Here is a 230,686-nt window from a genome sequence, read left to right as displayed (position 1 = left end):
GCTTGTCTGTACGAGTTTGATGCTAAGGAGGGACCCAGAAGTGAACCATCCGCGCACGATTGGATGTGCGTTGAAGGGCGTAGGCGTTGAGAGGCGTAGGCAAATCCGCGCTTTGAGCTGAAACCTGACAGTACGGGGAGATTCGTCGAACCGAGTGGTGGCTAATCAGGCTGGCGAGAAAATCTTCGTAGCTATTGTACAGGCAATCCGTACCGCAAACCGACACAGGTAGATGGGTAGAAGATACTAAGGTGCGCGAGTGAGCCATGGTTAAGGAACTCGGCAAATTGACCCTGTAACTTCGGGATAAAGGGTGCCCCGCGAGGGGCCGCAGTGAAATGGGCCAACCGACTGTTTAACAAAAACACATCTCTCTGCTAACCCAATTGAGGGGACGTATAGGGAGTGACACCTGCCCGGTGCTGGAAGGTTAAGGAAGGGGGTCAGGCGCAAGCCGAAGCTCTCGACCGAAGCCCCAGTAAACGGCGGCCGTAACTATAACGGTCCTAAGGTAGCGAAATTCCTTGTCGGGTAAGTTCCGACCTGCACGAATGGTGTAACGAGTTGGCCACTGTCTCAACCATGGGCTCGGTGAATTTGTGGTACCGGTGAAGACGCCGGTTTCCCGCATATGGACGGAAAGACCCTATGCACCTTTACTGCACCCTGGCATTGACTTCGGTTAATGCATGCGTAGCATAGGTGGGAGTCGGAGAAGCCGGGGCTTTGGTCTCGGTGGAGACAATAGTGAAATACCACCCTTGCTTTAATTGAATTCTAACCAGATCCCGTGAAGCCGGGAGTGGAACAGTGTCAGGCGGGTAGTTTGACTGGGGCGGTCGCCTCCTAAAATGTAACGGAGGCTCGCAATGGTACTCTCAGCATGGTCGGTAATCATGCGTTGAGCGTAATCGTAAAAGAGTGCCTAACTGTGAGACAAACACGTCGAGCAGATGCGAAAGCAGGCGATAGTGATCCGGTGGTGCCGAGTGGAAGGGCCATCGCTCAAAGGATAAAAGGTACGCTAGGGATAACAGGCTGATCTTGCCCAAGAGTCCACATCGACGGCAAGGTTTGGCACCTCGATGTCGGTTCATCGCATCCTGGGGCTGAAGAAGGTCCCAAGGGTTCGGCTGTTCGCCGATTAAAGCGGTACGTGAACTGGGTTCAGAACGTCGTGAGACAGTTCGGTCCCTATCCTATGCGGGCGCAGGAAATTTAAGGAGCCTCGACTTTAGTACGAGAGGACCGAGTTGACCGGACCGACGGTGTGCCTGTTGTTACGCCAGTAGCATCGCAGGGTAGCCGTGTCCGGAAAGGATAAATGCTGAAAGCATCTAAGCATGAAACCTACTCCAAGATGAGATTTCCCTGAAGGATCGTAGGAGATGACTACGTTGATAGGACCAAGGTGTACGCACAGTAATGTGTTTAGCCAACGGTTACTAATAATCCGTTCGACTTCATTATATTTTTTTCTTCGGAAGAAAATAAACACTTGTAAACGTACATAGTATAGATGTCAGCGCAACGACCTTGCGTAGAACACCTCACTACTGCATTACTATAGTGTTTGGTATTGTACCACTTGCATTCGTGTTCGATATTTGCATCTCATTCGCCACCGCTCGCGTGTCATTGTTTTTCGATCTTTTACAATACAACCCGCCAAGAGTTTTCTGAACTTAGCACTCAGCACTTGAGCACTAAGCACTCAGTTCACAGTTTCCTTTTGGCGACTATATCCGAGGGGATACACCTCTTCCCATTCCGAACAGAGCAGTTAAGCCCTCGTGAGCCGATGATACTTAGCCAGTCAGGCTTGGGAAAGTAGGTCGTCGCCAGGGGTTGTATGATGCCCGCTATCGCTCTTGCGTTAGCGGGCTTTTTGTTTGTGGTTCGCTCGTTATCCTTCCTCAACACTCCATACATCCATGAAGCCAAAAGTATCGCTCATTACCCTCGGCGTTCGTGACTTCGAACGCTCGCTCCGATTCTACCGCGACGGCCTCGGACTGCCGTGTCCTGACTTCAAGGAAGGCGAAGACATCGTCTTCTTCGCACTCGAGGGGACTTGGCTGGCACTCTATCCGTTCGATAAGCTTGCGGAGGATGCGACCGTTGGTCCTGAGGGAAACGGCTTTCGCGGAATCACGCTGGCTCATAACGAGCCGTCGATCGAGGGAGTCGACCGTGTGTTCGCCGAGGCACTTGCTGCAGGCGCGACCGCTGTGAAGCAGCCACAGAAGGTATTCTGGGGTGGGTACTCAGGCTATTTCGCCGATCCGGACGGTCATCTCTGGGAAGTGGCGTACAACCCATTCACGGACCTAACCTGACAAGCAGAACCCCGCTTCACTTCGTCGTCTTGGCGCCCATCTGAACGCCGAGCTGTTCGTACGCAACATCATTCGGCTCCCAGAGTTCGATCTTATTGCCTTCGAGATCGAGAATATGGACGAACTTGCCATAGTCGTACCGTTCGATGGTATCAACGACTGTGACACCTTCGTCCTTCAGCTCCTTCACTACGCCATCAAGATGTTCGACTCGGTAGTTGACCATGAAGTCCGCTGTTGACGGCTCGAAGTATTTGGTCGCTTGCGGAAACGGACTCCATTGCGTGAAGCCTTTGCGTGTGCTGTCGCTGCCCTGATGCCACTCGAAGACGGCCCCGTAGGCATTGGTATTCAGCCCGAGATGCAATCGGTACCATTCGCGCACCGCTTTGGGATTCTTGCACTTGAAAAAGATACCACCGATGCCGGTGACTCGTCGGTTGGCAGCCTCCTCGTCCGTCGATCGCAGTACGACCGTGCTAAATGCTGCGCCACAGCAGAATGAAAGGACGAGGGCGAGTATGATGATCGTCTTTTTTTGCATTGGATAGGCTCCGAGGTTGTGAAGGGATGATGAGTACGGCCAACGCATCACGTTTCACAGCGGTTTCCATGAGGAGTGCAACGGCGAACTCCGTCTAATCGCCGGAGCCGATCGGCAACATTCTTGGCACTCCCTTGTTATCAACGATCATCCCATTCATCACTATGAAGAGCATTGTCCTGATCCTTCTGCTGGCCTGTTCGTTCGCTAATCGCGAGGCCAACGCCCAATGGAGTAGCGATGTCCTGATCTCTACCGATACGTCCGCCGGCTTGAACGAGAACATGGGGCGCTGTCTTGCCGTCAGCGGCGATTCGGTGCACGTCGTCTGGATGGACCGGAAGACCGACAGCACGGTTATCTATTATAAACATTCGTATGATGGCGGACATACCTGGAGTGCTCAAGTTGCACTGACGCCATTTTTAAAATCGGTGGACATGCCGTCGATCGCTGCAAGCGGGCCGATCTTGCATGTAGTCTATCGCGATAATAGTGGAGCACAGCCCCAGTCGATGTATCTTCGGTCGATGGATGCGGGTACTTCGTGGATCACAGGTGGTTCGCAAGGGTCGTATTACTTTTGGCCGAATGTCGTCAGTCGCGGGTCCGATGTCTATGTTGGGTATAACGACAACAAACCGGGGAATTCGGAAGTGTATCTGAGCCATTCGTCCGATGCTGGGGTGACGTGGACAAATGCGTATGAACTATCGAATGCGAGCGGTCGCTCCGAGGATCAAACAATCGCTGCGGCGGACGGGAATGTGTACGTCGCATGGAATGACAATCGCACCGGTACGATGCAATCGTGGTATCGCTACTCGAACGATAACGGGATAAGTTGGAGCCCGGAAACACAACTCACGTCAAGTACTGCAGGGACATATTTCCCGTATCTCGAAGCCCAGGATTCGAACGTCGAATATGTCGGGGGTGACAAAACACCGGGAGTGTTCGAAGTTTTCTACAAACATTCGAGCGATCACGGCGCGAGCTGGACTTCAGCCAAACAACTTACGTTCTCCGGCGGCAAACTCGCAGGATACCCGGTCATATCCCGCGATAGGAAGGATCTGAGCCTTGTGTATTTTGTCTTTGGCGGGCCGTTGATGTACTTGCACTCTCGTGATAATTTTACCACATGGGACTCTACAGTACTCGCGAGTGCGGATAAAGACCCTGGACAAGGATTCGTTGCGGCCGCCGCCGATGCGATCCATGTGATCTGGATTGACAAACGAAGCGGCCATCCGCAGATCTATTACAAGCAACTACCGATTGCTGCCGTTGCTTCCGGCTTCATTGCACCGAAGTCCGTGAATATGGGAAATCTCCGGCTGGGTGAAACGAGAGACACGACCATTTGGATTAAAAATAGCGGTACGGAAGACATCAATATATTGCAGTATGTTCTGAGCGATCCAGCCCACGTCTTCACGGTGATCGACTCTTCGAAGCACCGCATTGCACCCAATGACAGTATGACGGTCACAATCGGAGTACATGCATATAACCTACAACAGTACGGAGCACAATTGGAGATTCTGACGGACGAACGGACGACTGAGAATCCGCACTACATCAGCGTTACGGCGAACGTCGTCAGCGGCCGACTTGTCACACCGACCTCGGTCGCATTTGGTGTTGTGCCGCTCGGCAATCGTCGAGATACCACGATCGTGCTACGAAACAACGGCACGGTGAGCTCACATATTACTCAGTACTCATTGTCCGATCTGAGCGGGGGGGTTACACTCATCGATACGAGTGTCCATGATGTCGCAGCAAAGGATAGCGCAACCATTGCGGTGCGGTTTGCACCGCTCACTCCGTCGCAGTTCGTCGGTGTCTTGACGATCCACACCGATGAAGCCGGCGTCGGGACGCATGCAATCTCGTTCACCGGCACCGGCGATACGACCGCCAGCGCGGTCGAAGGGATTGCACCGAGCGGAAAATCGCTTCGTATCGAAGTTGTGCCACAACCTGCATCGACGAATTCCTCCCTTCGCTTGCACGGTGACGCAAATCACACCGATGTTACGATAACATATTATGATGTTCGAGGCGCGAGCGTCGCGGTACAGGTTCTCGGCCTGCTCTCGGAGGGGGAACGCTACGTGCAGATTCCGCTCATGGGCGCGGATGGGACCTACATCCTTGTAGTCAGGTCAGGTGCGAATGTGATCGCAACAGGTCGGATACTCTTCAAACGATAACGGAGCTACCCGAGTAGATACGCGATACCACGCAAACGGTCATCTGCCGGAGGCACAAATTGGCGATCCGTCGATAAACGTGCCGATATCCCCCGATTCTGCCTTATATTTGTTGTCAGTACTTTAAGACAGATAGTAAAACAACAGTAAATAATAGGATATGGTATTGCCAACGTACAAGATAGTGCCGATGGCCCAAGGCGGCCCCATTCAGATCACCATCTCCTTACTGACACCGCAGATCGGCTCATGTAAGGTCTATCTGTGGAATGCGGCGCAGCAAGTGTCGGAGGTCGTCAATCCGAACGGAGGATCGCTCGAGTGGAGGTTTAGTCTGCCCGATGATCCCGGAGTCTATGCCGGAGGAATGATCGATAGTTTTCTCGAGATCGTCGAACCGGCGCCAAAACCGGGCGAGACATACTCAGTTCAACTGATCGTCAGTCAGAACGGCACGCAGGCGATGGTGCCGTATACAGGCACGATCGGCTCAGATCCGGTAATGCCTCGGCTTTCGATCGCTCTCGTCTGAGAGTAGGTTCGTCCGGGTTGCATCGCTCATGCCTTTTTCACACTGAATGTGCTCACTATGAAACGTATCATCGTATTCCTCGCGCTTGCCGTACTAACGCTACGTGCCGGGGCACAAAACACCCGCGTTGGCAATGGCACACTGAACTTCTCTGTCCCGGATGCGCCGGCCTTTGCAATCCTCGGTGCTTCGCCGCCGAGCATTATCCGTCCGACGGCGACTCGTGAAGTGACGGCAGGTATTGCCGATCTCTTTCGTGGTGGCGGCGTTCTGCCGCAGAATCTGTTCGTGGAGTTTAGCCCGTGGTCGGTCATCGGCGCGAAGCTGACGTTCGACGAGTATCGCGAAAGTTCATTCGAACGGTTTTTGTACCGACTTCGGCTCTCGCTTGCGAGCCGGTCCACCGATCAGCAAACCGGTGCGTCGTACTCGAGCTGGGGGCTGCGTATGACCTTCGAAGATGAATCCGACCCACGGCTCGACGACACATTCGTAGCGACGATCCGCGGACTGATCGAACGCGACCTCTCGACGATCGACCCGACGAAACTGCGACCGCCGACATCCGGTACCGACTCCAATTGGTCCACGTCGCTGAGCGCCGACCAGCGGGCGTCGCTTGCATCGTCGGCAGTACTACTTTCGAAGGCACGGATTGCCCAGGCCGAGAAATCCTGGAATGCATCGATCTTCGAAGGCGGCATTGCATGTAGTTATCGCAATCCCGATTCGCTTGTCAAGCACGTGGTGATCGACCGTGCCGCACTCTGGCTGACAAAAACTTTTGCGCTCTCGAATTGGGGACAGGTGCTGCTCGGGACTGCACCGTGCATGATGCGCAGCAGCATGACCGGTGCGATGGACTCGGTGAATGCAACACTGTCGTCGCGATTTTACGGTGGTACGAATTCGGGCAAACTCTTTATCGAAGCACAGTGCGGCGTAACCGGACGGACAGGCGATAAACCTTCGGATTCGTTCGATCTTACAGGCGGAATTCGCATCGGCGGAGAGTATAATGTCACAGGCCCCCTCTGGCTGGAATTCGACCTCAGTGGCACCCGCGATTTTAAGACGGCAACCAATACGTATGTTGCACCGTCGATCAAAGTAAAATGGGGCAGTCTGCCTGGGTAAGAAGATCGGCAGAGATAATCGTCTAATCGACGTTCGTTTGGCACCGTAATTCCATATATTTGTAGCGTATTCACCATCATCAATCGAACTATGACGAAGCGAAGCCCGATCGCAGTTTTCTTTCTGAGTTATCTCACACTCGGTATATACATCATTGTATGGCGTGTCAAAACGAAGGGCGAGATGTGCCGCTTCGGCGCGGACATCCCGACATCGTGGTGCATGATCATTCCGATCGTCAATATCTGGTGGCTCTGGAAGTATGCCGGAGGGGTACAACAGATCACGAAGAATTCGCTTTCGCAAGCGGTGTCATTCATTTTGTTGTTCCTGCTCGGTGGTATAGGCGATGCGATCGTTCAGGATAGCTTCAACAAGGTCGATATTCAATCGGTCGTTCATCAGTAGTGCAGCGCTTGCCCCGAACGCCCAGCACAACCGCCTGTTCGGGAGTATGCGTTTGAGTCTTGCTGTTTGGAATTCTCCACCCCGATTCTTCATTTATAGCATCGGGAATGCGGTAAGCTATTGAGTCATTCGCCGACCGGCATCGCCCGGTAGGGAGGTTGTATTCGAGGTGGTGGGTCGCATGCTCTCGGGGGCTGCCGGCGTCATACCCTGAGCCTATCCCCTCGATTTGGTCAGTCATTGGAACAATGTATCCATGTTCAACTTGCGCTCGCACAGAGGTTGGTCTCCTTGGCTCGGTGCGGTAGCACTGTACTTCTTGTTGTTCGTATTGGCAGTGCTGGTCAATCTGCACGGACTCTCCGGGTCGTATTACTATGATGATTATTTGCGTGTGTTCAGCGACCCAAACTCAGCGCTTTGGCAAGGTTTCCTGCACGCGAACTACTTCGACAAGTTCTACCGTCCGCTCGAATCGATGGTGCTCGCCTTCGTTCAGATGCACTTTGGTTGGAATACCCTTCCGTTGCACCTGCTGAGCCTCTCGCTTCATACCTATCTTGCATGTTTGGTGAGCCATGTGCTTCGTCGCTGGAAGGTCCGTCCTGAGGTAGCGATCGGTGTAGCGGCGTACGTGATTGTCTCCCAGATGAGCACAGCCGCCGTCCTCGGCAACGATACACAATCGCAGATCACGGCGTCACTGTGTTCTGCCGGCGCGCTGTGGTTGTTGTATCGCCGGATGACCGAAGCCAGTGACACAGGTTGGCGATACGCCGGCAGCGTCGCGTGCTTCTTCCTTGCGCTGATTTCAAAAGAGACTTCGATCGGGCTCACGCTCAGCGTTGCATTTCTATCGTTCGTTCTGATGCGTGCAGACACAACAGTTCGACGGGTGCAGCGGACGATCGTGACGCTCGTTCCGTACGGTATCGCGACGCTCGTGTACCTCGGACTGCGAGTGCATGCCGGAGCGGCTCTGCCGCAATATGGTACCCAGGACTACGCGTTCCGCTTCGGCGCGAACATTGTCGAGAACATCGGTGAGCTCGGCATCCAGAGTCTGTTGCCGATCTCGAGTATCGAGTTCGTACGCGCATTGCGATCGCATGCGTTCGACTATCTTGCGGTGTTCGCATTGTTCACGCTCGGTGCCTTCGCGATACTCGCCAGAGGTTTGGCCTACGATCAGCGCCGGGGCCGAACCCTTGTACTCGTTGGGATCCTGATTTGTAGTTGGTGTCCTGTGCTATTTCTGACACATCTCAACGAACCATATTCCTATAATGGCTTGCCGGTGATCGCCGTCTTGTGGGGGCTGTCATTCGAACAGCTACTGCGCCGGGGCTCGCGTATGTGGCGGGTGCTGGCGCTCGGAGCCATCCTTCCGCTGTTCGTGGGAAACGCTCTCGGCGTCGATCAGAAAGCGCGTGCGATGACAGCGCAGGGAAAGCGTGCCGACGTATTGCTAAAACAGGTCGTGCACGCCACGACGTCACTGCCACGAGGAGCCAATCTCGTCCTTGTCGATCCGTCGGAGAAGACATTCAAATACACCACCTTCCTTTTGCAGGGCTTTCGGGTGTTGGTTTGTGCAGATAGCATCATCCACTTTCTCTCCGGACGTCCGGACGTCTCGATCATCCACGTGCAAGATAGCACCGTCGCACGACTCCGAACATCTCCAACAACAATTTTCCTGACGTATGAACCTCGATCATTGACGCTCGTGCCCTACCCAATTCCGATCCGCCGGGAATTGACGGGCGAGTGAAAATACGTGCTTATATTAAATAGCTGCTCGATGAGCACCTACTGTGTCACGTCCAATAACTATTCTACTATATGCCTACAATGACCTCATACGCTCCCGGCAGTTTCTGCTGGTTCGAGCTTGCCACGAACGATGCCGCTGCCGCTAAATCATTTTATTCAAATATTTTCGGCTGGCAGTCGCACGACTCCCCGATGGGCGACGGCTCCGTCTATACCATGCTAATGAAAGACGGTGCGGACGTCGGCGCGCTCTACGGCCTTGACAAGACCCAACTCGAGCGCGGTGTTCCGCCGCATTGGAATCTCTACGTCTCGGTCGAGAATGTCGACGAGTCAACGGCGAAGGCGAAGTCGCTCGGTGGCAAAGCGATCATGGAGCCGTTCGATGTGATGGAGCATGGCCGGATGTCCGTCATTCAGGATCCCACCGGGGCAATGCTCTGTCTGTGGCAGCCGCGCGCCCACAAAGGCGCCGGCGTTATCGGCGAGAACAACGCCTTCTGTTGGTACGAGCTCTACACGAACGACCCGGAAGCCGCCAAAACATTCTACACGCAGCTCTTCGGTTGGGGGATCGGCGGCGATGCCAACTACACCGAATGGAAGAACGGCGACGTCGCGATGGGCGGAATGATGAAGATCATGCCGGAGTGGGGTAATGTTCCTCCGCATTGGATCGGGTATGTGATGGTCGATGATTGCGATGCGACCGTCGCGAAGATCAAAGCAAACGGCGGTAAGCTCTTCGTCGAACCGATGGACATCCCCAACATGGGCCGCTTCGCCGTCGGCGACGATCCGCAGGGAGCAGGGTTCGCAATATTTGCGCTTGCAAAACAATAACCAATGATTCAAAGCCCGTGGCACCGCGACGTGGTGTCACGGGCCTTTCTATAAGCGAGAATGACAACACCATACGAGATCAAAGACCTGGCTCCGCAACTGACGTTCGGCGTGACGCTGCATTCCGACAAAGCGAAATTCATGACGCTCTTCGACGTCTGGTTTCCGAAACTCTGGCAAGCCCTGACCGAAGCTGGGGGACAACCGCTCGGCGGCCCGTTCGCACGCTATCACAAGTGGACGGACGAAGAGGTCGTCATCGAACTTGCCGCACCTGTCGCCGCAGCGATTGCCGAGAGTGCCGACTTCAAAATGGGCAGTACGCCCGGCGGGAAGACGATCGTCTTCCAACACATCGGTCACTACAGCGGCTTGATGCAGACGTGGGCGGACATGATGGAGTGGGTCGCAAAGAACGGTTACGAGCTCGCATCCGGCGGCTGGGAGACCTACGTCACCGACCCACGCACCGAACCCGATAGCACGAAGTGGGTGACCGAGATTTATCAGCCGATCAAGTAGCATGGCGGATATTCTGCTGCGTCCGGTCGAAGAACACGAGGTCGATCACTTCTGGGATCTCCTGCAGGAGTATCTCGGCGAGGACAACGGACGCGTCTTCTCCGTACCGAAGAACGAAGACGGAAGTTACGAATATCCATACTTCGATCTGTACTTCCAGCAGCCGACACGATTTCCGTTCTATGTGCTCCAAGCGGAGGATATCATCGGGTTTGTGATGGTTCGCGAGCTTGCGGATGATTTCTATTACGTCGCGGAGTTCTATGTCAGGCCAGAGGCTCGTCGCGCAGGCGTTGGACGTGAGGCCATGGAGTGTGTCTTCTCAACATTCCCCGAGAAGCGGTGGCTCATCAGCGTGATCAGACAGAACGAACCCGCGCTCGCATTCTGGCTCGAGATCGCACGCGGAAGCGGAGTCCCCATCGAACTCGAGATCATCGATAAGTAGCGATTCAATTGGCCGACGGAATAATTTTCTGATCTAATCTCCTCTCATAAATCCCGTTTCTGGTTGGGGTAATTGGAATTATTCGTTCAATCGAAGCGTAACCAATCTATGAAGGAACTAATGAATGCGTGCCTCCTATCCCTCCTGTTTGTGTGTTGCTATAGCTCGGCATCGCGAGCTCAGGGAATTGCGCATCTACCGGATAATAGTTCTGTGGACACTATGTATGATATTCCCTATGCGCAACCTATAAGGATCAGGTACTATTTTCCAATTCACGCTCATTCCTATTTTAAAGTGTATCCAAACAATGGGGACCCATGGATAAATGAGGCGGGGATCACCGTATTCGGCATGAGTGCAGATCTACAGTTGCCGCAAGTTGATACACGTGTCGAGGGATATCAAGTGGATAGTGTCGTTACGTTCATCAATTACACTAAAAACCAAGCTGGTTCCCCGACAAGAATGCTTCGATTTGTACTCGACACTGTTACCCACCAACTGCGGCATGTGTTCGTGTTCTATACGTGGGGGGTGGACGGTGACTGGATGTCAGTATTTTTTGAGGAGGATTCTTTCCATGTTGACTCGATCCATTATTCAGAAATATGGAATCATCACCTTCTTGCCGAGGCGCAAGGTGCGGGGCTCCTTAGTACCTTGTCTGGGTTGGACTATGTGAGCAAGCTGCCCCATCTGGAGGGTGGAAATACATTCTACACATCCTACATGATCTTTATTTCGCCTCCAACCGACACTTCCGCTTGTTGGGTTTCAATTGATTTGGCAACCACCGATCTACGGTTTGGAGTACGACCGCTTGGGGAGAATGAGGAACAGTTCACGGTATACTATGACCCCCTTTCTGAGAGTATCCATGCCATCTTTCCAAGCGAAACGACGCAACGTGAGTTGGTCTTCTTCGACGCTCTTGGACGGAAAGTATCTTCGACAGAGATCGCTCCGTCGATGACCTCGTTAACACTGGGAAGAGGCTTCTTGCCTCGAGGTGTGTTTATATGTATGTTTGGACGTCAACGAGCCAAGTTTGTGGTGGAATAGGTTATTCCGTCCTCATGCGATGACAAATGTGCAGGTCCGTTTCAAGTTCAGTGGGGAGTCTATAGTCTATCTCTTAGCCATCATCCGCTCGGCGATTTGTTTGCCGAGTGCACGTGCATCCTGTGCAGGATCGAGCGCATACTGCTCGCGTTTCGGGCGCATCTTGTTCGGCGACGGAGCCGAGACGGTGGTGAGAAATCTGGTCCGTTCTTTCGGATCGACATAGGCAGGCGAATCGGTCGATAAATGTTCTTGCTTCGACCGCCATGCATGTTCGATGCCTTCTGCCGCAAGCATGACCAGATGATTTTCGCGATACTTGGAGTTGAGTTTGTCGAGTGTTCCCATCAACGCCTCGTGTTTTTTCAGCGAGCCTTCGTCGAACGAGAACGTTAGCTGCATTTTTTCGGCAGGGAACAGGTCTGTGAGGATAACACCAAGTTTTCGATACCGGTAGCCCGGCCGGTAGATCGATTCGAGCAGACGGTGCATGTGCGCGATCAGGTCCGGCGTATAGGCGGTAGGTTCGACGAGCGCATCGTTCACGCTGTTCGAATATTTTTCATCGTCGTTAAAGAGATTTGTATGTAGGAAGACACCGCCGACCCCGGCGATGAGTTTGTGTGCGCGCAAGGATTCGGCGGCCATGCTGGTAAAGAGTGCGGCCGCTTCCTTGAGTTCGTCGATCGAGGTCACATAATTGCCGAACGAGCGCGAACGCATGATCTGCTTTGGCGGCGTCAGGTTTGCTTCGACGCCGAAGCATGGAATGCCACGTAATTCCCACACCATCTTTAGCCCGCCGATGTGCAAGTGTTTCAGAACCCAGGCGTCCGGCTGGTTCATCAGTTCGAGTGCAGTACGAATGCCTTGGTCTGCAAGAAATGCGCCGAAGCGTCGGCCGACGCCCCACAGATCGCCCACGGGTAGTGTCTGCAAATATCCGGTGCGATGCTCTTCGCCGCAGATATTAAGTACTCCCTCGGGGAGCTGTCGTTTCTTGACGATTTCGGAAGCGACTTTCGTCAAGGTTTTGGTCTCGGCGATGCCGATCGAGACCGGAATGCCGACTTCATCGAGAATGCGTTTGCGCAAGGATGCGAGATATTGTTCGGGCTGTTTCCATTCGAGGCCGGTCATGTCGATAAACGCTTCGTCAACGGAGTAGACCTCCACTTCGGGCGAATAATCGTTCACGATCGCCATCACGCGCTCCGAAAGCTGCATATACAAATTGAAATTCGCACTGAAGCTGACGACCCGATGCTTCGCGATAATTTCTTTGTATTGATAGACCGGAGCTGCCATCGGAATACCGAGCGCTTTGGCCTCGTTCGAACGCGAGATCACCACGCCGTCATTATTCGACAGCACGATCACCGGACGCCCGTTCAGGCTCGGGTCCAGCGTTCGTTCGCAAGAGACATAGAAGTTATTACAATCGACGAGTGCAATCATCTCTGAACATGTAACCATTGGGCACCTACCGATGGGTTCCTCAGAGGAAGGCGCTAGAGAGTCGGCCTCGTCCGGAATGGCTTCGCCAACCGTGCTATAGTGGGCATAGGGGCAGTACAACTTCGGTCCGGCGGGTGTGTTATTGACTTAACGGCGGCTTTGCCCGGTCTGACTCAGACTCCAGGTATGCCACCAGATAACCATCTGAAAAATCAGTATGAAATTCTTTCCCCTTATCCTTTGTGCGGCGATAGCGAGTGTTTTCGGCATTACCCCGTCGGTTGCACAAACGACGTTCGTTCCCTTCGGTCTCGAAGGCCGGAATGTACGAGATGTGGTCATCATGCGCTCAGGCACCGTTCTCGCACTCGCTGACACCGGCTTTTACCGGCTTGAGGCGGATGCGCATTCCATCTGGGTGCGTACGAGGAAGTACGCCGATCCATACGGCGGTACCCCTGAAAATATTATCCCTATTTCCGACTCGGATGTGCGGACGTTTGCATATGACTTCATGGAGGTCTCGTCGGATACGGGTTCGACATGGGTACATCGCTCCTTAGGCGGGAAGTCGCTGAGGACGGTGGTCGTTGTCGGGGATTCCGTTCTGATCGCTGGCGACGGCAACGGGCTCTTGCGATCGACCGATCTCGGAACAACGTGGAAATCACTTGGCACTTCCAATGGCCTTTCGTCGGACTTCTTCGATATTGGTACGATCGGTCTTGGTTCAAAAGGTCGGGCGATCGCCGCTAACCAAGGGATCACCGGGGGATTGGCGTACACGACTGCGGATACAGGAAAGCACTGGAATCGGGTTCTCTCTGCCGGCACCGATATTGGCGCAGTGTGCATGATCAACCCGATCACATTCCTTGCCGCTGTCGGTACGAGCGTGAAACGAACGACGAATGGCGGAGGAAGCTGGAGTGCGGTGGGAAACCTGGATGGATTGCGATGCTCTGCCTTCTTGGTAATGGGTGATACGGTCTATGCCGGAACTGTGGGAAACGGTCTATGGGCTTCGTTCGACCGGGGTATAAGCTGGATCGCGTGGGGTGGACCGTCCCTCTCGAAGCGTACGATCACGCGGATCATATCGACGGCGGATGCACATGTGATCGTTGGGACTGACAGCGGTCTCTTTATGACTGCGCCCGAGGATGCAATAGTATCGTCGACTTCGAATAGCCGCGCGTTCTCGTGTTCAGTATACCCGAATCCGGCTCACTCGCAGGTTCGGATTGTTGTGCATTCACCAACGCCGGGTCCGGCGCAAGTGAAGATCGTCGATACGCGCGGAGTTGTTGTGACGATTCTGCCTGATATACGATCGGTTAGCGATGACCACATCTATGAATGGAATGCCGAGAAAATTGCGGCAGGGACATATTACTGCGTCGTCACCTGCAACGGGCAGATGACGACGAGTACAATACTACTTCAATAACTACTACCGGCGTATCTCGACACGACGAGATACGGAACGGGTCCCGTCAGATATTCGGAGAATATACGTGCCTGCGGCAAGGCCGGTGGCATTGAAACTCACCCGGTGCGAGGCCCCGTCTTCGACCTTGTCGACGATCGTTGCAACCCGCACACCAAGCAGATCGAAAAGCTCAAGCTGGATATGCGACGCGCGTGGCACCGAATACTCGATCGTTACGGCGTCGGAGAATGGGTTGGGCCGAACCGCATCCAGTGTCAGTTCTTGTGGGGCACTGGCTCCTGTCACTGCAAGGCTCGGCGCCGGGAATACGATCGTATCGAATGCGCGATTGCCTGCACAGTCGGTATACATAAAGTACACCGTCTCGCCGACAACCGGGATCTTCTGGTGCGCGGTGACGATGTGCTGTTGGATGTCTCCGTCACAGGGTTGAATGCCGGGTGCAATACTGACAGTAATATTCTGAGGATTGGTTTGCGGCGAGAATAACCACGCGATGGTGTCCATCCCCCGGTTGACAGAGCCCGCATCCTGGACAATCGTGTTCACCGTCATCGAGTCGCTCGACCATGCATGCGAGAATCTGGGCGCGATCGTGTCGGGTGCGACGTACGCATGACGCGTAAAGCAGAGCGTCGTATCGCTCGTGTGGCCGATGCAGTCGGTGAATGTAAATGTGACGCAGGCGCCGTAGGTCGAGTCGATCTGGCGGAAGAGGATGCGATGTGTGGCCAGATCGCCAACGCAGGCGGCGACGGGATCCAATGTGTCGACCTCGAAATGGGTCAGCGGTCCGCCGCTCTTGAGCACATATGAGATGGACTTCAGCCCTTTATCGCCCGGCCGGTCATCGTGAACGAGGATCGTATCGCTGCCAAGCGCGATGTCATGTGAGTGTACTTCGAAGCGCGGCGGCAGGGAATCGCTCGAAACGCATTCAAGCGTAATATTCTGGATGCATGTATCTCCGATGAAGCTGGAGAAGAGCGGCGGCCCGAGCGAGCTGGTGCCGCTGAATTTCAAACACGTTTGAATATCGCCGTTGCAATCTCCCATCGAGTCGGCTTTCACATAAAAGTCTTCGACCAAGACTTCATGCGGATTCAGGGTCGCCCCCGGAGTGGGTGGCTTTTGTTGCGATTTGCCGATCTTAATCAAGCCGGTGGAATCCCAAATGGACAACCGGTCGCATACGGTGAGGGTGAGATAGATACCGGTCGCAATGGCGGCATCGCTCGGGTTCAGGGTATAGAGTTCGACGTTGAAGGGAGAAGGGGTATACGAATGCTGCTTGCTGTCCCAGGCGATCCGGTGCGGGTAGAACATGAGTCCGAACATGTTTCCCACGCATTCTTCATACTCCGATGTGCCGTACGATGTCACTCCGCCGACCACTGTTTGTGTACCGTTGACAACGATCGGATTGAACTCGATGAGAAGCGCAGCATCAGTTCCGGGCCGCTTGCCGAGCAACGAATTGATATTTGCGGGCGGACCCATGATGTTCTGCGCGAGCGTGTACCAATCTCCGTTCGTGATACGCATCGGTATCGTGGTGCCGATCGTCCGGTTATCGAGATATCCCTGGCAGGCCAACCCCGGCTTATTCTGAGGCCCGGGTAGTGTATGCAGAAATCCGACATAGAACGGAGGCACCGCATTGCCGTACGTTCCTGGATATTGCTGCCATTGGTCGTAGTATCCGTAGCGATGCAATAGTACCGGCGCGTCGTTCGCGCTGGGCTGGTTCTTTTCGTTCGGGTCCGAAATGTCGAGATCGAGGAGCCATTGGCACTTGATAGTAGCGGTCTTGCCCTGCGCGAGCCCTTTGAAACTCCAGCGCATTGCGACCTGTCCGCTTTTGGTAAATGCTACGGGCCAGCAGTCCTGAATGATATCGACGCTATCTCGATTACGCCACACACAGCGAACGGTATCGCCTACTTTGATGAGCTGATTGGGCATCCCGAGTTGCTTCGTGTTCGCCGGGATCGGAGAAAGTACATTGTTATTGGTGTAGTAGTTACCGTTAATCTGTACCGTCAGAAAACTCTTGTCGTAAAAATTGAGGGATGCATCGAGTCCCACACGTCCGGGCGGGAGCATAACAAAGATCGAACCATCATTGCCCAAGATACGGCCGACGATGAAGTCGTTTGACGTCGTTACATCTTGTGCGTGTGCACCTTGGCCGGCGAACGACAGGACGAAAATAATCGCGGCGCAGAATGATATCGGATGCGCCGAATCGGGAATACGGAAGTGAGTAGAGGGCCGCAACATTGGAGTAGATGAAGTGTTGTATAATGAGCAGTAAATATACGCCTATTATTGCCGTTTCGTGCTCGAACCGCTGGAATCAAACCCTACTCGGTTCGTTTCCCTATGGAGCCCACACACAATGAATACACACATTCGCAACGGGGTTCTCTGTCTCGTGTTCGTTGCTTCGGTCTCGGTCGGTTCCTGTAGCAACGAGCAGCCGACGAATGCGGAGCCACGTATCGACTTCCAGCACCCGCTCGCACCGCCGGGACTTTCCAATATATATGTCGATGGTCAACCGGCAGCGTTCGCCGATAATTTTGATTATGCGGAATATTACGCCGGCGAGCCCATGACCGACGAGTTTAGTTATTATGTCGATCGGGGATTTCATTCAGTGTTCAACCTCGATCTGAATGCGGATACCGAATACCTGTCGTTGATGATTCTCAATGCCGAACCACGAGTCGGGTTCTACACCGTGCAGGATAGTGCCGTTGCCGAGGTCGCATCGATAAGTTACCGCCTGAGCGACACGATGACGAATATTCAAAAACAGGTCGTCGAATCGGGTTCATTGCAGATCACCAAGTTCGATACGGTCGCCGCCAGAGTGTCCGGTGTATTTCGTGTACGGGTGCGAACCAAGAACGGGAGCACGGTGCACACGATCGAAGGATCGTTCACCGATGTCTATCTGAAGTATGGTGAAGATGGCGGAGAAGTAATGTCGGCGGATATTTCTGGTACCGCCTGGCATTCGGCGTTCGACTCAGGTGAGTTCTATCACGCATTCGGTAATTCGCATTCACAGGGAGTGGACGAGCGGTATTTCTCGATCCAGATGTCGACACCCGAGGATACGACAACGGGGTACGAATCGTTCTCGATGCTCATACCCAAGCCGGTGACCGCAGGCAATTACGATCTTGAACCGGGCCGCGTTGTGTATCGAAAGTTCATGTATGATCGGAACATGGCGCGCTACGCGCTTGCGTTCTCGGACACCAACGATGCGGTGCTTCCGCACGCACTCTCCGTGAGCGATATGGATACGGTGCGCCGCAGGCTCAGCGGGAGTTTTGCATTCAGTATGCACGATGGCTCCGGCCGCTCTCCGATCTCGGTTCGTGCAGGCACATTCCGGCATTTATATTGGTGGTAGGGCTTCGAAGGGTATATGACATAAAAAACCCCTTGCCGGCAGCACAGTGGCAAGGGGTTTCCCTTTTTACCCAGTGAGAATATTGCTATTCTCATGTCTCCTCTTTCAGAGAGGACCAAACTTTTCGTACATTGATTACTTGGTGCTCGTCATAATGCTCGGTAAGTCGTCGCTTGTGGGCGGCAAGCAGGTCGCTCCGCGTGATGATCCCCAATAGAATGCTGGGATCTTTTCTGGAGACAACCGGGAGTCTTCCGACATCATGGGCAACCATGTGATCCGCTGCTTCACGCAGCGAACAATCTTCATATATACACACTGGGGGGCGTCGAATCAGCGACTCAACCACGCTGTCTTCCGGTATGCTGCTAGCGAAAAGATCGCGACGGGTAATGACACCCCGAAGTTTCCCATCATCGAGCACAGGAAATCCCTGATGCTCGGAGCCGGGCGTTCCGGCATTCATCCAAGCACGCACTTCACTAAGACTTTGCTTGGCTTCCAATATAACGGGATACCGAAGATTGAGTTCCCGTACCGAAATGCGGTCCAGGAAGTCCGCCTGGTAGTCGCTCGGAACCCGAACGCCGCGACGTTCGATCTTCTCGGTCATCAGTGTGCTCTTCATCATCGAGCTCGACACGACATACGCGGCGGAGCAGCCGCCGATCAGCGGGAGTAATCCGTGGGGTTGCTGTGTGGTCTCGAAGGCCATGACCACACTTGTCAGCAGTGCACGAGTCGCTCCGGCGAACAGCGCCGCCATCCCGACAAGGGCAGCCATCCGCAGATCGATCCCGCAATTCGGCAACAGCCACAGGGCGACGGCGCCACAGACCGTCCCGACACCGCTGCCGATCGTAAAGAGCGGCGCCATCGTGCCACCTGATGTACCGCTGCCAAGCGAGATAGCCCACGAGACGAACTTCATCGAGCACAAGAACAGCACCGCTTGTGTCGGGATCGAGTTCGCGAGTATATCGGTGATATTGTTGTAGCCGACGCCCAGCGTTCGCGGAGCAATGTACCCGCAAATGCCGACCGCAACAGCGCCGAGCGCCGGCCACCACATCCAATGGATCGGAAGTCGTTCGAACTGATCCTCGATCCAATACACGGCTTTCGTGACGAAGACGGAACAAACGCCGCAGACTAACCCGATAACGGCGTAGAGTGCAAGCGCTGTCACGGTCGGCTCGGCAACGGCCGGCATCGGGAATGCAGCCTCCGTTCCGACGAGTGCGACACGGCCAGCCGCGGCTGTGACGGCCGCTAAGGCGACGGGAATGATCGAAGTCGCTTTGTATTCGAAGAGCAGGAGTTCGACCGCCAATAGAACGGCTGCGATCGGTGTGCCGAAGATGGCAGTCATGCCGGCGGCGGCTCCGGCTGTAAGCAGAATTTTTCGTTCGTTTGCTGTCGACGGGAAGAGTTGCCCGAAGAATGACCCCAGTGCTCCGCCAGTGGCGATGATGGGGCCTTCGGCACCAAACGGGCCGCCGGTGCCGATCGCAACGGCACTCGAAACCGGCTTCAGAAACATCATCCACGGGTGAATGCGGCTTTGGTTCGAGAGGACTTGTTCCATCGCCTCGGGAATGCCGTGTCCGCGGATCGCACTCGATCCGTAGCGAGCCATCACGCCAACCACCAAACCGCCAAGTACGGGGACGAGCAGAACCCACCACCCTAAGGTATTACCGGCAGGGGATGTCGGGGTGAGCGAGAAACGCCCGAAGAAGGAAATGTTCGTAAAACAGGCGATGAGCGCTTGCAGACCCTGTGCTACAAGCACTGCGACGACTGCCAAAGCGACGCAGGCAAGCGTCAGGAAGAGGGATCGTTTATCAAACACCGACCGATCGCGGGGAAGGTCGATCGATTCCGGCGTTATCCCTGTGTCAGGGGGTACCGGGAGTGCACTGTTCGTGGGTGGTCGAAATATGTCTCCAGGGTCCATTCGTTCTATTTTTTAGGCGATCGTCGCTTCTTTTCCGGAGCAAAGACACCCTTGTCTGCAAAGAGCATTGGTGCTGGTTTGTCCGAATCAAGATGCAAAATCTGCAAGAATTCCTTAAACGTTGCGTCGAATTGCTTTCGGGAGCGTGGGTTCATTGCCTCCAGCGCATCGATCATCCATTCCTGCCGCGCGTGCGGAGCCTTCGCGACGATCTTACGACCTTTGTCGGTCAGGTTCAAGACAAGCTGACGAGCATCCTCTTTCGATCGATCTCGCTTGATCAATTTCTTTTCCACCAGCCGCTGCACGACCACGGAAACCGAGCTCTGATGCGTCAGGGTACGGTCCGCCAGATCGTTGAGTGACAAGTCTTCTTCCTCTTTGAGCTTTTGCAAGACAAAGAGTTGTGCTGCCGAAAGTCCAAGTTTTTTCTCCGAATCGCGCGATGCAACACGAAGCGCCTGCACAATGCGGCGGATCGAATTGACGAGATCGCGAGTCTCCTTGGTGACAGTGTGAGTCGTTTTTGCCATAGGGTTATATATGGTTACCCATATATTAGTGAATATAATACACCAAATGAGGGTGGTGTGTTCCGAAAGAACGTGATAATTCCGTGGCTAGGTGTCTAGTCGGGGGCCTAGGAGCACACAGACGCTCAAATATACGAAAAAATGGGAATGCTCACTTATGCCGTCCGCAGGCGGGAAATTAGCACGTCGCCGGCTTCCGTACGCTCGAAGCGGATTCTCCATGCCTTGTATGCCAGCGTGTATGAACCGTCGGATTCCAGAGCGATGCGTTTGTAGGGGTGGGGGCGTATATCGAAGCGAAGCATGCGGCGGACGTGACCGAGAATTGCTGTGCGTTCGGCTTCGGGTAGTTCATTCACTGCCGTGACGAACTCCGGATCGAATACGATCTCACGGACAGTGTCGTTTTGCGGCTCGGAATCGGCGACCCAGCCGGTTCGGGCGCCCGGAAATGCTTCAATTGTTGGAAGATAGGGCTTTATATCGAGAACAGGTGTGTGGTCGAGCATATCGACACCCTCGACAATGAGCGTGCGTCCGCGAATCTCGAGCAGCGTTACCAGCGACAACCCGATCGGGTTCGGCCGGTGGGGCGATCGAGTCGCAAATACACCACGCTTGACACTGGAGCGTGGAGGCAGGACTTTCGGTTTCCAGTTCGTATTCCGATCGAACAGATACACGAGCCAGATTTTTTCGAAGCCGCTGAGGTCAGCGAGCGCCTGTTCGAAATTATGTCCTTTGTCGAGCACCACTCGGCCGAGTGCGAACTCGCCATCTGCACCGGGTTGCCGCGGTGCGGTGTACTTCTCGTGAAATGGCGTGCGAATAACGCCGATCGGAGTAACGGAGTGTGGGGTCGACATTTAGTATTTCACCGAACAACCGTATGAGGTGGTCGTCGTTGTTGTGACCGGTTTGCCGGCAAGCAATGCATTCAGCGCTTCGCGGACATAATTTACATGGGCTGTCTGGCCGCCGTCGGTGGCACGATGATCGTCGATCGCACCCGAGTACCGAAGCACGCCCTGGTTGTCGATCACGAACATGTGCGGGGTGGTCTTGGCGCCATAGAGATGACCGACGGTGCCGGCGGTGTCGATCAGATTCCTAGTAGCATGCGTACCCCACTGCGCCAGCTGTTTCTTCGCGGCCGACGGAGCGAAATACTCGGGGTGATCGGTTCGCGTCGAGTTGATCGTCAGCCAGACCACTCCTTTGCCGGTGTATTCTTGTTGCAGAGCCTGCATATTCCCGCTGAGGTAGTGTCCTTTCGAGAATGGGCATCCTTCGTTGATCCATTCAAGCACGACGATCTTCCCTGTGAAGTCAGAGAGGTGCACCACGTTCCCGTCGAGGTCCGTAGCCGTGAATGCCGGTGCGGGGCTGCCAACCTCGACAACAGATGCGATCGCCGAAGAGGCGGCAATGAGGATCATGAATGCAGCAATGAATGCGCGCATAAAAATTCGATTATATGATACTCAAGAATACGGGGAAGAAGAACCTACTGTTTCGATACGGGAATCGAGACGTCGTACCCAGTCGTGCCGATCAGGGCAACGCCCGTAAGTTTCTCGAGCGGCGCACCCACTGTGCTTGGTTCGATGGTCATGACAACACCGTCGCTTGTTGCGTGGATGGAGTTATACTCGATCACCATATTCTCCTGGTCGTCGGGAAAGAAATCGGTGATCGTATCCGGCGCGGTCTGGAAAAACTTGATGAACACCTGGTATTTGTTATCCTTCGTGACGGAATACGTCGCGGCGCATTTATCGAGGTTGAACCCTGCGCCGGGCTGCGGCAGGCGGGCCGTCCATTTGTCCAGGAGTTTCTGGTCTTCTTTCGCCTGGATCGGGCTCAGAGAATCGAGGTCGAACGTAATCGTTGCTTCCGCGGGCAGACAGACGGATAGACACGCAAGCCAGTTGATCTTGAACGTCAGGCGGTGCGATGCCGCAGGCGATGTCGGCTTGACGCGCACGAGGAAGACCACGTCGTCTTCATATCCGTACGTGATGAGATCCTCCGAGACCATTTTATGCGGTGTCGGGAATTGCAGGGGGCCGATGGAATACTCGGGCGTATTCACCAGCGAAACGATCATTGCGGTACCGGCGTCGCCCGGAGTGCTCCAGTATGTATGCCAGCCGGGTTCGAGTTGGAGCCGGATGCCGAGTGTGAACGGTTTGCCGGGTGTAACGGCGCCGCTTACCAAAGAGAGATGCGACACCTGTTTCCCCTGGAAGACCTGCGCCTTCAGAGAAACGGTCACACAAAGTAGAAGTAGGACGAGAGCTGCCGATCGCATGCGTGTAAAGCGTTCAGAGGTATCTATACACACAGAAGCCCCATGATAATTCCGTATCAAGGGGCTTCTTCGTGTTTCTGTGTTCAAGAAATTCGTCAGTGTGCAATAAAGAGTCGTTTGGTAACGATCTGTCCGGCTGCGCCAATGCGGACGAGATACATCCCGTTCGCAAGCGAATTCGCGTCGATCATGACCGGATGTTCGCCTGCGTCAGCAGTCATTGAAACGATGGTTCGAACTGTGCGACCGAGCATATCGGTCAGGACAACGGAGAACGGCGAACGCTCTGTCGTTGTCACGACGAACGAACTTGCGGCAGATGCAGGATTGGCACTCAGCTCGGAGATCGTGAATGTCGTCCCAACGGTCGCCGGCACATCGGCGTGTGGAGTGACATATGCGCCTGGCGCATTCGACGAACCAGTGCGTGCGCTCCCTTCGAGATCAATCGAAATGCTATTCGAGAGCTCGCCCTGCGGTTCGACCGGCTTGCCGGGTAGGTCGTTCCAGGTGAAATCCGGTGCGGGGTACACGGTGGCACCGAGCAGGAAGCTACCCGTCGAAGGATGCAGATCGCCGAACATGGCGGAAGCGAGATCGGGCTCTTTGAGATTGAGCGTGTTCTCGGTCGTGATCGTCGTCTTGTTGCAGGTAGTGTTCGTATCCTGACATCCCGACGTATCGCTGAGGCCAAGCGGTTTATCGAGCGCACCATTGAAGATGACGTTGCCTTTGATCTGGATATCGTCGTCGGCAAGCGCCGGTTTCGGACAGGTTGCATGGGCCAACGCTTTGCGCGGACCCCACACGCCGAGCTCGGCATACTGTGTTTGCATCCCGGCAGGATTATAGAAGAGATTGTTATAGATGAAGAGATGCTTGTTCGGGATCCAGGCAGCATCGTCATCGGTGGAGTATGAGTGCAGCGTCCCCCATGCTCCGGCAGCGATCAGGTCACTGCAGGTGGACTTATCGCTCGCGCAGGTGCGTCGGCCCAGTCCGGCGACAAAGAGGTTGTCGGCCGATGCGCCACAATCGAAGAACGTATTAAATGCAACGAGCACATCGTAGCAACCCGATGCGATGAACGCTTCCTTCTTGCAATGCTCGAAGGTGTTGTTGTCCACGCGGATGTCATAGACATCGTAATGCAGCCACGGCGTCGTGAAGTCGTAGTCGAGGTACGTCACTCCACCAAGCAGCAGTCCGTTCTGCCCAGCATGCCGTATCTGGTTGCGCTCAAGATAGAGATATGCCGATCCGCTCGAAATGTTGAGCGCCGTCCCCGTAGTCGAATCGAGCGAAGAGCGAAGCATATGGCCATACTGCGATGCGCTCATATAGAGCAGAGCACCGCTGGAATGCTTCAGTGAACAATCTTCGATATAGCAATACTTCGAACCGGTAAAGGCGGCGGTATTCTGCGAGATCAGCGAATCGCTGGTGTTGAAGCCGTCGATCGAACAGTTCTTCAGATACACATGGTCGCAACGCGACGCACTGAACGCGTCCGCACCGCTTGCCGTGACGATGTTGACGCCGACCAAATAAAAGTATTGGCAGTCGCTGACCGACATGAACGGGAGAACGACCGTCCCGGGCCCACCCGATGCCATGAGGATGAGCGGGAATTTCGCCGTCCCTTGGTAACTCATGTACGACGTCGGCGAGACATCGCTCAAGTATGTCCCGGGCATGAGCATGATGCGGTAGCCGGTCGTCGTGAAGGTCGTGGTCGAGGGGACGTATGCCATCGCGACGTTCAGGGTCTTCAGAGCCTTCGTGCTGCTGGAACCGTCGTTGACGTCATTGCCGGCAACCGGATCGACCCAGATCTCTTTTACCGTGGGTGTTCCGATATTGTAATCGGTGTCTGCGTGGAGCGTTCGTGTGGTGAACAGTGTGGTGATCGCCAGCACCGTGCAGAGGGAAGTAATAATTCTGCGCATGGTGTATCCTTTAGCTATGATAGTATGAAGTAGTCCGTAACACAACTCTGTGGCCGAGTCGGGTGAGTGAATTCGACAGAACGAAAATACGTAGGGGGAACACATTGTCCTCAAATTATCTCCCCCCAATCGGCAGGATTTGATCATTCGATCGAGTGAGTAGTGGCTCCGTTTGAACGGTTACGCAGCGGTCATTCTTCGCTTCGCTCAGAATGACCATGCAATACTAACTACAGTCAAACGGAACCATTACCGTCGAGTAAAGGGGAAAATCAATTCGGCGGAAGCAATGTTGCCATCACACATTACTTTTAATAGGAGGCTCGTATGAGAAGGACCACGCTGATCGTATTATGCGCCATTCTATTCCCCCTTGTGCTTCGTGCCCAATCCACCTGTTGTAGCGCCCCGTCTTCGGCAACCGACCGTTTCGCTGCGTTTGCCGCAGATGCCGCGTTCGTTTCCGCCCATGCCGCGCCGTTGCCATACCGTGCGAACCCGACCGGGTGGATGGTCAATTTCGGTTGTTCCGATGGCCGCTCCGGTACCGGTTATTTCGTTCGCTCGGAAAGCCACCCGGAAGATGTGGTGATCGTTGTGCACGAGTGGTGGGGGCTCAACGATTATATCAAATCCGAAGCAGACCGTATCAATAATGAGCTCGGGGTGAGCGTTCTGGCCGTCGATCTCTATGACGGGAAGGTCGCAACGACGCCGGAAGATGCGGGGAAATATGTTCAGGCGATGAAGCCGGAACGTGCAGTCGCTATTCTTGGCGGTGCGATCAAATATCTCGGGACCGATTCGCGCATCGCGACTCTTGGCTGGTGTTTCGGCGGCGGGTGGTCGCATCAGGCTGCGCTGCTTGCAGGCAAACAGGCCGTTGGGTGCGTCATGTACTACGGTATGCCGGAGATGGATCAGGCGAAGCTCAAGGGGCTGAACTGTTCGGTGCTCGGTATCTTCGGAAAGAAAGATAAGTGGATCAATGCAAAGGTGATCGCCGATTTTCAGGCAGCGATGAAGAAAGCAGGCAAGAAGCTGACCGTGTTTAGCTACGATGCCGATCATGCATTTGCAAATCCGAGCAACCCTAACCACGACGAAAAGGCGACCGCCGATGCCTGGAAGCATACCGCAGCATATCTACGGTCGTCGTTTGGCTTGAAGTAATGACAATCGACGAACTCGCACACATCACCGCCGCAAACGGACTCGAACTCAGCGACAACCAGCGCGCCAAGCTTGAACGCTATGGCGCGCTGCTGCGTGAAGCCAATGCCGTGGTGAATCTGATCTCCCGCAAAGACGAGGAGAATATCCTTTCCAAGCATATCCTGCATTCGCTGACTCTCGCAATGCCGTCAGTAATCGGTTTCGCGATCCCGCCGAATGCAACCGTGTTCGACATCGGTACTGGCGGCGGTCTGCCAGGAATACCGCTCAAGATCGTCCGTGACGATCTGCGGATGGTGCTCTGCGATTCGATCGGCAAGAAGATCGCAGCGGTCGAGAAGATCGTGAACCAGCTCGCCCTTGCCGATGTCAACGCGATTGCACAGCGCTCCGAAGTTTTGGCTCAGAACGAGCAACACCGGCGTGCATACGATGTGGTCGTCTCTCGAGCGGTTGCACCGCTCGACGAGCTAATGAAATGGACTGCCGACCTTTTGAAGCCGGGCGGGACACTCCTTTCGCTCAAAGGTGGCGACCTCACGGAAGAAATCACGCGCACGAAGCGCCTGAAGGGTGTGGCCTCGATCGCAGAACGTGCGCTTGCACTTGTCGGATATGAGGATTTCGTGACGGAGGAAAAGAAAGTCGTCATCGTTAGAACCGTTGGCTAACGAGCCCAAGGAGTTACTATGAAGACTGTCTCATTCTGTTTCGCAACGCACAATCACCAGCCGATCGGCAATTTCGAGACCGTCTTCGAAGAGGCGTATGAACGCGCATACCGACCGTTCGTCGAGTTAGCCGCGAAGTTCAACATTCGGTTCTCTACACATTTCTCCGGGATACTGCTCGAATGGCTTGCGACCGCGCATCCCGAGCATATCGCACGGATGCGAGCGATGCATGCGGCCGGAACGCTCGAGTTGATCGGCGGCGGGTTCTACGAACCGATTCTCTCCGTCATTAGCGACCGGGATAAACACGCACAGCTGACGAAGCTTACCGAATATATTCGTTCGGAGATTGGAGCGAACGTCGATGGTCTGTGGTTGGCAGAGCGGGTCTGGGAGCAGCAGCTCTGTGGTCCGATCAAGCGTGCTGGGATGAACTATGTCATTCTCGATGACAGCCATTTCCGTGCTGCCGGACTTCCTGATGACGAACTCAACGGGTATTATCTCACCGAGGATCAAGGATACATGATCGCGGCATTCCCGATCTCGAAGGCACTTCGCTATACGATCCCGTTTCGACCCGTCGATGAAACCATCGCCGTACTTCGCGAACAGGCGAGCGAAACCGGTGGCACCATCGTCACCTTCGCCGACGACGGAGAGAAGTTCGGAGTGTGGCCCAAGACGTACGACCATGTGTACACCGACGGCTGGCTCGAGGAGTTTTTCGCGAAGCTTCACGAGAATCGTTCGTGGATCGTCATGCAACATTTCAGCGAGGCGCTGAAGCATCACCGGCCGAAGGGACGAATATATCTGCCGAATGTCAGTTATGCGGAGATGATGCAATGGGCTCTGCCGAGCGCCGAGGCAAACCGAGACTATGAGTCGTTTGTCCACGACCTCGAACAAGATCCCGACGAGTGGAAGCGGTATGGGCATTTTGTGCGCGGCGGTTTCTGGAGAAACTTCTTTGTAAAGTACCCGGAGTCGAATCATCTTCATAAACGTGCGGCGTTGCTCAGTGAGCGATTCGCCGTGCTTGACCTGTCGCGCTCGGATGTTCGGGCGGCATACTCCGACTTGCTTGCCGCGCAGTGTAACGATCCGTATTGGCACGGTGTCTTTGGCGGCATCTATCTGCCCAACCTTCGTCATGAAGTATACCGCCACTTGCTGGCTGCGGAGCGATATCTCGATGCACGCGAGGCATCGAAGATTCGTGCCACAGTCGTCGATCTCGATCGTGACGGCGTTGAGGATGTTGTATTGTCGAACACCGTATTTACGGTCGTGGTCGATCCTTCGCGAGGAGGATGCATCGGCGAACTTGCATTCAAACCCCGGGCATTCGAGCTTTCGAACTTCATTAACCGCAGACCCGAAGCGTATCATGACAAGCTCAAGCATGCGATCACCGCCGAGCAAGCCAAGGCGACGGCGTCGATTCACGACATCGTGCTTACCAAAGAGGAAGGGTTGCACGAACGGCTTGTCTACGACTGGTACCGTCACGGTTCGATGATCGAGCATTTTCTCTCGGACGATGCGACGGTAGGAGATTTGGTTACGCAGCAGTTTCTCGAGTACGGCGACTTTTTCCGTGCGCAGATGGCACCGCAAGTCACACACGACGGAAAGCGCGCATCGGTCACGTTCGACCACATGGGGAGCGTGCATGCACACGGAGAACCGCATTCCGTTCGGTTGCGCAAATCACTCGAGTTGGTGCATGACTCCAGCGAAATCGTCGTAGAGTATCTGCTTGAAAATCACAGTGGGTCGCAGCTCGATCTGCGGTTCGCAAGCGAATGGACGTTCGGCCTGCTTGCCGGCGATGCGCACGACCGCTATTTCGTGTTCCCGGATCGAATACTCGCGGAAGGGGAGAGAAAACTCTCGTCAGTCGGCGAAGTCGCGGACGTATCGGCAGTATCGCTTGTCGATGAGTGGGGCGGCTATCGAATCGACCTCGCAAGTGCAACGCCGGTAACCGTTTGGCGTGCCCCGATCGAGACGATTGCTTCGAGCGAGGCGGGCTTCGAACGTGTGTATCAGGGCTCGATTGTGTTTTTGGTGCAGAGAATTGCCCTTTCTCCCGGGGATTCGCGGAGCCTACAGCTGCGCATCCGTGTTAGCGAATTATAGGCTAACTTCATGCGCAGCACGCTTCTGATCGCATTCCTGCTCCTTTCTTCCGTGTCCGTCCGGGCGCAGGAACGGCTCGCACTTGCCACCGATTCACTTCCGCATGCGATTACGAGCGCCCCTGCCCCACAGCCCGATCTGAACTCGATGCAGCCCGGAGTACGGTTCGTGCCCGGCGAGATCAACTGGCCGCGCTTCGGAATCGCAAGCGGTATTCTGGCAACGTCGATCGTCGGACTTCACATTTTACAAAGCAATTCGTGGTGGGCGAACGACCGCCGTTCGTTTCATATCTACGACGACCCGGTCTATAAAGCAAACTTCGATAAGTTCGGTCACGTCTTCGGTGCGTATTACACTGCCCACTTCTTCGACGAAGCATTTTCCTGGAGCGGCATGGATAGCGCACAGGCAAATCTCGTCGGTGCGCTCTGCGGCGCGATGTACGAGTTTTATGTCGAGATCGAAGACGGCTATGCGCGCGATTGGGGCTTCTCGCCCGGCGATGCAACCGGCGACCTCGTCGGCGCGACGTTCTATCTGCTGCGCAACCGCATCGACTTTCTTCGCAATTTTCAGTATAAGTGGTTCTATTTCCCGAGTTATCAGGCGCTGCACGGAAGCGGCGACATTAGCGGGCAATCGGTCAACCCGATCGACGACTATGGCGGACAGTCGTATTGGATTACCGCCGACATCCACCGAATGTTGCCGGAAGGTGCAAAAGCATATTGGCCGAAGTGGTTGAACCTTGCGGTTGGATTCGGTGGGTATAATATCGGTAACGAAGCAACGAGTATTTCGGACCCGACCATTAAGCCGCAGGTAGCAACGTATATCGGTCTCGATTTCGACATGGAGAAGATGATCCCGGAATCCGACATCGGCTTCCTGAATTTCATCCGTCGCGGTCTCTCGTACTGGCATTTACCGGCGCCCGCATTTCGGTTGCATCCCGATCCGAAGTTCTATGTGCTCTTCCCGCTGCAAATGACGATCAAGTAAGGCTGAATCAATGAGTGTTCGCAGACCATCTCCGTCGCGCCGACGTACCGAACGAACGAGTAACTCGGCACGTAAGCCGATCTCCGTGATCGTGCCGACGCTTAACGAGGAGAAATTGCTTGCCGGATGTCTGGACCAGTTTACGAGCGAGCTTCGAGAACGCTTCGGCCTTGAACTTGTCGTGAGCGACGGCGGATCGACCGACAACACCGTCGGTATTGCGATGGCCTACGCAGACACGCTCGTCGTGCATGATGCACACTATCGTCAGACGATCTCCGAAGGCCGCAACCGTGGCGCGGCCGCAGCAAGCGGCTCCATCCTCGTCTTTCTCAATGCCGATACCCGGCTTGCAGACCCCAAGATATTCTTCGAGCGGATCGCGATCCGTTTCTCGCTCGATCCGTCGCTTGCGGCGCTTGCAACCCGCGTAGAGGTGTTCCCCGAAGAACGCCGCATTGTCGACAAGCTCTTTCATCGGTTCTTCAATGCATACGTTCATTTCCTGAATATGCTTGGTATCGGTGCCGGACGAGGGGAGTGTCAGATCGTTCGTCGCGCGGTCTTCAACGGCGTCGGCGGATACGATGTCAACTTCCCCGCGGGGGAGGATTTCGATCTGTACAATCGCATCTCCCGATTCGGGAATGTGGTCTTCGATTCGAGGTTGCTCGTGTACGAATCACCTCGTCGTTACCGCAAGTATGGGTACGCTCGTGTATATCGCGATTGGGTCAGAAACGGTCTTCGAACGTTCTTCTCGCGCAAAGCGGCGAGCGAGGTGTGGGAAGAAGTCAGGTAACGCGAGTTCGTCGGTCAGAACTTCGCGAAGACACGGAATTGCAATTCGAACTGCGTCGATTGTGAGAGGCCAAGGCCGAATGCCGGGCCGGCCGTCAGGTCAAGACCGAAGTCGGTGTTCGGTCCGCCCGGGGTACTCGTGATGCCGATCATCGGTGCCAGAATGCTCGCCGAATGAATACCGGTCGAGGCGGTTGCTGTGGTGGCCGAGTAAATACCGTAAAATCCGAGCTTCACGACCGGTGACACAACACCGTCGAAGAGTTTGACCGGCGAATAGCCAAGCTGCAAGCCGAGCGACTTCGGCGATTTGAAGATCTGCGAGAAGTTTGTCGGCGCGTCGTAGGTCAGGTACGGCACGCTCGTCGAGTACATCACGCCATACGATACATCAAGGCTCAGGGCTGGGAAGGCCGATTCGACGCCGGCGAACAGATTCATCCCGCTGATCGCGCCGAAGCCCAGACCGCCACGGATACGAAGACCGGAGATGTTATCTTTATTCGCATCGACGATCTTCTTGAGCGCTTCTTTTTCTCCGCGCTCCTTCTTGAGTGTTTCGTTGAGCAGTTCGGTCCGCACTTGCGCGGCTTCGACGGCATGGTTCAGATCGGCAAGTAATTGCTGCGTATTTACTTTCTTGCCGCCGACTTCGAGCGTATCGGCATCGACCATTGCAACGCCGTGACCGACGATCACCGGCTCGCTCTTGTCAAAGCTCTTGGTCTCGGTGAAGAGGACGGCGTTCGTTGCCGGATCGGTGGCCGTCAGGCGGTAGCGGTAGGTGCCGTTCGGAAATTGTTTGACGTCATGTTCCGCGAGGTAATCGGCTGGCGGTACGACGGAGTCGATTACGTGAAGCGGATGGTTCGGATCGACGACCGAAAGAAGATCGAGTTGTACATGAGCCTGTTCGGCGATCGTGTAGGGGATCGATACGGTCGACGAGATCGACGAGACATTTGCCTTGCCGAGCGAGAAGTTCAGGCGTTCGCCGTTGAGCAGAATGTCCTCTTTGAAATGCTGTGCGAAATCTTCGTAGAAGTTGAGCGTCGAACCGTCGTCGAGGCGGACGATGAAGTGCTTGTTATCGTTGCCGGAGGTTTCGAGGCGCAGGCGGACGGGCTCACCGAGTTTCAGGGTGAACTCCTTGGCGTACCGCTCGAACGGCACTTTGTTGTCGGTTCGGTTCGATTCGATCGCGCGCTGCAATACGCAATAGAACGAGATCGAATCGGTGCGGCCGACATTCATCGGTTTCGGAAGCGGCAGAAGACCGATATAGACGGTATAGGATGCTTCGTCACCCGTGAGTACTTTCGTAAGGTTGCTGACGATCGGCAGTGAAAGCGGCGTGCGGGCGGAGCCGACGAAATACATGACCGAACGCGATGCGCTGGGCATCACCGTATCGCTCAGGCGTCGGCCTTCCGGCGAATAGGTCATGTACCGCGGCAACAGATTGAAGCTCGATTCGTGCAGTACGACCTCGCCGGTCGGCGCATCGGTACGAACGTAGTTGGCTTCGACTCTCAGATGCTCGGGCATCAGCGCCGGGCCGTACTGCTGACGCAGCCGATCGAGGCGGTCGTGCATGAGGTCGTCGATCGAGCGCAGAAACTCGGTCGGGTCGGCTTTGCCGCGGGTCGGTTGGTCGGGGGCGTCGCGATGGGTGGGTTGTGAACGAACCGTCTGCCCAAAAAGCATGACAATAGCCACAAGTACCGAAGTACCTGCGGCTATTGTCATACGGCTTCGTGAGATCAATTCATTCACCATAACAAACTTCTACACTGCCATCCGTTGCTCGCCACCACGGACATTCCGAGCGGACAAGCGACGCGAGGGACTGCGTAACGATCAGAGTTGATCCTGCGACGTGATCACGACGGCCTGCGTCGCCTTGATCAGCTTCGCATAGCGGTGCGAGGCCATCGCTGCAGCCGGATCCTTCTCTTCGGCCGGGGCCGGAGTCGTCTGCGTTGCAACGGTGGTTGCAGGCGGGGTCTGTGCGTTCGTGTTCACCTGATTGTTCTGCATTGCCGCGATCTGCGCCGTTTGTGTGTGGCTCGGAGCATGTTCGCGTTTCATGACGGCCGGGGCCGTCTGGGTCGATGCAGTCGGTTCGGCGACCGAGGAGGCATTCGGTGCCGGCGTCGTTACGATCTGAGCAGAAGAAGCAGGTGCGCTTGGCGCATTCGCAGCGACTTCGACAACTTGCTGGCCTTGATGGCCGATGACCCAGCCGAAGATCGCGAACACGACGAGCGCGAGCGCATACGCCGAGCGGCGGGCCCAGAGCGACTTCGTGCGAACGACGGTCGTCGAACCCGGAATCGGCGAAGCCATCGGGGCGCGTTCCGGCATACGAACGGTCTTGCGGCTGCGCGAGATCTCGCCTGCGAGCGTTGCGCGCACACGCGAATCGACTGCCTTCGGCAGTGCGAATCGGCGGTCGCCGCGGCTGCGCGAAAATGCGGCGTCGAGCGCCGTAAATTCTGCAGCGGCAGTTGCCAGCTCGGGCGATGCCTTCATCGAGGCTTCCACCTCGGCAGCAGGCGTGAGCGTCAGCTCGCCGTCAAGCCAGGCGACGATGTGTTCGTCCGTGATGTTGGGAGTCGGTTTATTCATTGTCGTCATCCTCTTCCTTTGCCGTAGGAGCAGAGCTCCCGGCAGCATATTCTGCACCCAGAATTGGGTACAACACTTTACGTAATCGCTTCTTTGCCCTGAAGACTCGTATACGAATCGTCGAGAGCGATGTTCCTGTCAGCTTCCCGATCTCTTCGTAGGTCAGCCCTTCGTACTCCGAGAGCATGAGCGCTTCGCGGTAGGTCTCGGGCAGTTCGGCGATGGCTTTCAGCAGCAGATCGGTCTGTTCCTTTGCCGAAAGCTGTTCGAGCGGATCGTCGCCGCGGCTGAAGTGTGCGCCGCGTTCGAGTGCTTCGTCTTCGCTGACGAGATCCGGGTCGATCGAGCCGTTGGTCGAGTGCAAATTCCGCAGGCCGCGTTTCTTCGAGCTGAGGCAGGTATTACGGGTAACCGTAAAGATCCATGCCCTGAATTCGCCGTGACGGAAGCTGTTGCGATATTGCGAGACCCTCAGGAATATCTCCTGAAACGTATCCTCGACAAGCTCTTCGGTCAGTCCGGCCGAAAGCAGTACCCGGGCACAGTAGGAGTAGACACTGGCGCGGTAACGCTCGTAGAGGATAAAGAAGGCTTTGTCGTCGCCGTCTTGATACTTGCGGAAATATTCCTCGTCGTTGATCGGGTCCCGGCTGTCAATGAACGAATCGGTGAAACTCTTGGCGACATGGGGTTTCTTCTTGAGTTGCCCATTCGCAAAGAAGCGCGACGCTTCGGGTGGCTCGGCAGAGAAGTCCTCGGCCAGCGCGCCAGACGTCGTGCCCGGTTCGGGTTCACCACCCTCCAGGCTCAACTCGTCGTCTAAACCACGTATGGGATACTCCTCAGCAGGCACTGACACATCCTCCGGTTCGTCCTCATCAATCACGCCGGACAACTCCGGACTGCGACCGATGCTCCCTCTGCGTGGTGTAGTTTCAGACGCTTTGCTATAAGAACTTTGCGTCCGCTAATTAATTACACCCGAGAGGCGTGGAAACCCTATTTTACCGCAATTTTTGGATAACAACGCATTCATGAACGCGCAATCCCTAAGAATGTTTACAAGTGGGTAAACGGGGGGTGAGATTTTGCGTCCAAGCATTCTCAAAATGCTCGTTTCTATTTGAACGTTCCGAAGCCGATGGGTCGTGACAATCGCTCTCGGTGTCGGATGGTTCGGTTCGGACCGTAACGATCTGGAGGCAGTAGGTGCCCGTAATATTATCTTCTCGAGGAGCCGCAGTATCTTCAATCCAGTAGGACGGACTCTTAGTCCGTCCCGTTTCGGTCTGTACGAACTATTGAGGTAACCCCGAAGGGATTCTTCGCTTCGCTCAGAATGACAGGTGGGGTAAGGGGAGACTGCGGCTTTGCCGCATTGAGTCCGGCAGGACGGCCACAGGCGTAGCCCACGAATTCATTCGTGGGCGGGGGGTGGGGGCAGGACCGAATATTCGTGGTTGCCGAAAGGGGACGGACTAAGAGTCCGTCCTACTTGCTTGGGCAAGGTTGAGACACAACCACCGTACCGACTGTTACGAAACTGATCGCATTAATAGAGCACATGGCGACGCGTAACGCATCTACATCAACGGAACGGTTGGAGAACGACCTCGAGTCGTCGCTTCGGCCGAAGCAATTCGACGAATTCGTCGGGCAGCCGGGTATTGTCGAAAATCTTCGGATCTTCATCCAAGCGGCGAAGCAACGTGGCGAAGCGCTCGATCATGCGCTCTTTACCGGTCCGCCGGGACTTGGCAAGACGACGCTTGCGAATATCATCGCCAGCGAAATGGGTTCGTCGATCAAGACGACGTCCGGCCCCGTGCTCGAACGCCCGGGCGATCTGGCCGGCCTGCTGACAAATCTCGAAGAAGGCGATGTGCTCTTCATCGACGAGATTCACCGGCTCTCTGCAGCAGTTGAAGAGTACTTGTACTCGGCGATGGAGGATTACACGCTCGATATCATGATCGACTCCGGTCCGGCGGCACGCTCGGTCCAGATCGAGCTAAAGCCGTTCACGCTGGTCGGCGCGACGACCCGTGCGGGTCTTCTCTCGGCGCCGCTTCGCTCTCGTTTCGGCATTACGAACCGGTTGGATTATTACGACGCGAAAACACTCCAGCAGATCATCGAGCGCAGCGCCCGTATCATCGGCGTCGAGATCGAGCACGAGGGATCGCTCGAGTTGGCGCGCCGATCACGAGGCACGCCGCGTATTGCGAACAGATTGTTACATCGCACTCGCGACTTTGCACAGGTCAAAGGAAGTGGCAAGATCACCCGAGAGATCGCACTTGTCGCGCTGACGGCATTGGAAGTGGATGAACACGGTCTCGACGAAATGGACAAGCGCATCCTGCTTGCGATCATCGAGAAGTTCGGCGGCGGACCCGTCGGCGTCGGGACGATCGCTGTCAGTGTCGGCGAAGAGCCTGGGACCATCGAAGAAGTCTACGAGCCGTTCTTGATACAGGAAGGCTTCATCAAGCGCACGCCGCGCGGCCGCGAAGTGACCGAGCTCGCCTACCGCCACTTCGGCATCGACCCGAAACGCAATGCAGACCTCTTCGGAACACTGTGATGGGGCTACTTCGGGTTGTAGAACACAACCCTGCATTGCGGAGTGGTTTGAATACCGAGCGTATCGAACTGCAATAGGGTGACATTTTTCGAATATGACCCGTCCCAACGTTCACTATCGCTATAGCTCAGTCCGACAGAGCGCCACAGGTTAGGATCATTCATGACGAACGATACAGAGTCGTCGTGAATGGCTTCGAGTGAAAGCTTCGGTACTCTGATACTCAGATACGACATTCGGTAATTATCGGGATCCGGCGACTGCGATGATGACGAACCAGCCAAGACCGATACAAAGCACGTCAGATCGGACACGCCACCGGATGCACTACCGCAGGTGCCGCGGATCAACGATCGATCGGAACAGTAAGTGTCTTCCGAACCGCCGCCCGTCGTGAGGTTCAGGATTCGATAGCAGGATTTCATGGAAAACTCGGAGTCCTGCCAATCGATCGAATACGACGTATCGTAGTTCTCAAATCGGTATAGCCGTTCTGACCAGATATCGTTCGAGGCGCCAGGATCGAAACTGCTTTGTATTACACCGTACCGAACAAGCGTACTTGCAGTCATATAGACGCGAACCTTCGTCATCGGACGCAAATAGGAAACGAGATCGGCACCGACCGGCCCCGAGCTGCCAACGATCGTATTGTCGCATCCGGCTGCGAGCAGCGATATGGCTGCAATCATTGCCCACCGATATTGAGGTCTCATGGATATGCAACACGGTTGTATGTGAAAAGTAGCGGACTGCAGGGACGAAGCGAAGCGGCTTCGTGTTTTAAAGATTACATTAAGCCCCGTATTCCAATGAAAGGCACTCCGTTAACCGAGAAAACCTATTCGTATATCGTCGATCTCTTTGCGCGAGAAGAGGTGATGCTGCTCGAATTAATGCAGCATCGCGCGACCGAACGCGGCGTCCCGCCGATCATGATCTCCGAAGAGCAGGCGAAGTTCATCGGATTCTTTCTCAAAGCGATGAATGCAACACGTGTACTTGACGTCGGGACGCTCTTCGGCTACAGCGCCGCGATCATGGCGCGTGCGATCGGTGCAGGCGGCGAAGTCGTCACGCTGGAGTTCGAATCGCTGCATGCCGCCGTTGCTCGCGATAATTTTAAGCATTTGAATCTTACCAATATTCAACTGCTGCACGGGCCGGCACTCGACCACATGAAGACCATGCCCGACAATTACTTCGATTTTATTCTCATCGATGCGGACAAACCGAATTACGTCAACTACCTCAAGGAAGCGCTCCGCCTGGTTCGCAACGGTGGTGTGATTGCGGGCGACAATGCGCTTGCCTGGGGCAAGATCGCGGATAAGGATTTGCCGACGACGGACCCCGACTTCGTCAGCGCCACAGCGATGCAACAGTTCAACGCCGAGTTCGCAGCGCTGAAGAACGTCTTCGGATGCATCGTTCCGGTCGGCGACGGGATGGCGATGGGGATCGTCACGAAGTAACCTTGAGTATCACACTCTGAGAGAGAGTATAGATCGAACGAAAGAAGTTGTTGAATTACGTACATAGTGACACGATCACAACCTGTATTGATCGTAACATCGGATCACAATGGAATTTGGGAAAGTAGAAACATCGCTTCTTGAGAGTGTGAATTTCCGGCTTCCGCCGGATCCTCAGTCGTCTCGAAGCGTACTTGCGGCAGCGAAGAAGAAACGGCCGAAGAAGCCGATCGTGAAAGTTGGCGGTGCGAAATGGGGTCGCAAGGATTGGATCAATAAGATCTATCCGAAGGGGACGAAAGAAGCGAATTTCCTCGAGGTGTATGCGAGCATGTTCGAGACGATCGAAATGAACTCGCTATTTTATCGGATACAACCTTCCTCGGTTGTCGAAAAATGGACCACGAAAGTCGGACCGAATTTCACCTTCTGCCCGAAGTTCTACCAGGGTATTACCCATATCAAACGACTCAAGGATGCCGAAGAGTGGACGAATGCATTTCTGAATTCAATTTCCGGATTCGGAAAACATATCGGACCGTCATTCATTCAATTGTCGGATAATTTCGGTCCGAAAAATTTCGATATTCTTTCGGCCTATCTCTCGTCGTTGCCAACGGACCTCGATGTGTTTCTGGAGGTTCGTCATAAGGATTGGTTTCTTCCCGAACACACCGAGCGGTTATTTGCTTTGTTGCGGGAGCGGAACCAGGGGTGGGTAATCACCGACACCTCCGGCCGCCGAGATTGCTTGCACATGCAACTGCCGGTGCCGAGGGCGTTCATTCGGTATGTGGGGAATAATTTACATCCGACGGACTTTACCCGAATCGACGAATGGGCCGAACGCACACGCGAATGGCTCGATCAGGGCATGCATTCGGTATATTTTTTTGTTCATCAGCACGACGAGTTATATGCTCCGGAATTGCTGCACTATAGTACGAAGCGGTTCAATGAAGTATGCGGGGCCACCATGCCCGTCCCGAAGCTTCTGACCGAATCCATGTCACTGTTTTAGAAATGACTGACCAAGCCAACCCCACGAATACACGCATTGCTCTCATCTTCACCGGCGGTACGATCTCGGTAACGACCGACAAGAACGCCGGCCCTGTGCCAAATCTCAAAGGCAGCGAGATACTCGACCGTATCCCCGAGATCGGGAAATACTTGCCGCATGTGGAGATCAGTGTGTTCGATTTTGCAATCTTGCCCGGACCGCACATGTCGCCGGCAATGATGACAACGCTGGCCGATTTCACCAGCGCGGTGCTCGAAAGTTGCGACGGCGTGGTGATCACACACGGCACCGATTCGCTTGAAGAAAGCGCGTACTTCCTCGACCTGGCGCTCGACACACCGAAGCCTGTGGTCTTCACCGGTGCGATGCATCACTCGATGGATGCCGGGTGGGACGGCGCTCGGAATTTGATCGATGCGATCGGCGTGGCCTCGAGCGAGAAGTATCGCGGCGAAGGAGTACTGGTCGTGATGAACGGCGAGATCGACGCCGCACAGTCGGTAACGAAATCACATACGACACGAACGGATACGTTCAAGTCGCTCGACTTCGGTCCGCTCGGCACGGTGAACATCCTCGGCTCTGCACCGCCGGAGAAACGTCGAGTAGCTCACAAGCGGGTCCACATCCCACTGACGGAAGACGGTGAACTTCCGCGGGTCGAACTCTTCAAGACCTATGCCGGCATGGACGACCAACTCTTCGCCTACGCATTGGAGAAAGGTGTCAACGGTATCGTCGTCGAAGCAATGGGGCAGGGCAACGTCCCGCCGGGTGCACTCAACGGTATCGCCCGGGCCTGTGAACGGAAGATCCCGGTCGTCATCGTCTCCCGCTGCCCGAGCGGAGCGGTACGACCGTACTATGCATACGAAGGTGCGGGCAGAGAGCTTGAACGATTGGGCTGCCTGTTCGCACCGTACCTCAACGGACAGAAAGCCCGGCTAAAGCTTATGCTGGCGCTTGCTGCGAACTACAATGCCGAGGCGCTGTCGCAGCTCTTCATGCTTGATTAGTCCGTAAACAACACAGGCGGCCATCGGCCGCCTGTAGAACAACGTGTTTATTGTCAGATAGACGCTGCTACTTCTTTGCAGTGGATTTTCCTCCGGCGGCTGTGTTCGACGCTTGATTGCCAAGCTGACGAACGTACTGCGCCAGCGGCGCGAATTCATCTTCTTTGATGGTGCCTTCCCATGTCGGCATCTTCGTACCGGGGTTGAGCTTCGACGGGTTCTTGATCCAGGCGATGAGCTCTTCATCGGAGTGATACTTCCTGCACGCCTTGGTCAGGTCGCACATCCCGATGCCGTTCTGGCCGTGACAGGCGTAGCATGCATACTTATAGTACACCTTCGCACCTTCCGACGGATCGGCATTGACATACTTCAACTCCGTATTGCGGTTGACGACGTTCTGCTGCACCGGCACGGTCTTGAGATACTCGAAGATGCAGACGATCTCGGAATCGGTCAGCTCCGGGAAGCGGGCCATCGGGTAACGCAGCGCCCGGTTGTCGGGGCGAATGCCGTCGCGCAATGCCCGAAGGAATGTCTCCTTCGACCACTTGCCGATCCCATGTTCCGGGCTCATGGTGATGTTCGCCGTGTAGATCGGCTTGCCCATCGCGTCGTTCATCTCGTTGCCACCGCCGAAATAGCCGACCGACTTCTCCGGTACCATTTCGTCGTTGGTCTTGAAGTCGGCGCTGTGGCACTGATAACAACCGATCACACCTGTCGCCCAGTATTTGCCGACCGCCACCGCATTGTTCGCCGGCGGATTCGGGATCTCGGTCGTGGGGTATGGCAACGGCTTGAAGACGAAATTGCCGAGGAACAGCGCAAGCATCGATGGCTCTTCGGCCGTATCCATCGCCGGATGCGGAGCGACGAGCGAATCGTCCGAACGCAGGTAGGCGATCACCGACTGCAGATCTTCTTCCGAGACGTTCGGGAATTTCGGCATATACGGCGGCACATACTCATTATTCTTATGAATGCCGGTGCGCAAGAAATAGAGGATTTCGCCATCGCTCCACGAGCCGATGCCATTCGTCTTGTCGTTGGTAATATTATGTGAATAGATCTTGCCGAAGACGGCAGGCATCTCCGGCAGATAATGCCCGGTGAGCCGATTGGTTGACGGATTGTAATGGCAATCGTAGCAGAGTAGATGCACGATCTTCGCGCCGCGTGCTATGCGATCCGGGCTGGATTGCACATGGATGTTCGGACGATGGAGATCGGCCTCGCTGAACTTCGGGAAGCCGTGCATCTTCAGATACCCGAGAAAGCCGAGTATCAGAATAACCACGCAACCCAGGACGATCCCCAGGATCTTGAAGAATTTTTTCATCGGTTGTGGGTGAATGATGTGAATGACATCTCGAATACACGTAATGCAATGCCTCGGATGTCAGTGATTGCAATTCCTTGTTCGGAATTACGGTTGTTGTGAGCGATTCAGAATGTTGCTAATATACGGATGTGGGTATATGGAATACAAACCGATGAGTTACAGGAAGGTCAAATTTTTTGTAAGTCGTTGTTAAACAAACGAATATTGCTGACCAAAAGCGACGGTCAGATCTTTGCGTGCGGTTCCGTTTGCCCCCATCAGGGCTATTCGATGGAGAACGGGCTCGTCTTCGACAAGGAGATCACGTGTACCGAACACAGCTGGACCTTCTCGCTCGAGAACGGTCAACTCACCTTCCCGGGAAGCGGACCGCGTATTCCGGTCTATCCCATTCGAGTAGTAGAGGGGCGTGTCGAAGTGGACGTTTCGGAATAAGAGTCGGGTGCGTTCGCAAACGATTGCTCCCATACATTGTTTAAAGACCCGCCCTCGACCGTTGTGGTCGGGCAAGAAGGAAACCACTTAATGATCTCACTTGACCGAGTTCGCGGCCTCTACGATATGCCGCTGTTGCAACTCATCTCTGAAGCGAACCGCATCCACTCGGAGCATCATGGCTTTGAAGATATCCAACTCTGCACGCTGCTGTCGGTGAAGACCGGCGGATGTCCGGAGGATTGCGCCTACTGCCCGCAATCGGCCCGCTACGATACCGACGTCGATGCCCAGAAGATGCTTGATCATGCAACCGTAATGGACGCAGCGACCCGGGCAAAAGAAGCCGGCTCTACTCGCTTCTGTATGGGGGCTGCATGGCGCGAAGTGCGCGACGGTAAGGACTTCGATGCCGTGCTCGAGATGGTCCGCGACGTGAAGAATCTCGGCATGGAAGTGTGTACCACGCTCGGCATGGTCAACGCCGATCAGGCACGCAGACTAAAAGAAGCAGGACTCACGGCGTACAATCACAACCTCGATACATCGGAAGGCTTCTACGGTTCGATCATCCATACCCGGACGTATGACGATCGCTTGGATACGCTACGCAACGTTCAGTCGAACGGCATCTCGGTCTGCTGTGGCGGTATCATCGGCATGGGAGAGAGTGCCGACGACCGCGTCGGTTTCTTGCACACGCTCGCCAATCTCGATCCGCAACCCGAGAGCGTGCCGATCAACGCACTCGTTCCGGTCGAAGGCACGCCGCTTGCCGACATGCCGCCGCTCGATCCGCTGGAGTTTGTCAGAGTTATCGCCTGCGCACGCATCCTCATGCCGCGCGCACGAGTGCGGCTGAGCGCCGGCCGGCTCTCGCTCACGCGCGAGGCGCAGACGCTTGCATTCCTTGCCGGCGCGAACTCGATCTTCACGGGCGAGAAGCTACTCACCACTCCGAACCCCGGCACGAACGAGGATGCCGATCTGCTTGCGACACTCGGCGTGAAGCCGACCGTCCCGTATTCGACCGAGTTCTCGCTCACTGCGTAACTCTGCGATGCCGTCATCGCAGGATGTAATCCGGCGCCTGGACTCCGAACTTCGCTCGCTCGAAGCGAAGGAGCGCAAGCGCACGCTACGTCCGGCAGAAGGCATCGACTTTACTTCCAACGATTATCTCGCGCTCACCCATAGCGGCGAGCTTCGCACCCGCGTGATCGCGGAGCTTTCGAAGGGCAAGATCCCGCTCGGCTCCGGCGGTTCGCGTTTGCTTCGCGGCAATCACGAGTGGCACGAAGAGGCCGAGGTGTACTTTGCGGCGTGGCAAGGCACAGAGGCTTCGCTGTTCTTCACATCGGGATACGCAGCGAACATGGCCGTGCTCACGGCGATACCGACGCGCCGCGACGTGATCATCTACGATACGTTCGTTCATGCGAGTATTAAGGAAGGGATACACGCAAGCTTTGCGACAAAGCGGACCTTCGAGCATAACTCCATTGAGTCGCTCATCTCGGCGCTCGACGCTTCCGCCGGTGCGGATGCAGTGTTCGTCGTCGTCGAGAGTCTATACTCGATGGACGGCGACGAGGCACCGCTTGACGAACTCGCACGGCTCTCACGCGAACGCGGCTTCGCGCTTATCGTGGATGAAGCCCATGCGACCGGTCTCTTCGGCGGCGAGGGCAGAGGATTAATCGACGAGCGCGGCGTTCGTTCGGATGTCTTTGCAAGCGTGCACCCCTGCGGCAAAGCGCTTGCCGGTGCCGGTGCGTTCGTCTGCGGGAGCGATACGGTCAAGAGCTACCTGCTCAATCGCGCACGCACGATGATCTTCACGACGGCGCTTCCTCCGATCGTCGCGTACACGCTGACGCAGGCGATCGAAATTCTTCGGCACGATCCTGTGCGCCTTTGTCGAGTCTTTGAACATGCAGCCTACGTACGTGAGCGACTAACGCCTGCACTCAAGCGATGGACCGTGTATCCCGGTCGCTCGCCGATCATTCCGCTCGTCGTTGGGATGGATGCAGAGTCGGTTGCAGTGGCGGAAGAACTGCATGCGCGAGGCATGGATGTGCGGCCCATTCGCCCGCCGACCGTTGCCGAAGGAAGCGCTCGCTTTCGGTTGACCGTGAATTCCGAGCATACGAAGGCAGAGCTCGATCTGCTCTGCGATTCGCTCATTCAACTTGAACAACAGTTTTCAGAGTGAAGAAGCAATTTGTCATCGCCGGTACCGACACGAACATTGGCAAGACGATTCTGTCGTCATTGCTGATGTGCGGGTTCGACGATCTCTCGTACTGGAAGCCCGTTCAGTCGGGGCTGGAGGATGAAACAGATACTGACGTTGTGCGTGAATTGTCAGGTTGTGCCGACGATCGCATCATCGGCGAAGCGTATCGATTGAACCAGCCGCTTTCACCGCATCTCTCGGCGCGACTCGATGGAGTAACGATCGATACGAGCAGGTTAGTGGTACCGGAGCGTTCGCCGCTTGTCATCGAGCTTGCAGGAGGATTGCTCGTGCCGATCACCGACGATGTGTTGCAGATCGATATCGTCAAGCGATGGAACCTGCCCGTGATCCTCGCAACGCGCTCATCGCTCGGGACGATCAATCACTCGCTGCTTTCGATCGAAGCGATGCGAAGCCGAGGCATCGAGATCGCGGGCTTCGTGCCGATCGGGGAGCACAACCCGGAGAACGAGCGGGCGGTGGAGAGAATGGGACGAATAAAACTGATAGGGCGGATAGGTCGTATCGGTCAGATCGACCGCGCCAGCCTGGAGCATGAATTTCAGACACACTTCACACCGCTTCGCACACTCCTGCAATGAACGCACCACTCTGGCAATCGTGGGACTCCGAGTTCGTCTGGCACCCGTACACCCAGATGCAGCTTGTGCCGGATGCCGTGCCCGTCGAGCGTGCTGAAGGCTCATACCTGTATCTATCGGATGGCCGAAAGATCTTCGATGGCATCTCATCTTGGTGGGTGACGCTCCATGGCCATGCACAACCGAGGATCGCTGCAGCCATCGGCGCGCAAGCGGCAAAGATGGAACAGGTGATCTTTGCCGGTTTCACGCATGAACCCGCTGCCACGCTTGCAAAGCGACTCGTCGAGCGCATGCCGCGCGGACTCGCGAAGCTGTTTCTCAGCGACAATGGCTCGACAGCCGTGGAAGTCGCGCTGAAGATGTCGCTGCAATACTGGCAACTTCGCGGCGAAACACGGACGACATTTCTCGCACTCGAGGACGCATACCACGGGGATACGTTTGGTGCAATGGCAGCAAGCGCACGCAGTGCGTTCACGGCGGCGTTCGATCCGCTGCTCTTCGATGTTGTTCGCTTGCCGTTTCCAGCACCACCGTTTGCAGGCAATGACTACTCGGACGCCGAGCATCGCTTCCTCAACGATCTGGGCCGACACTGCAAACTCTCGAAGCCGGCCGCGTTCATCTTCGAACCGCTCTTACTCGGTGCGGGCGGGATGCGTATGTGGCGGGCCGAAGTACTGCGCGAGGCGGTGACGATCGCGCGCGAGGCCGGTGTGCTAACAATTGCAGATGAAGTGCTCACAGGCTTCGGTCGAACCGGTACGTTTGTGGCGTGCGAACAGGCCGGTGTCTCGCCCGATATGATGACGCTTTCAAAAGGCATCACGGGCGGCTTCCTTCCGCTCGGCGCAACGCTCTGCACCCGCGAGATCTTCGATGCATTCTTAAGCGACGACCGCAAAAAGACATTCTTTCACGGCCACAGCTACACCGGTAACCCGATCAGTTGTGCTGCTGCCGTTGCATCGCTCGACGTCTTCGATAGCGAGCCGGTGTTCGATCGCATCGCCGCCATCGGCGCTGTCCACTCCGAGCGTATGAGACCGCTCGCTGCGAAGCTTGGCTATGCAAGCCGCATGTTGGGGACGGTGGCCGTCATGGAGCCGAACAATGCCGAAGGATATCTGAGCATGAACTCGCTTGATCTCTCGAAGCGCGCACTCGCCGAAGGCCTGCTCATTCGTCCGCTCGGCGATACGATCTACTTCTTGCCGCCATACTCCACACGTGCGGAAGATATGCACATGGCCTATGACGTGCTTGAACGCCTCCTGACAACAACGTCATTCTGAGCAAAGCGAAGAATCTCTTCGGACATGGCTCAAACGTTCGTTCTTGCCTTAAGGGATTCTTCGCTTCTGCTCCTATGGTCGCAGAAGAATGCTCAGAATGACATAGTTATTCTGCTCGGAACCCTCCCGCCTCAATATCGTTAACTTCGGCGCGTGAAGAACCCAGTACTCGATATCACCGAACCATTGCTCTTTGCTGTCGGCCAGATCGCAGATCAGGCCGGTGTCGAGGCATATGTCGTCGGCGGATTCGTCCGCGACGTGCTGCTCTGTCGCGGCAACGACCGCGACATCGACATTACTGTCGTCGGCGATGGTGTTGCATTCGCCAAGCGGGTCGCTGCCGAGTTCGAAGGGGCACATGTCGTCGTGTACGAGAAATTCCGGACGGCGATGGTCGAGGTCGGCGAAGTGAAGCTTGAGTTCGTCGGTGCGCGAAAGGAATCGTATCGTTCGGCTTCGCGAAATCCGGTGACCGAAGCAGGCACGCTCGACGACGATCTCGCCAGGCGCGATTTCACCGTCAATGCTCTCGCCGCTTCGCTCAATACCGGTCACTTCGGTGAGATCGTAGATCTCTTCGGCGGACTTGACGATCTGAAGATGCGCATCCTCCGCACACCGCTCGATCCTGCAGTGACCTTCGAGGACGATCCGCTTCGCATGATGCGTGCCGCCCGTTTTGCCGCGCAGCTTGAGTTTATGGTCGTACCCGAAGCGCTCGATGCGATGCACCACATGCGCGAGCGCATCAAAATCGTCTCGCAGGAACGCACGAGCGACGAGTTCGTGAAGATCATGGCTTCGGCACGGCCGAGCCTCGGTATCAATATCCTCTATGAAACGGGACTGCTCGACTTCGTCTTCCCGGAGATCGCCCGCCTCGCCGGTGTTGATCTGATGATGGTCGGCGTGCAGGAGTTCGCGCATAAAGATGTGTTCAAGCACACGATGCGCGTTGTCGACAACGCAGCCGAGATGACGAACAATGTCTGGCTCCGCTTCGCCGCGCTCTTGCACGATGTCGCCAAGCCGAAGACGAAGTCGTTCAAAGATGGCTACGGTTGGACGTTCTATGCGCACGATGTGATCGGCGCGCGGTGGGTCGAGAAGATCTTCCGCCGGATGAAGCTTCCGCTCGATGCCGCGAAGTACGTCGAGAAACTGGTTCGCCTGCACATGCGGCCGATGGCGCTGGTGGACGAAGGCGTGACCGATAGCGCGGTGCGGCGTGTACTCTTCGAAGCAGGCGACGACATCGAGGATCTGATGACGCTCTGTCGGGCGGATATCACGTCAAAGAACCCGCGCCTGATCAGCAAGTATCAGCGCAACTACGATCTTGTCTGGGAGAAGATGCAGGAGGTCGAGGCCAAAGACCAGATGCGTGCATTCCAGTCGCCGGTGCGCGGCGAGGAGATCATGAAGATCACCGGCCTGCCACCGTCGAAAACCATCGGTGTACTGAAGGATGAGATCGAGAACGCCATCCTCGACGGCATCATCGCGAATGATTACGAGGCCGCGAAAGCATACCTGATGCAGATCAAGGATGAGATCGTTGCAGCAAATCCGTTGACGCCGCGCGAAGCAGCGCGACGACAGAGCCTTGAGACCTCCGATCCTTCGTAACCCAACGGAACCCGAGCACCTATCGCCAGATGTTCACTCATTGGAGGATCTGATGTATGTTGACGAAAGCTGAACTCGATCGCATGAGCGTGGACGAGCGGATCGAACTCGCTTGGGCGCTCTGGGATAGCATTGAGACAGACCCACAATTTGCTAAACTCACAAACGCTCAACAGCAAGAGCTTGCACGTAGGTTGGAGGCGTCGATGAACACCGACAAGCCTCGTCGACCGTGGCGGGAAGTGATCGACGAGATAGAGGCGCGGCTCGGGAATGTTCCTGTTACACATTGAGGAATTTGCCGAACGTGAGATCCTTCATGCCGCCGAATGGTATGAAGATCGTTCACATGGACTAGGTCTACGCTTCACAGCCGAGGTTCGCGTGCTTCTTGGGTTGATCGAACAGAGTCCGTTGCGATTCCCAAAGGTTGAGGGTTCTGTGCGTCGGGCCCATCTGCGTCGTTTCCCGTATTCTCTGTTGTATTATGTTCTTGCCGACCGAATTGTCGTGATCGCGTGTTATCACGATGCTCGGGATCCCGAGCCATTTATCGAAACCCGCACATGATCCAACGCTACACCCGCCCGGAAATGGGCGCTATCTGGACCGACGAGAACCGTTTCAAGATCTGGCTCGAGATCGAGCTCCTGGCCTGCGAAAAACAGGAAGAACTCGGCATCATCCCGAACGGGACGACCGCCGGCATTCGCACGAAGGCCAAGTTCGATACTGCGCGCGTCCTTGAGATCGAGGAGCAGACGAAGCATGACGTCATCGCGTTTCTGACGAACGTCGCCGAATATGTCGGTCCCGACTCCCGATTCATCCATCTTGGGATGACGTCGAGCGACGTCGTGGACACAGCGTTCTCCGTCCAGTGTAAACAAGCGGGCGAGCGTATCCTCACGGGGATCGACGCGCTCATCACCGCGCTTGGCAAACGCGCACTCGAGCATAAGCTAACGCCGTGCATCGGCCGCACACACGGCATCCACGCCGAGCCGACCACATTCGGACTGAAGCTCGCCGTGTTCTACGCCGAGATGAAACGCTGCCGCGAGCGTATGGCTCATGCCGTTGCGACGATTTCGGCAGGCAAGATATCCGGCGCTGTCGGCACGTTCGAGCATCTCGATCCGTCTGTCGAAGAGTACGTCTGTAGCAAGCTCGGCCTGACGCCCGCACCGATCTCGACGCAGATCATCCAACGCGACCGCCATGCGGAGTACTTCACCACTCTCGCTCTCGTTGGTGCCAGCCTCGAAAAGCTTGCGATCGAATTGCGCCACTTGCAGCGCACGGAGGTTCGCGAAGCGGAGGAGTTCTTCTCGAAAGGGCAGAAGGGTTCGTCGGCCATGCCGCATAAGCGCAATCCGATCACGATGGAGCGTGTCACGGGTCTTGCCCGATTGCTGCGTGGGTATGCTGCGACGGCAATGGAGAATGTTGCCCTGTGGCACGAGCGCGATATCAGCCACAGCTCGACCGAGCGCGTGATGGGACCCGACGCGACGATCACGCTCGATTACATGCTGCATCTGATGACGAAGACCGTCGAGACGATGTACATCTACCCCGAAGCAATGAAGCGCAATCTCGACCTCACCCGAGGCCTCGTCTTTTCTCAGCCCGTGTTGCTGCTTCTGGCCAAGAGTGGCCTCACGCGGGAGGAAAGCTACTCCATCGTTCAGCGTAATGCAATGAAAGTATGGGAGTTGGCGGCGGAAGGGAAGGACCCGCACATCACGTTCCGCTCGCTGCTCGAGGCCGATCCGGACATCTCCGGCCGCATTTCGAAGGAGCTGCTCGACAAGGCGTTCGACCCGATGGCCGCGCTTCGCCACGTCGATACGATCTTCAAGCGGGTAGGGCTGAATTAGACGTGGGAGTCTCGGGCGAAGGCTGAGCGAAACGAATAACAAATTCACTCTTCATCAGTCATTCTTCGCTCGTGCAAGGTCGGAACTACCACTTACAGCGAACGGGTTACATCGCTACGAACTCGGACTTCCCCAGAGTCCGGTACAGTTACAGAGGATACTGAGTTTCTCCCCACGAGAGGGACATCGCGATTTTCACCATATAGTTCACAAACGGATATGAAACTACGAAATCAGATCTTGATGCTTGCTTCGACGGCTCTGCTCGGCAGTGCGTTCCTGTCAAGCTGCACCACCGAAAACACGGTGACCCCGTCGACCGACTCTCGTACTCGTGTCGCCAGTGCGTCCGGTACGGATACAAAGATGACCATTACGGGGCTGCAGAAGAACCAGTTATATGTGTTTAGTGTCAACGGCGTCGGTGTGACAAAAATCCTCGCCGTCAATGCGGCCGACGAAAGCTCGATCACAGTGCTTTGGACCCGCGATCCCCTCGATCATACGCCGGACACTGTGAATTATAAGACTGTCGAGCAGGTCACAAACACTGATCCCGTTAGCGGCGCAACTGCGATCACCTGGGCAACGGCGACGAAGGCAAGTAATCTGACGATCTATGAAACGGCCGATAACACCTCGGGCCACGGAAGCGGCTTGATCCTTGGTGACGGCACCACTCGCGTCGGATCCGTTCTGGGTGCCGATGCAACGAAGCTCGATCTCGTCCTTGCGTCGAATAGCGGTATTACGTTGCCGTTCCTTTCGTTGGTAGCTCCTTCGGTTTCGTCTCTTACAGGAATCACGGGTGGCCGTCAGACGGTATTCGATACGAATATCTACCAGATCACGGGCGATGCGTCGGACCAACATTTCAGTTCGACGATTGCCGGGACCTTCCCGACATCGGGTTCACTGATCGCAAACCAGTTCGATATTCCGGATGGTGACTTCAAGGGTACGTCGATCGTTCTCTTGGTGTACACAGCCGATGGTCATTATTCACGTGTCGAGATCATCCCGCAAACCAATCCGTCCGACCCGTCGAAGTCATTGCTGTGGAAGGATGTTGCAATCGCGACCGCTCCGTATTCCGTTCGCGCGATCGTCGTGAATGCGTGGTACCAGCCGACAGTCGGTTGGGGTTATGTCGGTCGTCCGACGGAGATCCGTCGCGGTACGAACGATGCGCCGGTTCACGCGCACATCGTCCGCCAATAACGAATCGACGCTCCATCGTTTCGAACGGGTATGCCACGTACATGTGGCATACCCGTTTCTTTTTGCCCAGAATGAAAGAAACTGTGAGGGTATCTTTTGCATTGTACAGAAGAATGAGATCGCTTATTGCATTGGTGCTCGTCATCTCGGGCCTGTCGTTCGTGGGTTGCCTCAGTGAGGGCGATGTGCCGCCCGTGGTCGTACCCCGAAATACGTATCAGCCGTCGACCGTCTATTATCGCTCGATCGATCAGAGTACACTCCAAGTACGATGGACACGATCGGTTAGCGATACGCAGTTGAATTTCAAGGGCTATTATGTTCTGCTGTATGCATCCGTCGCCGATACGTCCGGCAAAGCGAATGATGTCGGCAGTTTTGACAGCACCTATGGTACTCCCGATACGGCGACAGTGTATAAAGATCCGGTTTCGGGGTATCTCGACACGAGTTGCGTCTTCACGACCGCAACGGCGAAGAATGCTTTCAAAGGACCCGGCCGTTATACGGCGGAAGTATGGGGTGTGCGATACCCACCGCAGTCCAAACCCGATTCTCTCGTACGGTCGCTTGTATTCACGGCCCTGAGTTTTTATAATGATCCCGAACCTGTTGCCGCTCCTGCCGCTGCGTATGCATCGAGTGGGTTTGGGGCTACTTCGGTGAATCTCTTTTGGCCGCGAAGTGCCTCGGAGAAGAACCCGGGTTTTGCCGGGTATATTATTCGCTATATCGATACGATCAAGCAGAGCGGTGCGAAGCTTGTGTACTTGCAGCGGGTAGAGAAATCCAGCGATTCATTGAAGTCTGTCCCTCGAGCGATTGTTTCCGTGCCGGTGAATCCGCAAACGCTGACATTCCGAGAATATCCGTATCGGTTCTGGATCAAAGCGATCCGCAAGGATTCTGTCGAGAGCGACGACTCCATCTCGATCACCTGGAGCGGCGCCGAACGAATTGCTCAGACGACCGTTCGGCTCGATACCGGTGTGTTTGTCGGACAAGTGAATACTTCGTTCGCGGTCGCACAAGGACCGCTGACGAATCCGAGCATCGAGTTCAGCTTCCATTACGACGGTACTAATCTTTCGGTCACCGGGCTAAACGGTACGAAGTTTGCGACGCAGACAGATACCGTCGCGCTTGATCTGGCATATTTCGCCGCACCGTTCACGGATGCCGACTTCAGCGAGACATCACTAACACTGCCCAAACCGATATTGACCGGACCGACGTTCTACGCGCTGCTGCCCGGCGGAAACCGGGTGCGGGTTCAACTCGTCAGCAATAGCAATGGCGTTGTGGTCGATCCCGTGGCAGGTACCGTATCGTTCTTTGCAAGCTTTCAGCCGGGATTCACAGGCTGGCCGTTCTTCTAACGAGTGTCTACTCCGAGTATTACCATGCAGCCGCAACATCAACAACCAACCAGCAACGAACAAGGTCACCTCGGGGAGGAGGAGGCGTGCAAATATCTCAGCGACCAAGGGTATCGCATCATTAAGCGTAACTTCCATTACGGTAAAATAGGGGAAATCGATATCGTCGCCATGGATGGTGATCAACTCGTATTCGTCGAAGTCAAAGCGCGAAGCAGGCAGACGTACGGGAAGCCGGAGGATTTTGTCGATGTCCGTAAACAGCGTCAGCTGAAGCGCGTTGCCGAAGGCTACTATCACATCAACAAGCTTGTCGATCAGGCCTGTCGATTTGATGTGGTGGCCGTCGATCTGATCGGTGCAGCGCCGGAGATTCGTCATATTAAGACGGCATTTTATTGAACGCAAGGTTGCGGGCCGACGATTGCCGGCGATGACACTAATTCTCACCGATCTGCATTCTCAATTCACGATTCACCGTTCGTACTTCATACATTCGCAGTGATCCGCTTCGAAGACGTCAGTATTCAATATCCGGGTAACGAGCATTTCTCGTTGCACGGCTTGTCGTTCTCGGTCGAGAAAGGCGAACTGGTCGTGCTTTCCGCACCGACCGGGGCGGGGAAGTCTTCAATCCTGAAATTGCTCACTGCCCAACTGAAACCCGCTTCTGGAAGGATCTTCGTCGGCGAGACGGAGGTAAGTTCGCTTCGCGGAGCGAAGATCGCTGCGTATCGTCGCCGGATCGGTTGCGTCTTTCAGGATTTGAGCCTGCTCGAGGAAAAGACCATCTACGAAAATGTTGCGTTCGCGCTTGAGGTTCAGGGCATTACCAAGCGCGCAAAGATCGATCCGCTCGTGATGAACGTGCTCGATCGCGTGGGGCTTACATCGCTCGCAGGTCAATTCCCGTATGCGCTTTCGCTCGGCGAACGCCAGCGAGCGGCCATCGCACGGGCAATCGTCACCGAACCGCTCGTATTGCTTGCCGATAACCCAACGTCGCAGCTCGACGCCGAAACAGCCGTTGGGATCTTTCGCATTCTTGCAAACGAACACCTTCGGGGAATGACGATCTTTCTGGCAACAACGAGAACGGTCCCGCTGCCGGCATTACCTTCGCAGACACGATATCTCGGATTGCGCGGCAGTGGCAGTGGGCTGAAGGTGATCGACCCCGCTCGTTCTGCGGTTGCCGTTGCCAACGAGTAGGGCACTCGTTTCGCCCGAATCTTTTAGGGACACCCGCCCGTATTCGGGTGTTACAAATCGGTATATGAGTAGCACACGCCTTCACGGATCGCTCAATGCCGCTGGCAAACGCTTTGCGCTCGTCGTCAGCCGGTTCAACTCGGAAGTAACCGAAGGGTTGCTCGCTGGGGCGTTCACGACGCTCGTCGGCGCCGGAGCGTCGGAATCGGACATTACGATCATCGAAACCCCGGGCGCATTCGAGATCCCGATCGCGCTCGAATGGCTGGCGCTCGGCGGTTCGTACGATGCACTTGTCGCGCTCGGTGCGGTGATTCAAGGCGAAACATCGCATTACGATCATATTTCGGAAGCGGCAATGCGAGGAATCCAGTCCGTCTCGCTCAAGTATGGCATCCCCATCGCGTGCGGAGTGCTCACGACATTTACCGACGAACAAGCTGTTGCCCGCAGCTCCGATACCGACGCCAACAAAGGCCGCGAAGCGGCACTTGCCGCGATCGAGATGGTAAACTTAAAACCGCTTTTGTGAACGTGAGGTCCATGTCCCAACGCTCGATCATTCTACTCATTCTGGCCGTCTTGTGCAGTACTGCCTCTCTCTCGCAGCCGCTGAAGCCGGGCGAGTGGCGTACCTATACCTCGATGACGAATGTCGCCGACATCCTCGTGAACCAGGATTCCTCGGAACTATGGGTTGCGACATCCGGAGGGCTGTACCGCGTCCCGCTTGCATCGGTTGACAACGCACATGTGACGGGCCTGCGAAATTCCGACGGGCTGCGCGATAACAGTTGCTCGGCGCTCGCACGTGGGCCGTCGGGAGATATCTTTGTCGGTGATAGCAGCGGCGGGATTAGTATCTTCCATCCATCGAGTGGGACGTTCGATATCGTGACTGACATCGCCTCAAGCTCACAATTCCCGCATCGTCAGATCAGCAAATTGCTCGTCGATGATAGCATATTGTATGTCTGCACCGGCTTCGGACTGAGCCTCTACGATCTCAAGAGCGGTGTGTTCACACAGACCGTTACTCGCTTCGGCAACTGGACGCTGCAGGATACTGTCTTCGACGTCACGATCGCAAACGATACGATCTATACAATCGTCAACGGTGCTGTCGCATATGCCCCAAGACATTCGTCGCAACTGAGCGCACCGTTCGCCTGGACGCTCGTCGATGCGCCTCAGGGAGTGAGCCTGCGTTCGATCACCTATTTCCACGGCAAGATCGTCGTTGGCTCGATGCAAGGGCTGTGGACGCTCAACGGTGACACACTCGCCTTTATCCCCGTGAAAGACTCCGTCTCGATCGCGCGGTTTGCACAAGATAAGCTTGGAAACGTACTCTATGCCGCCGACGCACGAGGAAATACATTGCTCTCGACAACCGATCTTGCTCAATTCACTGTCATCGCATTTCCCCGCAACTCGCTGCAAAAAACCGTCACCGCGCTTGCGGTCACCGCAAGCGGGGTTCGGATCAGCGGCTTTAATGGCGGTGGCATTACAATCGACGATGGTACGACGCCGATGATTGGTTTTTCGCCCGACGGTCCGTTGACTAACGATGTAACCGATTTGCAGTTCGCACAGGGTGGTCGTACGCTATACTCACTGTATGGGACGAACGGCCTTACACTCTTTCGTCCTGACGATGGTTCGTGGCAGCTTTTCCCGGCAAACAATGCGCCGCTGCCTCATGTTGGGTACACCCGGATCTTCTATGATTCCGTTCGTTCGACATTATGGGCTGGCGCATTCGGAGAAGGTCTATTTGCGTTCAAATTTTCTCCGTCCTTCAGTGTAACGCGATTTACCGATACAAATGGTTTTCCAATATTGTACCCGAGCACCGTCATCTCTCAACGTGCGAATCTTGACAATCAGGGAAACCTGCTCGTGCCGTTGTGGGCTGCGGATGGTCGGAGTTTGCTCATCAGTAAGGACGCGATCACATTCAATCCGGTCCAGCTTAATCCGCCCGGCGGTTGGCGGCCATACGGATCTGCCATTCAGGATCTTGATGGGTACTATTATGTCGCCACGCAGTCTTGGAATCAGCCGGAGGGCTTTGGGATCAGCGTTGTGATTCCGAGCGGGGGCGATACGAGTGTGACCTTAATTTATGGCGGGTCGGGTGGTCAACTTGCAAGCGGCAGCATCGATGCGATGGTGGTCGATCAGGATAACGGCCTATGGTGCGGGATGAACGTCGGTGTGCAGGTCGTGAGTCACTCGCGTGACTTCCAGACCGGCGCTCTCCAATTCCGCGCACGCACGCTGCGCTTCCTCGACCAGCAGATCGTCAGTTCGATTGCAGTCGATGGCGTCGGCAATAAATGGGTCGGTACACAGGATGGTGTCTTTGTCGTCTCGCCCGACGGCACCGATTCTCTGGCACACTTCACGACTGCGAATTCGCCACTGATCGACAACACCATCACGGCCATTGCGCTGGACGTGGCGACGGGCGAGGCGTATTTCTCGACACCGAAAGGAATTTCGCGGACCAGCTCCGTCTTCAAAGCAGGTGAACCCGATTATAAAACGATCCGGATCTACCCGAATCCGCTTGTGCAGGACGGCGATGATCCGGTATCGCTGACTGTGACCGGGATGAAGCAGGGTTCGTCGCTGCTTGTCCTCACACCTTCCGGAAGGCGTGTGGCGACGATCGATGCAACCCAACTCGGTTCAACCGTACGATGGAACTGTCGTGATGAGAATAATAAATTGCTGCCGAGCGGAGTGTATTTGGTCGGCGCAGTTTCGTCCGAGACCGATGTGACGGAATTCGGAATGACGAAATTTGTGTTGGTGCGAAAATAAGAGAGACAGGAAGAAGCAGATGCCAACGTATGATTATCGTTGCTCGGAGTGTTCGTTCGAACAAGAGATCTTCCAATCGATGAGCGAAGCTCCGTTGCATACATGCCCTAACTGCGGGAAGGAATCGTTCGCGCGCGTCATCTCGGGCGGCGCGGGAGTATTGTATAAAGGCGAAGGCTGGTACGTCACCGACTACAGCAAAAAATCGAGCGGCGGGAAAGAGAAGCCCGCAGCTTCCCCAGCACCTGCAACGACGCCGAAGTCCGGCGACTAACGTTTGCGCAGCAGATAGCCGTCCTGTTGTAAGTGGGGCGTCGACTCTCCCGGGAAATACGCTACTACCTCAAACCCTGTGCTCAGCCGCTCACGAACGTAACGCTCGCTTTCAAAGCTCGAGCAGACATTATGGCCCTCTTCGTTCACGTCGTACACCACCACCTCGCCAGCATCGTAGCGTTTGCGATCTTCCGGCAGCATCCGGTGCAAGAACTGCACGCCGTGCGTCGTGAAGTAGAGATACCCACCCGGTTGCAGCACCCTGCGCAGCTCATCAAGCCAGCGGTGTTGTAACGCCTCGGAGAGGTGCGTGAAGACCGAACGGGCGTAGATCAAGTCGAACGACTCGCTCTCGTAGGGCAGCGGCGGTTCGAGCGAGTTCTGTTTGAACTCGGCGAAACGGAGGTGCTCTTGGTCCCACTTGATCAGCTCGCCGTTATAGTCACAGCCATAGAGCCGGGCGCCCGTTCGTTCGCTCAAGTGCCGGATGAGGCGCCCACAGCCGCAGCCGAAATCGAGAATCGCCGTGCGCTCCGAAAGTTTGCAGCCATTCGCTTCGAGTTGGCGTGCGACGTGACCGACGATCAGCGCACCCGAATCGAGGAACACCTTCGCCCAACGATACCCGATCACGAAGAAGATGAGCCTGCCGGGAGGAACAGGCACGCCGGAGCTCGTTAGCCGCACACGAAGTTCGGTGGCGACCACCACTGGCGATAGACCGTTGACGAAGCTATAAACCACGCGGCCCGCTTTGAGCAGACCGAGGGCGCGCAAGAGGCGCTTGATGAGCGATCGCATGGGCTGAAAACGCAAACGCTGCCCGACACAGTTCGTGCCGCGGGCAGCGTTTGTTCGTAGATCTCGTGGGTGCCTCGGGCTTATGCCGCGGCGACGAGGGGTTTGCCGGACGGGTATTCCAGTCCGAGCTCGTTGTAGAGCTCCGCAAGATTGCGCGAGTTATAGTCCTTGCGGGTGATGGTTTTTCCCGTGCGCGAGAGGCGATTGAGCTCTTCGATCTTCTCTTCCTGAGCACGCTCGAAGCTCTCGGAGAGGGCTGATTGCAGCTTATCCTTCAGTGATTCTTTCATACGTATCCTTCTCCTCTATATTGAATGAACTCTGTAGAAAGTATATGAACAATCAACGAGCGCACGTGGTTTCTCAGAACCGATATTTCGGCACCAAACAGACTCTAACTTCAATCAAATGGACGCAACCGAGCGCAGCGAACGACTTCCGAAACCGACCAGAGGCGATATCCTCGAGCTTGAAACGGCCTCCGTTGCATTCGAAGGAAAAGCCGTCGCGCGACGCGAAGACGGCTATGTCGTCTTCGTCGAAGGTGCGCTCGCAAGCGAGCATGTGAAAGCCGAAGTCTTCAAAGCAAAAGGCCAGTTCGCTGAGGCGCGGTTGAAGGAGATATTGCGTCCGTCGCCCGATCGCCGCGAGGCCATCTGCAAACATTTCGGTACCTGCGGCGGCTGCGCGATCCTGCACATGAACTACAGCGCGCAGCTTGCGACGAAGACAGCGCAGGTGAAGGATGTGTTCGAGCGCATCGGCAAGATCGAGAGCCCTCCGGTGCTTGCTGCCATCGGCGCGAGTGAGCACGAGTATCATTATCGCAACAAGATGGAGTTCTCGTTCAGCGAGTCGCGCTGGCTCACGGACGAGGAGATCGCCGAAGGCGACGTGCAGGACCGCTTCGCGCTCGGCCTGCATATTCGCGGCCGCTACGACCGCGTGCTCGATAACGAAGTCTGCCACATCGCACATCCGATCATCCCGAAGCTGCTTGAACTCACGCGCGAGTTCTCCCGCGCGAACGACCTTCGCGTCTACGACCCCGACAACGTCCCCGACGGACTCCTACGCTTCCTCGTCGTTCGCAACAGCTTCCATACGTCGGAGATGATGGTAAACTTCGTCACCTCGCGCTACGACGAAGCAGTGATGGCGAAGTATGCCGAGCTCTTGAAGAAGGAGTTGCCCGAGGTCACGACGCTCGTCAACAACATCAACGGTCGCCGCGCACAAGTGGCGGCAGGGGATAGCGAGCATGTCATCTTCGGTCCGGGATTCATCACCGATCACATCGGCGCGCCGAAGTATCAGATCTCCGCGAACAGCTTCTTCCAGACGAACACCGAACAGGCCGAGACGCTCTACCGCATCGGCGAGGAATTCGCTGACCTCAAGGCCGACGATATCGTCTGGGACCTCTACTGCGGCGCCGGGACGATCTCGCTCTTCGTCGCACCGAAGGTGAAGCATGTGCTGGGCGTGGAGGTCGTCGAAGCGGCGATCGCCGATGCACATGCGAATGCCGAGCGAAACGGCATCTCGAACGTTGATTTCATCGCGGGCGATCTTCGCAAGGTTTTGCTCGACCCCGATATCCTTTCATCGTATCACAAACCGACCGCGATCATCATCGACCCGCCGCGCAGCGGCATGCATCCCGATGTGGTTCAGGAAGTGCTCGAGCTCGCACCCGAGCGCATCAGCTATATCAGTTGCAACCCCGCCACCCAAGCCCGCGACATCGCACTGATGCTCGAGAAATACGAACTCATCTCGCTGCAACCAGTCGACATGTTCCCACAGACGTGGCATATCGAGTGTGTGGCCCGGCTGCGGAGGAGGAATTGAGAATGTCGAATTGAGAATTGAGAAGGATAGAATGTCATTGCGAGGAAGTCGCGAAGCGACGACGAAGCAATCTAAGAGCTATCGTTTGACGAAGAGCTGAAGAATAGAACTCGCCTTCCCGTCGAATACACGAGCGAAGTACAAACCCTCGGCCAGCGTACTCACATCAAGTGTCTGACGGAGTTCACCATTCGCATCGCTCTTTGCAACCGCACGTCCAAGCAGATCAAACAGGATGCATTCTGATGAGACGGTCGGAAATTGAATCGCAACCGTCGATGTGCATGGATTGGGAGAAAGCATCGCCGTTGACATGGACTGCGTCGATCGTACTGAATTCACTCCAAGATATTTGACCCGAGCAATATTTGACCATGGCCCGTGCGCGACCGAATCCTTTACGCGAACACGCCAGTATCCCGTGGCAAGCATATCCGTGGTGAATGACGTCATACTCAGAATCGTATCATCGGATGTGACCGTGAAAGCGGAATCCAAGCCATACTGCAGTTCGAAGCTGACCGGTGTAGTCGGGGCATTCCATGACAGATACATGACGTCGCCATCGAAGTACGAGCTGTCTGAGGGTGACAAGATCGGTTGGAATGCGAGGACTCTGTATTCGGGGCGAGGTGGGAAGGAGAAGTCGTCATCGCCCCATTCAATGCAATCACCCTGATCTCTTGCTCCGCAAGGCGAATTACCCGAGGCACTGATAGGCCTGTACTGTGCGTCAAGATCATATCCTTCTGGGCGGCCACCGTATCCGAAGATCAATTTACGTTGCATGATACCCAGGGTCGCGCCGTGCATAAATTTCACCGTATAGGTCGTTTCACTCTGCGCAAAATTCCGTACCTCGATATCATTGACAGTGCCGTAAGCATCTGCAGCCATCATCAGTGTGGCAGTAGGCACTCCAGATTTTAGTCGTGATTCAATATCTGCTCTGTAGTGGTAGTAGTAGTAATAGTGCTTGTCGAAACCATGTCCTTGATAGTACGCCGAGTTCTGGTATATATACTCCCGATACCAGGGCCTATATGAGGTCAGCATTCTTCCGTCGCTCCTATACCCCCGTGCCCCAATCTCGACCAACCCCGCCGATCCTTTTCCACTCACCGGAATCGTAGCCCGACAGACCGAATCCGTCCACGACACGACAGGCATAGAAACGCTATCCACGAACACGAATCCTTGCGTTGCGCCAAGATCCCCAAATACGACCAACTCGCCCTTCGTTTCATCAACGAACGTGCTGTCGATGCGTGCGGGTTGGGCATGACACAACGATGTCAAGAGCCCGAGGCAGAGGACAGCGAAGATGCGACGAAGCGTCAGTTGCATGGCACAAAGTTACGGACACGGAGCCGGATTCGTAGATGCAGTTCAAGGGCAGAAAGCAATCCCCAGACTCGCCACAATTCACTTACAACGGCACCGCCCCCAGCTCCTTCATCAGCGCCATTTCGAGTTCGGTGCGTTCGACGGATTCGTCGAGGGTGACGGCGGGGGCTTCGACGCCGTTGATCGTCGGTTTCGGCGCGGGAGGCATGGCGGACTTCGCCGCCGAGATGCGCTTTTCGACTTTGCTGACGTCGATCGTCAGTCCCGGCTCGCCGAAGTACTGACGGAGATGTTCGATGAACGCGTCGCGATTGCGCGCGAAGGCATCGTCGGTAAACTTCTTCGAGATCGTGATCTTCACCGATGAACCGCTGAGCCCGGCGAACTCGATATCGTCGGATACCATCCGGAACGGGATGCTCTTCGCACCCATCGACTCCAGAAACTCCGACCACTTGATCTCCATCATCCCGACATCCGCACTTGGCCCGACCGGTGCAGCAGCCGGAGCTGGTGCCGGCGGAGCTTCCGCACGGACACGTGAGGCAGCGGGCTTCGCCGCGGGCGCAGCACTCGGCGCGGCAGCGGGTGTGGGCGTTGGCGTGCTTCGCGGGAGTGTATTGGCCGCGCCTTTGAGTGCGCGGATCTCTTCGATGAGCGACTTGACATCGATCGCGCGTTCGAGCAGCGTCATCTCGACGAGCATCAACTCGAGCGTGATACGCGGCGACGGCGATGACTTCAACCGTTCGAGCGCACGAAAACCGATCGCCGTCAGGCGCAGGATGTCACCTTCGCTGAAATTCTTCGCGTCCTTGCTGTAACGCTCCTGATGATGCTTGACAACTTCCAGTAACTGCGGCTTGCCTGTGACGATCACCGTCAGGATGTTGCGCATGTGATCGAGCAGCCCGCCGATGAACTCTTCAACATCATACCCGCGCGTGACAACATCCGAAGCTAATGCGAATGCTGTTGCGGTGGCTTGCTCGTGGATGGCGTCGGTGACGTCGAAGAAGAAATCGGCGTCGATGAGATTGAGCGCATCGCGAAGCGTACTGGCTTCGAGCTTACCACCGCTAAAGGCGACCGCCTGATCGAAGATGCTCTGGCCATCGCGCATCGAACCGTCGGCTTTCTTCGCGATTAGTAGGAGCGAATCGTCGTCGGCTTTGATGCCGTCGGTATCGGCGATCAGTCTCAAATGTTTGACGATCTCGTCGATCTGCATGCGCCGGAAATCATAGCGCTGCGTGCGCGAGAGGATCGTCGGCAGTACTTTCTGAACTTCGGTCGTTGCGAAGATAAAGACCAAGTGCGCGGGCGGTTCTTCGAGCGTCTTGAGCAACGCATTGAACGCGTTCGACGTCAGCATATGCACTTCGTCGATGATCACGACGCGGTACTTGCCCTGCAGCGGCGGGTACTTGACGTTCTCGCGCATCTCGCGGACGTCATCGACGCCGTTATTCGATGCGCCGTCGATCTCCATGACGTCCATCGAGGCGCCGGACGTGATCGAGGTGCAGATCTCGCACTTGTTGCACGGCTCGTAGCCGTTCTGGGCGGCGTTCGGGCAGTTGATGGCCTTGGCAAGCAAGCGGGCAACCGTCGTTTTGCCGCAACCGCGCTGACCGGTGAAGAGGTAGCCATGCGCCAGCCGCCCCTCGCGAATGGCGTTCTTGAGGGTGCGCGTGATGTGGTCCTGTCCGACCACTTCATCGAATCGCTGCGGGCGCCACTTTCGGGCGGTGACTTGGTATTGCTTTTCTGCCATACTTTGCTGTACAAAGATATGTTGCGGCGCATGGGTGTGGTTCCAACTGTACCTTGGCTCAGACCCCGAGAGCGTAGGAGGACCATGCACCGTAAGGTAGTGTCACAGTTTGAAATTGTCTAAATACCAGTCATTCTGAGCGAAGCGAAGAATCTCTATGGCGGAGCCTCACTGCGTTTCATCAAGGGATTCTTCGCTTCGCTCAGAATGACAGTTGGAATACAGTCGAAACTGAGCCACTACTGACTGGCACACAATTGAATTCTACCTCTCGCTTCACGGTTTACACTGCATTGAAATTCAACCGAATAGCCCATAATATGAAGCGATCGGCGATATTCCTGCTGTTGGTGTGCGTGGTATTCTCATCGATGTCCGCGAAGGCCCAGACCGGCATCCCCCGCGACACGACGCACTGGAACGATGAGGATATTTATAATCCGAATGCGACGGCTTCGGCTCCGCCGTATGCGTGGCTCGGTGCGGGATTCGTCTCTGGGGCGCTCATGACGAACCTCGATGACTTCAACAAGAACGTCTCGCAGCCGTTTCTCAAACAGGATCTTTCTGCGACGATCCCGCTCTTCGGTGCGCATCTGTTCTTTCCGTTTCCGTGGGTGAAGAATCTGCGCGTGGGCGGGGTGTTCGCAATGGGCCGCTCGCAGGTCTGCTGTGTGCCCGATACTGCTTCGAGTGGCCAGCCGCTGATGCGCACGCTGCGTGTCTCGACGGGGTACGGCGGGATCACGCTCGATTATAATCTTCCGGTCCGCATCAGTCGGTGCCATGTGCTTGCCGGGATCGAACTCGGCGTCGGAAGCTTGAACGTATGGGCCAAACAGGCAGCCAACCGGACGTCGTTCGATATCAACAACGAATTTGACAATGCGTCGAGCGTCATCACGCACACGTACTCTGCAAGCATGATCGTCTTTAAGCCGCAGGTGACATTCGAGTGGGCGCCACTGAATTTCCTGATGCTTCGCGCATCGCTCGGCTATCAGGGTACGTCGATCGGGACGTGGTATGCTGACGAAGACGTTTCGCTCGGCAACACCGACAAACTCTCGACGACCAAGGGCGGCGGTCTCGTCGCGAACGCAGGTATCTATTTAGGGATCTTTCAGTAATGCTGAGTTCTTAGCACTCAGCACTTAGCACTCAGCACTCAGCACCTAACACTGCCATGTGGACAAAGAAGCAGCAGCTCTACGAAGGAAAAGCGAAGAAGATTTGGTCGGTCAATGAATCCGACGATCTTGTGATTCAAGAATTTAAGAATGATGCCACGGCTTTCAACGGCGAGAAGCGAGGCTCGTGGTCGAACAAAGGAATCGTGAACAATACGGTCGCTTCGACGCTCTTCAAATATCTCGAATCGCACGGCATCAAGACGCATTTCGTCGAACAGCTTTCGCCGAACGAGATGCTCATCAAAAAACTTACGATTGTACCGCTCGAGGTGATCGTGCGCAACCGTTCTGCCGGAAGTTTCTGCAAACGCTACGGCGCGAAAGAGGGCATTATCTTCGAGAAGCCGACCTTCGAGTTCTCGTACAAGAAAGACGAGCTCGGCGATCCGCTCATCAATGACAGCCACGCCATCGCCCTCGGCCTTGCTACAGAAGCCGATATCGCACAGATCCGCGAACAGGCGTTGCTCGTGAACGACCTGCTACAGACCTTCTTCCTCGATCGCGGGGTCATCCTCGTGGACTTCAAACTGGAGTTCGGCAAACATCACGGAGAGATACTCCTCGGCGACGAGATCTCACCGGACACCTGCCGTTTCTGGGATGCCGCTACCGGCGCGAAGATGGATAAAGACCTCTTCCGCTTCGATCTCGGCGACGTCTCGAGCGCCTATGCGACCATGCTCGAGAAAGTGACGCATTAAGTCTGCTTTACTTCGCAACGACGATCTGCTTCGTGCAGGTCGTCGTCTGCGATCGCACCAGCACGGTGTATGTCCCGTTTGCAAGTAATGACGAATTCGCCACGTCGATCACGCCGTTTCCTCCTGTTGCCTGCACACTGCCCGAACAAATCACTCTGCCGAGACCGTCGACCAATTGCCACTGCAGCGATCCTTGCGTAGTGCATGTGTAACGCACGCAAATCGTGCGATCCGCTCCGCCCGAGGGGTTCGGCACCGGATCCTGGAGTATTAGATCTTCGCTGCTGATAGTGTGTTCTTCCGGGACCGATTCCTCGAGTGTATGATATGCCTGTAATGCATATCCGTAGCTATCGATCGGACCGAAGCCGTAGACGCGTGCGCTGTATTTGACGGCGTCGCTTCCAATCAGATGGTCGCCCTGCGTGACGGGGATGTCCGCAACCGTATAGCCACTGCCTTCGACCGACCGTTCATCCGTTGCAGGGATGGGGTGTCCGTCGAATGTCAGCTTGCTGATGTCTGTGTCCGACGCAACGATACTGACAAATTGCGATGTGTATGCCGTGTTTGATTCCGCGATGAGGTGTTGTTCATGGAAGAAGTAGCCCAGTGGCGGACAGACGATCATCGAGGGATCGCCGTACGGTGTCCCATTATTGTTGTTTCCATCAAGGCTCGAATGCATGAACTGCACCGCAAGCAGTGGACCGCTTCCCTTGATGACTGCGTAACTATCGAGCTTGGGGATCTCGTAGAATTGTCCTGCATTGAATATGCCGACTGTTATTCCATCTACTTTGATCGTGTTCCCATCCACACCACTGATGATGCGAACAAGATCGGGCAGCGTGGACGAGGATGTTCTCGTCGCGATTGCAGTCGGCTGCCAGTAGCTCACCGGCAGCATCTGCTCGCAGAGAAAGTCTCGTGAACCAGTTTGACTTCCGAAATTCTTGGCGTAGGATGGAATCGCAGTCCGCACGTGTCCTGCGAGAACTGCAACCGGACGATCCGACGAAATTTTGCTGCCGGTCAAATCGCTCGTTGAATCATCGACCTTCGATTGGACAATCAGGACGTCGCCCGCATTGATCGGTAGGGTTGTCGAGCCCTTCGGTAGCGCCTTGCTATCGGTCGGCAGCGTTACCGTAATGTGCGAGCTATCTGCCAGACCGATCACCGCGAATTCGCCCGGGGTGCTATTGCCTCCAGGGTAGATGCTCGGTTTGTAAGACATCACATAGTAGTTCGTCCCAAGCACCTCGCGTGGCAGGACTTCCCATGAGTCGGTCGACCACAGTTTGTGCTCATAGGCAATTACTTCGGCGCGTTGGTCGGTCGTGATCTCGACAGCCATCCCGGACTGCGGGGCTGGGATATCGCTACACTCAACGCTTGGCTGTCCCATTGACAGATCGCCTGAGACGAGCCGCAGACTCAGCAGCCCCTCTGCAGGCACGGTCGTATCGAATGTGATCGATAGTGCACGCTGGCTCAGGCGTACCGTAGTGCCCGCCGGAGCGGCAATGCGAAGCTCGAAATCATTTTCATGTTCCGACCCGCCCTGATTTTGCATGAACGCAGTGACATACTCGTATTGAGACAACTGTGCACGTGCCGTATCAACCAAGGCAATGTAGACAAGCATGAGCGTTGGCACTATCACTGCGATTGGGATCGATCGTTTCATAGAGTGGGGGTGTCGGTTGTGTATAGATAACCACTACCTCTGATAATGTCGCACGCAGAGGATGAAGCTCAGCGACAGCATGAGCAGCACCGAGGTAACTCTCCGAACGCTTGCTCGGTGCGCACGCTACCGTGCGAGTATAATCTTCTCTGCTGACGAATGCAGTACGGCACCGGACGAACCGAACGCATTCACTCGGAGCAGATAAATTCCGTTTTGTAGTTGTGCATCCAAGACGACACTCAGTACGCCATCACCGTGGGTGACGGTTGAGCCACCGGATACATTCCTGCCTGCCGCGTCGTAGAGTGCCCATTGTAATTGGGTTCCGGCCGGGGACTGAACATGCGCCTGAATCGAGTTGCCGCTATTGACGGGGTTCGGCGCAATGCGGTCGATACGGAAGCGATCGATTACAGCAGATTCGGTCGGTACGCTGAGCTTCGGATCCGCAAAGAGCGATGTTGGGAATGTGTATGCATAGCTGCTGACCTGACCGAAACCGCAGATGCTCACTGTGTAGGGGGCGGTGGCGCTCACGATATGATCGCCGGCGCTGAGCGAAAACCGAACGAACGAATAGCCGGTCGCACCGATGGGGTTTGCGGCCGCCGGATTGATCGGAGCGCCGTCGATCATGATGGAGCCGACATCCGATTGCTTCGCGATGATCGTGCTAAAGATAAACGTAAAGCCCGTCGGGTTCGTGATCGCAGTGAGATGATGTATCCCGCCGACGACCGGCGGACGGTCGGCGATCGAGAGCGAGGGATCGGCCTGCGCATTCACCCCGCTCGCTGTGTGCAGATATTCACCGACAAGGATCGGCCCCGTACCCTCGATCAGAGAGCGGCCGATACTATCGATCTGCACGAACTGGCCTGCCTGGATCACACCAATGTTCACTCCGTCAACAGAAATGACATTGCTGTCGGAAGCACTGAGCACTCTCACAAGCGTTTGCGGTTCATTTGCCGTCAGCGGAATCACGAGCGCCTGTTTTGCCCATGCCGTAATCGGTGGCATTTGCTCGCACAGAAAATCGCGGCTGGTACGAAGGGCACCGGAATTATCGGTGAACGTATAGTAGCTCGGGCATTCGGTGCGGCGGTGTCCGCTTAAGACGGCGATCGGTTTATCCGAGCTGATGAGCGATCCGGTCAGGTCCATCGACGAATCGGCCGTCGAACCCCAAATCTGTACGACATCACCTGCATTGAGCGTATATGTCAGCGGTCCCACGGTTCCCGCCATCGTCATCGTGCGAGGTGTGATCGTTACTTGGGTGTTATTCTCGGTTGCGGTCACGGTAAACTCACTCGGATGGTCCAGACCAGTACCAAACATCATAGGATTGACCGACGCATTAAAACACAGTGGTCGGTATGATGTCCCGAGGATATTCGTCGGGTACACGACCCAAGCATCGCTCGTCATCGGCTTACTACTGATCGCCACCACCTGAACGGCCGCATCGGTAGTGATATGTATCGCTTTGTTCGATTCCACTACCTCCGTCGACTGGCACTCGACGCCCGACGGAAGTAGAACGCGGGCCGTGGTGTTTGCGGCAATGATCGTATCGAGCGCAAACTTCGTCTGTCCCTGTGTGATCGACACATGGGTTTGGATCGATGCGCTGATAAGTAACTCGAAGGTCAATGAAGCACTCGTTTCATAGTCCGCTAGCTCGTTTGCGGGAAACGTCGTGTAGAAATCGCGGCCCCACATCGCCTGGTCCTGCGAATGCGCGGAGGTGGCACACAATGAAAGGAGTGCTGCGACGACGCAGATCGAAGCATGTCGGAATGTGTTCATAGTGCTCTGTCCTGGACAAATGTAGCTGCACGGCGGACCCCCGGACGCGCAGATGTGATTGTTGGCAAACGGAAGACCCAAAGAAATCGTTACCCACCGCAACGGAGGTTTTTCTTTTTTTATCCGTAACCGTCTGATTTGTTTACCCGCTACGGTACTGATGTGATTATCGGCGTCCTGGTGACGGTCGCCATTATTGTCGCGCTGGCACTCTGGAGCGACGAGCGCTGGGTGCGCATCGTCTGCTTCGCGGTGGCGGCGTTCCTCGTTCTCTTCACCGCGAACTTCTTTCGCGATCCCGACCGCACCGCCAACACCGGCGGCAAGCCCGTCGACGATTTCGTCATTTCGCCTGCCGACGGTAAGGTCGTGCTCATCAAGGAAGTGGACGAACCAGATTACATCGGCGGCCGCGCGACGATGGTCTCGATCTTCATGTCGCCACTCGACGTTCATGTCAACCGCATGCCCGCAAGCGGGACGGTGGAATATCTCAAGTACATCCCCGGCAAATTCCTTGTCGCGAGCGAACCTGAGGCCGTCAGCCAGAACGAGCGGCAGTGCATCGGCATGAATGCCGGCGGCCGCAAGATCCTCTTCAATCAGGTGACGGGGTATGTCGCGCGTCGCATCGTGTGTACGCTCAAGCAAGGACAGACTGTAACAAGCGGCGAACGCTTCGGTATGATCAAGTTCGGGTCGCGCGTCGACGTCTATCTGCCGGCAGGCACACCGCTCTTGGTGAAAGAAGGCGACGTGACGCGTTCCGGAGAAACCCCAATCGCACGGTGGCAGGCCGCCCATTAATACAGCGCACGCGTTCGGTTATTCCGTCGCTCTTTACGTCGATGAACCTCTTCAGCGGGTTCATCGCGATCAAGTGTGCGATGATGGATGGCAACTACGAAAAAGCCGCGTGGTTCATCGTCCTCGGCGCGATCTTCGATACGCTCGACGGCCTCATGGCGCGCCTAACGCACTCGGCATCGGAGTTCGGCGTCGAGCTCGATTCGCTTGCCGACGTCGTCACGTTCGGCGTCGCACCGAGCGCCATCATCTACAAGCTCTTCTTCTATCAATACGCCGGCGTCGGGATGCTCGTCGCCGCACTACCTGCGATCTGCGGTGCGCTTCGGCTTGCGCGCTTCAACGTGCAACTTGTCGGCTTCGATAAGGATTACTTCCGTGGCCTGCCGATTCCGTCAGCCGCGCTCTTTATTGTTTCGTTCGTCGTCTTCCACTTCAATCGCCACTCGCCTGAGTTCATCGCACCCCAAACGTTCGACGCATTGATGTTCTTCGTGACAATTGGCGCCTCGGCGTTGATGGTGAGCACCGTGAAGTACGAGACGATGCCGAAATTCTCCGGCGCGGCGATCAAGAAGGAGCCGTGGAAATTTATCGTCGTGCTCGTCGCCATCGTCGCGGCGATCGTCACAAAAGGCTCGGCGATCTTCCCATTCTTTTTCGCATTCGCGATCTTCGGCGCTGTGCGCTCGATGATCGTCCGTGTACGCCGCTACCTCAAAGAACGCAACGCCACCGCCCTCTTCGACGAAGACGAACTCGAGGAAGAAGACCGCTCGATGCTTGGGATGTGACCCGTGTTGCTGGAGCACTGCGATCGGACCGAGCTATTTCTTCTTCGCTTGCTTCGGCGCTTCGTAGGCCCCGTAGCGGATTGCTGCGACGAGAACGTCTGAGTCAATATCCTTCAGCGCTTTGAACTTGATGCAGTATCCCGTGACGCTCGCTTTGCCGAGCTTCTTTCCGAACGTCTTTGCCAAATACGTTTTGTCGGCGATGCCGAGGATATAGACGGAGATGCCGGTCTTGTTTGCACTGAGTCCGATCTGGAAGAAGTCTTTGGTCTTCCCGTTGGCATACGTGATCGTCTGCAAGCCATAGCCGATCGTCGGGTTGCTGACGGTCTTTCCCGTCTCGTCGGTTCCGTCGGAGAACCAGAGCTTGCACTTCGGCATCGCCGCGAGTGTCAGCGTATGCAGTGCTTGAATGTCGCTTCGTTTCCCTTCCGGTTGGCTTGTAATGAATGCGTTGATCTGTGCCTGGACGGTCATATGGGTGGTGTGATGATTGTAGCTGAATCTGTCCACGCCAACTGACTGGTCGAACCGGAGGTTCCGGTGTGACTTCAGAAGGTACACAGTGGAGTTATCCGGCGCCATGTAACCACGCCCGCACACATGCATTGATACAAAGTGCGGCGTGCAGGAATATCGTCACCCATATGTCACAAATGATCGCCCGATCGTGTCATTCGTGTACTTCACATCTTACAGGCAATGAAAATTACTCCTATCGTCCTCTGTGCCATATGCGCACTCTGTATAGCGTTCGGTGTCGGACGGGCACAAATCACCTCAGAGCACAAATATCATGCCGATTCGCTGAACATTGGAAAATTGTGGCTGCTCGAGGTGGACTCGGCCGATTGGCGCTATGTGTATCTGACCGGCACGTCGAATGCCGACACCATCTCTGTGTACACCCTTGCGCACCAACTCGAAAAGGTTATCCCAATTCCTCTGACTCCGCCGAAGTTCGCCGGTCCCGGCTATCCGGGATTGCGGCTCGAGTACTTCGCTCGTCGACTCTTCGATCTCGACGATCAGTACGAGTATCTGGTCTATACGGGTTCTGAGCTGTCGCCATCGACATACATCTTCAACGAATCGGGCAAAACCGTTTTTTCATGCGATTCCTGTCAGCCGAGCTACAGTGAATGGACCTCTGGTCCGCGGAATCACGACGCCATCGTATCCACGACTTCCGGTTCCAAGATGTTGATGACGTTCGTCACAAAACCCGTCGGCTACCAAGAGGTGTATTCGTTGCCCGGCAACTTGCCGGGTGCGATGCAGGCGTTCCGGGCACAGAGCGGTGTTACATCCACGGCTGAGAATGGTAGTGGCTCGGCCGCAGCCTTTCCAAATCCCGCAAGCAAAGAAGTCCGCATCGTGTACACGCTTCCTGCTGGAGCAACGACCGCTGACCTCGTCATCTCCGACGTCTTGGGAAAAGAGTGTAAGCGCTACCGCGTCGGCAGCGCATTCAACGACATCCTTATCAGCCCTGGCGAACTCTCCTCGGGTACGTATTTCTATTCGCTCGTGAGCGAGAAGGGACGCAGCGAGGTACGGAAGTTGGTGGTCGGGAAATAAGATATCTCCGAACGGATAGGAGGTGCTGCTCGTGGACTGTTTTCGAGTTCGATCTCGTTCTGTTCAGTTGATATGAGTCAGCGAGTCGATGTTAATCCCGAACTGCTTAGCTGGGCCGTAACCCGGGCTGGATTCACGCTGCCGGAGTTCGCGGCCGACTTCCCGATGATCCTCGACTGGATGAGTGGCAAGAAGCCTACGCTCATCCAATTGGAAAAATTCTCCAAGAAGGTGCATGTCCCCTTCGGTTACTTGATGCTCCCGGCCCCTCCCGAGGAACAATTGCCAATTCCGTTCTTTCGTACTGGGAAAGGCACTACTGAGAAGGTAAGTGTGAACGTTTATGACACAATCTTGCAGCTACAGCAGCGGCAGGATTGGCTCCGAGACTACTTCAAAGACAACGAGTTCGAACCTGTTGGCTTTGTCGGGAAATTCCGGAGCAGTCGCAATTATGCGGAGATAGCCCAGGATATTCGGACGACGCTTGGTTTGCCCGAGGAATGGGCAAGTGGTTTTCGAACATGGGAAGAGGCCTTGACTCGGCTGACAGAGAAGATTGAAGACCAACGGATTGTTGTAGTATTCAATGGTGTAGTTGGGAATAATACCACGCGTCCAATCAGCGTCGAAGAGTGCCGCGGTTTTGTCTTGGTAGACGATCTCGCGCCCTTCATGTTCATCAATAACTCGGATAGCAAGTCTGCCCAATTGTTTACGTTGGTGCATGAACTAGCACACATCTGGGTCGGTCAAAGTGCAGGTTTCGATTTTCGGCGGCTGCAACCAGCTGATAATGCTACGGAAATTCTGTGTGATAAGGTTGCGGCTGAATTTCTAGTCCCGGCTGCTCATTTTTTGAAGATATGGTCCCCGGAGGGTGGTCTTCGCGCAGCCGCAAGACATTTCAAAGTCAGTGAGATCGTAGTTGCCCGAAGAGCGCTTGATTTGGGCGTGTTCACAAAAAAGCAGTTCTTCGATTTCTACGAGGAGTATATCGGTCGTGAGTTCAAGAAGCGAGAGAGCGGTGGTGGGGACTTCTTTCGGACAACTAAAGTCCGATTGAGCCTATCCTTCGCGGCTCATGTAAATCGTGCCGTGCGTTCCGGTCAACTTCTGTATCGAGATGCTTACAAGCTGACTAACCTGACGGGAGCCACTTATCAAACATTTGTCTCGAAGTATTTTTGATCCGCATGAGTGTATATGTGGTCGACAGCAATTTCTTCATTGAGGCCCATCGAAGGAGTTATCCTTTAGATGTTGCGACGGGCTTCTGGGCAAAGGTGAAGCAACTGGCCGATCAAGGGACAATTCTCTCCATCGATAAGGTTAAGCATGAGATTTTCAAGAAAGAGGATGCACTGAAGGACTGGTGCGAGCAGAACCTTGACCCAGGTTTCTTTCGCGACAGCGGTGACTCCCTAGCCAAATATGCGGAGGTGATTCGGTGGGCTAGTTCAATGGCTACCCATTACAAACCAAGCGCTCTATTAGAGTTCCTTGACGCTGACGAGGCTGATGCATGGCTCGTTGCGTTTTCTCTTGTCGAGCCCAACGAACGGATCATTGTGACCTACGAGGTGAGCGACCCAAACAATCGAAAGAAGATCAAGATATCGGAAGCATGCGTGTCCTGCGGCGCACAATACATCAATCCGATTGAGATGTTCCGGAGGTTAGGAGAGCGGTTCTAATTTCCTTTTTCCGATGCCAAACCTATTCTGGGCTCATGCAAGCCTGCCGATCAACTCTGAGTGCTTCTTCGTCGCATGCTCCACGATCTTCTCGTATTGGTCCGATTATTTGGCAATGGAGTTGTGCAGCTACAGGCTCGAGTATTCCTCAACACTCAGATGTGAGGCCTGTGCTTTGAGTAATTGAAAGTCACCCTCGCTCAGCGGGATCCGTATTTCGATCATTTGCCACGTTCACTGTTTCTGAACTTCTAAGTTCACTTTCGTTTGGCGGATTCATCCTTGGGCACTATGCTACCATCGGCGCCGCACATCGTTTCCGGGTTGTGTTCTCGATGAGTGACAGAGAATCGGTCGAATAATTTTGGTGATATTATTGTTCTTTTTAGTGCTATTAAACATACTTTTTATCGCTATGAATACACAAAAAGAACATAAGTCCTTAAATTTCAACCCGAACGACTTGGTGCTCATAGTCGGGGAATGTATCGGTGAAAACTGTGTCGAGAGCGTCAAGTTGGCGCTCGAACTCGGGCGCAGCGGTCTGCACGGAGGTATTCTGACAATCAACACAGTGCAGCGACGCAAGAAATATGCGAAGACGGTGCATGCTGCGCTGCCCGAAGGATACGATATCGAAGCCGGGCCCGACGGGCTCTTTTTCCGATCGCTTGCGATGGGCAATCTCGTCGATAGCGACGACATCGTTCGCGAATACTTCGAGCACCGTCAGGTTCGGACCGTGATTATCAACTGCTGGGAGCTTGCGGCGCGCGATTACCGAACCCGCGAGAAGCTCCAATTTATGATTATGCGCTGGCTCGAGGAGTTCGGCGTATCGGTGCTGATCTACGCACAGAGATCGACAGCGATGCCGAAGCCCGGGTACGGACAGCGCGGCGGGTTCGGCCGCTTGGCAGGTGTTGCCGATGTGATCCATAAAGCGTACACCGACGAGGAGCCTGATCTCATTGTGACGCCGAAGAGTGCAGCAAGCTCGGACACTGAAATCATCACCCCCGCCGAAATGGCTGCGTGGTCGGAAGACGCCGATGTCAGCGACATGAATCTCAACGGTCCGGCAAAGACCGTGATCAATACCCACGGTCACAAAGAGATCTATCTCGATGCGGTCTTTGACCTCGAAGAGAACGACGAAGTAGTACAGCGATGGGATCGCATCGGAATACCGCGCGGCGCACGAAAGATTTATTTCAGTAATCCGCCGGGAAATACGAAGACCACCACGATCATCGAAGAGCGGATCATCGACAAGGACGTCTTCCACCGAACGGCGATTGTCTATGTCAGCGACTACGACTTCCCAAGCCCGGTACCCTACGAAACCGCACCGCTCGTGCGGGTCAAGCTCGAGAATTACCTCGACCAACACCGTAAGCCGGCAGGCGTGGTTGTGCAAAATGAAGTTGTTGAAAATACACAGGTTGCAGAGGTAATTGCCGAAGCGGCGTAAGCGAAGCCTCCTTCCAGGTGTGTGCCCGAGTGGTGAGACTTCTGAACGATAGAGTCGGACGGCGCAGCGGCGCATTTTGACTCTAGAATAGCACGTCATTCTGAGCAACGTGAAGAATCCCTGTGGCGGAGCCATGCAGGGTTTCAGCAAGGGATTCTTCGCGTTGCTCAGAATGACGGAGCTTTACACCGTTTCAAACTGAGCCACTACCTCACAGAGGGGATTCGCACTAAGCCGACGCGAGGTTTGTTATCTATGCCTATGCACTACCAAGTCTATGTAGCAACGGAGCGGAAAGAGGCGATTCTCGATCCGCAGGGGAAGGCGACGCATCATGCGCTCGAATCGCTTGGCATGAAAGAGGTTGGTGACGTCCGGATCGGAAAGTTCATCCGCCTCGATGTGAATGCAGCATCGAAACAGGAGGCGATCAAGGTCGCCGAGAAGTCGAGCCACGAACTGCTTGCCAATCCGATCATGGAGACATTCCGCATCGTCGAGGTGCGGGAGGTGGCGGGCGCATGAGGACACGCATCGTCCAATTCCCGGGCTCGAACTGCGACCACGACGCGATCTACGCCGTCAAGAATATTCTCGGCGAACCGGATACCGAGTTCGTTTGGCATAAAGACGACTCGATCGGCAAGAACGTCGATCTCGTGATCCTTCCCGGCGGCTTCTCGTTCGGCGACTATCTCCGAACCGGGGCTATCGCACGGTTCTCGCCGGTGATGAAGGATGTCATCCGTTTCGCAAACGACGGCGGTACGGTCATTGGTATCTGCAACGGGTTTCAGGTGCTCTGCGAAAGCGGTCTGTTGCCCGGAGTACTCGTGCGAAACAACCAACTCAAGTTTCGCTGCAAGTTTCTCACGCTGCGCACCGAGAATACCTCGACGCGCTTCACGAGCGAGTACGGCAACGGACAAGTGATCAAGGTCCCGATCGCGCACGGCGAAGGTAATTACCTTGCCGACCCTGAAGTGATCGCAGAGCTCGAAGCGAACAATCAGGTTGTGTTCCGGTATTCGGATGAGCCGGGCAACATCACCGACCAAGCGAATCCGAACGGCTCGATCAACAACATCGCGGGTATCGTCAACAAGACGGGTAATGTGCTCGGGATGATGCCGCATCCGGAGCGGGCCTGCGACGTGGCGCTTGGCAGTGCCGACGGGCTTGGGGTATTCCGCTCGCTGAAGAAGCACTTCGATACGGTCGTGTCGAACGTTCGTTCCGGCGGGGTACTGGTATCGGAGCGTAGTTAATCCATACGAAGTTTTCGGACTCTCACAATGACAGCAGGCAGCATACTCGAACTGGTTGTGTTTGCGATCGGGGGCCTCGCACTCGTGGTGACGATCCTCGGTTTTTTGAAGAACGTTCGCGGCGGCCGCAAAGGGAAATACCAGACGTCGTGGTTCGAGCAGCATTGAGCGTTGTCGTCATTCCGAATGCAGCCGTTGCTGCAATGAGGAATCTGGGGAGGCAGCGCTCTGAAGGATTGCCAGCAAACGCCTGGCCGTCAGCAGGCCCGGATTTCCCCTTCGGTCGCAAAGACGGCGGTTACATTCCATCCGGCGAACCTATCCCCCGAAGGCGGAGTTTGGCATTTGGGCGGAATTCGTACCCACCCATCACAATACTAAAAAGAGGAAGATAGCTAATGTTTAAGAATCTGGGAGCATTCGAGCTTCTCGTCATCGTGGCGATCATCATGCTGTTTTTCGGCGGCAAGAAGATCCCGGAATTGATGCGCGGGCTTGGCAAGGGAATGCACGAGTTTAAGAAGGCTTCGGCAGGCGAAAGCCATGACGACGAAGCTGAAAAGAAGGCTCAGTAAGTCCACCGCATAGAAGGAGAACATCGTATGTTCGAAAATCTTGGCGGGGGCGAATTGCTCCTGATATTCCTCGTGGTGCTGATCTTCTTCGGGCCGAAGAAGATCCCCGAACTGGCTTCAAGCCTGGGTAAAGGCCTCAGAAAATTCCGCGAGGCGAAGGATGGGTTGGAAGAGCAGGTCAAGACGGCGATCAAAGAGCCGATGGAGGCGCTGGCGGTAGCGAAGACCAACTTTGAGAACCAGGTCATCGCTGCATCCGCACCGATCCACGAAGCCGCAAAGGCGATGGACGCACCGGTCGTAGCGCCGACATTGCCGACTTCGACACCCGAGGCGACGACGACAAATCCGTAATTCGGAAGTTGACAACCGATATGAAAAAAGCCTCCGATCTCGGAGGCTTTTCGCATCTTTGGAAGGTGCGGAGGGCGAGGGATTCGAACTCTCATAGCCTTGCGGCCGGCAGTTTTCAAGACTGCTGCAATACCATTATGCGAGCCCTCCATTGTTGCACGGACTGTAACTGACGACATTCGGTGGATGTTCCTACTTTCTTTTTAGACGGCACCCGATGCGATTTGGCAAGGCGATACACCGCGAATGGCTCCTGGACCCGAACATCACGTTCCTCAACCACGGCTCCTTCGGCGCGACGCCGAAGGTCGTACTGGACGTTCAACGCGACTGGCAGGAACGGCTCGAATCGGAACCGATCCGGTTCTTCAAACGCGACTTCCCCGAGGCTATTGAGCCGATCCGCGAACGACTGGCATCCTTCATTAAGGCCGATTCCCAGGACATCGTCTTCGTCGAAAATGCGACGATGGGGATCAACGCCGTTCTTCGATCATTGATACCGGAGTTTTCTCCGGGCGACGAACTGCTGACCACATCCCACGTCTATGGAGCGGTTCGCAAGACGTTGGATTACGTTGCCGATACTAGCGGAGCAACGGTCGTCGAAGCCTATGTCCCGTTTCCGATCGACGACCCTCAGCAGGTGATCGACGCCATCGTTTCGAAGATTACGGCTCGGACGAAGTTCGCATTGATCGATCATGTTACCAGCTCGACCGGCATCGTGTTCCCGATTGAACGGATCATCCCGATCCTGAAGGAACGCGGCATCACTGTGATGATCGACGGGGCCCACGCTCCGGGAATGCTCGACATCGACATTGCAGCTCTCGACGTCGATTACTACAGCGGCAACTGCCACAAATGGCTTTTCGCTCCGAAAGGCGCAGCATTCTTGTGGACGAAACGGACGCTGCAGCCGAAGATCCATCCCGTTGTGATCTCCGAGCATTACGGAAAGAATTATCAACTCGAGTTCGGTTGGGTCGGGACCCGCGACCTAACGGCGCTGCTTTCGATTGGCGCCGGAATGGATTTCCTCGAGGAGCACGGCATTGGCGAGGTTCGATCCTATAATGCCGAAGTCACCCTCAAAGCACGAGAGGTTGTTACTAAGGCTCTCGGAGTGCCGTTCGGAGCCCCGACATCCATGCTGACCTCCCTCTGCACGATGCCGCTTCCAGGGAATCCTGCAGCGACGGATGAATCGGTACTGCGTCTACACGATACGATCTTTGACAACTATCAGATAGAAGTCCCGGCATTGAAGGTCAATGGCGAACTGCTGCTCCGTTTCTCGGTTCAGATCTACAACGAACTTTCTGAGTACGAACGACTCGCGGAGGTGTTGACCGAGCTTCGAGCTAAGGGGATCTTAGGATGATCGGCATCCTCTCTGCAATGGACGACGAGATCCGCCTGCTGATTGGCGACCTCGAGCGACGTGACGAAACGACTATCGCCGGGCGACGATACCTTCGCGGTACGCTTTACGGACACGACGTAGTCTTGGCCCTGTCGAGATGGGGCAAAGTTGCTGCAGCGCAAACGGCAACGACGCTCATCAACACGTTCGGCGTCTCGAAGGTAATCTTTACTGGTGTCGCAGGAGGAGTTGATCCAAGCCTTGAAATTGGCGACATCGTTATCTCGACTGAACTCGTCCAGCACGACGTCGATGCCAGCGCCGTTCCGCTGATGAAGCGGTTCGAGATCCCGCTGCTCGGCATATCGCATTTTGCGTCCGATGCTACACTGCTCAGACAAGCGGTACAGGCTGCCGCCGAGTATGCATCGGGTATTACATCCGACATTGAAACAAAGCACCTCGATACGTATCGTATTACTACTCCGCGAGTCACGAGCGGCCTCATTGCAAGCGGCGATCTCTTTATTGCCGATCCCAACAAGACCGCGGAGCTTCGCGACGCATTGCCGGGACTACAGTGCATCGAGATGGAAGGCGCGGCCGTCGCGCAAGTCTGTTACGAACACGGCATTCCATTCGTCGTGATCCGCGCGATCAGTGATAAGGCCGATCATTCGGCCGTCATCGATTTTCCGCAGTTCGTCGAGTACATCGCGGCACACTATTCTCGAGGTATTATTCGGGGAATGCTGTCATAGCATGAATTCGTTAACCCTGACTACTGACTACTGACTACTGGCTACTATCATGTACGGAGCAACGAAAGAACAACTACAGGCCGAACTCGCCGAAATTAAATCATCGGGTCTATACAAAGACGAGCGTATCATCACTTCTCCGCAAGGTGTCGAGATCGAGGTCGAAGGCCGTGCCGGGTCGTTTCTGAATTTCTGTGCGAATAATTATCTCGGTCTTTCGTCGCATCCGCGAGTTATCAAGGCGGCGCATCATGCGCTCGATACGCATGGGTATGGCATGTCGAGCGTCCGATTTATCTGCGGTACCGAAGATCTGCACAAACAGCTCGAACGCGAGATCTCGACCTTTCTCCACACCGAGGACACCATTCTTTACATGGCATGCTTCGATGCGAATGGCGGTGTGTTTGAACCGCTTTTCGGCGAGCAAGACGCAATCATCAGCGACGAGCTGAACCACGCGTCGATCATCGACGGCATCAGACTCTCGAAGGCCGCTCGCTACCGCTACAAGAACTGCGATATGGCAGACCTCGAACGCTGCCTCATCGAAGCGAAAGGCGCACGCCGTCGGGTCGTTGTCACCGACGGCGTATTCTCGATGGACGGCTTCATCGCGAAGCTCGATGAGATCTGCGACCTTGCCGAGAAATACGACGCGCTGGTGATGGTGGACGACAGCCACGCCACCGGTTTTGTCGGCAAGACCGGCCGCGGATCGATCGAGTACAAGAATGTCATGGGTCGCGTCGATATCATTACCTCGACGCTCGGTAAAGCGCTCGGTGGTGCGGCAGGCGGTTTCACGTCGGGTCGCAAGGAGATTATCGATATGCTCCGCCAGCGTTCGCGGCCGTACCTTTTCTCGAACTCCGTTCCGCCGCCGATCGCCGGTGCTGCATTAGAGGTCGTGAAGATGATCTCGGAGACGACAGCGCTTCGCGACAAGCTCGAGTGGAACACCACTTACTTCCGCGAGCAGATGACCGCCGCCGGCTTCGATATCAAACCTGGTGTGCATCCCATCTGCCCGATCATGCTCTACGATGCACCGCTCGCACAGCAGTTCGCGAAGTCGTTGCTTGACGAAGGCATCTACGTGATCGGCTTCTTTTATCCGGTCGTGCCGAAAGGCCAGGCACGTATTCGTGTGCAGATTTCGGCAGCACACGAGAAGGAACATCTCAATAAAGCGATCGCCGCATTCACGAAGATCGGCACGACGCTTGGCGTCATCAAGTAATGTAACACTTTCACAGCAATTTGACACGCTTGCGGTACCTCGGCGTCGTTCTGCTTCTCTCGGCATTGTGCTGCAGGATTGTCGTTGCGCAACAATTGGATTCGGCAGCCAAACCGACCACGCTCGGCATCGTCGCCGCATCGCTCGCACCGGCAGCTGTGCTCGGCATCGCGATCGGCCAGAACTACTATGACTTCTGGCGCAATAGCAATAAAGTCCCGTTCTATTTTTCGAACGATCCGCCCTATGCCTTGCATGCCGATAAACTCGGCCATGCGATGTATTCCTATATCTGTGCCGATGTCGTCAAGCTCTGCTATAGCGAGGCGGGAGTCGATCGTACAACGTCTGCTTGGTTAGGGTTTGCATCCTCGTTTCTTGCACAAACGATGGTCGAGATCGGCGACGGCTTCCATGGGAACGAACCGTACTACGGCTTCTCGCCGGGCGATGAATTCGGCGACATCATGGGTGCGAGCTTTTCGCTGGCCAAGGAGTATGTGCCGTATCTGAAACGTTTCGATTATAAGATCGGCGTCTGGCCCTCGCAGGCATATCACGAAGGTGCATTCCGCGGATTGCTCGATGACGACGAATCGCAGTTCTTTTGGCTTTCGATGGATATTCATGATTATATCGGCGGCGCATATCCGGCATGGCTGCGACCGGCGATCGGGTACGGTGTCGAAAACCTCACCAGTTCCGCATTCCTCCCATCACGGCAGGGGCTGACACCGAAATCGCTTGTGTATCTTGGCGTCGATCTCGATCTGCGGCAACTCCCGATCGAGGGAGATACATGGAGGATCATCGCAGAAATCCTCAGCCACTACAGAATCCCACTCCCAGCGGTGCAGGTCTCGCCCATTGTCAAGTGGCACTGGCTCAAACCATAATATGTGCTATCGACGCCAATCGTCACGTCGGATCGTATTGCCGTCCGAGTGAATAAGAACCGCTCCGTCACGATCCGTACGATACACCTGCGCTCCGCTGCGAGTCCAAACCGATAGCGCACGACGAGCAGGATGACCGAACGAGTTATGTTCTCCGACTGACACTACGGCGATCGCAGGCTTCACCAGTTCGGCGAACGCGGGATCGGAGCTGTAGCGGCTCCCGTGATGCGCAACCTTTACGACATCGGATCGAAGAAACGTCCCGTAATCGTTCACGAGACGAGACTCATCCGAGGCTTCGATATCTCCGAGAAAGAGGAGGGAGGTCGTTCCGTAACACAACTTCAGCACGAGTGAATGGTGGTTCATGTCTGTGCGGGCAACGGCTTCGCTGCTCGTCGGATTCAGAACGTAAAGTTTGATGCTGTCCCCAAGGTCATACATACAGCCTCGACGTGTTCGCATCACTGGAATATGCATTGCCCGGGTCGCACGATCGAGAGCAAGTGCGCTGGCGGCCGACGAGCGTTCGCCGCTCGTTACCAGCGAGTGAAGCGGATATCGTTCCATCATCGCAGCCGCACCGCCATAGTGATCGACATGCATGTGCGTCAGAAATCCATGATCAATAATCGTCATGCCCTCGGCTTCGAGCAGAGGGACGATCGTCTGTGTCACGATTGCGTCATCATTGTGATCGAGCCCGCCGAAGTCGATCATAATATTCTTCCCGTGCGGTGTATGCACAAGGATTGCGTCGCCTTGTCCGACATCCGCAAAGAGAACGGAGAGTACGCCATCGCGAGCGACGACGGTTGCCGCGAACGGCACGTCGGCAATGAGGAGCAGTGCTGCTGCGCATGCGATGACAATGGTGCGAGCGGCAAATCGTTTGAACGAGTCACTGTGGATCAAGTACCACAATCCAACAACATAGAGAACGACATAGACACGATGCGGCTGCTCGATCGGAAATGATGACCAATGAAGCGAGCCCGATACAGAGGCGAGTGTCCTCAAACAATATGCAAGCGCCCCGGTCAGCTCCGCGTACACCGAAGCAATCGGCGGAAGAAACGAGAGCGGAATCAACAGAAAGCTCAGCGACGTGAGCAGCCCTGCGAGTGGAATCCCGACGAGGTTTGTCACAATCGCGACAGCGCTTACGCGATGAAATGCATACACCATGATCGGAAGCAGACCGAGCGTCACGGCGGTCGATGAGACCAGGGTTGCATAGATGTAGTAGCGTATTCTCCCGCGCCAGCTTCGGTTCTCACGAACGTCGTCGCTAATACAGATCGCATCGAGACGTGGTGCGATCAACACCAATGCAAATACCGCGCCGTACGTAAGCTGGAAACTCGTATCGAACAGGAGCGACGGATCGAGGACGAGCGCAATACTCGCTGTTGCCGCTGTGATGTTGCCGATGTCCGGTTTGCGTTCAAGCAGCAGCGCAAGGAAGACAAGTTCAACCGTAGAGAGTGCCCGAATGACGCTCGGTTCGAGGCCGATCGTCAGCGCATAGAGTGCGACAACGATCATCGAGCAGAGAATACGCAGTCGTAGTCGGCTCAGGCCGATGAAGCGAAGCAGGTAGTATACGAGTAACGCAACGATACCGACATTAAAGCCGCTCACGACGAGGATATGCGAGAGACCGGCCTGACGAAATTGTGTAGTAGTAGATTCGTCGATCCAACGTTTGTCGCCCAATACAACTGCGAGCACAATACCACGCGTCACTGTGTCGGGAAAGAGTGCTCCGAGTCGGTTAGCGATCGACGCTCGCACACTATCGAACGCATCCGTCAGTTGCTCAGTAATGGAGCGATGCGGTATCCCGCCGACTATATAAACATCGAACGGACTTGTGGCAAATGCGGCGGCCTCCACACCATACTGACGTCGAATCTGTGAGAATCGGGGTGATTCGTACGGGTTGCGAATTCGTGTGTCATTCTCGATCACCGCAAATGCTTTGATATATTCTCCGCGTCGTGGTATCGGAATACCGATCGAGTCGGGCAGATGTCGTACGGCGAGCAGTATCTTGCTCGGTGTGGTGAATACTGCAGAATCGCACCGTATCGAATCGAGCCCGATGACGAGCCGGTCGGATCGTGGCCCGGAGGGTACCTGCCGCAAGACCGTGCCGAAGAGAACGCTGCTTCGTTCTGCTCCTGTGGAGAGTGTTGTGAGTATCGACTGCTCCGAGCTAATACGCTGAAAACTCCGAGACGCGAACCCGAGCCCACACGAGAGTGTGCATACGAGCAGCAACTGCAATTGTGTATGTCGGCGCAGGAGAATGGCGCCGAGCAACAACACTCCCAATGCGGCAACCACGACCGGAAGAATCTCCGGACGAAGCGAAGACATGCTGTTCGCGAAGACAATACCAACGATCATTGCCACCAGGACAACGAACGCCGGTCGTGTGGTCGGACGTGTAGTATTCGGCAATAGGCTCATCTAATGAACGGAGCTGCGAAACGACAGATACCATACAAAGATAAGACAGAACGAACACGATTCCAACACAGCACATGCACACGAGCACTCCCATTGGGGATGGAAGTGCTCGCTAAGCAGATTACAACGATGTGTGAGTCTTAATGCACGACGATGGCGGCACGGTTCTTGACGACGCCAGCGGTCTGCAACCTGAGGAAGTACATGCCTGCGGGCATATCGTCGACATTCCAGTTGACGGTATATGCACCGGGTTTCTTCACGTCATTGACGAGAGTCTTGACGACATTGCCGAGTCGGTCGATGACCACAAGCTTGGTATCGCCCTCGGCAGGCGTGTAGAACGTAACGTCGGTCGATCGTTGGGTGATGGGGTTCGGGGAGATAAACGCAATATCGGCTTCGAGCGGTATCGCGGGGTCGCGGTGCAGCGAGACGTTCGAGCATGTGGTATCGAGCGTGATCATCCCATTCGTGGCGCTTTGCAAAATGCATGCAGAAGGGAACGGCCCTCGATCGAAATTGATCGTATAGTTGATCGGGATGGCTTGCGTCGTACTGAACTGGTCTTCGCCGTCGTTCAAATGGGACCTAAATTTGATATATATAATTGGAATCGTATCGTTCGGGCCTCCGCCGCTAATCACCGAGCCGTCGAGCGTATAGGCGTCGTACTCCCGATATCCGGCAGAGTCGCCGGTGACAAGATACCCGCAGAGTGACGTATGAGTATTGTCCTGAACGTAATCAATATCTTCGAGATGCGTGGGGTCGTACGATAGGGTTAGTTTGAAGCTCGACGACTGGAACATCTCCATCGGCGTTTTTGCATAAATGGGGTAGAGCATCTCCTCATTGGCCAGCATATGCGCATTGCCCGATGCCCAGAACGTTGCCTTCAGCTGCGAGGTGACGACCGATAGTGGTTGTGATATGGAAAAGCCTTTCGGAAGATCGAACGCAAGATTGAGTTGTGCGGAGAACGTCCCCGGAGCGCTGGGCGAACATCGCACCAATACATTCAAACTGGAGTGCGGTGCGATCTTGAACGGTGCGGTACCCAGAATCGTGAACTCGGATGCATCGGGGCCAGAAAGCGATGCATCGGTGATCGTAACCTCGAAATCGTTCGGATTGGTAACAGTGACCGCTTTATCCTGATCGGTGCAGAGCAACATCGAATCGAACGGCTTCGCGGAAAATGTTTCCGGATTGATCGTAAGAATATGTGCGAGCAGAACGACCTTGTGCGATGCACCGGAGATGGGCGTGAGTTCAAGTAATGCCTGGTAGGTGCCGTTCGGCATCGTTGCGTTCGGCGTGAAACGGAGCACCTGATGAGCAGGTGTGCCGGAGACCTGAATATCGTACGGGATCGTCTGATTGACGCCGGCAATATCGGTTGAGATCATTGTAAAATCTACGGGGTCACCACTGATCGTTGCATTGGTCACGGTCACGACCGCTTCGCCCTTGTTGCTCAGGAAAATCGAAGAATCTTTTGGCAGATCGGAGTTCTGAAAGATACCAAAGTCGAGGGTATCGACTGGAATGCGGGCGCTCGAATCGCTGAAGACCTGCATATTGTCAATGATACCGCGGCCATAGACATCGACGACGTATGCAGTCAAATGTTCCGTTTTGGCACGAAGCACAGCATGCTGCCGGACATTCGGGATGCCGGGGGTAAACCGAATTCTCATCGGTACCGATTTGGCTGCTTCGACGACTGCATTCAGCGGTGAAGGCACTGCAAAATTCGTATCGCCTCGCACATTCCAACCGGTGATCGTCAGCGGATCGCTGGACACATTTTGAAGTGAGACGACCGAGTCATAATAATCGGAGTATAGCTGCGGTGTTGTGCCGCTGATAGGCCTTTTGAGTAAGCGGTCACCGAAATCAATCACGAGTGCGATCGTCTTGAACGGTGTGATCGTCTTCATCAGTGTCCCACCCGGATACGAATAGCTATCGACCGGACCGAGACCATAGACGGTAATACCGATCGGTCGTGCGCCCGTAATATTATGTGTGCCTTGTCCGGGAATCGGGGTGATCGTCTTGTCGCCTAAATTAAGTTGGGCAGCATAAAAATTCGAGTTTGGAATCTGCGAGAATTTCGAGCTGGGGATGGCCGTCCCGTCGAGTGCAACTCCCGATATGCCGGTGGCGTCGGTAATCACATTGACATAATTACCCGTGAATGCATCGTTGATGACGCTGACGAACGTATATGCATTCCCGAACTGCTCGACCGGATAGACCAACGAAAGCGCCGGATCGCCATACGGCTGTCCGTTGCCTTGTGTGCCGTACAAACTCGTATGCATAAACTGGCCCACGAGGATCGGGCTGGTACCCTGGATCGAGACCGGGCCGTTAAGCTGCGTGATCTCATAGAACTGGCCCTTCTGCAGGGTTGCAACCGTCGTGCCATTGACGGTAATCACATTGTCATCTTCGGCTGAGACCACCCTGACGAGGTCGGCCAACGACGAGGAAGCATAGCGAACCACAAGAGCCGAATCGCCCCATGCGCTTGTCGGCGGGAGCTGTTCGACCAGATGATCTCGGCTTCCCGTACTACTCCCCTGATTTTTCGCATTGTACGGAATCGCCGCACGCACATGCCCCGAGAAGACAGCGATCGGTTCGTCGGATTCGATTAACGATCCGGTCAGATCGTTTTTCGAATCGCTTCGAACGCCTTGCACCATATAGACGTCGCCTTTATTCATGAGCAACTGAATCGTGCCTTTGGCCGGGATCCCTTTCGAGGTACGGGCATTGGGAGTGATCGTGACATTCGTAGAATCATTGACCGCCACCACCCAGAATTCGCCGGGTGTGGAACCACCCCCCATATATACAATCGACTGATAGTTCATCGTGAGGTATTCCGTACCCACGACATCGACCGGAAACGCGAGAAAGGCATCGCTCGACCACTGTTTATGGTTCATGCCGTACACGGCGATACGATCGTCGGCGGTAACATGCACCGCCATCCCGTGCAGCAATTCTTCGTCTTGTGTGATCTCTACCGTCGGCTGTCCGAACGTGGCATCGCCCGACGGGAGATCGATCGTTGTGATCTGACCGGGTGATGCCGTAAAATCGCGAGAAAATCCAAGAGCAGGGACCTCGACATGACCTTTGGTATTTGTCTGGCTTGTGATATAGAGCTGCATGGAATTTTCGTCTTCCGTACCGCCCTGATTCTCACCGAATGCAATATAGAATTCCTTGCCAAAGTTATCTTTGGGTTGGGCGAAGACGGTCGCCCTCGGAAGGAGGCACACAAGCGCAACGATAACGCTAGCGATGAAGGACGACAAGGGGGCTTTCATGCGTGATTCTGTACGACTACAAATAGAAACAGGTTAGGCCGCTATTAGTTACACACTCTTCTGGGGAATAGGGGCCGTTGCCCCTGATAATAGACACACGAACGGACGAATCGTTTCTCAGTGAATAACGGAAAATTTGGTTGTTATTGTTCGGCTAATTTGGCCGGTGTTGTCCGACGCCGTGATCTGTAGGAAATATAGCCCGCTTGTAGGGAGCCCTGAGGCAGAGATTTCAAGGGAGCCAGTGCCTTTTTTTAGGGCTTCGGTACCGGAACGAGTGATAATATTTCCTTTGGTGTCAACAAGTTGCCAAGAGATGGAGCCGTCGATCGACGCCTCGAACCCAACGGTGACCGAGCTATGGTTCGAGAGATTCACAGGATCGGGGTATGGACTCGAGATCGAAATGATCGCCGAGTTGCCGAAGCGCATGAGTTCGCGGATCGTCTGATTTCCGCACTCATTGGCGTAGTCGATCTGTGTCGAATGTGGTGCGACGCGAAACCCACATGGCTTTGCCGAGTAGGCGACGGATACGGTCGCGAACGTTGTCGTATCCACCGTAATGTAGGTCTTACACAAGAGTGTAAACAGCAGATCGTTCTTAGACGTATTATGCGATAGATTTGCAGCCAGAAGAGGGACGCAATACGTCCGAGCTGCCGAATCCCAAAACGGGACGGGTTGTGCCGGAATGCCGGCAAGGCTCTCGTCGGTCAACGAACCTGAACGATCGATGCCGACAGGTTGGATCATATCATTGTCGAAACGAACCTTTACAGTATCGAAATCGAGATTCGTCAGCCCCTCACGCTTCCCCTTTAGATAGATCGGCAACCGGAACGGAGCATCCCCCGCACTCGGCTTGTACGGCGGTAATGCAGAAAGAAACTGGAGTTGATTGATCGTGCGCGTCAACGTGATCGTGATCGTATCGTATTCGTAGCTTGCCAACGTACGGAAGGACGGACGATGCAGCACCATTTTTGCGACCTGCGTACCGTTGAGCGAGTCGATGGGGAACAGGTAACGCAGATGCAACGTGAAGATGCTATCTCCCGCAATCGCAATGGGGAAACGGAGGTTCGGAACGTCTGTGAATGAGAACCCGCCCGAGTCTCCGGCAAAGGTGATGGTGTCGATCACGATCGAAACCTGCGCAGTATTGTGCAGATCGTATGCAAGATCAATCGGATCGCAGGATGAGACGCTGTCGATCGTCAGAGGTGACTGATGGCTTAGATCGGCACGGACGTTCGCTTTCAATACGAATAACGGCCGGTTGCGAGAATCGTTATTGATGTAGACGGTATCGTTATAAATACCGACACTGCGGATGTGAAAGTCAACCCGGAGTTCGATGCTTGCGCCCGCCGCAACGTTCATCCCGTCGGGCACGGGGAGCGTTTGTGTCGTGATCTCAAAGTCTGGATTGGAATGTCGGAGCGAGTCGACGATCCCCCAGGTCGAGCCGACGTTCAGCAGGGTATCGAGCATGGTCACAACCGTGCTTGTCGGGTTGACAAACGTGCCGAAGTCGAGAACGGGGTTCGTGATCTTCAGATATGGCTCGACGCCGACGCCGAACACCGTATCGTACCGGACCCGCCGCGCTGCGCGATCATCTTCCGTCTCGATCTTGACGTATGCCAGATGGAGCGCGGTATCGACCTTGCCCGAAGCAGGATCGAACTTCGGTGAAAATCTGATTCGATAGCTATTCGTATTTCCGATGCTTCCGACGGTATCGAGCAACCAGCGACCGGAGATCGGTGGCGGCGCATTACTCTTTGGGCTGGAATAATCGATCTCAAAATCGTTGACATCACCTCCGGCGAGTGCGATCGATGTAATGCCGACCGTATCGTCTCCGAAGTTTGTAAGGGTCCGTGTCGACCAATTGGAGTCAATGAATGCAGTCGAAGCCCATCGTGACGATTCGCGCACGCGCACCGTGCCGAAATCGATCGTCGTTGTCGGGATCTCGTAATCCACACCGCGACCGCTAATCATTGCAATCGGTGTGTCGATCGCGTCACTATAGATATACGCCGATACCGAATCGAAGCTACGCGCAATCGGTGTATATCGCACCGTGTCTACTGCCATACCCGGGATCGGGTATCGAATGATGTTATTTCCGATTCCGTCCGCTGTGACGATTCTCGATATTTGAAACAGCTCCGGCTTATCGACGATCGGGGGGTTGGGGGTCTTGATCGCAATCGTCGCCGGGCCGGTATTACGCAGGATATATGTTCCGACCGCGGTGTCGCCGACCCTGACCCGGCCGAAGTCGAGCGGGGAGACAAGCAACGTGCTGCTGCTGTCGTTCGATGCGATTCCGCTCACCGTGATCAGCACTGGTGTGCGATTGTTACTCCAGACGCGGAGTACAGCATGGAACCACCCTTCTCGCGTCGGTTTGAATCGGAATGCCACGCCCAACTGACCACCGGGTGCAATTGACGCAGTCGCGCGAAGCGTATCGAGCACCGAAAAGGCAGACGTATCCCCGGATTCCCACGAATATTGGTAGACTTCCGATTGCTCTCCGAGCGGAAGCGGCGCCGGGTCAGCGAGAATGTTTGTGAAAGAATCCTTTGCGGTGTTCGGTGCGATACGTCCGAAATCCAGATCGACAGCGCGAAGCGCATGCAAGTATGGGAAGCTGCCCCCGCCAGTGAATGTATACGAATCGAGGTTGCCATACCCGTATGCTTCGGCATAGCAGGGAAGACTGCTTTCGATGCGCTGTATTCCTGCGCCGACACCAATGACGCCGTAGTAATATCGAGTACCGGGGAATGGCTTCAGTGTGGATTGGACCAGTAGATAGCCGTTGAGCGTTGTCGCGGAGCGTGCAGCGGAATCGCAGAGGATTGCCACATAGTGCTCGGTGAAGGATCCGTTGCTCGAGATGGTCGGCAACGTATAGTATGTACTCATGTTCTCGATCGGGGGCAACACCGTCATATCAGGGTCGCCTACCGTATCCGGATCGATCGCAGATTGGAGATACTTTACCACAAGCAACGGCTGGGTCGACGTGATGAGCGTCGCCTTGTTCAATGCAAACTGTTTGAATGCGCCGCTGGAGAGTTGTGCGACAACCGAACCGTTAAATGATACCGTCGTATTGTTCGATGCTGCGATGAGCCGCACGAGATCGCCGCTTGCGGGGCGTGATCGGCGCGCGCCGACCGACGAGGGGATAAATGCAAACGTCTTCCCCCAGCTTTCGATCGGGGGCATTTGGTCGACGATGTGATCTCGCGAGACGATCGGATGCTTGACATACGCGAACTCCATCGAATCGGGAATCGACGCACGTTCGTTGCCGCTGAAGACAGCGATGGGTTTGTCCGAGGAGATCAGGCTTCCCGTCAGGTCACAATCGGTGTTCGAAAGTTTTCCGGTCCAGCTCAGGATACCGTTGAAGACGGATGTGATACCGGTGTCTCGCGCGCAGACTTCCATGACTTCGCCGCTGTTCAAGGTGAAGGTGTAGGTCTTCCCCTGGATAAATTTTCCGGAATGCGAGTCGCACGACGGTGTGAAGGTGATCGTCGTTGCATCTTGTGTGCCGACGATCAGACACTCGCTACGCGGGACAGTATCGAGCGTGAACGGATTGATCGGTCGTGCACGTCCGCCAAAATAGTTAAGCGAATTCCGTGCACTCGATATCGCATACTTCATTCCAAGCGCCTCGGTTGGCAGCACGAGAAACCCGTCGCTCGAAAGGTGGTGATGCGATAATGCGTAGACGGCAATCTCATCCTGCGCCTGAATCTCGAAGACTCGTTTGTATGCCTGTTCGGTCTCGCTGCGTTCGAGTCCGGCCCAAGCCGGCAGATCGATCGCGACGGCGGCAGTTGGGTTGGTCACGAACGATTGTTGCCATCCTCCGCCTACCAGACGAATGACACCGCGAACTTGCGAACGGGAAGAGATATAGACTCGCTTATACGGGATTTCCTTGGGACTGTCGGATCCCAACGCAGACGGGAATGCGAGGAAGAAATCTGTTCCGGATGTTTTATACACCGGCTGCTGCGCTTGCGGTCGTGCGACAAACCCGGTTGTGACTTCTCTCACCTCCAGTGCCCGTGGGATACGGGCGAGCCGAGGAGGGTGTACCTCGGCAGCTTGGCGCTGCTGGGCTGATGCACCGGTCACTTCCAAACACGAGAGTACCAGCACGCTCAATGTCACGATGAGTTGCCGGCACCAAGACAACGGGTAAACGCGATATGCGATGCGTTGCCGCATCAATAGTCCATCTCTTCGATATAAAAAATACTGCGGCTACGGCACGAGCGAGTGCACCGTAGCCGCAAAGAAAAACGATTCGACAATGTCAGTGAACGATCGAGAAATGTCCGCGAGCCGAGATGCCGGCTTCTGGGGCGGATATTTCATACACATACGTGCCTGTCGTCAACGCACGTGCATCGATATGAACACTATTGCGGCCTGCTTCCTGCTGCCCATCGAATGCGGTAAGCATCTGGCGGCCAAGTGCATCGAAAATCCGAACAGAAGCATGAGCCGAATGCGGCAGCGAATATTCGAGGGTTGTATTACTTCCGGTCACGGGGTTCGGGAATGCGATCGCATACGCTTCGGCATCTGTCGTCGAGGTGTGTACCCCCGATGTCGTGCCCGGTTCGATGGTAAAGTCGACGGCCAGCGGATACAGATCGAACCAAAGGCCGGTGTGATGGTAGAGCCGCGCAATACCCGTGATACGACGTGAAGGGGTCGTCTCTGGAGCGAGCGTGATCCGCTGTTTGCCCGCAACCGGCAGGATCCCGAAGTTCTTCATCGGGACGTTCACCGATCGAACAGCGATCCCTTCGGGATTCGATGTGTATTCGATCACAATACTATCGAGCCAGACCGTTTCATCGCCGAGGATGTTTCGGATGGTGAACGTAGGCTGCATCGGTGGTCCGGGAAACGGGAGGTTCTGGGCGTCGATCTCTTTCCAGATACCGGTCTTGGGTTTGAACAGTCCGCCCGCAGTGTATCCGTATGAATCTACTACGCCGAATCCGTAGCCCAGGATCGTCACGCCACCGCCGCTGCCCGTATTCGGAACAGTAATCCTGCTCATACCGGGCGACTGAGCGATCGTTGCGATCGCATACGATTTCGCCGTGTGACCGTCCGGGCTCAAGGTGGTCGGCAGGCTGAGGAATGACGCCGAAGGGATCGCGATATTGTTGATGAACACGTTACTCTTCAGCGTCCCCACATTCTGCTGCTCGGTCGTGACGATCAAGCTGTTCAAGCTGTACACGGGGTCGGAACTCATGAAATACGTCAGGTCGGGGTATGCTTGATCGAGCGGCGGTACAATCGCAAAGAATGGATCGCCTGTGCCATTGGAAGAATCGGCAGTATGTGCATACATGCCAACGAGTGATGGCATCGATGTCTGCACGCAATACACATTGTCGACAGGCGCATTCTTATAAACGATCATTGTATCGCGGAATTCGCCTGCTTTCATCGGCTTCCCCCAGGGCACCCCGTTGATCGTGACGACATTCCCATCGGCTGACGACATGACGCGCATGAGGTCGCCAATGGTTCTGGGTAAGAAATTTCGTGCAATAAAGGCGGTTCCCCAGGTAGCGATCGGCGGCATCTGCTCTGCAAGATGATCGCGACTGGAGCGTGGTGCGCCACTTCCTTCATAAAAGACATAATCGTGAGGGACCTCGGCTCTGCGGTGTCCGCCAAACACTGCGATCGGGTTGTTGCTTGTGATCACGGTACCGGTGAGGTCTGCAAGGGGATCGGCGGAGAGGCTTGCCCTGACCTGATAGCACTTACCCTTGTCGAGCGATACGGTGATCGGAACACCGGCGGGTGAACCGTTTTCGGTCATGGCAGTGGGTGTGAAGGTGACGGTCGTTCCGTTATCGAATGCACCGAATGCAAATTCGCTCGGTTTGAGGTTGTGGATGTCCGTCCCGAATATCTCCGTGCTCGAACAGTTCGTGTAGGACATAACCATGTAGGCTGTCCCGGCGACTTGCTTGGGCAGGACAAGAAACGCGTCGGCAGTTTCCGACTTATGATTCATCCCATAACAAATGATCGGGTTGTCGGACACCACACTCACGACCATGTTATCGACGACCTCATCGCTGTTGACCACACAGTCGAGTGCAGGGGTCGAATCCACCCGTACTGTGACCCCGGTACGGATGGGGAGATTCAACACTTTCGAGAACCCGGTCCCGGGGCACGAAACGGTTACCGTTGCAGAATCGTCGAGGCTGGCAATGTATACGTCTTGGTAGTTTGAGGGAGCCCCTGTCTCGTAGTCCGCTTCTTCATTTGCCATGAAAATCAGCAGGAAGTCACGGCCGCTATTGGTATTTACTGCATCGACACCGCCCCCGCAGTTCGATTTTTCCTGGGCATGTGCTACCAAGTCGAGCGAACCAAACAGAAGGCTTACCACGATCACGAGGGCAAGCTGACGGATATTCATGTGTGTGTTCATTTGACCGTTCTATTGTATGATGAAGTATCTATAGTCTAATTCATGGCGAAAACACACACCGTCGGTTCGGGGAAAACCTACGCCGCCCAGAGCCAAATGGTCGTGTTCTCTAAGCGATAATAACAACAATACGGATGCCAATTTGTTACAAAAACCAGTTCGTATGAGCGCAATCTCACGAAACGGCGTCCGCCAGCAAATATGCCTATTGCTGGGCGGAATCCATCCAAATCGTGACCGGTCCGTCGTTGACCAATTCAACGTCCATCATGGCTGCAAACCGTCCCTCTGCGACGCGGTTCGGCCCAAGAATATCCGTAAGCGATTCGACGAAATATCGGTAGAGGGGTTCGGCCACTTCCGGCCTGGCTGCCGCCATAAAATTCGGGCGGTTGCCTTTTCGGGTATCGGCGTAGAGGGTAAATTGGCTGACGACGAGGATACTCCCCCCAGTCTGCTGTACGTCAAGATTCATTTTGCCTGCCTCGTCCTCGAAGATTCGCAATTTGACGAGCTTCGAGGTCAGTTCGTCCACGTTCGAGCGGGTGTCTTCGGCGGCGATACCCAGGAATACTAGTAAGCCTGCCCCAATCGCACCACATACCTGTCCCTCTACAGTGACCGTTGCTCTCGAAACACGTTGGACTAGTAGGCGCATCGGAGGTTGATTATGGACGATTGGCTACGACAACGCGTTCGTGCCCGAGCAAGTCATTCACACTACGAACGATATGCAATCCATGGCCGGCGAACATTTCCCGCACATGCGGCGCCCCTTTGTATTCGGTTTCGACCACGATCACTCCGTTCGGATGTAATAGTTCGGCCGCATGTTCTGCGATTGCCTCGTAGAACGAAAACCCATTTGCATTATCGGTCAGCGCCATGTGGGGTTCGAACGAGCGGACCTCGTCGGCAATGAGCTCCATTTCGTGCGCAGGGATGTACGGCGGGTTCGAAACGAGCAGATCGAAGCGTCGGTCGAGGTCGTTGAGCATCTGAGGAAATCGAAGTTGCCGAAGTTCGATGTTTGTAATGGCTAATCGTTTCGCATTCTGTTTTGCCAGCGAGATGGCGTCGGTTGAAATATCGATCCCGACGACATTCGATGACGGACAATGCGTTGCAATTGCAAGCGCAATCGCGCCGCTTCCGGTACCGATATCAAGGACACTGCAAGCGCCGCCCCGTTCGCGAATCTCCTTGATTGCTTCTTCAACGAGTATTTCTGTTTCGGCGCGAGGGATCAGCGCGGCAGGAGTGCAATACAGGCGCAGCCCGTAGAATTCCGTCTCTCCGATAATGTACTGGACAGGTTCGTGGGCCAGACGTCGGCGGAGCAGATTATCAAATTGAAGATGCTGAGTTTCGGTCGCGGGCGAGAGGCGCAACGGTCGCAAGTCCGATCGGTCCCATACACCGAGGATATGCGCGGCAAGATATTCGGCCGTGATCTCGGCTTCGCCGAGCCCGTGTGACTCGAGCGCGGCAGCTCCGTCAGCGATCAACTCCGCCCAGGTGCTCATCGTGTTAACGAATCGAACACAGTAGCAAGCACACGTGTGCTTTCGCGACGCTCGAACCGAATGATCTCATCGACGAGCATTCCGGACGATGCTTCTTCGCCTCGGAGCCAGCGATCATACATTCGCTTGAATGCAGCGGCTTGTCCTTCGATGTCCTTTGCAGCGGCGGTTTCGCCACCGCCAGTCTGTCGGAGTAAGCCGCCAATCGCACCATCGGGCGGAGCGATGGCAAGCATCGGGCGCATTGAGCCCAGATACTCATACACTTTGCCTGGCACAATAGCCGCAACCGTCGGTGTATCGTCGACGATCAATAGTAATGCATCGCTGTCGCTGACGAACTCCACCGCTTTCGAGTGAGCGACGTACCCGTGTTTCTCGATCATCGGTTTGATGTTCGGCGCGTCCATCATCGCATGAATGTCGTCACCGAAGCGTCCGACGAATCGGAGTATGATCTTCGACGGGTCGATCTCTCCTCGCGAAAGCAGCAGTTCGAGCGCGGCAAAGAGACTCGCCGGATTGCGCGGGCCGTAGAGCGAACCGCTGTAGGTCAGAACGAACTTCGGTCCGTGCTCACGATGAGCGCGTGTGGTAATATTTTCTTCGGGGAAATCGGCGCTATCGAAGCCGTTCGGGATGTGCACGAACTTCTCGCGTGGCAACTCGGGATACTTGCCGAGTGCATCGGCAATGATCCCTTCCCATGCGACATCGATCCTCGTCGCATCGCGAAAAACGCTGTGTTCGAGCGATTGGTCGATCATCTTTGGGATGAGCCACCGGTTCGGTGTCGAGCTCTCGAAGCCTGACCATGGGTCGCGGAACCCCGCAACGAACGGTAATCCGGTCTTCTTCGCAATTGATCGTCCGATGAGCGAAACGGTGTATGGTGGTGACGATGTATAGATCGCCGAGATCGGATACTCTTTGCAGAGTTTCAACCCTTCGCGCACGGCAGCACGCTTCCAGCCAATACGTGCGTCCGGAATGAAAAATGTAGAACGGATGAAATTCGCGAGCGATTTCTTGACTGACGACCCGCCCTTCCCACGCTCATTGACGTTCACATCGAGCGGAGCGCTTTTGTCCATCCCGACGAATTTCTTATACAGGTTATGTGGCTCGAAAATAGGCGAACGCCGAATGATCGTTCCCTCGGGGATCTCGGCTGCAAGCGAAGGGTCGAGTGCCTGATACTGCGGATTTTCCGGGACGAGTACGATCGGCGTCCAGCCGAACTCACGCAAATACCGGACGAATTTCGTGACGCGCTGCACCCCTGGCCCTCCGGCCGGTGGAAAGTAGTAGGAGATGAAGAGTACGTATCGTTCGTTAGGAATCGGCACAGTTGGTTTGAGACAGAGGTATTTGCCAAGTTCTGGGTTGCAGAACACCTAGTTCGTGTGCAAAATTTCGCTTGACGGGGTATCGATCGTGTCTATGGTGAAGGAACAGCAATCTTCAACTATCCAACCGATTGCGATATGGGGTTGAATTAAAAAATTAAAAAAACAGTCTCTTACTATTGCATTCTAAAAATTTGGTGCTTATATTTGTGACAGTTAGGGTTGTCAACAACTTCAAGACGAGATACATAGTTGTGGTCGATACATTCTGTTCATATTTATCACATTCGTCTCATTTGAAGTATGTTTTATCATTTCATCTATCTGGTTTACTACCAACGACAGTAATGCCTTAAAGTCTGGCATCTATCAATAGTATAGCACTACCAAACAAAAATTTTGGGAAGCGAAGCGCTAACTCCGCCTCCCTGTGTAATGGCAGATACACTGCCGCTTGAGCGGTGTGTTGAACCTGCTTGCCCAATACTAAAGGTCAACATACTGACTCGAGTAATTATTTCAGTTACTAGTTCAACTATCGAAATGAAAACTCGAAATCAATCCCCGTGGGGAACGTTCCGTCAGCAACTTCTTGGAGTTGCTGTAGCCGTTTTGCTTATTTTCTCGTGTGCGGCTACACAAGTGGTGTACTGTCAATCGACAAATACAACGCGAGCACCGAGAGTAATCACATACCAAGGTTCCATTACTGCCGATGCAGGTTCGCCGGCAACGGGCGTGCATCAAGTGCAGACGACACTGTATTTTGATCCTGAAGGCAGACAAATTGCTTGGAGTGGCCAGTATCTCACAACTGTTGTTAACGGTATCTTCAGTCTCCAGCTTGGTAGCGGTATTTACCCGTTCTCCAGTGGACTAGACTTCAGTAAACAGCTCTGGTTAGGCGTCAGTATCGACCATAGTCCGGAGATGAAGCCACTAACTCCTTTGTCAAGCTCTCCGTATGCATTATCCATTCCGGATCAATCGGTTACAGCGGAAAAAATGCAAACGGATTTTGTAGGAGCAATTTCTGTAAATGGGAAGCAGATCACGGGTAAAGCATCGGTCTTGAATCTTCAGGATGGACAAAATACGTATTTTACCTATGATTCTAAAACAGGGAGTCTTTCTCTGAATGTTCTCAACGGACTCGGGAACAATACACCGCAGTGGATAGCACATCAAGGATGTACAACCGATCAGAATGACGATAATGGGGAGACTACCAATACCATCTCAGGAGGATGTGGCAATACGACAGTGAACGGTGCAGGTGCTCCCATTTTTGCCACGATCGGGGGCGGTCAGGACAACCGAGCGTTCGGTCACCGTAGTACTGTGGGTGGAGGTGATACTAATTTCGCTCAAGGTAATCTTTCTACAATCGGTGGCGGATTCATGAATTTAGCTTCGGGAGAAGAATCTGTTATAGCGGGCGGAGAAAATAATCAAGTGACCGCCGAAGAAGCAGCTATTTGCGGAGGTGGAAACAATACGGCCTCAGGTTTCGGAGCGTTCATTGGGGGTGGGGCAATTGATGGTCCTGAAACTGCCAACAATTCAGCTTCCGGGACTAATTCGGCAATTGGAGGGGGCGCACAGAATCACGTTGTCTCAAACCTAAGCGCGATTACGGGCGGGGAATTGAATACCGTGGCCACCGGCTCTGACCATGGAACGATCGGTGGTGGTAAATCAAATGATATCGACACAAATGCACATCATTCCTTTATAGGAGGAGGTGAGAACAACTCCACCTTTGCTCATCATGGTGTGATCACAGGGGGGGAAGCCAACAGCATCCAAACCACAACCGTAAATACCCTCGATCATAGTGCTATCGGTGGTGGATCTCATAACCTAATTTCTGGTACCCAAGCAAGTGCTACTGTAATCGGGGGTGGTTATTACAACTCCATACAAGGGAACTCCTTCGCGGCAACAATTAGTGGTGGGGCGTGGAATTCTATCAACTATCGTGATACCGGATCCACGGACAACACTTATTCGGCAATAGGTGGTGGCTTTTACGATACCATCGAAACATCGAGTAGCGTGATTGCCGGTGGGTATCTGAACCATACAAAAGGAGGAGCAACTCACCGCTTTGCGACGATCAGTGGTGGAGCACAAAATGTAACCGATGCTTTCTCCTCGTCAATTCTCGGTGGAAATAATAACCAAACTAATTCCTATGGACAAGCTGTCGTCGCATATTGGGACGATATTCGCGTACCCACAGGTGCGACACAGTTCACTGGAATCGATGCGCCCTGGCAAACAAATTCAGACGACTACAATGGGAAGCTGTTCATCGTTGGGAATGGACATCTCGTCGATGGAGTAAATGATGTCCGGAGTAATGCTTTCTACGTATCGTACAATGGTCATTCCGTAGTATACGATGTGAATAATACCGGTGCGGTTCGCGGTGCGATCAAGGGAGGTACCTATACGGATAATGTTTGCTATGCGTGGGGCGATGTTACCCCGACAAACCTTGGGAATGCGGCTCCGCTTGCCCCAATTAACTATCCCCGAGGAGTGACGAATATCACAGACTTTGGCGTTGATAGTGTGCGAGAAACTGCACCTGGGACATTTACGGTGTACCTCCACACCACCGATCAGCAATGCAACCGCCTCAACAGTTGGCTCGGGCTGGCGGCGACGGCTACGCTGGTCAATACAACATGTGACGCCTTTATCAGTGTGACTCCAGTTATTGCAAACAAATTTAACATTGTAGTGACACAACGTAACTATACTTGGAACGCTACACACTTATGTAATGGAGTAACATGCGACGCGTGGGACTACCGGTTCAATTTCCACGTGTTCGGTCGACCACAGTAAATACAAAATACATTGTTCGAGGAGAGTTCAAAATCCAGCCATCTGGCTGGATTTTTTTATTGTGGTTTTCGAAGTAAGTACGACGCTTCGAGTGCCACGAGTTCGCGAACGCCAGGGATGAACTTCAACGCGTTGGCTTTGATCGGAGGCAGCCCGAACTTCATTTTGAACACTGGGCGAATAAAGTACAATTCTTCGCGCACGAGTTCGAGTCGGGCATTTTTGATTGCACTGCGCATCTTCGCAATGGTTAGGCGAATTGTACGCAGGCGCGAAACTTCCTCGACGTCGATCTGCAATCGTGCATTCTTATATGCGCGGTTAAAGATTGCATCCGGCAGTCCCTGAATATATGGCATCTTGCCCATCGTATTGTCGAGCAAGTGCTGATGTGCGCCGAATGGAGAATAATATGGCGGGAAGACGATGAAGAGCCAACCGCCGGGTTTGACGAACTCCATCACGTTGCGAAGCGAGGTCTCGGTATCGTTGAGGTGCTCGATGACATCGCGGAGCGTTACAAAATCGAAATGCTCCTTCCAGCGCTCGGGGGTCGGGTCGTCGGTGATATTGTGGATCGCGAATTCTGCGTTGAGACCAAAGGCATCGAACGCTTTTTGCGACGATGCGATCGCGAGGTCGCGAATATCGATCCCCAGTACTTCGGCAGGGCCTTCCTGTGCGAGCGCCGCCAAGACGCCGCTTTCACCGCAGCCGATCTCGCAGATGTTCGCACCGGCGAGCTTCACACCGTTCGACTTCAGGTACGGCGCGATATATTCGCGGCCTAACCCGTACTGGTAGCCGAAATAATAGCGTTCGTAGGGGTTGAGGTCGCTGCGCGACTCGAGCGGTGCGAGCAGAGCGGTGGTCTCGGCCGATAGTCTTGCCATAGGGGGTTATGAACGCACGAGCCGTTCGATTCCTTCCACGAATGTGCTCCAGAGATATTTGGGCTTTTCGGCCCGGACGCCCTCGCGAAGCGACGGTTCCAATCCCCCGGCAAAGAATCGCTCGATGGACGAGGCGACCGCTTCGGGTGTCGGCTCCGGTGCGATGAGGCCGCTCTTGCCGTCGATGACGATCTCCGGTAAGCCGCCGACTGCGGTGGCGATCACGGGCTGGTCGTAATTGTAGGCGATCTGGACGACGCCGGATTGTGTCGCACTCCGATAGGGAAGCAGCGACGCGTTCGATGCGCTGAAAAAGACCGGCACGTCGTCGTTCGAAATATAATGATCGAAGAATCGGATGTTCTTCTCCGTCAGGCCGAGCGATGCGGCGAGTGCGCGATAGTCTTCTTCGCCGTTATAGCGTTCGCCTGCAACCAGGAGCAGGATATTCGGACGCAACTGGGCAACATCGGCCACTGCCCGAATGGCAATATCGATCCCTTTGTATTTGCGGATGAAGCCAAAGTATAATAATACCTCGGCATCCGCTTCGATACCGAGTTTCTCGCGTGCGGCTGCACGATCGATGGGTGCGCCGAACGATTCGAAGACGGGGTGCTCCAGCCGCAGGTACGATGCGTCGGGTTTGACGATCTGCAGGTCGCGTTCGACCGCCTTCGATTGGACGATGAAGTGATCGACGACGCTGAATGCATAGTTCGTCAGCGCACGGTCCCCAGGGCGTTTTTCATGCGGGATGACGTTATCGGCAATGAAGATGATCTTCGTGTTCCTTCGCTTGCGCCGCATGAGCTTCTTCACGGTACGCGCGATCACGCCGTATGCCGGAGCAAAGAACGGAAGCCAAAATTTGAAGATGACTGCGTCGGGTTCGAACGATGCGACGATCTTGCCGGCCTTACGCCAGCTTAGCGGATTGACGGAGTCGATGACCTGAATGCTATCGACCGCTACTCCCGGATCGCCCTTTTCCTCTTGGAATTTCCCCGGAAAGAGGATTTTCGGATATTGGCGGCTGAACGTGACGATCTCGGCCTCGTGGCCGCGTTCGCGCAATGCCTTGTACAGGAGCCCGACGTATTGAGCGATGCCGCCACGGAGCGGGTAGGCCGTGCCGACGATAACGAATTTCATACTGGGATACTACAACAGCAGAGCGCGGGCGACGTTCATTTCATCGCTTGTTCGTACGCTTGCTCGTAGATCGGGACGATCTGCTCTTTCGTGAAGTTGCCGGTTGCATGGTCGAGCGCCGCTTTGCCCATCTGTTGGCGCAACGGCTCGTTAGTCAATAGCGAGTATGTGCGGTCGGCCAGTGCCTCGACATTGCCCATCGGGACGATGTATCCGGTTTTCCCATCGACGTTCACTTCGGGAAGCCCGCCGATATCGCTGGAGATAACCGGCAAACCGCATGCCATCGCCTCGAGCGCCGCCAGACCGAAGCTTTCGTTGCCCGAAGGGATAAGAAAAATATCGCTTGCCGAAAGGATCGATGCAAGCTCTGCCTGCTTACCGAGGAATCGGGTGTGATTCCAGATGCCGAGCTGGCGGGCGAGCGATTCGCACTCGGCGCGGTCCGGCCCGTCGCCAACGAGCAAGAACTTGGCTTTCACACCACGGTCGAGCACCAGCTTGAACGCCTTGATGGCATCGCTGACACGTTTGACCGCACGGAAATTCGACACATGAACCAATACTTTCTCGGCGTTCGGTGCGAGCATGCGACGCAGGTTCTTCGCGGTCGGGATCGGGCGGAAGATTTCGGTATCGACGAAGTTCGGGATGGCAATGACGTCTTTGCGGATGCCGTAATTCTCGATCGTCTCGCGTTTGAGAAATTCGGAGACCGATGTCACGATGTCGGATGCTTCGATCGAGAATTTCATCAACGGTTCGAAGCTCGGTTCCTGCCCGACGAGCGTGATGTCAGTGCCGTGCAGCGTAGTGACGATCTTGAGGTCGCCGCCGAGGATTTGTTTCGCCAGATACGCGCTCGTTGCGTGCGGGATAGCGTAGTGTGCATGGATCAGGTCGAGCTTCTCATAGCGAGCTACTTCGACCATCTTGCTCGCAAGCGCGAGTTCGTACATCGGAAACTCGAAGAGGGGATAGGTGGACATTTCCACCTCGTGGTAGAAAATGTTATCGATATATGCTGCGTCGCCGACGGTACCGATACCAGTCAGGCGCATCGGCAGTGCATACGTGATGAAGTGTACTTTATGCCCTCGTTGTGCAAGCGATTTGCCGAGCTCCGTTGCCACAATGCCGGAGCCGCCGTAGGTCGGATAACATGTGATGCCAATGTTCATAGCCGCAATAACAATACGTTCGGGTGTTTAACAATCTTCGCGGTCAAAAGTACGCATAATCTTGTTTGCATCCTTCGATGAACCCGAACGAGACCGACTCCTACGTCACCATCGCCGCACCGCTGCGTGCGCGCGAGCTCAAAGAACGTTCGTCCCGATTCATTGCCGATCTGATCCCCGTTTCGTCCAAAGAAGAAGCAGACGACCATCTCGAGCGTATCCGCAAGGAGTTCTACGATGCCACGCACCACTGTTACGCGTATCGCCTCGGGATTCGCGGCGAGCTTACACGTGCGGCCGACGACGGTGAGCCTTCCGGCACCGCTGGAAAACCCATTCTGCAGGTGCTTGCGGGTGCAGGGCTCACGAATATTCTATGTGTTGTGACGCGTTATTTCGGCGGGACGAAACTCGGCACCGGCGGGCTGGTTCGCTCATATAGCGAGGCGGCGTCGTCGGCGGTTGCCCATTCGCAGCGAACGGAAATTCTGCTCCTTCGGCAGTTTGAGATCGTGTGCTCGTACGATCTGCACTCCGCACTTGAACGATTCCTCGCCAAATATGAGATCGCTGCGCGATCTGCGGAGTTCGGCGAGAACATCACCGTTCGCGTGTCGGTCCGTAAAGGAATTGCGTCGTCATTCAAAGCGGATCTCGAGGCTGCGTTCTATGGCACCGTCTTGATCTCTGAAGTTGATGCCGAGAGCGAAGTATGAAAGACAGCATCGAGCCGATTCGATAGTTCGGTTGTCAACCGTGTGAACAGTTCGAGTTCAGCACTTTGATGCGATCGTCTATACTCCCCGAGCAATACAACACATCGAAAGAGCTCGCTCGCCTGATGGCGTAATCGGCCCTCCGAGGCAAACTGTCGCGATCGCAGATACGACCTCCCAATCAGAAACAGTGTGTCGCTGTCGTTTCTCGGCAGCAAGAGCCCTCTCTTGCCACCAACAGAGAATGGGTGACCGTCGCGATATGCTTCTTTCAAACGAGAGATAACTGAATCGAGATCGCGGGCACCGCCTATGCACCACAAACGCGCCATTGCGTTCAGAAATTGGTCGCTGCCGAGTTGTAATGCTGCGGCGATTCTCCATTCGCGCATAGCAGCAGCGGTATCGCGCGTTGTAATGAATACTAAGTCGCCGCGCAGGACATGCTGGGGTACAAGCATACGGTCGTGCGAGCCAGGGTTGGTAGTATCGAGCACGGCGAGTGCTGCAGCAAAGTCGCCGAGCCGCATCAACGAATATACTCTTCCAGAAAGTGCATCGGAGCGGTCAGCTTTGTGCAACACTGCAGCATAGATGCTGTCGGCCTCGTGATACCGATCTGCCGACGATGCGAGCCGGGCGTTGTGCATCAGCGTGCCGATTCGTCGCAAACATGGATCGGCAATGATGGAGCGACGATCGAAGTAGTAGCGAAGGCGCACACTATCGAACGGGCTGAACGTTTGCGGCTGCTTCAGGATGTCGTTCTTCCATTCGGCATCGAGCGCTTCGAGCGATTTGCCGAAACATCGTTCGAAGTCGCGGGTCGTGTAGCAATCGAGATACTTCTGCGGCCCGTAGCGGCGGATGAGATAGGACGAGAACGACCCTGCGAGCACATAACTATTGCTCGAGGCATTGGATGCGAAACCCGTAAAGGCCATAATTCCGGTAACGCCGTCGCCATAATGCATCTCGAGGATCGAGGCGGCGAGTTCGTCGAGCGAGTGGATGCCATCGAACTCCGGTGCAGTCGCTTCGGCGACACCTTCCGTGAGTCCGGTACTATAACTCACATCGAACGGAAATCTCCCGTACGATGCGAGCATCACATGGGTAAGCTCGTGCTTGAGCGAACGCAGATTTTCCCGTGCGATGTATAGTGTAGCTTGCCACGGTTTCGAGATGCTCGCCGAACGAGTCCCGACATATTCATCCATATCGTCGACGGAGTCATAGATATAGATATCGAGTGGTGTCGATGGGTGTGGCAGGTGCAGATATGCTTCGATCTCCTCTTGCGCATGTCTGATTTCGGCACGCAAATACTCTGCCTCGTCGTCGGTAAATGCAGAGGCCGAATAATGGACTCGTACATTCCCAATGGTTTCTGTGTGAGTGAGCGGTGCGGTCCGCTTCCCGTCTTCCCTGACTACCGCAATGTTTGCGCTCGGGGTGCTTGTATTCCCAACCATGACGAAGAGAGCAACGACCACCGCCAGTACTGCCATGGGCCACCAGTGTTTCGATTGTGCCCGTAGAGCGAGCAACAGAAAGAAAATGGGATACACCAGATCGTGTATTCGTGTCGCCCAGTATTGCGGACGAATGCGGATGTATTCGTCCCAAACAAAACCGGGGAAGAAGCCATACTGCCAACTCAGCGAATATATCTGTGATGTTCGGTATCCTGGGACGAATCCCAATCCAAGTGTGACAACCCAGATAAGTACGATGGCGAGTCGCCGTAGCCACAACCGTGCGATGTATACGGCGCAGAGTATGCCGATAAGCATGCCGACGAGCACTGTCAAGGGGACGATCTCGAGATAGAACAACAGACCATCGGTAAACGCGCAGTTCGCAATGGCAACAAGCGACACAAGCGAAACCAATAATGGGAGCAGCGAATACAACACTGCAACGGCGCCGAGTGCTTGCCATGCATGCCGATCGGTCAGGCGATCGTGATCGATCTCTGTGGCCGCTGCGAACGGGACGATCATGCTCAGCACGAGTGCCGACAGTGCCGAATATTCAAATCCGAGCGTCCGAAACAGCGGGCTGCCTAAGGCGATGAGCGCGACATCGGCCATCGTAGCGAGCACGATGCCGGGGAGTTGGCGACGAAGCACGGAATGGTAGATCATGGTCTCGCGCATAGTGGAAGCGTTTACCCAACGAGTAAGTTCGCGACGGGTTATTTCGATGGTGATCGCCCGTCATCCCGAACAGCCGGACTTCGTGGGCCGCGCAAATTTCTGACGTAACTTTGCACGGATTATCTTAATTACGAAGAATGTCAGCAACCGTCATTGTAACGATTTCCTATCCGGTGAAGCTGGACAAGATCGTGCAGTATCAGCACCTTGTCGAGCAGTTTGTCCGGGCGGTCAACGAAACCCAGAGCGGGATCGAGGTATCGGTCTACGCCTCCGACGAGAAGGCCAACGCCTTTGTCGAGGTCTATGAGTGCTTCAACAACGAGAGCTTCGATAACCTCGAAGATAACTACGACGAGCACACCCGCGAACTCGTGATCGCCATTAGCGACTGCCTCGAAGATCGACAGACGATCCGTACACTTACCAAGCGCATCGGATAACTCCGGCTCGGAACCTGCTTTGCGACGGGGCTGTTGAAGGCGTCCCGACTCGGGCAATTGGCGCAGTTGGTTAGCGCGTTTCCTTGACATGGAAAAGGTCACAGGTTCGAATCCTGTATTGCCCACCAGTTCGAATTCCGAACGGTACATGCCGAATTTCAGAACGCCGGAGGCAACGCCTTCGGCGTTTGTCGTTTGTACCCGCCGATGTTCTTCTATTATCAATAGTGCGTTTCTACCAATGGGACGAATGCAACGGGTTGTCGGTCTGATCGTACTCCTGCTGCTCGGCAGCACTCATCCAGCGAACGGACAAACACCAACGGATCGCCTGGTTCGTGAAGCCGGGAAGCAGATCCCGTCGCTTGCCGCGTTCATTGTCGAACGTCATGACTCCGTTCGGTGCCAGGAGTATTTTCATGGAGCGACATCTCAGACACCATTCAATGTGAAATCGATGACGAAGACCTTCGTTTCGTCGATCGCCGGCGCAGCGAGGCTTCGTGGGTTGCTCCCCGATCTTGATACTCCGTTTCTAACGATTATGCCGGAGTACGGCATACCCGATCGTTTGGCAAAGAATGTGTGGTTTCACGAATCGCCCGAAGACTCCGAAGCGCTCGCCGATCTTCGTGAAGACGATTCGTTGCGCAAGCTGCTCAGCCTTCGCCAATTAATGCAAATGCAGGCAGGGTTTCGCTACCATGAGTTCGGTCCGATCATCGACGAGTATTGCTCAGCGAGCGATCCCGTACGATTCATGATTGATCTTCCGTTCGAGACCGAACCGGGTGATACATTCAACTATTGTACCGGCGCAGCGCACATGTTCGGTGTCGCTCTTTCACGATGCGTGAAGACGGATATCCGGACGTTTGCCGATACCGCGTTGTTCATCCCCGCCGGAATTCATGTCGTGCGCTGGGCAACCGACCCAGAAGGACGATCGCTGGGTGGATCCGAATTGTGGTGTACGGCGACGGACGCCCTGAGGCTCGGCGAATTATATCTTCATCACGGTGTCGCCGGTGGCCGGCAACTTCTCCCCTCCGAGTGGATCGATGAGTCATGGCAAAAACACGCCGAACTTGCGCACTGGGACGTCGCGCCGCACGTGAATGGATACGGGTATTATTGGTGGCGTCGCCAGTCGCACGGACATCAGGTATATTTCGCCAGCGGGTATGGCGGACAATTGCTATGTGTCATCCCTGACCTCGATATGGTAATCGTGACGATCTGCACGCTCGGGAAGAATAACCGGGGCCGTTCGGAATTAAGACGACTGCATGACGTGATCGATCGTATTGTTGCCACCGAGAGGAAATAGTCAGAATTGCTTGTCAGTGCTCAGTTCGAGTGTTCGCGGCGAAACGCAAACACGAGCTGTTTGATATATGTGGAGGGGAAGTGAATGTCCCCGAGCCCATATCCATGCGGTTTGCGATCAAGAGGGAGGAACGCCGTCCCGAAGAGCCAGTCCCACGCGGCAATTTTGGTTGAAAAATTACTATTGTGCGCATCGGCGTCTGTGGCATGATGCCAACGGTGCATTTCGGGTCCGTTAATAATCCGCTGCAGCCAACCGCTGCGAACATTCAGATTCGAGTGGATGTACATCCCCCAGACGGCGTCGATCGTCGCTTTCCAGATCGCGACCTCCGGTGCACCCCCAAGCAGTGCAATCACGCCGAATTCAATCGATTGATTGATGAGGATCTCCAGTGCATGCGAACGGCTGCCGGAGAGCCAGTCGACGTGATGAGTGGAATGATGCGCCTCATGAATGCGCCAGAGATAGGTGGAGTGATGCTGCCAGCGGTGAAACCAATAGATATAGAGATCGTGCAGCACAAGAAAGAACACGAATTGCCAGCCGATTCCCCATGAGGAAACGATGTGAAGCCTTGCGACACTGTTCGCGGAGTCGAGCCAGCCGATCAGATATGCAATCCCCACACCGAGGACATAACTCTGGACAATCGTATAAAGGAGCAGGTCGTTGAAGAACTGCTCGCGAAGGAATCGTTGTCTCGGGTCGTACGGAAACAGGCGTTCTAATGCGATAAGAGCGATTGCCGAACTGGAAATAACGATAAGGGAGAGGATGCGAAGGTCGAGCATCGGTCCGAGTGGGGGGAGATGAACGAATATATACTCCGCCTCTGAGCGCAGCGGGGTAGGGTAGCGCTGCGCTCAGAACGAATACGAGGTTGTCTTATGCGAACACTGGCATTTCCTGGTACTTGCGGAGCTTTTTCTTCGGCCCGAGTTCGCTGTCATAGACACGCTTGATACCGTCGCCGGAAGCTTTTTCGATATCGCGGATCATCTCGACCAACCGAGAAAGCCCCCCGACTTCGACCGACGCAGCCTGATCGGAGCCCCACATCGCACGATCGAGGGTAATGTGACGCTCGACGAACGTCGCACCCATTGCCACAGCTGCTGCGGTCGGGGCTAATCCCGTTTCATGGCCGCTATAACCGATCGGAACGTTCGGGTACTTCGTCTTCAGCGTCTTGATCATCTTGAGGTTCAATTCCTCGAGCGGACACGGGTAGGTCGATGTTGCATGCGCGATTAAGAGATTCTCCGTACCAACGATGCCTACAGCCGCTTCGATCTCTTGCATCGTGGACATGCCGGTTGAGATGATGAGCGGTTTGCCGGTCGATCGCTTCTTCTCCAGGAGTTCTACGTCAGTGAGCGCTGCCGACGGAAGTTTGTACGCCGGAGGGTTGAACTGCTCAATGAAGTCGACCGAAGGGGAATCCCAGCACGAGACGAACCACTGAATGCCTTTCGCCTTGCAGTGCTTATCGATCTCGGTGTATTCTTTGTGGCCGAACTCGACATAGTGCCGGTAGTCGATATAGGTCATGCGGCCCCACGGAGTATCGCGTTCGATATACCATTGATCGCGAGGGACGCAAAGCTCGGGAGTACGTTTCTGGAATTTGACGGCATCGCAACCGGCACGGACTGCGCCGTCGATGAGGAGCTTCGCAAGCTCGAGCGAACCGTTATGATTGATACCGATCTCGGCGATAACGTAGGTCTCGTGGCCGTCGCCGACAAGGCGAGAACCGATCGAAGTGACTGCTTGAGTTGTCATGTGGTCTCTGGTTTTTTAGTGAATCCCAAGACACCACCACAACACAAATACTCATTCCGATCTGGTTACCGAAGCGTTACGATGTTATTGTGAAATCATTCGCGCATCGCGAGCAACCAATCCGCGAAGTCGCGAAACGCTCCGTACCCGGCGTTTGCCTGTGCGATATAATGTACTTCGCGCTTAATCACGGGCATGCCGTCGCCGGGCGTTGCGGTCAGGCCGTGCTTGGCGATCTCTTGAATGATCTCGAGATCGTTGACGTCGTCGCCGATATAGGCGAGTTCGTCCATTTGTAGCCCTGTCTTCTGCAGGATTGTCGGGATGAACTCGACCTTGCTCCAGATCCCGAGGAAGATCCAGGGCATCTTGAGTTTTTGGCCGCGTTTCTTGACCGACGGCGATTTCTCACGGGTAATGATTGCTGTTTCGATACCCCGGTCGCGCATCAGCTCGACTCCCATGCCGTCTCGGATCGAGAAGCGTTTCATCACTTCACCGTTTTCGGAATAATACACTCCGGTATCGGTGAGCACACCATCGACATCGGTGAGCACGAGCTTGATCTTGCGAGCTCGACGCTTGATCTCTGCTGCGGAAAGTTTTTTTGCTGCCACGGTCAGAATTCAGGTTTAATCCGTCACACGTCGTTACCACGCCGTCCATCCGCCATCGACGACAAGGTTCGCTCCGGTCATGTATCTGGATGCGTCGCTTGCAAGAAAGACGATGGCGCCTTTGTAATCACTCGGCGCGGCCATCCTGCCAAGCGGAGTTCTGGCAGAATAGTTTTGAATAAAGTGCGGATCCTGACTATTTTCTACACCGCCCGGCGAGAGCGTGTTCACGCGGACGCCGCAATGTCCCCAGTATGCAGCCAGAAATCGGGTAAAGGAGATCACCGCTCCCTTCGTAGCCGGGTAGGAGGGCGACTTATAAAATTCCTGCGAGCCGTCCGGCATTCGGTAGAGCGATTGGTCCGGCGCGACGATCCCATAGGTACTCGCCACATTGATGATGCTGCCGCTGCCGGCCTTGGCCATTTCCGTACCGAAGAGTTGCGAGCACAGAAATGTACCGGTAAGGTTGACATCGAGCGATTTCTGCCATGCCGAGAGAGGGTAATTCTCGAATTTCGATAGTTCGCCTGCTTGCTCCGGCCTCTCGAACATATCGTTGATCGCCGCGTTGTTGATCAGCACGTTAATGTGGCCATATGTTAGAAGCAGTCTATCTCGCAATGCGACGATGGATGCAGCACTCGTCACATCCAATTGCGCACCGATTGCATTCGGTAATGTCGCTGCAAACGCCTGCGCGTGTTCTTCGTTGAGATCCGCGACGACAACCGCAGCACCGGCCTCGCAGAGTGCGCGACAATGTTCTTTGCCGATTAACCCGACCGCTCCGGTGACGATGGCAACCTTGCCGCGAAGCGAAAACAGATCGTTCATAAAAGTGATAGAATGTAGTGGCTTTGCTTGCTCTCTATAAGCAGACGTCATTCTGAGCGAAGCGAAGAATCCCTTGATGAAACGCAGTGAAGTTCCGCCAGAAGGATTCTTCGCTTCGCTCAGAATGACGATGCCTTACACTATGTTACTACAAGATGAAGATACTAATTTCTGCTTCACAACCTTCGTCGGCTTCATATTGAAGTTGCTCGTTCGGCGGAAGACCGGTTCGACGGGCTCACCTCGGAGACGACTGGAAACGGTGTCCGTATCCACAGCTACTTTGAGAATCGCAAGCGCCTCCCGGTACGCAGCGAGCGTGTGCGCGATGTCGGCGTCGGTATGCGAGAAGCTCATGTTGTGGAACCCGCCCCAGAGTACGCCGCGCTTGATCATTTCCTGCTGTACTAAGGATTTCAGTTCAAGCGGATTCCCTGCCGATGAATCGAATGTGACGATCGTACGACAGTCGAAGCCTGAGCACTTGGTGTAGTGCGAAATCTCGAGTTCTTCGGCGATCCGGTTATAGCCTTCGCGAAGCTTCCTGCCCTGCGCTGCCAGTTGTTGTGGCACATTCTTCTTGCGAAGCTCGGTGATCGTCGCTTTTGTCGCGGCGAGCGAAAGCGCTTCGCCGCCGAACGTAGTGAAGAAGAAGATGTCTTTTTCGCACAACTGCATGATCTCGGCTCGGCCGCTGAGAATGCTGATCGGCATACCGTTCGCCACAGCCTTCGAGAAGCAGGCGAGATCCGCTTTCACGCCGAAGTATTCCTGCGCGCCGCCGAGTGCGAGGCGAAAACCCGTCCACATTTCGTCGAAGATAAGCAGCGCACCGAAGCGTTTGCAGACGTCGCTGAGCTCCTGCAGAAAATTATTTCGGGGCGCTTCGAAGACGATCGGTTCGAGGATCACACAGGCCGTATTCTCGTCGATGGACGCGAGGACGGACTCGATGTCGTTGTAGTTGAATGTGAACGAAAGGTCTTGAACGGCCTGCGGGATGCCGTTGCTGCGATCGGTGACACCGATATACCAGTCATGCCAGCCGTGATAGCCGCAACAGAGCACTTTCTCGCGTCCGGTATAGGCCCTCGCGAGGCGAATGGCAGCGGTGGTCACATCGCAGCCCGTCTTCGAGAAACGCACCATCTCCGCATTCGGGACGACGGAGCGGATCAGCTCCGCTACTTCCACTTCCAGCGGACTCATGAGCGAGAATGTGATGCCCTTCTCCAGTTGTGACGTGATCGCTTCATCGACGACACTGTAGCAATATCCGAGCGAGAGCGGTCCGATGCCCATCTGAAAGTCGATGAATTCGTTACCGTCCACATCCCATATATGCGAGCCTTTCCCATGATCGAGATACTTTGGCGAACCGCCGACATATTGACGCGGTCCTTTGGCTAATGTTTGCGTATGGGCAGGTATCAGCCCCTCGCTGCGGGCATAGAGCGCTTCCGAGTTCAGCGTGATCGGGTAATCCTGATCGAGAGAAACGATATTCGGCATAGTAGTTGCGGTTAGTAGCTGATGGTTAGGACGTCTGCGGTTGCATCTGCCGCTTCGAGACGTCCGGCGATTCTTCGGGCGATTGCTTCCGAGGTGAAGCCCTCGTATTCCAATACATCCTGTAGCAGCGCGGGTTTGAACCAGCGCTGTTCGAGAGCGATGGGGAGCACATTCGGAAGGATACGTTCGCGAACGAGCAACTCGCTAACGATCGAGAAAAGGCCGCCAATGACAAAATGGTCTTCGAGGGTGACGAGGAGTTCGACGGATGTCGCCGCATCGACGATTGCCGCACGATCGATCGGCGAGAGCGTACGCAGATTCACGACCCGGACGCTCAGACCGTTCGATTGTAAGATCTGTTGCGCTTCAAGTGCCTGTTCGAGCAGGAATCCGTAGGTGAGTATGGCCACATCGTCTGCTGCGCCTGCCCCGTAACATGACCAGAAGACCTCGGCCTTGCCAAGCGCAAATGCGGAATGCATCACGACCGGTTCTCCGCTGTAGTAGCGGATATAGTATGGCTGCGCGCTTGCTACGATCTGCGGCAGTGCAGCGACAAGCTCTTCGGAATCCGACGGACAGAACACCCCCATCCCGGGGATGCCGCGCATCAACGCGATGTCCTCGATGGCCTGATGTGTGGGTCCATTTGCCTCCGAGAGAAATCCGGGTACACCGCCGACAATGACGACTGGCAGTCTGCCGATCCCGATGTCGGTGCGAATAAACTCAAATGCTCGGAGTGTGAGGAATGTCGCGAGCGCATGCACGACCGGGATGCGGCCCCGAAGTGCAAGCCCCGCCGCGGCTGCGATCATCGTCTGTTCCGCAATGCCGACATCGATGAAACGGTTACCCAGTTTTGCCGGAAGGTTGCGGATCGCGGCTCGGTTTTCGGCGGTCATCACGACGATGCGTTCGTCGGCTTGTGCGATGGCGAGTAGTTGCTGTTCGTAGTTCATCGGTGTTCCGATCGGTTAGCGTACCATGAGCGGTGTTGACGTAAGCGTACTGACCGAGAGGCCGTGCAGTTCGCCGAGCAACTGACGCACTTCATCATGCGTGAAGTTGACGAACCATCGGTCTGCACGTGCTTCGATGCTGGGCAGTCCTTTGCCTCGTACGGTGTCGGCAATGATCACGGTCGGCGCTCCTTCGGCGAAGGGAATCGTGGCAAAGGTCTCGGACATCGCAAGAAAATCATGCCCATCGGTACGAGCCGCTGACCATCCGAAGGCTGCGAACTTGTTCTCGATCGGTTCGAGCGGAAGTAATTCTTCGGTACGGATATTAGCCTGGAAGCCGTTTCGGTCAACGATAGCGATGAGATTATCGAGATGCTTCGCGGCCGCGACAAGAGCTCCCTCCCAGATCGTCCCTTCGTTCAATTCTCCATCCCCGAGAATGACAAAGACGCGGTTCGAGCCGCCTCGGAGCTTGATATCCATCGCGATACCGATCGCAACCGAGAGCAGATGACCGAGCGAACCGGAGTGAAACTCCACGCCGGCAACGGCACGGTTCGGATGCCAATAGATCGAATCGTTCGTCTTGAGATGATTCGTAAGACGCGACGTATCGATGAAACCGAGCTCTGCAAGCGTGCCATAGAGCGCCGGAACGTCATGACCCTTCGAGAGCAAGAAGTAATCGCGTTGCGGATCGGCGGTCGTGCTGGGCGAGATGTTCAATACTTCAGAATACATGTACACGAGCAGGTCGGCACAACTGAGCGACGCCCCGATAAAACAGCCGCCGTCGGTGGCCATGCGAATGATATGCTCGCGCACGCGCAGTGCAAGCGACTCAAGATGTTGGATTCGTTCGGCTCCGAGACTCATGCGAACAGTTGATTCGGCGCAATGCGGGTTTGCACATGGGTGATAGTGCGAAGTTCGTCGAGATGATCTCGGTACCAATTCACGCCCGCGAACTGGTTGTTGATCTTCGCAATGTGAGGTTTAGATTCAAGCAACTCGACGATTTGTGCGAGCGAGAAGATCGGATTCTCGTTTGTGTACAGATCTTCGAAGATGCGACAAATGCACTGATAGTCCTCGATATAGTCGATCGTAACGCGATGCGACATCGAGTAATCGAGCCCACTCTCCCATCGGACATTCCCGATACGAAAGCGCTCAGGATGTTCCCAGATGAACGGAGTAGTGTGTTCTCGTTCGTAATCCCGGCAGGCTTCGAGCCACGCAGTATGCAGGATGTGCATCGGCAGTACTTCGACGTCATTCCCATCGGGATAGGTCGCAGGGTGGAGGTTACTCACGAAGTCATACGCATCCGGTGCCTCGAGGTACGTTCCGATGACGCGGTCGATCACCGCAGGATCGATAAGCGGACAATCGGAAGGGATCTTGACGACAATATCCGCGCCGTGCAGTTTCCCCGCTGCATGATGACGGTCGAGTAAGTCGGTAGGGTGGCCGCGAAAGACGCGAACCCCGGTGCTTGCACAGAGCGACTCGATCGGATCGTCCTGTGGTTCGATAGTAGTCGCGATGACGATCTCGTCGGCAAGCGACGACGCGCTCACGCGTTCGATCATTCGTTCAAGCAGCGTCTTGCCGGCCAACGGTAATAGCACTTTCCCCGGCAAGCGAGACGAGCCCGTTCGAGCTTGGATGACGATGACTGTTCTCATATACCGTATCGAAACGATCTGCGTTTGTCAGAGCCGAGTAATTGCCGGATGTCGTTTTTCCGTGCGTGCTTTCGAAGGATCTTGGCATTCCCGCGGGGAAGTGTGTTCGTATCCTCCGAGAGTACGTCGCGGCAGACATCGGCAATATTGAGCGCTGCACGTCCGTTCTGAACCGGCGTGAGCGCCTTGATCTCGGCATTATCAAGGTCGCAGTGTATCTCTTTGCCGAGTGCCGCGGCATAGAAGATCACCGTCGAGTATCGGGTGACGAGCACCTCGCAATTGGCAACCATTTCTTCCGCTTTGCCGGTCGCATAGACCAATGCACCGGGAGCGAATGTGTTAATCTCTGTCGTCGCACGAGCGACGTTCTCGTTCGGATGAAGCTTGAAGATCAGTTGACGGCCTGCCGCGATCTCGACGCATTTCTGAATAAACTTCGGGCGATTCTCATACCGCAGCGTTTCACGCATGTCGGAGGTGCACACGAGCACATAGCCTCTGTGCGGGAAGCCGTTGCGGAGGAATCGCGCGCAGTTGTCGAAGTTTGGAATACCGGTCACCGTAAGCTTTTCGGCCAGAATGCCGTTTTCGATGAAGTGTTCGCGATATCCGTCGCTTGCGACACAGAACCGGTCATACTCATCGCTGAGGCCGAAGGTTGCCGTGCTCGCAGCCCAACGTGGGAGCAGCCCGAAATACTTGATAAGGTAAAACCGCAGATTACGAGGATCGGTCATACCTTCTTGTACAAGGATGCTGCGCGTCCCGCGTGTATTGCGCGGGACGACGAGGTCGGCACATCGAACGACGAGATCGTACTCGAACCGCTCACCGCGATAATCAATGTCGAATTGTTGATCGCGCAAGTATTCTACCGTCCGGGCGAAGTGCTTTCCGCCGAGAATTGTGAACTCGGCCATGCCGCGCTTGCGAAGACCTTCGATGAAGCCGTCGGCATAATACGGGGTAAAGTAGGCATCGCATTCCGGCAATGCCGCAGCGATCTGGTGCATCTGCGTCGTCTGGTTGAGCGAGCCGCAGATGAAGAGGATCTTCGGTCGATGTTCGGACCCTGCCGAATGAGAGTGCCGGTATCCGTCTCGGGGCATAATGGTTGCCGAAGTAGTACGTGATGGTTCAAACACGTACTACAAACGCGCTCGGCGAACGCATGCTCCGATATCAAACGATTAGCACTGTATTATGCAAACGTTATGGTCTCGCAGGAAGGGTGGAGGAGTTTGAACTCGCAACAAACAGCAGACCCCGATACTCACGAATGAAGTATCGGGGTCCGAAGAGTTTCGTTCAATCAAACTCTCAGCGTGCAAGTATTACAGAACGTGTCGTGCTGTAGGTGTGGCCATCTGACGTTATGCCGTCGATGCGGACGAGGTATTGTCCGTTTGCGATGCGCACATCCGGTGTCCAACTCCAGGTTTCGCCGAGCGATGAAGCAGCATATACTTCTGTTCCGTTCGATGTGTACACGCCGATGCGTACGTTCGTCAAGCCGTGCACACCTGCTTTGATGACGTTCGATGCGGGGTTCGGGGAGATTGAAATCGTCACACCGTTATCTGCGCTTGATGTCACGCCGGCAGCAACAACCTGCACCCCTTCGAGCGAAACTGTCGCCTGTTGCGCATTCGTCGTGATATTGAGCTGGTCGGTGTGCGCCGCGACGTCGGCTGCATCGAAGACGATCGTGATCGGCAGTTTGCCTCCGGCGGGCAGCGAGACCGGTTTGGTCGAGGTGGGTACCTCGCCTGCGATATGGAAGTTCGCACCGGTTTGCAGTGTCAGGCCCGTCACGTCGATCGCTTGAGTGAGATCGTTAGTGAATTGCAGGGTGACGATGGCCGTCGAGCCGTCGGACTTGATCACAATCGATTGGTGCTGATTGCCGAACATTGCGCGCTCGGTCGAGTCGTTGACCTCGACGCTATCATGACCGTTGTTACCATGGTGGTGCTCGCCGTGTCCGCCGCAATCGAGCGTGTCAGAGTGTGAATGCGTGCTGTCGTCACTACCGTGATGACCGGTTGAATCGTTGCCTCCATCGTGGCCCGTGCTGTCGTCATCGTGGTGTCCGGTGCTATCGTCATTACCGTGATGACCCGTAGAATCGGTACCACCATCATGTCCGGTGCTGTCATTGTCACCGTGATGTCCGGTCGAGTCGTTACCACCGTCGTGACCGGTGCTGTCGTTGTCATGTCCTCCATGGCCGCCGCTCGAATCGTTCGAGCCGCCGCTTCCACCGTCATGACCGCCACCGCCGTGAGATGAGTCGTCGCCCCCGCCGCCATGCGACGAGTCGTTGCCGTCATCATGTCCGCCCGATTGAACGGAGAACAGCGGCGTCATCAGCTCTGGGACATTGAACGTTGGTGTCGTGATGGTGACCGGAGTGAGTTCGGTGCCGGAAAAGAGCAGGTCGGTCTTGGGTGTATAGCTCAGCGCGATCGAGCGCAGTGGGCGATACGATGAGTACCTGCCAAAGAGTGCATGACTTGCGAACGCTTCGGTAGTGGTGAATACGATCACTGCGAGCAGAAGGGTTCGAAGTGTCCGGGATGAGTACGATGTGTTCATAATGATTAATCGATTAGTGAACGGCTGTTATTTCCCCATAATTAGGGTAGCAAGCTGTAACGGTGTCTTCCTCTGGTTACAAAGGGAAATGAGATATCCGCCTGTCTGCTCTAAAGCGTGTTATCACAAATATCCTTTCTTGAGCGACACGGGGTGAGGCTTCGCTGTTTCACTACGTACACATTTTTTTTTCGTAAGTCGCAAAATTCCTCGATTTTGCCTGATTGAGCGCACTGTTGGCCGTATTTTTGCCCTATGCAGGAACGCCCGAAAACGAAGATCATTGCCACATTCGGCCCAGCCGTCAACTCCGAGGAAACAATCGAGCAGCTAATCCGGGCCGGAATGAACATCGCCCGGCTCAATTTTTCCCATTCGACTCCGGAAGAGCATCTTGAAACGGCAAAGAAGATCAGAGCGGTTAGCGCCAGACTTGGCGAGCATATCGCCATCCTCGGCGATCTGCCCGGTCCGAAACTCAGAACTGGAGAAACTGCACAAGCAGACGGCGTGGAGATCACTGCGGACTCGCACCCCGTCCTTACATTCGACCCGGAAGGGAAGACGACATCGGAGACGATCACCACAAGCTATCCGCATCTCGGCGAGGATACGTCTGTTAACGATCCGATCTTGCTCGATGACGGCGCAATCATTTTATACGTCGACGAGATCATCTCGAAGACGGAGATCCGCACGCGAGTGAAAAACGGCGGTATTCTCAAAAGCCATAAAGGGATCAACTTCCCGCGAACGAAGCTTCGTATTCCGGCGCTGACTGACCATGACCGCGAACTCGCGCGCTATGCCGTCAGCGAGATCGGCGTCGACGCCCTCGCTCTTTCGTTTGTTCGCAGAGCGGGGGATGTGCTACAGCTCAAGCACATGCTCCAGACGGAACTGCGACGTTCGGATATTCCGATCATTGCGAAGATCGAAAAGCCGGAGGCGGTCGATCATATCGAGACGATTCTCGATGTTGCGGATATGATTATGGTCGCACGTGGCGATCTCGGCGTCGAGATGCCGCTCGAACAAGTACCGCCGGTACAGAAGCGGATCATTGATCTGGCCAACGAACGTGGTATCCCGGTCATCACGGCTACGCAGATGCTCGAGTCGATGATCAATCATCCGCGCCCGACCCGTGCCGAAGCGAGTGACGTTGCAAATGCGGTGTTCGACGGTTCGGATTGCGTGATGCTCTCGGCCGAGACGAGCGTGGGGGCATTCCCGATCGAAGTCGTTCGTACGATGCGCGAGATTGCATTGCAGGCCGAACGCTCCGGCTTCGTGCGCAAGCGCAGTACGTATGCGCCCGCGTCGGATATCTCGCTTGAGGCGGTCGATTCGGTTGCCAGAGCTGCCTGTGTCCTGGCAGAGGAAGTGTCCTCGCATGCTATTATCTGCGCGACGCTCTCTGGCCGAAGCGTTCGGTTTGTCTCGAAGTATCGGTTTTCCAAACCAATCATCGGCATGAGCACCGAAGATGCATCATTGCGTCGCATGGCATTCTATCGTGGCGTGATCCCCCTCAAGCTCGAACGCGTGCAGAGTTTCGACGATACGCTGAACTATATGGTGGAGTCGGCGCAGCAACACGATCTGATTCCGCAGACAGGGTATGTCGTGCTTACGGCGGGGCACCCCATCTTCCAGATCTCAAGTACCAATATCGTCAAAGTGCATTTCCTCGGTTAATCGGTTCTCATTTCTGTACGCTATTGAGTTCAGGTGTGGGTGTAGCATCGAAACCCGACGTTGAATAGCGGCTCCGCATGTATCCCCGAGAACTCTGGAACGGCTTTTGCGTAGTGTCCCGTTGAACTCTATTATCTATGAGCAGACGTACATTCCTGAGGTTCGGCATTTCGGCAGCACTCGTCTTGACCGTCGTACAGACGGCGTCGTCGCAGTGGATCCTTCAATCGGGACTTATCGACCAGCAGATTCACCGAGGGATCGAACTGACTTATAACATGGAGTACGACGCTGCGGACCGGACGTTCGACTCCGTGATTTCCGAAGCACCGCAGCATCCGTCGGGGTTCTTCTACAAGGCAATGGTGAACTTCTGGCGTGCTGTCACCAATCCTGACAATACGAATTACGACAAAGCATACACCGAGCAATTGTACCAGTCGCTCGCGCGCGCTACGGCGCTGCTCGATTCCAATGAGTTCGACTTGGCCGGATTGTTTTACAAAGGCGCTGCGCTCGGCATGCATGCGCGCATTTTTGCGATTCGCCCGAAGTGGGAAGACGCGATTGATCTACTGCTGAGCGATGCAAAGCAGGGCGTCGAGTACCTCAACCGGCTGGAAGAACATATCCCGTCGAATGGCGATGTGATGTTCGGCCGTGGGCTGTATAACTTTTACGTTGAGGCCGAGAAGGAAGACTACCCGGCGCTCGCGCCGATCATCAGCATGTTCGCGACCGGCAGCAAGAGCATCGGCATACAGATGCTTGAGTACGCTGCGCAGAATGCGACGTACTCCCGAACCGAAGCGATGTACGAACTGCTGAAGATCTATTATGTCTATCAGCGCGACTACTACAACGCGATGAAGTACGCGCAAATCCTCGCCGCGAAGTATCCGAATAACTCGACCTTCCTGCATTATCTGGGGTTCTGCCAGGTGAGTCTCGGTCAGTTGCCGCAGTACGATTCAACGTATCGGGTGATGCTCTCACGGGCGCGCGAACAACGCGAAGGCTACGGGATCAAGCAGGCTCGCGAAGCGATGTACTTCATCGGACAAGGATTCTTGTATCGCTCGGGCGGAAACATTGATTCGGCGTTGTATTATCTCTATAATAGCAATTTGTTGTCTCGCAAAGTTACCCCGGACGAAGTGACGTGGTGGATTGCGAAGTCGGAGCTCTTGATGGGGGAGGCGTACGACGTTCGCGGCGATCGGAAAAATGCATTGATGATGTATAACCGGGTAATGCAAATGAAAGATGTCTCCGGCTCGCATGCCGACGCATCGCGCTATATATCAACCCCTTATAAGCGATATTAGCCTATTTCGCTGTATAGAAAACTAAACAGTCCTCAGCATTGTAGTAAGGGTTCGCTACGACACATCTTCCTACATGGCGCACATCCTCATTATCGATGACGAAGCGGGGATCCGCGATACACTTGCGTGGATCTTCGAATACGAAAAACACTCGGTGCTGACCGCCGAGTCGGGTTCGGACGGCCTCAAGATTATCAACGATGGGACACCGGTCGATTGCATCATCCTCGATGTCAAGATGCCGGGCATGGACGGTCTCGAAACGTTGCAGCGCATTCGCGAGATACGCTCCGATGTGCCGGTGATCATGATCAGCGGTCACGGAACGATCGAAACCGCGGTCGAAGCGACGAAGCTCGGCGCGTTCGATTTTGTCGAGAAGCCGCCGGATCGGGAAAAGTTATTGCTCATCGTTCGTAACGCTACCGAGAAGAAGCATCTCGAAACGCAGGTTCGCATCATGCGCGAGCGCCTGCAAGGACGCGAGAATATGCTCGGCAATTCGGCTGCGATGCGCAACATCCGATCCATGATCGAACGTGTCGCTCCGACGGAAGCACGGGTACTTATTACCGGCGAGAACGGATCGGGCAAGGAGCTCGTCGCCCGCGGCATTCACAAAGGCTCGCGCCGAGCCGAGATGCCGTTCATCGAAGTGAACTGTGCTGCGATTCCGCGCGATCTGATCGAGAGCGAACTCTTCGGCCACGAAAAAGGCTCGTTCACCGGCGCACAGGCACAGCGCATCGGGAAGTTCGAGCAAGCCGACGGCGGCACGCTCTTCCTCGACGAGATCGGCGATATGTCGCTCGAAGCGCAAGCAAAAGTATTGAAGGTGATCGACGAAGGATGGATCGAGCGCGTTGGTTCGTCGAGCGGCAAGCCGATCAAAGTCGATGTGCGACTGATCGCCGCAACCAATAAGAATTTGCCGGAGGAGATCCGCGGCGGACGGTTCCGCGAAGATCTCTATCACCGCCTGAACGTCATTCCGATCTTTGTTCCGCCGCTGCGCGAACGGCGCGAGGACATCCCGATGCTCGTGCGTGCGTTTGCCGAGGAGTTCGCTGCCGAAGCGAAGCGTCGCGCGCCGAAGTTCGACGAAGGGGCGATCCATTTGCTCGTCTCGCTTCCGTACAGCGGCAACATCCGCGAGCTTCGTAACGTCATCGAGCGCATCGTGATCCTTACCGGCGCAGAGACGGTGCACCGCGAAGACGTCGAACGCCTTGGTGTTGCATTCAGTATGATGCCTGGCGCAAGCCCGGCCCAACCTTCCGTGGCTCCGTCTGCTGGGGCCGCCGCGAGCCCGGCGAGTGTAGACGACGAACTGGCAAAGAGCGTCATCCTGACCCCCGCCGATATGGCGCGTATCAAAGCGGCCGAAGTCGAGGCATACGCGGGGGCGGGAATTCATCCGTTCGAAGAAGCGCTGGCTGCCGGCACATTCCAGGATTTCAAAGACCGCGCCGAGAAGATTTATATCGAAGAACGACTGCGCGAATTCAACTGGAATATCAGCCGCACCGCCGAAGCAATGAACATCCAGCGTTCGCACCTCTATACGAAAATGCGCAAGTTCGGGCTGACGAAGGATAAAGGGAGCGGCGAGGATGTCGATCTCGACGATCTCGAGTAAGATCGTCTGTTACCCGGCGCCTGTTCCTGCGTAGAGACGCGGATACGCTCATTCTTACTGCCCCACGCAGACCACCCATGAAGATATTAATATCGTACCTGAAGTACTATCGCCCGCTCGTCGCGTTGGCGTTGGGACTTGCTGCCGTCAACCAGATCTTTTCGCTGCTCGACCCCTACATCTTCGGTCGTATTGTCGATACTTACGCGTTGAAGTTCTCGTCCTACACGACCCAGCAGTTCTTTACGGGTGTCGGCTTTATGCTCTTGCTCTCGGCCGGAACGGCGTTCGTCTCGCGTGTGGCAAAGAATTTCCAGGATTATTATATCAATGTAATCACCAACCGACTCGGTGCGCGCATCTACACCGACGGCGTGCGCCACTCGCTCGAGTTGCCGTACTCGATGTTCGAAGACCAGCGAAGCGGCGAGACGCTCGGCAAGCTGCAGAAGGTCAGAACGGATATCGAACGCCTGATCGCATCGACGATCAACGTCGTGTTCACCTCCGTGATCGGCATCATCTTTGTCACGGTGTATGCACTGTACTTGCATTGGGCGATCGCCGTGGTGTATTTCATGATCGCTCCGCTGATCGGGTTCCTGAGCCTCACACTCTCGCGTCGTATCAAGAACATCCAAAAGACGATCGTTGCCCAGACGACCGCGCTGGCGGGCTCGACGACCGAATCGCTCCGGAATATCGAGCTTGTAAAAAGCCTCGGGCTGACACATCAGGAGATCGACCGATTGAACTCGACGACCGATAAGATTCTGGCGCTCGAACTCAAGAAGGTAAAGTATGTACGCAAGCTGAGCTTTTTGCAAGGCACGACGATCAACTTCTTGCGTTTGTCGCTGCTGCTATTGATGCTCTATTTGATCTTCACCCGTGCGATCGCGCCGGGCCAGTTCTTTTCGTTGTGGGTCTATTCGTTCTTCATTTTCGGTCCGTTGCAGGAAATCGGCAACATCATTGCAATGTATCGCGAGGCAGAAGCGTCGCTGCAGAATTTCTCGGACATCATGAGCGCGAAGCCGGAAGAAAAACCGGCGCATCCGAAGGCGATCGGGATGCTCAAGGAGTTCGAATTCAAAGGCGTCTCGTTTCAACATCAGTCGGCGAAGTATCCGGCCTTGCAGCATATCTCGTTCACCGTTAATCGGGGCGAGACGATTGCCTTTGTCGGGCCGTCGGGGGCAGGGAAGACCACGCTCGTGAAGATGCTCGTCGGGCTCTACCGTCCGCAGGAAGGCGACGTACTTTATAACGGCATCTCGGGTTCGCAGATCGATCTCGACGAACTCCGCGAGCGCATCGGGTTTGTCACGCAGGATACGCAGCTCTTTAGCGGGACGATCCGAGAGAACTTACAGTTCGTGCGACCGGGCGCGACGGATGAAGAATGTATGGACGTGCTCAACAAAGCATCGTGTCAAGGGTTGCTTGCGCGCGCATCTGATGGCCTCGATACCGTGATCGGTGAAGGCGGCGTGAAGGTATCCGGTGGCGAGAAGCAGCGCCTTTCGATCGCGCGCGCGCTCCTGCGCAAACCCGACCTGCTCGTGTTCGACGAAGCGACGTCCGCACTGGACTCGCTGACCGAAGAAGAGATCAACGAGACGATCCGCGACGTTAGCTCAGGGTCGGATTTGGTGACGATCATGATCGCGCACCGCCTTTCGACGATCATGCATGCCGATCGTATCTACGTGCTCGAACGCGGCGAGATCGTCGAAGCCGGTAAACACCACGACCTCCTCGCCGAGAAGGGACTCTACTTTGCCATGTGGCGCCAACAGATCGGCGAACGCACCCACGGCGCCGCCAAAGTCCTCGCCGAAACCGGCGTGATGCGGATGAAGAATTAAGGCGGACAATACCAATGTATCGTAGAGACGCGCACATGCGCGTCTCATCGTTCGGATAGTGTCCATAGTTAGTTGGGCGGTGTACGAAAGAACCACCCCAACCCCTCCTCGTCGAGGAGGGGCTCTCTTAGTGTCTTTGCTTACGCTGAATTCAAAATGGTGTCAGTATCCTCAAGCCGGCGCAAGCAAGGATGTTCAATTGCAGGAATAGTAAGGCACCGAAACCGATAAAGACCCGTAAAGAACTGCAATCACTCGGATTGAATCGTATAAAAATAGAGACTTAGTCGCCTAAATTAACACTCGGCTGTGCGTGTCTCCGAGAAGCAAGGACATGACGGAAGAGGAGACGCGCATGTGCGCGTCTCTACAACACCCTACACCTTCATTCCCACAGGTGCGCGTAATATTAAATCTTCCACAGGCACCTTGACCTATTATATTGTATCCATGGAAAAAACCCAACAATGGGCACCATCAGGTTTCGCAAAACGTCCGCTTCGGCGGACGTTTTCGTTAGGGGAGGTTGTGCGCGTGTGTAGCGATGTTCGGATGAAAAATAAGGAGGTTACAGACCGAGTTTGGATATACGAACGATTCCTTCGTCGTCGGCATTCTGTAAGTCGCTCAATTGCATCACAGCACACTATGAAGAATCCCCTCGTTGTACTTTGCGCCGCATTGCTGGTGCTCATCGGTATTACCGATCTTCAGGCAAAAGTAGGCGACACGACCCACGTCGTTGTCGTTGATAAGCACCTCTGGGACCAATTCCCCGGGACGATCCATAATTGGGGCGTCTTTCCTGCGGCCGGAGGACATTACGAAAAAGTGTTGCTGCGTTACCGGTTGACATGTCCGAAGCCAAGCTGCGGCCAATGGGATTACACGACGAAGGTCATCCTCCGCCAGCATACCGGCATCATCGATTCGGTACTGAAAGATGCGCCGAACTTCACCGTCAACGGCGGAATGCAGGACTCCTTCCAGTTCAGCCATTCGCCGACGATCACGACGTCATATAACTCCACAAAGAAGAAGACGGATACCGCAGCTTCTGCCTCGGTGCAGATCATGCTCTATCAGAATTTTGTCAACCCATGGAAGCCGATCGATTCTGTCACCGTATGGCCTGCCGGTTACTGGAATTTTTTATATGATAACACTGGTGCGAAAGTCGATTCGTTCTATGTCCGTCCTGATAGCGTGTACCATCTGAAGACGGTCAAGGCGTACTGGCCGTATGAGCGGACGTTCGATTATGAGGTCGCCCGCTACATCACTCCGTACGGACAGGGTTTCCCGACGAATTGGACCTATGTGTGGACGATGGATGTGACCGACTACGCATTCCTGATGCACGACAGTGTCGAGTTCTTGTCCACCTACGACGGCTACACGCAAGGCTCGCTGTACTCGTTGTCGTTCGACATGATCGAAGGCTCGCCGGCACGCGAGACGTATCGTGTGGACCGCCTCTACGATGGCTATTATCCGTACGGTAACGTCAACGACCCGATCTCGAACTACGTCAAACCGGTGAACGTGTACATGGACCCCAATGCTGACTTCGTGACATTCCGTACGTTTACGACCGGTCATGGCAACGCCGGACCTTCGGCCGCGGCAGAGTTCTTGGAGCGGACGCATGAGATCTGGCTCGACGGGACGAAACGCTATGAGCAACACCTCTGGCGCACCGACTGCATGTTCAACCCGGCCTATCCGCAGACCGGTACGTGGACACTCAGCCGCGCCGGTTGGTGTCCCGGCGACAAAGTAGATCCGTGGGATTACGATCTGACGGCCTACGGCAAAAAGGGAGATTCGATCAATGTCGATTACCGGTTCGAAGATTACAATGTGTCCGGTGGCGGTTACGCTGTGCAGGCGCAGGCGATCTATTCGAAAGGACCGAAATACAATACCGATGTGGCCATCATGGCGATCGAGGCTCCGACGAACGAACCCCAGTTCAAGCGTACGAACCCGATCTGCTCTCAGATGGCGCCGATCATCGATATTCGAAACAACGGGAAGTCGGATCTGACATCGCTTACGATCCGCTACGGCATCAACGGCGCGACCGATCATACGTTTCAGTGGACCGGTCTGTTGAAGTATTACCAGACCGGTGTCATCACCCTGCCGGGCATAAATCTCGGCACCGACACCAACACGTTCAATGTCGTGCTGGACCAGCCCAACGGCACGGCCGACGAGTACACGAACAACAATACGGGCAGCTCGGTCTATTTCATGCCGAAGATCTATTCGAGCGTGATCGCACTGGCATTGAAAGTCGATGACATGTCCTCTGCGGGCATTGACAATGGCATCCGTTATGAGGTGCGCGATGCATCGGACAAGATCCTCTATAGCCAGGGCGGCTTTGCGGATGGCGAGAGCGTGAAGGACACATTCCGATTGGCAACGGGTTGCTACCGCTTCATCATCTATGATGAAAGCGAGATCCCGCAAGGACTGTATCCGTGGTTCATCCAGGGCGCGAAGTTCGGAAGCTACTCGTTACGCGATGATAAGAAGGTCGTGATCTGGAATGCAACGACATCCAATAATCTCGCAAGTTTCGGCGGCCGAGAGATCATTCCGTTCCAAGTGTTGGGACAATCGTCCGTTCCGGTATCACAGTTTCAGTCGCCGCTCGACTTCCGCATCGTTTCGAATCCGGCGCACGAACGCATCGCGCTCGATCTTTCACCCTCCGGAAGCTACGAAGGAAGCATGACGATCACGGTTAGCTCCATCCTTGGGAAGGACCTCGTCACGCGAACCGTCACCCAGGATGACGGTCCGCGCATTGAGATCGACATGCAACACTACACTGCAGGCAGTTATATTGTCCGGATAGAGTACGGCCAGCGCCGCCTTTCAAAGATGGTGGTGTTGCAGTAAGGGACGAATACGTTCGTCGTTACCGAAGACTGACCGAGACAAGCGAATCGACCACACTGCCATTCGGCATCGGGCTGTAGCTGGAGTTGCTGTTGGTGTTGACCGTCTTTCGGCCGAAGTAGCCAATCGTCGGAATGTATGAGTAGTCCACTCGAACGACGGTTGTGTAGCTCTGGTCGATCGACGGGAGTGTCACGGTCACGGTGACGAGTTTCGCGCAGTTGATCGCGTCATACTGTTTCGTCGAGACACCCAGTGACGACTTGCTCACGAATGCAGACGTCATCTTCATTTCTACGGTTGCCTCCATACCGGCGAGCGATGTTTCGACCGTGCTGTCGCAGACGACGAACGTACCGATCGTCTGCGGGAAAACGAACCAACGACCCGGTAGGCTAATGCCGTTGAGGATCGGGATCTCCTCCTCCCAGATTATCACCGATGAGTCAGCGCCTACGGCCAAATACGTCGTGTCACGACCTGTGGCGACCACCGACACGTTGGACCTTCCGAACAGCGGCTGTCCAACTGCCACGACGGACGCTTCACGCGTTGTATCGGACCCGGGAATGCGCACTCCCGATTCGTCGGTGGAGTACTCGCCGTACCGGAAGGTGTCGCCGACGTGGAGCTGATGGTTCGTCGCGACGGGCACGGTCGCTACCGGGTCGTTTGAACAGGCGGTAAGCCAAATGAGGAAGAAGACGCTTCTGAAGCGGAAGGTTGGGGCATGGGATTTTGATTCGGTGTCCATATAAAGTACTTTGAAAAATAAAGTTAATGGATAAAAAAACTGCGAAAAAATATCAGCGGATCATCTTCTCGAGGCTGTCGATGTATGCCTCGAATGCCTTTCTCCCGGTTGAGGTGATCTTGTAGTGCGAGATCGGTTTACGATCCTGGAAGCTCTTTTTCACGGCGATGTACTTCGCTTCCTCAAGCTTCTTCAGATGTACGCTCAGATTCCCGTCGGTCGTGTTGACCTTCTCGCGCAGGTACGTAAACTCTGCCTCGTCGACCGAAGCCAAAACGGCCATGATCGCGAGCCGGATGCGCGAATGGATGAGTTCGTCGATCTGCTGGTAGTCGAAATTCTTCACGATTGTGCTACGATCGTCGAAAGTTCTCGTTTCGAGCTGCGATATAATAGAACCCCGGGGACAACCTGAAATGCAATGAGCATTAGAGCGTACACACCGAGCGAATGCACAGATGGCCAAAGCATCATCTCGATTGCACCGAGCCACCATCCGTAGGAAATGTTGCGAACCCAAGTTTTGTCATATAGGATTCCGCTGACGTAATACGCCATACCCGCAATGATCGACGTGATGGACATGATCGCCAACGGATGAATTAGGTATTCCCCCGAGATTTGCGGTGAGACGAATGTCAATGTAATGACCAGGCCGATGCAGACGCCGCATGCGCCCCAGATTGAGCCCAGCAAGCGGCTTGTCAGCGTGCGCATCCTGAGCTTCTTGACCTTCCGGATCTTATAAAAATACACGTAGGCCCAGCCGAGGATCGACAGACCGATCCACATCCATCCGGTTCCGAGGTCTTTCTCCAGGAGGGCTGAAATGTAGGTAACGATCATTCCGAGGGCAACGATGATACCCCATACGATTGACGGCTTTCCGTCATCGACCATAATGGTACTGGAATCGGTCATCATCTTTCGGATGAAGGCTAGGTCTTCTTGTGCATTGATGGTTTCCATAGTAATTGATGGATGGTATAAAGTACTTTGAATTATAAAGTCAAATTACTGCAAGTTCGTTCCCGAAATTTCAGGACAAAGAAAAACCCGCCGTGTGGGCGGGTTTTGTCCGATGAAACGACCGTAACGGTCGAAACTGTGTTAGGCTCTCGGTCCGGCGTTCTTGATCTCGTCCGGAGTACCGGCTTCGAATTTCTTGAAGTTCTCGACGAACTTCACTGCGAGATCTTTTGCATCGCGGTCGTAGGCAGACTTGTCCTCCCACGTATCGCGCGGGTTTAATATCTCGTTCGGGACTCCGGGCACCGACTTCGGAATGTGCAGCCCGAAGATAGGGTCCATCATCGTATCGACGCCGTCGAGCTTGCCTTCAAGCGCAGCGTTGACCATCGCTCGGGTATACGGCAGATGCATACGTTTGCCGATACCGTACGGACCTCCGGTCCATCCGGTATTGACCAACCAGATCTTCGAACCGTGTTCGTCGATCTTCTTGCCGAGGAGCTCGGCATACACGCTCGGGTGATGCACCATAAACGGCGCTCCGAAGCACGTCGAGAAGTTCGGTTCGGGTTCGGTGACGCCGCGTTCGGTACCGGCGAGCTTTGCTGTATAGCCGCTGATGAAGTGATACATCGCTTGCTCTTTGGTAAGCTTCGAGATTGGCGGAAGTACGCCGAATGCGTCAGCAGTCAAGAGCACGATGTTTTTCGGATGTCCACCGACGCTCGGGATGACGGCATTGTCGATATACTCGAGCGGATAGGCAGCACGGGTATTCTCTGTGCGCGAACCGTCGTTGTAATCCGGCACGCCCTTCTCGTCAATGGCCACATTTTCGAGCACCGACCCGCGTCGGATCGCGCTCCAGATCTGTGGCTCGTGCTCCTGCGAGAGCTTAATGCACTTCGCGTAGCAACCGCCCTCGAAATTGAAGACACCCTTGTCGCTCCAACCATGCTCGTCGTCACCGATGAGCTTGCGTAGCGGATCGGCGGAGAGAGTGGTCTTGCCAGTGCCGGAGAGACCGAAGAAAATGGCGGTATCGCCATCCGGTCCGATGTTCGCCGAGCAGTGCATCGGCATCACATTCTGCAGCGGCAAGAGGTAGTTGAGCGTCGTGAAGATCGACTTCTTCATTTCGCCCGCATACTCGGTACCGCCGATCAGGATGAGCCCCTTCTCGATATTGAGCACGATGAACGTCTCGCTGTTCGTTCCGTCGGTAGACGGGTCGGCTTTCACCGACGGAATGTCGATGACCGTGAACTGCGGACGGTGCTGCGCGATCTCCGATGCGCTCGGAACGATGAAGAGGTTCTGGCAGAACAGATTATGCCAGGCATACTCATTAATGATTCGGACATTCAACTTGTACGTCGGGTCTGCGCCGGCATACAGATCAGCAACGAAAAGCTCCTTCTCGTTCATTGCCGCCTGCATCTTGGCATAGAGGCGATCGAATTGCTCGGTGGAAATGTCACGGTTGACCGTGCCCCACCACACATGCTTCTCGCTCGACGGGTGGCGAACGATAAACTTATCTTTCGGGCTGCGACCGGTGAACTTGCCGGTCGAAACAACAAGCGCTTCATTGGAAGCAAGTCTGCCCTCGCCTCGCGATAGCGCTTCGGCGTAGAGTTCTTCGGCAGATAAATTAAAATGAATACGTGAATGCGAAACTCCGTGATCGTGGAGCAGCGCAGTAGACTGTGTCTTTTCTTGGCTCATTGTGATCGAATATATAGTCGGTCTGTTCGCCGGAGATGACAATTAAGAATTCCTCGCGGTGAGCAGGACGTATTAAAACGAATCCCCGGGGGGTTCTGTTCTACGATTTGCCGATGCGCCGAACCACCCTGCATATCGTACTTTTGCTGGTATTGGGGCTCTATTACAACGGAGCAACCGCCGTGTGGCTCGCCTATTCGACGGTCGCGAAAAACTTCTTTATCGAACATTGCGAGAACCCTACGAAGCCATGTTGTAAGGGGCAATGTCATGTGAAGGAGATCGCCGATCGATCGGGTAGTGCCGATGAGTCGTCACCCTCATCCGGCAGCAGAATTCAGATTGCCGATCCGCAGCCGACGATCCCCACTGCGTTCGTATTGCAAGCTCCTGACGTGCACCGTGATCTGGCATCATTCGATCCTTATAAACCGACACTCCACGGACTGCTCGAGAGTCCGTTTCGCCCTCCTCGTGCCTGAACGGTTTCTTCCAGGACTAACTATCTACGCGGGCGTAGGCTATGCCCGTACTTGTATTACCGTTCAAAGGCATGTGCTTTTTTATTATGAAATCAATCATTGTTTCTGTGTGCATCCTACTTTGTAGTGTTGTCTCTGTATCCGCACAATGGTGCAATATTCATCTCCCTGCATCACCGCTTTCGGAGTGCGATTATTGCGAATGTTCGCAAGGATTGACGGCGCTCGAAGCAGGAGGATCGGGTATTCGATATGAGGTCAGGTCATTACTGCTCGGATCGAAATATGAAGGCTCGAACTCGATTCCGAACCCCGATAACCTTCACGAATCCTATCTGACGAACCAGTTCACATTCTTCTACCGCTTTACCGAGACACCACTTACAGCGGTCGTGAATGTGCCGTACGTCGTCCGAACGGCAAGCGACTTCCCTGAAGATGGCGGGACCAAGATCGTCAGCCCGTCGGCGAACGGTTTCGGAGACTTGAGTCTCATGCTCCGGGCAAGTGATCAGACGTCGTGGGACGACGCGCTCGTCGTGCTCAGTGCGACAGCGGGTGTAAAGCTCCCCACCGGACGAACCGATCGGCAATTCGCCGGCGAGTATATGGATATCGACCTTCAACCTGGCAGCGGCTCGACCGATTGGTTGGCAGGCGTGGGGGCGATCTGGTCGAGGGAGCGGTGGACCGTCGGGATCAATGCTCTTGCGGGTTTCACCGGTACCGGCGCTCGCGGACATCGCTATGGCAATTACGCCAATGCCGATGTCGGTGCACGCTTCAGACTATTGCCGGACGAAGCTGCTTCGACGGCATTATTTCTCACATTCGCTTTCGGCGGGGAGATTCGAGCGAAGGAAACTCAGGATGGAACAACAATCGATGACTCCGGCGGATCGATATTTTTTGTTGCACCAGGGTTGCGCATTCACTTCAATGATGCACTCTCGTTCGATGCACGTGCCGAAATTCCCGTTCGGCAATATCTGAACGGCGAACAGTTTGGGCAGTCCTACCGGCTCGCTGGCGGAGTGCAGTGGATGCTTTGACTTTGTTGAATACAGAATGGGACCCACGTTCCGGGTCCCGTTCTGTAGTATTCCAACGTCGGGTCTTATTGTTTTACCATCTGCTTGACGAGCGTTCCATGCGGGGTTGAGAGGCGGTAGAAGTACACGCCTGCCGCGAGTGCATCGCCATTGAATTCGACGGTATGATCTCCGCCGGTAAGGAGTCCCTCAACGAGTGTTGCGACCTCTGTCCCGGTCTCATTGCTCACCGTGAAAACTACGTGACCATCGGACGGAGTAGTAAACCGAATACTTGTGCGTTCGGTAAACGGGTTTGGGCTATTCTGCATCAACTGCAACGAGCCCGAAGAGGTCTCGGAGACACCGTCGGTCAACTTCGAGCCGGTAATCGAAAGAATGTCGTTTGCCGCGTCGTATTCATAGGTATAGGAAGAGAGGGGGAGGGTGGCAGGTCCATTCAATACGCTTCCATCAATACCATATCTTGAGCCGTGGGTCGAACAATAGATATAGCCACGAGCCTTCGTGTATGCTTGTACCGTTGACCCTTGGTGCGTACAAATGGCTGTCAGTATGCTAAATGTATAAGGTCCGGTACCTGTGCAGGTAATGACAATTGGTTTGGTATTATTCGGTGTCGGTGGACGGTAAATTACAGAACCGTCTATTGCCTTCAATGCCGGGTAGGTGCTGAGGAAGTTCTTGATCTGGATCGTACCAAGTATTCCATTATCAATGCCACCCATGGCAAATACCTTCGACCCACATGCGCACACCATTGGTGCGGCTGCAGTGACGAGCGTCGCTCCAAGAGCTTGTTTCAAAAAGTCTCTTCTCGAATTCATACGTTGCGGTTTCGGATGTGCCGAGCCTACCCCACGACTGGGTAAAATCTGTGTTAAGACACGGAAAACTCCTTCTTTGTTTCAGGGGTGTCGCATTCAAACCGCGATCATAGCGAGCCGCTGAGGGTGAGACGTGCGCGTCTGACATTCTCGTTGTACGGTACCCAGAAACTCCCGTCGCTGCCAAGGAGATTCTCTAAACGTAGTCCCAGCGACCACCTTTCGTCGATCCGGTAATCTGCTCCGGCGTTGAGGAACACGTAATTTGCCGTTGTGCGTGAAAGTATTCCAACGCCGAGCATCGGTCGTAGTTTCTCGCTCAGAGAGCCGAACGTGTAGCTGGCATGTGCGTTGACGATCGGCTCGAACGGGAGCTGTTTGTCGTCCTGTACCGAGCGTGTCGACGCGAAGCGCAGATCGAGTGTGAGCCGGTCGTTGCGGAAGAACTCAATCGCTGCGTCCGCTTCGAAGATCGCAATATGTATATCGGTGGGGAGCGCATAATACCGGGTGATCGCACCGGAATCCTGCATCGAACCGAATTCCAGAGCACCGTGCGTCGTGCCGAACGAGATGGTGCAACGCAAATACTCGTCACTCGAAAGAAAGTAACTGGCCCCGAGCGTCGCCTGATATTTCGCGATCGCTGCTCGCCGATCGTCGGTTGTCAAGAGCGACCGAAGCAGTGTATCATGTGCGATCTGCATCGGAGCGTAGAACGGATTTCGCGCAGCAAGTTCGTCGTAGCTACCGGCGGTCGCATCCTGTTTCAGTTCGGCGTAGAATGAAAGATCTCGTGTCACTTGCGTCGACGCACGAAGCCACGGGAAGAGATACGTCGTATTCATTACCGGATCGGCAGCGAGGATCAGCGATGCGCCCGCCGTCCAACCGATGAATTGGTCGGATGCCGAAAGCAGGCCGGCCGATAGCGTTGCTGCGCCGATGCCCGTACTGCCAGACAATGATGATGCGGCGTTTGCACCATCGTAGCGCAGTCGTATCGTATACGCCAATGTTGAATTGCTCGCACGATGATCCATCGTGATGCCAACTGCACCGTGCCTCTCCGATAGTCCAGTCGCGGCATTGTCGGTGAAGAACGAGAGGTCGGCCGATGCGGAAGCACGGAGTCGTTCGGTCGAACCGACATCGAATCGAAGACCAAGTTCCGAGCGGGTGAGTGCCGCATCGATACGTCCGCTATCGGTAACGAGATCACGAGACAGCGATCTGGCTCCGAGCCGTGCCGTGAGCACGGGGCTTGCGTCGCGCAGCGGGATTTGCTCGGAGGGGAACGAGAAGATGCCGGTTGCACCAGCTTTCCATTCGTTCGCGAACGGACTTTCCGACGCGATGCGATTGATATACGATCCGTGTACGTCGATACTCGAGCGGTCCGTACTCACCACATGGGCGCCAGCCTCGATCATCGGGGCATACGGCGTGCCGACGCCAACAAGAAGGGTATAGCGTGGTGGTGCAGCGGCGATCACTGGCTTTGGCGTCGAAAGTTCGTCGAAGAGGGGCAGATCTTCTTTCGACACAGGATCCATTCGCATCGGCAGCGACGAATCGAACGGCACTTGGCGCCGTGCGGTCGTTACCATCATACGGTCCGGGTAATGAAAGCGGAGTCCTTGCGGTGTTCGCTCCGTTTCGGGCAACTCCGCGATCATCGAGTCGAGCCACTCCTTGTTCGAGAGCGATACGGCGGAGTCGATCGTGACGATCGCCGAGTCGTGGACCATCGTCGAATCCAGCTCTTTCCCAGAATTGGAACGAAGACTTTGTGCGATGATCTTGTCGGCTTTGACCGTATCGCTGAAACGAATGACACGCGGAATGTTCGCTCCCCGAAGTTTCAATTCGCGCTCCAGCGACGGTGGCAGGCGAAGTGTCTGCGGTTGGGCCACTACAGCCGAAGAGCCGAGCAGCGTCAGCAGAACGGTACAGAGTATGTGTTGCGATCGGGTCAGAGCGCCTTCTACAGTAACGGTGATAGTCGCGTAGTAAACACGATCGATGTCAGAAATGGCACAACAAACAGATTGTTGCGACCAAGCACACAACATCGGATCGTAAAAATCAGAAGCGCGACCATGTGGCCGCGCTTCGTATCACTCGTAGTGTCAATGATCGTTACTCGCCGCGTTCTGCCGCTTCGAGCTTCTCTTTGAGCGAGCCGAGTTCGCCGAGCGTAAAGCTCGATCCACTCGATGTAGCACGGTACTGGCGAAGCGTCGTGCGCTGCGCTTCCTTTTCGGCGGCAATCAGCGACAGGACGATCTTCCCATTGCGGCGATCGTATTCGATCACTCGAAGTCCTTCGATCGGCTTGTCCTTGCGGAAGACATCTTCCAAACGTTCGATACGATCGTGGCTCAGCTCGCGACGCGGGACAAACCCTTCGTTGCCGTCTTCGAACGTGACGACAAGGCCGCCCTTCGTGACTTCTTTGATCGTGGCGTTGTGATCCGAATTCAGACGATACGTCTCTTCGCGCTGACGGGCCGGGTTTTCGATCAACCGCTTTTTCGAGCAGGTCACGCGATGGCGCTTCGGCTCGATGGTCAACAACTTTACTTCAAACTCTTCGCCCATCGATACGCCGTCGGAGACCGTCGGGATACGATCCCACGAGATCTCCGAGATCGGCAGGAATGCGACGATCCCGTTCGGTAACGAAACTTCCGCACCCTGATCGACGATCGAAACGACCGTCGCATTTACGACATCGCCTTCGGATATGCCTGCAAACTTCTCGACCATCGGGTCGGGTGTCAGTTGCTTCACGCCGAAGCGAACGAAGCGCTTACGATTGTCGATCTCCAGAACTTTTGCCTTGAGCGTTTCGCCGCGCTTGCAGATCTCATACGGGTGATTGAACCGCTGCCACGAAAGGTCTTTGCCGAGGATCACCGCTTCGACGCCCGGGCCCATATCGAGGACGACATCCTTGATGTTGAACGACTTCACCTTCACATCGACGGTGTCGCCGACGTTCAGATGCTCGAGCGTATCTTTTGCATTCTTGCGAAGTTCTTCTTCGAGAACCATGCGATGCGAGACGCGCACATGGTCGGCGCCGTTCTCATGGCGAACATCGAGGACGCGAACAGGCAACGTCTTGCCGAAGTACTTGGCGATATTGCGATCGGGATCGAGATCGATATGGTTGTTCGGCATCGACGCGACCGTGCCATCCTCGAGCGAAACCTCGAGGCCGTTACGGGCCCACTTCAGCACCTTCGCATTGAGTGTCGCTTTTTGCTTGCGAAGCTCTTCGAAGTGAGCGGATGTCGGCGACAACTGGCCGTCAACATGCGTGGTGATGTCTTCCGTTACAGGTGCCGGTACAGGGGCTTCGGTCGAAGCTGCTGCGGTCGGCGTATCGTGTGCGTCGATATCGAATACCATCTTGGTCCTTCCTTTGCGATAGGGGAGAGTAGAACGACGGCGGAGCCGAAAATGTCCCGTCCTTCTCGCGGCCTGGGGAAATACGAACGATGAAATTTTGGCAGCCTTTCGAAGATTCAGCATTGCTCTACCAGTGAGGTGCCAATTTGCGGGATTCGGTCTGTAAGTACATAAATCATCAACAACATAATTGTGCACACACCCGGGCAACTGAGTACCTGACCGGAAGAACTGGGAGCTTGCGGTCTGAGTATATGTGGATTTGCATTTCAATGGATATTTTGAATCTGTGACGCCTGGTGCCCGTCACTTCAAGAACAAGATACATCATTCAAGAACCAGTGTCAAGGTGCCTATGAACGAATTAATATTCCGAGCACCTGGGGCTATTGTGGAGACGCGCATATGCGCGTCTCCGCTGTCCGCCTGTTCTTGCTTTCTGAAAGATTCGCACCGCCCGAGGCAACCACCCCACCCCCTCCTTGTAAAGGAGGGGCAACTGTTTTTCCTTGCTTGCGCCGGCTTGAAGATACTGGCGGTATCTTGACTTCAGCGTAAGCAAAGACAAATAAGAGCGCCCCTCCTTTACAAGGAGGGGGTGGGGTGGTGCTTTCGCAAACCACTCAATCAATCATTGGTACTTTCCGAACCATGAGACGCGCATATGCGCGTCTCTACATTGAACCACCTGTCATTCTGACCCTGAGCAACGCGAAGGGGAAGAATCCCTTCGGCGGAGCCTCGCCACCCTTATGGCACCTTGCATCCCCCTATCACCGCTCGATCACCAGACTCCCGCCGCAGGCACGCTCACCAGTACGGACTCGTAGATAATAGATCCCGTTCGCAAGTCCGCCCAGATCGAGCCGGATCATCGCATCGCCATTCGGAATATTCTGCTGTTCTTGCCAGACGACCTCGCCGAGTGTGTTGACCACTTCGATCTCGGCCACGCCAGCCGCCGCCGAACGAACCGAAAGCCTTACCGCTCCTGACGACGGATTCGGACGGATTGCATCGATGAAGAGCCCCTTCGTCCGAAGAAAGCGAGAAAGGATACTGTCTCCGCATTGCAGCGCAAGCGTGAACGTTGTCGCAGAGGTATCCGCCGAGAGGACACAGTTTGAAAAGTCCTGATCGCCGTCATTGAGCTGAAGGTTGGAGATGGCAACTGTCGTTGAGGTCGTATCTGTCAGGTATGCTTTGAACGTGAGTCGTGCTATGGCCAGCGTCGGGTCGAGAGACATGTCATTAGCATTGACAACGACATGAACCCCTCTCTCCTTTCCGAGGAAAGGGGTTAGGGGTGTGGTCACTATCGTGGCACCGCCAACGTTCGTTGCTTCGGCCGTCTTTTCGAGCAAGTCGCCGTTGTAGAGTAGATCAAACTCAATCTTTGACAAGCCACGAGATGAAATCGCTTTATCTGGAGTGATGACGAGATTCGTGGTTTGCCCTGTGGCGACGGATGGTGTTATGAACGCGGAACGCAGCGTCAGGTTCTCCTTCTGGATCCGCCCTGCGCCGGTGAGGGTGATCGTGGTATCATACTCTGAAGTGCCGAGACGAAACTTGAGGAGGAGTTGAGCATTATCCGTGCCACTCATCTGCGGGGCGTAGTGTATCACGATGGAATCGCCTGCATGTGTCGTGCGTGGCACATCCCATGGCGAAAGCAATGTAAAGCTCTGGGAACCGACAAGTGTGGCGCTGATGAGATCGGCCGATTGGCCGCTACAGCTATCGATGAATACAAACGTGATTACCGAATCGAGACTACTTCGGCATCGTATCGCAGCAAATGAAAGCGTAGTTGCCGATAGCTGGGGCCTGACGACCTGTTTGTTACTCGTGCCGACAATTGAGATCGTCGTGTCGATTTCTGTGTTACCCAATTCTAGCCGCAGGAAAAGTTGCGCGGTGTCTGTTTCACCCGGGGTTGCGCTAAAGCGGATTCGGATCGAATCATTCGCAGTCAGTACGCGAGGCGAGTCTGTCGGTGAGAGGAGTATGAAATTCGATGAGCCCTGGAGTTTAGCCTGAACGAGCGTTCCCTCCTGTCCGCTGCAGGTATCGCGATACGTAATTGAAACGGCCGTATCAGTTGACAAACACCCGCTGTGATCGAACGACAGTTTGCTAAATGAGAGTATGGGTACAGCAGGAGCTACGCGACTCGAACCATGCAGGGAGATAGTGGTATCTTTATCGACGAAGCCCAAATGAAGGCGCAGATGTAGCGCAGCGCTGTCTTCGGAGACACCCGTACCGTGGTAGCGAAGTACAATGCTGTCGGAGGGGTGAATCGTCCTAACGCTGTCCGAAGGATGAACGATTGAAAATGCGGACGAACCGCTGAGGGTCGCTCCCACAAACGTGGCTTGGTCGCCGTTGCACGGATCGAAGAATGTGAATTCGATGGCGGTGTCCACGTCCGACGGACAACCGGAAACATTACAAGAAAGACTATCCGTGGATAGTTGAAGCGTTGCGTCACCTCCGATCCCGGTCGTATTTGACCACAAGGTGCCCAGCATGTCGCTCGCCCAGACGTGGTTGTTAAGAGCAGTAAACCGTATATCACGATCGGCACTAGGGCCGCAAATTGAATGCCAACCAGCTAGACTATTTGAGACCACGTAGACACCCGACCCATTTGACTGGTGACCAGGCACCACTGTGTTGTCTGAGGCCTGTACGAACAGCCTCCCCGAGTCCGCACGGATTGTACCTGTGATCACAAAAGGCAGGGGCTGCGATGCGATCCAAGTGTTACCTGCATCCGAGCTGCGTAGTATAAGTCCCCTCTCATTTCCCGATGAGGCGTTCTCGCTGGCAAGGAAGAAATTTCCCTGGTGCATGCAGGGTTGCCATGCCTCGGAATCGATGGTGCTCCTTGTCCAAGAGTTTCCTCCGTCAAAGGTTAGGTATGCAGGTGAGCCACCGGATATCTTTCCTACCGTAGACAAAATACCTGTCTTCCCTTCGTCAAATGCTAATCCATTTCCACCTGTCTGCTGACCTCCACTTATGATCGGAAGCCACGAGAGGCCCTCGTCGCGTGAGCAAAGCGCGGGAGCTTCCCAACGCGATAGGAAAAGAATTCCACTGGTCCTGTTGTAGCAGACCGCCGTGCAATTATCACTTCCAGAGGTATTTGCGTCGAGAGTTAGTTTTTCCCATGTTGCACCGCCATCGGTCGTTTTGTAACAACCACCTAAACCAGCTGCTCCACCGGCTCGCATGCCAAACCAACCAGTCAAACTATCTTTGAAAACGATCTCGGAGATTCCAAACTCAATTCCGTAGATGGACCGAAAACTCAGCTGCCAATTGGCACCGCCATCCGTTGTTCGCCACACTTCGGCATTCGTCGGCGCCTGCGTGTAGTTCGTCGTGCCTACTAGACAAACGAATTTGCCTGTATCAACACCGGTGGGAAAACAAACCGTCGAAACGTAGTGATTGAAGTTGCCGAAGTTGTGCACTTGTCTCCATTGCCCGCTCGCGAGGTCGGAAAAGGCCAGGTTGACTACCGCAAAGCTCACAATCCACCACCATAACCATGAGCGGTCGATGCAAGCAGTATACCAGTTGTTGGATGTGTGCTTTGTTCTATCCAATTGCGCTGTATCGATAACGTGCACACATCGTCATGGTTACACATACAAAAAGGCCCCGTTCGGAGCCTTTGCTAAAATTCACTTTGTGCGTCACTCAATCCTCCCGCTCTCTGGCGAAGGCGTAGGCGGGTTGGGCTGTCGTGACGAGACCGACGTCTTTGGCGTCGGTGCGGATGTCCTCGGAGTGGCGGAAGAGGATCGAGTCGTGGTAATAGTGCGTCAGCAGGAAGCACAGGATGATCATGTAGTACGCCTGATCGAAACTGAGGTGGTGATACTGCTGCGTGAGCAGGAGGATGCCGATGACCGAGATCGCACTGAGCGCTGCGAAGACGGTGAAGCCGTAGAACTTCCACCATTTGCCGGGTTCAGCGAGCCGTTTCATGCGCGGGTTCGTGATCTCGCCGCGCTCGTAGCGCAGACGGTTGATGTACCAGGTCAGGCCGAGGTACTGGAAAGAGTGCCACGAGTTGAGCCCCTGAAACGCAACATCCAACTCATGAAAGAATGGCGTGAAGAACGTCGCGAGCACAGTGACACCAATCAACAACGTCTTCGGAATGTTGCCGATGCCGAGCTGGAACTCGCGGATCGTCTTTGCGACAAAGAGCAAGAACGACGCGCCGAACAGGACGCTTGCAATGATCCAGACCGCGTCCACTTTCAACGCTTCCGGGAAGTAGAGCAGGTTCTGCCCGACGGTGAACGTGTTGTGCGTGAATCGGTACATCGCCATCGGATAGAGCGCCGTGAGCACAACGGCGTAGTCGATCGGCTTCGAATAGCGCGTCAGCACGGACTTCTGGCGGTCGGTGTAGCAATCGACGATGAAGACGATCTGGTCGAGCACGTGAAGGCTCGCCCAGAAAAAGAAGAACGTCAGCAGATACGTAAAATGGAAGATCGCCGAGTAGATCACCAGCGAGGGAATAATGAACGCCATCGGAATGATCGTCCAGTACCGTTTGCGGAATGTCGGCTCGAGAATCGTGCGGGTGTAGGTCGCATACATGTGCGGCCCGCCGATCGCGAATGCGATGATGGTATTGACCGTATTGCGAGCAAAATCCGGGTCGAAGCCGATAGCCTGACCGAGATAGTACGTCCCGTACGGGATAATCATCAAAACTGCCGAAAGCGACACCCACGTCAGGTCCCACTGTGGAGAGCGAAGCCACAGCCGATCCGACTTGTTGCGCGTGACATCAAGTGCGAAGCTACTCATACCGCTGTTAAGACGGGCAAATGCCTTAAATATTCCCTACTAATTTACTACCAAAAACTGGAGATTGTACTCCCCTTCGGGGGATAAGTTTCTATCGCTATAGAAATTAGGAGGTTGTGGGTGCCTAATCGCTATAATACTTTGATTGCGACCTGATAGAAATTACTCACCGCTCCAATGACCTCGTATTTCAGGTAGTACGACCGAACAAAATCGGTGAAGGCGAGGTATTCGTGGGCTGGAACGTTGAATTCGTCGAAGAAAATGATATCGCCCTTCTTTAGATATGGGGCGAGAGACGTCAGGACATACAGCGTCGAGCTGTAGAGATCGGCGTCCATCATCAGCACCAGCCGTCGGTCGAGCCGATGTTCCTTGATAAATACGGGTAGTGTCTGTTGGAAGAGGCCGGTCTGGTAGCTGATGCGGTCGTCGGCGATCTGCGGCGGCGGCCCGAAGTTCATGTCGCCGGCCTTGTATGGGCCCCAATCTTCGGGGAGTCCGGTAAACGTGTCGAAGCCGTAGAACCGCGCATTGGGGTTCTTATTGTTGGCCGTCCACCATTTCAGCGACAGACCGGAGGCTACGCCGAATTCGAGGTAGTCGAACTCTTGCAGATTCTCGGAGGTACAGACATGCTCATAGAGCGAGTAGCGCTTGTCGTAATCGCGCTTGAACGTGTAGAAATCGTTGAACTTGACGTTCGGGGAATGCTGGCTGATCCACTTCGAGACCGCAGAGAGGCCCGAGGCAAAGCGCATCACCTTGGCCAGCGGCTCGAAGATGATGTGCAGTCGCAAGAAAAAGAACAGGCCCTTTAAGAGTCCGCGAAATTTCATCCTGGAATCGAAATCAATCTATTGAATCGGTCAAATTTACGGGATTATCGGGCGTATCAGGTAAAATCGGCATTCATAAGTGCCCGCCAGATCGTGTGACAATACTTCGGACAATCGGTATATTAGTACTACATAATATATCACTATGAACGCGATCGATCGTTTGAGCACCAAAATCATCCTGATTATCCTTCCATTCCTGAGTATCTTCATCGGTTGTTCGAAGGATGTTGTTACTTCCTCGCCGACAACGGGCACGATTTCCGGTACGGTCATCGACTCGAACGGCACAGGGGTTTCGGGTGCATTGATCTCAAGTTCGCCGGCGTCGAGTCAGTTGCTTTCGGATGCGACCGGGTCGTATACACTGCCGGACCTGACGCCCGGCTTTTATACTGTCACTGCGTCGAAGGAGCCAACGGGTACAGGAAGTGCGGCGGTAAACGTTGTAGCAGGGAAGACGACAACGGCGATCATCAGACTCAATCCTGCTCCATTGACCACAGGGATCCTCGTTGGAACCGTGACCGACACGGGTGGGGTGGGAATCGCTGGAGCCGATGTAACGACCGTCCCCGCGACGAGCGCGGTACAGACCGATGCGGGCGGACACTTTGCGATCTCGAACGTGCAGGCAGGCAGCTACAGTGTGCGAGCGTCAAAGACAGGGTTCTCGACATCATCAAAGAGCACGGTGGTTGCGATCGGACAGACCAGCACGGTCACTCTTATACTGAGCGGTGTTGGTGATATTCCGACGGACGGACTCCTCGTGTATTACCCGTTCGACGGCGATGGACATGATGCGAGTGGGAACGGACGTGATCTGGACTTAACGTCTGCTACGTTTGGGGTTTCGCGTTCCGGCCAGAAGCAGGCCCTTCTCTGCAACGGCGGTTCAACGGTTGCAACTGCCCAGCCTGACGAAGAGATGAACAGTTCGACCCTCACAGTCTCTCTCTGGATCAAAGCGCCCAACCCAAGCGCGAACGGTAATTTCTCGATCATTGACAAGTACCTCGGTAACTCGTTCAATGGGTATACTCTCTGGTTGACAAGCAATAATATCGAGTGGCTGTACGGAACGGGAAGCTCGTTTGCATTTACGGTAATCGATCGCTCCAGTGTGTTGGATAACGGCTGGCATTCGATCGTATGCACTGCAGACGGAAACAAGGTGACGATGTACTTCGACGGTGCGATTGCCGCCAGTGGGACCTGGAGTGGAAATCCTGGACGTACGACACAGCAGCGGGGGCTGCTGATCGGGGCAGGGACGACCTCCGACAATATGGTTTCCGGCTTCTTCCAAGGCGCGATCGACGACGTCAGGATCTACAACCGCGTCCTGAGCGCGAGCGAGATCAGCACATTGGCGAAAGAGCAATGATCTACGATGCTTCGACGACAAGTTTCTTCAGCAGCCGCTCCGCTTTCTTGCGCGTTGCGGGGCGCGTGTTGCGAAGTTGACGTTCAGCGAAGGAGACGATCTTCGGGTTCTCGCGGTCCTCGTGCGCATACTCCGAGAACGCTTCGAGCGTCTTGCCGATGACGATGTTGCGGCACTCGCTCGTTTCGAAAGTGTAGCGCTCCACTTTGAGCAGCTCGCCGGTGATCGCATGCCGTAGCTCTGGCCGTGCGTTTGCGATGCGCCCAAGCGCCGCAACCGCATGATTGGCCGTGATGAGCTTTCCGTCGCGCAGCATCCGAAATAGCCGCGGCAGCAGTGTATCGATCAGGTGCCGGTCATCGGTGCATGCAAGATAGCCGATGGCATCGGTCGCGCACCATTTGAGAATATTGTTGTGGTCGTCAAGGATCGGGACGATCGAATCGAACGCAGGATAGAGTGTCTCGGGGTGGGTCTTGGCAAGCTCTACCAACTGTTTTGCCGTTGCGAATTTGACCTTCGCGATCGACGACGACAATCCCGTAAGATGAATGCCGTTGTCGCGCATAGCGAGATACAGTTGTTGAGTCAGGCTACATAACAATCCGCACCAACGAAAAGGTACCCACGTTTTCTCCGGGGTAGTTCAGTATAAGACCTCAATCAGTAACGTCATTCTGAGCAAAGCGAAGAATCCCTTGCTGGAACGCAGGGAGGCTCCGTTCTCTGCCGCTTCCTATACCGTTTCACCAAGCCATTGCTTCGCTGCGCCAAGCGCAAGCTCGAGATTGCCGAGCACTTTGTCTTCACCGAACTTCGCGAGCAAACCCGATTGCTCAAGCGCGATGAACGGCTGCGAGTGGATCTCGGCGATGAGGAACAAGCTTCCGCGCTGTGCGCTCTTCTTCCAAATGTCTTCGATCGCTTTCATCCCCGTCGCATCGAGCGCAGGGACGTTGCGCATGCGCAGGATCATCACCTTCGGCGGCGTGCCGAGGTCGCGGATCGTCTCGGAAAATTTCTCCGCGGCACCAAAGAAGAACGGGCCGTTGATTTCAAAGATCTGTACACCACTCGGGATCGCCGTATTGAGAAGCGTCTGCGATATCTCGGGGTCGGCTTCGTCTTTGAACTCGTTGGTAATCACGCTCACATTCGTCACGAGCGCCATGCGGCGCATGAAGAGGAACGCCGCCATGATCATCCCGACCTCGATCGCCACCGTCAGGTCGATCACCACCGTCAGTACGAATGTCGTCACGAGGATCATCACGTCGCTCTTCGGCGCTTTGAGCATGCTCTTGAATGTTCGCCACTCGCTCATGTTGTAGCTGACGATCACGAGGATCGCCGCAAGCACCGGCATCGGGATCATCGACGCATACTTGCCGATCGCGAGCAACACGAGTAATAGAAAGAGCGCATGCACGATGCCGGCGACCGGCGTACGGCCGCCGCTCTTGATGTTCGTTGCCGTGCGTGCGATCGCGCCAGTGGCCGGGATGCCGCCGAAGAGCGGGGAAGCGATGTTCGCAATGCCCTGCGCGACGAGCTCCATGTTCGAACGGTGCTTCGTCCCGAGCATGCCGTCGGCCACCACGGCCGAGAGCAGCGACTCGATCGCGATCAGGATCGACATCGTAATGACCGACGGGATCAACTCTCTGACCGCCGCGAACGTCATGTGAGGTACTTGCGGCGCGGGGATCGAACCGCCGAGCACTTTGAACTTCGAGCCGATCGTCTCGACCGGAATGTTCAGCGCTTGCACGAGCACCGTGATCACAATGAGTGCAATGAACGGCCCGGGGATCTTCGTCGTCACGCGCGGCCAATAGACGATGATCGCGATTGTCGCCAGCGCCACGCCTGCGGCCCACCAGTTGATATCGGCCACATGCTGCGCGTACGCGCTCCATTTCTCGATGAGCTCTGCCGGGACCGCACCCATCTGCAAGCCGAGCAGATCTTTGATCTGCGATGAAAAGATGATGATCGCAATGCCGGACGTGAACCCGGTGATCACCGGCGCAGGGATGAACTTGATGACGCCCCCGAGCTTCGCAAGGCCCATCACGAGCACGACGATGCCGCTGAGCACGGTTGCGATCATCAGCCCGTCCACGCCGAACTTCTGCACGACGCCATAGATCACGACGATGAACGCGCCCGTGGGCCCGCCGATCTGGATGCGGCTCCCGCCGAGTGCAGAGATAATAAACCCCGCGACGATCGCCGTGATGAGTCCTTTTTCCGGCGTCACGCCGCTGGCGATACCGAACGCAATGGCAAGCGGCAGCGCAACGGTGCCAACGATCAGCCCCGCAACGAGGTCTTTATAGAAATCTTGTCTTGTATAACCGGAGCGTAGGGTGGTGACGAGCTTCGGAGTAAAGGCAAGCGGCAGTTGTATCTTCATTACTGCACAAAAATACGACATGCCAAACACGAATTTTAGATTCGTGTTTTCAATCCGATGCTTTATCGCATGCAAGGATGCGATATAGGGCCGCGCTTACCTCCTCGGCAGCGCTGCTCTTTACAACTGTGAGTTAGCCTGGATACATTGGGATGTGGCGTACATTCCTGCTTACTGAAAAATATGTGTGTCCGAAAGTCCCTCCCCAACCCTCCCATAACGTGAGGGCCTATTATCTACTTTGCTTACGCAGGTTGAAGATTTTACAAACCCTTACATAGGCGTAAGCAAACAGGAAAAAACCCCCTTCTCGTCACGGGAAGTCGATTCTCGTTGTAATAGATTCCTCCTTCGTCGGAATGGCATATCTTTCGGTCTTGTCATTCCGACCAACGGGAGGAATCTGGGGGTGCGATAATCTATGGGCGTTGTGGCTGCTTGTAGATTGTTGTTGTTACGGGTTCCGCAGTTGCTCTAAGTCGGTCGCCAATTCTCCTCTTCGAGTGTTGCGAGCCTCAACCAGTGTACGTGCTTGTAACTTTTCATACCCTTGCGGGTTCTTGATGGGTCATCGAATCATCTTTTGCAGATCACAATGAAGCGTCCTGTCTTTCTCTTGCTGCTGATGTTATCGACATCGGTAGTTGCTCAGACACAGAAGTGGTACCAGCTTACCGGTCCGGTCGAAGGGTATCCGGTGTTTGTGGAATGTGATCCAGGCGGCGCGATCACGACTCAGTTGGCTGACGGACGGATGTTCGAACGCTCCGCGTTAGATCAGACGTGGAAGTATCTGCCGGGCCCGAGCGGATGGATCGGGCAAGGGACCGTGCGTTACAGCAAATTTGGAGCGAACCGGTATTACTATACGGCCAGTCCTTACGTCTCGGCGTCGAGTGTGGGTCTGTATCGCTCCAGCGACGACGGGGTTACGTGGGAGCCGCTGATCCACAGCAGGCCGGTTTCACAAGTGTGCAGAACGTCAGCCTACGAGTACTATGCCTCTGTCGGGATTCCGTACTATCCGGCTGCCGGCTATCCGCTGTACCGATCGACTAACGACGGGCGTTACTGGGACTCCGTCGCTTCCATTCCGATGTCAACCTCCGATATGGTGATTGATACCCGTGGGCGTTGTCTCTTACTTGGTTCGACATCGCCTAATACTGAACAGTTGGTAAGGTATGATCCGCAAACCGGCACCAGCACCACCATTGCTTTTCCCCCGGATATGAAAACGGTCTATTATACCCAGATCCCGCAGATGGTCTCGATGGGTGAGGCGGGGATTCTGATGTGTTTTGCCAATACGATCTATATTCTGCGACCGGACGACACGTGGGAGTTTCGCGATTCGATCGCTGTGTACGGTGGCCAATATAATAGTACGGCTCGTTTCCGGACGTGCTGCGTGGCTGCTGACGGGACACTCTATGGCATTGCCGATATCGACACGACCAAGCGCAATCCGAACATTCAACTGGTGTACAGCCGTGATACCGCCCGAAGCTGGACAAGCTTTAGGCAGATCCCCGACGGTGTTGTGCTCACATCTTCGAATCTTTCGGTGGACTCTGCTGGTGCGGTCATCCTGAACACGGCTCCGGGTAACAGCGGATCGGGGACTGCTGGGATCTATTCGACCACAGATCTTGGCGCCACATGGAAGGGGATCGGCATGCCCGTTGCAGCGGTGCCACTGATGCAGGAGATCGCGAAGGGGCTACTCTATGTCCATGATTCAACACTGAGCTCGACGCTGGACTATGTCGTCCCAACGTCGTGGACCTCCTCCGATGGTGGTGCGTCGTGGTCAAAGCCATACTTGTTGCCGACAACGTACGGCAGACCGTTCGTCGCCGACAACGGCGATGTGTATTATTTCGACGCACCCTACGTACCGACACGAGTGTGGTATGCCGGCGCGCAGACACCGTTCTCGTACGAGCAACAAACGACATTGCTCGTCGGTGGGATCTTCGGCTCGGCCTCGTTTGGGAATTCCTTCTATGGGTTGTTCTCAGATCTCAACACTCCGCTGCTCGCCACTTCCGACCAAGGTGTTACGTGGGAAGCGGTTCCGACGCCGAAGACAGGAACTCAATTGCTGAGCGTTGCTACCGATCCCATTGGCACGATCTGGATCGGGTACACACCGTCGATTTACAAGTCGACCAACGGTGGCTCGAGCTGGACGAAAGCGAATACTGGACTGCGGAATACAGCCGTAAGTGTGCTCAAATGTTCGGGCACTTCGACGGTCATCGCCGGAACGCTTGGCGATGGCGTGTTCCGCTCGACCGATGGTGGGGCGACCTGGGATCAATGGCTCAGCCTGATCGCCGACAGCGTGCACGATCTGGCCATCGCCGGCGGGCGTTGTTACGCAGCGACGAATCTTGGGTTGTACTCGTGTTCGCTCACCGGAGATACCTGGGATCAAGAGCCGTTAGATGTGGGCGGTGGGCAGCCGCTGCAGTTGCTTCTCACCTCGGGCAGACAACTATACGTATCTACGAACGGACAAGGCATCTGGACGAACAACCAAGCGTTTGCAAGTGTCCCTCGTCGTGCACTGGTTGATGGAAGTTGCACAGTAACTGTCTCAGGCTCGGACGATGACCTCTCTTTTACATTGAGTGGTCAGACAGAACTCAACGGTACGGAGGTGGAGATATTTGATCTTCTGGGTCGAAGGCTCGTAACGCTCACCGAAGCAGTGTGTGGGGGATCAACCTACCGATTGAATGCTCGCTCCTTGTCACAGGGAGCGTACATCGCGGTGGCGACACGGTTCGGACAACGACTCGCGGTGACACAGTTCGTGCGGTAGGACGACCGGGTCCGAGTCGGACTTTTCCCCACGCTTCGGTTGTTATCCCGCCGATTTGTTGCACAACCGAATTTCATGTCAAATCTTCTGAGCCCAACGGCGCCTGCGGCAGGGGCGGCAACGCCATTTAATAAGAATCACTCGTTCGATTTCGATCTCATCGTGCTTGGCGGTGGCCCGGGCGGTGAGCCGGCGGCCATTCGTGCGTCGCAGCTTGGCCTGCGCGTCGCGACGGTCGAGCGCGATCGCCTCGGCGGCGTGTGCACCAACTGGGGCTGCATTCCGACCAAGGCGCTGCTGAAGAATGCGGAGATCTATTCCGAGTTCAAAGAGGCGCCGAAGGATTGGGGCATTACCTATGATAACCTGAAGGTCGATTTCGGCGCCATCATCAAGCGCTCCCGCGGCGTGGTCGATAAGAACGTCCGCGGTATCGAGTATCTCTTCAAGAAGAACAAGATCGAGCTCATTAACGGGACGGGTACGCTGGCCTCGGCGAACTCGGTCGAAGTGACGCTCAAAGACGGCACGAAGAAGACGATCTCGGCCGCACGCATCATCGTCGCCACCGGCGCTCGCGCACGCGTGCTGCCCGGCTTGAAAGCCGACGGCAAGCGCATCCTCACCGCAAGCGAAGCAATGAACATGGATCACATCCCGGCGTCGATGACGATCGTCGGTTCGGGTGCGATCGGCATCGAGTTCGCGTATTTCTATCACACGTTCGGCACGAAGATCACAATCATCGAAATGCTGCCGAACATCCTGCCAGTCGAAGACACGGAAGTATCTGCCGAGCTTGAGAAGATGTACAAGAAGGCCGGTATGACGATCTACACCAACACGAAGGTCAGTAACGTCGCAGTCGGCAAGGACGGCACGACGGTCGAGATCGAAACTGCCGACGGCAAGAAAGAGAAGATCGACGCGGAGTGTACGCTCATCGCCATCGGCGTGCAGGGCAACACCGAGAATATCGGTCTCGAGAAGCTCGGCGTGAAGATGACGAAGGGCTTCATTGATGTCGACGAGTATATGCGTTCGAGCATTCCGAGCATCTACGCGGTCGGCGATGTCGCGGGTCCGCCGTGGCTTGCGCACGTTGCGAGCGCGGAAGGCTTGGTTGCGGCAGAGCATATCGCGCTCGGCCATGCGCATACCGTTGACTACGACAACATCCCGGGCTGTACGTACTGTCAGCCGCAGGTAGCGTCTGTCGGCAAGACGGAGCGTGCGCTCAAAGAGGCTGGCGTTGCATACAAGGTCGGCAAATTCCCGTTCTCGGCGCTTGGCAAGGCCCGTGCCATCGGTCGCACCGAAGGGTTTGTGAAGTTGATCTTCGACGAAAAGTACGGCGAGCTGCTCGGCGCGCACATCATCGGCCCCGAAGCGACTGAGCTGCTTGAAGAGCTAGCCATCGCCCGCTCGCACGGCGCAACGGCCGAGAGCATCCTCAAGACCATCCACCCGCACCCGACGCTCAGCGAAGCCGTCATGGAAGCAAGCTCGGTGGCGATGGGAGAGGCGATCCATCTGTAGGCGCAGCGCTTCATGCGCTGTGAGCGTCGAGGATCCGGTACCACCCAACTACGATGAAACGACGTGAATTTCTTGTGCTTACTCAGAGCGCCGCGCTTGGTCTGCTTGCCTCGTCTGCAATGGCCGACACTCGGACATCCGGACGATTCAAGGCTGTTGCATTCGATGCCTTTCCTATTCTGGATCCGCGTCCCGTCTTCGAGACCGTGGAAAAACTCTTTCCCGGTAAAGGCGCAGCCCTGAGCAATGTATGGAAAGCCCGGCAGTTCGAGTACATGTGGCTTAGATCGTTGGAAGGGCAGTATGCCGATTTTGAAACGGTCACGGCCGACGCGCTTGTCTTTGCCGCTAAAGCAACCGGAGTCGAACTCACGACTGATGCGAAGACAACACTCCCGAACGCATATTTCAACCTCAAGGCATTTCCCGACGTTGCCCCGGCATTGGCACGGATGAAAGAACTCGGACTCACGATCTGCTTTCTCTCGAACGCGACCGAACGGATCCTTCGCTCCGGGTTGAAGAATTCCGGACTGACAACGATGTTCGACGCCGTGATCAGCACCGATACAGTGAAGGCATACAAACCCGAACCACGTGCGTACCAACTCGGGGTCGATGTGTTGAAGCTCCGCAAAGACCAGATCCTGTTTGTCGCATTTGCCGGGTGGGATGCCGCAGGTGCGAAAGCGTTCGGATATCCGACGTACTGGTTGAACCGCCTCGGTTCGCCAGCCGAAGAGCTCGGCCCGGGAGCCGATGCGACCGGCCGTACGATGGGCGATCTTGTCCGATTCATAGAATCCTCACGATAGCCACGATCCCATGCCGCGAATTACTCTGCAGACACTGATTGCGGCTCCGCTCGAGCGCTGCTTCGACCTCTCGCTGAGCGTCGACCTGCACCAACTCTCAACGTCGAGCACGGGCGAGCATATCGTCGCCGGCGTGCGCGCCGGCGTGATGAACGCAGGCGAGACCGTCACATGGCGCGCGAAACATTTCGGCGTCTGGCAGAACCTCACCACATTGATATCGGAGACCCGACGCCCAACCTATTTCTGCGATGAGATGCTCAAAGGTGCCTTCCGCTCCATGCGTCACGAACACCACTTCGCCGACCAGAACGGCAAGTGCCTCATGACCGACTATTTCGATTTCGAATCGCCGATGGGTCCGCTCGGCAAGCTCTTCAATGCACTCATTCTCACTAACTATATGACGCGCTTCCTCGAAGAGAGAAATGCGGTGATCAAACGAGTGGCGGAATCGGAGGAGTGGAAGCGGATACTGCCACAATAGGCTTAATTGTGAGCATCTATCTCATGCTTTGAGGGCTAGGGTATCAACTATTGACTTTGTATTTTCCCAATAATTTCATATATTGTGGCATCATGAATCTGTCCGCACGCCATATTGTATTCGCGAGCCTTCTTCTCCTTATTGGAGGTAGCGACTCATTCGGACAAGTTCACGCTGCCCTCATAGGTGATACCGATCTGGTTGCGACGGTGAACATCGTGGAGACAGCACGTCAGAGGAATCCATTATGCAACAGTCGCGAAGTTGCAGGAATTAACTTTTATGGGCCGTATGAGGATACATTCGCATTTAAGTGGGTATATCGTCAGGCAGGCCCATCCAGCACCTATGATATCTACTTTAGGCCAAGATCAGCAGACACAATCACAGCATGTGAAGACTATGAAGTAATCTACACTCCATTTCAGAGTCATTGCGATCAGAGTTCCGGCAGATTCTCCGTATGCTTCACCGGATACGGCATCCGGCCGGATTCCATGGTGCTGTTGAGGCCGCATACAGAGGGTATCCCAATGACGGCTAACTGGGCACAACGCCGCTATGAAGGGAAATGTATATTGCTCATCTCTAACTACACTGAGACGCCAATCGTCTTCAACGGTGTCCGTCTTACCGTCGATTCTGTCTCAGGTGTCGTTATGAGCGCTATCACCGATTCCGTCGGCAATTTGGTGACATCCATCCCTCCGCATGCGGTAAAGTGGCCGCTCTGGATATCGTTTGTTTCCTATAAGGGGCCGTTTCGGAACACAACTTCGTATCCCTCATCACTCGGACTCACACTACAGCAGAAAGGCATCGACTCTGTGTTTGCGAACGCTCCGACATTCGTATTCCCACAATTGGCTACTTTGGGATTACAAGCACTGGGGGATTCCATTCGATTCAGCCTACCTGTAGGGGAGAGGAAGTCATCGACTTTTCGATACAGAATCGATGGACGTGTTTTATCGCTCCGATTCGATAGCCTGACTTTCCCATTCAAGATTTTGAACGTTACGCGATCTGATACGGATGTCACTGTGCGGCTTGCGTGCGGCCCCGGAATTTCGGGTGAATTTCAGGCGTCACTAAATGCGCAGTACACATTCAAAGGCTTCGATGGAAGTACCCATCTGGATACACTGCAAACGTTGATCCACGCAACGATCGCGCCTGATTCAATCGTGCCACCGGCGTTGCGATTTATCGCCGCGTCTCGAGTTCGCGATACCCAACAGTTCGCCTTCCATCTCCCCACCTACTGCATCTCTGATTCCGTTCGCTGCGCTACCACTGCCTATCCGTTTAAAATCGCTTCGAATCTGCGAGTCTCCGATTCGGAAGTTGTCCGTGTTGCGATTCATGCGACTGGAGGTGACTACAACGGTACGGCGGACATCAGTTACCCGATCCATTACTATGATTCGTCGGTTACTCAGCGCTTCACTGTCCCGTTGCGTGCCGAGATCGATAATGCGTCAGACTCCGTGTTCTGGTACCAAACACCTCTACTAGACACCATCAATGCACTGACTGTCGATTCCAACCACAATATCTACGCTGTCTCTTCGTCGGTTCGCATTTCCAGCGACGGCGGAACAAGTTGGATGTCTCGTGGATTGAATCTCGGCGTCGCACGGGAGCTGTTGATAGATGGGTCACTTATGTACCTCAATATCCCGGGAAGAAATCTCGCTATTTCTCGGGACACGGGAGCCACGTGGAGCGCTCTTCCCCTTATTCCATGCTGTATCCCAAACGCCTATCGTCAGTCGGTGGATCACCTCTTTCTCGGACGACCTCGCGACACTCTGCTATATGCCTTCAGTAATTTGATGTCCCCGAGTTGTTGTAGTTTGGCCAGTCAGCTTCAAGTCTCGGCTGATTCCGGAAGTTCTTGGAGCCTGGTTGGCGGTGCTCCTGATAGCGGGGTGACTTGGCTGCGGCAAACTTCCGGAAGCTTCTTATGGGTGCCGGGTTTTTACCGGACCAAAGTGAATGACGTGCTTGACCTCGGTGAGTTCGCCTTTGTCGCCGCCGCCAATGGGATTAGCGTATTTGATAAAGGCTCTCGTGTTTTGTCAATGTCTCTACCAGAAGCGAACGATGGCCGCGCGGTGGCCAAACTTCGTGATTCGAGCATCCTCGCTCTTGTGTATGGCAGAGGAGTGTATGCCTCAGACGACTTCGGCAAGACGTGGTACGGTCTGAACGGTGGATTGCATGCCAAGGATGTCACCTCGCTCGCGTTTGATGGCGAGCGCTTCTGGCTCGGGACGAAGAGCTCGGGTGTCTATAAGTCCGAGATCGTGGCTGTGCGGACATCATCCGTGCAACAGAGCCCACCCGCTTTCGTCGCGACACTCTACCCGAATCCTTCCACGCGAGTCGTTCGCATTCCGGTTGGTGATGCACCGGACATCGGGATCCAGCTCTTTGATGTCGCAGCGCGGCCGGTGGTTGGCTGCGGAGTCGAGAGAGAGGGGAATGAGCTCGTGGTCAATGTGTCATGTCTTCCCGCCGGCGTCTATGAAGCCAGACTGGTAATGCGCAACGAGACTCGGGTCTGCCGTTTCGTGGTCGCCCGGTAGCAAACCCACAATTCGCGTCCTGTTCTTGCATTCCCCTCAACTTTGTCGTATATTTATTTCCATGGGACCGAGAGAACATTTTGTATTTCAAGACATTGCTCCGTAATAGGATACGACGGAGCTGAAGAACCGAAATAACTAAGTTTGCTTCATGACGGCCACTGCGGCCGCTGAAGTCGGTCGGGCACGGTAGTACAACCAGCCTGCCACCATATAACGAGTTTAGGATACACGTTTATCAAACATCATAGAGCACACGGACTACTGCTTCTCCCCAGGATTGCCATGAGCAATTGAAGCCTATTGTTCGAGTCCGCGTGTGTGAGCATTGTTTTTCTTCATCGCTATACAACAGAATATGACAACAGCAGCAAGGAGCGCCCTTGTGCATGGCACGTACGCGCTCGTCGGAGGCTTGAGCCTTCTGGTATATCCGAACGAACTCACGATGATCGGCTTCGATCCGCAGGGTGACCTGTGGCTGCGAGTCTTCGGTCTGGAGGTCGCCGTGCTCGGCTTCTTTTATCTGCGTGCCGCGCAGCAAGAGAATACGAACTTCTTCAAAGCGTCGGTGTACGGCCGTCTGTCGTTCACGCTCATCCTCTTCATTATGGTCGTGCTCGATCTCGCGAAGATCAATCTCGTGCTGCTCGGTGTGCCGGATTTTCTGACGGCAATCTGGACGACGATCGGGCTTCGCAACGCATCGACCAAGTAAGCCGATTTTTTTACCCACTTCATCGCTTGACAACATGATCTCCATTTTCAACTTCCGTGGCTACACGGGCCCCGATCCGCTCGACTCGATCTCGGGTGGAAAGCGGCTAACGCTTGGCTTTGTCACCAGTTTCGTGATCGCGCTCGTATTCAATTACATTCAAAGCGGGCCGATCCCGATCATCCACTTCCGGGAGGACTACATCACCATCCTCGGCTCTGTCGCAATGGCAGTCGTGATGGGGCCGCTACTGGTGAGTTTGCGCAAGTCGTCGAGCCTTGTGTTCTATCTCGTCGTCGTGACGATCGGGTTCTCGATGGATATGTATTTCCAGGCGAATGTCCGCGATACCGGCGGCGTCGCACCGTGGATGTATAACGACGGTAATTTCATCTCGAATATCTCGATCTATCCGTTGCGCTTTTTCGTGGCATGGTCGTTCGATGGGCTCATCCTCGGGGCGTTCACGCTCTTTGTGATCCGCCTCGCAGCAACCGTCATCTGGCGACAAAAGAGCACCGACCCGACCATGGAGCAGAAACAAAATCTCTTTCCGGACGAGTGGACGAACGAGACGGTCGCCAAGCCGGTACACGATATCGAGTATTGGGTATTGCGCTTGCTCGCGCTTGGGTACTTTATCTATGTGATGCTGCTCGTCGTCGGCTTCCTCGGTATCTCGCCCTGGCCGGCAAGTGTGAAGGGGCTGTTGGTCATGGCATTCGACAATCCTGCGCTGCTGATCAACACGTTCAGCAAGATCATGGTAATGGTCTTGTGCGGGTGGATCGGGGCATATAACAAGCAGGTTCGCTGGTACTCGACGCTCGTGATGCTTATTGCCCACCTCGTCTCGACAGCCGGCTCGCTCGGTTTCTACTTCTTCGCGCCTGCGACACTTGCATATCATGACTTTTTGCTGACTTCGGCGATTGTCGACGGCGTGATGGTTGCGATCTTTACCTGGATACTCCTGCGTAACAAAGCTAGCCGGGATTATTACCGCGTGAAGATGCCCGATGTGTATTCGGTGCCGCTGACCCTGACAAAATATTTCTTCTATACCCTCGCTGTCGTGATGTTCGGCTTCATCGCGATTGCGCTGTATGCGCGATTGTGCCTCGATGGCGAGTCGGGGATCGGTGCAGTGTTCGGTTCGCTGGATGCGATGCTCTGCAATACGTTCACGATGTGTGCAGCCATGGGGACGCTTGCAATCATGATGGCGCGGTTCGAACAGTTACGCGATAGTCTGATGGGCACACTACTGTTCGCATATTCGCTCACCGTCATTACGACGATCCCGTGGCTCATCTTCGGCACACCGCTGATCCTTACTCGCAGCGGTGCGCATGTGGCGGTGCCTTCGTACTACGTGATGCACTTCGTGCTCGATGGCCTTTGTGCAGTGCTGATCGTCGTCTTCCGAAAGATGACCTATAATATCGACTACGTGATCACGGCGATGAATCCGTCGAGTGCGCGCAATGTCGAAAGTCTGGCAGAGTCGTTTTTCAAAGCCGATGCACAGGACCAGACGAGCGTCTTGCAACTGATCGACAAATACATCGCCGGCATTCGCGGCCGCAAGCGCGGTTTGCTGAATTTTCCGTTCTGGATTGTCGAGCATATCTTCCCGACAGTCTACATGTTTCATCCGACGTTCTCGGCAATGGCGCCCGACGAGCAGCGGTACTTCTTGCGGAAATATCTGATGCGCACACCGCGCGAGCGCGAACAAGCATTCGTGCCGGAGCTTGCCGAGCTATCGGCACAGATCGGGCTTGCATCGTATTCGCTTGTCGCGAATGCGTACTACTCGCTGCCGAACAATCGTGCGGCGATCGGCTATATCCCGACCGAAGCGCGCGCCGCGATCCAGGGCGAGCTCCGAACAGAATTGCCGCCGACGACAGGTGTGGCACCGCTGCCCGTCGATCATACCGACCCCGCCAATTTCAAACCCGATACACCCGCCGGTACGAAGCTGACGGCTCCGCGCGTGGTGACGCGAACCGACGAACCGCGCATCCCGGACGAAGTCGATTACATCGTCCTCGGTTCTGGCGCCGGCGGGGCAACGTGTGCATATCGTCTTGCAAGTTCGGGTGCGACCGATCCGTCGCAGATTCTTCTCGTCGAACGCGGAAATCGCTACTCGCCGCTGCAGGATATGAACGACAACGAGATGGAGATGCTGCAGAAGCTCTACAAGGAAGGTGGCCTGCAATTGACGAAGAAGTTCGACATGATGATTCTGCAAGGCGAAGCGGTCGGCGGAACAACCGTGATCAATAATGCGGTCTGCCTGCAGATGCCGCCCGAGATGCGCACTGAATGGCAGAATACCTATGGGATCGATATCAGCAACCTCGACGCAGAGTATGCGCAAACGGCGAAGGAGCTGGATATTCATTTACTTTCGGAGGACCAGGGCATCAACAAAAAAGTCCGTGAGCGCTTCAAGATGAGCGTCGATAATTATAATGCGACACACGATGTAAAGCTGCTCGACGATAAAGGTAATCCTGTACTCGAAGAGTTGACGGTGAACTACCGCAACGATCTCGGCGACGGATTCTGGAACATGGGAAACAAGTACATGCGCAAGCGTTCAATGCTCGATACGTACATCCCGTGGGCAGAAGGACGAGGAATGAAGACGGTATCGAACACGACGGCAGTTCAACTCTACCAAACGAACGGCCGCGTCGATCGCGTGCTGTTGCGTATGAATACCGGCACGTTAAAAGTCGTGAAAGTTCGCAAAGCAGTTGTGCTTGCGGGCGGTGTGATCAGTTCGAGCCACATTCTGATGCAGAGCAATATCAAGAAAAACGTCGGTCAGCGTGTCGCATGCAACTTCGCATTCCCTGCAACGATCGCGTTCAACGAGATGCTCGATGCATGGGACGGTACGCAGATCACGCTCGGCATTCGCGGGCCGAATGCGTCGGCGATGTTCGAGACGTACTTCAATCCGCCGGCGTCGTTCGCACTGGCGCTCCCATTTCAATTCGATCGCCGCGAGCGGACGATGAACGACTATCGCAAGCTCGTCAACTACGGTGCGCTTGTCGGTTCGGAGCCGCGCGGCGTCATTCAGGAGAAGGCCGATCTGCTGACCGGTCGCCCGATCGACTGGTCGCTCGGCGATCAGGATGTCGTGAAGGTAAAGTATGCGCTCAAGACCCTCGTCGAACTCGCTGCCGCTTCGGGAGCAAAGAATATCGTTCTGCCGACACGGCCGGGTATCGACCTCGACCTCACGAAGCCGAACATCGAACGCTTCTCGGATGCGCTCGACGATTATCCGCTTCGCATGGCCGATGTCTTCTTCGCCACTGCACATCCGCAAGGCGGCAATATGATGGCGGGTGATTCGTCGCCGCTGAAGTCGCAGCGTGTGGTTAATGGCGCATTTCAAGTCGACGGATTGTCGAACGTCTATGTCGCCGATGCCTCGCTCTTTCCGACGGGGATCACCGTCAATCCGCAGTGGACCATCCTTGCGATGAGCTCGCTTGCGGCCAAGTCAATCCTTGCACATCACGCATAAATTATCACACATGGATCTTATCGCACTTGCAAAAGCTCATATCGAGGCAGAGAACATTCATAGCCTCGAAGCGACGATGGCAACCATCGGACCCGACGGCGCATATTATAAAATATATGCCAACAACGAGGCCTTCACTTCGCGCGACGCGATCAGCACGTTCTATCACGATACGATGGCCGGTGTGCCGGATATGAAGGTCGAGATCGAACACATGATCAAAGACGAGGAGTCGCGTCACGTCTTCCTGCAATACAAGTTCGTCGGCACACATCTCGGAGATTTCTCCGGGCTGCCGCCGACGGGGAAGACCCTGACCTATCAAGGAGCCATCTTATATCAGTTCGACGAAAACGGGAAGCTGATCAAGGAGGTGAATTACTTCGACAAGACGGAGATCCTTGCCTCGATCGGTGTCATCCGCGATACGAACACCAAGCTGGGGCAATTCCTGCTGATGTTTCCGCAAAGCCCGATCTATACGTTGCGGGCAGCGATCGCAAGTCTGTTTAAGAAGAAGAAATGATCCACCAATGTCATTGCGACCTCAGAGAGGAAACCGGGACAACCGTGGCTTCCGAAATGAGTTGCCGCTGCGGATTCCACACAGCGCTCGCAATGACATCGACGACAAGTTGCATCGTATAGTATATATCCCATCGCCCGTATGAGCATCGTCCATCGCATTCGCATCGTTCTCCTCGCAGTACTGCTTCCATTCGCCGTGGGAAGCTGCGTAACCGTACACACACCCGAAGTCACGCAAGCACTCAACGACCTGAAGCTCATCCGTATCGATTCGCTCACTCGTGCAGTTGGCAGCGGGCTCATTACCGGCGTGAAGGACTCTCTACTCAATGCCAAAACGACGAAGCAACTTGACTCGCTTGTCGGTTCGCTTGCATCGACACTCGTCGCAAGCGCACAGGACACGTTGCTCGATGCGAAGACTCGCGCGAAGATCGACTCGACGATCTCCGGTGTCGTTAGTATTCTGACGGGCAAAAAGACCCGGCTCGGGCTCGACTCGCTTATCAATGCCGTCGGTCGAAGTGCGCGGCTGCAAGTGGGGCTTATCCTGCAGGATGTGTTAGGCAAGAAGACGCAGGATAATGTTGCGGCCTTGCTCGAACGCGCGATCGGAGATTCGACCAAGATGCGGCTCGATACACTCGTCAATCATCTGATCGGTACTTATCCTCAGGCATATATTCACGCATTGCTCGATACGCTCAATCACGGAATCAACAATACGAGCAAAGAGGTCAAGAGTACGAGCAGTTGGATCATCTGGTCGCTTGTTGCCGGCATCGTTGTCGTGATGGCGGTTGCGACATGGCTCTACATTCAAAAGCGGAAGGTGCAGAAAGTATCCGAGGTCGTGACCTACGCGATCCATAACATCCCGGAACGCTCGGCCTATGACGAACTCACTCATCGGATCCAGGACGAAGCACAGCGGCAAAAGGTCGAACCGATCCTGCAAAAAATCCTCGACGAACAAGGAATCCGAGGTGCGCAGAGTTGGAAGCCGCCGGTGCAGTATAAGGCGACGACCTAAGTCGGGCTCACTGGTGTACATGTCATTGCGAGGAGTTCGCGCAGCTGACTACGAAGCAATGTACGCATTCGAAGCGTGGCACACGTTTCGAGATTTCTGATTGCGTTGTTCGGGCGAAATTTCTCCTCACAATATCACTCCATGGTCCGGTTCGCTCTCGGAATCCGTTCTTCCGCGAATACTGTTCATACTAGTCTTCGAACAGAGTTTATTCACCCAAACTACAGAAATATCATGGCAACAGCATTTACACGTACCGGCAACGCAAAGTGGAATGGCGCTGGCAAGGATGGCAAGGGACATGTTTCGACCCAGACCAAGACGCTCGACGCAGCATATAACACTGCGTTCCGTTTTGGCGATGAGAATGGCACCAACCCGGAAGAGTTGATCGCCGCCGCACACGCAGCCTGCTTCACGATGAAGCTCGCCTTCGTGCTCGATTCGATGAGCATGACGGCCGAAGAACTCAATACGTCTGCCGCGCTGACGATTGACAAAGCATCGGGCGACTGGACGATTACCAAGATCCACCTCACGACGACGGCGAAGATCCCGGGTGCGGATGCCGCGAAGTTCCAGGAAGCCGTCGCAACCGCGAAGGCTGGCTGCCCGGTGTCGCGCGTACTCAACGCCGAGATCACGGCCGAAGGCAAACTCGTCTGAGTCTTGTTTCTTTTTGCGCAAACAAAAAGCCCGGCTAATGCCGGGCTTTTTCGTTTTCACATCATCGGGCGAATGCCGTGCCGATGTCGTCGAGCACCCGCTTCGGTAGTTGGGTTTTGTATAAATCCAAACCGCCGTATCCTCCGCTCCGGTCGGATGCGAAATAGATCGTATGCCCGTCTGCCGCGACCATTGGACAGAGCGAATTATTCTCTGCATTGATCGGGGCAGGAAGGGCAATTCGCTCGGACCAGTCGTCGTCTCCCGGGCCGACCTTCTTGCAGTAATATATCCTGAGGGTTCGAAGAACGGTATTTCCCTGGGATGCGAACAAAAGTACTTTCCCGTTTGGTGAGATCCACGGGGTAGCAGTATAATTGGTTCGGTTGACATGCTCGCCGAGCATCGTTGGCGTTGACCACGTTGATTCGGAGGTTCTGTGTGTGACCCAGATGTGCGGAATACGCATCCCACTTCTTGCGCCATCGGGGGAAGTACGATCCGATGCGAAATACATCGTATTCCCGTCACTCGTGACGCTCATTTGGGAATTCCATGAATGACCGTTCACCGGTGCGCCCAAGTCACGGATCTGTAATTCTCCGGCGCTGTCGAATCGTCCTTCGTAGATCGAAACATAATTTCGTTCGGGGTTACGCTCGGCCGAGGCGAAGTACACACGACCGCTTGCGTCGAAACAGATCGATCCGCTCGCGGAGAGCGCAGAATGGAATGCCTCCAACAGCTTCGGTGCGCTCCATTCTCCGCCCGTGCTATCGGTATTGCGCGTCGAAAAATAGCATCGGTCGGTCTGGAGATCACTGTTCGTCAATCGTCGCGAGGTAAAGTATAAAATCGTATTCCCTGTTGCGATATACGGGAAGGATTCATCACGGGAAGAATTGACCGCGCGCCCGAGATTATAGGCCTTCGATGTATCGGGAGTATCCGTACTCACTTGGGCACGTAGTTCACGTGAAAGAGAAAGCAGAAGAACGATCTGTGCGATGACGGCATACGCAATGCTACGATGATACCAATGGGGCATAGGACAATGAACGATGGAAATATCATTCGAAACATCAACGAAGCGTCAGGAATTGTTCCACGCCCGAGGTTCGTCTGCACTGCATATGTGATGCATACGGATTACCCCCTGAACCAGCCACTGGGAATTGTCGTTGTATTGCGCTCTTCAAAATAAGACCCGACGCGCATTAGCTCCAGAATGATACGAGTCAGAGTATATTTCAGCCCATCGCATATCGACGAATTATTGCTTCGCGATAAGACCGTCGTCGTCATCGACGTGCTTCGCGCATCGACGACCATCACGTATGCGATGGCTGCCGGTGCGCGCGAGATCATTCCGGTCGCGTCGGTCGATCAGGCAATGAAGATCGTCGGGAATCTCTTCAGTACGTCCACCATCCTCTGTGGCGAACGAGGGGGGAAGCGCATCGAAGGGTTCAAGCTCGGTAACTCGCCCGCGGAGTACACGAAGGAGGCGGTCGAAGGAAAGTCGTTGATCCTCACGACGACGAACGGCGCTGTCGCGCTCACCCGCTCGAAGTATGCTCGTCATTGCTACGTCGCAGGTTTTGTGAACCTCAGTGCGTCGGTTAATGCGCTGCTCGCGCTGCCAGATATTGAAGAGACCGGCCTGACGATCGTCTGCAGCGGCCGCGAAGACGATTTCTCGCTCGAAGATGCCACTTGCGCCGGTATGCTCGTGGATCATCTTTCCAAGCAACGTGAGATCGAACTCACCGACAGCGCACGCACGGTACTGTCGATTGCAAAAGAATACGGCCGCGATATTCTCGGCACCCTGCAGCAGAGCGACCACGGGAAGTACCTCACCTCCATCGGATTTGCCGACGATATCGTCACCTCCAGCCAAGTTGATAGCGTCCCGATCGTCCCGGTCATGGAACAGACTGTCATTAAAAAGAAGATCTAATCCTCTTTTTTCACAACGATAGAACCAATACCCGCAATTTGTGATTATATTTGTGGGGAAAAGTTCTATATTGTGGGGAATTAGATTTTTTTGTGACGGGACAGGAAGCCAGATCCGCTCGACAATACACGCCGTATGGTAACGGTTCGAACCGCGGTTCGAATGGTGCCGCACGCGGATATTCTGCACCGCCCCTGTACCCCCAGGAAGAAGACGAATTCCTCTACCCGCAAGAGATAGACGACCCGGCTCTCGACGATCCAGAACCTGCCTTTGCTCGTCGCCGGCCATTAGATATCCCACCCTCGGTAGAACCTTCGACACGGACACGCCGCGCTCGCGGAGCTCGGCCGATGCCGAAGCGACTGAGTGAAGAACTCGAGGAAGTTGCCGCAGAAGAACCGGATCCGGAGCCAGCACCCACACCGACTAAAACCCGTCGCCGCTCCAGCAAAGCCGCTGCTACCGCCGCAACCGACGGTGAGCAGATCGAACTGAAGCTCAAGACACCACCGAAGAAGCCGGATACGAATGTCAAGAAGCGCCAGTCGCTCGGCGTAATCCTTGTCGTTATGGCGGTCTTCATCCTCTTAGCGATCGTCAGCTACAGTGCACAAGATGCGCCGCAGGCTGAAACGCGTATCGGCGATCTTCCCGCGATCTTTTTACGCAGCGATCCGGTCGTCAACGCGAACGCCGACACCGTCCATAACTGGGTCGGGCTTGTCGGCGCGATGATCGCGAATTTCTTTATCAATAAAACAATCGGCTACGCCTCGATCATCTTCCCGTTCTTTATGGGATGGTGGTCGCTTGCGCTCTTCCGCTTCAGCGCCAAGCAGCGCCGACGCCTGACGCTTGCAACGAGCTTCATGCTGATCTGCGCGATCTTGTTCTCCGCAACGATCGGGACGACACAGCTGATTCAGGTATTACCGCATCTCGATCGTGAATGGTCTGGCGCCGTGGGGCAATTCCTCGGGCAAACGTTTACCCGGCTTATCGGTTCGATCGGTGCGCTGATCATTTACGCGACAAGTTTTGTCGTGATGCTTGTCTTTGCGATCGATCTCGATATCGAGCTCACATTCCGCCGCTTGCAGGAAGGGTACACGGGCGTGACGGCGAAGACGCGACTCAAGCTGATCGAGTTTTGGGACAAGCGCGAAGCGCGTCGTGCGCGCAAACATGCCGAAGAGAATGGGATTGATCTCGATGAACCGCTCGGTGAAGATGTGAGTATCGAAGCTCATGAGCCCGTCCCGCCAACACCCGAACCGAAAGCACCGGTCGTCCATGCTGCACCGCAAGCGAAGAAATCAGCCGAGCCGGAAGTGACGATCAAGCGTGCGGCACCAAAGCAAGAGTTGCCGAAGAATGTCATTATTGCGCCGGAGCCGAAGTTCGAACCGCCGGTACACGAAGAAGACGAACAACACGAGAACCCTGCCCGGGATATCATTACGATCCGACAGAACGCCCCTGCCACGGCGAAAGCGGACGAGACCCCATTCCTGAAAGTACGCCCCGCACCGAAGAACGGCGTACCCGCACCACGACCGAACCCGACGCGCATCACCCGCTCGGACGACGGTCTCCTCGGCGACAAAGCAGCCGCGATGTCGCGCCTGTCGAATGGCGGCGCGAGCATCCCTGCACACAAAGCAGTTCGCATCCTGCCGAGCGATATTGCCGATGAGCCGCTTGCACCTGCGCCCAAGCCGACACCACCGATCGCTTCGGTGCCGCACGTGCAGCCTATCGAGGAACAAGAACCAACGGCTGAGTCGCAGCTTCCTGCACCCGAAGCAGTTGTGCCGGCAATCGAGATCGGCGATGAAAAAGCATTGTCGAACGAAGTGTTGCCGCACTCGAAATCGATCGACGAAGTGATTCCCGACATCCCAGCGATTGCGGCGGCTGCGCCGGTGATCCCTGCGGAGAAGAAAGTTGCGACCACGCTCTTCGGCTCGGTGCCGTCGGATATCATCCCCGAGAATCCGTACAACGAAAGTCTGGCAAAGTATCGTCATCCCTCCATCGAGATCCTGACGCCATCGCGTCCGGGCGATGAGTTGGATGCCGATGCAGCAGAGCTCGAGATGAAGGGCACGATCCTTCGCGATAAGCTCGCACAGTTCGGTGTCGAGATTGAGAATATCGTCGTGACGCCGGGTCCTGTCGTAACGCTCTACGAGTTTACTCCCGCAGAAGGCGTGAAGGTTTCGACGGTCGGCAACCTCACCGACGACATCGCGCTCGCGATGAAGGCGCGCGGCATTCGCATCATCGCGCCGATGCCCGGACGTGGCACGATCGGTATCGAGATCCCGAATGACCATCCGAAGATGGTGCACATGCGCTCGGTGCTCGAAAGCCCCGCATTCATCAACTCGAAGATGAACCTGCCGCTCGCGCTCGGCAAGACGATCTCGGGTGACGTCTATATTGACGATCTTTCGAAGATGCCGCACTTGCTCATCGCCGGTGCGACCGGCGCGGGTAAGTCAGTCGGTGTGAACGGCATTCTGACGTCGCTTCTCTATGCGAAGAGTCCGCGCGATGTGAAGTTCGTCATCGTCGATCCGAAGAAGATCGAGCTCTCGCTCTATCGCGCACTCAAAGATCACTTCCTGATCGTCTCGCCGGAAGTGGGCGAGGAGATCGTCACGACGCCGGCGTATGCCGTGCTTGCATTGCAAGCCTGTGTGATCGAGATGGAGCGTCGCTACGATAAACTTGCGAAAGCCGCTGTACGCTCGCTTGCGGATTACAATCTCAAAGTTGCACAAGGCAAGCTCAAGAGCACGCAGGACGAGCAGCATTATCATCTGCCGTACATCGTCGTTGTGATCGACGAACTTGCAGACCTCATGATCACCGCCGGCCGCGACATCGAAGAGCCGATCTGCCGATTGGCGCAGATGGCCCGCGCCGTCGGCATTCATCTCATACTTGCCACGCAGCGCCCGTCGGTGGATGTCATCACGGGCGTGATCAAAGCAAATTTCCCGGCGCGTATCGCCTATCAGGTTGCGACGAAAGTCGATTCGCGCACGATCCTCGATTCGATGGGCGCAGAACAATTGCTCGGTAACGGCGACATGCTCTACTTGCCGAGCGGCACACCGAAGCCGATCCGCTTGCAAGCGCCGTACATCTCCACCGAAGAAGTAGAAGGAATTGTCGAAGCCATCGCGAACCAGCGTGGTCCGGGTTATTCGTACTCGCACCCGTGGCGATTGCCGTCAGTCAAGCAACGCGGCGGCTCCGGCGGCGGTTCGGATGACGGTGACCTCGACCCGATGTTCGAAGATGCAGCGCGCTGCGTCGTGCAACACGGACAGGCTAGCACCTCCATGCTGCAGCGCCGTTTGAAGATCGGCTACTCCCGCGCAGCACGCATTGTCGACGAATTAGAACGCACCGGCATCGTCGGTCCCGCTGATGGCGCAAAAGCCAGAGAAGTTCTCGTGGAGACGGATGCTCAGCTCGATGTGTATTTGCAGGGGCTGGTGTAGGGGCAAGCGACTGCTCAGAGTTGCTTCAACGCATTCTCCAAACCGTCAATGTCGAGTTCGATCTCGCGCAGAATTTCCCGTAAGAGGGGACGTGAAATATCTCGGCCCTTGTGATTTGGCACGGTCGTAGTCCGACCATCAGGGTGCCGGAAGAAAACGTGACTGCCGCGTTGGCGGGTCTGGACGAATCCGAGGTGAATGAGTAGGCGCTCGACCGTTTTGTAGTCGAGCATCGGCAGACGGCTCATGCCGCAAGTTCAAGCTGTTGAATTCCGACGAAGACCGGTGCGTCTTTGAACAACTCCGGCTGTTCCGCATAGCAGAGCTCAAGGACTTCCTGCATGTTCCGCTTCAGTTCGTCGAGGGTCTCGCCCTGAGAGTGGACACCGGGGATGCCCGGAACGATGCCGATGTAGAGCTTCGTCTCCGGATCCTGCTCGATGTATGTCGTTAGAATCATCTCTTATCTCAACTCTGTGGCGTTCAAAACAAGTTCCGACGGCACGAAAGCCAGCAAAGACCTCGCCCGAGACCGACACCCAGTTGTATGTGTATTTGCAGGGGCTGGTGTAGGCCTCAACCATAGGCACTATTGTGCGTGCCTTGTAATACCAAGTGTCGAATTTGGGTCAAGATACCTATTTTTTGTTAAAAAACATCAGAGGTATTGTATCTCGTCTCCCGTCGCACTATATTTGTACTTTACCTATAAAAAAAACGGTCAACGTTGTCAGTTAGTGGTCGGAATACTAACGACGTAAGACAACGCTTGCCATGACATGATCGATCTGCCCTGCGATTTTAGGGCAATCACACGAACAAGGATGACGAGGACACAAAGTGTGCGCTTTTGCAGTGCATTCGTCACATTCATTATAAAAAAATTTGAGGGCATCGTACGCAAACAGGAAAACCCTCAAAGCAGAATCTACAGCCGTAGCTGTAGTTGCATTGCCATGTCCCCACATGGAACAGTTATTGCACACCATCAGCTAATCGTTGTGCGCTAATTGCTTTTCACCAGCTCTGTCCAACATGGACAGAGCTGGTGACATATTGAGGATTATGAAACTTTCTCCAAAGTTTATCTTAGGGTTGTTATGTCTGTTTGTGGGCTCTGCTCATGCGCAATGGAAGATCACAGCCCCAGCACTGCTCGATATGGGTTTCAAACCGTCAAGCAAAGTACCCTTCTCAGGCGGGTATATGGTTTTTTCAGACGGTATTCTTTGGGCCGGTAGTACATCGCTTTTTCGCTCGGATGATACTGGCAAAAGTTGGAACAAATATAGCTTCCCCACAAATTTACCGGGATCTGCTATCTGTGGAATTGATTTCCTTGACCGAAACAACGGAGTAGTTTCATTCCATGGGGATAAGTCATTTGCCACTACTGACGGCGGTACGACTTGGCGCGAACTTCCAATTAGTGTCGCTGGCGGGAGAATTGAGTTCTTGGGTAGTGTAAATCGAATGCTGGCCTTCACGGCGGCAAGCGTCGGGTCGGGTGGAATTATAATAAGCAATGACGGCGGACTCACATGGCACATAGCTTACGGTGGCCAATTTACATCTACAATCAGCGTAACACCTTTTCACAAGAATAGACCGCTTTTTGCTGTCCTTTTTACTGGGTCAGTTACCGATAGCTCGGGTCTATTTGTGTCACCCGACCAGGGTGATTCTTGGGTAAAAGTATCTAATTATGCCGACTATGATACTTATGATATCCAAACTGATGTCTGCGACTCGGAAACCCTGTACTTAGCGAACGAACAAGTTGGATCTCCGTCACGGCAGTTTTCTCATTTGTACGTGTCGAGGGATGCGGGTCTTTCCACCCAAGCTACTCTTACAAGAGGACTACCATATTCATCCGGAAGTCTAAGCGTGACGCGTGATGCATTATTCGCCGGGACAATTACCAATGATGGAGTACTTAGGTCAACAGATGCAGGTGCAACATGGACATCAATAGGTGGGCCCCCAACTGCATGTGATTCTAAGTTAATCTGCGCGATTAGCTCCGACATCATTGTCGCTGTTGACACCTTCGGAAACGTATGGAGAACATTGAATTCGGGAGGGGTGCCTTATATGAAGAAGACTGGACCACAATTTTCTGTTTTATCATTTCCTGAGATCGGGGGGTGCGATTCAGCAAAAGGCGGTTTTGTTTTGGCCGCAAAGAAGTGCGGAGAAGTACATCTTGATAGTGTTTGGCTGTCTTCGGCTGATGGTGACCTGTTCTACTGGTACCCCCCAACACTTCCCGACACGATTACGCCGGAAATAAGTCACTCGTACTCTCTGCACTTGATTCCACATCACCGCTTGGGCAAGTTTCAATTGGATTTGCATCTTAAAGGAACATACGGGAGTGAAGGTGAGGAGACACCGTTTGACACGACATTAATCTTAAGTAGTACTGTTATACCAGTAGCTCCTGAACTTACTGCCAAATACAATAGGCTCACGTTCGACACCCTCTCCACGTGCGGTCAGACGCAAGACACGACCGTTACACTCACGAACAAAGGTTGCGATACGCTGCGGATCATCTCCGGTCCGAACGGACTGCGCCCCGAGTTCTCGCTTGTCGGCTCGCTGAAGCTGCCGATCGTCTTGCCGCCCGATAGCTCGGTGACTGTCACCTTCCGCTTCACACCGTCCGGCACAGGGTACTTCAACTGCACGCCGTCGTTCGTTGACTCGCAACAGACGCTCAAGCAAACGCTCACGCTGACGCTCGAAGGCAATGGCGTCAAAGAAGGCGGCGTCTTTGCCTACTCACCGCAAGTCTTCTCGTTCAAGTCGCTGAGCATCTGTGCGCATGATTCTGCCAGCGGCTGGATGACGAACGTCGGCTGCGCTGACATGACGTTCGACAGCTCTCGCTACTTCGGTGATATTGATTTCACCTCAGCACTGAGCACTCAGCGCTTAGCACTGCTCCATCCCGGAGATACGACATTCTACCACGTCTATCTCAACCCTGCGCGCAAAGGCAAGCGAACGGGGTATCTCGTCCTCACGAGTACGGACGTGAAAGGCACCCACACCGACTCCGTCGCGATCAGCACGACCGTTACCGATGGGACGCGCATTCTTTCCTCAGCGGATCATTCGCTGGATTTCGGAACCACGACGCTCTGCGCTTCTCCGGACTCGGTGGTGACCTTGCAGAATTCCGGCTGCGATACACTGCATGTGACCGGGTACAAGCTAAACGGCAACGGATTCTCCGTGTCGGCGACCGACACGCTGGTGATCCTGCCGGGACAGAGTGTTCAAGTGCCGGTACAGACCTTCCTCGACACGACCGGCGGCGTACTGACGAACTACGATACGCTGTCGTTCATCACCGATGCCGATAACACGATCGCACCCGTGTACCTCGCTCGAAGCTACTCCCTACCGAAGCGATACAGCTTCCACATGATAAGCACGGGTGCTCCGAGTGGCACGTCGGGCGACTTGGTCCGCTTTGCACTTGTCAGCGATCAGGCGCAGCTTGCTGGCGTGCAGACGATCGACTATGACCTCACTCTCAACACCGACCTGCTTGAACTGACGAACACCTCGGGGCCGAACACCGTGAAGGTCGTTGGTAACCATTTCACGATCACGGGCAACCCGAACATCCAGATCGCAAGCGACGGCAGTGTTGCACAGTTCGAGTATCAAGTCTATCTGACGACAGACTCTGCCTCGAATCTCACGGCGACGAACTTCCACTTGAACAACGCCGATCCGAAGTTCGAAGCCTGCGTGGCAAGCGCGAGTACTCGCGACACGGCGTTCGAGTATCTCTATCGCTGTGGCAATCGTGAGTTGCAACAGTACATGCGAACGGGAGTAGTGCGGATCACGAGCATCCGTCCGAATCCGTCATCGGGTGCGGTGACGCTCTCGGTGCAGGCTGTGACGAGCGACGCGGCGGAGATCGAGCTCGTCAATGCCCTCGGCGCAGTCGTGAAGACGAGCGCGCAGATTCTGCGTGCAGGTGCGAACGAGATCGAACTCCCGACCGAATCGTTGGCGAACGGGGTGTACTATGTCCGCGTGAGGTCGGGCGGCAGCGTTGTAGGTGCGAGCGTGGTGATTGAGCGGTAGGTAATACTATCACCACACTGTAGAGACGCGCACATGCGCGTCTGATGTTTCGGCGGTGTGAATCTTCCCGAAACAAGGGTAAGTCCGACGCAGGAGACGCGCATGTGCGCGTCTCTACGGGGCGTGTGAATTTGGAGGGATACCAAAAAAAGGGAGCCATTGGCTCCCTTTGTTCAGATCAGTTGTGATCAGGTCGTACCACCTACCCTTGCGATTGCCTTAGCTGCGGCCCGAGGTGTCGGTGCCGGTCGGGTCGTTGTGCCTGTGTGTAAGATTTATAGATTGGTAATTTGCTTTTTCAGTGTGATTTACATATCTTTGCTATACCACCAGACGGATTGTTCAACAATTTAACGGAGGACACGATATGGCATTGATCGATCGTACAAAGAATATGCTCTTGTCGCCGAAGACGGAGTGGGCTGTCGTCGCAAGCGAAGAAGCGGATCCGATGAAAGTATTTATGGGCTACGCCGTCCCATGGATCATCATCGATGCGATCTGTGCATTCGTCGGCCATGCATTCATTTGGGGGGCCGGTCATTATGGTCCGTTGGCCGTAAGCTGGGGGATGTACTTTGCACTCATGGCAGTCGTCACGCAGTTGATCTCGATGTGGCTCACGGCAATGGTCGTCAATGCCCTCGCGCCGAGTTTCGGATCCCAGAAGGATATGGGACGAGCAATGCAGACGATTGTCTATGGCAGTACGGCGTCGTTTGTCGGCGGAGTGTTGGCGATATTACCGTTTATCGGATGGGTCGGTTCTCTCTTTGGCCTCTACGGCATTTATCTCATCTATTTGGGGCTGTCTCATACGATGAAGACCCCGCAGGATAAGGTCGTAGTGTATATGGTCGTCTCTGTGGTTGCGTTGATCGTCCTCTGGATGATCATCGGCGGATTGCTGGCGTCTGTATTCATGGGAATGTTCGGTTTGAGTGTTCTCTCGGGGACGAGAATGATGGGAATGTAGGGATCCCTCATAATGGATTGATTTTGAACAGGGGCAGAAGAATTTTCTGCCCCTGTGTCATATTTAGACTCCATGATGTGTCCTACAGAGGCAGACGCGTGTTATAACAAACATTTTGATTGCCATGAAAGAAGATCTCGAACTACTCGATGACGCGTCGCGTCGCTCGTTTCTCAAGCAATTTGGCTCTGCGCTGGCAGGGGTGACCATCATCGGCTCGCTATCGCCGGTGTTGGAAGGTTGTTACAGCTCGAACCCGGTATCCACGGTTACCCTTCAGGGGAAGACCGTCACGGAAGACGTCTCGGCGCTGACGGCCGATAATACGGCAATTCACATCACGGCGAAGGAGTCACCGACCGGCTCGCCGTGGTTGGTGATCCGTCGATCGGCCACACTCTATGAAACGATCATTCTGGTTTGCAAGCATCAGGGGTGTACCTATCCGAACATCGATTATAATGGGACCAATATTGCCTGTAATTGCCATGGGTCGCAGTACGACCGAGACGGGCATGTCACCCACGGCCCAGCGACGTCGAATCTTGATACGTACGCCACCGACTTTGACTCGACGACGAACCGTGTTACGATCCACTATTAGTGGTAGTAGGGCAATTCTTTGTGAACAAAGATTCATCCTTCGGTCCCGAAACAGACTGGCAGGAGGCGGGTCATTAGGGTGAGCATCCACCCTTCTTGTCCCCGAAGAAGTCATAGTATTGTTTTTAGGATCGATGAACGATGAATATGAACGAAGAACTGATTCAACCGAATAGTCGCAGGCAATTTCTCACCACGGCGATCAATACCATTATCGGCATTACTGTCGTCGGGTTTGTTTCGCCGGTTGTTCTTGAAAGCTGCTCGAACCCAGCATCGGCCGATCTGAGCTCTGGCGCCGATGCCGGAAAGACCATACGAGTCGATGTGTCGTCGCTTACAAGTGACAACATGGCCGTTCACAGCACGGCCCCGACTTCGGGACGCGGACTCCTGATCATTAGGCGGAGTGCGACAGTGTACGAGACATTACTCTTAGTTTGTTCACACGCCGGTTGCGGATACCCAGACGTCGATATGAGCGGCACGCGGATCGTCTGCCGTTGTCATAATTCTACATTCGATCTGAACGGCAATGTGACCGGCGGCCCGGCACCGACAGGTCTGACAAAATTCACAACAACCTACGACGCAACGGCCAAAGCCGTCACGATCACATTCTAAAGAATTCGCCTCGGACGACCTCCTCGAGAAATCCGTGTTGCACGGTGTTCGAGGCGATAATCGATTTCTTATATACCGAGTAGGCAGACCCGTCAAAATGCGTGGTTGTGCCGCCGGCTTCGCGCACCATGAGCGCACCGGCAGCGGTATCCCATGCCGATAGGCCACCTTCGAAGAAGGCATCGAAGCGTCCGCAGGAGACATACGCCAGATCGAGCGCAGCGCTGCCAAGTCGTCTGACAATCAAGCCGCGACGCAGGAAACGCTCGAAGCGCGGAATATCCCCATACGGATCGAGCGAGATGTCATACGGGAAGCCGGTGACATACATCGAACGGGCCGGGTCGGTCATGGCCGATACGGCCATACGTTCGCCGTTGCGATGTGCTCCTTCGCCGCGAATGACAGAGAATAATTCTTCACGCGAAGGGTCATAGATGACGCCTGCCTCAATAACTCCAGCGACTTCGATGCCGATCGAGATACACCAGATCGGCAGCCCGTGGGCATAGTTGAGTGTTCCGTCGATCGGGTCCACAATCCAGCGTACCTCCGTCGCATCGATCGTCCCGCCGCTTTCTTCGCCAAGAAAGCCATGGGTAGGAAAACGGTCGGCCACGGCGTTCTTAATAAATTCTTCGTTGTGTTGATCGACATGCGTCACGAGATCGAACTCGTTGGTTTTCGATTCGATCGTTAATGCGCCGCGTTGCGCTCCGAGTGCAAACGCTCCGGCTTGTCGGGCGAGACCGATGGCGTGGTTCAGAAATTCCTGATAGATTGACATTTGTTCTAAAATATTGTTGCTATTGGGAGTATGGATATTGCACTCACAATCGTTGCAGCGTATCTCCTCGGGGCGATCCCGAATGCGTTTCTTGTGGCCCGAGCCTTCGACGGCCGCGATCTTCGAGTCGAAGGATCGCGAAACATCGGGGCGCGGAATGCCTGGGAAGTAACTTCAAACAAAGGGATCGGCCTCGCGGTGCTCTTGCTTGACATGCTCAAAGGGGCGTTACCAGTCGTCGCACTTGTGCTGCTTCGGCGCGTGGATCTCATTCCCTACGCCGCCGCAGCGACCGTTTTCGGGCATTGCTATCCGATCTATCTTCGATTCCATGGTGGGCGCGGCCTTGCGACGGCCGCTGCCATCGGTCTGTGCGTATCGCCGGTGCTTGTAGTGGCGTGGCTGCTGTTCTATGTGCTCGGTACATTCGTCCGCAAGAATATTCATTTTCAGGCGCTGCTCGCGACGTTCGGGATACTCGTACTCGAACTAATTTTTTTTGAAGACGGGCTTACGGGTGCGTTTTCTTCAGTGCAGTTTGCTCCGTCGACGTTGGTGTTGTTGCACTATGCCTTGCTCGTGATGATAGGGACGATCGCATCGCGCCACATCCAACCGGTGAATGAATTTCTCAGGAGCCGATGAGCACACAGACACTGAAATATGATTTTATTCCGGACCTGGATAATCCGTCCAACGTCCATCATATCGAACTGTCGATGATCCCGGCCGGGAGTTCGGTGCTCGATGTGGGTTGTCATACGGGCATTTTGGGTGCAGCACTGATCGAACGCAATGCGACCAGAGTGGTAGGGATCGATACTGACGTAGATGCGCTGAACGTAGCGCACCAGAGATTAACCGACACACGAGCGGTTGACGTCGAACGGAGTGGTTGGACGGAGCAATTGCGGGACGTTGCTGGCCCCGGCTTCGACGTGATCCTCTTTGGCGATGTGCTTGAACATACTCGCGACCCGCTTCCAATTCTGCGCGAGGCAAAGAAACTTCTGGCACGCGGCGGACGTATCGTGGTAAGTATCCCGAACGTCGCCCATTGGCGCGTGCGGTTCGGTTTGCTCGGGGGATCGTTCACGTATACCGAATCCGGCATCCTCGACCGAACACACCTTCGGTTCTTCACGAAGCAAACGGCACGCGCATTACTGCACGAAGCGGGGTACACGATCGTAGCATCCGACGTGGCCGGATACCGGCTTCCGCATTGGCTCATTCGTGCGTTGTCGGGTCTGCTTGCGATCCAGCTTGTTTTTGCAGCGACCCCGGCAGACGCCGGTTGATCACTCACATGAACCAACATCGTATGCTCCAACTGCTCCATTTGGCTGCTGTACTGGCGCTTGCCGCGCCGACTACGTCCTGTACGAAGTCGACGGGTGATAAGCCACTCTATACCAATGCATCCACGACGAAGGTTGTCCGCGATTCGCTCAACGATGGCGTCACCGTATCGCGGCATACGGCGATCACTCGCGCTGTAGCGAAGGCCAGCGCCGCTGTGGTCGGCATTAATGTTACCGAGGTCTTCGAGCAGCAGGTGTACGATCCGTTTCAGGGAATGATGGATCAAATGTTCCAGAGCGACCCGTTCTTCCGTCAGTTCTTCGGTAACCAACGACGTGGGCCCCAAACGCAACGATATCAGTTGAAAGAGCTCGGCTCGGGATTTTTCATCTCACCCGACGGATATATCCTCACGAACGATCATGTTGCCGGTCGCGCATCGAAAATTATTATTACCACAACATCGGGGAAGCAATACGACGCCAAACTCGTCAGTACCGATCCGGTCAACGACGTGGCACTCCTCAAGATCGACGCGACAGATCTTCCGTATTTGCAACTTGGAAATTCGGACGATGTCGAGGTCGGCGAGTGGGCGATCGCCATGGGCAACCCATTCGGTCTCTTTGAGAAGAATAACAAGCCGACCGTTACGGTGGGCGTGATCTCGAACACCGGGGTAAATCTTGGCCTCGAAGGCGGGAAAAACTTTCGCGATATGCTCCAGACGGACGCTGCGATCTCCAGCGGCAACAGCGGTGGGCCGCTATTGAACATCAATGGCGAAGTGGTTGGAATGAATGCGACGATCTTCTCGACGGCACAGAACGGTCAAGGCGCTGGGTCGATCGGTCTGGGCTTTGCAATTCCCGTGAACAAGATCAAGAAAATTGTCGATGACTTTCGCTCCGGCAAGAAGATTGCTCGCAACAGCTCGATCGGCGTGACGGTACAGACACTCGACGACGATCTAAAACAGCAGTTCGGGCTTACCTCCGAATCCGGCGTGCTTGTTGTAAGCGTTGCCCGAGGCTCGATCGCCGAACGGGCCGGTATCGAAGCCGGAGATGTGATCACGTCGGTGAGTGGAGAAAAAGTAACGTCGGATGACGACTTTTACAGTACGATCGCAGACCACGCCGTCGGCGATATCCTTGCCATTAACGTTACGCGAGGCGATAGCGGAGGAGTGATTCGGCTGAAAGTGCCCCCGCCACCCGCGAAGTGATTTACTTCACCGCGTAGATTCGCATCCCGCTTGAAATAAAGTGGTTGACACCACGAACCAGGCCGAAGATCACCCGCTTGAACGGATTTCGAGGCTTTGCACTTCCGGGCCCGATAATCCCGTTGCTTCGCAACATCTCCATCAGTTTATCGCCTTGGTTCGTTACGTTCACAGACGCGAAACCGACTTTCTTCAGATAGGCGGTCATTGTCTTGTTCGAGAACACCGTGAGATGTCCTTCGGGCATGAAATAGAACCAGTCGGAGCCTTTTAACTTTCGCTCGGGGCAATCATAGTTACCCGTTGCCATGAACAATACGCCACCCGAACGGAGCCACTTGTGTACGGTTTGCAGCGATTGAAGTGGATGCGGCAAGTGTTCGATGACTTCGCGCATTACGATCACATCGAAACTGCCCTCGGCGAAATTTGCATCTTCGATCGATTTGGTTTCGACGGGAATTCCCATGTTCCTCACAAACCCAGCCGCATATTCCGAAAGCTCGAGACCGTGACAGTCGAACCCGTGCTTTCTTGCCTTATCGAGCCATACGCCGGTGCCGCAACCGATCTCAAGAAGCTTCGCACCGTTCGCTGAGGGGCCGTGCGATGCAATGAGGCTGGCGATGCAGTCGCAATCCCAATCGTCGAGGGTAAAGCGTTCTTTGCCGGAATGTTCGTTGACCTCTTTGACATAGTTTACGCTTTCGTCAAATCCATGCCCCTGAAAATAGTCGGCGTCGTAGAGTGCAGAAATCTTCTCTTGTGTCAGTCGCGGATTTGTATAGACCAATCCGCAGTGGTTGCACTGTACCATCCAGAACCCGCGCTTCTCATAGCGCTTGGTATAATCGTCCGCACCGCAGAAATCGCAGTGGACGGATTCAAAATCGCTGGGTGCAAAGTGCATCTGGTTTGCGGGATGCGTGAACTCGAACGGGCGACTATTCTTCGTCTTCGGGGACATCGGTTGCCCCCGAAATGACAACGACGCATTCGCCTTTTACGTCGTTCGGAAATTGTTTCTCGACGGAATTGAGGATTTCGCGGAGCGTCCCGCGATAGATCTGCTCATGTAGTTTTGTCAGCTCACGGCAAAGGGCTGCGCCACGTTCGGGGCCGCATGCGTCGATGAGCTCGGTAAACAATCGTTTGATACGAAACGGCGATTCGTAGATCACGCTCGTGCGTTCTTCGGCGGCCACGGCAGCGATCCGCCGTTTGCGGCCCTTCTTCAAGGGCAGGAAGCCCTCGAAGACGAATCGGTTCGTGTCGAGCCCGCTTGCCGAAAGACCGGCAATGGCAGCGCAGGCACCTGGGATTGGCACCACCTCGACCCCCGCCAGAATCGCTTCACGTACGATGGCCCAGGCCGGATCCGAAATGCCGGGTGTGCCGGCATCGGTGACGACCGCGATCGTCGTTCCGCCGCGCAGATCGTCTGTGAGTTCGGCGGCGCGCTGCTTCTCGTTATGCGAGTGATAGCTGACTAAGCGTCGCGGTTTGATCCCATGCCGCTCGAAGAGGATACGCGCATGTCGGGTATCCTCACAGGCAACGATATCCGCCTCCTGCAGGATGCGGATCGCCCGGAGCGAAATGTCCTCAAGATTTCCGATTGGGGTGGCGACTAAATAGAGCATTCTCTCGTTTACGAACTGTTCGACAAAACAGCAGTACCTTGCATAAAGGATTCATTTTTCTTCTCTTCTGCGCTCTTCTGCCATCCTGCGCCCCGACGCGTCACGTCGATGCGCGCTGGGATGGTGACCGGGTTCGTTTCGAGATTACGCCGCCGGGTGGTTCGACCCTCTTGAGTTCGCCGAGCGCATCCTGTCTTTCCTGTAGCGAAGTGTTGCCGCCGATTCCGCTCGACGAGAATAGCGAAGGGGTGGCTACATTCAAGCTCGAAGCGGCGCAACAATCGATCGCCACACAATTTCGCGTCTGTGGCGCCGGTTTCGATACGGCGCTGTTCCTGCAGCCTCGGCCGGAGCAGGAAGCGACTAAGTATTATCGTCTGTCTTCTCCGGTCATCGGACGGATTGCTGCGACACAGCTTACCCATGTCTATAAGGACACGACGATGTCGTTTGTGGTGGGTGTACTGGAACGCGGCGCCGAAGCGAATCTTTTCCGCGAAAACGATGTGTTTTACTTCATCCATCATCCGATGTACGATCACCCCGTCGTCGTATTGCGATCGAGTGCGATACGACTTCGTTAATCCACCGAGACACACACTATGGATCGTAGAACATTCCTAAAAATCTCTGCCGCAACGCCGGCCGTTGCCGCTGCTACGACGCCCGTCGATCTCTTCGCGAACGAGTTGCAGTTCATTGCGAATGAAGATGCCTATTGGGAGAAGATTCGCGAGCAGTTCCCGATCACGAAGAAGATCATCTATCTCAACAACGGGACGTTAGGCCCGAGTCCGCTGGCGGTTACCAAAGCCGTGCAGGACCGTATCGCCTATGTCGATTCTACGGCCGACTATGGCTATGACCATCAGGCTCTCTACGATGCGATCGCTCGCGTCATGGGCGCGGATGCATCGGATATTGCGCTGACACACAATGTCACCGAAGGCATCTCGATCGTCGCATCGGGCGTTCGCTTGCAGCCGGGTGACGAAGTATTGCTCACCAATCAGGAGCATGGCGGCGGTGCGGTGCCGTGGCTTGCGCGTGCCAAGCGGCATGGTATTGTCGTGAAATTCGTCGAATTGCACCCGGATGATCGTGTAATTCTCGAACGCTTCGAGGCTGCGATGACACCGCGTACCCGAGTGATCGCCGTGCCGCATATTACGTGTACGACCGGCCACGTTCTGCCCGTGAAACAATTATCCGAGCTGGCGCACAGCAAAGGCGCTTGGATGTTCGTTGACGGTGCACATGCGCCCGGTATGCTGCGTGTCGATGTCAAGGATATCGGTTGCGATGCATACGCGAGCTGCGGACATAAGTGGATTCTCGGCCCGAAAGGTACAGGCTTTCTCTATATTACGAAGGCATTCCGCGATTATGTGATGCCGAGTTGGTGCGGCGCCGAGTCCGATAAACATTGGGACTACCAGGGCAATCTGGAATTTGCGGACGAAGCAGGCCGCTACGATTTTGCGACACAAAGCTCTTCGCTGTATTACGGACTCACCGAGGCTATCAAGTGGCAGGAAGCGATCGGCTACGCTCGCATCGAGGCACGCGTTCTCGAATTGACGAAGTATTTGCGTGACGGCTTGCATTCGCTCGGCGGATCGAAGTTTACGTTGCTCACACCACCCACTTCGATGTGTGGGGTGACGACGATCAAGCTTGCCAACAGCAAGCGGTATACCGATCTTGCACACTTGATGGAAGAGAGCCATAAGATCCGTACCCGTATCGTCCCCGAAGGCGGACTGGAAGCGAACCGTTTCAGCACGCACATCTATAATTCGAAGAAGGACATCGATACATTCATGGTCGCGCTTGTAAAGGCGTTGCAATCTGTCTGAAATATATGATCCGCTTACCCGATCCTCAGCAGTACGACGACCCCATTCGATATTTTCGCGATTGTCACGGCGTTGTCGGTTCGGTGGTGGACCGGTTCGAAAAACTTCTGGCCTCTGCCCGAGAAAACGGCGTTGCGAAGTCGTTTGCATCGAATCCGTCGTGGGAAGAATTACTCCAGTTCTTTGTGCACGCTGCGCCCATCCACGAACGTGATGAGGAGCGCGCACTCTTTCCGATCGTCTTAGAGAAGGTGCCGCATCTCGGTTTTCAGTCGAAGGGGTCGCCCAGCCGCTTCATCCACGACGAACACGAAGCGATGCAGCAGCGCTCGAAGGCATTGCTCTCGCTGTGGAAGGCCTACCTCGCGCAGAAGAGTCTTACGCCGGAGGACGAAGCGAAATATCTCGAAACTGCCGAAGAACTGATCGCGCTCTATCGCGAACACATCGCTCGGGAAAACACGATCATCTATACGACGGCGAACGATAATCTGCTGAGTCCGGTCGAGCGCATTGCCATTATGCTCCTGGTTCGCGAACAACACAGCGAGAAGAGTGTGATGCCCGTCCTCGGCTTTCTAAACAATCCGTATGAAGAGGTTTCCGAAACCGCGGATACCGAAGCGATCTCCGAGGATCAACTCGAATCTTCGATCGACGAAGAGGACGATGGTGACGACGGCGACGAAGAAGAAAATCGTATGATGTAAGTAACGGTGTTATCGGTTCGATTTGTACAATGATGAAACAACTATTCTTCTGTTCTGTATTCGCAGTATTGCTTTGGGGGTGTTCGCAAAAGCAAGAGCAACCACAACCGCCGCAACAAAGCGCCTCGAGTGCGTCTGCGCCGGCATTGCCGCCTCCCTCGCCGAGCACGCCGACAGTCGATGACGATGAATCCGACGACGGTTCGATGACTTCCGGCTTGGCAGGCGCCGCTGCCGGCGGGGCCGCCGCGACGGCAACGACAGCGACAAAGGCTGCAGCGATGATCGAGCTAACGCCCGAGCAGTCGGCTGCGGAGAGGCTCACCAGACAGTATGTTGCCGCGACGAAGAACGGACGTAGTTACGCAAAAGAGATTGCGTTGCTCAAAGTAGCCAAGGGGCCCGGCGAACGCTGTTGGTGGTTCACGTATCGAATTGGGAATGTCGAGGAGATCACCATCCAAAACAAAGACAATATCGCAACCGTGGTTGGTACGCCCAAGTCATTGAAATAACCTCATGCTACGATGGTAGAGGATCGACTACGAACACCGCTGGCGGGGTGGAGACCCTCGCGCAGCCTCTATATGTTCGCCATCGTTCCTCCGCAACCATTCTACGACGAAGTTCGGGCATTGCAGAAGGAGATCGCCGAACGCTATGACACGCACGAAGCGCTTCGGCGACCGGTTCACATTACGCTGATCCCGCCATTCGAGTCCGAACATGAAGAAGAGCATCAACTCATCAAGTTTACGACAGAATTTGCGGCCACTCGTTCTCATTTTACGATCGACATTCACGGCTTTGGACAATTCCGTGAACGTGTGATCTACGTTCGTCCCATCGAGAGCGAACCGCTGATGCACATGCGTGATGCGCTCAAGGATGCATTTCGATTGCATTTCCCCTTGCTGACGCCCCGACAGTCGCATGACGAATTTCATCCGCATATTACGATCGGCTACCGCGATCTGACCCATGCGGGCTTTCAGCATGCGTGGCCCGAGTACGAAAAGAGGCCGTTCGAGCGGCAATTCTCTGTGGAGTCGATCGTCTTGCTCCGACACGATGGGCGGTGGGTGGAGGTGACGAGCGCCCGGCTTGCATCTTCGGAATAGTTGCCGGAACATTCACCGTGGGTTGGGTGCTTACGTAATGGGGGAGGGCACAGCACCCAGAATGACGAACAAAACACTACAGGACATATTCCGAGAACGAAGTGACGATCGCTTCGCGTCCTGTCCGTACATTCTCTATAAGGTCGTTCGAGACGAACCATACCGCATGCTGACGTATGGTGAATTCACCCGCAGATCGATTGCCTTTGCAGCAGCATTGCACGCGCTCGGCATCCAACGCGGCGACCGGATTCTGATCGCAAGCGAATCGCGACCGGAGTGGATGATTACCGACTTCGCCTCGATCATTCTCGGCGCAATCAGCGTGCCGGTGTTTCCGACGCTTACCTCACACCAGACTCAATATATCGTAGAACATTCGCAGGCGAAGCTCGCCGTTGTTTCTTCCGAGTATCAACTGCGCAAGATACTCGCCGTCATTGATCAACTGCCGTTGTTGGAATCGGTGATCGTGATGGACGATACGGTACAGCTTCCGACACATGAACGCGTACGCTTCGAGCATTTCTCGAAACTCGAAACGGAGTTTGCAGGGACGACTGCATCGTATGCTGACGTTACTCCGGATGATGTCGTTACGATCATTTATACGAGTGGAACGACCGGAGTGCCGAAAGGGGTAATGTTGACACATCGAAATCTGGTCTCGAACGTTGCAGCGTCTCGAGCAGCAATTCCGGCAGTGGACAAAGACGATATATTTCTTTCGTTTTTGCCGCTATCTCATGGGTTCGAGCGCGTTGCGTCCTATCTCAAATTCAGCGTTGGGTTGCAGGTTGCGTACGCCGAGTCGATCGATTCCGTGGCACGCAATCTTGTCGAGATCAAACCGACCGTCATGACCGCCGTGCCTCGCTTCTTTGAGCGAGTGTACTCGCGGATCGACGCCACGCGTGCATCGCTGACGCCGACTCGTCGGTATATTTTCGATTGGGGAATGCGTGTGGGTGCGAAATACGCTAAGCCATTGGAAGGCGAACGAGTCGGAATATTGACGCGAGCGCTCTATCCGATCGCGGACACACTCGTACTGAAGAAAGTCCGGGAGCGGACGGGCGGGAAGATTCGCTTTATCTTCAGCGGTGGCGCCGCGCTCAAACCCGAACTCGGTCGTGCGTTTGCGGCGCTGGGCATTACCATTCTGGAAGGATACGGCTTGACCGAGACGTCGCCGGTTGTCGCCGTCAACCGGGAAGGATCGGTGCGGTGGGGAACAGTCGGACATCCCATCGATGGGGTCGAGGTACGCATTGCCGATGATGGCGAGATCCTCGTGCGAGGGGAAAACGTCATGAAAGGGTATTACCGCGACGAGCACGCAACGAGGCAGATGATCGATGCCGACGGATGGCTGCACACCGGCGATATCGGTGTATGCGACGAGCAGGGACGCATTCGTATCACCGACCGAAAAAAACATCTCATCATCCTCGCCAACGGCAAGAATATCGCACCTGCACCGATCGAATCGATGATCGAATCGTCGCCTCTGATCGATCAAGTCGTCGTGCTTGGCGAACTACGAGATTTTTGTTCGGCGCTCATCGTGCCGAATCATGAAGCGATCGCCGACCCGGCAACCGCTCGACACCAGATCGAACAGGAACTTGCTCGCATCAATCGCGAACTTGCCGGTTACGAAAAGATTCGACGCTTCGAGCTATTGGCCGAGCCGTTCACGCTTGAGAACGGTATGCTCACCCCGACGCTCAAGGTGCGACGAAAGGAAGTGGAGCGCCGTTATGCTGACTTGATCGAAGGGATGTACGCCGATCGCCGGAGTCATGCTGAATGAGTCGGTGTTGATTCCGGAACGAGTGTTGTGTTGTTTCGAAAAGTTTGTCGAAACGCTCTGTGTACCATTTATGCTTCGTTCTCTTAACCTATGAAACTACGTCATCTGATCGTCATCGTACTTGCCGCCCTGTTGGGTCTAAGTATTCGTACCGTTCGGGCACAGAATTCCGTCGATCGTGTCGTTCTGGTCGAAGCAACTGTTACGAAATCGCCGGCACGGATCGTGCTCCATTGGCCAAAGGATACGCTGACGACGTCGATGTCGGTCTATCGGCGTTCGCCGGATGCAACCAGCTGGGGAGCGCTCCGTCGTCCGACGCTCGTCAAAGATTCGTTTTTCGTCGATACTACTGTCGTTGTAGGTACGGAGTACGAGTATCGGCTGATGAAGTCGACGAAGATCAACGGTTCCGCGATGACACAATACGGTTACGTTCGCTCGGGCATCGGAGTTCGCGTCGGCGATGATCCGGGTCGGTGCCTGCTGGTGTTGGATACAACCTATGCGTCCGCACTGTCTGGCGAGCTTTCGCGTCTCGTGAACGATCTGCGAAACGAAGGAATGCTCGTTACGCGTATTCCGGTCGGGAGGAATACGAGTGTTGAAGAGATTAAAGCTACGATCAACTCGGTCTATGAGAAAGACCCGGATCATGTCTCGACCGTATTTCTCTTCGGGCATGTTCCCGTCCCATACTCTGGATTTATGAACCCGGACGGTCACCCGAATCATTATGGTGCATGGCCGGCCGATGTGTACTACGGTGATGACGACTTAATCGATTGGACGGACGACAACTACGAAGATTCTATACAGAATGGCACTCGTGTGCGTGATGCCCAATATAATATCGCATCGGACGGGAAATACGATCAAGTCCAAACACCATCTGAGCTCGTGTTGAAGATCGGCAGAGTAGACCTCAGTAATATGTCCTCGTTCTCAAAGAGCGAAAAAGATCTCCTGAAGCAGTACCTCGATAAGGATCATGCCTATCGAACCGGAGCATTGACCGCACCGGAACGCGGGCTGATCGACGACAACTTCGGTTACATGAGCGGCGAAGCATTCGCTGCCAGCGGGTGGAGAAATTTTGCGCCGCTCGTCGGAGCCGATAGTATTCATGCCGTCGATTTCTTTACCACGCTTGCAACCGACAACTACCTCTGGGCGTATGGGTGCGGCGGCGGCTGGGATCAAGGTGCATCGGGTGTCGGAGCTACGACTGATTTTGCATCGAAGCCCGTAAATGCGATCTTCACCATGCTTTTCGGGAGTTACTTCGGCGACTGGAACGTCTCGGACAATTTTCTGCGTGCGCCGTTGTGTAACGATCATTCGCTCGTGTGTGCATGGTCGGGGCGTCCGTACTGGCTGTTCTTCCCGATGGGCCTCGGCCATACAACGGGTGACTGCGCACTGCTGACGCAGAACAACGTCAGCGACTTCGACGCCAATATTATTAGCGCTGGCGCGGTGGCTTGGCAAGTCCATGAGGCGCTGATGGGTGACCCGACCCTGCGCATGCGCCCGTTTGTGGCGCCAAATTCGCTCACGCTTTCGGAAGATCACGCGGCGAATTCCGTTACGCTTGTCTGGCCCCAGGATGCGGCACTCCGTGGATATAATGTGTACCGTGCTTCGGTGCGATCGAATCACATGACGTTGCTCACGCCGCAACCGATCGCTGCGGGGACATTTACGGATGCATCGCCGCTGGCAGATACGGCATACTATCTCGTGCGTGGTGTCCGCGATGAATCGACGAAGAGCGGTAATTACTTAAACCTCGCCTACGGTGCGAGTGCGGTGTCGAACGGCGGGTTTAACGATGCCGGAGTGTCAAGCCACCAGTTATCGGATAACATCTCTGTCATCTATCCCGAGGCCGGGACTGTCGCGACGATCGTCCTCGAGCATGCGAACAGTGCGCGTGTTCGGATTGAAGTCCTGGATGTACAAGGAAGAGTGATCGCCACGCTTGCAGATGGCGTCGGCGCTGCCGGTACCTCTCGGTGTGACTGGAATTTTGCATCGGTACCCAACGGGGTGTATTTCATACGTGCCGTTGGTGAGGGGATGCCGGTATCGACGAAGATATTCGTGCGAAAAGACTAACAGAGATACAACGGGGATATAAGCAAATGGGGTTGAGACCGGATGCGGTCTCGACCCCATTTGTTTTTCTCATCAACTCTATCGTGCGACTACTATCGGAACACTCACGACCTGGGAAGGGGTGCGCAATCGGACGATGTAGGTGCCGCTAGGAAGTGTTGCAGTCGGTATCCGATACTGCTTACTTCCGGCAGAAGACTCGTTCACGATCTGACGGTAGATACTCTTTCCGAGCACATCGGCGATCGAAACCTCCACCATCGATGCAAGGTGAAGATCGAACGACACCGTCAGCGACGAAGAAGTGATCTGAACCGGATCAGGAGCGATCCGTACATTTTCGATGACGAGCACTCCGCTCTTTAGATACTTTAGGAGTGTCGGCTTGCCGCAGAAGTCACTGAGTGCAACATCGAACGACGAGCCGCTTTGCGGTACGAGAACGCAGACATCGAAGAGTGAATCATTATTATTAAAGCCGACGGACGAAACACGAACTGTTGTCTTATCTGTATCTGTCAGCATCGCGGTGAACGTGATCTTCGAGATCGGTGCTCCGGCTGCCACTGCGCCGCTGGAGGTGCGGGAGAAACTCAGATCCATACCGCTCTTTCTCGGAGAATAGTTTGTCAGTTGGAAACCCGGCATGCCGATTACATTGGTCGCAACGACATCGAGCAGATCGGTATTATAGTCCAGCCCGATCTGTACCGACGTAACAGGGATTCCGGCAGAGATCGCGTTTGCAAGCGAAAGATTCGCCACGACTGTTTCGCCCGTCTTCACCACAGATTTCGACGTCGGATCGATCGCGATCGTTACACCGGCGCTCTGGTGTTCGCTCGATAGGAAGCCGCGTAACCCGATGGTCCGACGAATACCATACTGCGATGAGCGATACGTAAGCGTGCCGAGCGAATCGCCGGTGATGGTCGGATCGAAGACAATGATGAGCGGCAGCGAATCGCCAGGCTGGATGGTTGCCGGAGTTGTCGGCACAGGTATAAAATAATATTGTCTCGATCCGGCCAAGAATGTTGTGTCGATCGTGACCGGATTGCAACTTGTGTTACGAATCGTAAATCTCTCGGTAGCCGTGTGACAGAATGTCGAAGCAAACACGCTGTCGGAAATCGTGAGTACGAACGGAGCTCCCGAAACGCGTCCGGTCGTTTGGATCACGAATGTCGTATCGAAATTACCTCCTTGCATCCGTACAGTCGCAGTGCCGGTCATGAAATTCGCTCCGGTGACATGCACCGAGATCGGGAACGAGTCGCCGGGTACGATCCGCTTCGGCACTGCAGCGCTCGCGGAGAGTTGTACAAAGCCGCTCGTCGTGATACTTGAAAAATCAAGCGTGTCGCATACACCGAGATTTGTGATCCAGATCGTGGTGTCGAATGGGGTACAGGGTGCGAGACTATCGAGACGAACATTCGGATTAAACGACAGTAGTCGTTGCCGCGGCACGATCGTGATACTCAGATATGCAGTGATGGTCTGTGGAATGCCCGCCGCATTTTGTACGGTGATCTCCACGGAGTCGAGTTTCGTCCCAGCTCCGGTCCCTGACTCGGTGCAAACGAGCGAGACGGTATCGCCGACATGCAACTTGCGACCGACGAGCGAATTGCCAAGTGTAAAATCGCCGAGCGTCGGTGCGCTGACATTCGTTACCGTGACAGAATCGCAACCGGTGTTCGACAGGAGGATCGAACGTGTCAGTTGTGAACAGATCGAGACGGTATCGAAGTTGAGCGTGCGCGGGGATGGCGTCAGTGCAGTGTCTCCACTTGTACCGAGCGCTGTCAGTACGAGCACACTATCACCGTGATCGAGCGTAATGTGAAGGTTTGTCGAAACAGCCCCGACTTTAATCGGTTTGAAGCGAAGAATGACAGTATCCCTCTCACCGCTCGGCAGTACCGTTACGCCCGTGCGCACGAACGATGCACCGATACTGAGATCATCGAGCTTTTTTGACAGATGAGCCGTGTCGCACCCGGTATTCGTCACGATGATGGTATCGAAAATTTCCGAGCAAATGCTGACGCTGCCGAGGTCGATCTTCTGTTCGGAGAGTGCCAGCGCAGGTCCGGCACAGTAGGAATGCAGAATATTCGCGGCACTCTGCGACATCACCCAGTTCGGCTCGCTGGTATATGGGGCTGTACTTGGCGACGAAACTTGCTGGACTGCTGCAAGCAGGAAGATGGTATCACTTCCGGGAAGCGTGACCGTCGTGCTCCAGTTGTTGAGGTACGAGGTTACTGTTGATGCGAGCGCCCATTTCCCAGAGAGTGGTTTGACATAAATCCGAATATCCTTCCCATTTCCCGAGCCGGTGAGTGTGAACGTTTTGTTCACCCAGCCCGATGAGTCGGTTGAGGGGCCATGATATTGAGTGGCATTTGCATTGACAACGGGCTTTACGCCGATCGCATGTCCGTCGAAGCGGGCGCGACCTGCGCCGCCGATGCCGCCATCCTGCCCGGAGGCGACGGGATGACCCGCGCCGCCGGGTCCGCCGGCAACGTCGATCGCATTTACCGCGAGTGAGAGCTTCGCACCAAGCACAACGCCGCCGCCGCTTCCGCCACCGCCTGCGCCGTTGTTCGGTGAATTTGTCCCTGTTCCACCGATTGCGGTAATGCTTCCGCTTGCAGTGGTCGTTACGCCAAAGAGTGCAATCGCACCGCCGCCGCCACCGCCCGAACCGGCATCGCTGATCGCCGTGCTATTGACATTGCCGCCGCCGCCGCCAGAACCGCCCGCGAGCGGGATGATCTCGTTGTTGCCTGTAATGAATCCGCCCGAACCGGCGCCTTTATAATTTCCCCCGTCTGCTCCTGCCGAGCCATAACCGCCGCCGCCACCGCCGCCTTGTTCTTGCGGTGGACAGCAATTCGGTCCGCCGGTGCCGCCACCATATCCCGCACTGACGGGTTGCGGGTTATTGCTGTCGTCACCTCCCGCGGTTCCGCTTGCGCCGAACGGATGGCCGGAGCCGCCGCCGCCACCTTCGTTCTGGCTGCTGGTGCCACCACCCGGCAGGCCGTTGAGCGATGCGGTTGTGCTCCCGGTGCCGTTTCCTTCCGGTGGGCCGGGTGCACCGACGCCGCAGGCATCGAGCCAGTTCGCGTTGCCGCCTCCACCAGTATATCCATCGCCTCCGAACGTCCCGCAGGTAAGCCCGTCGCCGCCACCGCCGCCGCCAATTCCGCCGTGTACACCTTTCGCGTTGACGGAGAGAGTGGACGAAGCGGAAAGACGGATCGGACCCTTGCTGATCATCGTCAGTGGCAAATAGCCCTGGTTGCCGTTCATGATCGGGTCGCAATCCTGAGTCGAAACTCCGTACGTCCCGGAGCCAAGTACGATAAGACTATCAACGATCATTGCCCCGCGGCGCGAACGCAGCCCGTAATTGACCCCGCTTTGAATACCGCTGCCGAACTGTCCGCCGAAACTGAAGACATGATTGATACCGAGATTCTGCGGCTTGACGATGTAGAATGTATCCGAGTTTGAAGAGACCCCGCCAACGACTACATGAAACGCTACTTTAATGCCGGTTTCCCAATCGGTCGTTGTCGCATTCACCCAAGGCATTACAAAGACCTGTGTGGAGATCATGCGGCCGTTCCAACTGACGACACACGGGCCGAAACGGATCGTCGAGGTATCGTCGAGATTATCCACGACCACCTGGACAGCATCGCCGGGATTATTCGTATAGATGTTATCGGTGCCAAAGCCGTTCGTTCGGCCGTGCGGTCCGATGATCTCGACATACGTATTCATCCCCGGTGTGCCGATATCCGGAGTGATATACGCAATGACGGGTGTCTGGGCATGCGCCGAGAATTGCGCGGCCAGCAATAGCAGTAGCACAGCGGTCGCCCGGGCCACTAATTGGGTACGAATGTTCATACAGGAGAGTGACACAACCCCACAACTACACACATTGTCATACCAGCGCAGCCGCCGTGGCTCGAGGTGTTGCTCTCGGGGGAAAGCTACTTTTGTACGCGGCCGACAACCACGATTGAGATGACGAAGAATATGATGTTCGCAAGCCAGGCGGTGAGGATCGGATCGACCGAACCCGTGTACCCGAACGTTTGCGATACCTTAGTAAATGCCATATAGGCGAAAGCAATTCCAATCGCAACAGCGAATTCCAGCGCCAGCCCCCCTCGTTTTTTCTGGGAGGCGAACGGCACCCCGAAGAGTACGACGATGAACGAAGTAAAGGCCATCGAATACTTGGAATAATAGTCCACCTCGTCGTGTGCGGTGTCCATGCCTGCCTCCTGTGCAAGTGCGATCCGTCGCTGAAGTTGCGGGTTCGTCAGTTCTTCGTATTTCAACTGGCGTTCCTTCAGTTCGAGCGGGGTAAATGTAAAGTGAATATGAGAGGCGTCTTCCGGCAGTGTGCGCAGACCGATTTGCGACGAGTCCGCGGTAAAGGTGCGTTCGGTTGCGTTCGAGAGAGCCCATTCGCGTTTTGTCGAGTCCCACTTCATTTGCGGGGCATCGATTCGGCGGTACAGGCGCGTCGGGTTTTTCGGATCGAAGAAATAGATACTAATGCGATCTGCTCGTGCAACATCGGGCAGGAAGTTGCCGATTGTCACGACCTCGCCGACGCCTTCCTGTAGGTGCAGGTTCGACTGGATACCGAGCGATGTGTTGCCCGGAAGATCGTACTTGCGCTGCATCGCGCTTACCACCGCATTTGCCCGCGGCAGGAGCCAGCCGTTAAAGTAAATGAAGAACACGCTGATCACGGTCCCCATCACGAGGAACGGTAGCATATAGCGGTAGAGCGATACCCCCGCCGAGCGCAGCGCAACGATCTCCGATTGCTGCGACATCTTGCCTGTCGTGAACAAACTCGCAAGCAGCAGCGAGATCGGCATCACAAGCGAGATCATCTGCGGAGTGAAGTTCACGTAGTAGAGGACGACCATGTGCCAAGGCACTTGGTGATCGATGAACTTATCGAGCTTCTCCATCATGTCGATCGCCACGAAGAGAATAATAAACGCCGCCAGCGACACCAGGGTCGAGAGAATGAACTGACGAACGATATAGCGATCGATGAGTCTCATGCCGTAAGGTATTCGCAACACAGGGCAGGGGTGTTTCGGTGCTCAGAAACCATCGTAGTCATTCCGACCGAAGACAGGGATCCCTTGAAGTCACCCACCTACCGCCCACGATTAAAATCGTGGGCTATGTGTCTTTCAGTCCCGTTAGGACGTGCATGAATTCGTCCGAGAGGACTGAATGAAATTAGACCCAGGTTTTAACCCGGGGCGGTGGTCGGGATAACACTTCATCTTCTCGTGTTACCCTCCCACATGTTCGACACCGGCAACTGGCAATTTGAAACCGAGCTCGACCGCACGGGGGCGTACCACATGGCGCGTGACCTGGAGTTGGCGGAGCGGTTGCGTGACGACCCCGCGGCGCCGAACTTCCTGCGGCTCTATACGTGGAAGCCGTATGCCATCTCGCTCGGGTATAAGCAGGACGAGTCCTCGATCGATCTGGAAGCATGCGCGCGTGCGGGGGTGGACGTCGTTCGCCGACCGACGGGCGGCAGGGCGGTGTATCATGCCGAAGAGCTGACGTATGCCGTCATCATGCACTTCGAACCGAACGAAGGCATCTATGCCGTGCATAATAAGATCGCTGTTGCGTTGCTTGATCTGTTGCAACCGCTTGCCGGAGGCAGACTGAAACTCACCTCGCCTCGCGATACCGACTCCATCCGAGACGCATACAAACCCGGTACGCTGACGAACATCGCCTGCTTCACGAGCACGGCACGCTACGAGATCACGCTTGACGGCAAGAAGGTCGTCGGCTCGGCGCAGCGCCGCTTTGGTAACGCAGTGTTACAACACGGTTCGATCCTCCTCGGCGACGAGCATTTGCGGTTGCCGGAGTTTCTGAAGATATCGGAAGAAGAGAAGCAGGAGATGCGTTCTCTCTTGGTCGAAGAATCGGCGACGCTTGGCGGATATGAGGATATCAACGCTCAGCTCGCGAAGTTGTCGTTCTCCGTTGTTCAGTGAGCAGCGTTACCCCACCACCACATTCACCAGCTTATCCGGCACGACGATCACTTTCTTGATTGAGGCGGTGCCGACGTGCTTCTGGACTTTGTCGCTTGCGGTGGCGAACTTCTCGAGGTCTTCGCGCGAGAGGCCGCGCGGGACGTCGAGCTTGTCGCGCACCTTACCATTGACCTGCAGGATAAGCGTGACGGAGCTTTCGATCGTCTTCGCCTCGTCATAGGTCGGGAAGGGTGCGTTGTAGATCGGCTCGGCATGGCCGAGGCGTTGCCAGATCTCTTCGGTGATGTGCGGAGCGAACGGCGATGCGAGGCGTACGATGGCCTCGACCGCTTCGCGCGGCGCGGCTGAGTCGCTCGGAATTTCGTTGAGGAAGATCATCATTGCGCTGATCGCGGTGTTGAGTCGCAGCGCATCGATATCTTCACGCACCTTCTTGATCGTCTGGTGCATGACGCGCTCTTGTACGTCGCTCATCGCAATATCGGCCACGCGACCTTCGACGGGGTTGCCGTCGTCATCAGCGACGAAACGCCAGAGGCGGTTGAGGAATCGATGCACGCCAGCGATGCCTTTGGTATTCCACGGTCCTCCTTGTTCGAGAGGTCCGAGGAACATCAGGTACATGCGCAGCGTGTCGGCGCCGTACTCTTTCACTACATCATCGGGATTGACGACATTGCCGAGCGACTTCGACATCTTCGCGCCGTTCTCACCGAGGAGCAAGCCTTGATGAAACAGGCGCTTGAACGGCTCGGGATGTCCGACGATGCCGTGATCGAAGAGCACCTTATGCCAAAAGCGTGAGTAGAGCAAATGCGTGACCGCATGCTCGTTGCCACCGATGTAGAGATCGACCGGCTGCCAGTACGCATCGTTCTCTTTCGAGATCGGCGCGGTGGGGTTCTTCGGGTCAGCGTAGCGCAGGTAGTACCACGACGAGCCTGCCCACTGTGGCATGGTGTTCGTCTCGCGCTTGGCTGCGGCGCCTGTTTCCGGATCGACGGTGTTGACCCAATGGTCGATGATCGAGAGCGGCGATTCGCCTGTGCCGCTCGGGCTGTAGGACTTGACGTCCGGAAGCGTGACCGGAAGTGATTCGGCCGGCAAGGCCTTCGCGTACTCGCCGTCGCCGTCATTCACATAGACAATCGGGAATGGCTCACCCCAATAGCGTTGACGCGAGAAGAGCCAATCGCGCAGCTTATACTTCACCGAATGCTGTCCGATACCGAGCTCGACAAAATGCTTCGTGATCTTCTCTTTTGCTTCGGCAGTCGGAAGACCATTGATCATGCCGGAATTAATGGCATAGCCGTCTTCGCAGTACGGAAGCGGCTCCTCACTGGCTACTGACTCCTGGCTACTGACTACTCTGACGACCGGCAAGTCGAACGTCGTCGCAAACTCAAAGTCGCGCTCGTCGTGTCCCGGCACAGCCATGATCGCGCCGGTGCCGTAGGCGATGAGGACGTAGTCGGCGATCCAGATCGGGATCGGTTTCTCCGTCGCCGGGTTGATGGCATACGCGCCGGTGAAGACACCGGTCTTTTCCTTCGAAAGCTCTGTGCGCTCGAGGTCGCTCTTGGTCGCAGTTTTTTGCTTGTATGCTTCGACAGCTGCTTTTTGGTCGTGTGTGGTGATGTGATCGACGAGCGGATGCTCGGGCGCCAATACCATATATGTCGCACCGAAGATCGTATCGGGGCGCGTCGTATAGACGCGAATGTTCTCGTTGTGATGCAGAACGCGGAAATCAACTTCCGCACCCGTACTCTTGCCGATCCAGTTGCGCTGCTGCTCAATGGTGTGATGCGGCCAGTCGAGCAAAGCCATATCTTCGAGCAAGCGCTCTGCATATGCGGTGATGCGCAGCACCCACTGCCGCATGTTGCGGCGAACGACCGTGAAGCCTTTCTCCTCCTGTTCGGCAACTTCTTCGTTCGCGAGCACGGTACCAAGTTCCGGACACCAGTTGACCGGTGCATCGGAAATGTATGCAAGTCGGAAGTTCGAAAGCACATCCGCTTTGAACTTCCCGCTACCCTGCTGCCAGTCGGTCGAGCTGAACGTCTTGAAGTCTTTCGGTACGGCGGCCGGAATGTGCATCGAGCCGTGACGCTCGAAGTGAGCGATCAGGTTCTCCACCGGCCGCGCAGCGTTCGCCGTCGTATCGTAATACGAGTTGTAGATCTTCAGGAAGATCCACTGTGTCCATTTGTAGTAGTTGGGATCGGTGGAATCGATCTCGCGTGACCAATCGTACGAATAGCCGAGCATATCGAGCTGCCGCCGGAAGTTCGCGATGTTGGCAATCGTCGTCTCACGCGGGTGCTTCTTGTTCTTGACGGCGTATTGCTCGGCCGGAAGCCCGAACGCGTCCCAGCCCATCGGATGCAGCACGTTCGATCCGTCCATGTGGCGGAAGCGAGCGACAATGTCGCAGGCGGTGTAGCCGATCGGGTGGCCCATGTGCAGCCCCGCCCCCGACGGATAGGGGAGCATGCTCATCACGTAGTATTTGGGCTTTGTCGGGTCCTCGGTGACGCGGAAGATGTCACGACCCCGCCATTCGGCTTGCCACTTGGATTCTATTTCTTTGAACGGATACGGCATTCGAGTATTAATTCACTACAATATAGTCTTTTGTTAGGGTTCGAGCGGAGTTCAAAGTTCCCACGGGGTGTTATGCGAGTCGTATTTTCGCACGAATGAGACGAATTCTCGTACTGATCGCCGCTATCATCCTGCCGTCGCTTGCGATGGCGCAGGGCATGCCGATCGATAGCCTTGACGGGCGGTTCGATTCGGTATTCACGCCCTCGCTTCGCGCGTCGATCAAGGAAGCGATTCCCGAAGATTACGACGCCCAGCGCGTCTGGGGCCTTGCCATCGGCGATTTCTCGAACGACACGCTCCCCGATCTTGCCATCTCTCTCTTTAATACGTCTCACCCCAAGCAAGAAGTGACAGTTCATTTGCTCGTCAACGAGAACGGCAAATTTCACGACGTTTTCCAGAAAAAATATACCTATTTCGAAACGCCGATCGAGGTCGGCCTGACGACCGACGGCTCGGTCGTGAGCGTGCTGCAGAAATTCGACGAATCGCATTGGCGGCAAGAGGGATATAGCTACTACGCCGGCGACCTGATGATGATCGACGAGCTCGAGACTCGCAAGGAGGACATCCCCGCGCTTATGGGCAAAGACAAAGCCATGGCGCACGACTTGTATCGCAACTACGAGAACCTCCGTACGAAAGAGAGCTTCTTCTCGACAAAGGACAACCAGACGATGCTGCACTCGGAGTTCTACACATTTCCCGCATACAGCCGTCTTCGTTACGTCTATCCCGGCTACGGCCACGACATGAGCGACAACTCCGAGCAGTTCATCGCTAAAGGCGGCAGCTTCCGCCGCGACGCGAAGGATTGCTCCATCCGCCGTGCGCTGGCGGCGTATGACGATGAGTATATCTATATCTCGGTGAGCGTCCGCGACGATCAGGTCTGGGGCGGCGACGAGAAGATGGAGAAGAACGACCGCGTCTCGCTGTGGTTCGATGCGTTCAATACCGACAGCCGTTACTTCACGAAGGAAAAGAAGGGAAGCATCCCGCAATTCCGAACGAAGACGGACTCGACGATCTATAACGTCACGTTCTCGTTGCCTGCTGTGCTGAGCACGACGCCACGCGTCGCGGCTTCGAGCGTTGTGGCGCTCAGCGACGTACAGCGTGAGGCGCTCGGTAACATCCGCGCCACAGTGATCCGCGATACGGCGAACGGCGTGGTGAACGGCTATACGTTGAAGGCACGCATCCCATTTGCGTATTTGGGTTATGAGGGCAACCCCATCAATTCGTACGAGACGCGCGCTGCCGAGCAGCTCTTCAACGAATCGAAACCGGGAAAGAAGAAGCGTACGAACGACCTCATCGAACGCGAGGACTATCCCGCCATTGGCTTTACGCTCGTCGTCAATGATGTTGACGACCCGAACCACCCCGAAGAATTCACCCAACAGGCCACAAGCAGTTTCGACCCCGACAATCCGACGAGCTTCGGGGAGATCGTGTTGGTCCCGACCGGTGCATTCTACGGCGAGGTCTACCCGACCTACACGAAGGAGCTCACGGATCAGTTGATCAAGGCAGGCTTCTGAGATGGGGGAAGTTAATTTTTGAATGTCGAATTATTAGTACATGAGCAATAAGCCGATCTCCGATTTTATTCTGCATCACTACCGCCACTTCAACGCTGCGGCACTGGTGGATGCATCGAAGGCATACGTCGCACATCTCGATGCTGGCGGCAAGATGATGATCACCCTCGCCGGTGCGATGAGCACCGCCGAGCTTGGCGTCTCGCTTGCCGAGATGATCCGTCAGGACAAGGTGCAGATCATCTCCTGCACGGGCGCGAACCTCGAAGAGGACATCATGAACCTCGTCGCCCACAACCACTACAAGCGTGTGCCGCATTACCGCGATCTTTCACCGCAGGACGAGTGGGAATTGCTCGAAGGCGGATTCAACCGCGTGACCGATACCTGCATCCCGGAAGAGGAGGCATTTCGCCACATTCAGAAGCATATCCATAAGCTTTGGACCGATGCGCAGGAAAGCGGCGAACGCTACTTCCCACACGAGTATATGTACAAGCTGCTCCTCTCCGGTGTGATGAAGGAGAGCTATCAGATCGACGTCAAGGACTCCTGGATGATCGCGGCAGCGGAGAAGAATTTGCCGATCATCGTACCGGGTTGGGAAGACAGTACGATGGGCAATATCTTTGCGTCGTATTGCATCAAGGGCGAGCTCAAGCCATCAGTGATGAAGTCGGGCATCGAGTACATGATGTGGCTCGCCGATTGGTACATCAAGAATTCTGGCGGCAAAGGCGTTGGCTTCTTCCAGATCGGCGGCGGCATCGCCGGCGATTTCCCGATCTGTGTTGTGCCGATGCTCTATCAGGACCTCGAGATGCACGACATCCCGTTCTGGAGCTACTTCTGCCAGATCTCGGACTCGACCACTTCGTACGGCTCCTACAGCGGCGCGGTGCCGAACGAGAAGATCACCTGGGGTAAGCTCGGTATCGACACGCCGAAGTTCATCGTCGAATCGGATGCCAGTATCTGCGCACCACTGATGTTCTCGTACATACTCGGCTGGTAACGACGGATCGGCATTACGCTCCGAAGTCGCCGGTCTCTACTTTCCCGGCCCGTGTGTAGTTGGCAAAGATCACTCCTTTGGGGGTGACGGCACTTTTTGTGAGTGTAAATGCGGCAGGGATGGTACCACTCTCAAACAATTTCTTTCCCTGGCCAAGGGTCACGGGGTAGATCTTCAGCCAAAGCTCATCGACGAGGTCGTGTTGGAGTAATAACTGTACGAGTTGGCCGCTGCCCCATACCTTGAGGTCTGGGCCGTCGGAATTCTTGAGGTTCTGGATGTCCGTCACAGTCTTGAGGAAGACGGAATGAGCCCAATCCGACTTCGTGAGCGTGTTGCTCAAGCAGTACTTGGTGACATCGTTGATCCCGGGCCACATATCCGCATGTGTTGGCCAGTAGTTAGCGAATATCTCAAATGTTTTTCTGCCCAAGAGGAGGTCTGTCGGGCCCATCTGCTCGAGCATGAGCTTACCGGAATCCTCATCGGCGTATGGCGCAGACCAACCGCCATACTTAAACCCGCTTGTTGTATCTTCGTCAGGCCCACCGGGCGCTTGCAATACTCCGTCTAAGGTAATAAAGGATGGGACGATTATTCTTCTCATGGCAGCTTCCTTTTGTACAGTAAAAAAATCGGGAAAACGTGTGCGCTACACCTGTAAGGTTGGAAGTGCGACGCGTGGGGAGAATACAGCAACAAAAACGATCAGTATGGCAACTGATGATAATGTGCGGGAGGCGGGACTTGAACCCGCATGCCTCACGGCGCCACCCCCTCAAGATGGTGCGTCTGCCAATTTCGCCACTCCCGCAATGAAAATGGACACGCACAACAGGCTCCGTGCGCGGGTTGTTCCCGCGATGGCCGAAGCCCTTCCTGTGCGACGAATTGTCACGGTCAAGTAGGTCACTGAGAGATGCCTTGCTTTGATCCTGCCGAATTCGGTAGTAAGTTGTCTATTACGTAACGTGAAATTTCTTGTACATGGACAGACGAACATTCCTTCGATCGTTCACGAGTGCACGACCTCAGTCGGGCACCTCTTCCTTGATGCTGTGGACGCCGGATGCAACGAATCCCTGGGACCTCAGTGCGGCAAATCATCTCTACAATCGCCTGGGCTTCGGTGCAACCATGGCCGATCTTCAGGCCGCATTGGCGATGAGTCCGCATGACCTGATCGATGCGCTGATGGACGATACGCTCGTCACCTCGGCGATGCCCGAACCGCCACCAGACTACGAACGATGGATGTACGCAATGCCGTACAGAGGACCGGATTACCCTACGGCTCATGCCGAAGATGTGCTGCAGCATGACGCAAAACACGATCTGCACATGTGGTGGGGCTTGCAGCTCATGCAGAGTCCGGTGCAGTTACGCGAGAAGCTCCAGCTCTTCTGGCACAATCATTTTGTGGTCGAAGAGGTCAAAGTGTATTACGTCGTACACGAGTGGCGATACCACGACTACCTTCGGCGCAACGCGTGGGGCAACTTCAAACAGATGGTCAAGGATGTGACCATCATGCCCGCGATGCTGAAGTATCTCGACAACATCTGGAACGAGGAGGACACGATCAACGAGAACTATGCTCGCGAACTCATGGAGCTCTTCACAATGGGCATCGCAGACCGCAACGGCAACAAGAACTACACACAGGACGATGTGCGCAACCTCGCACACTGTCTCGCAGGCTGGCGATTCCGGTTCGAAGAACCGTCGCCGAACGTCATGCCGCCGTACTTCGCGGATTACTATTTCGACTTCAAGACCAGGCGAAGCCTCTGGGGCTCGGCTCCCAAAGTGTACGGACTTGCAGCAGCGAACGACCCGAGGATCGAGGCCGATGTTATCGACCTGCTTTTCGAACAGCGCGGACCTGCGATTGCATGGCACATCGCAAAGAAGATATACCGCTCCTTCATCTACATGGGCGATCTGCCGCCATCGAGCGATGAACTGATCCAACAGCTCGCCGATACCCTCATCGCTTCGGATTGGGAGCTCAAGCCGATGCTCAAGCTCCTGTTCAAGAGCGAGCACTTCTTCGATCCAATCCACCGTGGGGCAGCCATCAAGTCGCCGTACGAGTTCATGGTGAGTCTGTGTCGCAAGATGAATGTGCCGATCTCGTTCTACGCTTCGGGAAATTTTTGGTGGTATGGTCAGGACACAGGCATGTTCATCGGCAACCCAACGAACGTTAAAGGGTGGGAAGGCTACCGCACGTGGCTCAACACCGCAACGCTTCCGAAGCGAATCGAGACGTTCGCGAAGTCCGTCGCCATCGACGGCATGATACAAGGGCAATGGTGCAACCCACGCACCGGCTATAACTTCGACTGGATCCCGTACACCGACGATCAGATCACCGCATGGTCCAGGCAGTTCGATGCGTACGACTCGGACCTCACGGTACTCGTCGGCGAGATGAATGCTGTGTTGCTTGGTCTGCCGGTTGACGACGCACGGCTGCAGCAGATCGTCGCATCGAGCGGCGTCCTTCATCCGTATGAATGGCAGAGCCTGAGCGATGCCGCACGCGTCCAACCCTTGCGACGCATCATCTTTGAACTCCTGAGTTCGCCTGAATTCCAACTTGCTTAACTCCCCCCCCCCCATGAAACGCAGATCATTTCTGAAGGCTCTTCCGCTCGGCGTGGCTGCCACTGCCGTGCCGTTCGTGCTTGGTTCGCGTCGCGCAGAAGCATTCACGCACTCGCCGATCCTTAACGCGCTTGCGAATTCCAACACACCCGACGATCGGGCACTGGTTGTGATCTATCTCGAAGGTGGCAACGACGGGCTCAATACGCTTGTCCCATTCGAAGACCCGCTCTACGATCGCTACCGCAAGAATCTTGGCTTCACGACGCCGGAAGAAAAAGCCCGCCTGACGTTCAAGCCTCGCCCGGACCTCGGTATCAATCCGTATGCAAATGCGCTACAACCATTGTGGGACGAAGGGAAGATCGCGATGGTGCAAGGTATCGGCATCGAAAATCCCGACCTCTCACACTTTCGCGGTCTTGAGATCTGGAATTCGTCGAGCGATGCGGACTTGATCATTCCCACCGGCTGGCTCGGCAGATATCTTGATACGCTCTATCCCGACTATCCCAACTCCCTGCCCGAGGATCCCGTCGCGATCAACATGGGCACGTTCGCTTCGCAGGTCTTTCGCGGTGTGAATGCGATGATGGATGTCCAGGTGCCGGACCCGCTGACCTTTGGCGCTGCGGCGAACATGGGCACACAGCCTGTCCCTGCAACATGGGGTGGTCGGGAGCTGGACTATGTCCGATCGCTCGTGAACATCGCAAATGTATATTCCGCGAGGTTTAAGAACCTGTTCCCTGCAAAGACGGTCAGCAAAGTGCAATACCCGTCGAGCCAGTTCGCCACCGATCTGCAGCATATCGCATGGTGCATCAACGCCGGACTCAAGACGAAGATCTACTTCGCGAGTCTGCAGGGTTGGGATACGCACTTCTTTCAGTACTCGAAAGACGATTCGCCGGGGAATGGGCATGCGTATCTATTGCGGACGCTCACCGAAGGACTCGCTGCGTTCCAACGCGATCTCGAAGCAATGGGCAATGCCGACCGCGTCGTTACCATGACCTACTCCGAATTCGGCCGCCGAGTCGATGAGAACGGCGACTGGGCCTCTGGTACCGACCACGGGACCGCTGCACCACACTTCGTGATCGGTACGAACGTCAATGGCGAACTCTATGGCAATCACCCCGATCTCTCAAAACTCGACAAGAACGGTGATCAATACAACCAGTTCGAATTTCGGCAGATGTTCGCTGCTGTTCTGGGCGACTGGCTTGGTGTGGATGAGTCGCTACGCACATTCATCCTCAGTCCCGGCAGGTCGCACGCACCGTGGGATATCACCTTCCCAGTGAACGGCTCCGGCGTTCGGCAGCATCTGATTGATCCGTCGAAGTCGCAGCAATCGTCGAGCGTCGCACCGACGCTGCTGGCGAAGTCGCTGCGGTTGTCGCCGAATCCCGCGATGCGCGAAACAGCGATCAGCTTTGTTGCTGACGGTTCGTCATCAGATGTCTGGATCGAGCTTTTCGACGAACGGGGCAGAAGTCTTCGCAGAGAACAGCGCTCGGTGGGAGCAGGGGAGGCTCGATGCACAATTGATGTGTCGGCGTTGGCGAACGGGACATACTATGTGCAACTGCGGTACGGGAGCCAGAGTGAATCGGCAAAGCTTGTCGTGGCACGGTAACTCAGGCAACCGTTTGCCGCCCGCATGACGTTGTGCTCGGTTCATGCGACGACTCAATTTTTCCGATCTCGATTCCATCCGACCCTCAGAGACCGAGGCGGCATCGACAGAGCGGCGGTTTCCTGTGATCGCCATCCTCGATAATATCCGGAGCCTGTATAATGTCGGCTCGATCTTCCGGACGTCCGACGGTGCACGCATCGAGGCGCTCTTCACCTGCGGATACACCCCTCACCCGCCGCGCAAGGAGATCGAGAAGACGGCGCTCGATGCTACGCGGACCGTCCCACACCGCCACTTCAAACACGTCACCGAAGCCATCACCGCGGCGAAAGAACTTGGCTTCCGGCCCGTGGCGCTCGAACTGACTGACGAAAGCCGCTCCGTCTTCGACCTCACCGCCGCGGACTTTCCAATGGCCCTCGTCATCGGCAATGAGATCACGGGCGTCAGCGACGAAGCGCTTACCATGTGCGAATCCTCGCTCGTCATCCCGATGCTCGGTGCCAAGCATTCGCTGAACGTCGGAGTTGCGTACGGGGTGGCACTGTATGAATGTGTCCGCGTATTTTCGGGCGACCTCAACCGCTTCCGGCCACACACGACGGACTGATCACGACGAAGCCGCAATGCCCCTTTTCCACACCGGTCATTCTGAGCGAGGCGAAGAATCCCTTTAGACACACGGGTGACGCATGCGTCACCCCTACGGAGTGTCAGAAATCATTTCGACGAGGAAGAAATGGGAGGCTCTGATTTGATGCCCCGACTGAAGTCGGAGCTACTTGTTACGGCTGGTGCCTCAAGGCAACCACCTCCGTCTTGTTGTGGTTAACTTCTTTCAATGGAAACCGTTGCCCGGACATCTACGATCAAGCTGCCGCGGTCGGCCAATATAAAGATTGGCCTGCTCGTGACGAGCGTGCTCGTCGTGATCGGGATCCTGATCTACAACAACCGGCTTGTCGGCGAGTTGAAGGTCCGCGAACAGCGCGTCGCGCTGTTACTTGCTTCGGCGCTGAAGTATTTCCAGAATACCGACGACTTCGATGCCACGTTGTATCAGGACGTGGTGGACTACGTCCGCAACTCCGGGGTGCCGATGATCATCACCGACCGTGACGACATCCCGAGCTACGAGAAAGGCACATACAAGCAGTTCAATATCAATATCGAGTTCGACAGCACGCTCAATAAACAAGCACGTCTGGCGTTTTTGCGTCAAGAACTTCTGCGCATGGATCGTTCGCATAAGCCCGAACGCATTACCTATACCGATCCGAAGACCGGAACGGAGAGCGTCACGAACTACATCCACTACGGCGACAGTGCCATCCTCGCAGACATCGCGCGGATGCCACTGATCCAGTTGATCCTTGCGGCGGTGGTTATCTTGATCGGGTACCTGAGCTTTTCCTATCTTAAGCGAAGCGAACAATCGAACATCTGGGTCGGAATGTCGCGCGAGACGGCGCATCAACTTGGTACGCCGCTCTCGAGTCTGCTCGGTTGGGCGGAGATGTTGCGGATGAATGCGAGCGAGCCGGAGGAGGTCGTGAACATCGCCGGCGAGATCTCGAAAGATATCGAGCGCCTTAATCGTATTGCTACCCGTTTCTCGAAGATCGGCTCGAAACCCGATTTGAAGGCGCAGAACGTCGTTGCTGTCGTCTCGGGCGTGATGGGCTATCTCGAAGACCGGATGCCGCGGCTCGGCAATGCGATTGCGTTCTCGCTCGAGACGTCGGCCGATGAGATTCCGGTCGCGATCAACCGCGAACTCTTCGAGTGGGTGCTCGAGAATTTGATCAAGAATGCAACCGAGGCTATCGAGTCGAACGAAGGGAGTATCGCGATCAAGATCGAAGCGGAAAAAGGCGGCGATGTGATCATCGACGTCACCGATACCGGCAAAGGCATGGATGCACGACGTCGCAAGGAAGTGTTTCGTCCCGGCTTTAGCACCAAAGCCCGAGGCTGGGGGTTGGGACTAACCCTCGCCAAACGCATCGTCGAGGAGTATCATCACGGCAAGCTGTTCGTGAGCCACTCGGCACCGGGGAAAGGCACGACGTTTCGGATCAAGCTGGTACGGGCGTAACCAAGAATTGAATTCAGAGAGTTGAATACGGTAACATCTCATCTCGAGCTGCGCAGTGTTTCAAAGACTTACGTCAATGGCGCCGATAGCGTGCGCGGTATCTCGTTCGGGGCCGCGCAGGGTGAGTTCGTCGTGCTCGTCGGTCCGTCCGGCTGCGGAAAGTCGACGACACTCCGGATGATCGCCGGACTCGAAGAGATCACTGGTGGAGACATCTTTATTGCAGGCAAGCGCGTCAACGATCTGCATCCAAAGGACCGCGATGTCGCGATGGTCTTTCAGAACTATGCGCTCTATCCGCACCTGACGGTCTACGAGAATATCGCTTTCCCTCTGACGATCCGCAAGACGGACAAAGCCACCGTCGACCGCGAGGTCCGTGCTGCGACGGAGCTGCTTGCGATCACCAAGCACCTCGATCGCAAACCCAAAGAGCTTTCCGGCGGCGAGCGTCAGCGTGTTGCGCTTGGCCGTGCCATCGTGCGTAAGCCTCAGGTCTTCTTGTTCGATGAGCCGCTTTCGAACCTTGACGCTGCGCTACGTACCGAAATGCGCGTCGAATTGAAAGCGCTCCAGCGACGGCTGGGAACGACAATGGTGTATGTCACCCACGATCAGACCGAAGCCATGACGATGGGCGATAAGATCGTGGTGATGAACAAAGGACAGATCGAACAGACGGCTACGCCTCGCGCTATCTACGATGAACCAGCGACGGCATTCGTCGCCCGCTTTCTCGGTGCGCCGACGATCAACATGATCGCGGGAACGGTGGATGCTGCGACGAAGACGTTCTCATCGAACGGATTCAGTGTCGACCTCTCGGAACTCGGAGCAAAGGCGGGCGGCGAGGTGATCCTCGGTGTGCGACCGGAGCATTTGCGTCCCGGGCGTGTACAGACGGCTGACGCGCATTCGATCGTCGGGGAAGTGGAGCTTGTCGAGCGCCTCGGCAGCGCGACATACTGCCACATCGGCTGCGCATTCGCCGAGCGTGGACGCCTCGCCTTGACGCTTCGCCCCGACGATGACGTGCCGAACATCGGAGACCGTATCGCTGTTGTTCCTACAAGCCGAGGGCTACATCTCTTCGATGCCGCCAGCGGGCTTCGTATCTTATAATATTCGTATTCAGTATTCGTGCGGACCAATGTTCGCATGTCACAATATCGGAAGAAATGATGAAAGGACTTGACACCCCGCTGCATCCGCTGTTTCAGCCATCGTCCAACCGCGTATCGGTGTTCGTCGACGGTGAAAACGCGTACTACGCCCAGCGCTCGCTCGGCTGGTTCTTCGACCCGCGCAAGTTGCTCGAATATTTTTCGCAAGGAGCTGCCATTGGCGACGCGTTCTGGTACGCATCGCAGAAAATGCCGCCGGATCCGCGCGAACAACGATTTTACGGGTATCTCAACCACGCCGGCTACACTGTCCGCGTGAAGACGATCAAGTACTTCCGCGACGAAATTTCCGGCGAACTCACGCGCAAAGCGAATCTCGATCTGGAAATGGCAATCGATCTCTTCACGACGATCGCGCAGTACGACACCGCTGTGCTTGTGACCGGCGACGGCGACTTCGAGCGGGCCGTCGAACTCTTGCGTAGCTATGGAAAGCGTGTGATCGTCGCCTCGACGCAGGAAACCGTCGCGCGCGAATTACGTAATGCTGCAGGGAAGCATTTCTTCGACCTTGCCGAAATCCGTTCGTCGATCGAACGATTTACCACGGCCGGCGGAGAGAGCTTCCAACGCGAAGAGCCGATGCAGCAACCTGCAATCTAAGTTATCCGCTAAATACATGCCCCCAATCATCACCCGACCCAACCCGTCGGAACACGCTGCCTATTATGGCCCCTATATCGCCCGTGTGCCGGGCGAGGACCTGCTCGCATATTTCCGCACGCAAACGCACTCGCTCGCGAGCGTCCTCGGCGTGCTTGACGATGTGACCGCGTCGAAGCGGTATGCGGAAGGGAAGTGGTCGGTCAAGGAAGTTGCGTCGCATATCATCGATACCGAACGAGTCTTTGCATATCGGGCGATGTGTATCTCGCGTGGTGAGGCGCAATCGCTGCCTGGGTTCGAAGAGAACGCCTATGTCGCGAACTCGAATGCGGATGCGCGAAGCGTCGCCGATCTTGTCGAAGAATACAAGGCAGTTCGCGCTGCGACAATCGCACTGTTGTCCTCGCTCTCGGACGAGATGGCAACGCGCAACGGCAGGGCAAACAACAATCCGGCATCTGTCAGAGCAATTGGCTATATGATTGCCGGACACGAGCTGCACCACCTCTCGGTGATCGAAGAACGATACTTAGGCCGATAGCCTCCTACGATGCCCGCTGCACGCACGACGAAGAAACCGAAGACTGAAGCGCTCGCTGTGAGCGCTCCGGTCCACGCGTCGCTTCCTTCCAGCCGCAAGCCGATTGTGATCGGTGGTGCTCGCGTGCATAACCTGAAGAATGTTTCGGTCGAGCTCCCACGTAACAAGCTCATCGTCTTTACCGGCGTGAGCGGTTCGGGGAAGTCGTCGCTCGCCTTCGATACACTCTACGCCGAAGGGCAGCGGCGATACGTCGAGAGTCTTTCTGCGTATGCGCGCCAGTTTCTGGAGCGTATGCAGAAGCCTGATGTCGATGTGCTCACGGGCATCAGCCCTGCTGTGGCGATCGAGCAGAAGACACTTGTTCGCAATCCACGCTCGACGGTCGCTACGCAGACCGAGATCTACGATTATCTTCGTGTGCTCTATGCGCGGATCGGTACGACATACTGCGTGAGCTGCGGTTCGGTTGTTCGCAAGGATACGCCGGCATCGGTCGTGCGAATCCTCGGCGACCACATGAAGGACGGTGATAAGTTTTATGTGCTCTTCCCGATGCACCGGCATGCATCGAAGTCGATGGAGGACGAATGGAATAATCTGCGCTCGCAGGGATTCTTCCGTATCACACTTGCCGGACACGAACGCATCCTCGAACTTTCCGAAGAACCGCCGAAGACGATTCAGCCGGAGAATGTACGCGTGCTGGTGGACCGGTTGATCTGGCGCTCGAACGACGAGAAGTCGCGGTCGCGTCTGATCGATTCGCTCGAAGCAAGTTTTCGCGAAGGCGGCGGCACGGCGATTGTCGCGCAGCTCAATTCTGACGGCACCACAGCCGAGTACCGATTCAGCGATAAGTTCGAATGCTCGAATTGCGGGATCCCGTACGAAGAGCCCGAGCCGAGACTCTTTGCATTCAACAGCCCGTTCGGTGCATGTCCCGAATGCGAAGGTTTCGGCAGAGCGGTCGGGATCGATATGAATCTTGTCGTCCCGGATAAGTCCAAGTCGTTGCGGCAGGGGGCCGTAGCTTGCTGGAACGGCTCGAAGTTTTCGAGCTTCCTGCACGATCTCGAACGTGTGGCAAAAGCGGCAGGTGTTCGCATGGACGTGCCGTATGCGACGCTCACCGAGGACGAGCAGAAAACAATCTGGGAAGGATACTCGCCCGGTTTCAAAGGTCTTTCGGGCTTCTTCCGCGAACTCGAAACGAATACCTACAAGCTTCACTACCGCGTCATCCTCTCGCGCTTCCGCGGCTACACCACCTGCCCCGCATGTCATGGCGCTCGTGTACGACCGGCGGCGCTGAACGTTCGTGTTGCCGGAAAGAATATTTTCGATGTTGTGCAGATGACGATCCGTCAGGCGCGTACGCACTTCGAGACGCTCGTGCTTACCGAATACGAACGCAAGATCGCAGAGCGAGTCGTTGACGAGATCCTCAAGCGATTGCGGTATCTCGACGATGTCGGTCTCGGGTACCTGACGCTCAATCGATTATCGAATACGCTCTCCGGCGGGGAGTCGCAGCGCATTCAGCTTGCGAGCTCGCTCGGAGGGGCGCTCACGAGCACGCTCTATGTGCTCGATGAACCGAGCATCGGGTTGCACCAACGCGACACCGAACGCTTGCTCGGGATTCTTCGCCGTGTCAGGGATCTTGGAAATACGGTGATTATCGTCGAGCATGATGAGGATATTATGCATGCCGCCGATTATATCGTGGATTTCGGACCTAATGCCGGTGCGCATGGCGGCGAGATCACCTATAGCGGCGACCTCAAGCAATTTCTCGATGCACCGCCTCCGCGGTCGCTCACCGCATCGTATCTGACAGGCAAGAAGAAGATTGCCGTCCCGAAGAAACGCCGCCGCGTAAATCCGAAGCTTTCGATTCGGATCAACGAAGCCTCCGAGAATAACCTCAAGCACGTCGATGTCGCATTCCCCATTGGGGTCTTTACAGCAGTGACTGGCGTATCGGGCTCGGGGAAATCGACGCTCGTACACAATTGTCTCTACAATGGCCTTCGCAAGGAGAAAGGTGAGCCGGTAGGCGAGGTTGGCCGCTTTGCATCGCTGCAAGGAGCGGAATTTGTCGGCGAGGTCGTGATGATCGACCAAACTCCGATCGGCAAGACACCGCGCTCGAACCCCGCAACCTACGTCAACGCCTTCGATCATATACGCGAAGCGTTCGCAAAAACACTCTACGCCAAGCAGCGAGAGTTACAAGCGGGATACTTCTCATTCAATATTCCCGGCGGTCGCTGCGAGACGTGTCAGGGCGAAGGATTTGTGAAGGTCGAGATGCAATTCCTTGCGGATATGTATCTCGTCTGTGAAACGTGTGGCGGTTCACGCTACAAAGCCGAAGCGCTGGAAGCGACGATCAACGATAAGAATATCGTCGATATTTTGAACATGAGCGTATCGGAAGCGCTGGCGTTTTTTGCCGAGAACAAACGCATCGCATCGCGTCTGAAGACGCTCGACGACGTCGGGCTTGGCTATATCAAGCTCGGCCAGCCCGCGAATACGCTCAGCGGTGGCGAAGCGCAACGCATCAAGCTTGCCACGTTCCTGCTCGATCGTGAGACCGATAACTCGGTCTATATTTTTGACGAACCGACGACCGGCCTGCACCTGGACGATATCGCGAAATTGCTGACGGCATTGAACGCGCTTGTCGATGCGGGCAATACGGTGATCGTGATCGAGCATAATCTTGAAGTTGTCAAGTGTGCCGATTGGGTGATCGATCTCGGCCCGGAAGCCGGCGCCGACGGAGGCGACGTCGTGGTAACCGGTACGCCGGAGCAGATTGCGGCAAACAAGAAGTCGCATACCGGTTCATATTTACGTCGATTGCTCGACGCCTGAATTCACCGCCGCTCATGCCGACCCCTGCAGCAACCCGCAAGGTGATGATCATCGCCGGCGAGACCTCCGGCGACCGTCTCGCTGCTCGGGCTATTCGCGAAGCGAATGAGCAAGCTGCTCGCACCGGTCGAGACGTAAAATTTTTTGGTATCGGCGGCGACCGATGCAAAGCGGAAGGAATGCAGTGCGACTATGATACGACACAAATGTCGGTCGTCGGCTTCCTGGAAGTTGCAAAACGGTATGGGTTCTTCCGATCGGTGTTCGCAACGATGGTCTCGCGTCTCGACGATCCTGCGACACGCCCCGACGTAATTCTTCTCGTTGACTATCCCGGTTTCAATATCCGGTTCGCAGCCGAGGCAAAAAAGCGTGGCATCGAGGTGATCTATTATGTGAGCCCGCAGGTATGGGCCTGGAAGCCGAAGCGTGTTCGGAAGATCGTTGCAAGCGTCAACCGCATGCTTGTCATTTTTCCGTTCGAGCAGAATATCTACACCAACGCAGGACTTGCTGCGACCGAGTTTGTCGGTCATCCGCTCATTGAGATTCTCGACGAAGAGCGCCGTTCGTTTGTCTCGCGTGAAGAATTTGCACGAACACATTCGCTCGATGCATCAAAGCGCTGGCTGTTACTGTTTCCCGGAAGCCGCAGCGAGGAAGTGCGGCGTCATCTGCCGATCATGGCCGAAGCGGCACGATTGTTTGCGACGGATGCAGCCGTAGAGACGATCGTCGTCGAATCGGCGAATATCGACCCGTCTGCATATAGCTCGGCCGGCAACGGAGTAGTACATTTTCGTTCGCCCAATGACGTGCATCAGCTCATGACGCATGGATATCATGGAATACTCAAGAGCGGAACGACAACGTTAGAGGCTGCGATTGCCGGGCTGCCGGGTGTCATTTGCTACCGAACAAGCTGGCTGACATACTTCATGGCTCGCGCGCTTGTGAAGCTGAACTATATCGGTCTGGCAAACATTGTGCTCGGCAAGATGCTCTACCCCGAAGTATTGCAGCACGCAATGACGCCGCTGAAACTCGCCGAGACGCTTCGAAGCATCGACGCAGGTCGTGACGCCTTTGTGCAGGAGCTGTCGTCTTTCCGCGCAAAGTTGGCAAGCGACCGCAGCGCGCCGTCGCTTCGTGTCGCGCAGTATCTCCTCGGCTCATGATCGCGCGCGTCTTTGCATCGCTGGTAACGACGCTCGTTCGCACGCTGCGGATCAAGTGGCATGGCGGACGCCTGCCCGATCGTGCCGTGATCGCCTTTTGGCATTCGAAGATGCTTGCCGGATGGTGGATCTCGCGAGAGCATTCTGTCGCCCTTGTGTCCAAGTCGAAGGACGGCGACTATCTTTCGTCCATCCTCTCTTCATGGGACTATCAAGTCATCCGCGGTTCGGCAGGAAAGAATGGGATGGAAGCATTGCGCGAAGCGATCGTACTGGTAGATGAAAGCCGAGCAGATCGGCTTGTGCTTACCCCGGACGGCCCGCGTGGTCCGGCAGAAGTCTTCAAGCGAGGTGCGTTCATCGCTGCGAAAGAACTGAATCTGTCGTTGATCTTTCTCGATATCCGGTATCACGGCCGCATCGTCCTCGATTCGAGTTGGGACCGGTTCGAAATCCCATATCCGTTTTCTCGCGTCGATATTACTCCGTATGTGATCGACACACGTATGTTCCCCGATGAACGTGCGGCGCAGGATGCGTATCTTGCAATGCGGTCGCGTTCGTATCAGACCGATCCGGCCACCGAACATCTCGAACCCGCTTTCGGAGGATGATCGACCTATTCAACCCCTATGCGTGGATCATGCGGCTTCGCCGATGGCTCTATGGCGCGAATATTCTCCGCTCCGTCAAACTCGGGACTCCGGTAATTTCCGTTGGCAATTTGTCGTCCGGTGGGACCGGCAAGACACCGTTTACGATGTATCTCGCTCGGTTATTGCGCTCGAGATATGGTCTACGCTGTGCGATCGTTCTTCGAGGTTATAAACGTGACTCCAGCGGTCTCATTGTCGTCCGCGACTGGGACGCAATACATGTCAACACACGTCGCAGTGGGGACGAAGCGCAACTCTATGCACGCGAATTGGAGGGGGTCGTAGTGATCTGCGACGAGGATCGTGTTCGAGGTGCGCGAATGGCGCGCGAGATGGGTGCAGAGGTTGTTATTCTCGACGACGGATTTCAACATCTTCGCCTGCGGCGTGACCTGAACGTCGTCCTGATCAATGCGCTCGAAGGTATTCCACACAGTATTCCCTTCGGCAAAGGACGAGAGGGAATCGGTGCAATCAGCCCATTCGATCTGGTGGCGATCACCAATTACTCGAACTCTGCAGCAGATCTTGCCAGGACGATCCGCGACGTACAGCATCACGAACCGATCACGGTCGTTGCTCGTATCGTAGGATACCGCGCGATTGGGTCGCGTACGACGATTGCCGCCGCCGACCTCAAAGGCAAACGAGTACTCGCAGTATCGGGCATCGGCACACCGGAAGGATTCGAGCAGTCGTTGCGTGCCGCAGGTGCCGTGGTCATGCCACTCCGATTTTCCGATCACGCTGCATACGACGAAGCATCGATCGACCAAATGATCGTCGCGGCAACAGAGCAGACGTGCGATGCCATCGTGACGACCACGAAGGACGAAGTCAAACTCATCCAATTGTTGACGCCTGCGCATCGCGAACGACCGATCTATGTGGCGCAGTCGCAGTTGGATCTGCTCGGTACCGAGCCCGACTTGCTGCAACGTCTTGACGCACTATTTCAGAGAACCACCTGATGAAGATATCCATCGGCCTGAGTTACGCTCCGGCATCGACGAGTAAATACCAGCGGTATACATCCTCGCTCATGAGTGCGGCTGCAACGCTGGGACACGAACTGGAGGTGATCGATCTCTCGGAGCATCCCGATGCGATCGAACGTGTCGATGGCATCGTCTTTACCGGCGGGGCAGACGTCGATCCGATTCGTTACCACAACGAAGCGGCTCGTGCGCAGTGTGAAGATATCGACGAAGTCCGCGACCGAAACGAATTCGCGTTTGCGCAGCGTGCCGACGAACGCCGTTTGCCGATCTTCGGTATTTGTCGCGGACTGCAGATGCTCAACGTCCACTATGGCGGTACGCTGATTGCCGATCTTCCGAGTGCAGGATATCTCCCGCATTCCAAGATCGACGCTGCCGACCGTCGTCATGAAGTCCATGTAGAACCTGGGACGCTGCTCAAGCGACTGACACGTCGAACGACGAGCGAAGTGACGAGCGCCCATCATCAGGCGATCGAGACGCCGGCGCCGGGGATGAAGATCAGCGCACGCTCGGAAGCGGATGGTGTCGTCGAGGCGATCGAATGGGACGATAAAGAGCATAAACCGTTTTTTCTGGCCGTTCAATGGCATCCCGAGCGGATGGACTTCGACGAGCCGCTTGCCGGAGAACTCTTCGAGCAGTTCGTTTCCGAGACGGCTATGCATGCGCTGCTCGCTCACCGAATGTGAGTGGAATGATATTCGGCAAGGTCGTTGCCGGATGTAACAAGGGCGATGAAGTCACCGACTTCATCGCCCTTGTTTGTTTCAAACCGTTCGTTCTTGTGAACTCTCTCTCTGATATGATTTAGAACGAAACTTCTGCCGTGGTCACGCGAGCGACCCAGCGCACCGGAGCCGAACCATTGGAATCGGATACGGTGATATTAATCGTCGAACCGGTTGCGCCGATATTGACGCTGCCTGTCGTAAAACCATTGACGTAGGTGTTGGTCGATACGCCGCTGATGCTCACGACACCACCGTTATTAGCGGCGTTGCCTTCGACGGTGAAAGTCGCAGAATTACCCGAGACGTCGCGCGCTGCAATGAGGATGTGGAATGCCATCGTCATATTCGGCTGGACGTTAAGCTCGGTGGTACCGCCGTCGAGTGTAAGGTTCACCGGCGCCGTGCTCAATGTGGTGCCACGCTCGACAAATACAGACGACTGCGCGTCGCCGATCGCAACAAATGCACCGGAAGCTTGCACATGTTGTCCGTAGTTGGTTGCGTACGATGCGAGGCCGTTTGTCGAAGAGAACGCCGCGGTTGGAGACGTGATATTTGCAACGCCGCCCGGAATAACAGAACCGTAACCGGAAGCATTATTGCTGCTGCCCCCGCCGACATGCGAGTAGTCGCCATTCGCCTGGTTCGAATTACCGCCGCTGACCACCGATGACAAGCCGCTTGTCGAATTCGAGTTTCCGCCGCCGATCGTTGTGTAGCTGTTGTCCGTCTCGTTATTATATCCGCCGCCGATCGTCACATAGTCGGCAAGGCCGCGGTTGAAGAACCCGCCGCCGACGGTGCCGTAGTTGACGGTCGCAAAGTTGTTGTATCCACCGGGTATGGTTGTGTAATCCGAAGCAGCATGGTTATTGTACCCACCGGCAATCGCACTGCTGTATCCACTGGCAACATTGCTCTGACCACCGCCGACGAAGCTGAAGTAGTTCGAGCTGGTGTTCATGAAGCCGCCGGAGATTGCCGAGTAGAAGTTCGTCGATTGGTTGAGATAGCCGCCGCCGACCGATGTATAATCGAAATTCGCGATGTTGAACTGACCGCCGCCAACGTGGGAATAGATGCCGCTTGCGGTATTGCCGTCGCCGCCGCCGATTGCGGCATTCATGCCGGACGCAACCTGATCCGACGAGCTGCGTGTGCGTTGCAAGTCGTTTGCATCCTGACCTCGCGGATCGCCAGAGGCATCGCGCTGCAACGAGCCGTTGGTCCCGAGTCGCACCGACGATGCAGCGTTGACGCGAAGATCGAGAGCCTGATTGTCGTTTGTACCAATGTAATCGGTACCGACTGCCGTGCCGGCATTCCCGCTGCGAGCCCAGTACGTATCGTTAAACGAAGAGACCGTACGTGTCGCGAGCTGACCACCGTTCGAGACCACAACGTCTGTTGCAGTGCTCGATGCGGCAAGTCCGCTGAGTGTCATGCCGATGAATGTCGGTGAGGCACCGGTGTGAATATCCTGCGGCAGGCCGAAGGTAACGTTACCACTCGAACCGCTCACATTCACTTGATTCGTCGTACCGGTCACGGAAAGAACACCGGTGTTCGAGATGATCGCCGAGCCGTTTGCGCCGCCGTCAGCGAGCGATAACCCTGCGCCGACGACGAGTGCACGCTCGTTCGTCAGCGTTGCGTCGTTTGAGATCACGAGGTAGGATGCCGCAACAGGCGCGACAATCGGAAGCGGTGCCCAGGCGGGAAGTCCGCTGGCGCTCGACGTGAGAACCGTCCCGTTGGTACCAATACCAAGCTTCGCAAGCGTATTTACGCCGGAAGCATAAAGCATGTCGCCTGCCGCGTACGATCGCTGGTTCGTACCACCGTGCCGTTCGGTTACGACTCTGGTCACATTCGACGCTGTACCGCTGACATTTCCAGTCACGTTGCCAGTCAGATCGCCGGTGACATTTCCAACGAGATCACCGACCACATTGCCAGTTACGTTACCACTAAGGTTACCCGTCACGTTGCCGTTGACATTGCCCGTAAGATTGCCGGTGACATTCCCTGCGAGGTTCGCAGTCACGGTGTGTGCAGAGAAGTCGCCATTGGCGTCGCGTGCGACGATGGCGTTTGCGGTGTTCGCGGACGTTGCTGTGGTAGCGGAATTCGAGACCTTACCGCTCGTACTGATCGTTGCAAGTTTCGTATCGGCGATCGCCGCGCTGGACGAGACATCTGCATTGACGATCAGCGACGTCGAAAGCGCACCCGAAGCGCTATTGTGCACCACGCCTGCCGACGACAACCCGGAAAGCGTCATGCCGCTGAACGACGGCGACGAACTCGTCGCAATGCTTTGCGGCAGCGTGAGCGTAATATTACCGGTCAGTGCAGCAGTGCCACCATTGACATATACCTGATTAGCAGTACCCGCTAAGGAATTGACAAAGGTTTGCTGCGGACTCGACCCGCGAAGAATCGTCGGGTTGACGGCTGAAATGGTGATCGTATTCTCGACCTGCTCGATATTGACGCCGTCGCCTGCTTTGATCTGCAGATCGCCGGACTTCCCGTTGATTCCCGTTACGGCTCCGGTCGCACCTGGCGAGAGGCTCGCCGCGGCATCGGCATGCATAGCGAAGGGGACAGATGTCAGCTTTGTGCGCGGGTTGAATTCGCCGCTCTCATCGACCGAGACACCGACCCAGTATGGGCTCTCGAACTGCATTGTCGAGCTGATGGCCTTCTGCTCTCCGAGGATGACATTGAAGAGTCCGGAGTTCATCGACGTCAGGAACGACTCGCTGTGTAGGATGTGTCCGCCGGTCGCAGCATCGTAGATGCGAACGGTCAGCCGGTGGTCGCCGCTAAGAGGCCTGCCGGAGGGATCGGTCAGGACACCCTGATAGCTTAGGGTTCGCGGTGCCTGTGCTTGGGCACTAGCCACAGCGAAGAGGGCGCACGCCATGGCGGTAAGGAATGAAGATACCTGTTTCATTTGTAGTATGGGTTTTGAACAATCGAATCGGGTGCAGATCGCACCCCCTCCCGTAGCAAGCGCAGGCAATCAAATACAATACGTATCCGCACTCTGTGGGCACCGATTACGCACGGTGCTCAGTCCTGAGCCATCGGATCTCATATGGTCATCTGCATTCGATAACGAGTGCTTCTGCTGCAATTGCGTCGGTCGCTATATTGAAATAGCGAAGCGGCACATTAATTATTACCTCGGCGAACTTCGTCGAAGGCTGTACTTCTACGATACTTTGTACGGCAATCTCAACAACGCTCGTGAATGAATTCACGAAGCACTTCTCATGGCATTGAGTGAAGGGGCAATAGCAATACTATATCAAATATAATCAACCACTTTTGGCTGCGCAAATTGAAAGTTTATTATTTTTCGACGAGGCTGTAAGATATTATTATTCAATGGCTTAATGGCGCATCAAATAACTAAGAAATATCGCTTTTATGACTATGGGTAATTGTGGAAAGTCGTAACTAATTATGGGCGCTTTCCGCCACAATTTGGAGACAACAACAAATATGCTCGTGTACAGATAGGCAGGAGGATAACCTGTGCCGGATACCGATTTTACGACAGCAGACGAATGATCCAGGCGATCACGCCGACAATAAATACGAAACGGGCAGTATTGGCTGACATGGAAGTGCAGGAAATCGACTGCAAAATTATCGTATCTGATTAATCCTGAAATTATCGCAGCGATACGTCTTTGTTATCGTATCTTCGAGTACTGCTGTTGCGTGCATCCGCGTAACTATGCGTTCCCCCGTGTGTTGTAATTACCCCGATTCTCTTCTCGACTTCATCATACTTCATCACTATGAATCATAATCGATCGCTCCTTGCGCTGCTGAGTCTCTTTCTTCCGATCGCAGTATCCGCGCAGGTCACATTTACTCAGACGGCCGGGCCTGGCACCAACCAGATATGGTCGTTCGCGAAACTCAAGAATAACGTCGTGCTCGTTGCGACTTCAAAGAAGGTATTCCGATCGAGCGATCAGGGGGCGACGTGGTCGCCATCTGTGCAGCAGTTCGACATTTCGACGAAAGGGACGCTTGCTGTCGATCCGACGGGGTCGAAGGCGTATTGCATGGATGCATCGGGCCTGAGTACCTCGACGGATCAGGGCGCGACCTGGACGCGCGTAACAAGTCTTTCGGCAACGAATCTCTTCGGTATCGCCGTCAATTCCGCCGGTACGATCTTTGCCGGTTCCTTCGGCGCCGGTGTGTATGTTTCGACTGATGACGGATCAAGCTGGAATGCCCATTCGAATGGCCTGCCTCGCGAACCCGGAGTGAACGATCTGTATCCGATCGTGCGCGTAGTCGCAGCACCGAATGGATCGGTGTATGCGATCGCGCAAGGGGGCGGGCTTGCGCGTTCGACCGATCAGGGCAACTCGTGGACCGTCGTCGGTGATGGCATTCTGCCTCAGACCATTGGTGGATGTGCTGTTGCATACGATGGCAAGATCTACGTGAGCGGCCAGACAGGCGTGTTCGTATCGGGCGACGACGGTGCGAACTGGCAGAACATCGCGGGCAGCAACGGATTGACTGTGACCGGTGGCGGAGAGATTGCGACCGACGATGCCGGATCCGGAGTGTTGCTTAGCTCGGCAGGTGCGTTGTGGATGACCACAGGCGGCTCGTGGTCCAACGTTCGTGCCGCAACCTCCGACGATCATAATGCCCTCCTGATCGGCGGCAGCGATGCATACTTTCTCGACGGTATGGCGAATAACAGTCTGTTCCGTTCGATGGATAACGGACAGAATTGGGCTCCGTCGGCAAAAGGGATCATCTCGGCTGCTGTACCGGCGTTCGTCGCCGACCGTGATGGGCGTCTATTTGCCGTTGCGGATACCAACGGCCTCTATGTTTCCAACGACTTCGGCGATACCTGGAACATCATTAGCGATCCGGCGCTCGTAACACACAATATCAGTTCGATCTGTGCCTGCCCGAACGGCGACCTATATGCAACGATCTATGGGCTCGGCCTAATGCAGTCGACCGATAAAGGACAGCATTGGACGAATCAGGCGCCGAACATGCCGGGCACGAACAAGCCATATATGCTTGCGTCGTGTTGTACGCCTTCCGGCGACGTCTTCGCGGCGGGGTTCAACGGTACGATTTATCGGAGCACGAATGGAGGCAGCACCTGGGCGATCAAACGCAGCGGCGTTCCTACCGATACGGTCACGAAACTCGTATCGAGCTCGGTTGGGGTTGTGTTTGCAGTTTGTGCAAGCGGGGTGTATTCCACTGTCAATAATGGCGATACCTGGCAGTCCGGAACAAGTTCGCCCGCAAACGTTACGGCAATCACATCGATCGGCGGTGTGACCTTCGCTGCAAATGGGGCTGGTATCTTTGCGTCGAGCGATTCGGGGAAGAACTGGCAACAGATCAATGCATCGATTATCCGAGGGACCGGGCTCGTCGCTGCACACGGCGGCGGGGGATATTACGCAACGACAACAACCGATCTTGTCTATAGCGCCGACGGCTTCACATGGAAGCAACAGCAGTTTCCATTCGCGACTGCGCCGATCGGAATGATCCAAGACCCGAAGTACGGGGTGATCTACGTTGCGACTGCAGGCTCCGGCCTCTACCGCAGTCCGGCTCCGAAGGGGGTAAACGATGCGCCGCGTTCACAGGCCGCTCAGCCGACGTTGTCCGTCGAGAATTATCCGAATCCGTTCGTTGCATCCACGACAGTTCGCTATGAAATTGCAGCGGCTTCCGAGGTCGAACTTGCGATTACAGACCTTACCGGGAAGTTCGTCGTGCAGTTGGCAAGCGGCAAACAGGAAGCCGGCATGCATTCGGTTATCTTCGACGCACCTTCGATGCATCTGCCGTCCGGTGTATATCTGTGCACGCTCCGATGCAACGGTACTGCAGTAACGACTCCGGTAATCTACCTGAGCAAGTAAGCATCTGTTTTCACAAACGCAGAACGAGCGCCCCATTCACAGGCGCTCGTTTCGTTTTAAACTACTTCTGTATAACTAGTACTTCTGTATAACGGCTACTTGCGGTCCGTCTTTGTATAGAAGTCGTTGAGATAGCTGCAGGTATTGAGTGCTTGCTGGAAGAACTCGGTGTTCGAGTACGATTCAGCCAGACGAGGGAAGTACTTCGCATTAAACAGAAATGCCCGCATTTGCTCCTGCTCTTTAGGATTGTTGACTCCCGCGAGCGTGCCATAGAATTGTCCGCTGCCGAAGAGCAATTGTTTCTGATTGCACTTGGCAGCCATAAACAGACACTTCGCCTGCATATTGCGATCGACTGTCAACGCGAGTGCCTTGTTGAAGTATTCTTCCGCTCTGAACGCACCGTAATAGTTGCGCCGCCATTCGTGAGCAGCGAGCGAATCGAGCGCCGGGGGCTCGTTGCTGGTCCATGCGTATTCCATCAGCATCCAGCTATTGCCATAGTACGACATCTGGTACATGCCGCATGCCATCGAATAATACGCTGACGCTTTCATAGCGTTCGATATGGCGGGGTTCTGCGTTAGCGCTTCGAGCGCGATCATACGCTCCGCAAAGCTGAGTTTCGTATAGGTTACGGTATCCTGCGCGGTTGCGGCGTGGGTATCCTCGATCGGGTCGGCAAAGCAGTTCGCGCCGAGATAGATTCGAAAGACATCCTTCCGGAAGTATGACGGTGTGATATGACGAAACCACTCCGCCGCTTTCGACCAATTGAATGTGCGTAGGTAACTCGTGCCGATGCAGTCGAACACATCGCTCGCTTCGATCGCGTTGGCGGCGATGAGATAGCGTTCGAACTCGGTGTGATCGGTCTGCGTCAAAAACGACTGCAACGTTTCAAGTTCGGACGAGGTGAGCGAATGACGCAAGATCTCGATCGCTTGGGTCGGATACCAACGGTAATCACTATCGATCGCAGGGGGGAAGGGCCGGTGTTCCGCCCGGCCAATGCACAGTACCATCTTCTGAGGCTTTCCTTCGGCGAGATAGCGTGGCGCAAGAATACTTGTGAAGATATTGCGGTAAAATTGCGACCATTCGTCCGATATCCTGGCTTTCGATTCCAGCCACTGAAGCGACGGAAGCAGTGCGCGCTCGAAATCGGCATCGAGGCGATTTTGACGGTTGATTTCGAGCAATAATCGTGTCAACTGCAGTTGATCGTGTTCGGCGGGAGTAAGTTGCATCGTGGCGGTCACGTTCAATAAACGATCGGCCTGGTCCGAACGCCCGACCATCAGAGCGATATATGCAGCCGAAAGCTCGAACAGTGCGGGGTTCGACGCATGGGGAGCGGCAGCAAGGCGTTCGAAGAATCCGATGAGGTCCACTGCTTCGGCTTCCGCATTGCGCATAGTGACGTCATCACTATTATTGAATGACACGAAGAGTTGTACCGCGCCCCTCGCACGTGCGAGCCGGGGCGACAGATAGCCCTCCTCGAGTTTATGGACCTCACGGATCGCAAGCACTTCCAATGCCGGCGTACTCGGGTCGAGGCCGGCGACGCGCTTGATGTCGTCGAATGCATTACCGGGATTGTGCAGTGCAAAGAGCGCCGCCATGTTTGCAGCCTCGCGGGTGTTTTTGCAGAACTGATAGTAAGTCTGCTCCGCGATCGCGGTGTCGATGCACCAACCAAAGCTGAGGTAGTTCGAAATCTTCGCGGTGGGGTTCGCATCGAACTCTTTGCTATACAGATATGCTGCCTCGGCTTTTTGTCCCGAATGATACAACACTCCGGCCTTGATCGAGAGGGCAAGCATGTCGATCAGACCAGCCGGTTCTCGCGATGCAAAGTACTTCGCGTAGGTCGCCGAGGTTCGCTTGTACGACCCGGCATAATAGCAGAGCCGTAAGGCCTGATAGGCATAGCGGGTACGCAGGAAATTGTCCTTCTCTTTCGTATACGCTTTCTCTGCCTTGAGTGCGAGTGAGAGCATGGTCATGCTGTCGTGTGCGACGGGTTCGTAGGACCACATCTGGTTCGTTACGTATGGCTGGACGTCTCTCGTAAACGCGAGGTACTTCGCGGCTGCAATGTTACCGGTCGAAAGGATCCTTCCTGCCGCCGGGTTCATCGTGATGCTATCCGGCAGGACGTCGTGCGAGGTACCGGTCATATACAGATACACCGAAGTGATCGCGGAGTCGCTGTAGCCGCATACATAGGCATACGCTTCGCTGTCGGTCACCGGCTTGCCGAGATAAGCAGCCCATTCGGCGGAAGTAGCCCGATCTGCCGGCAGTTCGTCGCGCTCGTCGTAGAGAAATCTGCAGGAGGTGTAATAGAACGGTTTCATGCCGAGCTGCGACTCCATCCGTCGTTGAAAGAACGAAGTATAGTAGTCGTACGGATCTTCGTCGGGTCCGCAGCTAATGATAGGGTCGGCGATGAGCAGCAGCACGAGGCTACTCAAGACGGCGATAGAGACGATCCAGGATCTCGACATGATATGATGCGATCGTAGTGGAATCGAGGTGGAAAAACGCGATGCGTCCGGGTGTATGAACAAGGTTGGCCGATGCAAGTTTCGCCGATTCCTCGAGTGCGTCGGGCGAAACCGCTTCGTGGCGAATGATATCGCCGCCTTTGAGTGCGTACCCATCGATCACCGTGTCGAGCATCGGCGAATACTGATGCGGGGCAATCTTCGCGGCGATGCGTGCAAGCTCCGACTCCGGCAAATCGCGAATAAGAGCTTTATATTTTCCGTCGCGCAGCAGCACATTCCATTCGAAGATCGGTAGCGCAATGTCAAGCGCAAGCGGGTACGCTTTCATGCTCGATGCATATTGTCGGAGAACGGACACATCCAGAATGGAATTCTGCGCATTCGGGTCGGTCAGGTCGCCCATGTTGTAGCACATGAGCATCCCCCGATCGACGGGCGGAACGCCGACCTTCGAGATGAACTTCAATTGATACAGCCGTATCGTCGCCGAAAGTTGCCGGCCATGAAGGAGCGGGCTGGAACGGAGTGCACGAAGCAGCTGGAAATACACCGGCGAATTCTTGCCCGTCCAGTCGCAATCAATCTGAATCTCGGGGACGCTGCGAAGTCGCGCGAATGCGATCATTTGCGCCGTCAGTGTCGAAATGTGCGCAGCAAGCGAATCCGCTTCGCTCCCTTGCAGCGCATTGAGGCAGGCCTGGGTAATAAAAATCGTCGGGATGATATGCGTAGTGCTATCCGGCAACGATGCGAACCGCAATGTTGCAACAGGCGAGGGACGACCGTTCTGTCCGAGATCGACGTCGAAAAACTTGACGTAGAGCGTGCGTACATGGAGCGAGTCGCAGACGTTGTGCTCATACTGCGTGGGCGCATATACCGACCGCCAGTAATAGAAGGCACGTTCGCTCGTCTGCACGGGGGAACGGTCCCGGCAGGAGCAGAGGATACATACAACGAGGCAGAGTATTGCGTTTCGCACGGCGCAAACATACGCAATGACGTGCTCTATAAACAAGAAGACGCGCCGTTCGGCGCGTCTTCTCGTTGCGTTTACTCCGAGTTGCTCGTGTTATTCGCCCAACCGACGAACGACGATTCGTTGGATCATCTGCTCGCCGTGATCGGTGGTCATCACAACCATGTACATTCCGTCGGAAAGTCCGTCGAGCGACAGTGAGCGCGTTTGCTCGCCGGCCCCGTACTCTACTTCGCCGCAATCAAGCATCTTTTTCCCAAGGATGTTGTGCACGGAGAATGCAACCATTCGCGGCTCGGCGAGTGTGAAATGAACGGTGGTCGTCGCCCATGCCGGGTTGGGGTTGATCTGTGCGTTCGAGAGTGCGCCGGTCGATGTAGTGACCGGCTGATTCGTGACAGTGGTATTGAACGGATGTTCGTTCGAGCGTTGCGACGTAAGCGCCTGCGTCAGCTCCGGCGAGGGTTCGCACCAGAAGATCACGCCGTTGTCGTAGTCGACGTTCTCGCGGCTGTTGCGGGTGACGGTGGTTGCCTCGCGAACGAGGATCGGGACAAGGGTATTGATCTTCGCAAAGAGTGTTTCCTCGACCTCCTTCATGTCGTCGATACGGAAGATGAAGGGGTGATCCATCGACGGTACCGTGTTGGCCTTCGGATCGGAGCCGTTCTTCGAGACCGTATTGATATTAAAGCGAACGATCCGTTTGACCATCGGAGTGCTCGTGCTGTCGTCTTCGCGAATCTCCGGCGGCAGTTCGTTCCGCATCATCCGTTCGCGTTCTTCGAGCGGGAGTTTGTTATCTCCGCCTGCATTAATGATCATCTGCATGACGTTCACATTCTCCTTTCGGTGTGTGCCTGTAGTGTCGATCGTCAATTCCTTGATCTCATTGAGCGCTTGATGCAGTTGGGTCTGTATCCGGGCGCCGACGCTATCGTTCGTATTGAAGTGAAGCATCGACTGTAGGCGGCTTACCGGATCGTTGGTGCTATCGACGATCTTGAACTTGAATTGTTGCTTGAATGTATGCGTCGAACTATCGTCGATCTCGTCGGTATTTCGGCTCATGCTGATCGAGTGGTTCGGATCGACATAGTTGATCATCCGACGATTGCCGCGCGCATCGGTGACGATGACCGGGTTGAGGATGAATATGTTCGATGCGGGTACTTCATCCTTCCCTGTGACGACGCCCCAGCCCTTATCGGGGATGATCCAGCGTTGATAGCGGCCGTTCATCTCTTTGACGAGGTACGAGAGGCCTTTCCCGTCAACGGTTTCGAGACCGAAGTGTTGACGTTGCGATTCGTCGATGGCGACCGGAGTGATACCGTGTACCTCCATCGGTGCCATGAGCGATTGTGTCGGTCGTGGTTCGGTAGTGGAGGTTCCGTCGGGTTTCACGACAAATCGCATCGTTACCGCAGGGTGATGGGATGTATCGGTTACTGCTGTATGCTGATCGGACGGAGTGACCGTCAGCATACGCTCCGCTGAGCGGGATGCGGTTGCAGGGGCTGTGCGATCGGATGCCGAACCCATCGATAGGTAGGCCACGAGTGCCGCAGCCGAAAGCGTTGTGATCGTTGACATGATCCAGATTCCTTTATTCAAAGTAAATGACTGTGAAACTGGCTGCATGGCATCGGCTCGCTCGAGAAGCATTCGCACGTCTGCCTCGCTCGGTGCGGGCGGGTCTGTTCGCCGGGCAGCGGCGAAGAGATCGTCGAGACGCTGATGTTCGTGGGCGTTCTTATTCATAGGATCGTCGATTTCGTGTTCGCTCGCAGGGCCGACGCATCGGTCCGTGCGAAGCGATAGTGCGTTCGTTCTGTTGTGTTGTTCTCCACCATTCTGACACTCTCCTGCGCATCGTCACGCACGCCGAGCAACCGGGCCAGTTGCTTGCGGCCCCGTGCAATGCGCGATTTCACCCCGGAAAGCGATCCGCCCTGAATCTGACGGATCTCCTCGAGCGACAGCCCGCTGATCTCGAAGAGCACGATCGCATCGCGAACGTTCGTCGGCAATGTGTCGAGTGCTTCGTAAAGGAGGCGGACTTCCGCGCTCGTTTCGGGGCTCGGGCCGGTATCGGCCAGCGCCTCGGCGAACGTCGCGTCGTAGGCGACCCGGTTGCGTTCGCGCCACCTCGATCGTTTCGCGTGGCGGGAGGCGATCTGGAAGCAATAACTTCGGAATCGGCTCGGGTCGCGAAGTGTCTCGAGGTGTTCGTACGCAACGAGAATCGTTTCTGAGGCGAGGTCCCGCGCAGCGTCGTCGTCCGACGTGATGGCACGGCAGAACCGCGCCAACGACGTTCGGATCGGCGTCAAGAGAGACAAAAAGTGATCATGCTTCTGCTGAAGCTCGCTACTCATGCAGTTGTATATGTACGTGTAGCCGCGCGGTTACATGGAGTAAGAGGCAATACGCTCCAAAAAGTCGCACATCCTGTTGCAAGAATATTTGTAGCGGCTCCACTTGCTCTGTCTACGCAGACGTCATTCTGAGCGAAGCGAAGAATCCCTATGGCGGAGCCTCACTGCGTTTCATCGAGGGATTCTTCGCTTCACTCGGAATGACAATGCTGATAGGGATCTATCCTGAGCACTATTCGAATATTCTTGACCAAACTTAGGCTTCCGGGCCTCTGTTATCGCAACGAACACGAGCCGCCGATATTATGAGACGATCACTGACCATCCTGTGTGCTGTATTCTTGGGCGTTGGCATTGCTCGGGGGCAAATCCTGAATGCGGGGTTTGAATCCTGGACCAATGGCGAGCCCGACGGTTGGCAGACATCGAATGCAGCGCCGCAGCTCATAAACGTCTCCCCATCGAGTGACGCACATTCGGGTTCGTTTTCGCTGCGTGCCGAAGTGGTCAGCTACGCGAATAGCCTCTTTGCGCCCACGCTGCAGAACCGCTCGACCTCGCATAAAGGCTCCGGTGTCAATCAGCGTGTCAGCGCGCTCACAGGCTGGATCAAATTTCATTCCGACAGCGGCGATGTCCTTCAGATATCACTCGTTGCCGCAATGGGGGAATCGGCGATCGGGGGCGGTTCGCTCATTACGTCGAACAATGTAAGTGAATGGGACCAGATTAGTATTCCGATCTCATATACGTTCTCGTCCTACGTTCCGGATACGATCTTGATCTATTGCTCGATCAAAGGTGCTCAATCGACCGCACCGCATCTGGGGACGTGGTTCGAGTTGGACGACCTGGGATTCTCGGATCCGGTTGAGGCGACTGGATTTGAAAAAGGGGAATCGTCGGATCTTTCGGTGTATCCTAATCCGGTGTCTTGGTTCTCAACCGTTCGACTTCGCATCCCCACCGCATCGATGGTGCGAGCAGTGGTGTATAACGTGAACGGGCAGGAGGTGTCGACCGTGTATGCAGGGATGTCGGGTTCGGCAGAAGTATCGTTTCCGATCGATGCATCCTCGTTATCGAACGGTGTGTATTATCTGCGGGTGGAGGGAGGCGGGAAACAGTTCGGACGGACATTGATCGTCCGCCACTAAAACAGGAAACCCTCGTTCTGCCTTGTACGAGCAGAAACGAGGGTCACACTTCTTACGCCCTGAGGGCTGAAACGGAAGCTTACGCCTGCTTTTCTTCGCCTCCCTTGAGGGTCTGAACTTCCAGACGGATCTCTTGGGCTTTCTTTTTCAGCTCATTCATCGCCTTGCGCACGCGTACGCCGGCTGACTTATTGCCTTTGACGTAAAATTTCTCGAAATCAGCCTCGAAGCTATCGACGAGTGCTTTCAATTCGTTAAAGCGATCCATGTATCGTACTCCTAGATTTGTGAAAAAGCTAGATAGGGAATAGAGCAAGGAAGAAGGCACCCTGCATCCCTTTTGAACGAAAATACAGTAATTCCCTACGGCACGGCCCAAAATTCACGATTTTGTGGATTCTTGGGGTTGCGACGAAAAGGGGCTATTTCTTCTTCTTTTTGCTGTTGGTCTTAGCAGATTTGGCCTTTGGGGCAGGTTTTGCTTTGGCCTTCACCTTCGGCTTCACTGCTGTTTTCTTGGCAGATGCATGTTTTGCAGCGGCAGGAGCTGTTTTTTTGGCAGGTTTCGCTTTTGCCGCCGCATTTGCCTTTTCCTTCTTTGCTGCCCGTTTCTTGCCGAAGAGCTCCATTTCCTCACGGGCATCGCGCTCTTCCGGTGTCTCGTCACGCAAGGCTGCGAGGATCTCGAGTTCTTCCGGTGTCGGCGGTTGCGGACGTTTCTGGATCGTACGCGGGACGAGCGGTGCATGCGGCGTCTTGGAGACCGTCGTAATGATCGCCTTGGGGGTATGCGCGGCGGCATCGTCGCGGACAATCAGGTCGATAAAACGCTTGCGCGGGATCGGCTTGATGATCTGAATGCCTTTTTTCGTTACCTCGAGGAAAAATTCGCTGGCATTACTGTCGCTCTTGACGAAGGTTACGGTGTACTTACCCGGTTGCAATTGCGGTACTTTCAGCACCGACTGCGCCGTCCCGAAGGCAGGCATCATCATGCGCGTTGCCGTCATACCCAGGACGCGGAATACAATCGTCGAACCTTCGAGCTTATAGCGCACCGCGATCTCATAACGGAAGCTTGAGAATTCCTTTGCGGTTTCGAAGCTGAAGGTCGTGTACTCCTGCCCCATAATCTCGTCGAAATCCTTCCCGATGATACAACGGTATTCGACTTCTTTTACTGGTGGTAGCGGCTCCATGCGATCTTCCTACGATGAATGTGGTGTAAGTGTTGCCGCCAGGCACGAACACCTGCGGCGCGGGGCAAAATTACGGCTTTCTCAGGCGCTCCTGCAGAAGATAGGGGGCGATGCTCTCTTGGGAGCCGTCGGCCATGTTCTTCAGGGTGACCGTTCCTGCTGCGATTTCGTCAGCGCCAAGCATTACGACGAACCGAGCGCCGAGGCGTCCTGCGTCGCGCATTTGCGCCTTGACAGAGCGATCTTGCAGATCATATTGGCAACTGAACCCTGCTCCGTGGAGCTGGCTCGAAATGTCGATCAGCTGGCGCGTTGCAGACTTCTCCGCCAGCACGATATAGGCATCGAGCGCGGGCGACGGGACGCTGCCGCGCAGTTTTTCAAGCACGATTACCAGGCGTTCGACGCCTGCAGCGAAGCCGACAGCCGGCGTCGCCGGCCCGCCAAGCTGTTCGACGAGCGCATCATATCTGCCGCCTCCGCAGAGTGCATCCTGCGAGCCAAGGTCGCTTGACGTTAGCTCGAATACCGTTCGAGTGTAGTAGTCGAGACCGCGAACGAGCAGCGGATCGATACGAAATACGATACCGGCATCGGTCAGATGCCGCCCGAGCGATTCGAAGTGCGCGCGATCGGCATCGTCGAGATAGTCGAGAATGGCCGGAGCATCGGCGACGATCTCGCGGTCGCGAGGATTCTTCGAATCGAGAATCCGGATCGGGTTCGTTTCGAGACGGCGACGGCTATCTTCCGAAAGATCGCCCAGATATTTCTTTAGATACGTGACAAGATATTCCTGCCACTTCGCCCGGACCTCGTTCGAACCGAGCGTATTGAGCCGAAGCTCGAAATTCACAAATCCGAGGCGGCGATACACTGCATGTGCGAACGAGATCACCTGCAAATCGGCCAGCGGACTGCCCGAACCGAGGAGTTCGATCCCGAACTGATGAAATTGCCGTTGGCGGCCAAGCTGCGGACGTTCGTAGCGGAACATCGGCGCACTGTTATAGTAGAGCTTTGCCAGAGCGCCCTGTGCGTTGAGAAGATTGTGTTCGACGGCCGCCCGGACGACCGATGCTGTGAGCTCCGGTCGAAGAGCCATCTCCTCGCCGCCTTTATCGGTGAACAGATACATCTCTTTTGCGACCATCAGGTCGCTTGCTTCGCCGACCGATCGCTTGAAGAGTGTGCTCGATTCGAAGATCGGCGTGCGGATCTCAAGAAATCCGAACTCGCGTGCAGTTTCGTCGACGGCGCGTTCGATCTCTTGCCACAAGAGCGATTCTGGCCCGATGATATCCTTCGTTCCGCGCGGTGCTTTGATATTCATACGTCAGTCTCCGATCTTCTCCTCTTCGCTTCGGAAGATCTCGAGTACTTCTTCCTTGGATGTGGCTTCGGTGAGCGCTTTGCGTGCAGATTCCGAATTCATCACTTTCGATGCTCTCGAGAGCAACTTCAAGCGAACGCCGACATCGCTCTCGCGGCTGACGAGCAGCAGGACCAGTCGCACCGGCTCATTATCCATCGATGCATAATCGACCGGCTCTGCCGTGACGCCGAATGCCAGGACGATGTCGCTGACTGCATCTGTCTTCCCGTGGGGAATCGCAAACCCTTTTCCGACGCCGGTACTCATGATACGCTCGCGCTCGGTGATTGCCGTCGCGACTTTGGATTTATCCAGGACGTTCGGATTGCGGGCCGCAATCTCGACCATGGTGGAAATGAGTTCGTCCTTCGAGGCGGCACGAATGCCGATCTCGACGTACTCCGGGCGAAGATAGGTGATGAGCTTCATCAAGCTGTTGTAAAAGAGATTACAAAGTTACGAGGAAAACGTCCACGTTCGAAGGGAAAGTACTTCAGCAGCGTCGCCGCGCAACATGAATTTCTTTTCATTGCAACAATCGCATTGCGGCGCACGTACCGCTGGCATACATCATTATCCTCGGTACGATGAATAAAACACGTGTCCATATCCTGTTTGCGGCTTTGCTGGTGGTCGCCCAGTTCACGATGGAAGGATGCAGTCTTCTTGGCCTTGCTGCCGGTAGTGTTGCCGACGGCGGCAAACGCGATACGGTCTCTGTCTTCAACGATATCAACGGGCACATCGGCACCGTCGTACGCGTAACCTACATCGATTCGGCCGTTGCGTATGGGTTTGCCACGCTGAAGGGTTATCATCGAGAACCGGACAGTCTTTATCGTCGCCGATATCAGGCGTTTCGCAGTACGGATTCTTCCGGCTTCGCATTGGCGCTCAACGAACCGATCCGGATTTTCGGGACGCAGGGAGCAGGGGAGCCATCGGTCGCCGCCTTCGGCGGCTATATGCCGGATGCGATCGCCGTCAACGGACACGATTCGGTACGCTATGATCGAATCGATCATGTCGAACAGATCGCGACGCATTCGAGCATCTCCGGCGAAGAAATGCAATGGATGGTTTGGAATAACCGTGTTCCGGTCAATGCAGTATTGGAGTTCGAAGACGATTCCGGCAGGTTCTCGATGGTTAACAACCAGTTCAACAGAGTCGAGGCGCTCACGCCGAACCACAAGTATCGTGATATGCTTTCCGGAACCGGACTCGCAGTCGACCTCAGCATTCTCGTCGCGCTCATTACGACGAACACCAGTCAATGACCGAACCGCGACTTCGCTGTGACGAGCGAACGCACCTTCGTAATTTGCGCTTCGGACAATGATCATTCTCGGAATCGACCCCGGCACTGTCGTGACGGGTTATGGTGTCATCAACTGTGTAGGCGGCAGCGCGAACAAGATCACGCTCGTCGAGTTCGGCGCTATCGAGGCAAAGAAACTCGATGCGATCCCCAAACGGCTGGCGCTCATCTTTTTGCGTCTGACGAAGGTCATCGAACGAACCTCCCCCGACGAGTGCGCGATCGAAACGGCGTTCTATGACAAGAACATTCAGTCAGCCATGAAACTCGGACAAGCCCGTGGTGTTGCTGTAGTTGCGGCGGAGCTGGCAGGGCTGGCGATCGGGGAATATGCCCCCCGTGTCGTCAAACGTGCCGTCACGGGCAATGGGAATGCGTCAAAAGAGCAGGTTGAGTTTATGGTCGGCAAACTGCTGTCGATCGAAGCACATGACCGCAAGCTCCCCGATGCGTACGACGCGCTGGCGGTTGCCATCACGCACGCACTCAAACGAACCGGTCGTACCGCAACGGCGACTAACTGGAAGCAATTCATCGATGCCAATCCTGAACGTATTAAGAAACCGCGCTGAACAAGGGATGCGATCCGTTGCCTGCGTGCTGATCCTGCTTGCCTTCACTGCTGCCGCGCACGCGCAAATGTCGCCGAACGATCTGGGCCGCGACTTTCTGGTCGATCTCGTGATGAAGGACTCGACACAATTTTTCGGGATTGTCTTGCAGCGTCCGGTGCCGGACCGGATTCTGTTCCAGACGCGCTACGGGCGTCTCGAAATTCCGCTAAGCGATATTAGTTATGCGATCGACTACCGATTCAATTATGTCCTGAACGACGACCTCAAAGAAGCGGCAGCGAAGAACGAGGTGGAGCGGCAGCAGCAGTCGCTTCTGTCGCTCACGAGCCAGCCGCGAGCCGAGTTTATTTCGATCGTACACACATCGACGCATGATTCTTTCCGGGGTAACCGCTATCTCTTCGACGATACCGCCCATGTCGTACTTGCGACCGAATGGGGCGATCTGTATTTCGATTACCAGTATCTTTCCTCGATCGAAAACTTCAGTGGTCAGAACGACCGGCGCAGCGAATTTCGCACACCGACATGGATCGCTGCATACGACCCGCGTTCGTCACAGGCATTTATTACGCCGACGGCGCTTCCGTTCGGTTCGGGAAATGGATTCCTCTCCGATTATCTCTTCGGAAGCCTCCAGCTTAATTACGGCCCGACCGATTGGCTTTCGCTCAATGCAGGGGGGGCATTCCTCCCGCTAAAAAATAATATTATCGTGGCAACCGGCGGTTTGAAGGTCACCCCGTACGAATCGGAGCTGTGGCATCTTGCCGTGGGTGGCCAAGCGCTCTATTCGGAGGTAGTGAATATCACTCGGCTGGGGATGGTCTACGGTGCGGTCACGTACGGTCGTTGGGATGCCAGCCTGACGATGCTTGCTGGGCAGACGTGGAAGAATGCGCTCGATAGCAACGGTGTGCGCTACACGACGCAGGATCCGCTGATCGCAATTGCCGGGACGGAGCGTGTCGGCGAGAACCTAAAATTCAACGTCGAGCTCTTTTTCATTTCGAACTTCGATATCGTGCCGGTTCTTGCGTCGATCCGATACTTTCAGAACGATCTGACGATCGATGTCGGGGTGGTCTTCTCACTCTACAAATCCGGCGCAGCCCGCACGACGAAATCGCTCGGCGAATATGTCTTTGGCGCATCCGATTTCCCGATCTTACCGCTTGTCAGCGGGAGCTACCACTTTTAAGCACTCTGCGTATCGAAGATTCTGACCGGGAGGATCATGGAGTTGAGGCCTTCGAACTGCAGGCGACGTTGAATCTGGTTCGCCGTCTCGTTGTGGAGCAGGCGTTGGTACCAGCGCTCCTTTTCGAAGAGCAGCTTGCTGGCGAAGAAGATCGAACGTGGATACTGCTTTGCGATATCCAGACAGAGCTTCCGGACTTCATCGACGACTTCGATCCCGACGCCAAAACGATACTCAGCCGCGAAGCCGAGCTTGTGGGCAAGCTCAACATACCGGGCAAGGTCGGACTCCGTCGAGCGAGATAGATTTTCAACTTCGGCAACACCCTTGAGCTTCTTGGTATCGAGCACACCTGCTGACACGAAGATCACATTCTTGAAATTGTTCGGGAACAGCCGCTGGATCGATAGCAGTGTATGCAACCCGAGACCGCCATATCCGCCGACGAGCATGACTGCCGTCGGGGCATTCGGCTTGAGTTCCGGGATCACGTTCGCATCGGGGAACGGGATGTCGGCGAGCATCGAGTCGAGCTTTTTGACACGGCCCTTGACATCGTCATAGTGCTTGCGAATCCAGAAGCAGACAAGGATCAGACCGATCGTCACGACCAAAGTGATCCAGCCGCCCTCAAGAAATTTCTCCAGGATGTTCACGATCAAGATCGATAAGCACAGGGTCAGACCGATCACGTGAATGACGATTTTCCGATACCAATCGTGGTGTTCGTGGCGGCCTTTGTACCAAAAACGTACCATGCCGATCTCGGTGAGCGAGAATGTCGCGAACACATTGATCGAGTACATCAGGACGAGCGTCGAGACGTCGCCGCCGGTGACCAACAGTGTGGCGATCGCAGCGCCGGCCATCAGGATGACGCCGTTCTGCATCGTCAAACGGTCGGAGAGCGAGGTAAAGCGGTGAGGCAACCACGAGTCGCCTGCCATGTTTGCCATCACACGAGGGCCGTCGATGAAACCTGCCTGCGCCGCAACGAACAACAAGGCTGCTTCAGAGCCGAGGATGATCCAGATGAAGAATTGGCCTGCAGGGATGCCGGCGATCTCCCACTTGCCCGCAAAGTTCTCGGCGAGAACGGCGTTCATCGTCTTGCCGGGTGTCGGTGTCACATGGAAGAGCAAGTAACAGATCATAATACCACCGGCCGTGATGGCCAACGACAGCGACATGTATAGCATTGTCTTGCGCGCCGTGTGGATCCTTGGTTCGCGCATGATCTGCAGACCGTTCGAGACTGCTTCGATACCGGTATACGTACCCGCACCCATCGAGTAGGCTCGAATGAAGATCAGGAACAGGCCCATATAGCCCATTGTCGAGATCCCAGTGCTGAACCCATGGGTCACTTCTTGAGAAACTCGGCCAACTTCCGGAACGTGCGAGATGATGCCGCCGAACAACAGAATTGCGTGGGAAATCAGGAATATCATGAAGATCGGCATCAAGGCAGTCACCGATTCTTTAACACCACGCAAATTCAGAACGAGCAGGACGAAGATCGTAAATGTCTCGATCAGCAGCTTATATTGTGCCCAACTCGGCGGCAGTACGCTGAATACTTGGTCTGCTCCGCTTGCGATGGATACGGAGATCGTCAATACATAATCCACGAGCAATGCGGATCCGCTGATAACCCCATAGCGGGGACCGATCAGGCTCGAAGCGACGACGTATCCTCCGCCGCCCGAAGGGAAGTGCTCGATCAGGCGTGAGTATGCGTATGAAATGATAAATACCGTGAAAGCTGTCGCGCCCGCCAGTGCGATCGCAAGGTAGGTGTGGCTGCCGAGTGCGCGGAAGGATTCGTCCGGGCCGTACGCCGACGACGACAGTCCGTCCGCCCCGAGCCCGACCCACGCCAAAAAGGCGATCAGCGAGATCGAGTGGAAAACGTGTGGATCGCGAAGGTTACGCGGTGCACCGAGAACGGTGTGTTTGAATCGCTTAAAGAAGCTTTCGTTGGAGGCTCCGCCAAGGGGCGTAGTCTGTTCCAACTTACTAAGCGGGTCGGCAGGCGCTTGTTCCGGCGTCTCGAGCGATGATTCGCCAGGTTTCGGTACGTTGTCCATAGAGTGTATGTCGGATGTCCCGACACAGCCTTAATATAAGAGCGGGCAAATAACCGTGCCCTCCTCGGATAAGTTCATTGCTCCAGACGCCCCCGTTCGGACGGAGAATCATGAGCAATCAATCTAACCGAGAATCCAATTGTAAGTATGGGGTGTTGCTGATCGATTCCAACAGTATGAGTATGACCCAAACGACCACCTGCCCTTTCTGTCAGAAGGGCCATTGCTCTGAAGTATTCACGCTCACAAACACCAGCGGGACCTTCCGAGTCCTCGAGTGTGATCACTGCACCACTCGATACAGCCCGATCGAACCCGGTACGATCGATGAGCTAG

General features: G+C 55.2%; 185 protein-coding genes, 3 tRNA genes, 2 rRNA genes and 1 pseudogene (2 of these 191 only partly in view). 116 read left to right on the top strand and 75 right to left on the bottom strand.

What is annotated here, in order from left to right; genetic code table 11:
- From JSS75_03755 to JSS75_03745, 3 genes are all read left to right on the top strand, one after another.
- Nucleotides 1–1,470, top strand: a 23S ribosomal RNA gene (locus JSS75_03755) (it extends 1,452 nt beyond the left edge of the window).
- Between the two features lie 261 nt (nucleotides 1,471–1,731).
- Nucleotides 1,732–1,847: ribosomal RNA gene (gene rrf / locus JSS75_03750) — 5S ribosomal RNA — on the top strand.
- Between the two features lie 87 nt (nucleotides 1,848–1,934).
- Nucleotides 1,935–2,339, top strand: a complete 405-nt coding sequence (locus JSS75_03745) for a VOC family protein (protein ID MBS1902796.1) — start codon at nucleotides 1,935–1,937, stop codon at nucleotides 2,337–2,339.
- 16 nt (nucleotides 2,340–2,355) lie between these two features.
- On the opposite strand, the gene JSS75_03740 is transcribed toward JSS75_03745, so the two are convergent.
- On the bottom strand, nucleotides 2,356–2,808 hold the full coding sequence (locus tag JSS75_03740) for a VOC family protein (protein MBS1902795.1): 453 nt from the start codon (nucleotides 2,806–2,808) through the stop codon (nucleotides 2,356–2,358).
- 239 nt (nucleotides 2,809–3,047) lie between these two features.
- Here JSS75_03740 and JSS75_03735 point away from each other — a divergent pair, with 239 nt between their 5' ends.
- From JSS75_03735 to JSS75_03695, 9 genes are all read left to right on the top strand, one after another.
- Nucleotides 3,048–5,105, top strand: a complete 2,058-nt coding sequence (locus JSS75_03735; protein MBS1902794.1) for a choice-of-anchor D domain-containing protein — start codon at nucleotides 3,048–3,050, stop codon at nucleotides 5,103–5,105.
- A gap of 160 nt (nucleotides 5,106–5,265) precedes the next feature.
- A complete protein-coding gene (locus JSS75_03730) occupies nucleotides 5,266–5,637 on the top strand; it encodes a hypothetical protein (GenBank protein MBS1902793.1) in 372 nt (123 codons plus the stop codon).
- Between the two features lie 57 nt (nucleotides 5,638–5,694).
- The gene (locus tag JSS75_03725; GenBank protein ID MBS1902792.1) at nucleotides 5,695–6,774 is read left to right on the top strand and encodes a hypothetical protein; all 1,080 of its coding nucleotides are present in this window, start codon (nucleotides 5,695–5,697) and stop codon (nucleotides 6,772–6,774) included.
- A gap of 90 nt (nucleotides 6,775–6,864) precedes the next feature.
- Complete coding sequence (locus JSS75_03720) at nucleotides 6,865–7,182, top strand: DUF4234 domain-containing protein (GenBank protein MBS1902791.1); 318 nt, start codon at nucleotides 6,865–6,867, stop codon at nucleotides 7,180–7,182.
- Between the two features lie 265 nt (nucleotides 7,183–7,447).
- Nucleotides 7,448–8,956, top strand: a complete 1,509-nt coding sequence (locus JSS75_03715; protein MBS1902790.1) for a hypothetical protein — start codon at nucleotides 7,448–7,450, stop codon at nucleotides 8,954–8,956.
- 80 nt (nucleotides 8,957–9,036) lie between these two features.
- Complete coding sequence (locus JSS75_03710) at nucleotides 9,037–9,801, top strand: VOC family protein (protein MBS1902789.1); 765 nt, start codon at nucleotides 9,037–9,039, stop codon at nucleotides 9,799–9,801.
- A gap of 60 nt (nucleotides 9,802–9,861) precedes the next feature.
- A complete protein-coding gene (locus tag JSS75_03705) occupies nucleotides 9,862–10,323 on the top strand; it encodes a GyrI-like domain-containing protein (GenBank protein MBS1902788.1) in 462 nt (153 codons plus the stop codon).
- 1 nt (nucleotide 10,324) lies between these two features.
- Nucleotides 10,325–10,771: a GNAT family N-acetyltransferase gene (locus JSS75_03700; protein MBS1902787.1), complete on the top strand. Its 447-nt coding sequence runs from the start codon at nucleotides 10,325–10,327 to the stop codon at nucleotides 10,769–10,771.
- 354 nt (nucleotides 10,772–11,125) lie between these two features.
- Entirely contained in the window at nucleotides 11,126–11,836 is a 711-nt protein-coding gene (locus JSS75_03695) for a hypothetical protein (GenBank protein ID MBS1902786.1), read from the top strand.
- Nucleotides 11,837–11,902: 66 nt separating this feature from the next.
- Here JSS75_03695 and JSS75_03690 read toward each other — a convergent pair whose 3' ends face one another.
- Nucleotides 11,903–13,294: a Y-family DNA polymerase gene (locus JSS75_03690; GenBank protein ID MBS1902785.1), complete on the bottom strand. Its 1,392-nt coding sequence runs from the start codon at nucleotides 13,292–13,294 to the stop codon at nucleotides 11,903–11,905.
- Between the two features lie 217 nt (nucleotides 13,295–13,511).
- Here JSS75_03690 and JSS75_03685 point away from each other — a divergent pair, with 217 nt between their 5' ends.
- Nucleotides 13,512–14,744 carry a T9SS type A sorting domain-containing protein gene (locus tag JSS75_03685; protein ID MBS1902784.1) on the top strand — a complete coding sequence of 411 codons (1,233 nt, stop codon included), beginning with the start codon at nucleotides 13,512–13,514 and terminating at the stop codon, nucleotides 14,742–14,744.
- A gap of 3 nt (nucleotides 14,745–14,747) precedes the next feature.
- Here JSS75_03685 and JSS75_03680 read toward each other — a convergent pair whose 3' ends face one another.
- A complete protein-coding gene (locus tag JSS75_03680) occupies nucleotides 14,748–17,030 on the bottom strand; it encodes a T9SS type A sorting domain-containing protein (protein ID MBS1902783.1) in 2,283 nt (760 codons plus the stop codon).
- 118 nt (nucleotides 17,031–17,148) lie between these two features.
- On the opposite strand from JSS75_03680, the gene JSS75_03675 reads away from it, so the two are divergent.
- Complete coding sequence (locus JSS75_03675) at nucleotides 17,149–18,177, top strand: hypothetical protein (protein ID MBS1902782.1); 1,029 nt, start codon at nucleotides 17,149–17,151, stop codon at nucleotides 18,175–18,177.
- Between the two features lie 91 nt (nucleotides 18,178–18,268).
- Here JSS75_03675 and JSS75_03670 read toward each other — a convergent pair whose 3' ends face one another.
- The 6 genes from JSS75_03670 to JSS75_03645 form a co-directional block, all read right to left on the bottom strand.
- On the bottom strand, nucleotides 18,269–20,137 hold the full coding sequence (locus JSS75_03670) for a chloride channel protein (GenBank protein MBS1902781.1): 1,869 nt from the start codon (nucleotides 20,135–20,137) through the stop codon (nucleotides 18,269–18,271).
- 5 nt (nucleotides 20,138–20,142) lie between these two features.
- The gene (locus JSS75_03665; protein MBS1902780.1) at nucleotides 20,143–20,670 is read right to left on the bottom strand and encodes a MarR family transcriptional regulator; all 528 of its coding nucleotides are present in this window, start codon (nucleotides 20,668–20,670) and stop codon (nucleotides 20,143–20,145) included.
- Between the two features lie 155 nt (nucleotides 20,671–20,825).
- Nucleotides 20,826–21,536, bottom strand: coding sequence for a tRNA (N6-threonylcarbamoyladenosine(37)-N6)-methyltransferase TrmO (tsaA, locus tag JSS75_03660; protein MBS1902779.1), 711 nt, complete (start codon nucleotides 21,534–21,536; stop codon nucleotides 20,826–20,828).
- Complete coding sequence (locus JSS75_03655) at nucleotides 21,537–22,133, bottom strand: thioredoxin family protein (protein MBS1902778.1); 597 nt, start codon at nucleotides 22,131–22,133, stop codon at nucleotides 21,537–21,539. It abuts the gene before it with no gap.
- A gap of 44 nt (nucleotides 22,134–22,177) precedes the next feature.
- Nucleotides 22,178–22,948 (bottom strand): hypothetical protein, encoded by a 771-nt coding sequence (locus JSS75_03650; GenBank protein MBS1902777.1) that lies wholly within the window; start codon nucleotides 22,946–22,948, stop codon nucleotides 22,178–22,180.
- Nucleotides 22,949–23,079: 131 nt separating this feature from the next.
- Nucleotides 23,080–24,933: a right-handed parallel beta-helix repeat-containing protein gene (locus JSS75_03645; GenBank protein ID MBS1902776.1), complete on the bottom strand. Its 1,854-nt coding sequence runs from the start codon at nucleotides 24,931–24,933 to the stop codon at nucleotides 23,080–23,082.
- A 327-nt stretch (nucleotides 24,934–25,260) separates the two neighbouring features.
- Here JSS75_03645 and JSS75_03640 point away from each other — a divergent pair, with 327 nt between their 5' ends.
- The 5 genes from JSS75_03640 to JSS75_03620 are packed head-to-tail and all read left to right on the top strand — an operon-like array spanning nucleotide 25,261 to nucleotide 30,738.
- Nucleotides 25,261–26,106: a dienelactone hydrolase family protein gene (locus JSS75_03640; protein ID MBS1902775.1), complete on the top strand. Its 846-nt coding sequence runs from the start codon at nucleotides 25,261–25,263 to the stop codon at nucleotides 26,104–26,106.
- Nucleotides 26,106–26,780 carry a 16S rRNA (guanine(527)-N(7))-methyltransferase RsmG gene (gene rsmG, locus JSS75_03635; GenBank protein MBS1902774.1) on the top strand — a complete coding sequence of 225 codons (675 nt, stop codon included), beginning with the start codon at nucleotides 26,106–26,108 and terminating at the stop codon, nucleotides 26,778–26,780. Before JSS75_03640 ends, rsmG begins: the two co-directional genes overlap by 1 nt.
- Before the next feature lie 18 nt (nucleotides 26,781–26,798).
- Complete coding sequence (locus JSS75_03630; protein ID MBS1902773.1) at nucleotides 26,799–28,931, top strand: DUF1926 domain-containing protein; 2,133 nt, start codon at nucleotides 26,799–26,801, stop codon at nucleotides 28,929–28,931.
- Between the two features lie 9 nt (nucleotides 28,932–28,940).
- Nucleotides 28,941–29,936, top strand: coding sequence for a DUF2279 domain-containing protein (locus JSS75_03625; protein MBS1902772.1), 996 nt, complete (start codon nucleotides 28,941–28,943; stop codon nucleotides 29,934–29,936).
- A 10-nt stretch (nucleotides 29,937–29,946) separates the two neighbouring features.
- A complete protein-coding gene (locus tag JSS75_03620) occupies nucleotides 29,947–30,738 on the top strand; it encodes a glycosyltransferase (protein MBS1902771.1) in 792 nt (263 codons plus the stop codon).
- A gap of 14 nt (nucleotides 30,739–30,752) precedes the next feature.
- Here the strand turns inward: JSS75_03620 and JSS75_03615 are convergent, their stop codons facing one another.
- The 3 genes from JSS75_03615 to JSS75_03605 all read right to left on the bottom strand — a co-directional run bounded on the left by JSS75_03615 (nucleotide 30,753) and on the right by JSS75_03605 (nucleotide 34,263).
- On the bottom strand, nucleotides 30,753–32,486 hold the full coding sequence (locus tag JSS75_03615; protein ID MBS1902770.1) for a hypothetical protein: 1,734 nt from the start codon (nucleotides 32,484–32,486) through the stop codon (nucleotides 30,753–30,755).
- A gap of 111 nt (nucleotides 32,487–32,597) precedes the next feature.
- Complete coding sequence (locus tag JSS75_03610) at nucleotides 32,598–33,368, bottom strand: hypothetical protein (protein MBS1902769.1); 771 nt, start codon at nucleotides 33,366–33,368, stop codon at nucleotides 32,598–32,600.
- The gene (locus JSS75_03605; GenBank protein MBS1902768.1) at nucleotides 33,361–34,263 is read right to left on the bottom strand and encodes an RNA polymerase sigma factor; all 903 of its coding nucleotides are present in this window, start codon (nucleotides 34,261–34,263) and stop codon (nucleotides 33,361–33,363) included. The genes JSS75_03610 and JSS75_03605 overlap by 8 nt, the downstream gene beginning before the upstream one ends.
- A gap of 669 nt (nucleotides 34,264–34,932) precedes the next feature.
- On the opposite strand from JSS75_03605, the gene ruvB reads away from it, so the two are divergent.
- Nucleotides 34,933–35,955, top strand: coding sequence for a Holliday junction branch migration DNA helicase RuvB (gene ruvB, locus JSS75_03600; GenBank protein MBS1902767.1), 1,023 nt, complete (start codon nucleotides 34,933–34,935; stop codon nucleotides 35,953–35,955).
- A 5-nt stretch (nucleotides 35,956–35,960) separates the two neighbouring features.
- Here the strand turns inward: ruvB and JSS75_03595 are convergent, their stop codons facing one another.
- A complete protein-coding gene (locus JSS75_03595) occupies nucleotides 35,961–36,647 on the bottom strand; it encodes a hypothetical protein (GenBank protein ID MBS1902766.1) in 687 nt (228 codons plus the stop codon).
- A gap of 120 nt (nucleotides 36,648–36,767) precedes the next feature.
- On the opposite strand from JSS75_03595, the gene JSS75_03590 reads away from it, so the two are divergent.
- The 3 genes from JSS75_03590 (at nucleotide 36,768) to JSS75_03580 (ending at nucleotide 39,470) form a co-directional block, all read left to right on the top strand.
- Nucleotides 36,768–37,430, top strand: coding sequence for an O-methyltransferase (locus JSS75_03590; protein ID MBS1902765.1), 663 nt, complete (start codon nucleotides 36,768–36,770; stop codon nucleotides 37,428–37,430).
- 109 nt (nucleotides 37,431–37,539) lie between these two features.
- A complete protein-coding gene (locus JSS75_03585) occupies nucleotides 37,540–38,451 on the top strand; it encodes a DUF72 domain-containing protein (GenBank protein ID MBS1902764.1) in 912 nt (303 codons plus the stop codon).
- A gap of 2 nt (nucleotides 38,452–38,453) precedes the next feature.
- Nucleotides 38,454–39,470 (top strand): asparaginase, encoded by a 1,017-nt coding sequence (locus tag JSS75_03580; protein MBS1902763.1) that lies wholly within the window; start codon nucleotides 38,454–38,456, stop codon nucleotides 39,468–39,470.
- Nucleotides 39,471–39,537: 67 nt separating this feature from the next.
- Here the strand turns inward: JSS75_03580 and JSS75_03575 are convergent, their stop codons facing one another.
- On the bottom strand, nucleotides 39,538–40,812 hold the full coding sequence (locus JSS75_03575; GenBank protein ID MBS1902762.1) for a c-type cytochrome: 1,275 nt from the start codon (nucleotides 40,810–40,812) through the stop codon (nucleotides 39,538–39,540).
- Nucleotides 40,813–40,941: 129 nt separating this feature from the next.
- Here JSS75_03575 and JSS75_03570 point away from each other — a divergent pair, with 129 nt between their 5' ends.
- The 15 genes from JSS75_03570 (at nucleotide 40,942) to JSS75_03500 (ending at nucleotide 55,831) form a co-directional block, all read left to right on the top strand.
- On the top strand, nucleotides 40,942–41,250 hold the full coding sequence (locus JSS75_03570) for a Rieske (2Fe-2S) protein (GenBank protein MBS1902761.1): 309 nt from the start codon (nucleotides 40,942–40,944) through the stop codon (nucleotides 41,248–41,250).
- A gap of 90 nt (nucleotides 41,251–41,340) precedes the next feature.
- Nucleotides 41,341–42,303: a biotin synthase BioB gene (gene bioB, locus JSS75_03565; protein ID MBS1902760.1), complete on the top strand. Its 963-nt coding sequence runs from the start codon at nucleotides 41,341–41,343 to the stop codon at nucleotides 42,301–42,303.
- Between the two features lie 7 nt (nucleotides 42,304–42,310).
- On the top strand, nucleotides 42,311–43,468 hold the full coding sequence (locus JSS75_03560; GenBank protein MBS1902759.1) for an 8-amino-7-oxononanoate synthase: 1,158 nt from the start codon (nucleotides 42,311–42,313) through the stop codon (nucleotides 43,466–43,468).
- The gene (bioD, locus tag JSS75_03555; GenBank protein ID MBS1902758.1) at nucleotides 43,465–44,097 is read left to right on the top strand and encodes an ATP-dependent dethiobiotin synthetase BioD; all 633 of its coding nucleotides are present in this window, start codon (nucleotides 43,465–43,467) and stop codon (nucleotides 44,095–44,097) included. The genes JSS75_03560 and bioD overlap by 4 nt, the downstream gene beginning before the upstream one ends.
- Entirely contained in the window at nucleotides 44,094–45,395 is a 1,302-nt protein-coding gene (locus tag JSS75_03550) for an adenosylmethionine--8-amino-7-oxononanoate transaminase (GenBank protein ID MBS1902757.1), read from the top strand. Before bioD ends, JSS75_03550 begins: the two co-directional genes overlap by 4 nt.
- 153 nt (nucleotides 45,396–45,548) lie before the next feature.
- Nucleotides 45,549–47,027 (top strand): HD domain-containing protein, encoded by a 1,479-nt coding sequence (locus tag JSS75_03545; GenBank protein ID MBS1902756.1) that lies wholly within the window; start codon nucleotides 45,549–45,551, stop codon nucleotides 47,025–47,027.
- 56 nt (nucleotides 47,028–47,083) lie between these two features.
- On the top strand, nucleotides 47,084–47,320 hold the full coding sequence (locus JSS75_03540; GenBank protein MBS1902755.1) for an addiction module protein: 237 nt from the start codon (nucleotides 47,084–47,086) through the stop codon (nucleotides 47,318–47,320).
- 273 nt (nucleotides 47,321–47,593) lie between these two features.
- Nucleotides 47,594–48,910: an adenylosuccinate lyase gene (locus JSS75_03535; protein ID MBS1902754.1), complete on the top strand. Its 1,317-nt coding sequence runs from the start codon at nucleotides 47,594–47,596 to the stop codon at nucleotides 48,908–48,910.
- A 219-nt stretch (nucleotides 48,911–49,129) separates the two neighbouring features.
- Nucleotides 49,130–50,131 (top strand): hypothetical protein, encoded by a 1,002-nt coding sequence (locus JSS75_03530; protein MBS1902753.1) that lies wholly within the window; start codon nucleotides 49,130–49,132, stop codon nucleotides 50,129–50,131.
- Nucleotides 50,132–50,244: 113 nt separating this feature from the next.
- Complete coding sequence (locus JSS75_03525; protein MBS1902752.1) at nucleotides 50,245–51,510, top strand: hypothetical protein; 1,266 nt, start codon at nucleotides 50,245–50,247, stop codon at nucleotides 51,508–51,510.
- Between the two features lie 24 nt (nucleotides 51,511–51,534).
- Nucleotides 51,535–51,912: a YraN family protein gene (locus tag JSS75_03520; protein MBS1902751.1), complete on the top strand. Its 378-nt coding sequence runs from the start codon at nucleotides 51,535–51,537 to the stop codon at nucleotides 51,910–51,912.
- A gap of 99 nt (nucleotides 51,913–52,011) precedes the next feature.
- A complete protein-coding gene (locus JSS75_03515) occupies nucleotides 52,012–52,722 on the top strand; it encodes an ATP-binding cassette domain-containing protein (protein ID MBS1902750.1) in 711 nt (236 codons plus the stop codon).
- Nucleotides 52,723–52,786: 64 nt separating this feature from the next.
- Nucleotides 52,787–53,254, top strand: a complete 468-nt coding sequence (locus JSS75_03510) for a 6,7-dimethyl-8-ribityllumazine synthase (GenBank protein ID MBS1902749.1) — start codon at nucleotides 52,787–52,789, stop codon at nucleotides 53,252–53,254.
- 11 nt (nucleotides 53,255–53,265) lie between these two features.
- The gene (locus tag JSS75_03505) at nucleotides 53,266–55,557 is read left to right on the top strand and encodes a hypothetical protein (GenBank protein ID MBS1902748.1); all 2,292 of its coding nucleotides are present in this window, start codon (nucleotides 53,266–53,268) and stop codon (nucleotides 55,555–55,557) included.
- 19 nt (nucleotides 55,558–55,576) lie between these two features.
- Nucleotides 55,577–55,831: a zinc ribbon domain-containing protein gene (locus tag JSS75_03500; GenBank protein MBS1902747.1), complete on the top strand. Its 255-nt coding sequence runs from the start codon at nucleotides 55,577–55,579 to the stop codon at nucleotides 55,829–55,831.
- On the opposite strand, the gene JSS75_03495 is transcribed toward JSS75_03500, so the two are convergent.
- Nucleotides 55,828–56,634, bottom strand: a complete 807-nt coding sequence (locus JSS75_03495; protein ID MBS1902746.1) for a class I SAM-dependent methyltransferase — start codon at nucleotides 56,632–56,634, stop codon at nucleotides 55,828–55,830. The two genes, JSS75_03500 and JSS75_03495, sit on opposite strands and share 4 nt — an antisense overlap.
- Nucleotides 56,635–56,714: 80 nt before the next feature.
- Nucleotides 56,715–56,924, bottom strand: coding sequence for a hypothetical protein (locus tag JSS75_03490; protein MBS1902745.1), 210 nt, complete (start codon nucleotides 56,922–56,924; stop codon nucleotides 56,715–56,717).
- A gap of 118 nt (nucleotides 56,925–57,042) precedes the next feature.
- On the opposite strand from JSS75_03490, the gene rlmD reads away from it, so the two are divergent.
- On the top strand, nucleotides 57,043–58,488 hold the full coding sequence (gene rlmD / locus JSS75_03485; protein ID MBS1902744.1) for a 23S rRNA (uracil(1939)-C(5))-methyltransferase RlmD: 1,446 nt from the start codon (nucleotides 57,043–57,045) through the stop codon (nucleotides 58,486–58,488).
- A 78-nt stretch (nucleotides 58,489–58,566) separates the two neighbouring features.
- On the opposite strand, the gene JSS75_03480 is transcribed toward rlmD, so the two are convergent.
- Both JSS75_03480 and dnaX read right to left on the bottom strand, forming a co-directional pair.
- Nucleotides 58,567–59,835, bottom strand: coding sequence for a T9SS type A sorting domain-containing protein (locus JSS75_03480; GenBank protein MBS1902743.1), 1,269 nt, complete (start codon nucleotides 59,833–59,835; stop codon nucleotides 58,567–58,569).
- An 82-nt stretch (nucleotides 59,836–59,917) separates the two neighbouring features.
- Nucleotides 59,918–61,612 carry a DNA polymerase III subunit gamma/tau gene (dnaX, locus tag JSS75_03475; protein MBS1902742.1) on the bottom strand — a complete coding sequence of 565 codons (1,695 nt, stop codon included), beginning with the start codon at nucleotides 61,610–61,612 and terminating at the stop codon, nucleotides 59,918–59,920.
- A gap of 320 nt (nucleotides 61,613–61,932) precedes the next feature.
- Between dnaX and JSS75_03470 the strand changes: the two genes are divergently transcribed.
- A complete protein-coding gene (locus JSS75_03470; protein ID MBS1902741.1) occupies nucleotides 61,933–62,742 on the top strand; it encodes a hypothetical protein in 810 nt (269 codons plus the stop codon).
- A gap of 56 nt (nucleotides 62,743–62,798) precedes the next feature.
- Nucleotides 62,799–63,509 (top strand): phosphoribosylaminoimidazolesuccinocarboxamide synthase, encoded by a 711-nt coding sequence (locus JSS75_03465; GenBank protein ID MBS1902740.1) that lies wholly within the window; start codon nucleotides 62,799–62,801, stop codon nucleotides 63,507–63,509.
- Between the two features lie 7 nt (nucleotides 63,510–63,516).
- On the opposite strand, the gene JSS75_03460 is transcribed toward JSS75_03465, so the two are convergent.
- Together JSS75_03460 and JSS75_03455 are read right to left on the bottom strand one after the other, a co-directional pair.
- Entirely contained in the window at nucleotides 63,517–65,202 is a 1,686-nt protein-coding gene (locus JSS75_03460; GenBank protein MBS1902739.1) for a T9SS type A sorting domain-containing protein, read from the bottom strand.
- A gap of 126 nt (nucleotides 65,203–65,328) precedes the next feature.
- A complete protein-coding gene (locus tag JSS75_03455) occupies nucleotides 65,329–67,020 on the bottom strand; it encodes a T9SS type A sorting domain-containing protein (GenBank protein ID MBS1902738.1) in 1,692 nt (563 codons plus the stop codon).
- A gap of 138 nt (nucleotides 67,021–67,158) precedes the next feature.
- Here JSS75_03455 and JSS75_03450 point away from each other — a divergent pair, with 138 nt between their 5' ends.
- Both JSS75_03450 and pssA read left to right on the top strand, forming a co-directional pair.
- On the top strand, nucleotides 67,159–67,827 hold the full coding sequence (locus JSS75_03450) for a phosphatidylserine decarboxylase family protein (GenBank protein ID MBS1902737.1): 669 nt from the start codon (nucleotides 67,159–67,161) through the stop codon (nucleotides 67,825–67,827).
- Nucleotides 67,809–68,621: a CDP-diacylglycerol--serine O-phosphatidyltransferase gene (gene pssA, locus JSS75_03445; protein ID MBS1902736.1), complete on the top strand. Its 813-nt coding sequence runs from the start codon at nucleotides 67,809–67,811 to the stop codon at nucleotides 68,619–68,621. The genes JSS75_03450 and pssA overlap by 19 nt, the downstream gene beginning before the upstream one ends.
- Before the next feature lie 33 nt (nucleotides 68,622–68,654).
- On the opposite strand, the gene JSS75_03440 is transcribed toward pssA, so the two are convergent.
- Entirely contained in the window at nucleotides 68,655–69,098 is a 444-nt protein-coding gene (locus JSS75_03440; GenBank protein MBS1902735.1) for a DUF1801 domain-containing protein, read from the bottom strand.
- A gap of 225 nt (nucleotides 69,099–69,323) precedes the next feature.
- Between JSS75_03440 and JSS75_03435 the strand changes: the two genes are divergently transcribed.
- The 9 genes from JSS75_03435 to JSS75_03395 all read left to right on the top strand — a co-directional run bounded on the left by JSS75_03435 (nucleotide 69,324) and on the right by JSS75_03395 (nucleotide 75,570).
- Nucleotides 69,324–70,202, top strand: coding sequence for a T9SS type A sorting domain-containing protein (locus tag JSS75_03435; GenBank protein ID MBS1902734.1), 879 nt, complete (start codon nucleotides 69,324–69,326; stop codon nucleotides 70,200–70,202).
- Nucleotides 70,203–70,274: 72 nt separating this feature from the next.
- Nucleotides 70,275–71,393 (top strand): ImmA/IrrE family metallo-endopeptidase, encoded by a 1,119-nt coding sequence (locus JSS75_03430; GenBank protein ID MBS1902733.1) that lies wholly within the window; start codon nucleotides 70,275–70,277, stop codon nucleotides 71,391–71,393.
- A gap of 5 nt (nucleotides 71,394–71,398) precedes the next feature.
- Entirely contained in the window at nucleotides 71,399–71,899 is a 501-nt protein-coding gene (locus JSS75_03425) for a DUF4411 family protein (protein ID MBS1902732.1), read from the top strand.
- Between the two features lie 415 nt (nucleotides 71,900–72,314).
- Nucleotides 72,315–73,373 (top strand): hypothetical protein, encoded by a 1,059-nt coding sequence (locus JSS75_03420; GenBank protein ID MBS1902731.1) that lies wholly within the window; start codon nucleotides 72,315–72,317, stop codon nucleotides 73,371–73,373.
- A gap of 261 nt (nucleotides 73,374–73,634) precedes the next feature.
- A complete protein-coding gene (purS, locus tag JSS75_03415; protein ID MBS1902730.1) occupies nucleotides 73,635–73,898 on the top strand; it encodes a phosphoribosylformylglycinamidine synthase subunit PurS in 264 nt (87 codons plus the stop codon).
- Complete coding sequence (gene purQ / locus JSS75_03410; GenBank protein ID MBS1902729.1) at nucleotides 73,895–74,641, top strand: phosphoribosylformylglycinamidine synthase subunit PurQ; 747 nt, start codon at nucleotides 73,895–73,897, stop codon at nucleotides 74,639–74,641. The genes purS and purQ overlap by 4 nt, the downstream gene beginning before the upstream one ends.
- Before the next feature lie 27 nt (nucleotides 74,642–74,668).
- Nucleotides 74,669–74,809 (top strand): hypothetical protein, encoded by a 141-nt coding sequence (locus JSS75_03405; protein MBS1902728.1) that lies wholly within the window; start codon nucleotides 74,669–74,671, stop codon nucleotides 74,807–74,809.
- A 230-nt stretch (nucleotides 74,810–75,039) separates the two neighbouring features.
- Nucleotides 75,040–75,216: a twin-arginine translocase TatA/TatE family subunit gene (locus JSS75_03400; protein ID MBS1902727.1), complete on the top strand. Its 177-nt coding sequence runs from the start codon at nucleotides 75,040–75,042 to the stop codon at nucleotides 75,214–75,216.
- Nucleotides 75,217–75,243: 27 nt separating this feature from the next.
- Nucleotides 75,244–75,570 (top strand): twin-arginine translocase TatA/TatE family subunit, encoded by a 327-nt coding sequence (locus JSS75_03395; protein ID MBS1902726.1) that lies wholly within the window; start codon nucleotides 75,244–75,246, stop codon nucleotides 75,568–75,570.
- 68 nt (nucleotides 75,571–75,638) lie between these two features.
- Here the strand turns inward: JSS75_03395 and JSS75_03390 are convergent.
- Nucleotides 75,639–75,720: transfer RNA gene (locus JSS75_03390), tRNA-Ser, on the bottom strand.
- Nucleotides 75,721–75,787: 67 nt separating this feature from the next.
- On the opposite strand from JSS75_03390, the gene JSS75_03385 reads away from it, so the two are divergent.
- From JSS75_03385 to JSS75_03370, 4 genes are read left to right on the top strand one after another with little or no spacing between them, the layout of a single operon-like run.
- The gene (locus JSS75_03385; GenBank protein ID MBS1902725.1) at nucleotides 75,788–76,957 is read left to right on the top strand and encodes an aminotransferase class V-fold PLP-dependent enzyme; all 1,170 of its coding nucleotides are present in this window, start codon (nucleotides 75,788–75,790) and stop codon (nucleotides 76,955–76,957) included.
- Nucleotides 76,954–77,700 (top strand): 5'-methylthioadenosine/adenosylhomocysteine nucleosidase, encoded by a 747-nt coding sequence (locus tag JSS75_03380; GenBank protein MBS1902724.1) that lies wholly within the window; start codon nucleotides 76,954–76,956, stop codon nucleotides 77,698–77,700. Before JSS75_03385 ends, JSS75_03380 begins: the two co-directional genes overlap by 4 nt.
- Before the next feature lie 49 nt (nucleotides 77,701–77,749).
- On the top strand, nucleotides 77,750–78,943 hold the full coding sequence (kbl, locus tag JSS75_03375) for a glycine C-acetyltransferase (protein ID MBS1902723.1): 1,194 nt from the start codon (nucleotides 77,750–77,752) through the stop codon (nucleotides 78,941–78,943).
- A 20-nt stretch (nucleotides 78,944–78,963) separates the two neighbouring features.
- Entirely contained in the window at nucleotides 78,964–79,839 is an 876-nt protein-coding gene (locus JSS75_03370) for a DUF2279 domain-containing protein (GenBank protein ID MBS1902722.1), read from the top strand.
- 6 nt (nucleotides 79,840–79,845) lie between these two features.
- On the opposite strand, the gene JSS75_03365 is transcribed toward JSS75_03370, so the two are convergent.
- From JSS75_03365 to JSS75_03335, 7 genes are all read right to left on the bottom strand, one after another.
- The gene (locus tag JSS75_03365; protein MBS1902721.1) at nucleotides 79,846–82,311 is read right to left on the bottom strand and encodes a DNA internalization-related competence protein ComEC/Rec2; all 2,466 of its coding nucleotides are present in this window, start codon (nucleotides 82,309–82,311) and stop codon (nucleotides 79,846–79,848) included.
- Between the two features lie 149 nt (nucleotides 82,312–82,460).
- Complete coding sequence (locus tag JSS75_03360; GenBank protein MBS1902720.1) at nucleotides 82,461–85,673, bottom strand: choice-of-anchor D domain-containing protein; 3,213 nt, start codon at nucleotides 85,671–85,673, stop codon at nucleotides 82,461–82,463.
- 117 nt (nucleotides 85,674–85,790) lie between these two features.
- On the bottom strand, nucleotides 85,791–89,879 hold the full coding sequence (locus JSS75_03355) for a hypothetical protein (GenBank protein ID MBS1902719.1): 4,089 nt from the start codon (nucleotides 89,877–89,879) through the stop codon (nucleotides 85,791–85,793).
- 157 nt (nucleotides 89,880–90,036) lie between these two features.
- Nucleotides 90,037–92,187: a T9SS type A sorting domain-containing protein gene (locus JSS75_03350; protein ID MBS1902718.1), complete on the bottom strand. Its 2,151-nt coding sequence runs from the start codon at nucleotides 92,185–92,187 to the stop codon at nucleotides 90,037–90,039.
- Nucleotides 92,188–92,404: 217 nt separating this feature from the next.
- Nucleotides 92,405–92,857 (bottom strand): D-tyrosyl-tRNA(Tyr) deacylase, encoded by a 453-nt coding sequence (locus JSS75_03345; GenBank protein ID MBS1902717.1) that lies wholly within the window; start codon nucleotides 92,855–92,857, stop codon nucleotides 92,405–92,407.
- A gap of 10 nt (nucleotides 92,858–92,867) precedes the next feature.
- Nucleotides 92,868–93,725, bottom strand: a complete 858-nt coding sequence (gene prmC, locus JSS75_03340; GenBank protein MBS1902716.1) for a peptide chain release factor N(5)-glutamine methyltransferase — start codon at nucleotides 93,723–93,725, stop codon at nucleotides 92,868–92,870.
- Nucleotides 93,722–95,074 (bottom strand): hypothetical protein, encoded by a 1,353-nt coding sequence (locus tag JSS75_03335; protein ID MBS1902715.1) that lies wholly within the window; start codon nucleotides 95,072–95,074, stop codon nucleotides 93,722–93,724. Before JSS75_03335 ends, prmC begins: the two co-directional genes overlap by 4 nt.
- Before the next feature lie 435 nt (nucleotides 95,075–95,509).
- Between JSS75_03335 and JSS75_03330 the strand changes: the two genes are divergently transcribed.
- A complete protein-coding gene (locus JSS75_03330) occupies nucleotides 95,510–97,933 on the top strand; it encodes a hypothetical protein (GenBank protein MBS1902714.1) in 2,424 nt (807 codons plus the stop codon).
- Between the two features lie 56 nt (nucleotides 97,934–97,989).
- Here the strand turns inward: JSS75_03330 and JSS75_03325 are convergent, their stop codons facing one another.
- Genes JSS75_03325 through bshA form a run of 3 tightly spaced genes read right to left on the bottom strand, consistent with a single transcriptional unit; the run spans nucleotide 97,990 to nucleotide 101,162 of the window.
- Complete coding sequence (locus tag JSS75_03325; protein MBS1902713.1) at nucleotides 97,990–98,826, bottom strand: class I SAM-dependent methyltransferase; 837 nt, start codon at nucleotides 98,824–98,826, stop codon at nucleotides 97,990–97,992.
- Nucleotides 98,827–98,832: 6 nt separating this feature from the next.
- Complete coding sequence (locus JSS75_03320; GenBank protein MBS1902712.1) at nucleotides 98,833–99,981, bottom strand: glycosyltransferase; 1,149 nt, start codon at nucleotides 99,979–99,981, stop codon at nucleotides 98,833–98,835.
- A gap of 35 nt (nucleotides 99,982–100,016) precedes the next feature.
- A complete protein-coding gene (gene bshA / locus JSS75_03315; protein MBS1902711.1) occupies nucleotides 100,017–101,162 on the bottom strand; it encodes an N-acetyl-alpha-D-glucosaminyl L-malate synthase BshA in 1,146 nt (381 codons plus the stop codon).
- 77 nt (nucleotides 101,163–101,239) lie between these two features.
- On the opposite strand from bshA, the gene JSS75_03310 reads away from it, so the two are divergent.
- Nucleotides 101,240–101,878, top strand: coding sequence for a YigZ family protein (locus JSS75_03310; GenBank protein MBS1902710.1), 639 nt, complete (start codon nucleotides 101,240–101,242; stop codon nucleotides 101,876–101,878).
- Here the strand turns inward: JSS75_03310 and JSS75_03305 are convergent.
- Nucleotides 101,830–104,040, bottom strand: a complete 2,211-nt coding sequence (locus JSS75_03305) for a hypothetical protein (protein MBS1902709.1) — start codon at nucleotides 104,038–104,040, stop codon at nucleotides 101,830–101,832. The genes JSS75_03310 and JSS75_03305 overlap by 49 nt on opposite strands.
- A 137-nt stretch (nucleotides 104,041–104,177) precedes the next feature.
- Between JSS75_03305 and JSS75_03300 the strand changes: the two genes are divergently transcribed.
- The 3 genes from JSS75_03300 to JSS75_03290 all read left to right on the top strand — a co-directional run bounded on the left by JSS75_03300 (nucleotide 104,178) and on the right by JSS75_03290 (nucleotide 105,813).
- Nucleotides 104,178–104,483 carry a hypothetical protein gene (locus JSS75_03300; GenBank protein ID MBS1902708.1) on the top strand — a complete coding sequence of 102 codons (306 nt, stop codon included), beginning with the start codon at nucleotides 104,178–104,180 and terminating at the stop codon, nucleotides 104,481–104,483.
- A gap of 51 nt (nucleotides 104,484–104,534) precedes the next feature.
- Nucleotides 104,535–104,611, top strand: a tRNA-Val gene (locus JSS75_03295).
- A 122-nt stretch (nucleotides 104,612–104,733) separates the two neighbouring features.
- The gene (locus JSS75_03290) at nucleotides 104,734–105,813 is read left to right on the top strand and encodes a serine hydrolase (protein MBS1902707.1); all 1,080 of its coding nucleotides are present in this window, start codon (nucleotides 104,734–104,736) and stop codon (nucleotides 105,811–105,813) included.
- Between the two features lie 20 nt (nucleotides 105,814–105,833).
- Here the strand turns inward: JSS75_03290 and JSS75_03285 are convergent, their stop codons facing one another.
- The 10 genes and pseudogenes from JSS75_03285 to JSS75_03240 all read right to left on the bottom strand — a co-directional run bounded on the left by JSS75_03285 (nucleotide 105,834) and on the right by JSS75_03240 (nucleotide 115,827).
- Nucleotides 105,834–106,607: a sterol desaturase family protein gene (locus JSS75_03285; GenBank protein ID MBS1902706.1), complete on the bottom strand. Its 774-nt coding sequence runs from the start codon at nucleotides 106,605–106,607 to the stop codon at nucleotides 105,834–105,836.
- A 94-nt stretch (nucleotides 106,608–106,701) separates the two neighbouring features.
- Nucleotides 106,702–107,601: an N-acetylneuraminate synthase family protein gene (locus JSS75_03280; protein MBS1902705.1), complete on the bottom strand. Its 900-nt coding sequence runs from the start codon at nucleotides 107,599–107,601 to the stop codon at nucleotides 106,702–106,704.
- A 95-nt stretch (nucleotides 107,602–107,696) separates the two neighbouring features.
- Nucleotides 107,697–108,218, bottom strand: a complete 522-nt coding sequence (locus JSS75_03275; protein ID MBS1902704.1) for a 3-deoxy-D-manno-octulosonate 8-phosphate phosphatase — start codon at nucleotides 108,216–108,218, stop codon at nucleotides 107,697–107,699.
- Between the two features lie 33 nt (nucleotides 108,219–108,251).
- The gene (locus JSS75_03270; protein ID MBS1902703.1) at nucleotides 108,252–109,055 is read right to left on the bottom strand and encodes an SDR family oxidoreductase; all 804 of its coding nucleotides are present in this window, start codon (nucleotides 109,053–109,055) and stop codon (nucleotides 108,252–108,254) included.
- 135 nt (nucleotides 109,056–109,190) lie between these two features.
- Complete coding sequence (locus JSS75_03265; GenBank protein MBS1902702.1) at nucleotides 109,191–110,567, bottom strand: aminotransferase class III-fold pyridoxal phosphate-dependent enzyme; 1,377 nt, start codon at nucleotides 110,565–110,567, stop codon at nucleotides 109,191–109,193.
- Nucleotides 110,568–110,578: 11 nt separating this feature from the next.
- Nucleotides 110,579–111,532, bottom strand: coding sequence for a transketolase (locus JSS75_03260; protein MBS1902701.1), 954 nt, complete (start codon nucleotides 111,530–111,532; stop codon nucleotides 110,579–110,581).
- Nucleotides 111,533–111,547: 15 nt separating this feature from the next.
- Nucleotides 111,548–112,411 (bottom strand): transketolase, encoded by an 864-nt coding sequence (locus JSS75_03255; protein ID MBS1902700.1) that lies wholly within the window; start codon nucleotides 112,409–112,411, stop codon nucleotides 111,548–111,550.
- Nucleotides 112,408–113,226: a glycosyltransferase family protein gene (locus tag JSS75_03250; protein ID MBS1902699.1), complete on the bottom strand. Its 819-nt coding sequence runs from the start codon at nucleotides 113,224–113,226 to the stop codon at nucleotides 112,408–112,410. Before JSS75_03250 ends, JSS75_03255 begins: the two co-directional genes overlap by 4 nt.
- Before the next feature lie 119 nt (nucleotides 113,227–113,345).
- Nucleotides 113,346–114,338, bottom strand: a pseudogene (locus JSS75_03245) (hypothetical protein).
- A gap of 211 nt (nucleotides 114,339–114,549) precedes the next feature.
- Entirely contained in the window at nucleotides 114,550–115,827 is a 1,278-nt protein-coding gene (locus tag JSS75_03240; GenBank protein ID MBS1902698.1) for a hypothetical protein, read from the bottom strand.
- A 255-nt stretch (nucleotides 115,828–116,082) separates the two neighbouring features.
- Between JSS75_03240 and pyk the strand changes: the two genes are divergently transcribed.
- The 5 genes from pyk to JSS75_03215 all read left to right on the top strand — a co-directional run bounded on the left by pyk (nucleotide 116,083) and on the right by JSS75_03215 (nucleotide 125,282).
- A complete protein-coding gene (gene pyk / locus JSS75_03235) occupies nucleotides 116,083–117,528 on the top strand; it encodes a pyruvate kinase (protein ID MBS1902697.1) in 1,446 nt (481 codons plus the stop codon).
- 137 nt (nucleotides 117,529–117,665) lie between these two features.
- The gene (locus JSS75_03230; GenBank protein MBS1902696.1) at nucleotides 117,666–118,856 is read left to right on the top strand and encodes a hypothetical protein; all 1,191 of its coding nucleotides are present in this window, start codon (nucleotides 117,666–117,668) and stop codon (nucleotides 118,854–118,856) included.
- Nucleotides 118,857–118,929: 73 nt separating this feature from the next.
- Entirely contained in the window at nucleotides 118,930–120,495 is a 1,566-nt protein-coding gene (locus tag JSS75_03225; protein ID MBS1902695.1) for a sigma-54-dependent Fis family transcriptional regulator, read from the top strand.
- Nucleotides 120,496–120,572: 77 nt separating this feature from the next.
- Nucleotides 120,573–122,366: an ABC transporter ATP-binding protein gene (locus JSS75_03220; protein MBS1902694.1), complete on the top strand. Its 1,794-nt coding sequence runs from the start codon at nucleotides 120,573–120,575 to the stop codon at nucleotides 122,364–122,366.
- A gap of 648 nt (nucleotides 122,367–123,014) precedes the next feature.
- Nucleotides 123,015–125,282, top strand: a complete 2,268-nt coding sequence (locus tag JSS75_03215) for a hypothetical protein (GenBank protein ID MBS1902693.1) — start codon at nucleotides 123,015–123,017, stop codon at nucleotides 125,280–125,282.
- Between the two features lie 19 nt (nucleotides 125,283–125,301).
- Here JSS75_03215 and JSS75_03210 read toward each other — a convergent pair whose 3' ends face one another.
- The 3 genes from JSS75_03210 to pckA all read right to left on the bottom strand — a co-directional run bounded on the left by JSS75_03210 (nucleotide 125,302) and on the right by pckA (nucleotide 128,736).
- A complete protein-coding gene (locus JSS75_03210; protein ID MBS1902692.1) occupies nucleotides 125,302–126,036 on the bottom strand; it encodes a hypothetical protein in 735 nt (244 codons plus the stop codon).
- A 52-nt stretch (nucleotides 126,037–126,088) separates the two neighbouring features.
- The gene (locus JSS75_03205) at nucleotides 126,089–126,532 is read right to left on the bottom strand and encodes a transcriptional regulator (GenBank protein MBS1902691.1); all 444 of its coding nucleotides are present in this window, start codon (nucleotides 126,530–126,532) and stop codon (nucleotides 126,089–126,091) included.
- A gap of 614 nt (nucleotides 126,533–127,146) precedes the next feature.
- Nucleotides 127,147–128,736: a phosphoenolpyruvate carboxykinase (ATP) gene (gene pckA, locus JSS75_03200; GenBank protein MBS1902690.1), complete on the bottom strand. Its 1,590-nt coding sequence runs from the start codon at nucleotides 128,734–128,736 to the stop codon at nucleotides 127,147–127,149.
- 113 nt (nucleotides 128,737–128,849) lie between these two features.
- Between pckA and JSS75_03195 the strand changes: the two genes are divergently transcribed.
- Entirely contained in the window at nucleotides 128,850–129,218 is a 369-nt protein-coding gene (locus tag JSS75_03195; protein MBS1902689.1) for a hypothetical protein, read from the top strand.
- Between the two features lie 86 nt (nucleotides 129,219–129,304).
- Nucleotides 129,305–130,270 carry a transporter gene (locus tag JSS75_03190; protein ID MBS1902688.1) on the top strand — a complete coding sequence of 322 codons (966 nt, stop codon included), beginning with the start codon at nucleotides 129,305–129,307 and terminating at the stop codon, nucleotides 130,268–130,270.
- A gap of 65 nt (nucleotides 130,271–130,335) precedes the next feature.
- Here JSS75_03190 and JSS75_03185 read toward each other — a convergent pair whose 3' ends face one another.
- From JSS75_03185 to JSS75_03160, 6 genes are all read right to left on the bottom strand, one after another.
- Entirely contained in the window at nucleotides 130,336–131,076 is a 741-nt protein-coding gene (locus JSS75_03185) for a Rieske 2Fe-2S domain-containing protein (protein ID MBS1902687.1), read from the bottom strand.
- Between the two features lie 128 nt (nucleotides 131,077–131,204).
- Nucleotides 131,205–133,013, bottom strand: a complete 1,809-nt coding sequence (locus JSS75_03180; GenBank protein ID MBS1902686.1) for a hypothetical protein — start codon at nucleotides 133,011–133,013, stop codon at nucleotides 131,205–131,207.
- Between the two features lie 226 nt (nucleotides 133,014–133,239).
- Nucleotides 133,240–134,517 (bottom strand): 30S ribosomal protein S1, encoded by a 1,278-nt coding sequence (locus JSS75_03175; GenBank protein MBS1902685.1) that lies wholly within the window; start codon nucleotides 134,515–134,517, stop codon nucleotides 133,240–133,242.
- A gap of 773 nt (nucleotides 134,518–135,290) precedes the next feature.
- On the bottom strand, nucleotides 135,291–137,054 hold the full coding sequence (locus JSS75_03170) for a T9SS type A sorting domain-containing protein (GenBank protein MBS1902684.1): 1,764 nt from the start codon (nucleotides 137,052–137,054) through the stop codon (nucleotides 135,291–135,293).
- Nucleotides 137,055–138,234: 1,180 nt separating this feature from the next.
- Nucleotides 138,235–139,365, bottom strand: a complete 1,131-nt coding sequence (locus tag JSS75_03165) for a hypothetical protein (GenBank protein ID MBS1902683.1) — start codon at nucleotides 139,363–139,365, stop codon at nucleotides 138,235–138,237.
- A gap of 131 nt (nucleotides 139,366–139,496) precedes the next feature.
- On the bottom strand, nucleotides 139,497–140,204 hold the full coding sequence (locus JSS75_03160) for a class I SAM-dependent methyltransferase (GenBank protein ID MBS1902682.1): 708 nt from the start codon (nucleotides 140,202–140,204) through the stop codon (nucleotides 139,497–139,499).
- 145 nt (nucleotides 140,205–140,349) lie between these two features.
- Here JSS75_03160 and JSS75_03155 point away from each other — a divergent pair, with 145 nt between their 5' ends.
- On the top strand, nucleotides 140,350–141,594 hold the full coding sequence (locus JSS75_03155; protein MBS1902681.1) for a carboxypeptidase regulatory-like domain-containing protein: 1,245 nt from the start codon (nucleotides 140,350–140,352) through the stop codon (nucleotides 141,592–141,594).
- A 1-nt stretch (nucleotide 141,595) separates the two neighbouring features.
- On the opposite strand, the gene JSS75_03150 is transcribed toward JSS75_03155, so the two are convergent.
- Entirely contained in the window at nucleotides 141,596–142,162 is a 567-nt protein-coding gene (locus tag JSS75_03150; protein MBS1902680.1) for a hypothetical protein, read from the bottom strand.
- 168 nt (nucleotides 142,163–142,330) lie between these two features.
- The gene (locus JSS75_03145; GenBank protein MBS1902679.1) at nucleotides 142,331–144,013 is read right to left on the bottom strand and encodes an STAS domain-containing protein; all 1,683 of its coding nucleotides are present in this window, start codon (nucleotides 144,011–144,013) and stop codon (nucleotides 142,331–142,333) included.
- 595 nt (nucleotides 144,014–144,608) lie between these two features.
- Between JSS75_03145 and JSS75_03140 the strand changes: the two genes are divergently transcribed.
- The 10 genes from JSS75_03140 to JSS75_03095 all read left to right on the top strand — a co-directional run bounded on the left by JSS75_03140 (nucleotide 144,609) and on the right by JSS75_03095 (nucleotide 158,785).
- Complete coding sequence (locus tag JSS75_03140) at nucleotides 144,609–146,846, top strand: hypothetical protein (GenBank protein MBS1902678.1); 2,238 nt, start codon at nucleotides 144,609–144,611, stop codon at nucleotides 146,844–146,846.
- Between the two features lie 75 nt (nucleotides 146,847–146,921).
- Complete coding sequence (lpdA, locus tag JSS75_03135) at nucleotides 146,922–148,385, top strand: dihydrolipoyl dehydrogenase (protein ID MBS1902677.1); 1,464 nt, start codon at nucleotides 146,922–146,924, stop codon at nucleotides 148,383–148,385.
- A 53-nt stretch (nucleotides 148,386–148,438) separates the two neighbouring features.
- Nucleotides 148,439–149,200: a haloacid dehalogenase type II gene (locus tag JSS75_03130; GenBank protein ID MBS1902676.1), complete on the top strand. Its 762-nt coding sequence runs from the start codon at nucleotides 148,439–148,441 to the stop codon at nucleotides 149,198–149,200.
- A 10-nt stretch (nucleotides 149,201–149,210) separates the two neighbouring features.
- Nucleotides 149,211–149,687, top strand: a complete 477-nt coding sequence (locus tag JSS75_03125; GenBank protein MBS1902675.1) for an SRPBCC family protein — start codon at nucleotides 149,211–149,213, stop codon at nucleotides 149,685–149,687.
- Nucleotides 149,688–150,697: 1,010 nt separating this feature from the next.
- Nucleotides 150,698–152,281, top strand: coding sequence for a hypothetical protein (locus JSS75_03120; protein ID MBS1902674.1), 1,584 nt, complete (start codon nucleotides 150,698–150,700; stop codon nucleotides 152,279–152,281).
- Between the two features lie 358 nt (nucleotides 152,282–152,639).
- Nucleotides 152,640–152,999 carry a hypothetical protein gene (locus JSS75_03115; GenBank protein MBS1902673.1) on the top strand — a complete coding sequence of 120 codons (360 nt, stop codon included), beginning with the start codon at nucleotides 152,640–152,642 and terminating at the stop codon, nucleotides 152,997–152,999.
- Nucleotides 153,000–153,033: 34 nt separating this feature from the next.
- Nucleotides 153,034–156,558, top strand: coding sequence for a GMC family oxidoreductase (locus JSS75_03110; protein ID MBS1902672.1), 3,525 nt, complete (start codon nucleotides 153,034–153,036; stop codon nucleotides 156,556–156,558).
- Nucleotides 156,559–156,568: 10 nt separating this feature from the next.
- Nucleotides 156,569–157,084 (top strand): ester cyclase, encoded by a 516-nt coding sequence (locus JSS75_03105; GenBank protein ID MBS1902671.1) that lies wholly within the window; start codon nucleotides 156,569–156,571, stop codon nucleotides 157,082–157,084.
- 141 nt (nucleotides 157,085–157,225) lie between these two features.
- Nucleotides 157,226–158,119, top strand: coding sequence for a hypothetical protein (locus tag JSS75_03100; protein MBS1902670.1), 894 nt, complete (start codon nucleotides 157,226–157,228; stop codon nucleotides 158,117–158,119).
- A 234-nt stretch (nucleotides 158,120–158,353) separates the two neighbouring features.
- Nucleotides 158,354–158,785: an OsmC family peroxiredoxin gene (locus JSS75_03095; protein ID MBS1902669.1), complete on the top strand. Its 432-nt coding sequence runs from the start codon at nucleotides 158,354–158,356 to the stop codon at nucleotides 158,783–158,785.
- 61 nt (nucleotides 158,786–158,846) lie between these two features.
- Here JSS75_03095 and JSS75_03090 read toward each other — a convergent pair whose 3' ends face one another.
- Nucleotides 158,847–159,833 carry a PD40 domain-containing protein gene (locus JSS75_03090; protein MBS1902668.1) on the bottom strand — a complete coding sequence of 329 codons (987 nt, stop codon included), beginning with the start codon at nucleotides 159,831–159,833 and terminating at the stop codon, nucleotides 158,847–158,849.
- A 180-nt stretch (nucleotides 159,834–160,013) separates the two neighbouring features.
- On the opposite strand from JSS75_03090, the gene JSS75_03085 reads away from it, so the two are divergent.
- Nucleotides 160,014–160,748 carry a 2-phosphosulfolactate phosphatase gene (locus JSS75_03085; protein ID MBS1902667.1) on the top strand — a complete coding sequence of 245 codons (735 nt, stop codon included), beginning with the start codon at nucleotides 160,014–160,016 and terminating at the stop codon, nucleotides 160,746–160,748.
- 1,049 nt (nucleotides 160,749–161,797) lie between these two features.
- Nucleotides 161,798–164,269: a hypothetical protein gene (locus tag JSS75_03080; GenBank protein ID MBS1902666.1), complete on the top strand. Its 2,472-nt coding sequence runs from the start codon at nucleotides 161,798–161,800 to the stop codon at nucleotides 164,267–164,269.
- A gap of 14 nt (nucleotides 164,270–164,283) precedes the next feature.
- Here JSS75_03080 and JSS75_03075 read toward each other — a convergent pair whose 3' ends face one another.
- Both JSS75_03075 and JSS75_03070 read right to left on the bottom strand, forming a co-directional pair.
- Nucleotides 164,284–164,517 carry a type II toxin-antitoxin system HicA family toxin gene (locus JSS75_03075; protein MBS1902665.1) on the bottom strand — a complete coding sequence of 78 codons (234 nt, stop codon included), beginning with the start codon at nucleotides 164,515–164,517 and terminating at the stop codon, nucleotides 164,284–164,286.
- The gene (locus JSS75_03070; GenBank protein MBS1902664.1) at nucleotides 164,514–164,729 is read right to left on the bottom strand and encodes a type II toxin-antitoxin system HicB family antitoxin; all 216 of its coding nucleotides are present in this window, start codon (nucleotides 164,727–164,729) and stop codon (nucleotides 164,514–164,516) included. Before JSS75_03070 ends, JSS75_03075 begins: the two co-directional genes overlap by 4 nt.
- 1,895 nt (nucleotides 164,730–166,624) lie before the next feature.
- Between JSS75_03070 and JSS75_03065 the strand changes: the two genes are divergently transcribed.
- The 4 genes from JSS75_03065 (at nucleotide 166,625) to JSS75_03050 (ending at nucleotide 170,588) form a co-directional block, all read left to right on the top strand.
- Nucleotides 166,625–168,385, top strand: coding sequence for a choice-of-anchor D domain-containing protein (locus JSS75_03065; protein ID MBS1902663.1), 1,761 nt, complete (start codon nucleotides 166,625–166,627; stop codon nucleotides 168,383–168,385).
- Between the two features lie 367 nt (nucleotides 168,386–168,752).
- Nucleotides 168,753–169,361 (top strand): YIP1 family protein, encoded by a 609-nt coding sequence (locus JSS75_03060; GenBank protein ID MBS1902662.1) that lies wholly within the window; start codon nucleotides 168,753–168,755, stop codon nucleotides 169,359–169,361.
- A gap of 124 nt (nucleotides 169,362–169,485) precedes the next feature.
- Nucleotides 169,486–169,965, top strand: a complete 480-nt coding sequence (locus tag JSS75_03055) for a Rieske 2Fe-2S domain-containing protein (protein MBS1902661.1) — start codon at nucleotides 169,486–169,488, stop codon at nucleotides 169,963–169,965.
- Between the two features lie 146 nt (nucleotides 169,966–170,111).
- Nucleotides 170,112–170,588, top strand: a complete 477-nt coding sequence (locus tag JSS75_03050) for a Rieske 2Fe-2S domain-containing protein (GenBank protein MBS1902660.1) — start codon at nucleotides 170,112–170,114, stop codon at nucleotides 170,586–170,588.
- Here JSS75_03050 and JSS75_03045 read toward each other — a convergent pair.
- Nucleotides 170,578–171,375 carry an inositol monophosphatase gene (locus tag JSS75_03045; protein MBS1902659.1) on the bottom strand — a complete coding sequence of 266 codons (798 nt, stop codon included), beginning with the start codon at nucleotides 171,373–171,375 and terminating at the stop codon, nucleotides 170,578–170,580. The genes JSS75_03050 and JSS75_03045 overlap by 11 nt on opposite strands.
- Before the next feature lie 30 nt (nucleotides 171,376–171,405).
- Here JSS75_03045 and JSS75_03040 point away from each other — a divergent pair, with 30 nt between their 5' ends.
- Genes JSS75_03040 through JSS75_03030 form a run of 3 tightly spaced genes read left to right on the top strand, consistent with a single transcriptional unit; the run spans nucleotide 171,406 to nucleotide 173,908 of the window.
- Complete coding sequence (locus JSS75_03040) at nucleotides 171,406–172,020, top strand: glycerol-3-phosphate acyltransferase (protein MBS1902658.1); 615 nt, start codon at nucleotides 171,406–171,408, stop codon at nucleotides 172,018–172,020.
- Complete coding sequence (locus JSS75_03035) at nucleotides 172,017–172,676, top strand: methyltransferase domain-containing protein (GenBank protein ID MBS1902657.1); 660 nt, start codon at nucleotides 172,017–172,019, stop codon at nucleotides 172,674–172,676. The genes JSS75_03040 and JSS75_03035 overlap by 4 nt, the downstream gene beginning before the upstream one ends.
- 8 nt (nucleotides 172,677–172,684) lie before the next feature.
- Complete coding sequence (locus JSS75_03030; protein ID MBS1902656.1) at nucleotides 172,685–173,908, top strand: trypsin-like peptidase domain-containing protein; 1,224 nt, start codon at nucleotides 172,685–172,687, stop codon at nucleotides 173,906–173,908.
- A 1-nt stretch (nucleotide 173,909) separates the two neighbouring features.
- Here JSS75_03030 and JSS75_03025 read toward each other — a convergent pair whose 3' ends face one another.
- Both JSS75_03025 and rsmI read right to left on the bottom strand, forming a co-directional pair.
- Nucleotides 173,910–174,875: a methyltransferase domain-containing protein gene (locus JSS75_03025; protein ID MBS1902655.1), complete on the bottom strand. Its 966-nt coding sequence runs from the start codon at nucleotides 174,873–174,875 to the stop codon at nucleotides 173,910–173,912.
- Nucleotides 174,853–175,551: a 16S rRNA (cytidine(1402)-2'-O)-methyltransferase gene (rsmI, locus tag JSS75_03020; GenBank protein ID MBS1902654.1), complete on the bottom strand. Its 699-nt coding sequence runs from the start codon at nucleotides 175,549–175,551 to the stop codon at nucleotides 174,853–174,855. The genes JSS75_03025 and rsmI overlap by 23 nt, the downstream gene beginning before the upstream one ends.
- Nucleotides 175,552–175,589: 38 nt before the next feature.
- Here rsmI and JSS75_03015 point away from each other — a divergent pair, with 38 nt between their 5' ends.
- The 7 genes from JSS75_03015 (at nucleotide 175,590) to JSS75_02985 (ending at nucleotide 183,178) form a co-directional block, all read left to right on the top strand.
- Nucleotides 175,590–176,135, top strand: coding sequence for a hypothetical protein (locus JSS75_03015; GenBank protein ID MBS1902653.1), 546 nt, complete (start codon nucleotides 175,590–175,592; stop codon nucleotides 176,133–176,135).
- Between the two features lie 18 nt (nucleotides 176,136–176,153).
- Entirely contained in the window at nucleotides 176,154–177,410 is a 1,257-nt protein-coding gene (locus JSS75_03010; GenBank protein MBS1902652.1) for an aminotransferase class V-fold PLP-dependent enzyme, read from the top strand.
- A 5-nt stretch (nucleotides 177,411–177,415) separates the two neighbouring features.
- Nucleotides 177,416–178,120, top strand: a complete 705-nt coding sequence (locus tag JSS75_03005; protein ID MBS1902651.1) for a hemerythrin domain-containing protein — start codon at nucleotides 177,416–177,418, stop codon at nucleotides 178,118–178,120.
- Nucleotides 178,121–178,152: 32 nt separating this feature from the next.
- Nucleotides 178,153–178,635 (top strand): hypothetical protein, encoded by a 483-nt coding sequence (locus JSS75_03000; protein ID MBS1902650.1) that lies wholly within the window; start codon nucleotides 178,153–178,155, stop codon nucleotides 178,633–178,635.
- 12 nt (nucleotides 178,636–178,647) lie between these two features.
- Nucleotides 178,648–179,241, top strand: a complete 594-nt coding sequence (locus tag JSS75_02995; GenBank protein MBS1902649.1) for a 2'-5' RNA ligase family protein — start codon at nucleotides 178,648–178,650, stop codon at nucleotides 179,239–179,241.
- Nucleotides 179,242–179,302: 61 nt separating this feature from the next.
- Nucleotides 179,303–181,057 (top strand): long-chain fatty acid--CoA ligase, encoded by a 1,755-nt coding sequence (locus JSS75_02990; protein ID MBS1902648.1) that lies wholly within the window; start codon nucleotides 179,303–179,305, stop codon nucleotides 181,055–181,057.
- Nucleotides 181,058–181,147: 90 nt separating this feature from the next.
- Nucleotides 181,148–183,178, top strand: coding sequence for a T9SS type A sorting domain-containing protein (locus JSS75_02985; GenBank protein MBS1902647.1), 2,031 nt, complete (start codon nucleotides 181,148–181,150; stop codon nucleotides 183,176–183,178).
- 78 nt (nucleotides 183,179–183,256) lie between these two features.
- On the opposite strand, the gene JSS75_02980 is transcribed toward JSS75_02985, so the two are convergent.
- Together JSS75_02980 and JSS75_02975 are read right to left on the bottom strand one after the other, a co-directional pair.
- A complete protein-coding gene (locus JSS75_02980) occupies nucleotides 183,257–187,114 on the bottom strand; it encodes a T9SS type A sorting domain-containing protein (GenBank protein ID MBS1902646.1) in 3,858 nt (1,285 codons plus the stop codon).
- Nucleotides 187,115–187,200: 86 nt separating this feature from the next.
- Nucleotides 187,201–188,298: an LptF/LptG family permease gene (locus JSS75_02975; protein ID MBS1902645.1), complete on the bottom strand. Its 1,098-nt coding sequence runs from the start codon at nucleotides 188,296–188,298 to the stop codon at nucleotides 187,201–187,203.
- Nucleotides 188,299–188,550: 252 nt separating this feature from the next.
- Here JSS75_02975 and JSS75_02970 point away from each other — a divergent pair, with 252 nt between their 5' ends.
- Entirely contained in the window at nucleotides 188,551–189,270 is a 720-nt protein-coding gene (locus JSS75_02970; protein MBS1902644.1) for a lipoate--protein ligase family protein, read from the top strand.
- 6 nt (nucleotides 189,271–189,276) lie between these two features.
- On the opposite strand, the gene JSS75_02965 is transcribed toward JSS75_02970, so the two are convergent.
- A complete protein-coding gene (locus tag JSS75_02965; GenBank protein MBS1902643.1) occupies nucleotides 189,277–191,886 on the bottom strand; it encodes a leucine--tRNA ligase in 2,610 nt (869 codons plus the stop codon).
- Between the two features lie 95 nt (nucleotides 191,887–191,981).
- Between JSS75_02965 and JSS75_02960 the strand changes: the two genes are divergently transcribed.
- Nucleotides 191,982–193,436, top strand: coding sequence for a hypothetical protein (locus tag JSS75_02960; GenBank protein ID MBS1902642.1), 1,455 nt, complete (start codon nucleotides 191,982–191,984; stop codon nucleotides 193,434–193,436).
- Nucleotides 193,437–193,476: 40 nt separating this feature from the next.
- Nucleotides 193,477–194,451, top strand: a complete 975-nt coding sequence (locus tag JSS75_02955; protein MBS1902641.1) for a deoxyhypusine synthase family protein — start codon at nucleotides 193,477–193,479, stop codon at nucleotides 194,449–194,451.
- Nucleotides 194,452–194,464: 13 nt separating this feature from the next.
- Here JSS75_02955 and JSS75_02950 read toward each other — a convergent pair whose 3' ends face one another.
- Both JSS75_02950 and JSS75_02945 read right to left on the bottom strand, forming a co-directional pair.
- The gene (locus JSS75_02950; protein MBS1902640.1) at nucleotides 194,465–195,058 is read right to left on the bottom strand and encodes a dihydrofolate reductase family protein; all 594 of its coding nucleotides are present in this window, start codon (nucleotides 195,056–195,058) and stop codon (nucleotides 194,465–194,467) included.
- 125 nt (nucleotides 195,059–195,183) lie between these two features.
- Nucleotides 195,184–195,265 (bottom strand) — tRNA-Leu (locus JSS75_02945).
- A gap of 173 nt (nucleotides 195,266–195,438) precedes the next feature.
- Here JSS75_02945 and JSS75_02940 point away from each other — a divergent pair.
- The 12 genes from JSS75_02940 to JSS75_02885 all read left to right on the top strand — a co-directional run bounded on the left by JSS75_02940 (nucleotide 195,439) and on the right by JSS75_02885 (nucleotide 209,557).
- The gene (locus JSS75_02940; protein MBS1902639.1) at nucleotides 195,439–197,064 is read left to right on the top strand and encodes a DUF1800 family protein; all 1,626 of its coding nucleotides are present in this window, start codon (nucleotides 195,439–195,441) and stop codon (nucleotides 197,062–197,064) included.
- A 13-nt stretch (nucleotides 197,065–197,077) separates the two neighbouring features.
- Nucleotides 197,078–198,709 (top strand): DUF1501 domain-containing protein, encoded by a 1,632-nt coding sequence (locus JSS75_02935; GenBank protein ID MBS1902638.1) that lies wholly within the window; start codon nucleotides 197,078–197,080, stop codon nucleotides 198,707–198,709.
- 43 nt (nucleotides 198,710–198,752) lie between these two features.
- A complete protein-coding gene (locus JSS75_02930) occupies nucleotides 198,753–199,322 on the top strand; it encodes a TrmH family RNA methyltransferase (protein MBS1902637.1) in 570 nt (189 codons plus the stop codon).
- 231 nt (nucleotides 199,323–199,553) lie between these two features.
- Nucleotides 199,554–200,810: a HAMP domain-containing histidine kinase gene (locus JSS75_02925; protein ID MBS1902636.1), complete on the top strand. Its 1,257-nt coding sequence runs from the start codon at nucleotides 199,554–199,556 to the stop codon at nucleotides 200,808–200,810.
- A gap of 48 nt (nucleotides 200,811–200,858) precedes the next feature.
- The gene (gene ugpC, locus JSS75_02920; GenBank protein MBS1902635.1) at nucleotides 200,859–201,932 is read left to right on the top strand and encodes a sn-glycerol-3-phosphate ABC transporter ATP-binding protein UgpC; all 1,074 of its coding nucleotides are present in this window, start codon (nucleotides 200,859–200,861) and stop codon (nucleotides 201,930–201,932) included.
- 59 nt (nucleotides 201,933–201,991) lie between these two features.
- Entirely contained in the window at nucleotides 201,992–202,597 is a 606-nt protein-coding gene (locus tag JSS75_02915) for an NYN domain-containing protein (GenBank protein ID MBS1902634.1), read from the top strand.
- A 16-nt stretch (nucleotides 202,598–202,613) separates the two neighbouring features.
- Entirely contained in the window at nucleotides 202,614–203,141 is a 528-nt protein-coding gene (locus JSS75_02910; protein MBS1902633.1) for a DinB family protein, read from the top strand.
- A 9-nt stretch (nucleotides 203,142–203,150) separates the two neighbouring features.
- Nucleotides 203,151–206,030 carry an excinuclease ABC subunit UvrA gene (gene uvrA, locus JSS75_02905; GenBank protein ID MBS1902632.1) on the top strand — a complete coding sequence of 960 codons (2,880 nt, stop codon included), beginning with the start codon at nucleotides 203,151–203,153 and terminating at the stop codon, nucleotides 206,028–206,030.
- Between the two features lie 14 nt (nucleotides 206,031–206,044).
- Complete coding sequence (lpxB, locus tag JSS75_02900) at nucleotides 206,045–207,208, top strand: lipid-A-disaccharide synthase (protein ID MBS1902631.1); 1,164 nt, start codon at nucleotides 206,045–206,047, stop codon at nucleotides 207,206–207,208.
- The gene (locus JSS75_02895; GenBank protein MBS1902630.1) at nucleotides 207,205–207,822 is read left to right on the top strand and encodes a DUF374 domain-containing protein; all 618 of its coding nucleotides are present in this window, start codon (nucleotides 207,205–207,207) and stop codon (nucleotides 207,820–207,822) included. Before lpxB ends, JSS75_02895 begins: the two co-directional genes overlap by 4 nt.
- Nucleotides 207,819–208,835: a tetraacyldisaccharide 4'-kinase gene (gene lpxK / locus JSS75_02890; protein ID MBS1902629.1), complete on the top strand. Its 1,017-nt coding sequence runs from the start codon at nucleotides 207,819–207,821 to the stop codon at nucleotides 208,833–208,835. The genes JSS75_02895 and lpxK overlap by 4 nt, the downstream gene beginning before the upstream one ends.
- Nucleotides 208,835–209,557 carry a gamma-glutamyl-gamma-aminobutyrate hydrolase family protein gene (locus tag JSS75_02885; GenBank protein MBS1902628.1) on the top strand — a complete coding sequence of 241 codons (723 nt, stop codon included), beginning with the start codon at nucleotides 208,835–208,837 and terminating at the stop codon, nucleotides 209,555–209,557. The genes lpxK and JSS75_02885 overlap by 1 nt, the downstream gene beginning before the upstream one ends.
- 118 nt (nucleotides 209,558–209,675) lie before the next feature.
- Here JSS75_02885 and JSS75_02880 read toward each other — a convergent pair whose 3' ends face one another.
- Complete coding sequence (locus JSS75_02880; protein ID MBS1902627.1) at nucleotides 209,676–212,561, bottom strand: hypothetical protein; 2,886 nt, start codon at nucleotides 212,559–212,561, stop codon at nucleotides 209,676–209,678.
- 856 nt (nucleotides 212,562–213,417) lie between these two features.
- Between JSS75_02880 and JSS75_02875 the strand changes: the two genes are divergently transcribed.
- Nucleotides 213,418–215,550: a T9SS type A sorting domain-containing protein gene (locus tag JSS75_02875; GenBank protein MBS1902626.1), complete on the top strand. Its 2,133-nt coding sequence runs from the start codon at nucleotides 213,418–213,420 to the stop codon at nucleotides 215,548–215,550.
- A 95-nt stretch (nucleotides 215,551–215,645) separates the two neighbouring features.
- On the opposite strand, the gene JSS75_02870 is transcribed toward JSS75_02875, so the two are convergent.
- The 4 genes from JSS75_02870 to JSS75_02855 form a co-directional block, all read right to left on the bottom strand.
- Nucleotides 215,646–218,069, bottom strand: coding sequence for a hypothetical protein (locus tag JSS75_02870; GenBank protein MBS1902625.1), 2,424 nt, complete (start codon nucleotides 218,067–218,069; stop codon nucleotides 215,646–215,648).
- A complete protein-coding gene (locus JSS75_02865; GenBank protein ID MBS1902624.1) occupies nucleotides 218,029–218,991 on the bottom strand; it encodes a hypothetical protein in 963 nt (320 codons plus the stop codon). Before JSS75_02865 ends, JSS75_02870 begins: the two co-directional genes overlap by 41 nt.
- Before the next feature lie 153 nt (nucleotides 218,992–219,144).
- Entirely contained in the window at nucleotides 219,145–220,815 is a 1,671-nt protein-coding gene (locus tag JSS75_02860) for a T9SS type A sorting domain-containing protein (protein ID MBS1902623.1), read from the bottom strand.
- Complete coding sequence (locus tag JSS75_02855) at nucleotides 220,812–221,432, bottom strand: RNA polymerase sigma factor (GenBank protein MBS1902622.1); 621 nt, start codon at nucleotides 221,430–221,432, stop codon at nucleotides 220,812–220,814. The genes JSS75_02860 and JSS75_02855 overlap by 4 nt, the downstream gene beginning before the upstream one ends.
- 305 nt (nucleotides 221,433–221,737) lie before the next feature.
- Here JSS75_02855 and JSS75_02850 point away from each other — a divergent pair, with 305 nt between their 5' ends.
- Entirely contained in the window at nucleotides 221,738–222,589 is an 852-nt protein-coding gene (locus JSS75_02850) for a T9SS type A sorting domain-containing protein (protein ID MBS1902621.1), read from the top strand.
- 79 nt (nucleotides 222,590–222,668) lie between these two features.
- On the opposite strand, the gene JSS75_02845 is transcribed toward JSS75_02850, so the two are convergent.
- The 4 genes from JSS75_02845 to JSS75_02830 form a co-directional block, all read right to left on the bottom strand.
- Nucleotides 222,669–222,857 carry a histone H1 gene (locus JSS75_02845; protein MBS1902620.1) on the bottom strand — a complete coding sequence of 63 codons (189 nt, stop codon included), beginning with the start codon at nucleotides 222,855–222,857 and terminating at the stop codon, nucleotides 222,669–222,671.
- Between the two features lie 154 nt (nucleotides 222,858–223,011).
- Entirely contained in the window at nucleotides 223,012–223,788 is a 777-nt protein-coding gene (locus tag JSS75_02840; GenBank protein MBS1902619.1) for a hypothetical protein, read from the bottom strand.
- Nucleotides 223,789–223,858: 70 nt separating this feature from the next.
- Entirely contained in the window at nucleotides 223,859–225,121 is a 1,263-nt protein-coding gene (locus JSS75_02835) for a histidine--tRNA ligase (GenBank protein MBS1902618.1), read from the bottom strand.
- A 3-nt stretch (nucleotides 225,122–225,124) separates the two neighbouring features.
- The gene (locus tag JSS75_02830; protein MBS1902617.1) at nucleotides 225,125–225,592 is read right to left on the bottom strand and encodes a PTS sugar transporter subunit IIA; all 468 of its coding nucleotides are present in this window, start codon (nucleotides 225,590–225,592) and stop codon (nucleotides 225,125–225,127) included.
- 158 nt (nucleotides 225,593–225,750) lie between these two features.
- Between JSS75_02830 and JSS75_02825 the strand changes: the two genes are divergently transcribed.
- The 3 genes from JSS75_02825 to JSS75_02815 are packed head-to-tail and all read left to right on the top strand — an operon-like array spanning nucleotide 225,751 to nucleotide 228,260.
- Complete coding sequence (locus JSS75_02825) at nucleotides 225,751–226,443, top strand: hypothetical protein (GenBank protein ID MBS1902616.1); 693 nt, start codon at nucleotides 225,751–225,753, stop codon at nucleotides 226,441–226,443.
- Between the two features lie 58 nt (nucleotides 226,444–226,501).
- On the top strand, nucleotides 226,502–227,056 hold the full coding sequence (gene ruvC / locus JSS75_02820; protein MBS1902615.1) for a crossover junction endodeoxyribonuclease RuvC: 555 nt from the start codon (nucleotides 226,502–226,504) through the stop codon (nucleotides 227,054–227,056).
- Nucleotides 227,057–227,063: 7 nt separating this feature from the next.
- Nucleotides 227,064–228,260 (top strand): hypothetical protein, encoded by a 1,197-nt coding sequence (locus JSS75_02815; protein ID MBS1902614.1) that lies wholly within the window; start codon nucleotides 227,064–227,066, stop codon nucleotides 228,258–228,260.
- Here the strand turns inward: JSS75_02815 and JSS75_02810 are convergent.
- The gene (locus tag JSS75_02810) at nucleotides 228,257–230,350 is read right to left on the bottom strand and encodes an APC family permease (protein ID MBS1902613.1); all 2,094 of its coding nucleotides are present in this window, start codon (nucleotides 230,348–230,350) and stop codon (nucleotides 228,257–228,259) included. The two genes, JSS75_02815 and JSS75_02810, sit on opposite strands and share 4 nt — an antisense overlap.
- A 182-nt stretch (nucleotides 230,351–230,532) precedes the next feature.
- On the opposite strand from JSS75_02810, the gene JSS75_02805 reads away from it, so the two are divergent.
- Nucleotides 230,533–230,686, top strand: the 5' portion of a protein-coding gene (locus tag JSS75_02805) for a class I SAM-dependent methyltransferase (GenBank protein MBS1902612.1). 680 nt of this gene lie beyond the right edge of the window; the window shows 154 of its 834 coding nt (coding positions 1–154); its start codon is at nucleotides 230,533–230,535; the stop codon falls past the right edge of the window.

Source organism: Bacteroidota bacterium, assembly GCA_018266755.1.
In the GTDB taxonomy this organism is placed as follows: domain Bacteria; phylum Bacteroidota; class Ignavibacteria; order Palsa-1295; family Palsa-1295; genus JAFDZW01.
Note: the sequence above shows the minus strand (reverse complement) of the source record. Positions and strands in the feature narration are given on the sequence as shown.

Excerpts from the sequence above, each read along its gene's own strand:
- JSS75_03745 (MBS1902796.1), top strand. The coding sequence starts at position 1,935 with ATGAAGCCAAAAGTATCGCTCATTACCCTCGGCGTTCGTGACTTCGAA.
- JSS75_03735 (MBS1902794.1), top strand. The coding sequence starts at position 3,048 with ATGAAGAGCATTGTCCTGATCCTTCTGCTGGCCTGTTCGTTCGCTAAT.
- JSS75_03730 (MBS1902793.1), top strand. The coding sequence starts at position 5,266 with ATGGTATTGCCAACGTACAAGATAGTGCCGATGGCCCAAGGCGGCCCC.
- JSS75_03725 (MBS1902792.1), top strand. The coding sequence starts at position 5,695 with ATGAAACGTATCATCGTATTCCTCGCGCTTGCCGTACTAACGCTACGT.
- JSS75_03720 (MBS1902791.1), top strand. The coding sequence starts at position 6,865 with ATGACGAAGCGAAGCCCGATCGCAGTTTTCTTTCTGAGTTATCTCACA.
- JSS75_03710 (MBS1902789.1), top strand. The coding sequence starts at position 9,037 with ATGACCTCATACGCTCCCGGCAGTTTCTGCTGGTTCGAGCTTGCCACG.
- JSS75_03705 (MBS1902788.1), top strand. The coding sequence starts at position 9,862 with ATGACAACACCATACGAGATCAAAGACCTGGCTCCGCAACTGACGTTC.
- JSS75_03700 (MBS1902787.1), top strand. The coding sequence starts at position 10,325 with ATGGCGGATATTCTGCTGCGTCCGGTCGAAGAACACGAGGTCGATCAC.
- JSS75_03695 (MBS1902786.1), top strand. The coding sequence starts at position 11,126 with ATGAGTGCAGATCTACAGTTGCCGCAAGTTGATACACGTGTCGAGGGA.
- JSS75_03690 (MBS1902785.1), bottom strand. The coding sequence starts at position 13,294 with ATGATTGCACTCGTCGATTGTAATAACTTCTATGTCTCTTGCGAACGA.
- JSS75_03685 (MBS1902784.1), top strand. The coding sequence starts at position 13,512 with ATGAAATTCTTTCCCCTTATCCTTTGTGCGGCGATAGCGAGTGTTTTC.
- JSS75_03680 (MBS1902783.1), bottom strand. The coding sequence starts at position 17,030 with ATGTTGCGGCCCTCTACTCACTTCCGTATTCCCGATTCGGCGCATCCG.
- JSS75_03675 (MBS1902782.1), top strand. The coding sequence starts at position 17,149 with ATGAATACACACATTCGCAACGGGGTTCTCTGTCTCGTGTTCGTTGCT.
- JSS75_03670 (MBS1902781.1), bottom strand. The coding sequence starts at position 20,137 with ATGGACCCTGGAGACATATTTCGACCACCCACGAACAGTGCACTCCCG.
- JSS75_03665 (MBS1902780.1), bottom strand. The coding sequence starts at position 20,670 with ATGGCAAAAACGACTCACACTGTCACCAAGGAGACTCGCGATCTCGTC.
- tsaA (MBS1902779.1), bottom strand. The coding sequence starts at position 21,536 with ATGTCGACCCCACACTCCGTTACTCCGATCGGCGTTATTCGCACGCCA.
- JSS75_03655 (MBS1902778.1), bottom strand. The coding sequence starts at position 22,133 with ATGCGCGCATTCATTGCTGCATTCATGATCCTCATTGCCGCCTCTTCG.
- JSS75_03645 (MBS1902776.1), bottom strand. The coding sequence starts at position 24,933 with ATGCGCAGAATTATTACTTCCCTCTGCACGGTGCTGGCGATCACCACA.
- JSS75_03640 (MBS1902775.1), top strand. The coding sequence starts at position 25,261 with ATGAGAAGGACCACGCTGATCGTATTATGCGCCATTCTATTCCCCCTT.
- rsmG (MBS1902774.1), top strand. The coding sequence starts at position 26,106 with ATGACAATCGACGAACTCGCACACATCACCGCCGCAAACGGACTCGAA.
- JSS75_03630 (MBS1902773.1), top strand. The coding sequence starts at position 26,799 with ATGAAGACTGTCTCATTCTGTTTCGCAACGCACAATCACCAGCCGATC.
- JSS75_03625 (MBS1902772.1), top strand. The coding sequence starts at position 28,941 with ATGCGCAGCACGCTTCTGATCGCATTCCTGCTCCTTTCTTCCGTGTCC.
- JSS75_03620 (MBS1902771.1), top strand. The coding sequence starts at position 29,947 with ATGAGTGTTCGCAGACCATCTCCGTCGCGCCGACGTACCGAACGAACG.
- JSS75_03615 (MBS1902770.1), bottom strand. The coding sequence starts at position 32,486 with ATGACAATAGCCGCAGGTACTTCGGTACTTGTGGCTATTGTCATGCTT.
- JSS75_03610 (MBS1902769.1), bottom strand. The coding sequence starts at position 33,368 with ATGAATAAACCGACTCCCAACATCACGGACGAACACATCGTCGCCTGG.
- ruvB (MBS1902767.1), top strand. The coding sequence starts at position 34,933 with ATGGCGACGCGTAACGCATCTACATCAACGGAACGGTTGGAGAACGAC.
- JSS75_03595 (MBS1902766.1), bottom strand. The coding sequence starts at position 36,647 with ATGATTGCAGCCATATCGCTGCTCGCAGCCGGATGCGACAATACGATC.
- JSS75_03590 (MBS1902765.1), top strand. The coding sequence starts at position 36,768 with ATGAAAGGCACTCCGTTAACCGAGAAAACCTATTCGTATATCGTCGAT.
- JSS75_03585 (MBS1902764.1), top strand. The coding sequence starts at position 37,540 with ATGGAATTTGGGAAAGTAGAAACATCGCTTCTTGAGAGTGTGAATTTC.
- JSS75_03580 (MBS1902763.1), top strand. The coding sequence starts at position 38,454 with ATGACTGACCAAGCCAACCCCACGAATACACGCATTGCTCTCATCTTC.
- JSS75_03575 (MBS1902762.1), bottom strand. The coding sequence starts at position 40,812 with ATGAAAAAATTCTTCAAGATCCTGGGGATCGTCCTGGGTTGCGTGGTT.
- JSS75_03570 (MBS1902761.1), top strand. The coding sequence starts at position 40,942 with ATGTGGGTATATGGAATACAAACCGATGAGTTACAGGAAGGTCAAATT.
- bioB (MBS1902760.1), top strand. The coding sequence starts at position 41,341 with ATGATCTCACTTGACCGAGTTCGCGGCCTCTACGATATGCCGCTGTTG.
- JSS75_03560 (MBS1902759.1), top strand. The coding sequence starts at position 42,311 with ATGCCGTCATCGCAGGATGTAATCCGGCGCCTGGACTCCGAACTTCGC.
- JSS75_03550 (MBS1902757.1), top strand. The coding sequence starts at position 44,094 with ATGAACGCACCACTCTGGCAATCGTGGGACTCCGAGTTCGTCTGGCAC.
- JSS75_03540 (MBS1902755.1), top strand. The coding sequence starts at position 47,084 with ATGTTGACGAAAGCTGAACTCGATCGCATGAGCGTGGACGAGCGGATC.
- JSS75_03535 (MBS1902754.1), top strand. The coding sequence starts at position 47,594 with ATGATCCAACGCTACACCCGCCCGGAAATGGGCGCTATCTGGACCGAC.
- JSS75_03530 (MBS1902753.1), top strand. The coding sequence starts at position 49,130 with ATGAAACTACGAAATCAGATCTTGATGCTTGCTTCGACGGCTCTGCTC.
- JSS75_03525 (MBS1902752.1), top strand. The coding sequence starts at position 50,245 with ATGAGATCGCTTATTGCATTGGTGCTCGTCATCTCGGGCCTGTCGTTC.
- JSS75_03520 (MBS1902751.1), top strand. The coding sequence starts at position 51,535 with ATGCAGCCGCAACATCAACAACCAACCAGCAACGAACAAGGTCACCTC.
- JSS75_03510 (MBS1902749.1), top strand. The coding sequence starts at position 52,787 with ATGAGTAGCACACGCCTTCACGGATCGCTCAATGCCGCTGGCAAACGC.
- JSS75_03505 (MBS1902748.1), top strand. The coding sequence starts at position 53,266 with ATGTCCCAACGCTCGATCATTCTACTCATTCTGGCCGTCTTGTGCAGT.
- JSS75_03500 (MBS1902747.1), top strand. The coding sequence starts at position 55,577 with ATGCCAACGTATGATTATCGTTGCTCGGAGTGTTCGTTCGAACAAGAG.
- JSS75_03495 (MBS1902746.1), bottom strand. The coding sequence starts at position 56,634 with ATGCGATCGCTCATCAAGCGCCTCTTGCGCGCCCTCGGTCTGCTCAAA.
- JSS75_03490 (MBS1902745.1), bottom strand. The coding sequence starts at position 56,924 with ATGAAAGAATCACTGAAGGATAAGCTGCAATCAGCCCTCTCCGAGAGC.
- rlmD (MBS1902744.1), top strand. The coding sequence starts at position 57,043 with ATGGACGCAACCGAGCGCAGCGAACGACTTCCGAAACCGACCAGAGGC.
- JSS75_03480 (MBS1902743.1), bottom strand. The coding sequence starts at position 59,835 with ATGCAACTGACGCTTCGTCGCATCTTCGCTGTCCTCTGCCTCGGGCTC.
- dnaX (MBS1902742.1), bottom strand. The coding sequence starts at position 61,612 with ATGGCAGAAAAGCAATACCAAGTCACCGCCCGAAAGTGGCGCCCGCAG.
- JSS75_03470 (MBS1902741.1), top strand. The coding sequence starts at position 61,933 with ATGAAGCGATCGGCGATATTCCTGCTGTTGGTGTGCGTGGTATTCTCA.
- JSS75_03465 (MBS1902740.1), top strand. The coding sequence starts at position 62,799 with ATGTGGACAAAGAAGCAGCAGCTCTACGAAGGAAAAGCGAAGAAGATT.
- JSS75_03460 (MBS1902739.1), bottom strand. The coding sequence starts at position 65,202 with ATGAAACGATCGATCCCAATCGCAGTGATAGTGCCAACGCTCATGCTT.
- JSS75_03455 (MBS1902738.1), bottom strand. The coding sequence starts at position 67,020 with ATGAACACATTCCGACATGCTTCGATCTGCGTCGTCGCAGCACTCCTT.
- JSS75_03440 (MBS1902735.1), bottom strand. The coding sequence starts at position 69,098 with ATGACCGTCCAGGCACAGATCAACGCATTCATTACAAGCCAACCGGAA.
- JSS75_03435 (MBS1902734.1), top strand. The coding sequence starts at position 69,324 with ATGAAAATTACTCCTATCGTCCTCTGTGCCATATGCGCACTCTGTATA.
- JSS75_03430 (MBS1902733.1), top strand. The coding sequence starts at position 70,275 with ATGAGTCAGCGAGTCGATGTTAATCCCGAACTGCTTAGCTGGGCCGTA.
- JSS75_03425 (MBS1902732.1), top strand. The coding sequence starts at position 71,399 with ATGAGTGTATATGTGGTCGACAGCAATTTCTTCATTGAGGCCCATCGA.
- JSS75_03420 (MBS1902731.1), top strand. The coding sequence starts at position 72,315 with ATGAATACACAAAAAGAACATAAGTCCTTAAATTTCAACCCGAACGAC.
- purS (MBS1902730.1), top strand. The coding sequence starts at position 73,635 with ATGCACTACCAAGTCTATGTAGCAACGGAGCGGAAAGAGGCGATTCTC.
- purQ (MBS1902729.1), top strand. The coding sequence starts at position 73,895 with ATGAGGACACGCATCGTCCAATTCCCGGGCTCGAACTGCGACCACGAC.
- JSS75_03405 (MBS1902728.1), top strand. The coding sequence starts at position 74,669 with ATGACAGCAGGCAGCATACTCGAACTGGTTGTGTTTGCGATCGGGGGC.
- JSS75_03400 (MBS1902727.1), top strand. The coding sequence starts at position 75,040 with ATGTTTAAGAATCTGGGAGCATTCGAGCTTCTCGTCATCGTGGCGATC.
- JSS75_03395 (MBS1902726.1), top strand. The coding sequence starts at position 75,244 with ATGTTCGAAAATCTTGGCGGGGGCGAATTGCTCCTGATATTCCTCGTG.
- JSS75_03385 (MBS1902725.1), top strand. The coding sequence starts at position 75,788 with ATGCGATTTGGCAAGGCGATACACCGCGAATGGCTCCTGGACCCGAAC.
- JSS75_03380 (MBS1902724.1), top strand. The coding sequence starts at position 76,954 with ATGATCGGCATCCTCTCTGCAATGGACGACGAGATCCGCCTGCTGATT.
- kbl (MBS1902723.1), top strand. The coding sequence starts at position 77,750 with ATGTACGGAGCAACGAAAGAACAACTACAGGCCGAACTCGCCGAAATT.
- JSS75_03360 (MBS1902720.1), bottom strand. The coding sequence starts at position 85,673 with ATGAAAGCCCCCTTGTCGTCCTTCATCGCTAGCGTTATCGTTGCGCTT.
- JSS75_03350 (MBS1902718.1), bottom strand. The coding sequence starts at position 92,187 with ATGAATATCCGTCAGCTTGCCCTCGTGATCGTGGTAAGCCTTCTGTTT.
- JSS75_03345 (MBS1902717.1), bottom strand. The coding sequence starts at position 92,857 with ATGCGCCTACTAGTCCAACGTGTTTCGAGAGCAACGGTCACTGTAGAG.
- prmC (MBS1902716.1), bottom strand. The coding sequence starts at position 93,725 with ATGAGCACCTGGGCGGAGTTGATCGCTGACGGAGCTGCCGCGCTCGAG.
- JSS75_03330 (MBS1902714.1), top strand. The coding sequence starts at position 95,510 with ATGGCAGATACACTGCCGCTTGAGCGGTGTGTTGAACCTGCTTGCCCA.
- JSS75_03325 (MBS1902713.1), bottom strand. The coding sequence starts at position 98,826 with ATGGCAAGACTATCGGCCGAGACCACCGCTCTGCTCGCACCGCTCGAG.
- JSS75_03320 (MBS1902712.1), bottom strand. The coding sequence starts at position 99,981 with ATGAAATTCGTTATCGTCGGCACGGCCTACCCGCTCCGTGGCGGCATC.
- bshA (MBS1902711.1), bottom strand. The coding sequence starts at position 101,162 with ATGAACATTGGCATCACATGTTATCCGACCTACGGCGGCTCCGGCATT.
- JSS75_03310 (MBS1902710.1), top strand. The coding sequence starts at position 101,240 with ATGAACCCGAACGAGACCGACTCCTACGTCACCATCGCCGCACCGCTG.
- JSS75_03305 (MBS1902709.1), bottom strand. The coding sequence starts at position 104,040 with ATGCGCGAGACCATGATCTACCATTCCGTGCTTCGTCGCCAACTCCCC.
- JSS75_03300 (MBS1902708.1), top strand. The coding sequence starts at position 104,178 with ATGTCAGCAACCGTCATTGTAACGATTTCCTATCCGGTGAAGCTGGAC.
- JSS75_03290 (MBS1902707.1), top strand. The coding sequence starts at position 104,734 with ATGCAACGGGTTGTCGGTCTGATCGTACTCCTGCTGCTCGGCAGCACT.
- JSS75_03285 (MBS1902706.1), bottom strand. The coding sequence starts at position 106,607 with ATGCTCGACCTTCGCATCCTCTCCCTTATCGTTATTTCCAGTTCGGCA.
- JSS75_03280 (MBS1902705.1), bottom strand. The coding sequence starts at position 107,601 with ATGACAACTCAAGCAGTCACTTCGATCGGTTCTCGCCTTGTCGGCGAC.
- JSS75_03270 (MBS1902703.1), bottom strand. The coding sequence starts at position 109,055 with ATGAACGATCTGTTTTCGCTTCGCGGCAAGGTTGCCATCGTCACCGGA.
- JSS75_03265 (MBS1902702.1), bottom strand. The coding sequence starts at position 110,567 with ATGCCGAATATCGTTTCTCTCGATCAGGATTACCCGATCACGCTGAAC.
- JSS75_03260 (MBS1902701.1), bottom strand. The coding sequence starts at position 111,532 with ATGAACTACGAACAGCAACTACTCGCCATCGCACAAGCCGACGAACGC.
- JSS75_03255 (MBS1902700.1), bottom strand. The coding sequence starts at position 112,411 with ATGAGTCTCGGAGCCGAACGAATCCAACATCTTGAGTCGCTTGCACTG.
- JSS75_03250 (MBS1902699.1), bottom strand. The coding sequence starts at position 113,226 with ATGAGAACAGTCATCGTCATCCAAGCTCGAACGGGCTCGTCTCGCTTG.
- JSS75_03240 (MBS1902698.1), bottom strand. The coding sequence starts at position 115,827 with ATGAACACATCGTACTCATCCCGGACACTTCGAACCCTTCTGCTCGCA.
- pyk (MBS1902697.1), top strand. The coding sequence starts at position 116,083 with ATGCAGGAACGCCCGAAAACGAAGATCATTGCCACATTCGGCCCAGCC.
- JSS75_03230 (MBS1902696.1), top strand. The coding sequence starts at position 117,666 with ATGAGCAGACGTACATTCCTGAGGTTCGGCATTTCGGCAGCACTCGTC.
- JSS75_03225 (MBS1902695.1), top strand. The coding sequence starts at position 118,930 with ATGGCGCACATCCTCATTATCGATGACGAAGCGGGGATCCGCGATACA.
- JSS75_03220 (MBS1902694.1), top strand. The coding sequence starts at position 120,573 with ATGAAGATATTAATATCGTACCTGAAGTACTATCGCCCGCTCGTCGCG.
- JSS75_03215 (MBS1902693.1), top strand. The coding sequence starts at position 123,015 with ATGAAGAATCCCCTCGTTGTACTTTGCGCCGCATTGCTGGTGCTCATC.
- JSS75_03210 (MBS1902692.1), bottom strand. The coding sequence starts at position 126,036 with ATGGACACCGAATCAAAATCCCATGCCCCAACCTTCCGCTTCAGAAGC.
- JSS75_03205 (MBS1902691.1), bottom strand. The coding sequence starts at position 126,532 with ATGGTGGCTCGGTGCAATCGAGATGATGCTTTGGCCATCTGTGCATTC.
- pckA (MBS1902690.1), bottom strand. The coding sequence starts at position 128,736 with ATGAGCCAAGAAAAGACACAGTCTACTGCGCTGCTCCACGATCACGGA.
- JSS75_03195 (MBS1902689.1), top strand. The coding sequence starts at position 128,850 with ATGCGCCGAACCACCCTGCATATCGTACTTTTGCTGGTATTGGGGCTC.
- JSS75_03190 (MBS1902688.1), top strand. The coding sequence starts at position 129,305 with ATGAAATCAATCATTGTTTCTGTGTGCATCCTACTTTGTAGTGTTGTC.
- JSS75_03175 (MBS1902685.1), bottom strand. The coding sequence starts at position 134,517 with ATGGTATTCGATATCGACGCACACGATACGCCGACCGCAGCAGCTTCG.
- JSS75_03170 (MBS1902684.1), bottom strand. The coding sequence starts at position 137,054 with ATGCTGGGCACCTTGTGGTCAAATACGACCGGGATCGGAGGTGACGCA.
- JSS75_03165 (MBS1902683.1), bottom strand. The coding sequence starts at position 139,365 with ATGAGTAGCTTCGCACTTGATGTCACGCGCAACAAGTCGGATCGGCTG.
- JSS75_03160 (MBS1902682.1), bottom strand. The coding sequence starts at position 140,204 with ATGAAATTTCGCGGACTCTTAAAGGGCCTGTTCTTTTTCTTGCGACTG.
- JSS75_03155 (MBS1902681.1), top strand. The coding sequence starts at position 140,350 with ATGAACGCGATCGATCGTTTGAGCACCAAAATCATCCTGATTATCCTT.
- JSS75_03150 (MBS1902680.1), bottom strand. The coding sequence starts at position 142,162 with ATGCGCGACAACGGCATTCATCTTACGGGATTGTCGTCGTCGATCGCG.
- JSS75_03145 (MBS1902679.1), bottom strand. The coding sequence starts at position 144,013 with ATGAAGATACAACTGCCGCTTGCCTTTACTCCGAAGCTCGTCACCACC.
- JSS75_03140 (MBS1902678.1), top strand. The coding sequence starts at position 144,609 with ATGAAGCGTCCTGTCTTTCTCTTGCTGCTGATGTTATCGACATCGGTA.
- lpdA (MBS1902677.1), top strand. The coding sequence starts at position 146,922 with ATGTCAAATCTTCTGAGCCCAACGGCGCCTGCGGCAGGGGCGGCAACG.
- JSS75_03130 (MBS1902676.1), top strand. The coding sequence starts at position 148,439 with ATGAAACGACGTGAATTTCTTGTGCTTACTCAGAGCGCCGCGCTTGGT.
- JSS75_03125 (MBS1902675.1), top strand. The coding sequence starts at position 149,211 with ATGCCGCGAATTACTCTGCAGACACTGATTGCGGCTCCGCTCGAGCGC.
- JSS75_03115 (MBS1902673.1), top strand. The coding sequence starts at position 152,640 with ATGACAACAGCAGCAAGGAGCGCCCTTGTGCATGGCACGTACGCGCTC.
- JSS75_03110 (MBS1902672.1), top strand. The coding sequence starts at position 153,034 with ATGATCTCCATTTTCAACTTCCGTGGCTACACGGGCCCCGATCCGCTC.
- JSS75_03105 (MBS1902671.1), top strand. The coding sequence starts at position 156,569 with ATGGATCTTATCGCACTTGCAAAAGCTCATATCGAGGCAGAGAACATT.
- JSS75_03100 (MBS1902670.1), top strand. The coding sequence starts at position 157,226 with ATGAGCATCGTCCATCGCATTCGCATCGTTCTCCTCGCAGTACTGCTT.
- JSS75_03095 (MBS1902669.1), top strand. The coding sequence starts at position 158,354 with ATGGCAACAGCATTTACACGTACCGGCAACGCAAAGTGGAATGGCGCT.
- JSS75_03090 (MBS1902668.1), bottom strand. The coding sequence starts at position 159,833 with ATGCCCCATTGGTATCATCGTAGCATTGCGTATGCCGTCATCGCACAG.
- JSS75_03085 (MBS1902667.1), top strand. The coding sequence starts at position 160,014 with ATGATACGAGTCAGAGTATATTTCAGCCCATCGCATATCGACGAATTA.
- JSS75_03080 (MBS1902666.1), top strand. The coding sequence starts at position 161,798 with ATGCTTGTCTTTGCGATCGATCTCGATATCGAGCTCACATTCCGCCGC.
- JSS75_03075 (MBS1902665.1), bottom strand. The coding sequence starts at position 164,517 with ATGAGCCGTCTGCCGATGCTCGACTACAAAACGGTCGAGCGCCTACTC.
- JSS75_03070 (MBS1902664.1), bottom strand. The coding sequence starts at position 164,729 with ATGATTCTAACGACATACATCGAGCAGGATCCGGAGACGAAGCTCTAC.
- JSS75_03060 (MBS1902662.1), top strand. The coding sequence starts at position 168,753 with ATGGCATTGATCGATCGTACAAAGAATATGCTCTTGTCGCCGAAGACG.
- JSS75_03055 (MBS1902661.1), top strand. The coding sequence starts at position 169,486 with ATGAAAGAAGATCTCGAACTACTCGATGACGCGTCGCGTCGCTCGTTT.
- JSS75_03050 (MBS1902660.1), top strand. The coding sequence starts at position 170,112 with ATGAACGAAGAACTGATTCAACCGAATAGTCGCAGGCAATTTCTCACC.
- JSS75_03045 (MBS1902659.1), bottom strand. The coding sequence starts at position 171,375 with ATGTCAATCTATCAGGAATTTCTGAACCACGCCATCGGTCTCGCCCGA.
- JSS75_03040 (MBS1902658.1), top strand. The coding sequence starts at position 171,406 with ATGGATATTGCACTCACAATCGTTGCAGCGTATCTCCTCGGGGCGATC.
- JSS75_03035 (MBS1902657.1), top strand. The coding sequence starts at position 172,017 with ATGAGCACACAGACACTGAAATATGATTTTATTCCGGACCTGGATAAT.
- JSS75_03030 (MBS1902656.1), top strand. The coding sequence starts at position 172,685 with ATGAACCAACATCGTATGCTCCAACTGCTCCATTTGGCTGCTGTACTG.
- JSS75_03025 (MBS1902655.1), bottom strand. The coding sequence starts at position 174,875 with ATGTCCCCGAAGACGAAGAATAGTCGCCCGTTCGAGTTCACGCATCCC.
- rsmI (MBS1902654.1), bottom strand. The coding sequence starts at position 175,551 with ATGCTCTATTTAGTCGCCACCCCAATCGGAAATCTTGAGGACATTTCG.
- JSS75_03010 (MBS1902652.1), top strand. The coding sequence starts at position 176,154 with ATGGATCGTAGAACATTCCTAAAAATCTCTGCCGCAACGCCGGCCGTT.
- JSS75_03005 (MBS1902651.1), top strand. The coding sequence starts at position 177,416 with ATGATCCGCTTACCCGATCCTCAGCAGTACGACGACCCCATTCGATAT.
- JSS75_03000 (MBS1902650.1), top strand. The coding sequence starts at position 178,153 with ATGAAACAACTATTCTTCTGTTCTGTATTCGCAGTATTGCTTTGGGGG.
- JSS75_02995 (MBS1902649.1), top strand. The coding sequence starts at position 178,648 with ATGGTAGAGGATCGACTACGAACACCGCTGGCGGGGTGGAGACCCTCG.
- JSS75_02990 (MBS1902648.1), top strand. The coding sequence starts at position 179,303 with ATGACGAACAAAACACTACAGGACATATTCCGAGAACGAAGTGACGAT.
- JSS75_02985 (MBS1902647.1), top strand. The coding sequence starts at position 181,148 with ATGAAACTACGTCATCTGATCGTCATCGTACTTGCCGCCCTGTTGGGT.
- JSS75_02980 (MBS1902646.1), bottom strand. The coding sequence starts at position 187,114 with ATGAACATTCGTACCCAATTAGTGGCCCGGGCGACCGCTGTGCTACTG.
- JSS75_02975 (MBS1902645.1), bottom strand. The coding sequence starts at position 188,298 with ATGAGACTCATCGATCGCTATATCGTTCGTCAGTTCATTCTCTCGACC.
- JSS75_02970 (MBS1902644.1), top strand. The coding sequence starts at position 188,551 with ATGTTCGACACCGGCAACTGGCAATTTGAAACCGAGCTCGACCGCACG.
- JSS75_02965 (MBS1902643.1), bottom strand. The coding sequence starts at position 191,886 with ATGCCGTATCCGTTCAAAGAAATAGAATCCAAGTGGCAAGCCGAATGG.
- JSS75_02960 (MBS1902642.1), top strand. The coding sequence starts at position 191,982 with ATGAGACGAATTCTCGTACTGATCGCCGCTATCATCCTGCCGTCGCTT.
- JSS75_02955 (MBS1902641.1), top strand. The coding sequence starts at position 193,477 with ATGAGCAATAAGCCGATCTCCGATTTTATTCTGCATCACTACCGCCAC.
- JSS75_02950 (MBS1902640.1), bottom strand. The coding sequence starts at position 195,058 with ATGAGAAGAATAATCGTCCCATCCTTTATTACCTTAGACGGAGTATTG.
- JSS75_02940 (MBS1902639.1), top strand. The coding sequence starts at position 195,439 with ATGGACAGACGAACATTCCTTCGATCGTTCACGAGTGCACGACCTCAG.
- JSS75_02935 (MBS1902638.1), top strand. The coding sequence starts at position 197,078 with ATGAAACGCAGATCATTTCTGAAGGCTCTTCCGCTCGGCGTGGCTGCC.
- JSS75_02930 (MBS1902637.1), top strand. The coding sequence starts at position 198,753 with ATGCGACGACTCAATTTTTCCGATCTCGATTCCATCCGACCCTCAGAG.
- JSS75_02925 (MBS1902636.1), top strand. The coding sequence starts at position 199,554 with ATGGAAACCGTTGCCCGGACATCTACGATCAAGCTGCCGCGGTCGGCC.
- JSS75_02915 (MBS1902634.1), top strand. The coding sequence starts at position 201,992 with ATGAAAGGACTTGACACCCCGCTGCATCCGCTGTTTCAGCCATCGTCC.
- JSS75_02910 (MBS1902633.1), top strand. The coding sequence starts at position 202,614 with ATGCCCCCAATCATCACCCGACCCAACCCGTCGGAACACGCTGCCTAT.
- uvrA (MBS1902632.1), top strand. The coding sequence starts at position 203,151 with ATGCCCGCTGCACGCACGACGAAGAAACCGAAGACTGAAGCGCTCGCT.
- lpxB (MBS1902631.1), top strand. The coding sequence starts at position 206,045 with ATGCCGACCCCTGCAGCAACCCGCAAGGTGATGATCATCGCCGGCGAG.
- JSS75_02895 (MBS1902630.1), top strand. The coding sequence starts at position 207,205 with ATGATCGCGCGCGTCTTTGCATCGCTGGTAACGACGCTCGTTCGCACG.
- lpxK (MBS1902629.1), top strand. The coding sequence starts at position 207,819 with ATGATCGACCTATTCAACCCCTATGCGTGGATCATGCGGCTTCGCCGA.
- JSS75_02885 (MBS1902628.1), top strand. The coding sequence starts at position 208,835 with ATGAAGATATCCATCGGCCTGAGTTACGCTCCGGCATCGACGAGTAAA.
- JSS75_02880 (MBS1902627.1), bottom strand. The coding sequence starts at position 212,561 with ATGAAACAGGTATCTTCATTCCTTACCGCCATGGCGTGCGCCCTCTTC.
- JSS75_02875 (MBS1902626.1), top strand. The coding sequence starts at position 213,418 with ATGAATCATAATCGATCGCTCCTTGCGCTGCTGAGTCTCTTTCTTCCG.
- JSS75_02870 (MBS1902625.1), bottom strand. The coding sequence starts at position 218,069 with ATGTCGAGATCCTGGATCGTCTCTATCGCCGTCTTGAGTAGCCTCGTG.
- JSS75_02860 (MBS1902623.1), bottom strand. The coding sequence starts at position 220,815 with ATGAATAAGAACGCCCACGAACATCAGCGTCTCGACGATCTCTTCGCC.
- JSS75_02855 (MBS1902622.1), bottom strand. The coding sequence starts at position 221,432 with ATGAGTAGCGAGCTTCAGCAGAAGCATGATCACTTTTTGTCTCTCTTG.
- JSS75_02850 (MBS1902621.1), top strand. The coding sequence starts at position 221,738 with ATGAGACGATCACTGACCATCCTGTGTGCTGTATTCTTGGGCGTTGGC.
- JSS75_02845 (MBS1902620.1), bottom strand. The coding sequence starts at position 222,857 with ATGGATCGCTTTAACGAATTGAAAGCACTCGTCGATAGCTTCGAGGCT.
- JSS75_02840 (MBS1902619.1), bottom strand. The coding sequence starts at position 223,788 with ATGGAGCCGCTACCACCAGTAAAAGAAGTCGAATACCGTTGTATCATC.
- JSS75_02835 (MBS1902618.1), bottom strand. The coding sequence starts at position 225,121 with ATGAATATCAAAGCACCGCGCGGAACGAAGGATATCATCGGGCCAGAA.
- JSS75_02830 (MBS1902617.1), bottom strand. The coding sequence starts at position 225,592 with ATGAAGCTCATCACCTATCTTCGCCCGGAGTACGTCGAGATCGGCATT.
- JSS75_02825 (MBS1902616.1), top strand. The coding sequence starts at position 225,751 with ATGAATAAAACACGTGTCCATATCCTGTTTGCGGCTTTGCTGGTGGTC.
- ruvC (MBS1902615.1), top strand. The coding sequence starts at position 226,502 with ATGATCATTCTCGGAATCGACCCCGGCACTGTCGTGACGGGTTATGGT.
- JSS75_02815 (MBS1902614.1), top strand. The coding sequence starts at position 227,064 with ATGCGATCCGTTGCCTGCGTGCTGATCCTGCTTGCCTTCACTGCTGCC.
- JSS75_02810 (MBS1902613.1), bottom strand. The coding sequence starts at position 230,350 with ATGGACAACGTACCGAAACCTGGCGAATCATCGCTCGAGACGCCGGAA.